Origin of the sequence: Streptomyces sp. NPDC005262 (assembly GCF_042872425.1) — a bacterium.
GTDB lineage: Bacteria > Actinomycetota > Actinomycetes > Streptomycetales > Streptomycetaceae > Streptomyces.
Genome location: NZ_JBIAKK010000011.1, coordinates 1 through 230,686, shown reverse-complemented (window position 1 = coordinate 230,686; position 230,686 = coordinate 1). Strand labels below are relative to the sequence as shown.

Annotated in this window: 195 protein-coding genes, 5 pseudogenes and 1 riboswitch (1 of these 201 cut by a window edge); of the genes and pseudogenes, 139 read left to right on the top strand and 61 right to left on the bottom strand. The window is 69.8% G+C overall.

Annotated features, from left to right (window positions below):
* The 5 genes from ACFYP5_RS25885 to hflX all read left to right on the top strand — a co-directional run.
* Positions 1–79, top strand: the end of a protein-coding gene (locus ACFYP5_RS25885) for a hypothetical protein (RefSeq protein WP_389040424.1). 359 nt of this gene lie to the left of the window's left edge; the window shows 79 of its 438 coding nt (coding positions 360–438); the start codon falls outside the window, past its left edge; its stop codon occupies positions 77–79.
* Positions 80–206: 127 nt separating this feature from the next.
* On the top strand, positions 207–1,079 hold the full coding sequence (dapF, locus tag ACFYP5_RS25880; protein WP_389040336.1) for a diaminopimelate epimerase: 873 nt from the start codon (positions 207–209) through the stop codon (positions 1,077–1,079).
* Positions 1,080–1,221: 142 nt separating this feature from the next.
* The gene (locus tag ACFYP5_RS25875) at positions 1,222–3,387 is read left to right on the top strand and encodes a RelA/SpoT family protein (protein ID WP_389040334.1); all 2,166 of its coding nucleotides are present in this window, start codon (positions 1,222–1,224) and stop codon (positions 3,385–3,387) included.
* Between the two features lie 102 nt (positions 3,388–3,489).
* Positions 3,490–4,941: a M1 family metallopeptidase gene (locus ACFYP5_RS25870; RefSeq protein ID WP_389040332.1), complete on the top strand. Its 1,452-nt coding sequence runs from the start codon at positions 3,490–3,492 to the stop codon at positions 4,939–4,941.
* 144 nt (positions 4,942–5,085) lie between these two features.
* Entirely contained in the window at positions 5,086–6,606 is a 1,521-nt protein-coding gene (hflX, locus tag ACFYP5_RS25865) for a GTPase HflX (RefSeq protein ID WP_389040329.1), read from the top strand.
* Positions 6,607–6,682: 76 nt separating this feature from the next.
* On the opposite strand, the gene ACFYP5_RS25860 is transcribed toward hflX, so the two are convergent.
* Positions 6,683–7,855, bottom strand: coding sequence for a trypsin-like serine peptidase (locus tag ACFYP5_RS25860; protein WP_389040327.1), 1,173 nt, complete (start codon positions 7,853–7,855; stop codon positions 6,683–6,685).
* Positions 7,856–8,115: 260 nt separating this feature from the next.
* On the bottom strand, positions 8,116–9,339 hold the full coding sequence (locus ACFYP5_RS25855) for a trypsin-like serine peptidase (RefSeq protein ID WP_389040324.1): 1,224 nt from the start codon (positions 9,337–9,339) through the stop codon (positions 8,116–8,118).
* A gap of 354 nt (positions 9,340–9,693) precedes the next feature.
* Here ACFYP5_RS25855 and ACFYP5_RS25850 point away from each other — a divergent pair, with 354 nt between their 5' ends.
* Genes ACFYP5_RS25850 through ACFYP5_RS25830 form a run of 5 tightly spaced genes read left to right on the top strand, consistent with a single transcriptional unit; the run spans position 9,694 to position 17,867 of the window.
* Positions 9,694–11,085, top strand: coding sequence for a diaminobutyrate--2-oxoglutarate transaminase family protein (locus ACFYP5_RS25850; RefSeq protein ID WP_389040322.1), 1,392 nt, complete (start codon positions 9,694–9,696; stop codon positions 11,083–11,085).
* Between the two features lie 29 nt (positions 11,086–11,114).
* Positions 11,115–12,998, top strand: a complete 1,884-nt coding sequence (locus ACFYP5_RS25845) for an IucA/IucC family protein (protein ID WP_389040320.1) — start codon at positions 11,115–11,117, stop codon at positions 12,996–12,998.
* Positions 12,999–13,041: 43 nt separating this feature from the next.
* A complete protein-coding gene (locus tag ACFYP5_RS25840) occupies positions 13,042–13,926 on the top strand; it encodes a GNAT family N-acetyltransferase (RefSeq protein ID WP_389040317.1) in 885 nt (294 codons plus the stop codon).
* A 60-nt stretch (positions 13,927–13,986) separates the two neighbouring features.
* Positions 13,987–15,846 carry an IucA/IucC family protein gene (locus ACFYP5_RS25835; RefSeq protein WP_389040314.1) on the top strand — a complete coding sequence of 620 codons (1,860 nt, stop codon included), beginning with the start codon at positions 13,987–13,989 and terminating at the stop codon, positions 15,844–15,846.
* Positions 15,847–15,896: 50 nt separating this feature from the next.
* Positions 15,897–17,867 (top strand): ATP-dependent DNA helicase, encoded by a 1,971-nt coding sequence (locus tag ACFYP5_RS25830; protein ID WP_389040312.1) that lies wholly within the window; start codon positions 15,897–15,899, stop codon positions 17,865–17,867.
* Positions 17,868–18,003: 136 nt separating this feature from the next.
* Here the strand turns inward: ACFYP5_RS25830 and lexA are convergent, their stop codons facing one another.
* Positions 18,004–18,798, bottom strand: coding sequence for a transcriptional repressor LexA (gene lexA / locus ACFYP5_RS25825; RefSeq protein WP_389040309.1), 795 nt, complete (start codon positions 18,796–18,798; stop codon positions 18,004–18,006).
* A 544-nt stretch (positions 18,799–19,342) separates the two neighbouring features.
* Here lexA and nrdR point away from each other — a divergent pair.
* The gene (gene nrdR / locus ACFYP5_RS25820) at positions 19,343–19,852 is read left to right on the top strand and encodes a transcriptional regulator NrdR (protein WP_389040306.1); all 510 of its coding nucleotides are present in this window, start codon (positions 19,343–19,345) and stop codon (positions 19,850–19,852) included.
* Positions 19,853–20,012: 160 nt separating this feature from the next.
* Positions 20,013–22,916, top strand: coding sequence for a vitamin B12-dependent ribonucleotide reductase (locus ACFYP5_RS25815; RefSeq protein ID WP_389040303.1), 2,904 nt, complete (start codon positions 20,013–20,015; stop codon positions 22,914–22,916).
* Between the two features lie 189 nt (positions 22,917–23,105).
* Here the strand turns inward: ACFYP5_RS25815 and ACFYP5_RS25810 are convergent, their stop codons facing one another.
* Both ACFYP5_RS25810 and ACFYP5_RS25805 read right to left on the bottom strand, forming a co-directional pair.
* Positions 23,106–23,642 carry a TerD family protein gene (locus ACFYP5_RS25810; protein ID WP_389040300.1) on the bottom strand — a complete coding sequence of 179 codons (537 nt, stop codon included), beginning with the start codon at positions 23,640–23,642 and terminating at the stop codon, positions 23,106–23,108.
* A 128-nt stretch (positions 23,643–23,770) separates the two neighbouring features.
* Positions 23,771–24,751: a DUF1152 domain-containing protein gene (locus ACFYP5_RS25805; RefSeq protein ID WP_389040297.1), complete on the bottom strand. Its 981-nt coding sequence runs from the start codon at positions 24,749–24,751 to the stop codon at positions 23,771–23,773.
* An 80-nt stretch (positions 24,752–24,831) separates the two neighbouring features.
* Between ACFYP5_RS25805 and ACFYP5_RS25800 the strand changes: the two genes are divergently transcribed.
* The 4 genes from ACFYP5_RS25800 to ACFYP5_RS25785 all read left to right on the top strand — a co-directional run bounded on the left by ACFYP5_RS25800 (position 24,832) and on the right by ACFYP5_RS25785 (position 29,121).
* Positions 24,832–25,437: a YdbC family protein gene (locus ACFYP5_RS25800; RefSeq protein ID WP_389040294.1), complete on the top strand. Its 606-nt coding sequence runs from the start codon at positions 24,832–24,834 to the stop codon at positions 25,435–25,437.
* Positions 25,438–25,581: 144 nt separating this feature from the next.
* Positions 25,582–26,241 carry a histidine phosphatase family protein gene (locus tag ACFYP5_RS25795; RefSeq protein WP_389040292.1) on the top strand — a complete coding sequence of 220 codons (660 nt, stop codon included), beginning with the start codon at positions 25,582–25,584 and terminating at the stop codon, positions 26,239–26,241.
* A 12-nt stretch (positions 26,242–26,253) separates the two neighbouring features.
* Entirely contained in the window at positions 26,254–27,165 is a 912-nt protein-coding gene (locus tag ACFYP5_RS25790) for an ADP-ribosylglycohydrolase family protein (RefSeq protein WP_327127131.1), read from the top strand.
* 183 nt (positions 27,166–27,348) lie between these two features.
* Positions 27,349–29,121 (top strand): DUF4153 domain-containing protein, encoded by a 1,773-nt coding sequence (locus ACFYP5_RS25785; RefSeq protein ID WP_389040289.1) that lies wholly within the window; start codon positions 27,349–27,351, stop codon positions 29,119–29,121.
* Positions 29,122–29,302: 181 nt separating this feature from the next.
* Here the strand turns inward: ACFYP5_RS25785 and ACFYP5_RS25780 are convergent, their stop codons facing one another.
* Positions 29,303–30,853, bottom strand: coding sequence for an MFS transporter (locus ACFYP5_RS25780; protein WP_389040286.1), 1,551 nt, complete (start codon positions 30,851–30,853; stop codon positions 29,303–29,305).
* Positions 30,854–31,103: 250 nt separating this feature from the next.
* Here ACFYP5_RS25780 and ACFYP5_RS25775 point away from each other — a divergent pair, with 250 nt between their 5' ends.
* The 3 genes from ACFYP5_RS25775 to ACFYP5_RS25765 all read left to right on the top strand — a co-directional run bounded on the left by ACFYP5_RS25775 (position 31,104) and on the right by ACFYP5_RS25765 (position 33,238).
* Entirely contained in the window at positions 31,104–31,730 is a 627-nt protein-coding gene (locus ACFYP5_RS25775; protein WP_389040284.1) for a TetR/AcrR family transcriptional regulator, read from the top strand.
* Between the two features lie 116 nt (positions 31,731–31,846).
* Complete coding sequence (locus ACFYP5_RS25770; RefSeq protein ID WP_389040282.1) at positions 31,847–32,557, top strand: ribonuclease HII; 711 nt, start codon at positions 31,847–31,849, stop codon at positions 32,555–32,557.
* Between the two features lie 60 nt (positions 32,558–32,617).
* The gene (locus ACFYP5_RS25765; protein WP_389040279.1) at positions 32,618–33,238 is read left to right on the top strand and encodes a hypothetical protein; all 621 of its coding nucleotides are present in this window, start codon (positions 32,618–32,620) and stop codon (positions 33,236–33,238) included.
* Positions 33,239–33,304: 66 nt separating this feature from the next.
* Here ACFYP5_RS25765 and ACFYP5_RS25760 read toward each other — a convergent pair whose 3' ends face one another.
* Together ACFYP5_RS25760 and ACFYP5_RS25755 are read right to left on the bottom strand one after the other, a co-directional pair.
* Positions 33,305–33,928 (bottom strand): hypothetical protein, encoded by a 624-nt coding sequence (locus ACFYP5_RS25760; protein ID WP_030974080.1) that lies wholly within the window; start codon positions 33,926–33,928, stop codon positions 33,305–33,307.
* 215 nt (positions 33,929–34,143) lie between these two features.
* Positions 34,144–36,315: a RecQ family ATP-dependent DNA helicase gene (locus ACFYP5_RS25755; protein WP_389040276.1), complete on the bottom strand. Its 2,172-nt coding sequence runs from the start codon at positions 36,313–36,315 to the stop codon at positions 34,144–34,146.
* A 110-nt stretch (positions 36,316–36,425) separates the two neighbouring features.
* On the opposite strand from ACFYP5_RS25755, the gene ACFYP5_RS25750 reads away from it, so the two are divergent.
* The 6 genes from ACFYP5_RS25750 to ACFYP5_RS25725 all read left to right on the top strand — a co-directional run bounded on the left by ACFYP5_RS25750 (position 36,426) and on the right by ACFYP5_RS25725 (position 44,409).
* Positions 36,426–37,733: a DUF4192 domain-containing protein gene (locus tag ACFYP5_RS25750; RefSeq protein ID WP_389040273.1), complete on the top strand. Its 1,308-nt coding sequence runs from the start codon at positions 36,426–36,428 to the stop codon at positions 37,731–37,733.
* Positions 37,734–37,871: 138 nt separating this feature from the next.
* Positions 37,872–38,636 carry an NUDIX domain-containing protein gene (locus tag ACFYP5_RS25745; RefSeq protein WP_093777299.1) on the top strand — a complete coding sequence of 255 codons (765 nt, stop codon included), beginning with the start codon at positions 37,872–37,874 and terminating at the stop codon, positions 38,634–38,636.
* Between the two features lie 111 nt (positions 38,637–38,747).
* Positions 38,748–40,526, top strand: a complete 1,779-nt coding sequence (locus ACFYP5_RS25740; protein WP_389040269.1) for an ATP-binding cassette domain-containing protein — start codon at positions 38,748–38,750, stop codon at positions 40,524–40,526.
* 181 nt (positions 40,527–40,707) lie between these two features.
* Positions 40,708–41,574, top strand: coding sequence for a FadR/GntR family transcriptional regulator (locus tag ACFYP5_RS25735; RefSeq protein ID WP_389040421.1), 867 nt, complete (start codon positions 40,708–40,710; stop codon positions 41,572–41,574).
* 323 nt (positions 41,575–41,897) lie between these two features.
* Positions 41,898–43,448, top strand: coding sequence for an RNA polymerase sigma factor (locus ACFYP5_RS25730; protein ID WP_389040266.1), 1,551 nt, complete (start codon positions 41,898–41,900; stop codon positions 43,446–43,448).
* 130 nt (positions 43,449–43,578) lie between these two features.
* Complete coding sequence (locus ACFYP5_RS25725) at positions 43,579–44,409, top strand: S1 family peptidase (RefSeq protein ID WP_389040263.1); 831 nt, start codon at positions 43,579–43,581, stop codon at positions 44,407–44,409.
* A 106-nt stretch (positions 44,410–44,515) separates the two neighbouring features.
* Here ACFYP5_RS25725 and ACFYP5_RS25720 read toward each other — a convergent pair whose 3' ends face one another.
* Positions 44,516–44,749 carry a hypothetical protein gene (locus ACFYP5_RS25720; protein WP_030927184.1) on the bottom strand — a complete coding sequence of 78 codons (234 nt, stop codon included), beginning with the start codon at positions 44,747–44,749 and terminating at the stop codon, positions 44,516–44,518.
* A gap of 439 nt (positions 44,750–45,188) precedes the next feature.
* On the opposite strand from ACFYP5_RS25720, the gene ACFYP5_RS25715 reads away from it, so the two are divergent.
* From ACFYP5_RS25715 to ACFYP5_RS25690, 6 genes are all read left to right on the top strand, one after another.
* Positions 45,189–47,309 carry a type IIA DNA topoisomerase subunit B gene (locus tag ACFYP5_RS25715; protein WP_389040261.1) on the top strand — a complete coding sequence of 707 codons (2,121 nt, stop codon included), beginning with the start codon at positions 45,189–45,191 and terminating at the stop codon, positions 47,307–47,309.
* A 132-nt stretch (positions 47,310–47,441) separates the two neighbouring features.
* Complete coding sequence (locus ACFYP5_RS25710) at positions 47,442–47,960, top strand: DUF1453 domain-containing protein (RefSeq protein WP_389040259.1); 519 nt, start codon at positions 47,442–47,444, stop codon at positions 47,958–47,960.
* Entirely contained in the window at positions 47,957–49,123 is a 1,167-nt protein-coding gene (locus ACFYP5_RS25705) for a sensor histidine kinase (RefSeq protein WP_389040257.1), read from the top strand. The genes ACFYP5_RS25710 and ACFYP5_RS25705 overlap by 4 nt, the downstream gene beginning before the upstream one ends.
* Complete coding sequence (locus tag ACFYP5_RS25700; RefSeq protein ID WP_389040255.1) at positions 49,120–49,800, top strand: response regulator; 681 nt, start codon at positions 49,120–49,122, stop codon at positions 49,798–49,800. The genes ACFYP5_RS25705 and ACFYP5_RS25700 overlap by 4 nt, the downstream gene beginning before the upstream one ends.
* A gap of 131 nt (positions 49,801–49,931) precedes the next feature.
* Positions 49,932–50,375: a DUF485 domain-containing protein gene (locus tag ACFYP5_RS25695; RefSeq protein ID WP_389040419.1), complete on the top strand. Its 444-nt coding sequence runs from the start codon at positions 49,932–49,934 to the stop codon at positions 50,373–50,375.
* Positions 50,372–51,964 (top strand): cation acetate symporter, encoded by a 1,593-nt coding sequence (locus ACFYP5_RS25690; protein ID WP_389040252.1) that lies wholly within the window; start codon positions 50,372–50,374, stop codon positions 51,962–51,964. The genes ACFYP5_RS25695 and ACFYP5_RS25690 overlap by 4 nt, the downstream gene beginning before the upstream one ends.
* Positions 51,965–52,026: 62 nt before the next feature.
* On the opposite strand, the gene ACFYP5_RS25685 is transcribed toward ACFYP5_RS25690, so the two are convergent.
* Positions 52,027–52,704, bottom strand: coding sequence for a response regulator (locus ACFYP5_RS25685; RefSeq protein ID WP_389040249.1), 678 nt, complete (start codon positions 52,702–52,704; stop codon positions 52,027–52,029).
* Positions 52,701–54,371 (bottom strand): ATP-binding protein, encoded by a 1,671-nt coding sequence (locus ACFYP5_RS25680; RefSeq protein ID WP_389040247.1) that lies wholly within the window; start codon positions 54,369–54,371, stop codon positions 52,701–52,703. Before ACFYP5_RS25680 ends, ACFYP5_RS25685 begins: the two co-directional genes overlap by 4 nt.
* A 95-nt stretch (positions 54,372–54,466) precedes the next feature.
* On the opposite strand from ACFYP5_RS25680, the gene ACFYP5_RS25675 reads away from it, so the two are divergent.
* Positions 54,467–55,480 (top strand): LacI family DNA-binding transcriptional regulator, encoded by a 1,014-nt coding sequence (locus ACFYP5_RS25675; protein WP_389040244.1) that lies wholly within the window; start codon positions 54,467–54,469, stop codon positions 55,478–55,480.
* A 29-nt stretch (positions 55,481–55,509) separates the two neighbouring features.
* Here ACFYP5_RS25675 and ACFYP5_RS25670 read toward each other — a convergent pair whose 3' ends face one another.
* Positions 55,510–56,829, bottom strand: coding sequence for a citrate/2-methylcitrate synthase (locus ACFYP5_RS25670; RefSeq protein WP_389040241.1), 1,320 nt, complete (start codon positions 56,827–56,829; stop codon positions 55,510–55,512).
* Positions 56,830–56,940: 111 nt separating this feature from the next.
* Between ACFYP5_RS25670 and ACFYP5_RS25665 the strand changes: the two genes are divergently transcribed.
* Both ACFYP5_RS25665 and ACFYP5_RS25660 read left to right on the top strand, forming a co-directional pair.
* The gene (locus tag ACFYP5_RS25665) at positions 56,941–58,101 is read left to right on the top strand and encodes a citrate synthase (protein ID WP_389040238.1); all 1,161 of its coding nucleotides are present in this window, start codon (positions 56,941–56,943) and stop codon (positions 58,099–58,101) included.
* A gap of 23 nt (positions 58,102–58,124) precedes the next feature.
* Entirely contained in the window at positions 58,125–59,258 is a 1,134-nt protein-coding gene (locus ACFYP5_RS25660; RefSeq protein WP_389040236.1) for a CobW family GTP-binding protein, read from the top strand.
* Between the two features lie 44 nt (positions 59,259–59,302).
* On the opposite strand, the gene ACFYP5_RS25655 is transcribed toward ACFYP5_RS25660, so the two are convergent.
* The gene (locus ACFYP5_RS25655) at positions 59,303–61,753 is read right to left on the bottom strand and encodes a DNA topoisomerase (ATP-hydrolyzing) subunit A (protein ID WP_389040234.1); all 2,451 of its coding nucleotides are present in this window, start codon (positions 61,751–61,753) and stop codon (positions 59,303–59,305) included.
* Between the two features lie 224 nt (positions 61,754–61,977).
* Here ACFYP5_RS25655 and ACFYP5_RS25650 point away from each other — a divergent pair, with 224 nt between their 5' ends.
* From ACFYP5_RS25650 to ACFYP5_RS25635, 4 genes are all read left to right on the top strand, one after another.
* A complete protein-coding gene (locus tag ACFYP5_RS25650) occupies positions 61,978–63,357 on the top strand; it encodes a M16 family metallopeptidase (protein ID WP_389040231.1) in 1,380 nt (459 codons plus the stop codon).
* 26 nt (positions 63,358–63,383) lie between these two features.
* Positions 63,384–64,766, top strand: coding sequence for a M16 family metallopeptidase (locus tag ACFYP5_RS25645; RefSeq protein ID WP_389040417.1), 1,383 nt, complete (start codon positions 63,384–63,386; stop codon positions 64,764–64,766).
* Positions 64,767–64,972: 206 nt separating this feature from the next.
* Positions 64,973–65,143: riboswitch (cyclic di-AMP (ydaO/yuaA leader) on the top strand.
* A 12-nt stretch (positions 65,144–65,155) separates the two neighbouring features.
* On the top strand, positions 65,156–65,974 hold the full coding sequence (locus tag ACFYP5_RS25640) for a M23 family metallopeptidase (RefSeq protein ID WP_389040228.1): 819 nt from the start codon (positions 65,156–65,158) through the stop codon (positions 65,972–65,974).
* A 212-nt stretch (positions 65,975–66,186) separates the two neighbouring features.
* Entirely contained in the window at positions 66,187–66,903 is a 717-nt protein-coding gene (locus tag ACFYP5_RS25635; RefSeq protein ID WP_389040226.1) for a GntR family transcriptional regulator, read from the top strand.
* 213 nt (positions 66,904–67,116) lie between these two features.
* Here ACFYP5_RS25635 and ACFYP5_RS25630 read toward each other — a convergent pair whose 3' ends face one another.
* Positions 67,117–67,398, bottom strand: a complete 282-nt coding sequence (locus tag ACFYP5_RS25630) for an HPr family phosphocarrier protein (RefSeq protein ID WP_030927219.1) — start codon at positions 67,396–67,398, stop codon at positions 67,117–67,119.
* 174 nt (positions 67,399–67,572) lie between these two features.
* Here ACFYP5_RS25630 and ACFYP5_RS25625 point away from each other — a divergent pair, with 174 nt between their 5' ends.
* The 6 genes from ACFYP5_RS25625 to ACFYP5_RS25600 all read left to right on the top strand — a co-directional run bounded on the left by ACFYP5_RS25625 (position 67,573) and on the right by ACFYP5_RS25600 (position 73,923).
* Positions 67,573–70,533 carry a GNAT family N-acetyltransferase gene (locus tag ACFYP5_RS25625; RefSeq protein WP_389040224.1) on the top strand — a complete coding sequence of 987 codons (2,961 nt, stop codon included), beginning with the start codon at positions 67,573–67,575 and terminating at the stop codon, positions 70,531–70,533.
* A gap of 76 nt (positions 70,534–70,609) precedes the next feature.
* A complete protein-coding gene (locus ACFYP5_RS25620; RefSeq protein WP_356499131.1) occupies positions 70,610–71,212 on the top strand; it encodes a DUF5998 family protein in 603 nt (200 codons plus the stop codon).
* On the top strand, positions 71,212–72,399 hold the full coding sequence (locus ACFYP5_RS25615; protein ID WP_389040221.1) for an alkaline phosphatase family protein: 1,188 nt from the start codon (positions 71,212–71,214) through the stop codon (positions 72,397–72,399). Before ACFYP5_RS25620 ends, ACFYP5_RS25615 begins: the two co-directional genes overlap by 1 nt.
* Before the next feature lie 55 nt (positions 72,400–72,454).
* Complete coding sequence (locus ACFYP5_RS25610; protein ID WP_267000932.1) at positions 72,455–73,105, top strand: thymidine kinase; 651 nt, start codon at positions 72,455–72,457, stop codon at positions 73,103–73,105.
* An 84-nt stretch (positions 73,106–73,189) separates the two neighbouring features.
* A complete protein-coding gene (locus tag ACFYP5_RS25605; protein WP_389040218.1) occupies positions 73,190–73,513 on the top strand; it encodes an ArsR/SmtB family transcription factor in 324 nt (107 codons plus the stop codon).
* Positions 73,510–73,923: an SRPBCC domain-containing protein gene (locus ACFYP5_RS25600; protein ID WP_389040215.1), complete on the top strand. Its 414-nt coding sequence runs from the start codon at positions 73,510–73,512 to the stop codon at positions 73,921–73,923. Before ACFYP5_RS25605 ends, ACFYP5_RS25600 begins: the two co-directional genes overlap by 4 nt.
* Before the next feature lie 54 nt (positions 73,924–73,977).
* On the opposite strand, the gene ACFYP5_RS25595 is transcribed toward ACFYP5_RS25600, so the two are convergent.
* Positions 73,978–74,754, bottom strand: coding sequence for a VOC family protein (locus ACFYP5_RS25595; protein WP_389040213.1), 777 nt, complete (start codon positions 74,752–74,754; stop codon positions 73,978–73,980).
* 233 nt (positions 74,755–74,987) lie between these two features.
* On the opposite strand from ACFYP5_RS25595, the gene ACFYP5_RS25590 reads away from it, so the two are divergent.
* Positions 74,988–75,815, top strand: a complete 828-nt coding sequence (locus ACFYP5_RS25590; protein ID WP_389040211.1) for a sulfurtransferase — start codon at positions 74,988–74,990, stop codon at positions 75,813–75,815.
* A 118-nt stretch (positions 75,816–75,933) separates the two neighbouring features.
* Here the strand turns inward: ACFYP5_RS25590 and sepH are convergent, their stop codons facing one another.
* The gene (sepH, locus tag ACFYP5_RS25585) at positions 75,934–76,998 is read right to left on the bottom strand and encodes a septation protein SepH (RefSeq protein WP_389040208.1); all 1,065 of its coding nucleotides are present in this window, start codon (positions 76,996–76,998) and stop codon (positions 75,934–75,936) included.
* A gap of 496 nt (positions 76,999–77,494) precedes the next feature.
* On the opposite strand from sepH, the gene ACFYP5_RS25580 reads away from it, so the two are divergent.
* On the top strand, positions 77,495–78,448 hold the full coding sequence (locus tag ACFYP5_RS25580) for a hypothetical protein (RefSeq protein WP_389040206.1): 954 nt from the start codon (positions 77,495–77,497) through the stop codon (positions 78,446–78,448).
* A 17-nt stretch (positions 78,449–78,465) separates the two neighbouring features.
* Here the strand turns inward: ACFYP5_RS25580 and ACFYP5_RS25575 are convergent, their stop codons facing one another.
* Positions 78,466–79,788 carry a D-arabinono-1,4-lactone oxidase gene (locus tag ACFYP5_RS25575; RefSeq protein WP_389040204.1) on the bottom strand — a complete coding sequence of 441 codons (1,323 nt, stop codon included), beginning with the start codon at positions 79,786–79,788 and terminating at the stop codon, positions 78,466–78,468.
* A complete protein-coding gene (locus tag ACFYP5_RS25570; protein ID WP_389040201.1) occupies positions 79,745–80,992 on the bottom strand; it encodes an MFS transporter in 1,248 nt (415 codons plus the stop codon). Before ACFYP5_RS25570 ends, ACFYP5_RS25575 begins: the two co-directional genes overlap by 44 nt.
* Before the next feature lie 164 nt (positions 80,993–81,156).
* Between ACFYP5_RS25570 and ACFYP5_RS25565 the strand changes: the two genes are divergently transcribed.
* Together ACFYP5_RS25565 and ACFYP5_RS25560 are read left to right on the top strand one after the other, a co-directional pair.
* The gene (locus ACFYP5_RS25565) at positions 81,157–82,284 is read left to right on the top strand and encodes a ferrochelatase (RefSeq protein ID WP_389040199.1); all 1,128 of its coding nucleotides are present in this window, start codon (positions 81,157–81,159) and stop codon (positions 82,282–82,284) included.
* Positions 82,285–82,317: 33 nt separating this feature from the next.
* Positions 82,318–83,136 (top strand): inositol monophosphatase family protein, encoded by an 819-nt coding sequence (locus tag ACFYP5_RS25560; RefSeq protein WP_389040414.1) that lies wholly within the window; start codon positions 82,318–82,320, stop codon positions 83,134–83,136.
* Positions 83,137–83,237: 101 nt separating this feature from the next.
* On the opposite strand, the gene ACFYP5_RS25555 is transcribed toward ACFYP5_RS25560, so the two are convergent.
* Positions 83,238–83,411 (bottom strand): hypothetical protein, encoded by a 174-nt coding sequence (locus ACFYP5_RS25555; RefSeq protein WP_267000908.1) that lies wholly within the window; start codon positions 83,409–83,411, stop codon positions 83,238–83,240.
* A gap of 359 nt (positions 83,412–83,770) precedes the next feature.
* Here ACFYP5_RS25555 and ACFYP5_RS25550 point away from each other — a divergent pair, with 359 nt between their 5' ends.
* The 4 genes from ACFYP5_RS25550 (at position 83,771) to ACFYP5_RS25535 (ending at position 87,368) form a co-directional block, all read left to right on the top strand.
* Complete coding sequence (locus ACFYP5_RS25550; protein ID WP_030927249.1) at positions 83,771–84,424, top strand: response regulator transcription factor; 654 nt, start codon at positions 83,771–83,773, stop codon at positions 84,422–84,424.
* A gap of 6 nt (positions 84,425–84,430) precedes the next feature.
* On the top strand, positions 84,431–85,666 hold the full coding sequence (locus ACFYP5_RS25545) for a HAMP domain-containing sensor histidine kinase (protein WP_267000905.1): 1,236 nt from the start codon (positions 84,431–84,433) through the stop codon (positions 85,664–85,666).
* A gap of 406 nt (positions 85,667–86,072) precedes the next feature.
* Positions 86,073–86,369, top strand: a complete 297-nt coding sequence (locus tag ACFYP5_RS25540; RefSeq protein WP_003965732.1) for a DUF4193 domain-containing protein — start codon at positions 86,073–86,075, stop codon at positions 86,367–86,369.
* A 12-nt stretch (positions 86,370–86,381) separates the two neighbouring features.
* Positions 86,382–87,368 carry a hypothetical protein gene (locus tag ACFYP5_RS25535; RefSeq protein ID WP_389040194.1) on the top strand — a complete coding sequence of 329 codons (987 nt, stop codon included), beginning with the start codon at positions 86,382–86,384 and terminating at the stop codon, positions 87,366–87,368.
* A gap of 36 nt (positions 87,369–87,404) precedes the next feature.
* Here ACFYP5_RS25535 and ACFYP5_RS25530 read toward each other — a convergent pair whose 3' ends face one another.
* Positions 87,405–87,860 (bottom strand): DUF3093 domain-containing protein, encoded by a 456-nt coding sequence (locus ACFYP5_RS25530; protein ID WP_093777250.1) that lies wholly within the window; start codon positions 87,858–87,860, stop codon positions 87,405–87,407.
* Positions 87,861–87,918: 58 nt separating this feature from the next.
* Here ACFYP5_RS25530 and ACFYP5_RS25525 point away from each other — a divergent pair, with 58 nt between their 5' ends.
* The 12 genes from ACFYP5_RS25525 (at position 87,919) to ACFYP5_RS25470 (ending at position 100,427) form a co-directional block, all read left to right on the top strand.
* Positions 87,919–88,503: a PaaI family thioesterase gene (locus ACFYP5_RS25525; protein WP_389040191.1), complete on the top strand. Its 585-nt coding sequence runs from the start codon at positions 87,919–87,921 to the stop codon at positions 88,501–88,503.
* Positions 88,503–89,039: a dUTP diphosphatase gene (gene dut / locus ACFYP5_RS25520; protein WP_030973995.1), complete on the top strand. Its 537-nt coding sequence runs from the start codon at positions 88,503–88,505 to the stop codon at positions 89,037–89,039. The genes ACFYP5_RS25525 and dut overlap by 1 nt, the downstream gene beginning before the upstream one ends.
* A 1-nt stretch (position 89,040) precedes the next feature.
* The gene (locus ACFYP5_RS25515) at positions 89,041–89,814 is read left to right on the top strand and encodes a DUF3710 domain-containing protein (protein WP_313939589.1); all 774 of its coding nucleotides are present in this window, start codon (positions 89,041–89,043) and stop codon (positions 89,812–89,814) included.
* Positions 89,815–90,169: 355 nt separating this feature from the next.
* Positions 90,170–90,259, top strand: coding sequence for a K(+)-transporting ATPase subunit F (gene kdpF / locus ACFYP5_RS25510; RefSeq protein ID WP_037823947.1), 90 nt, complete (start codon positions 90,170–90,172; stop codon positions 90,257–90,259).
* Positions 90,260–90,266: 7 nt separating this feature from the next.
* The gene (gene kdpA / locus ACFYP5_RS25505) at positions 90,267–91,931 is read left to right on the top strand and encodes a potassium-transporting ATPase subunit KdpA (protein WP_389040188.1); all 1,665 of its coding nucleotides are present in this window, start codon (positions 90,267–90,269) and stop codon (positions 91,929–91,931) included.
* Complete coding sequence (gene kdpB, locus ACFYP5_RS25500; protein ID WP_389040186.1) at positions 91,928–94,054, top strand: potassium-transporting ATPase subunit KdpB; 2,127 nt, start codon at positions 91,928–91,930, stop codon at positions 94,052–94,054. The genes kdpA and kdpB overlap by 4 nt, the downstream gene beginning before the upstream one ends.
* A gap of 16 nt (positions 94,055–94,070) precedes the next feature.
* Positions 94,071–94,739 carry a potassium-transporting ATPase subunit C gene (locus ACFYP5_RS25495; protein WP_389040183.1) on the top strand — a complete coding sequence of 223 codons (669 nt, stop codon included), beginning with the start codon at positions 94,071–94,073 and terminating at the stop codon, positions 94,737–94,739.
* A gap of 155 nt (positions 94,740–94,894) precedes the next feature.
* Entirely contained in the window at positions 94,895–95,647 is a 753-nt protein-coding gene (locus ACFYP5_RS25490; RefSeq protein ID WP_389040181.1) for an ABC transporter ATP-binding protein, read from the top strand.
* Between the two features lie 209 nt (positions 95,648–95,856).
* The gene (locus ACFYP5_RS25485) at positions 95,857–98,400 is read left to right on the top strand and encodes an ATP-binding protein (protein ID WP_389040178.1); all 2,544 of its coding nucleotides are present in this window, start codon (positions 95,857–95,859) and stop codon (positions 98,398–98,400) included.
* A 64-nt stretch (positions 98,401–98,464) separates the two neighbouring features.
* Complete coding sequence (locus ACFYP5_RS25480; RefSeq protein WP_389040176.1) at positions 98,465–99,157, top strand: response regulator; 693 nt, start codon at positions 98,465–98,467, stop codon at positions 99,155–99,157.
* A 109-nt stretch (positions 99,158–99,266) separates the two neighbouring features.
* Positions 99,267–99,674, top strand: coding sequence for an OB-fold nucleic acid binding domain-containing protein (locus ACFYP5_RS25475; RefSeq protein WP_037822942.1), 408 nt, complete (start codon positions 99,267–99,269; stop codon positions 99,672–99,674).
* A 3-nt stretch (positions 99,675–99,677) separates the two neighbouring features.
* A complete protein-coding gene (locus tag ACFYP5_RS25470) occupies positions 99,678–100,427 on the top strand; it encodes a DUF3159 domain-containing protein (RefSeq protein ID WP_389040172.1) in 750 nt (249 codons plus the stop codon).
* A 118-nt stretch (positions 100,428–100,545) separates the two neighbouring features.
* On the opposite strand, the gene ACFYP5_RS25465 is transcribed toward ACFYP5_RS25470, so the two are convergent.
* Entirely contained in the window at positions 100,546–101,223 is a 678-nt protein-coding gene (locus ACFYP5_RS25465) for a potassium channel family protein (protein WP_389040169.1), read from the bottom strand.
* Positions 101,223–101,891, bottom strand: coding sequence for a TrkA family potassium uptake protein (locus ACFYP5_RS25460; protein WP_026242838.1), 669 nt, complete (start codon positions 101,889–101,891; stop codon positions 101,223–101,225). The genes ACFYP5_RS25465 and ACFYP5_RS25460 overlap by 1 nt, the downstream gene beginning before the upstream one ends.
* Before the next feature lie 429 nt (positions 101,892–102,320).
* Here ACFYP5_RS25460 and ACFYP5_RS25455 point away from each other — a divergent pair, with 429 nt between their 5' ends.
* On the top strand, positions 102,321–104,369 hold the full coding sequence (locus tag ACFYP5_RS25455) for an APC family permease (protein ID WP_389040166.1): 2,049 nt from the start codon (positions 102,321–102,323) through the stop codon (positions 104,367–104,369).
* 100 nt (positions 104,370–104,469) lie between these two features.
* Positions 104,470–105,828 carry a class I SAM-dependent RNA methyltransferase gene (locus ACFYP5_RS25450; protein ID WP_389040164.1) on the top strand — a complete coding sequence of 453 codons (1,359 nt, stop codon included), beginning with the start codon at positions 104,470–104,472 and terminating at the stop codon, positions 105,826–105,828.
* Positions 105,829–106,140: 312 nt separating this feature from the next.
* On the opposite strand, the gene ACFYP5_RS25445 is transcribed toward ACFYP5_RS25450, so the two are convergent.
* A complete protein-coding gene (locus ACFYP5_RS25445) occupies positions 106,141–109,611 on the bottom strand; it encodes a phosphodiester glycosidase family protein (RefSeq protein WP_389040161.1) in 3,471 nt (1,156 codons plus the stop codon).
* Between the two features lie 438 nt (positions 109,612–110,049).
* On the opposite strand from ACFYP5_RS25445, the pseudogene ACFYP5_RS25440 reads away from it, so the two are divergent.
* The 4 genes and pseudogenes from ACFYP5_RS25440 to ACFYP5_RS25425 form a co-directional block, all read left to right on the top strand.
* Positions 110,050–110,235 (top strand): annotated as a pseudogene (locus ACFYP5_RS25440) (hypothetical protein); the annotation flags it as partial.
* Positions 110,236–110,277: 42 nt separating this feature from the next.
* On the top strand, positions 110,278–110,448 hold the full coding sequence (locus tag ACFYP5_RS25435; protein ID WP_389040434.1) for a hypothetical protein: 171 nt from the start codon (positions 110,278–110,280) through the stop codon (positions 110,446–110,448).
* 776 nt (positions 110,449–111,224) lie between these two features.
* A pseudogene (locus tag ACFYP5_RS25430) lies at positions 111,225–111,518 on the top strand (thiamine pyrophosphate-dependent enzyme); the annotation flags it as partial.
* Between the two features lie 96 nt (positions 111,519–111,614).
* The gene (locus tag ACFYP5_RS25425; RefSeq protein WP_389040159.1) at positions 111,615–112,460 is read left to right on the top strand and encodes an RNA polymerase sigma factor SigF; all 846 of its coding nucleotides are present in this window, start codon (positions 111,615–111,617) and stop codon (positions 112,458–112,460) included.
* 477 nt (positions 112,461–112,937) lie between these two features.
* Here the strand turns inward: ACFYP5_RS25425 and ACFYP5_RS25420 are convergent, their stop codons facing one another.
* Positions 112,938–113,111, bottom strand: a complete 174-nt coding sequence (locus ACFYP5_RS25420) for a CsbD family protein (protein ID WP_351730874.1) — start codon at positions 113,109–113,111, stop codon at positions 112,938–112,940.
* A gap of 139 nt (positions 113,112–113,250) precedes the next feature.
* Between ACFYP5_RS25420 and ACFYP5_RS25415 the strand changes: the two genes are divergently transcribed.
* On the top strand, positions 113,251–113,421 hold the full coding sequence (locus tag ACFYP5_RS25415; protein ID WP_037952753.1) for a hypothetical protein: 171 nt from the start codon (positions 113,251–113,253) through the stop codon (positions 113,419–113,421).
* 932 nt (positions 113,422–114,353) lie between these two features.
* Here the strand turns inward: ACFYP5_RS25415 and ACFYP5_RS25410 are convergent.
* Complete coding sequence (locus tag ACFYP5_RS25410; RefSeq protein WP_389040156.1) at positions 114,354–115,562, bottom strand: phosphatidylserine/phosphatidylglycerophosphate/cardiolipin synthase family protein; 1,209 nt, start codon at positions 115,560–115,562, stop codon at positions 114,354–114,356.
* Between the two features lie 345 nt (positions 115,563–115,907).
* On the opposite strand from ACFYP5_RS25410, the gene ACFYP5_RS25405 reads away from it, so the two are divergent.
* On the top strand, positions 115,908–116,315 hold the full coding sequence (locus ACFYP5_RS25405) for an ATP-binding cassette domain-containing protein (RefSeq protein WP_389040153.1): 408 nt from the start codon (positions 115,908–115,910) through the stop codon (positions 116,313–116,315).
* A 647-nt stretch (positions 116,316–116,962) separates the two neighbouring features.
* Here the strand turns inward: ACFYP5_RS25405 and ACFYP5_RS25400 are convergent.
* A complete protein-coding gene (locus tag ACFYP5_RS25400) occupies positions 116,963–118,702 on the bottom strand; it encodes a SpoIIE family protein phosphatase (protein WP_389040150.1) in 1,740 nt (579 codons plus the stop codon).
* Positions 118,703–118,898: 196 nt separating this feature from the next.
* Here ACFYP5_RS25400 and ACFYP5_RS25395 point away from each other — a divergent pair, with 196 nt between their 5' ends.
* Positions 118,899–119,045 carry a hypothetical protein gene (locus ACFYP5_RS25395; protein ID WP_389040148.1) on the top strand — a complete coding sequence of 49 codons (147 nt, stop codon included), beginning with the start codon at positions 118,899–118,901 and terminating at the stop codon, positions 119,043–119,045.
* 261 nt (positions 119,046–119,306) lie between these two features.
* On the opposite strand, the gene ACFYP5_RS25390 is transcribed toward ACFYP5_RS25395, so the two are convergent.
* The gene (locus ACFYP5_RS25390; protein WP_389040145.1) at positions 119,307–119,900 is read right to left on the bottom strand and encodes a helix-turn-helix domain-containing protein; all 594 of its coding nucleotides are present in this window, start codon (positions 119,898–119,900) and stop codon (positions 119,307–119,309) included.
* A gap of 105 nt (positions 119,901–120,005) precedes the next feature.
* On the opposite strand from ACFYP5_RS25390, the gene ACFYP5_RS25385 reads away from it, so the two are divergent.
* The 12 genes from ACFYP5_RS25385 to ACFYP5_RS25330 all read left to right on the top strand — a co-directional run bounded on the left by ACFYP5_RS25385 (position 120,006) and on the right by ACFYP5_RS25330 (position 131,726).
* Positions 120,006–120,509: a flavin reductase family protein gene (locus tag ACFYP5_RS25385; protein WP_389040143.1), complete on the top strand. Its 504-nt coding sequence runs from the start codon at positions 120,006–120,008 to the stop codon at positions 120,507–120,509.
* A complete protein-coding gene (locus ACFYP5_RS25380) occupies positions 120,506–121,393 on the top strand; it encodes an MBL fold metallo-hydrolase (protein WP_389040140.1) in 888 nt (295 codons plus the stop codon). The genes ACFYP5_RS25385 and ACFYP5_RS25380 overlap by 4 nt, the downstream gene beginning before the upstream one ends.
* Entirely contained in the window at positions 121,390–122,589 is a 1,200-nt protein-coding gene (locus ACFYP5_RS25375) for an amidohydrolase family protein (RefSeq protein ID WP_389040137.1), read from the top strand. Before ACFYP5_RS25380 ends, ACFYP5_RS25375 begins: the two co-directional genes overlap by 4 nt.
* Before the next feature lie 101 nt (positions 122,590–122,690).
* Positions 122,691–123,437, top strand: coding sequence for an ABC transporter ATP-binding protein (locus ACFYP5_RS25370; protein ID WP_389040134.1), 747 nt, complete (start codon positions 122,691–122,693; stop codon positions 123,435–123,437).
* A complete protein-coding gene (locus tag ACFYP5_RS25365; RefSeq protein WP_389040131.1) occupies positions 123,434–124,444 on the top strand; it encodes an ABC transporter permease in 1,011 nt (336 codons plus the stop codon). The genes ACFYP5_RS25370 and ACFYP5_RS25365 overlap by 4 nt, the downstream gene beginning before the upstream one ends.
* Before the next feature lie 90 nt (positions 124,445–124,534).
* Positions 124,535–125,668: a hypothetical protein gene (locus ACFYP5_RS25360; RefSeq protein WP_389040128.1), complete on the top strand. Its 1,134-nt coding sequence runs from the start codon at positions 124,535–124,537 to the stop codon at positions 125,666–125,668.
* Positions 125,668–127,065: an FAD-binding oxidoreductase gene (locus tag ACFYP5_RS25355; protein WP_389040126.1), complete on the top strand. Its 1,398-nt coding sequence runs from the start codon at positions 125,668–125,670 to the stop codon at positions 127,063–127,065. Before ACFYP5_RS25360 ends, ACFYP5_RS25355 begins: the two co-directional genes overlap by 1 nt.
* Before the next feature lie 2 nt (positions 127,066–127,067).
* Complete coding sequence (locus ACFYP5_RS25350) at positions 127,068–127,841, top strand: creatininase family protein (RefSeq protein ID WP_389040124.1); 774 nt, start codon at positions 127,068–127,070, stop codon at positions 127,839–127,841.
* Positions 127,842–127,881: 40 nt separating this feature from the next.
* Entirely contained in the window at positions 127,882–128,310 is a 429-nt protein-coding gene (locus tag ACFYP5_RS25345; RefSeq protein ID WP_356498838.1) for a cupin domain-containing protein, read from the top strand.
* On the top strand, positions 128,307–129,923 hold the full coding sequence (locus tag ACFYP5_RS25340) for an amidase (protein ID WP_389040121.1): 1,617 nt from the start codon (positions 128,307–128,309) through the stop codon (positions 129,921–129,923). Before ACFYP5_RS25345 ends, ACFYP5_RS25340 begins: the two co-directional genes overlap by 4 nt.
* Positions 129,916–130,668 (top strand): cysteine hydrolase family protein, encoded by a 753-nt coding sequence (locus ACFYP5_RS25335; protein ID WP_389040118.1) that lies wholly within the window; start codon positions 129,916–129,918, stop codon positions 130,666–130,668. Before ACFYP5_RS25340 ends, ACFYP5_RS25335 begins: the two co-directional genes overlap by 8 nt.
* Entirely contained in the window at positions 130,665–131,726 is a 1,062-nt protein-coding gene (locus ACFYP5_RS25330; RefSeq protein ID WP_389040115.1) for an acetamidase/formamidase family protein, read from the top strand. The genes ACFYP5_RS25335 and ACFYP5_RS25330 overlap by 4 nt, the downstream gene beginning before the upstream one ends.
* A gap of 172 nt (positions 131,727–131,898) precedes the next feature.
* Here the strand turns inward: ACFYP5_RS25330 and ACFYP5_RS25325 are convergent, their stop codons facing one another.
* From ACFYP5_RS25325 to paaI, 11 genes and pseudogenes are all read right to left on the bottom strand, one after another.
* Positions 131,899–132,099: a hypothetical protein gene (locus ACFYP5_RS25325; RefSeq protein WP_389040114.1), complete on the bottom strand. Its 201-nt coding sequence runs from the start codon at positions 132,097–132,099 to the stop codon at positions 131,899–131,901.
* 87 nt (positions 132,100–132,186) lie between these two features.
* Positions 132,187–132,579 (bottom strand): hypothetical protein, encoded by a 393-nt coding sequence (locus tag ACFYP5_RS25320; protein WP_389040112.1) that lies wholly within the window; start codon positions 132,577–132,579, stop codon positions 132,187–132,189.
* A gap of 215 nt (positions 132,580–132,794) precedes the next feature.
* Positions 132,795–134,519 carry a stealth family protein gene (locus tag ACFYP5_RS25315; protein ID WP_389040109.1) on the bottom strand — a complete coding sequence of 575 codons (1,725 nt, stop codon included), beginning with the start codon at positions 134,517–134,519 and terminating at the stop codon, positions 132,795–132,797.
* A gap of 585 nt (positions 134,520–135,104) precedes the next feature.
* Positions 135,105–135,335 (bottom strand): annotated as a pseudogene (locus tag ACFYP5_RS25310) (serine hydrolase); the annotation flags it as partial.
* A gap of 40 nt (positions 135,336–135,375) precedes the next feature.
* Positions 135,376–136,074 (bottom strand): hypothetical protein, encoded by a 699-nt coding sequence (locus ACFYP5_RS25305; protein ID WP_389040107.1) that lies wholly within the window; start codon positions 136,072–136,074, stop codon positions 135,376–135,378.
* Positions 136,075–136,077: 3 nt separating this feature from the next.
* Positions 136,078–138,372: a hypothetical protein gene (locus tag ACFYP5_RS25300; RefSeq protein ID WP_389040104.1), complete on the bottom strand. Its 2,295-nt coding sequence runs from the start codon at positions 138,370–138,372 to the stop codon at positions 136,078–136,080.
* Between the two features lie 13 nt (positions 138,373–138,385).
* Complete coding sequence (locus tag ACFYP5_RS25295) at positions 138,386–138,838, bottom strand: hypothetical protein (RefSeq protein WP_389040101.1); 453 nt, start codon at positions 138,836–138,838, stop codon at positions 138,386–138,388.
* Between the two features lie 363 nt (positions 138,839–139,201).
* Positions 139,202–140,176, bottom strand: coding sequence for an MFS transporter (locus ACFYP5_RS25290; protein ID WP_389040098.1), 975 nt, complete (start codon positions 140,174–140,176; stop codon positions 139,202–139,204).
* 644 nt (positions 140,177–140,820) lie between these two features.
* Complete coding sequence (locus ACFYP5_RS25285) at positions 140,821–141,480, bottom strand: TetR/AcrR family transcriptional regulator (protein WP_389040096.1); 660 nt, start codon at positions 141,478–141,480, stop codon at positions 140,821–140,823.
* Positions 141,481–141,505: 25 nt separating this feature from the next.
* Positions 141,506–142,852, bottom strand: coding sequence for a phenylacetate--CoA ligase PaaK (gene paaK / locus ACFYP5_RS25280; RefSeq protein WP_389040093.1), 1,347 nt, complete (start codon positions 142,850–142,852; stop codon positions 141,506–141,508).
* A complete protein-coding gene (gene paaI, locus ACFYP5_RS25275; protein ID WP_389040090.1) occupies positions 142,849–143,280 on the bottom strand; it encodes a hydroxyphenylacetyl-CoA thioesterase PaaI in 432 nt (143 codons plus the stop codon). The genes paaK and paaI overlap by 4 nt, the downstream gene beginning before the upstream one ends.
* A 96-nt stretch (positions 143,281–143,376) precedes the next feature.
* Here paaI and paaN point away from each other — a divergent pair, with 96 nt between their 5' ends.
* The 9 genes from paaN (at position 143,377) to paaE (ending at position 151,838) form a co-directional block, all read left to right on the top strand.
* A complete protein-coding gene (gene paaN, locus ACFYP5_RS25270) occupies positions 143,377–145,086 on the top strand; it encodes a phenylacetic acid degradation protein PaaN (protein WP_389040088.1) in 1,710 nt (569 codons plus the stop codon).
* Entirely contained in the window at positions 145,086–146,309 is a 1,224-nt protein-coding gene (locus ACFYP5_RS25265; protein WP_389040086.1) for a thiolase family protein, read from the top strand. Before paaN ends, ACFYP5_RS25265 begins: the two co-directional genes overlap by 1 nt.
* A 5-nt stretch (positions 146,310–146,314) precedes the next feature.
* Entirely contained in the window at positions 146,315–147,058 is a 744-nt protein-coding gene (locus ACFYP5_RS25260) for an enoyl-CoA hydratase/isomerase family protein (RefSeq protein WP_389040083.1), read from the top strand.
* Positions 147,055–147,918, top strand: coding sequence for a 3-hydroxyacyl-CoA dehydrogenase family protein (locus ACFYP5_RS25255; RefSeq protein WP_389040080.1), 864 nt, complete (start codon positions 147,055–147,057; stop codon positions 147,916–147,918). The genes ACFYP5_RS25260 and ACFYP5_RS25255 overlap by 4 nt, the downstream gene beginning before the upstream one ends.
* Before the next feature lie 176 nt (positions 147,919–148,094).
* Positions 148,095–149,084: a 1,2-phenylacetyl-CoA epoxidase subunit PaaA gene (paaA, locus tag ACFYP5_RS25250; protein ID WP_389040077.1), complete on the top strand. Its 990-nt coding sequence runs from the start codon at positions 148,095–148,097 to the stop codon at positions 149,082–149,084.
* Positions 149,081–149,374: a 1,2-phenylacetyl-CoA epoxidase subunit PaaB gene (gene paaB / locus ACFYP5_RS25245; RefSeq protein WP_030927360.1), complete on the top strand. Its 294-nt coding sequence runs from the start codon at positions 149,081–149,083 to the stop codon at positions 149,372–149,374. The genes paaA and paaB overlap by 4 nt, the downstream gene beginning before the upstream one ends.
* A gap of 9 nt (positions 149,375–149,383) precedes the next feature.
* Positions 149,384–150,214, top strand: a complete 831-nt coding sequence (paaC, locus tag ACFYP5_RS25240; RefSeq protein ID WP_389040073.1) for a 1,2-phenylacetyl-CoA epoxidase subunit PaaC — start codon at positions 149,384–149,386, stop codon at positions 150,212–150,214.
* A complete protein-coding gene (gene paaD, locus ACFYP5_RS25235; protein WP_389040070.1) occupies positions 150,208–150,723 on the top strand; it encodes a 1,2-phenylacetyl-CoA epoxidase subunit PaaD in 516 nt (171 codons plus the stop codon). Before paaC ends, paaD begins: the two co-directional genes overlap by 7 nt.
* Positions 150,723–151,838 (top strand): 1,2-phenylacetyl-CoA epoxidase subunit PaaE, encoded by a 1,116-nt coding sequence (gene paaE, locus ACFYP5_RS25230; RefSeq protein WP_389040066.1) that lies wholly within the window; start codon positions 150,723–150,725, stop codon positions 151,836–151,838. The genes paaD and paaE overlap by 1 nt, the downstream gene beginning before the upstream one ends.
* Here paaE and ACFYP5_RS25225 read toward each other — a convergent pair.
* Entirely contained in the window at positions 151,790–151,993 is a 204-nt protein-coding gene (locus ACFYP5_RS25225; protein ID WP_389040064.1) for a hypothetical protein, read from the bottom strand. The two genes, paaE and ACFYP5_RS25225, sit on opposite strands and share 49 nt — an antisense overlap.
* Positions 151,994–152,043: 50 nt before the next feature.
* Between ACFYP5_RS25225 and ACFYP5_RS25220 the strand changes: the two genes are divergently transcribed.
* The 3 genes from ACFYP5_RS25220 (at position 152,044) to ACFYP5_RS25210 (ending at position 154,578) form a co-directional block, all read left to right on the top strand.
* Entirely contained in the window at positions 152,044–152,754 is a 711-nt protein-coding gene (locus tag ACFYP5_RS25220; RefSeq protein WP_389040061.1) for a VanZ family protein, read from the top strand.
* A gap of 68 nt (positions 152,755–152,822) precedes the next feature.
* Positions 152,823–153,506 carry a response regulator transcription factor gene (locus tag ACFYP5_RS25215; protein ID WP_389040057.1) on the top strand — a complete coding sequence of 228 codons (684 nt, stop codon included), beginning with the start codon at positions 152,823–152,825 and terminating at the stop codon, positions 153,504–153,506.
* The gene (locus ACFYP5_RS25210) at positions 153,499–154,578 is read left to right on the top strand and encodes a sensor histidine kinase (RefSeq protein WP_389040054.1); all 1,080 of its coding nucleotides are present in this window, start codon (positions 153,499–153,501) and stop codon (positions 154,576–154,578) included. The genes ACFYP5_RS25215 and ACFYP5_RS25210 overlap by 8 nt, the downstream gene beginning before the upstream one ends.
* A gap of 149 nt (positions 154,579–154,727) precedes the next feature.
* Here the strand turns inward: ACFYP5_RS25210 and ACFYP5_RS25205 are convergent.
* From ACFYP5_RS25205 to ACFYP5_RS25185, 5 genes and pseudogenes are all read right to left on the bottom strand, one after another.
* Positions 154,728–155,512 (bottom strand): annotated as a pseudogene (locus ACFYP5_RS25205) (SAM-dependent methyltransferase).
* 186 nt (positions 155,513–155,698) lie between these two features.
* On the bottom strand, positions 155,699–156,316 hold the full coding sequence (locus ACFYP5_RS25200; protein WP_389040052.1) for an RraA family protein: 618 nt from the start codon (positions 156,314–156,316) through the stop codon (positions 155,699–155,701).
* 48 nt (positions 156,317–156,364) lie between these two features.
* Positions 156,365–157,036, bottom strand: a complete 672-nt coding sequence (locus ACFYP5_RS25195) for a DUF6445 family protein (RefSeq protein WP_389040049.1) — start codon at positions 157,034–157,036, stop codon at positions 156,365–156,367.
* 96 nt (positions 157,037–157,132) lie between these two features.
* The gene (locus ACFYP5_RS25190; RefSeq protein WP_389040046.1) at positions 157,133–157,516 is read right to left on the bottom strand and encodes an ArsR/SmtB family transcription factor; all 384 of its coding nucleotides are present in this window, start codon (positions 157,514–157,516) and stop codon (positions 157,133–157,135) included.
* Positions 157,517–157,673: 157 nt separating this feature from the next.
* Positions 157,674–159,224 (bottom strand): esterase, encoded by a 1,551-nt coding sequence (locus tag ACFYP5_RS25185; RefSeq protein WP_389040043.1) that lies wholly within the window; start codon positions 159,222–159,224, stop codon positions 157,674–157,676.
* 390 nt (positions 159,225–159,614) lie between these two features.
* Here ACFYP5_RS25185 and ACFYP5_RS25180 point away from each other — a divergent pair, with 390 nt between their 5' ends.
* From ACFYP5_RS25180 to ACFYP5_RS25160, 5 genes are all read left to right on the top strand, one after another.
* A complete protein-coding gene (locus ACFYP5_RS25180; protein WP_389040040.1) occupies positions 159,615–160,394 on the top strand; it encodes a VOC family protein in 780 nt (259 codons plus the stop codon).
* Between the two features lie 286 nt (positions 160,395–160,680).
* Positions 160,681–162,939 carry a SpoIIE family protein phosphatase gene (locus ACFYP5_RS25175; RefSeq protein ID WP_389040037.1) on the top strand — a complete coding sequence of 753 codons (2,259 nt, stop codon included), beginning with the start codon at positions 160,681–160,683 and terminating at the stop codon, positions 162,937–162,939.
* Positions 162,940–163,200: 261 nt separating this feature from the next.
* Positions 163,201–163,731, top strand: a complete 531-nt coding sequence (locus ACFYP5_RS25170) for a hypothetical protein (RefSeq protein WP_389040034.1) — start codon at positions 163,201–163,203, stop codon at positions 163,729–163,731.
* A 287-nt stretch (positions 163,732–164,018) separates the two neighbouring features.
* Positions 164,019–167,867 (top strand): S8 family serine peptidase, encoded by a 3,849-nt coding sequence (locus ACFYP5_RS25165; RefSeq protein ID WP_389040031.1) that lies wholly within the window; start codon positions 164,019–164,021, stop codon positions 167,865–167,867.
* A 188-nt stretch (positions 167,868–168,055) separates the two neighbouring features.
* Complete coding sequence (locus tag ACFYP5_RS25160; protein WP_389040028.1) at positions 168,056–169,081, top strand: TrmB family transcriptional regulator; 1,026 nt, start codon at positions 168,056–168,058, stop codon at positions 169,079–169,081.
* A 158-nt stretch (positions 169,082–169,239) separates the two neighbouring features.
* Here the strand turns inward: ACFYP5_RS25160 and ACFYP5_RS25155 are convergent, their stop codons facing one another.
* Positions 169,240–170,124, bottom strand: a complete 885-nt coding sequence (locus ACFYP5_RS25155; RefSeq protein ID WP_389040025.1) for an SIS domain-containing protein — start codon at positions 170,122–170,124, stop codon at positions 169,240–169,242.
* Between the two features lie 185 nt (positions 170,125–170,309).
* Here ACFYP5_RS25155 and ACFYP5_RS25150 point away from each other — a divergent pair, with 185 nt between their 5' ends.
* From ACFYP5_RS25150 to ACFYP5_RS25055, 20 genes are all read left to right on the top strand, one after another.
* On the top strand, positions 170,310–171,110 hold the full coding sequence (locus ACFYP5_RS25150) for a DeoR/GlpR family DNA-binding transcription regulator (RefSeq protein WP_389040023.1): 801 nt from the start codon (positions 170,310–170,312) through the stop codon (positions 171,108–171,110).
* Between the two features lie 238 nt (positions 171,111–171,348).
* Complete coding sequence (locus tag ACFYP5_RS25145) at positions 171,349–172,521, top strand: Gfo/Idh/MocA family protein (protein ID WP_389040021.1); 1,173 nt, start codon at positions 171,349–171,351, stop codon at positions 172,519–172,521.
* Between the two features lie 248 nt (positions 172,522–172,769).
* Entirely contained in the window at positions 172,770–173,309 is a 540-nt protein-coding gene (locus ACFYP5_RS25140) for a ricin-type beta-trefoil lectin domain protein (protein WP_389040018.1), read from the top strand.
* Between the two features lie 235 nt (positions 173,310–173,544).
* On the top strand, positions 173,545–174,543 hold the full coding sequence (locus tag ACFYP5_RS25135) for an MBL fold metallo-hydrolase (protein WP_389040015.1): 999 nt from the start codon (positions 173,545–173,547) through the stop codon (positions 174,541–174,543).
* A 92-nt stretch (positions 174,544–174,635) separates the two neighbouring features.
* Complete coding sequence (locus ACFYP5_RS25130; RefSeq protein ID WP_389040013.1) at positions 174,636–176,042, top strand: ATP-binding protein; 1,407 nt, start codon at positions 174,636–174,638, stop codon at positions 176,040–176,042.
* Complete coding sequence (locus ACFYP5_RS25125; RefSeq protein ID WP_389040010.1) at positions 176,039–176,464, top strand: roadblock/LC7 domain-containing protein; 426 nt, start codon at positions 176,039–176,041, stop codon at positions 176,462–176,464. The genes ACFYP5_RS25130 and ACFYP5_RS25125 overlap by 4 nt, the downstream gene beginning before the upstream one ends.
* Positions 176,461–176,814, top strand: a complete 354-nt coding sequence (locus ACFYP5_RS25120) for a DUF742 domain-containing protein (protein ID WP_030979254.1) — start codon at positions 176,461–176,463, stop codon at positions 176,812–176,814. The genes ACFYP5_RS25125 and ACFYP5_RS25120 overlap by 4 nt, the downstream gene beginning before the upstream one ends.
* Positions 176,792–177,406 (top strand): ATP/GTP-binding protein, encoded by a 615-nt coding sequence (locus ACFYP5_RS25115; protein ID WP_389040007.1) that lies wholly within the window; start codon positions 176,792–176,794, stop codon positions 177,404–177,406. Before ACFYP5_RS25120 ends, ACFYP5_RS25115 begins: the two co-directional genes overlap by 23 nt.
* A complete protein-coding gene (locus tag ACFYP5_RS25110; RefSeq protein ID WP_389040004.1) occupies positions 177,403–178,671 on the top strand; it encodes a cytochrome P450 in 1,269 nt (422 codons plus the stop codon). Before ACFYP5_RS25115 ends, ACFYP5_RS25110 begins: the two co-directional genes overlap by 4 nt.
* A 104-nt stretch (positions 178,672–178,775) precedes the next feature.
* Complete coding sequence (locus ACFYP5_RS25105) at positions 178,776–179,174, top strand: cell division protein SepF (RefSeq protein WP_389040002.1); 399 nt, start codon at positions 178,776–178,778, stop codon at positions 179,172–179,174.
* Between the two features lie 55 nt (positions 179,175–179,229).
* Positions 179,230–180,438 carry an ATP-binding protein gene (locus ACFYP5_RS25100; RefSeq protein WP_389039999.1) on the top strand — a complete coding sequence of 403 codons (1,209 nt, stop codon included), beginning with the start codon at positions 179,230–179,232 and terminating at the stop codon, positions 180,436–180,438.
* A complete protein-coding gene (locus ACFYP5_RS25095) occupies positions 180,435–180,794 on the top strand; it encodes a nucleotide pyrophosphohydrolase (protein ID WP_389039997.1) in 360 nt (119 codons plus the stop codon). The genes ACFYP5_RS25100 and ACFYP5_RS25095 overlap by 4 nt, the downstream gene beginning before the upstream one ends.
* Before the next feature lie 123 nt (positions 180,795–180,917).
* Positions 180,918–181,454 (top strand): DUF6099 family protein, encoded by a 537-nt coding sequence (locus ACFYP5_RS25090; RefSeq protein WP_389039995.1) that lies wholly within the window; start codon positions 180,918–180,920, stop codon positions 181,452–181,454.
* A 114-nt stretch (positions 181,455–181,568) separates the two neighbouring features.
* Positions 181,569–182,492: an LLM class F420-dependent oxidoreductase gene (locus ACFYP5_RS25085; protein WP_389039993.1), complete on the top strand. Its 924-nt coding sequence runs from the start codon at positions 181,569–181,571 to the stop codon at positions 182,490–182,492.
* 91 nt (positions 182,493–182,583) lie between these two features.
* Positions 182,584–183,540, top strand: a complete 957-nt coding sequence (gene mmuM / locus ACFYP5_RS25080; RefSeq protein WP_389039990.1) for a homocysteine S-methyltransferase — start codon at positions 182,584–182,586, stop codon at positions 183,538–183,540.
* Positions 183,541–183,592: 52 nt separating this feature from the next.
* The gene (locus ACFYP5_RS25075; RefSeq protein ID WP_389039987.1) at positions 183,593–185,071 is read left to right on the top strand and encodes a 3' terminal RNA ribose 2'-O-methyltransferase Hen1; all 1,479 of its coding nucleotides are present in this window, start codon (positions 183,593–183,595) and stop codon (positions 185,069–185,071) included.
* Complete coding sequence (locus ACFYP5_RS25070) at positions 185,068–187,647, top strand: polynucleotide kinase-phosphatase (protein ID WP_389039985.1); 2,580 nt, start codon at positions 185,068–185,070, stop codon at positions 187,645–187,647. The genes ACFYP5_RS25075 and ACFYP5_RS25070 overlap by 4 nt, the downstream gene beginning before the upstream one ends.
* A 68-nt stretch (positions 187,648–187,715) precedes the next feature.
* Complete coding sequence (locus tag ACFYP5_RS25065) at positions 187,716–188,948, top strand: arginine deiminase (protein WP_030980192.1); 1,233 nt, start codon at positions 187,716–187,718, stop codon at positions 188,946–188,948.
* Positions 188,949–189,101: 153 nt separating this feature from the next.
* Complete coding sequence (gene argF, locus ACFYP5_RS25060; RefSeq protein WP_389039982.1) at positions 189,102–190,106, top strand: ornithine carbamoyltransferase; 1,005 nt, start codon at positions 189,102–189,104, stop codon at positions 190,104–190,106.
* A gap of 195 nt (positions 190,107–190,301) precedes the next feature.
* Positions 190,302–191,768 carry an amino acid permease gene (locus tag ACFYP5_RS25055; RefSeq protein ID WP_389039980.1) on the top strand — a complete coding sequence of 489 codons (1,467 nt, stop codon included), beginning with the start codon at positions 190,302–190,304 and terminating at the stop codon, positions 191,766–191,768.
* A gap of 166 nt (positions 191,769–191,934) precedes the next feature.
* Here the strand turns inward: ACFYP5_RS25055 and ACFYP5_RS25050 are convergent, their stop codons facing one another.
* Entirely contained in the window at positions 191,935–192,366 is a 432-nt protein-coding gene (locus ACFYP5_RS25050) for an ATP-binding protein (protein ID WP_389039977.1), read from the bottom strand.
* Between the two features lie 237 nt (positions 192,367–192,603).
* Between ACFYP5_RS25050 and ACFYP5_RS25045 the strand changes: the two genes are divergently transcribed.
* Entirely contained in the window at positions 192,604–193,431 is an 828-nt protein-coding gene (locus tag ACFYP5_RS25045) for an enoyl-CoA hydratase family protein (RefSeq protein ID WP_389039975.1), read from the top strand.
* 4 nt (positions 193,432–193,435) lie between these two features.
* Entirely contained in the window at positions 193,436–195,718 is a 2,283-nt protein-coding gene (locus ACFYP5_RS25040; RefSeq protein WP_389039973.1) for a bifunctional salicylyl-CoA 5-hydroxylase/oxidoreductase, read from the top strand.
* On the opposite strand, the gene ACFYP5_RS25035 is transcribed toward ACFYP5_RS25040, so the two are convergent.
* From ACFYP5_RS25035 to ACFYP5_RS25020, 4 genes are read right to left on the bottom strand one after another with little or no spacing between them, the layout of a single operon-like run.
* Entirely contained in the window at positions 195,705–196,175 is a 471-nt protein-coding gene (locus ACFYP5_RS25035) for a hypothetical protein (RefSeq protein ID WP_389039970.1), read from the bottom strand. The genes ACFYP5_RS25040 and ACFYP5_RS25035 overlap by 14 nt on opposite strands.
* Positions 196,172–196,993 carry a GNAT family N-acetyltransferase gene (locus tag ACFYP5_RS25030; protein ID WP_389039967.1) on the bottom strand — a complete coding sequence of 274 codons (822 nt, stop codon included), beginning with the start codon at positions 196,991–196,993 and terminating at the stop codon, positions 196,172–196,174. Before ACFYP5_RS25030 ends, ACFYP5_RS25035 begins: the two co-directional genes overlap by 4 nt.
* A gap of 40 nt (positions 196,994–197,033) precedes the next feature.
* A complete protein-coding gene (locus ACFYP5_RS25025; protein WP_389039964.1) occupies positions 197,034–197,861 on the bottom strand; it encodes a PaaX family transcriptional regulator C-terminal domain-containing protein in 828 nt (275 codons plus the stop codon).
* 4 nt (positions 197,862–197,865) lie between these two features.
* Positions 197,866–199,491 carry an AMP-binding protein gene (locus tag ACFYP5_RS25020; protein WP_389039961.1) on the bottom strand — a complete coding sequence of 542 codons (1,626 nt, stop codon included), beginning with the start codon at positions 199,489–199,491 and terminating at the stop codon, positions 197,866–197,868.
* An 89-nt stretch (positions 199,492–199,580) separates the two neighbouring features.
* On the opposite strand from ACFYP5_RS25020, the gene ACFYP5_RS25015 reads away from it, so the two are divergent.
* From ACFYP5_RS25015 to ACFYP5_RS24975, 9 genes are all read left to right on the top strand, one after another.
* On the top strand, positions 199,581–200,747 hold the full coding sequence (locus ACFYP5_RS25015) for an acyl-CoA dehydrogenase family protein (protein ID WP_389039959.1): 1,167 nt from the start codon (positions 199,581–199,583) through the stop codon (positions 200,745–200,747).
* Entirely contained in the window at positions 200,744–201,145 is a 402-nt protein-coding gene (locus ACFYP5_RS25010) for a RidA family protein (RefSeq protein ID WP_389039955.1), read from the top strand. Before ACFYP5_RS25015 ends, ACFYP5_RS25010 begins: the two co-directional genes overlap by 4 nt.
* Positions 201,146–201,462: 317 nt before the next feature.
* The gene (locus ACFYP5_RS25005; protein WP_389039953.1) at positions 201,463–204,447 is read left to right on the top strand and encodes a Na+/H+ antiporter subunit A; all 2,985 of its coding nucleotides are present in this window, start codon (positions 201,463–201,465) and stop codon (positions 204,445–204,447) included.
* The gene (locus ACFYP5_RS25000; RefSeq protein WP_389039951.1) at positions 204,444–205,055 is read left to right on the top strand and encodes a Na(+)/H(+) antiporter subunit C; all 612 of its coding nucleotides are present in this window, start codon (positions 204,444–204,446) and stop codon (positions 205,053–205,055) included. The genes ACFYP5_RS25005 and ACFYP5_RS25000 overlap by 4 nt, the downstream gene beginning before the upstream one ends.
* Positions 205,052–206,707, top strand: a complete 1,656-nt coding sequence (locus tag ACFYP5_RS24995; RefSeq protein ID WP_389039948.1) for a Na+/H+ antiporter subunit D — start codon at positions 205,052–205,054, stop codon at positions 206,705–206,707. Before ACFYP5_RS25000 ends, ACFYP5_RS24995 begins: the two co-directional genes overlap by 4 nt.
* Positions 206,704–207,336, top strand: coding sequence for a Na+/H+ antiporter subunit E (locus ACFYP5_RS24990; RefSeq protein WP_389039945.1), 633 nt, complete (start codon positions 206,704–206,706; stop codon positions 207,334–207,336). Before ACFYP5_RS24995 ends, ACFYP5_RS24990 begins: the two co-directional genes overlap by 4 nt.
* Complete coding sequence (locus ACFYP5_RS24985; protein WP_389039942.1) at positions 207,333–207,662, top strand: monovalent cation/H+ antiporter complex subunit F; 330 nt, start codon at positions 207,333–207,335, stop codon at positions 207,660–207,662. Before ACFYP5_RS24990 ends, ACFYP5_RS24985 begins: the two co-directional genes overlap by 4 nt.
* Positions 207,659–208,012: a monovalent cation/H(+) antiporter subunit G gene (gene mnhG, locus ACFYP5_RS24980; protein ID WP_389039940.1), complete on the top strand. Its 354-nt coding sequence runs from the start codon at positions 207,659–207,661 to the stop codon at positions 208,010–208,012. The genes ACFYP5_RS24985 and mnhG overlap by 4 nt, the downstream gene beginning before the upstream one ends.
* 74 nt (positions 208,013–208,086) lie before the next feature.
* The gene (locus tag ACFYP5_RS24975) at positions 208,087–209,223 is read left to right on the top strand and encodes a PP2C family protein-serine/threonine phosphatase (RefSeq protein ID WP_389039938.1); all 1,137 of its coding nucleotides are present in this window, start codon (positions 208,087–208,089) and stop codon (positions 209,221–209,223) included.
* Here the strand turns inward: ACFYP5_RS24975 and ACFYP5_RS24970 are convergent.
* Both ACFYP5_RS24970 and ACFYP5_RS24965 read right to left on the bottom strand, forming a co-directional pair.
* Positions 209,198–210,478 carry a DUF6056 family protein gene (locus ACFYP5_RS24970; protein WP_389039936.1) on the bottom strand — a complete coding sequence of 427 codons (1,281 nt, stop codon included), beginning with the start codon at positions 210,476–210,478 and terminating at the stop codon, positions 209,198–209,200. The two genes, ACFYP5_RS24975 and ACFYP5_RS24970, sit on opposite strands and share 26 nt — an antisense overlap.
* Positions 210,479–210,885: 407 nt before the next feature.
* On the bottom strand, positions 210,886–211,299 hold the full coding sequence (locus ACFYP5_RS24965; protein WP_389039933.1) for an organic hydroperoxide resistance protein: 414 nt from the start codon (positions 211,297–211,299) through the stop codon (positions 210,886–210,888).
* Between the two features lie 117 nt (positions 211,300–211,416).
* On the opposite strand from ACFYP5_RS24965, the gene ACFYP5_RS24960 reads away from it, so the two are divergent.
* The gene (locus ACFYP5_RS24960) at positions 211,417–211,932 is read left to right on the top strand and encodes a MarR family winged helix-turn-helix transcriptional regulator (protein ID WP_389039930.1); all 516 of its coding nucleotides are present in this window, start codon (positions 211,417–211,419) and stop codon (positions 211,930–211,932) included.
* An 87-nt stretch (positions 211,933–212,019) separates the two neighbouring features.
* Here the strand turns inward: ACFYP5_RS24960 and ACFYP5_RS24955 are convergent, their stop codons facing one another.
* Genes ACFYP5_RS24955 through ACFYP5_RS24945 form a run of 3 tightly spaced genes read right to left on the bottom strand, consistent with a single transcriptional unit; the run spans position 212,020 to position 215,790 of the window.
* Positions 212,020–214,260, bottom strand: coding sequence for a xanthine dehydrogenase family protein molybdopterin-binding subunit (locus ACFYP5_RS24955; RefSeq protein ID WP_389039927.1), 2,241 nt, complete (start codon positions 214,258–214,260; stop codon positions 212,020–212,022).
* Positions 214,257–215,252: an FAD binding domain-containing protein gene (locus ACFYP5_RS24950; protein ID WP_389039924.1), complete on the bottom strand. Its 996-nt coding sequence runs from the start codon at positions 215,250–215,252 to the stop codon at positions 214,257–214,259. The genes ACFYP5_RS24955 and ACFYP5_RS24950 overlap by 4 nt, the downstream gene beginning before the upstream one ends.
* A gap of 10 nt (positions 215,253–215,262) precedes the next feature.
* On the bottom strand, positions 215,263–215,790 hold the full coding sequence (locus ACFYP5_RS24945) for a (2Fe-2S)-binding protein (protein ID WP_389039922.1): 528 nt from the start codon (positions 215,788–215,790) through the stop codon (positions 215,263–215,265).
* A 184-nt stretch (positions 215,791–215,974) separates the two neighbouring features.
* On the opposite strand from ACFYP5_RS24945, the gene ACFYP5_RS24940 reads away from it, so the two are divergent.
* Positions 215,975–216,283, top strand: coding sequence for a trimeric intracellular cation channel family protein (locus tag ACFYP5_RS24940; protein WP_389039920.1), 309 nt, complete (start codon positions 215,975–215,977; stop codon positions 216,281–216,283).
* A gap of 70 nt (positions 216,284–216,353) precedes the next feature.
* On the opposite strand, the gene ACFYP5_RS24935 is transcribed toward ACFYP5_RS24940, so the two are convergent.
* Entirely contained in the window at positions 216,354–217,883 is a 1,530-nt protein-coding gene (locus ACFYP5_RS24935; protein WP_389039917.1) for a helix-turn-helix domain-containing protein, read from the bottom strand.
* A gap of 580 nt (positions 217,884–218,463) precedes the next feature.
* On the opposite strand from ACFYP5_RS24935, the gene ACFYP5_RS24930 reads away from it, so the two are divergent.
* Positions 218,464–219,285, top strand: coding sequence for a hypothetical protein (locus tag ACFYP5_RS24930; protein ID WP_389039914.1), 822 nt, complete (start codon positions 218,464–218,466; stop codon positions 219,283–219,285).
* A 337-nt stretch (positions 219,286–219,622) separates the two neighbouring features.
* The gene (gene acnA / locus ACFYP5_RS24925) at positions 219,623–222,337 is read left to right on the top strand and encodes an aconitate hydratase AcnA (protein WP_389039912.1); all 2,715 of its coding nucleotides are present in this window, start codon (positions 219,623–219,625) and stop codon (positions 222,335–222,337) included.
* Between the two features lie 88 nt (positions 222,338–222,425).
* Here the strand turns inward: acnA and ACFYP5_RS24920 are convergent, their stop codons facing one another.
* Entirely contained in the window at positions 222,426–222,737 is a 312-nt protein-coding gene (locus ACFYP5_RS24920) for an ArsR/SmtB family transcription factor (RefSeq protein WP_389039909.1), read from the bottom strand.
* Positions 222,738–222,881: 144 nt separating this feature from the next.
* Here ACFYP5_RS24920 and ACFYP5_RS24915 point away from each other — a divergent pair, with 144 nt between their 5' ends.
* Together ACFYP5_RS24915 and ACFYP5_RS24910 are read left to right on the top strand one after the other, a co-directional pair.
* Positions 222,882–224,456: an MFS transporter gene (locus tag ACFYP5_RS24915; RefSeq protein WP_389039906.1), complete on the top strand. Its 1,575-nt coding sequence runs from the start codon at positions 222,882–222,884 to the stop codon at positions 224,454–224,456.
* A 102-nt stretch (positions 224,457–224,558) separates the two neighbouring features.
* Entirely contained in the window at positions 224,559–226,073 is a 1,515-nt protein-coding gene (locus ACFYP5_RS24910) for an FAD-dependent monooxygenase (protein WP_389039904.1), read from the top strand.
* 56 nt (positions 226,074–226,129) lie between these two features.
* On the opposite strand, the gene ACFYP5_RS24905 is transcribed toward ACFYP5_RS24910, so the two are convergent.
* The 4 genes and pseudogenes from ACFYP5_RS24905 to ACFYP5_RS24890 all read right to left on the bottom strand — a co-directional run.
* Positions 226,130–227,338, bottom strand: a complete 1,209-nt coding sequence (locus ACFYP5_RS24905) for a cytochrome P450 (RefSeq protein ID WP_389039901.1) — start codon at positions 227,336–227,338, stop codon at positions 226,130–226,132.
* A gap of 41 nt (positions 227,339–227,379) precedes the next feature.
* Entirely contained in the window at positions 227,380–228,039 is a 660-nt protein-coding gene (locus tag ACFYP5_RS24900; RefSeq protein ID WP_389039899.1) for an HAD family hydrolase, read from the bottom strand.
* Between the two features lie 55 nt (positions 228,040–228,094).
* Complete coding sequence (locus tag ACFYP5_RS24895; protein WP_389039896.1) at positions 228,095–229,105, bottom strand: ScbA/BarX family gamma-butyrolactone biosynthesis protein; 1,011 nt, start codon at positions 229,103–229,105, stop codon at positions 228,095–228,097.
* Between the two features lie 951 nt (positions 229,106–230,056).
* Positions 230,057–230,686: pseudogene (locus tag ACFYP5_RS24890) on the bottom strand (xylose isomerase); the annotation flags it as partial.

Sequence of the window (230,686 nt, the reverse complement as noted above, 5' to 3'; positions counted from 1 at the left end):
GCGCGTGATCGCGCTGTACGTGGCCGTGTGCGGGGTACTGGTGGCGCTTGCCGTGTGGCGCGTGGCCCGACTGCGCTGACGCGGATCCCGGTGCGGCCGTCTCGGCTGCCGGACCGTCCCGGCGCCTGCCGTCCTGAATCCGCCCAGCCCGTCGACTGCGTGGGCCGCCTTCGCCCGCCGCCGATGCCGCCTCGTACAGTTGCCCTGTGAGCACCTCGCAGATCGCCTTCCTCAAGGGCCACGGCACCGAGAACGACTTCGTGATCGTTCCCGACCCGGACGACGCCATCGACCTGCCCGCATCCGTCGTCGCCCGGCTCTGCGACCGCCGGGCCGGTATCGGAGGTGACGGTCTGCTGCACGTCGTGCGGTCCGCCGCGCATCCTGAGGCGCGAGCCATGGCGGGCGAGGCCGAGTGGTTCATGGACTACCGCAATGCCGACGGCTCCATCGCCGAGATGTGCGGCAACGGCGTGCGGGTCTTCGCCCGCTATCTGCAGCGGGCCGGGCTCGTCGAGGAGGGCGATCTCGCGGTCGCGACCCGGGGCGGCGTTAAGAAGGTGCACATCGCCAAGAGCGGGGACATCACGGTCTCCATGGGGCGCGCCCTGCTCCCCGGCGCGGGCGTAACCGTCACGGTGGACGGCCGCAGCTGGGAGGCCCGGAACGTCAATATGGGCAACCCCCACGCGGTCGCCTTCGTCGACGACCTGGCGCACGCCGGTGAGCTGCGCTTCGTACCGCCGTTCACCCCCGCAGCCGTCTACCCCGACGGCGTCAACATCGAGTTCGTCGTGGACCGCGGACCGCGCCATGTCGCGATGCGGGTTCACGAGCGCGGTTCCGGCGAGACCCGCTCCTGCGGCACCGGCGCCTGCGCGGTGGCCGTCGCCGCAGTCCGCAGGGACGGCGCCGACCCGGCGCAGACGGGTACTCCGGTCACGTACAGGGTCGATCTGCCCGGGGGGACCCTGCTGATCACCGAGCGGCCGGACGGCGAGATCGAGATGACCGGGCCCGCTGTCATCGTCGCCGAAGGCATGATCGATCCGGCCTGGCTCGAAACGGTGACCGGCTAAAGCTTCGCTCGAATGGGTGATCCGTTTCACGCTGAGCGAGAGGCGGACTCCGCCACGTGGTGGGGTCGGTAGCATCAAGCACCGGCCCGGAGGCGCGTCCGCACCTCCCCACCGCCGGTCGACGTTTGCCGGAGGTGCCCCCATGAGCGCAGAGGCCACCGACCCAGGTGCTCCCATCCGCAGACGAGGCCGTGCCCGGATCGATCTCCGCAGACTCGGCCGGGTCGCCCTGCTCGGACCCGTCTCCCGCGACCGGCTGCCCGATGCGATCGGCCATGTCGCCGAGGCCCACCGGGCCCATCATCCGGACGCCGACCTGACCGTCCTGCACAAGGCCTACGTCCTGGCAGAGTCCTCCCACCGGGGGCAGATGCGCAAGAGCGGTGAGCCGTACATCACGCACCCGCTCGCGGTCACGCTGATCCTCGCCGAACTCGGCGCCGAGACGACTACGCTCACCGCGTCCCTCCTCCATGACACCGTCGAGGACACCGAGGTAACCCTTGAGCAGGTGCGGGAGCAGTTCGGCGAAGAGGTCTGCTACCTCGTCGACGGCGTCACCAAACTCGAAAAGGTCGACTACGGCGCGGCGGCCGAGCCCGAGACATTCCGCAAGATGCTCGTCGCCACCGGGGACGACGTCCGGGTGATGTCGATCAAGCTCGCCGACCGGTTGCACAACATGCGCACCCTGGGGGTGATGCGCCCCGAGAAGCAGGCGAGGATTGCGAGGGTCACCCGCGACGTGCTGATCCCGCTCGCCGAACGGCTCGGGGTGCAGGCGCTCAAGACCGAGCTGGAGGACCTTGTCTTCGCGATCCTCCACCCCGAGGAGTACGAACACACCCGGGCACTGATCGCCGCGGCGTCACCGGGGGCGGCCGCCTCGGGGGAAGCGGGCGCCACCGCCCCCGACGGCCCTCTCGCCACCATCGCCGAGAACGTCAGAGCCGTGCTGCGGGACGCCGGAATTCCCGCCGAGGTCCTGATCAGGCCCCGCCATTACGTCTCCGTGCACCGCGTCCGGATCAAACGCGGCGAACTGCGTGGCACCGACTTCGGCCGCCTGCTGGTGCTTGTCGGCGAGGACGCCGACTGCTACGGCGTCCTCGGCGAACTCCACACCTGTTTCACCCCGGTGATCTCCGAGTTCAAGGACTTCATCGCGGCCCCCAAGTTCAACCTGTACCAGTCGCTGCACACCGCTGTCGTCGGCCCGGGCGGCGCGGTCGCCGAAGTCCTCATCCGTACGCATCGGATGCACAAGGTCGCCGAAGCGGGCGTCATCGCGCTCGGCAACCCCTACACCGCGGACGGCACCTCCGCGCCGCAGACGGCCGAACCCGCGGACGGCGAGCGCGCCGACCCGACCCGGCCCGGCTGGCTCTCCCGGCTCCTCGCATGGCAGCAGTCCGCCCCCGACCCGGACACCTTCTGGACCACGCTCCGCGCCGACCTCGCCGAGGACCGCGAGATCACGGTCTTCCGCACCGACGGCGGCACCCTCGGCCTCCCCGCCGGGGCCAGTTGCGTCGATGCCGCCTATGCTCAGTACGGCGACGAGGCACACAGGTGCATCGGAGCCAGGGTCAACGGCCGGCTCGCCAGGCTCTCCACCGTGCTCAGCGACGGAGACACCGTGCAGCTGCTGCTGGCCGAGGACGCGACGTCGGGTCCCTCACCCGACTGGCTGGACCATGCCCGTACGCCCGCCGCACGCATCGCGATCACCGGCTGGCTCGGCGCCCACCCGCAGGCCCCCCAAGGTTCCTACGGCAGCCGGCCCACGGGCCGCAGGCCCGACCCGCAGCCCATGGCCTCGGCACCTTCCGGAAGCGACCGGTCCGCCGACCGCGCGGCGACCGTCGTCGTGGGCCGGCCGGACGCCCCCGTACGTCTGGCGGGCTGCTGCACACCCGTACCGCCCGACGCCGTCACCGGCTTCACCGTGCGCGGCGGCGCCGTCACCGTGCACCGGCGGCAGTGCCCCGCGGTGGCCCGGATGCAGGCCACGGGCCGGACGCCCGTCGCGGTCGGCTGGGGCGATGCGGCGGCCTGCCGGGTCACTCTCGTCGCCGAGTCCTTCGGACGTCCGCGGCTGCTCGCCGATCTCACCGAGGCCATCGCGGCAGCGGATGCCGCGATCATCGCCGCCACCGTCGAACCACCCAGCGAGCAGCGCGTCCGGCACACCTACACCCTTCAGCTCCCGGACGCCTCCGGACTACCCGCGCTGATGCGCGCGATGCGTGACGTGCCGGGGGTGTACGACGTGAGCCGTGCCCAGCACCCGGCCGCCGCCGTCTGAACCACCGCCCCGCAGCGCCCGGCCGTCGCACCGGCCCCTCGTTCGAGTGGCGCGGCGCGCGCCGCACCCGGACCCGGCGGTCGTCGCTGGTAGCCGTAGTCCATGCCGCTCATCCCCCGCCGCCTGCGGGCCGCCCTGCTGGCCGCTGCCTCCGCCACCCTCGTTGCCGCCGCCCTGCCCGCGCCTGTGCCGCTCGGCATCGGAGATTCGCTCTTCCCTCACCTCGGCAACCCGGGATACGACGTCCTCTCGTACGACATCGGGTTCACGTATCACGGCAACAACAAGCCGCTGGACGCCGTCACCACGATCGACGCGCGGACCACCGAGCCGCTCGACCGGATCAACCTCGACTTCGCCCGCGGCACCGTCCGTACCGTCGACGTCAACGGTCTGCGGGCCGACTTCGCCACCGCGGACGAGGACCTGGTCGTCGAGGCCCCCCGCAGGCTTCGGGCCGGAGTGCCGCTCCACATCACCGTCCGGCACACCAGCGACCCGAGCGGCGACCAGAACAGCGGTGGCTGGCTGCGCACCTCCGACGGCCTCGCCATGGCCAACCAGGCCGACGCCGCCCACCGGGTCTTCCCCAGCAACGACCACCCGGCCGACAAGGCGTACTTCACCTTTCGGGTCACTGCACCCAAGAAACTGACGGTGGTCGCCAACGGCCTGCCCGCAGGCAAGGCCCGGCACGGTTCCTCCACCACCTGGACGTACCGGACCGCACACCCCATGGCCACCGAGCTGGCCCAGGTCTCCATCGGGCGCTCCACCGTCCTTGAGCGGACCGGACCCCACGGACTGCCGGTCCGCGACGTGGTGCCGGCCGCCGATGCCAAGGACCTCGAACGGTGGCTGAAGAAGACGCCGGGGCAGCTGAAGTGGATGGAGCGGCAGGTCGGCCCCTACCCCTTCGAGACGTACGGACTGCTGATCGCCGACACGAAGACCGGCTTCGAGCTCGAGACCCAGACGCTCACTCTCTTCGAACGGTCCGTGTTCACGAGCGGCATCTACCCCGAGTGGTACATCGACTCGATCATGGTGCACGAGCTGGCCCACCAGTGGTTCGGCGACAGCGTCTCCCCGAAGTCCTGGTCCGATCTCTGGCTCAATGAAGGACACGCCAGCTGGTACGAGGCCCGGTATGCAGAGGAACACGCCAAGCGGCCGCTGGAACGCCGGATGCGTGACGCGTACACCAGGTCCGACAGCTGGCGCGCCGCCGGAGGCCCGCCTGCCCGCCCGGTCGCCCCGGCGCCCGGCGAGAAGATCAGCATCTTCCGGCCGGCCGTGTACGACGGCAGTGCACTGGTCCTCTACGCGCTGCGCCAGAAGATCGGTGAGCGCGCCTTCGATCAGCTGGAACGCCGTTGGGTCAGCACCCATCGCGATTCCACCGCGACCACGAAGGACTTCGTCCGGCTGGCGTCGCAGATCGCGGGGCGTGACCTGACCACGTTCTTCCACGGCTGGCTGTACGGGGCGAAGACCCCGCCGATGCCGGGGCACCCGGACTGGCGCAGCCCGCAGCCCGCCGGACGGGGGTAAACCCGGGTGACGGGCCCAGCCGGGCCATGCCACTATCGATGGGTCGCCGCGGCGGCCGGACCGGAGATTCTCCCCCGGGGGAATCATCCAGGAGGGTCACACGTTGTGACTGATGTAACGGACTTCTATCGACGTAAGGATCCAATGACCTCCTCTTCTTCCCTTCCCCAGGACGCGCAGAACGCGCAGAGTGCCACGGAGAACGTCACCGAGAGCCTCACCGAGAGCCTTCGGGCCGACGCCCTGATGGAAGAGGACGTCGCCTGGAGCCACGAGATCGACGGAGAGCGGGACGGCGAGCAGTTCGACCGTTCCGAGCGTGCTGCTCTGCGGCGCGTGGCGGGCCTCTCCACCGAGCTCGAGGACGTCACCGAGGTCGAGTACCGACAGCTGCGCCTGGAGCGCGTGGTGCTGGTCGGCGTCTGGACCTCCGGGACCGTGCAGGACGCGGAGAATTCGCTCGCGGAGCTTGCCGCGCTTGCGGAGACGGCCGGAGCCCAAGTGCTCGATGCAGTCTTCCAGCGCCGCGACAAGCCCGACCCGGCTACGTACATCGGCTCCGGCAAGGCACTGGAACTGCGTGACATCGTCCTCGAATCAGGGGCCGACACCGTCGTCTGCGACGGTGAACTCAGCCCCGGCCAGCTGATCCACCTCGAGGACGTCGTCAAGGTCAAGGTGGTCGACCGGACCGCCCTGATCCTCGACATCTTCGCCCAGCACGCCAAGTCCCGAGAGGGCAAGGCGCAGGTCTCGCTCGCACAGATGCAGTACATGCTGCCGCGACTGCGCGGTTGGGGTCAGTCGCTCTCCCGGCAGATGGGCGGTGGCGGGTCCAGCGGCGGTGGCGGCATGGCGACCCGTGGTCCCGGTGAGACCAAGATCGAGACGGACCGGCGTCGGATCCGCGAGAAGATGGCGAAGATGCGCCGGGAGATCGCGGAGATGAAGACCGGCCGCGAGATCAAGCGGCAGGAGCGCAAGCGCAACAAGGTGCCCTCGGTCGCGATCGCCGGTTACACCAACGCGGGCAAGTCCTCGCTGCTCAACCGGCTGACCGGTGCGGGCGTCCTCGTGGAGAATGCACTGTTCGCCACGCTGGACCCGACCGTCCGCCGGGCCGAGACGCCGACCGGCCGGACCTACACCCTGGCCGACACGGTTGGGTTCGTACGGCATCTGCCGCACCACCTCGTCGAGGCGTTCCGCTCCACCATGGAGGAGGTCGGCGAATCCGACCTGATCCTGCATGTGGTGGACGGCTCCCACCCGGTGCCGGAGGAGCAGCTCGCCGCGGTGCGCGAAGTGATCCGCGATGTGGGTGCGCTGGACGTGCCCGAGATCGTAGTGATCAACAAGGCTGATGCGGCCGACCCGCTGGTCCTGCAGCGCCTGCTGCGGATCGAGAAGCACGCCATCGCCGTCTCGGCGCGCACCGGTGCCGGTATGGCGGAGCTGCTCGCGCTCATCGACACCGAACTGCCGCGGCCGTCGGTCGAGATCGAGGCGCTTGTGCCTTACACCCAGGGCGGACTTGTCTCCCGGGTGCACGCCGACGGCGAAGTGATCTCCGAGGAGCACACCTCGGAGGGCACGCTGCTCAAGGCACGGGTGCATGAGCAACTGGCCGCGGACCTCGCATCGTTCGCGCTTGCGGCGCACTGACAGCGACACCGTACGGACCGAAGGCCCGCCCCCTCGCGATGAGGGAGCGGGCCTTCGGGCATGAACGGTGCTGTTACTACTGACCGGCGAACTTGTCGCTCATCATCGTGAAGATCTCCTGCGCACCCTGGCCCAGGTGGGGTCCTGCGAGCCAGCCCGAAGGCACCGGGCCGATGGAGGTGTTGGACACCAGGGCCAGCTTGCCGTCGGCGCCCTCGCTGAACCAGCCGCCGCCGGAGGAACCGCCGGTCATGGTGCAGCCGATGCGGTACATCGTCGGGGTGCTGGGGCTGATGGAGAGCCGGCCGGGACGGTCGACGCACTTGTGCATGATCAGGCCGTCGTACGGGGGAGCGGCCGGGTAGCCCCAGACGCCCATGGCGCTGATCTGTGAGATCTCGGGGGCGTCGAAGTTGACCGGGAGAGCGTTGCCCACGGTTTCCTCCAGGGACTTCGTGCCGCTCTCCGGCTTCACGTGCAGCACCGCGTAGTCGTACGGAGCACCCTCGCCGCCGGTGGGACCGCCACGGGCGATCCACTCGCCGGAGGACGTGGCCCAGTCGGCCCAGAACGCACCGTACGGGGCGATCTCCTCCGGCCGGGCGTTCTCCAGCGCGGCGGCGGACTTGCCCTTGTCGTTGTACGCGGGCACGAAGACGATGTTGCGGTACCAGCCGCCCTTCACACCGGCGTGGACACAGTGTCCGGCTGTCCACACCAGGTTGGACCTGCCCGGGTTCTTCGGGTCCTTGACGACCGTGCCCGAGCAGACCATGGAGCCCTCGGGGGAGTCGAAGAACACCTTGCCGACCGGGGCCGCGTGGTCGTGGTAGGGAAGCTCCTCCGGCCGGGCCTTGACCGGTGCGGGCTCCGGGTCGGTGACGCCTTGGTCGCCGGAGAAGTCGCCGGCCGCCATCGTCTTCGCCGGGTCCTTGGCGGACTTCATCCGCTCGGGCTTCCACAGCCCGTCGATCACCGGGTTGACGAAGTCCTTGGCCTCACGCAGCCACTTGTCCCTGTCCCAGTTCTTCCACTCGCCGTTCTTCCACTTCTCCGGGTCGACGCCGTGCTTCTTCAGCGTCTCGGCCAGGTCGGCGGGGATGCCGCCGCTGCCGTCGTTGCCACCGGCGGATTCGGCGGCGGCCGGCTTGTCGACAGCCTCGTCCCCGCTCGGGCCACAGGCTGTGGCCGACAGCGCGAGCACGGCGACGAGGCCGGTCGCGGCCAGCAGCGGACGTATGGATCGCATGGAAAAGGTTCCCCCTGAAATCTCCGAGAATCGCCATGAACGCGTCATGTGAAGAGGTGGTCGGATCGGCGACCACCGAATGTGCAGAGACACCCTATGACGCGCCGGGGCACGGTTTCTGCCACCGGGGTACCGGATGCCAGGGTCCTCCGTGGGCCGGACGACTGCCCGGTCCGCAGGGGCCTCGGGCGGACTGTCGTCGCGCCGAGGTCCCCTGGGCGACCGTCACCCACCGGTCAGCGGGCGCCAGTTCGTACGGGTCACTGCCCGGCGTACTTCCTGCTGACCGCGTCGTAGACGCCCTTCGCCTCCTTGCCGAGACGCGGTCCGGCCAGCCAACCCGCCGTCACCGGACCGATGGACGTGTTCGATACGAGGGCGGGCTTGCCGTCCTGGCCTGCCGCGACCCAACCGCCACCGGAGGCGCCGCCGGTCATGGTGCACCCGACGCGGTACATCGTCGGGTCCTCCCTCGTGAGTGAGAGCCGGCCCGGCTTGTCCTTGCACTGCAGCAGCTTCTGACCGTCGTACGGCGGCGCGGCCGGGAAGCCGGTTGCCGTCATGCTGTCGATCCTGGGCACGGCCGGAGCGTTGAAGTCGACGGGCAGCGCCGCACCGACCGTCTCCTCCAGCGACTTTCCGGTCGCCCCCTTCTCCGGGGCGACATGCAGCACCGCGAAGTCGTACGGAGCGCCCTGACCGCCGGTCGGGCCGCCGTCGGTGATCCACTGGTCGGACGTCTGCGCCCACTGGCCCCACCACACGCCGTAGGGGGCGATCTGCTCCTTGGGCGCGTTCTGCAGTTCGGCGATCGACAGACCGCTGTTGTTGTAGGACGGCACGAAGGCGATGTTGCGGTACCAGCCGCCCTTCTTGCCCGCGTGCACACAGTGCCCCGCCGTCCACACCATGTTGGACTTTCCGGGGTGCGCCGGGTCCTTCACCACGGTCGCGGAGCAGACCATGGAGCCCTCGGGGCCGTCGAAGAAGAGCTTTCCGGACTCCGCGGCGCTGTCGTGGTACGGAGTCTGCGCATTCGTGGCCTGCACCGGTGCCGGGGTCGGATCCGTCACGCCGGCGTCGCCCGAGATGTCGTTGTCGACCGGCTGCTCGGGCGCCTTGTCGGCATCCCGCATGCGCTCCGGGTCCCAGAGGTCCTCGATGATCGGGTTGACGAAGTCCTTGGCCTCACGCAGCCACTTGTCCTTGTCCCAGTTCTTCCACTCGCCGTTCCTCCACTGGTCGAGGTCGATCCCCTGCTCCTTGAGCCGGTCCTTCAGATCGTCCGGAATGGTGATCTTGTTGTCGGAGGACTGGTCGGCGGAACTGCTGGGCTCGGCGCTCGCCTTCTCCTCGCTCGGCCCGCAGGCGGTGGCGGTGAGTGCGATAACGGCCGTGGCCGCGGCCACGGCGAGGAGCGAGGAGGGCGCGCGAAGCGCGCTCCGCCCCTGACGTGCCGTGAGAGCTGGTCGAATGAGTCGCATGTGGTGATCCCCCTGGGACTTCGTAACTCAATACTTCCGTACTGCACTCGGACAGTGTGCTGAGGTGCTGCCCCAGACACTGCTCCTCACGCATCGCTGCCAACGCACCGCGAGCTCCGAGAAGTTGCCCGAAGTCCCGCCGCGGTCCCCCACTATGCCGGTGCCGGTGGGGACGGAACGCGGCAGGGCCACGGTTCCGTCTCCGCCAGGATCTTCCGATTTACCCGTGATCCCCTGCGTCCGGCGTCGTTGGTACGTACGCGGGGCTTGCGGACAGCGTTCAGCTCAGCAGTCCGTCCTTGCGGAAACGTACTGACGCGCAACGCAACTGTTACAGCGGGAGGACCAACAGCCGTGGCCGTGACCGAACCTGCACCGTTGGCACCACCCTCGGTGCACGAGGGGATCCTGCGCCGACAGTCGCTGCGCGAGTCGGCTGCGCGAACCTATGCGCGGTCACTGCCGATCGTGCCGGTACGGGCCCGCGGGCTGACCATCGAAGGCGCGGACGGACGACGCTATCTGGACTGTCTCTCCGGAGCGGGCACGCTGGCCCTCGGGCACAACCATCCGGTCGTTCTGGAAGCGATCAAGAAAGTCATCGACTCGGGTGCGCCCCTGCACGTCCTCGACCTGGCAACCCCGGTCAAGGACGCCTTCACCACGGAGCTGTTCGCCACACTCCCGCCGCAGTTCGCCGAGAACGCCCGGATCCAGTTCTGCGGGCCGGCCGGCACGGACGCGGTCGAGGCGGCCTTCAAACTGGTGCGTGCCGCGACCGGGCGCAGCGGGCTTCTGGCCTTCACCGGCGCCTATCACGGGATGACGGCTGGAGCCCTCGCGGCCTCGGGCGGCGCCGAGGACGTCCGGGTCACCCGGCTTCCCTTTCCGCAGGACTACCGCTGCCCCTTCGGTATCGGAGGCGAACGGGGGGCCGAGGTTGCCGCGCGGTGGACCGAGAGTCTCCTGGACGACCCCAAGGGCGGAGCGCCGGCGCCCGCCGGAATGATCCTCGAACCGGTACAGGGCGAGGGCGGCGTGAACCCCGCCCCCGACGGCTGGATGCGCCGGATGCGCGAGATCACCGCGGCCCGGTCCATCCCTTTGATCGCCGACGAGGTGCAGACCGGCGTCGGCCGGACCGGCGCCTTCTGGGCGGTCCAGCACAGCGGGATCGTCCCCGACGTGATGGTGCTGTCCAAGGCCATCGGTGGCTCCCTCCCACTCGCTGTGGTCGTCTACCGCTCCGAACTCGACACCTGGCAGCCAGGCGCCCACGCAGGCACCTTCCGCGGCAACCAACTGGCGATGGCCGCCGGTACGGCCACCCTCGCCTACGTTCGCGAGAACCGGCTCGCCGAGCGCGCCGCGACGCTGGGCGCCCGCATGCTCGCCCGTCTCCAGGCACTGGCGATCGACCACCCGTGCATCGGAGACGTCCGCGGACGGGGCCTGATGATCGGTGTGGAGCTCGTCGACCCCGAGGCAGACATGCCCACCGGGGGTACCGGCGGCGGGCCCGAGGCTCCGCCTGACCCGGTCCTCGCCTCCGTGGTGCAGCAGGAATGCCTGCGACGCGGTCTCATCGTCGAACTCGGCGGACGCCACTCCGCCGTCGTACGCCTGCTCCCTCCCTTGACGCTCTCCGACGAACAGGCAACCGCGGTCCTCGACCGCCTCGCCGATGCCCTGGCAGCAGCGCAGCGTTCGCCGCACCGCCGAACCATGACCGGGTCGGCTCGCTGACCCCGGACACCCTCACAAGGAAGACCGCCGTGAACCCCACCCCCGCGCCCGAGGCCGACGGCCAGCAGCGAGGACAGGCCGGGCTCGTCGGCCGACTCGCAGTCGAGCAGACGATCGTGCCGCGCCAGAAGGCCGCACCTCGCGGCGGCCGGCGCACCTCACAGGTACCGGTACCACCGACCGGCACAGGAACGGTCGATCTGCTCGACCACCCGGACCCGCTCATGGCCGCAGACACGGCAGGTGTCGAGAACCTGCTGCGCTGCTGGGTCCGGGAGAACGACCTGCCCCGACCGGACCGGGACACCCTTCGGATCCCGTTGCCCGCCAGCGGGACGGCTCTGCTCGTCCCCGTTCTCTACTGGTCTGTCACGGGATGGCACCGCTTCGGCCGGCCTGCCCTCGAGAAGGCACCCGACGGCGCGCCGACCACCGATGCCGTCACGGTCGCGGCCCTCCTGGGCCGCGAGGCGGACCGGAACGAGGGCGCCGACATGGTGGCCAGAGTCGCCGACTCGGTACGTCGCACGGCCGGATTCATCGCCGAGCAGCGTCGTACACCCACGGCTCCCGCCGACGCCGACCTCTTCCTCACCGCTGAGCAGTCACTTCTGCTCGGACACCCCCTGCACCCCAGCCCCAAGAGTCGCGAAGGCCTCTCCGAGGCCGAATCCCGCCTCTACTCACCCGAGTTGCACGGCTCCTTCCCGTTGCACTGGATGGCTGTCGACCGCTCCGTGCTGGCCACCGAGTCCTCCTGGACGGAAGGAGGTCGCCCCGTACCGGCCGAGGACCTGGTCGCCCAGCACGCGGAGGGACTGCATCTGCCTCCGAACACCGCACCGATTCCGCTCCACCCCTGGCAGGCCCGCGAACTGAGTCACCGGCCCGAAGTGGCAGCGCTGCTCGATTCGAAGCTCCTCCACGACCTGGGACCGTACGGCAAGCGCTGGTACCCCACCTCCTCCGTCCGCACCGTCCACCAGCCCGGCGCCGACGTCATGCTCAAGCTCTCCCTCGGCGTACGCATCACCAACTCCCGTCGTGAGAACCTCCGCAAGGAACTCCACCGAGGGGTGGAGGTCCACCGGCTGCTCCGCAGCGGACTCGCCACGCAGTGGCACGCCGTCCACCCCGGCTTCGACATCGTCCGCGACCCCGCATGGCTCGCCGTCGACGCCCCGGACGGCGAACCCGTCTCCGGTCTCGATGTCATGCTGCGCCACAACCCGTTCCACCCGCTCGACGATGCGGTGTGCATCGCCGGCCTCACGGCCCCGCGGCCGTGGCCCGACCGGCCAGGCGTGCACTCCCGCCTCGCCGATGTCGTCGTCCGCCTCGCCGCGGCCACCGGCAGAAGCAAGGGGGCCGTCGCTGCCGAGTGGTTCCTGCGCTACCTCGACCGCGTCGTACGCCCCGTGCTCTGGCTCGACGCCACAGCAGGCGTAGCCCTCGAAGCCCACCAGCAGAACACACTGGTGCTGCTCGACGCCGACGGCTGGCCCGTCGGCGGCCGTTATCGGGACAACCAGGGCTACTACTTCCGCGAGTCCCATCGCGCAGCCCTCGAGCACAGGCTCCCGGGCATCGGAGCCGTCAGCGACACCTTCGTCTCCGACTCGGTCACCGATGAGCGCTTCGCCTACTACCTCGGCATCAACAACCTATTCGGTCTCATCGGAGCCTTCGGCTCCCAGCGCCTCGCCGATGAGCAGGTGCTGATCGCCGCGCTCCGCCGCTTCCTCGGTGGAGTCACCGGCCTCGGCACCCCGCTACCCGCGCAACTGCTGGAGAAGCCGAACCTACGGTGCAAGGCCAACCTGCTGACCCGGTTGCACGGCCTCGATGAACTCGTCGGCCCGGTCGACACCCAGTCCGTCTACGTCACCATCGCCAACCCCCTCTTCGCCTGAAGGAACATGACCCCGCTGAACTGCTGAGAGGAGAGGCATCACCGTGCCTCCCGCCGATGAGCACACCGGCGCCGGAACCGGCCCTGCCTCCCAAGCCGGTACGGGCGCCGAGGACACCCTGGACCTGCAACTCCCCGACGAATTCCTCGCCCTGTTCGGGGAAGACAAACCGGCAACGGCAACGCCGGCGCCGATCATCGCTTCGCCTGTCGACGGACCCCTGTCCCTGAAGGAGTCCCTGGACCGGAGCGGATCCACGGCGACCGAGGGGGAGGACGTGAGCACAGGCACGGTCACGGACGCGCACCGGAACCAAAGCCCTGGCACGCGCGGTGTCACGAGCAGGCTGGAGTCTTCCGACCTGCTCGACAACCCGGCCGAGTGGGGACCGATCACGACGCCGGCCGGAGTGTTTCAACTGGTCCCCGTACGGCTGGAACGCGATCTCGCGGTGGTCAGCCGCTGGATGAACGATCCCGCAGTCGCCGCGTTCTGGGAACTGGACGGTGAGGAAGCCGTCACTGCCGCCCATCTGCGCCCTCAACTCGACGGCGACGGACGCAACGTCCCCTGCCTCGGCGTGCTGTCCGGCGTTCCCATGAGCTACTGGGAGCTCTACCGCGCGGACCTCGACCCGCTGGCGCGTCACTACCCTGCCCGACCGAATGACACCGGAGTCCACCTCCTCATCGGGGGGGTGAGCAACCGCGGGCGCGGCATCGGCACCACCCTTCTCCGGGCCGTCTCCGACCTCGTACTCGACAACCGTCCGCAGTGCGCACGCGTCGTGGCGGAACCCGACCTGCGCAACACCCCCTCCGTCTCGGCTTTTCTGAGCGCCGGCTTCCGGTTCTCTGCTGAAGTCGAACTCCCCGACAAGCAAGCCGCTCTGATGATCCGCGACCGAGCCCACCGAGCCCAGCTGTGATCGACCTGCTGCATTACATACACCGCTCGAACCCCATCGGTTCCGTCCCGAGGAGTCCCCGTGCCGCCATATCCTGCGAACCATGAGTCAGTGGAGTCGCCCGAGCTGCTCAGCACTCCAGAGCTGAACCGGACGGTCTGGGACCGGGTCGCCACCCGGCTCCTCGCGAAAATGCTCGGCGAGTTCGCGTACGAGGAAGTCATCGAGCCGGCTCTGCAGTCCGGCGACAGCGACACATACACCCTCGCGCTGGACGACGGCGCAATGCTGAGCTTCCGAGCCGGACGAGGCGTCTACGGCAGCTGGCACGTCGCCGCCGACTCGATGCGCGCAAGCGATCGGAACGCTCCTGCCGGGACCGGCAAGGACGGCAACACCCGGACCGTCCCCTTCCGTGATCCGCTGCAGTTCCTCACCCGCGCACGGCGCCTGCTCCGCCTCGACGGAGCCACCCTCGGCCACCTCATCCGAGAGATCACCACCACACTCGCCGCCGATGCCCGGCTGGACCACACCGCCTTCACCGCCGCCCGACTCGCCGAGCTCGACTATGCGGAGCTCGAAGGACATCAGACCGGCCACCCCTGGCTCGTCGCCAACAAGGGACGCCTCGGGTTCTCCGCCGCCGATGCCTCCCGCTTCACCCCGGAAGCCCGCGGACCGGTCAAGCTGCCGTGGATCGCTGTCAGTACCCGGATCGGCGGCTACCGGGGGGTGACCGGCCTCGCCACTCCCGAGCAGCTCTACGCACAGGAACTGGACGCCTCGGTACGCGCATCCTTCGCCGCCGAGCTCCGCGCCCGCGATCTCGACCCCGGCGCCTACCTCTTTCTTCCCGTGCACCCCTGGCAGTGGGACGAATGGATCGTTCCGCTGTTCGCACCGGCCATCGCCGCCGGCGACATCGTCCCCCTGCACGCCGACGACGACCTCCGGCTGCCGCAGCAGTCCGTCCGTACGTTCACCAATCTGGGACGCCCCGACCGGCACACCGTCAAACTGCCTCTGTCGATCCTCAACACGCTGGTCTGGCGGGGCCTCCCGACCGAGCGCACGCTCGCGGCCCCCGCTGTCACCGCCTGGGTCCAGAGCCTGCGCGACCGAGACCCGTTTCTGCGCGACACCTGCCGCGTCATTCTGCTCGGCGAGGTGGCCTCCGTGACCGTCGAGCATCCGCTCTACGACCACCTTCCTGAGGCGCCGTACCAGTTCAAGGAGATCCTCGGCGCGATCTGGCGCGAGCCGCTCCATCCCCGGCTCATGCCCGGCGAGCGCGCCCGTACACTCGCCTCGCTGCTCCACACGGATCCCCGGGGCCGCGCATTCACCGCCGAGCTCGTGACCCGCTCGGGTCTGACCCCCACCGCATGGCTGACCCGGCTCTTCGCAGCGCTGCTCCCGCCCCTGCTGCACTTCCTCTACCAGTACGGAACGGTCTTCTCCCCGCACGGCGAGAACGCCATCGTCGTCTTCGACGACCAGGACGTGCCCGTGCGGCTGGCGATCAAGGACTTCGTCGACGATGTGAACATCAGCGCCCAGCCGCTGCCGGAGCACGCGACGATGCCGGAAGACGTGCGCGGCATCCTGCTCACCGAGGAGCCCGGCTTCCTCACCCAGTTCATCCACTCGGGGCTCTTCGTCGGCGTCTTCCGCTTCCTGTCCCGCCTCTGCGAGGAGCAGCTGGAGGTCCCGGAGGCCGAATTCTGGTCACTTGTGCGCGCCGAAATCCTGCGACACCACGCCCGCTTTCCCGAGCTGAAGGAGAGGTTCGAGATGTTCGACATGCTGACGCCACGCATCGAGCGCCTCTGCCTGAACCGCAACCGCTTGTATCGGGACGGTTACCGCGACCGGTCCGAGCGCCCGCACGCTGCGGTTCACGGCACCGTTCCGAACCCGCTCCACCCCTCCGCATGAGTCCGGGATTGACCGCCGGTGTCAGTGGTGCCCCGTAGGCTGGTCACGCTATGACAAAGCCATCCCTCCCCGAGCTCCTGCACGCCGCCGTGACCGCCGTCGGCGGTACCGAGCGGCCTGGCCAGGCCGCCATGGCCGAGGCAGTCGCCGAGGCCGTCGACGACAATTCCCATCTGCTCGTCCAGGCCGGCACAGGCACGGGCAAGTCGCTCGGCTACCTGGTGCCCGCACTGGCACACGGGGAGCGGGTCGTGGTCGCCACGGCGACCCTGGCTCTGCAGCGCCAGCTCGTGGAGCGCGATCTCCCGCGTACCGTCGACGCACTGCACCCCCTGCTGCGCCGCCGACCCCAGTTCGCGATGCTCAAGGGGCGCTCGAACTATCTCTGTCTGCACCGGCTTCACGAAGGCGTGCCGCAGGAAGAGGAAGAAGGGCTCTTCGACCAGTTCGAAGCGGCGGCTCCGTCGAGCAAGCTCGGCCAGGATCTGCTGCGGTTGCGGGACTGGTCGGACGAGACCGAGAGCGGCGACCGCGACGACCTCACCCCGGGCGTTTCCGACCGGGCCTGGGCGCAGGTCTCCGTCTCCTCCCGGGAATGTCTGGGTGCCAGCAAGTGCGCGTACGGTGCGGAGTGCTTCGCGGAGATGGCTCGCGAGCGCGCCAAGCTCGCCGATGTCGTCGTCACGAATCACGCTCTGCTCGCCATCGACGCGATCGAGGGTGCTCCGGTGCTCCCGCAGCACGAGGTGCTGATCGTCGACGAGGCCCATGAGCTGGTCTCCAGGGTCACCGGAGTGGCCACCGGAGAGCTCACCCCCGGCCAGGTGAACAGGGCGGTGCGCCGCGCGGCGAAGCTGGTCAACGAGAAGGCTGCCGACGCACTGCAGACCGCGTCGGAGGGGTTCGAGCGGGTGATGGAGCTGGCGCTCCCCGGCCGCCTGGAAGAAGTCCCCGAGGACCTCGGCTACGCGCTGATGGCGCTCCGGGACGCCGCTCGTACGGTGATCTCGGCGCTGGGCTCCACCCGGGACAAGTCCGTCCAGGACGAGGACGCCGTCCGTAAGCAGGCCCTGGCGTCGGTGGAGACGATCCACGGTGTCGCCGAGCGGATCACCCAGGGGTCGGAGTACGACGTCGTCTGGTACGAGCGCCACGACCGCTTCGGCGCCTCCGTCCGCGTCGCCCCGCTCTCCGTTTCCGGCCTGCTGCGCGAGAAGCTCTTCGCCGACCGCTCGGTCGTGCTCACCTCGGCCACACTCAAGCTCGGCGGGGACTTCAACGGGGTGGGGGCTTCCCTCGGACTGGCCCCCGAGGGCACCGCGGGCGACGACATCCCGCAGTGGAAGGGCCTCGACGTCGGATCGCCCTTCGACTACCCACGGCAGGGCATCCTGTACGTCGCCAGGCACCTGGCCACGCCCGGCCGGGAGAGTTCCCGTACCGACATGCTGGACGAGCTGTCCGAACTGGTGGAGGCCGCCGGCGGGCGCACCCTCGGGCTCTTCTCCTCCATGCGGGCGGCGCAGGCCGCCGCCGAGGAGCTGCGTGGCCGGCTCGACAAGCCGATTCTGCTGCAGGGCGAGGAGACACTCGGGGAGCTGATCAAGAACTTCGCCGCCGATCCCGAGACCTGCCTGTTCGGCACGCTGTCGCTCTGGCAGGGCGTCGATGTCCCCGGGGCCAGCTGCCAGCTGGTGATCATGGACCGGATCCCGTTCCCCCGCCCTGACGACCCGCTGATGAGCGCGCGGCAGAAGGCGGTCGAGGAGGCGGGCGGCAACGGGTTCATGGCTGTCGCGGCGACCCATGCCGCGCTGCTGATGGCCCAGGGCGCGGGCCGTCTCGTGCGGGCCACGGGAGACAAGGGAGTGGTCGCGGTGCTCGACCCGAGGCTGGCCAACGCCCGGTACGGGAGCTATCTCCGGGCTTCGCTGCCCGACTTCTGGTATACGACGGACCGCAACCAGGCACGTCGCTCACTCGCGGCGATCGACGCCGCCGCCAGGGCCGACGAGCAGTGATCCCGGACGAGCCCAAGGCCCCTGTTCGTCCTTGGTGACCCCCACTGCCACGGGAAGCGTTCCGACGGCCCGGACGTACAAGCGGGCCCCGGGATCGGCGCAGTGGATCCCGGGGCCCGGTCGGAACCGGCGAGCTTCACACCCGCCGCAGCACCGCCACGACCTTGCCGAGGATGGTCGCCTCGTCGCCAGGGATCGGCTGGTACGCGGAGTTGTGCGGGAGCAGCCAGACATGGCCGTCCTCCCGCTTGAAGCGCTTGACCGTCGCTTCGCCGTCCAGCATGGCGGCCACGATGTCGCCGTTCTCCGCGACGGGCTGACGGCGCACGGTGACCCAGTCGCCGTCACAGATCGCCGCCTCGATCATCGAGTCACCGACGACCTTCAGGACGAACAGCTCGCCGTCCCCGACCAGCTGGCGGGGGAGCGGAAAGACGTCCTCGACCGACTCCTCGGCGAGGATCGGTCCGCCGGCTGCGATCCGGCCGACCAGCGGTACGTACGAAGCGGCGGGCTTGCCGGTCGTGTCGGTCGGCTGCGTGCTGGGCTGGTCCGAACCGCGGACCTCGTACGCACGGGGGCGGTGAGGGTCGCGGCGGAGAAAGCCCTTGCGTTCCAGGGCCATCAGCTGATGGGCGACGGAGGACGTGCTGGACAGCCCCACCGCCTGGCCGATCTCGCGCATCGAGGGTGGGTATCCCCGGCGCTGCACCGAGTCGCGGATGACCTCGATCACTCGCCGCTGCCGGTCCGTGAGCCCCGAGCTGTCCGCTCGGATTCCTGGAGGTCGGCCGGGGAGCGAGCGCGCTGGGCGCGCCGGTTCCGGCCCCTCCGTGTTCCTGACTGAGTCATTCATGGCAAGCACCGGCTCGAGTCGGCTCTGGGAGCGGTCCTGGGCAGTGATGGTGGCACTGTCTGCGGTGGTGGTCACGTCGGCCCCTCTCGAATGTTCTCCCTAGCTGGACAACGGTAGTAGCTTTCGAAAGGTTGCGCCAAACACACGTTCGAGTGAAAAACGAATAAAAGTCTGTGCCGTGTCCATTGCTGGGTGTATGAGCGAAGCGCGGGTCGGACTCCCACTCGGCGCGGGCGGGCTCGACGCGTGCCATGCACGACCGGCAACTCGGCTCACCACGCTAGCGTTCGCGGCCTCGCCGCCGCCAGGCGGGGGTGGTCTCCCGGCCGCCGTACCGGTCCGGCGTCGGGCGCCCCGGGACCCGGGCGGTCGAGCGTGTCCCGTAACCTCGTAGTCGGTCGGACGCCGCCTGCGGGCCGCCCGGGACGCGCGACACGCGCTAGGGCCAAATGCGCGACCAAACCCAAGATCTAGTGGTTGGATTGTTCCAGCCACCCAGAAGTTGTGGTCCCTGGTCGATCGAGACCGCGACCATCGCCTATGCTTATGGCTGCTTCGAGGGCCCCTGACGGGACCTGAAGAGGCCATTCAGTCGTGCTGTGAAGGAGGGTTGGGAGCCATGCACTGCCCCTTCTGCAGGCACCCCGACAGCCGGGTCGTCGACAGTCGCACCACCGATGACGGCACGTCGATCCGCCGTCGCCGTCAGTGCCCCGACTGCTCCCGCCGTTTCACGACGGTGGAGACCTGCTCGCTGATGGTGGTGAAGCGCAGCGGAGTCACCGAACCCTTCAGTCGTACCAAGGTCATTTCCGGCGTGCGCAAGGCATGCCAGGGGCGACCCGTCACCGAGGACGCCCTCGCCAAACTCGGCCAGCGGGTCGAGGAGGCGGTGCGCGCCACCGGAAGTGCCGAGCTGACCACCCACGACGTGGGTCTGGCCATACTCGGCCCCCTGCAGGAACTCGACCTCGTCGCATACCTGCGCTTCGCGTCCGTGTACCGGGCGTTCGACACACTCGAAGACTTCGAGGCCGCCATCGTGGAACTTCGCGAGCGGCGGCCTCCCGTGGAGGGATGCGGGACCGGCGAGACCCTGGAGGTCCCCGTTCCCGCCGTCGCCGACTGAGCGACACCTGCTGATCGACACAGGCGTATCGGTCGGCGGCAGGGCGGCTACATAGATCTGCTCCGGGTGCTGTGCGCGGCGTCCGAAGCATCAGACACAGATTGTGCCCCGGGAAGTTCTGGGCACTGCAGGGCGTTTTTGCCCACATATGGGAGGCGGCATGACAGAGACGGCGAGCGGCCCGGCACGAGGTTCCCGAGCCAAGGGATCCAAGTCGACTGCGACCAAGCAGGGCCTGCGTATCGAGCGCATCCACACCACCCCCGGCGTGCATCCGTACGACGAGGTGGCGTGGGAGCGCCGTGACGTCGTCATGACCAACTGGCGCGACGGCTCGATCAACTTCGAGCAGCGTGGCGTCGAGTTCCCCGACTTCTGGTCGGTGAACGCGGTCAACATCGTCACCAGCAAGTACTTCCGCGGAGCTGTCGGCACGCCGCAGCGCGAGACCGGTCTGCGACAGCTGATCGACCGGATCGTGAAGACGTACCGGAAGGCGGGCGAGGACTACAACTACTTCGCCTCTCCGGCCGACTCGGAGATCTTCGAGCACGAGCTGGCGTACGCCCTCCTGCACCAGATCTTCAGCTTCAACTCGCCGGTCTGGTTCAACGTCGGCACGCCCCAGCCGCAGCAGGTCTCCGCCTGCTTCATCCTGGCCGTCGACGACTCCATGGAGTCGATCCTCGACTGGTACAAGGAAGAGGGCATGATCTTCAAGGGCGGCTCCGGCGCCGGCCTGAACCTCTCCCGTATCCGCTCCTCCAAGGAGCTGCTGTCCTCCGGTGGCAACGCCTCCGGTCCTGTCTCCTTCATGCGCGGCGCCGATGCGTCCGCCGGAACGATCAAGTCCGGTGGCGCCACCCGTCGCGCGGCCAAGATGGTCATTCTCGACGTCGACCACCCCGACATCGAGAACTTCATCGAGACCAAGGTCAAGGAGGAGGAGAAGATCCGCGCCCTGCGCGACGCGGGCTTCGACATGGACCTGGGCGGCGACGACATCACGTCCGTCCAGTACCAGAACGCCAACAACTCCGTCCGTGTGAACGACGAGTTCATGAAGGCCGTGGAGTCCGGCGGCAAGTTCGGGCTGCGCGCCCGGATGACCGGTGACGTCATCGAAGAGGTCGAGGCCAAGTCCCTCTTCCGCAAGATGGCCGAGGCCGCCTGGGCCTGCGCCGACCCCGGCATCCAGTACGACGACACCATCAACCAGTGGCACACCTGCCCCGAGTCCGGCCGGATCAACGGCTCGAACCCGTGCAGCGAGTACATGCACCTGGACAACACGTCGTGCAACCTGGCCTCGCTGAACCTGATGAAGTTCCTCAAGGACGACGGCAAGGGCAACCAGTCCTTCGAGTCCGAGCGCTTCGCCAAGGTCGTCGAGCTGGTCATCACCGCGATGGACATCTCCATCTGCTTCGCCGACTTCCCGACCCAGAAGATCGGCGAGAACACCCGCGCCTTCCGTCAGCTCGGCATCGGTTACGCCAACCTCGGCGCCCTGCTGATGGCGACCGGCCACGCGTACGACAGCGAGGGCGGCCGTGCCCTCGCCGGTGCCATCACGTCGCTGATGACCGGCACCTCGTACAAGCGCTCCGCCGAGCTCGCGGCGGTCGTAGGCCCGTACGACGGCTACGCCCGCAACGCCGAGCCGCACCAGCGCGTCATGAAGCAGCACGCCGACGCCAATGCCGCGGCCGTCCACATGGACGACCTGGACAATCCGATCTGGGCCGCCGCCACGGAGGCCTGGCAGGACGTCATCCGCCTCGGCGCGAAGAACGGTTTCCGCAACGCGCAGGCCTCGGTCATCGCGCCCACCGGCACCATCGGTCTCGCGATGTCCTGCGACACCACCGGCCTCGAGCCCGACCTCGCCCTGGTCAAGTTCAAGAAGCTGGTCGGCGGCGGCTCGATGCAGATCGTGAACGGCACCGTCCCGCAGGCCCTGCGCCGCCTGGGTTACCAGGAGGAGCAGATCGAGGCGATCGTCGCCCACATCGCCGAGCACGGCAATGTGATTGACGCCCCCGGTCTGAAGACCGAGCACTACGAGGTCTTCGACTGCGCGATGGGCGAGCGTTCCATCTCCGCGATGGGCCACGTGCGCATGATGGCGGCCATCCAGCCGTGGATCTCCGGTGCACTCTCCAAGACGGTGAACCTGCCGGAGACGGCCACGGTCGAGGACGTCGAAGAGGTCTACTTCGAGGCGTGGAAGATGGGCGTCAAGGCGCTCGCCATCTACCGCGACAACTGCAAGGTCGGCCAGCCCCTCTCCGCCAAGACCAAGGAGAAGGAGAAGGCCGAGGTCACCGCCAAGGCGGAAGACACCATCCGTGCCGCGGTCGAGAAGGTCGTCGAGTACCGCCCGGTCCGCAAGCGTCTCCCCAAGGGCCGCCCCGGCATCACCACCTCGTTCACGGTGGGCGGCGCCGAGGGGTACATGACCGCCAACTCCTACCCGGACGACGGTCTCGGTGAGGTCTTCCTGAAGATGTCCAAGCAGGGCTCCACCCTCGCGGGCATGATGGACGCCTTCTCCATCGCCGTCTCGGTCGGTCTGCAGTACGGCGTCCCGCTGGAGACGTACGTCTCGAAGTTCACCAACATGCGCTTCGAGCCGGCCGGCATGACGGACGACCCGGACGTGCGGATGGCGCAGTCGATCGTCGACTACATCTTCCGCCGTCTGGCGCTGGACTTCCTGCCCTTCGAGACCCGCTCGGCGCTCGGCATCCACTCGGCCGAGGAGCGTCAGCGTCACCTCGACACCGGTTCGTACGAGCCGTCCCTCGAGGACGACGAGCTGGACGTCGAGGGCCTGGCCCAGTCCGCCCCGATCCGGACGGAGCCGCTGAAGGCGGTCGCTCCTCCGAAGGAGACGGAGATGCCCGCCCCGAGGACGGCGCACACCTCGGCGGAGCTCGTCGAGATGCAGTTGGGCATCAGCGCGGACGCGCCGCTCTGCTTCTCCTGCGGCACGAAGATGCAGCGCGCCGGATCCTGCTACATCTGCGAGGGCTGCGGCTCGACCAGCGGTTGCAGCTGATTTTCGGGACCTGCTGGGCATGAACTAGCTGGTCAGGGCGGTGGAGTTGATATCGGGCTCCACCGCCCTCGGCGTTCCTTGACCCAGCGGTGGTGCCCGATGCCTCGGATCGCACGGAATGGGGCTCGGCTCTGTGCGTGCTGCGGTGCTCGACGAGTCGGCTCGCGACAGGAGCGGCGGGCCGAGGTGTCACGTTCCGGGCGTGCGGCTTCCCATCGTCGCGGCGAACGAACCGGGGTCGCCGTCGAAGCCCCGGATCGTTCCGCGGAACTCCCAGCCACCCGAGCCGCCCCGGACGAACTCGGCCACCGTTGCCGCGGTGGCGCCGCCGACCGAGGAGAAGTCGTCCTCCGCCAGATTCGTGTAGCCCTCACGAATCTGCACGCCGGTGCTTGCTATGTCGTCGAAAGTCCTTCGGCCGTCCCGTTGCTGAATGGCGACCCCGACGACGACGCGGGCGTACGCGTCCGACAGCCGGTTCAGCTCCAGAGTCATCACCTCGTCGAAGCCGAGCCCCTGGCCGGTCCTGCTGTCGCGGTTCAGCATGATTGTGCCGTCCGGCGAACGGCTGTCGAAGTGCACGAGATACGAGGGGCTTCCGTACGGCTCGTCCGCGGGGTAGGTCGCGGCGATGATGTCGAGGTCATGGGCGGGGGCACCCGGAGGACTTGGGTCCCACTTGAGCCTGACTTCGACCTTCGCGAGGTCCTTGTTGGGCGTGCTCATCGGACTTCCCTCCTTGCCGCTGGGCCGTCGGACCGGTCGTACCACCCGATCATGTCCGTAACTGTCCGTGGAGCCAACCGGCTTGGTATCGGGCGGTGGAATCGGGCCAATATCGATTCCTGTGCAGTTCAGTGCGGGATACGGCGCGGCGGACGCTGCCTGACCTCCTCGCGGAAGAGCTCGATCGCGCTGCTGACCTGGCGCATCAGGTGGGTGTGCTCGATGCGGTCGAGGTACAGACAGTTGCGGGCCAGCCCCTCCAGTTCGAAGACGAAGCAGAGCGACATCAAGGGGTTGATGAACAGCTCGCTGCCCCGTGTGCGCGAGGTGAACTGGACGTCCCCGAAGGCTCCCTGCACCGCCGCGGCGATTGATCCGTTGACGATGCTCGGGTGGTCGGGGGTGTGCTTCTGGGCATGGGCGACCGCGTCGACGAAGAGAGCGCCCTCGCGGGTCGCACGGGAGATGGAGAAGGCACCCAGACATGCGCCATCGCGTTCCAGGGCCGCGATGTTCTCCAGGACGAGTCCGTGACTCACCCCGTGATAGGAGTCGATTCCGAAGCCGATGGAGACAACGAGGCGCTCCGGTAGGTCGATTCCGGCCAGCGCCGCGACACTGGTGAGGTCCTCCTCCGGGGTGCCGAGCCCGGATTCGTCGCCACGCATCAGGATGTCCGTACCGCCGTCGACCAGGACGACCGCGTCGATGTCGTACCGCTCGATCAACGCCCGGTAGGCGGCCCGCAGCGGCTGCACTCCCACCCGGGCGAAGGCGTGCACGGTGCTCGGGTAGTGGTGCAGTTCGAGCCACTGGGCGAGCGTGCGTTCCGGGAAGTACGGCTGGTGGAGGGATGTTTCGGGGGTGATCACCGCGACATCGGGCGCGAGCCAGGCATCGACGGGGAGGCCTTCGAGAGAACTGAACGAGAGATTGGCGAGCTGGACGTCCTTGCCCTGATGCAGCAGGGAGAGCGCCACCGGAAGCCCGGCGTAGATGTCGAAGCCGCCGCCCGCCCCGGCGACGAGGACTCGTTCCGCGGAGTCGAGGCGGGCGAACAGGGTGTTGGCGGACAGAGAGTTGGCGGGCGGGGTCGTCATGGAGATCATTCTGCGATTCACGGCGCCTGGTTCGGACGTACTCCGTCAGAGCGTGACCCGCGCCACGTCCGGCGCCGTACGATGGCTCGGTGCTGGTCAAGTGGATTCGCTGCACTGTGATGGATCGTCGCGGTTTCGAGCGGGGGCAGCGAAGGTGGTCGGGACTGCTCGGTGAGCCGGGGTTCAGGGGACAGGCTGGTGGCTGGAGCCGAGGGCGACCCGAGGTAGCCCATGTGTTCGCGTTCTGGGAGAACCGGGTCTTCTACGACTCGTTCATGGCGCGTGCGCACGACCGGCTGGCTGCCGCACAGTCCGGAACGTACAGCGACATCCAGGTCAAACTGTTCGACTACCGCTTCGATGTGAAGACCGGCTTCGAGCCGCGCTTCACCGATGCGGATGTGGTCAGAGTGGCGCACAGCAGGGTGCACGAGGACCGGGTGGAACACTTCGCCCTGATGCAGGAGAGGGTGTGGAACCCGGCGATGGCCGGCTCTCCCGGCATGCTGCGTGGGGTGTTCGGCGAGGCGCCGGGGCACGAGTTCCTGGTGCTGTCGATGTGGCAGTCGAGCGCCGAGCGCGGCAAGTACCGGCCGGGGAGTGTCGAAAGGCTCTCGCAGCGAGCAGGGACCGAGGGCGATGTGGCGGCGCTGGCGGGGGACGTCGTGCAGCTCGACCCGTCCTGGACGGTGTGATCCTCGGGTACCTCGGGCCGGCCCCTGAACGGCGGGTCCCGGGCGGGCGTGCCGGACGTCCTGGGCCCTGCTCCGCCGGCAACATGCATGGGACGGATTCCGGACAACTGCTCGAATGGACCGGAATCGATCTAGGGTCTTTACATGGCACGACCGCAACGCATTGTCCTCGTCCGGCACGGCGAGTCCGAGGGCAATGCCGATGACACGGTGTACGAACGTGAGCCCGACCATGCATTGAGGCTCACCGCGACGGGGTTGCGGCAGGCCAGGGAGACGGGGGCACGGCTGCGCGACCTCTTCGGCAGGGAGCGGGTCAGCGTGTACGTCTCGCCCTACCGCCGCACGCACGAGACCTTCAGGTCCCTCGGGCTCGACCTCGAGCGCGTGCGGGTGCGCGAGGAGCCACGGCTGCGCGAACAGGACTGGGGGAACTGGCAGGACCGGGACGACGTGAGACTGCAGAAGGCCTACCGGGACGCGTACGGACACTTCTTCTACCGGTTCGCGCAGGGGGAGTCCGGCGCCGATGTGTACGACCGGGTCGGGGCCTTTCTGGAAAGCCTGTACCGGAGCTTCGAGGACCCTGACCATCCGCCCAACGTTCTGCTGGTCACTCATGGCTTGACGATGCGATTGTTCTGCATGCGGTGGTTCCACTGGTCGGTGGCCGAGTTCGAGTCACTGTCCAACCCGCGCAACGGAGAGACACGCATGCTGATGCTCGGCGAGGACGGGCGGTACACGCTTGACCGGCCATTCGAGCGGTGGCGTACTCCTGAGCCCTACGGGATCACCGGATAGAGTGGAGAGGCGATGACCGTTGACTCCGCTTCCGCCCAACGCTTCGAACGCGCCCTGGCCAGCCTGCGGGGGCTGTCCGTGGGGGACGCTCTGGGCTCCCAGTTCTTTGTGCCCGCCAACTATCCACTGCTGAAGCAGTGCGCACTGCCGCTCGGCCCCTGGCAATGGACCGACGACACGGAGATGGCCTGCTCCGTCCTGGCCGTGCTCGCCGGGCACAACCGCATCGACCAGGATGCGCTGGCCCACTCGTTCGCCGATCACCACGACTTCGACCGGGGATACGGCCCTGCTGTGAACCGGCTGCTGCGGTTGGTCCGGGAGGGCAGCGACTGGCGTGAGCTGGCGTCCGCGCTCTTCCAGGGCCAGGGCTCCTGGGGCAATGGTTCGGCCATGCGTATCGCACCCCTCGGCGCGTGGTACGCGGACGACCCGGAGCAGGCCACGCACCAGGCCGAGATCTCCTCGTACACCACGCATCAGCACCGCGAGGCCGTCGTGGGGGCGATGGCTGTCGCGGCGGCCGCCTCGCTCGCCGCCGCGCCCGGCGGGCCGCCGACGCCGACCGATCTCCTCGACGGGGTCATCGCCCTCGTGCCGCGCAGTGCGGTGGGCGCCGGGCTGCGGCGGGCGCGCGACATGCTCGACTACAGCGATGCCGGAACCGTCGCGGCGGTCCTCGGCAACGGCCGTCGTACAAGTGCACATGACACAGTGCCGTTCGCCCTCTGGTCGGCGGCACGGAGCCTCGGCGACTTCGAGCAGGCCTTCTGGGTGACCGCTCAGGCCGGTGGCGATGTCGACACGACCTGCGCAATCGTCGGCGGGGTCATCGCGGCAAGCAAGGCCGGGGCTCCGCCGGCCGCCTGGTCGGCACAGACGGAAGAGCTGCCGGGCTGGCTTCCCCGGCCTGGTCGCAGCTGACACGTCTCGACTGTCACGGTACTGCCACATCCCTGCCGCGCACGTCTGCGAGCGGTACCAGGGGGCTACCCTTTCGGCCACGCCGCCGTCAATGATCATCATGACGGTCGTGCGCCGAATGAGAGCCGAGGTGCTCGCGCTGCTCGGCAGCTGTGTGAGCGGAACTCGGTGGGAGGGGGTCCCATGTCCGATCACACGTCAGAGTCGTCCCGGAAGCCAGAGGCGCCCGAGTCGTCCCGCCCGCGGGAACCGGTGGCGACACCGGAGTCTTCGAAGTCGCCGGAACCGTCGGTGCCGTCCGAGTCGCCCGGCAACTCCGCGGCCCCGAGCGTGCCCGATTCCGGCGACGCCGTCCCTGAGCCGCCGAAGAGCCCGGCGTACGCGCAGCAGGGATGGCAACCACATCCGCCGCCCAACCCCTGGCAGAGCCGCCAGCAGCAGCCCGGCACGGTTGCACGACTGCGCCCGGCCCCGCCGGTAGCCATCCGCAACGCCACGCTCTGGTCGGTCGTGGCCACCGGGCTCCTCAGCGGTCTGTTGCTGGGGGACGGTCTCGGCCTGAACCTGCTGATCGTCGCGATTCCCGCCGCGCTCGCGGCCTTCTTCGCCGCAGAGGCCGCGGGTCGCCGGCTCCGCCCCTGGTCCGCTGTCTGGGCGCTGGGCGGTCTGTCACTGCTCATCGTCCCGGCGCTCCGGGACGCGGGGTGGCCCACCTTCCTCGCTGTGGTGTCAGCCGTCGCGCTGGGCTCGCTCACCCTGCACGGCAGCCGCAGCTGGCTCGGGGTCTTCCTCGGTTCGGTCGGCCTGTTCTCCTCCGCCGTCGAAGGAGTGAGATGGGGCGGGCTGGGCATTCGCGACCGGATGGCTGGTTCTCGTGGCCGATGGGGCGTCGCCTTCCGGTCCACCACGGTGGCCGTTGTCCTGCTCATCGTCTTCGGAGCACTGTTCGCGAGCGCGGATGCCGCGTTCGCCGATGTGCTCGGCAATTTGATGCCGGATGTATCGCTGGGCGACAGCCCCTGGCGGGTCTTCCTCTTCCTGGTCGGGCTGGTCGGTGCGCTCAGTGCTGCCTACACCGCTGCCGCCCCCATCCACTGGGACCGCATCACCGTGCGGGCAGGCAAGGCCCGAGGCCGGCTGGAGTGGGCGCTTCCGCTCATCGTGCTGAATCTGCTCTTCGCCGTCTTCATCGCCATCCAGCTCACCGTGTTGCTCGGCGGATACGACAAGGTGATGGCCGAGACCGATCTCAGCTACTCCGCATACGCCCGCCAGGGCTTCTGGCAATTGTTGTGGGCGACGCTGCTCACCCTCCTCGTGATCGCGCTCGCCCTGCGCTGGGCCCCTCGCGGTGAAGCGCGCGACCGCACTCTCGTGCGGATCGTCCTCGGCGCGCTGTGCCTGCTCACCCTTGTGGTGGTGGCCTCCGCGCTGCGGCGCATGGAGCTGTACGTCGATGCGTACGGCCTGACCAGGCTGCGCATATCCGTGGCCGCGGTGGAGCTGTGGCTGGGCGTGGTGCTGATCCTGATCATGGCGGCGGGAGTGTTCGGGGCCCGGCTGCTGCCGCGCGCCGTGGCGGCGAGCGCGGCCGTCGGTGTGCTCGTGTTCGGTCTGGTCTCGCCCGACGGGCTGATCGCGGAACAGAACGTTCAGCGCTACCGCAACGATCACGCGATCGACATCGACTACCTCAGTGGCCTCTCGGCCGACGCCGTACCGGCCCTCGACACACTGCCCGAACCCCTGCGGTCCTGCGCCCTCGGCGAGATCCAGCGCACGCTGCGCGGGTCCGACACTCCTTGGTACGCCACCAGCTGGGGCGAGGCGCGGGCACGCGACATTCTGGAGAACCGGAGCGCGAACGCTCTCGTGACGGACTGCGCGGGCCTTGGAAGCGGTGAGGACAGCGGTGACCGGGACGATTACGAAGACGATACGTACGACCCGTACTGATGAAGCCGCTTACTGATGAAGCCCCCTAGGACCCGTACTGATCCGGATCGCTGAGCCGTACCCGGCGATCCGGGCAGGTGCAGGCCGCATCCTCGTGGACGGCCTGCACCTGCGCCGGCGCGCGTGATTCTGTCTGCGCGCCGCCCAGCGCACCGGTGCTCGCACCGGCGTACGACACCCCTCAGGCAGGGCCACCCGCGGACGCCTTGCCGCTCAACGCATCCAGATCGCTCCTGCGTACCCGGATCACCAACACCGCGGTCAGCAGGGCGAGTGCCGCCATCGCCACGGCTGCCGTGAACGCCGTCGAAATGCCCTGCGTGAGCACCTCGTGTCCCCAGCGCGCGGGCAACTCGTGCGTCTCGGCGAATTTCGCCTTCTGTTCCGGCGTGGCCTGTGCCATGAACGACGGAAGTTGCTTCTCCGCCTCGTTGCGGCTCGCCGTGCCGAAGACCGTCACCAGGATGGACAGCCCCAGCGAACCACCCACCTGCTGGCTGGCATTGAGCAGTCCGGAGGCCGCACCGGCCTCGTGCTGCGCGACCCCGGAGACAGCGGTCAGTGTCAGCGTGACGAAGTTGAGGCCCATACCGAGGCCGAACAGGAACATCGGCCCGAGCACCCCGCTCACGTAGGAGCTGTCGGACGAGATGAATGTCTGCCAGAAGAGGCCGATTCCAGTGAGTGTCGAACCGGTGATCATGAACGGCTTGGGGCCGAGCACCGGCAGCAGCCGCTGCGACAGGCCTGCGCCCGTGATGATGGCGACGGTCACGGGCAGGAAAGCCAGACCCGACTCGATGGGGCTGTAGTCCAGCACGTTCTGTACGAACAGGACGATGAAGAAGAACATGCCGACCATGGCTGCGGCCAGGCTGAGCATGATGAGGTACGTCCCCGACCGGTTGCGGTCGGCGAACATCCGCAGTGGGGTGATCGGTTCCTTCGCCCGCATCTCGATGAGTACGAACGCGGCGAGGAGTACCACCGCGGCGCCGAAGGACCCCACGGTGAGGGAGTCCCGCCAGCCCTCCTCGGACGCCCGGATGAATCCGTACACCAGCGAGGCCATACCGAGGGTCGAGGTCAGTGCGCCCGAGACGTCGAAGCGGCCGGGATGCCTCTCGGACTCGTTGATGTACATGGGTGCCAGGACCGCGATCAGCACACCGATCGGTACGTTGACGAAGAAGACCCAACGCCAGTCGAGCCATTCGGTGAGCATTCCGCCGGTTAGCAGGCCGATCGCGCCGCCGCCCGCCGAGACTGCGGCAAAGACTCCGAACGCGCGGTTCCGCTCTGGACCCTCGGGAAACGTGGTGGTGATGAGGGCGAGTGACGTCGGTGAGGCGATGGCTCCACCGACGCCCTGGAGGGCCCGGGCCGCGAGCAGTTGCCAGGGCTCCTGGGCCAGTCCGCCCAACAGGGAAGCAAGGGTGAAGACCAGGATTCCGGCTATGAAGACCCGGCGGCGGCCGAGGATGTCACCGGCTCTGCCGCCGAGGAGCAGCAGTCCACCGAAGGTGAGCGTGTAGGCGCTGAGGACCCAGGACAGATCGGTGGTGGAGAAACCGAGCGCGCCCTGGATATGCGGAAGCGCGATGTTGACGATCGTCGCATCGAGCACAACCATCAATTGACATGCGGCGATGACCGTGAGGGCGATCCCCCGTCGCCCCTGCCGTCGGGCCGCGCCCGGCGGACTCTGTGCTTCCAACTGAGAGGTTGTCACTATGGATCCCCCACAAGTGAATTAGTGAACGGAAGCGTTCACTGTCTCGTCAACGGTAGTGAGTCCCCGTCAGTGAACGCAAGCGTTCACTGAAGCTGCTGTTGCCGGGGTGTGAGCGGAATCGCTCGGTCCGGTCCTGCTCGGTCCGATGGCGATCGGTTCCGATGTGTCTTGGTCCGCCTCGATGTCTGAATCCGCCTCACCGTCCCGACGGCCCCACCGTCCGACCTGTTTCGATGGAGAAAAGCTGATGGTTACTTCGCGCTCGGCGGCCGCCGCTCGGCCGTCGATGGCGTCACCGCGCCGCCGTGGGCCCGTACTGGAACGCGCGATCCTCGATGCCGCCCTGGAGCAGCTGAGCACGGTGGGCTGGAACGGGCTGACGATGGAGGGCGTCGCCGCCGGGGCCCAGACCGGGAAGGCGGCGGTCTACCGGCGATGGCCCTCGAAGGAGGACCTGGTGGTCGAAGCACTGCAGACGGCCCTGCCGGCGCTCGATGAGGCGCCCGACTTCGGCAGCGTTCGCGAAGATCTCTACCAACTCTGCCGGCGGCTGCGTGACGCCATGCTTTCCAAGCCCGGATGTGCGCTGCGTTCCGTACTTCACGAGTGCGACGCAGGATCCGCCGAGCGGTTCCAGGCGGTGATTCTCAAAGGGGTGATCCAGCCGTCGACCGAGCTCCTCCGGAAGGTGGTCGGCCGAGGTATCGCGCGCGGCGACGTCCGCTCCGATGCCATGAGCGAGCTGTCCTTCGAGGTGATCCCCGCGATGATGATGTACCGCAGCAAGGTGTGCGGCAGCGAATGGACGGACACGGAGCTCGCCGAAATGATCGATCAGGTCGTGGTGCCGCTGTTCCGCTCCTACGACAACTGAACGCGACGGCCGGCGGCCGGGCCGTGAGCATCCCGGTGAGGGCGACACGGACAGCACGACGGTCCGGCGCCCCGGGGTGTTCTCGGCGTTCACGTCGGCGTACGCTGGCTGGCGCCATGCCGTACGAACCACCCACGCACACCGTCGAGCGCTCACTGCGCGCTACCACTGGTGCCAAGACCGTCGCCGGTGTCGACGAGGTCGGACGCGGAGCGTGGGCGGGACCGGTCACCGTGTGTGCGGCCGTCACCGGCCTCCGCAAGCCTCCTGCCGGACTCACCGACTCCAAGCTGATCAGCCCCAAGCGCCGCGCCGAGCTGGCGCCGCTGCTCGAGGGCTGGGTCACCGCCTACGGTCTCGGAGAAGCCTCGCCGCAGGAGATCGACGACCTCGGGATGACCGCGGCCCTGCGCCTCGCCGCTGTCCGCGCCCTCGAAGCGCTGCCCGTACGCCCCGACGCGGTGATACTCGACGGCAAACACGACTACCTGGGCGAGCCCTGGACGGTCCGAACCGTCATCAAGGGCGACCAGTCCTGTGTCGCGGTCGCGGCCGCCTCGGTGATCGCGAAGGTCCACAGGGACGCGATGATGGCCGAACTGGGTGCGGAATCGGGCGAGTACGCCGCCTTCGCCTTCGGTGCCAACGCCGGCTACCCGTCCCCCGTGCACAAGGCCGCTCTGGAGGCGCTGGGACCCACGCCCCACCACCGCCTCTCGTGGTCCTACCTCGACGCGCTGCCCAAGTGGCAGCACCTGAAGAAGGTCCGCTTCTCCGCCGAGGCGGCTGCACTGGAAAGCGGGGGCCAGCTCGGCTTCGACTTCTGATCGCGCATTTGTGCCCACCCGCTGATGCTCATTGCGTCGGCATTTGATAGACAACCACCCATGCCTCCCATCCCCGAGGAGCCTCAGATTCACGAGAGCGTCCAGGGTCCCCGCGTCGCTCCGGCCGCAGGCCGTACCGCGCCGACCCCCCGTCCCGTACCCGGTCCGCGTTCCGCGGCCATGCCGCGCCCCGGTCGTCCGGGTCCCGGTCCCGCGAGGCCCGCGCCCCCGGCGCAGCGCCCGCACCCCACCGCCGGTCACTCCCAGGCGGCCCGCTCGGAGAGCCGTTCCGCGCCGCAGATCCAGCTGATCCCGGCCTCGGCCGGCGGTGCGCTCGACGCCGCCGACGAGGCAGTCGATCTGCTGCTCGACTCCGGACGCGCGCCGGGCGACATCCTGGTGCTCACCACCGGTGAACATCACCCGTGGGCCGCGCACGAGCTCTCCTTCGGAGAGGCCGCCTACTGGGCCCAGCACGAGGCCGGCGAGGATGTCTTCTTCGCCGGTGCCGTGGGCGCCGACCGGGTGCAGGCGCGTCCCGTGGTGATCGTCGCGGTCAACGGAGCGGCCGATGAGGCCGCCGCCCGTGCGCTGCTTCTCGCGCAGAAGCGCGCCGGGACGCTGCTGATCGTCTGCGGTGACCCGCAGCAGATCAACTCCGTGCTCGGCGTCGGCGTCTGAGCCGTTCGGCGCGTACGACCGTGGTGACCCGGCTGCCCGACAGGGCGGCCGGGCCGACGGCTCGGGTCAGCGGGCGGCGGTACGGCGCAGTGCCTCCGTCGCCCCGCCACCGGTACGAAGCGGAAACGGGTCGTGCTCGCCCACGGTGTCGGCGAGAGACGAAGGCGCAGACGTGGAGTTGGGCCGACGGCCACCGCGACCCTCACCCAGCACCTGCCACCCGCCATGGGTCAGCGTGATGTACGCGCCGCACCGAAGGCCGTGCAGGGTGCAGGCGTCTCGCAGACCCCACATCCACGCCCCGTCCTCCTCCGTCCACCGCTCGTCCCCCTCGCGACAGTAGAGCAGTACCGCAGTCCGGACGGGCGTGCGGCGTCGTAGATCGTGCGGGATGACCCGGCGCAGATGCGCCAGTAGCGCGTTACGGAACTCCCAGCCGTCCGCGGCCACGGAGCGACGGGTGAACGACGCGCTGGCCGTGAGGCGTTCCTCATGGTCGAGCACGGCGACGACGGCAGTTGCCGGAGTCGGCCGGTGCCGGGCGTGCAGTCCGCTGACGACCTCGCGCGGGCTGCGCAGCAACGGTATGCCCGCAGCGGCCCATTCGGCCGGTTCGAGCATTCTGGCAAGGCGGTTGGCGGAGTCGGCGGACACCGAAGTGGCTGCGGACGGAGCGAATCCGAAGGTCACGGTCCTCCCTTCGCATGCGCCCACGGTGCGGGCAGGGTCGGGTGGGGGCGCACCGCGGCACAGCCCTTCCGGGCCGCGAAAGGACCGTGCGGGGAGCGAGTTCAATTCTCCCTGGCGTATCGGCAGGCGGCAACGAGCAATTGGCGAGGCTGACGGGAATCAGCCGGAATGACACGGATATCCCTGCCCAGATAGTGGACGGATGACGCCCCGTGTCACGCCTGAACAGCGAGGACCAGCGGAAACACTCCCTCCGCCCCGGCCCGGCGCAGCAGCCGGGATGCCACGGTAAGCGTCCAACCGGTGTCCGAGAGATCGTCCACGAGCAGCACCGGGCCCCCCGCCGACGCCAACGCCTCGGTCAGCTCCGGCTCGACGACGAGCGTCTCGTGCAGGGCCCGCACCCGCTGCGCGCTGTTGGTCCGGGAGATCCGTACCCCGTCCGCTCCTGGCGCATAGGTGACGCTGCCGAGCAGTGGCATCCGGCCGACCTCCGCGATACGGCTGCCGAGTGACTGGATGAGCTGCGGTCTGCTGTGCGAGGCGACCGTGACGACGCCGACGGGCCGGGGTGCGGCATCGGCGGTGCCGGACGCCCAGCCACCCGGCCCCTTGGCCCAGTCGACCAGCACTGTCACCACCGCGTTCGCCACATCGTCGGGTACCGGGGCGTCCTGCGCCTGCGCCGCCAGCATCGGACGCAGCCGGTTCCCCCAGCCGATGTCCGAGAGCCGGCCGAGGGCGCGCCCGGAGAAGGACAGTTCGCCCGTCGGAATACGGCCCTTGAGGTCGACACCCACCGCGGCGAGACCGGTCGGCCACATCTTGCGGGGCTCCACCTCCACGCCCGGCCTGCCGAGCTCGCCCCGGGCGGTGTCCAGAGCGGCCGTCGACACCTGGTCGTCGAAGCGCGCACCCGCGCAGTTGTCACAGCGTCCGCACGCCGCAGCTTCCTCGTCGTCCAGCTGGCGACGGAGGAACTCCATCCGGCAGCCGGTCGTCGTTGCGTAGTCGCGCATCGCCTGCTGCTCGGCGGACCGCTGGCGTGCCACCCAGGCATAGCGCTCGGAGTCGTAGATCCAGGGCTCACCCGTGGAGATCCAGCCGCCCTTCACCCGCTTGACCGCACCGTCGACGTCCAGGACCTTGAGCATCGTCTCCAGGCGGGTGCGCCGCAGCTCGACCAGCGGCTCCAGAGCGGGCAGCGAGAGCGGCCGGCCGGCCTGGGCGAGCACATCGATCGTCCGCCGGACCTGCTCCTCCGGGGGGAAGGCAACCGATGCGAAGTACTGCCAGATCGCCTCGTCCTCCCTGCCAGGGAGCAGCAGCACCTCGGCATGCTCGACGCCTCGGCCCGCGCGGCCCACCTGCTGGTAGTAGGCGATGGGGGAGGAGGGGGAGCCGAGGTGCACGACGAAGCCGAGGTCGGGTTTGTCGAATCCCATACCGAGCGCGGACGTTGCGACCAGGGCCTTGACCCGGTTGGCCAGGAGATCGTCCTCCGCCTGCTGCCGGTCTGCGTTCTCGGTGCGGCCGGTGTAAGAGGCCACGGTGTGGCCGCACTGGCGCAGATACGCCGTGATCTCCTCGGCGGCCGCGACGGTGAGCGTGTAGATGATCCCGGAGCCCGGGAGCTCCTTGAGATGATCACCCAGCCAGGCCAGCCGGTGTGCGGCGTTCGGCAGTTGGAGCACGCCGAGGCTCAGACTCTCGCGGTCGAGAGGCCCACGCAGCACCAGTGCGTCCGTACCCGCCCCCGTACCGAGCTGCTCGGCGACATCCGCGGTCACCCGCGCGTTCGCAGTGGCGGTCGTCGCGAGTACGGGTACGCCCGCCGGCAGATCGGCGAGCATGGTCCGCAGCCGACGGTAATCCGGCCGGAAGTCGTGGCCCCAGTCGGAGATGCAGTGTGCCTCGTCGACCACGAGCAGCCCGGTTGCGGCAGCGAGCCGGGGCAGGACCTGGTCCCGGAAGTCAGGGTTGTTGAGCCGCTCGGGGCTGACGAGCAGCACATCCACCTCCCCTGCTGCCACCTCGGCCTGGACGGTGTCCCACTCCTCGGTGTTGGACGAGTTGATCGTGCGGGCGGTGATCCCGGCCCGGGCGGCGGCCGCTACCTGGTTACGCATCAGTGCGAGCAACGGCGAGACGATCACCGTCGGGCCACTGCCCTGCGCGCGCAGCAGCGAGGTAGCGACGAAATACACGGCGGACTTGCCCCAGCCGGTGCGCTGGACGACCAGCGCTCTGCGTCTGTCCGCGACCAGTGCCTCGATGGCCCGCCACTGGTCCTCGCGCAGCCGGGCAGTGTCGGTGGTGTCCCCGACGAGTCGGGCCAGTACGGAATCGGCCGAAGCCCTGAGCTCTGCGCGGTCTGCGTTGGTCATGTCCCCATGCAACCCGATGGCTGTGACAAACCGCGAACGACCGCGCGGCCCTGTGGATAACTTATCCACAGGGGGTCGCGGAATTCTGCCTCTCGCGGGACGGTCGTCCCATGAACAAGCACCACGAATCCACCGGGCCGGCCGACGAACAGCAGATCACTCTGCGCGGGCCCGCCGAACTCGCCGATGCCCTCCCGTATCTCATGGGGTTCTATCCGAACGACAGCGTGGTCATGGTCGCCCTGCACGGCGGCCGCGGTCGCTTCGGCGGTCGGCTCAGGCTCGGAATTCCGCAGTCACCGCAAGAATGGCCGTCCACCGCTGAGCAGCTCGCCGAGTGTCTGGTCAAGGGCAGCGAGCGGCGCGGGGAGCGTCCCGACGCGATCGTCATCTTTCTCTGTCAGGATCCTGCCGACGGGGAGACTCCGGGCCAGGTGATGGAGCGGCTGCGCCCGCTGGCTCAACGTCTGCGCACAGCCTGCGGAACGCTCGAGGTACCCGTACTCGAAGCGCTCTGCCTCTCCGACGGCCGTTACTGGTCCTACTGCTGCCCCGACCCGCGCTGCTGTCCGGCCGAGGGGAACTCGCTTTCCCTTCCCGGTACCTCGGTGATGGCTGCCGCCGCCACCTATGCGGGCATTCAAGTGCGGGGATCTCTGCGGGAGATGGAAGCCAGGCTCACGCCCCTGAAGACCCCGTCCGTGGCGGATCAGCCACAGGCTCTGGACGCGGCGGGCGCCGCGCTGGTGCCGAGGATCCTCGACGAAGAGGGTCGCAAGGAGGTGGCCCGGGAGACGCTGGTGCTCGCTCGTGCGCTGATGAAACGCCTCCGGGAGGCGCCGACGACGGCACCCTCCGCCGCGGACGTCCAGGACGACTCCCTGATCAGCCATGACGAGGCCGCCGCGGTGATCCTCGGCCTGCAGGACCGGGAGACCCGGGACAAGGCCGCCGAATGGATGGAGGGGCCGGAAGCGGAATCCGCTTTGCGGTTGTGGCGGGCACTCTCGCGTCGCTGCGTCGGACCGTACGGGGAGCATGCCGCTGCGCCGCTCACCCTCACGGGCTGGGTCTCCTGGTCCACCGGCGACGAACCGGGTGCGCGCGTCGCTCTGGGCCTGGCCCTGCAGGCGGACCCCGAGTACACCTTTGCCCAACTTCTCCACCAGGCATGCAACCAAGGACTCGACCCGGAGACCCTGCGTCGTTGTCTGCGTGGAGAGCGCAGCAGCCGGACGGACCGAAGCGGTCACCGTACGGGGCGGAGTGCAGCGCCCCGCGCGGTACGCCCGCCGGCCGTGAGGAGAAAGAGGGCGCAGCCCCGCTCCGTCCGTCCCGGAACGGCGGTTGCCCGAAGGCGTACCCGGGAATCGCGGGCGGATGGCCAGGGCGGGACCAGGAGCGGTCGACAGCCGTGACCGGGCGTGCAGTGCGGCACCTGACGTCAGGAGCCAGGCGAGTGGAGGGAGTGGGCAGCGCGGGGCACTCGGTCCGGAACGAATGAAGAGCATGACGAAGGGAGTGTTTATCGTCAGGCAGACGACTATGATCACGGCATGCCGCCCTACGACCCGTCGACCTTCCCGCCCTTCGCTGTCACCGTCGACCTCGTCGTGCTCACCGTGCGCCGCCATGCGTTGTGCGCGCTGGTGGTTCGCCGTGGCGAGTCGCCGTTCCAGGGCCGGTGGGCGCTGCCCGGAGGCTTCGTCAAGGCCGATGAGGACCTCGGGGCCGCGGCGGCACGCGAGCTGGCGGAGGAAACCGGGCTGTGCGCCCACGACCCGGCAGCCCCGGCCGTCGGCAACGGTGCCCATCTCGAACAGCTCGCCACTTACGGTGACCCCAAGCGGGACCCGCGGATGCGGGTCGTCAGCGTCGCCCACCTCGCACTGGCACCCGATCTGCCCGCCCCCCGCGCGGGCGGCGATGCGAACAGTGCGCGGTGGGCACCCGTCGACGACCTGCTCGGACCGGAGGGTGGCTACGGTCGCGAGGGCGAGCAGCAGGCCCCGCTGGCCTTCGACCATGCGCAGATCCTCGCCGACGGTGTCGAGCGGGCCCGTTCCAAGATCGAGTACTCGTCGTTGGCCACCGCCTTCTGCCCGCCCGCGTTCACGGTCGGCGAGCTCCGCCGGGTGTACGAAGCGGTGTGGGGCGTGGTCCTCGATCCGCGGAACTTCCACCGCAAGGTGACGGGCACGCCCGGATTCCTGGTCCCCGCCGGTGGAACCACCACCCGCCAGGGTGGGCGTCCGGCCCAGCTCTTCCGAGCCGGTGCGGCCACGGTGCTCAATCCGCCGATGCTGAGGCCCGAAGTCTGACCTGCGGAACGCCCGCCGGTCCGGTGCTGCGCCAAAAGTCCTAAATGTCGCGTTATGTTGCTGCGGTAATCACCCTGCCGCCGAGCGGTCTCACCTTCCGCGAGAGAAGCGATGCTCCAGGCCATCGGACTCACCAGCGCCCCCCACCGCGGCCGTCCGCCCGCCGTGGACGACCTCACTTTCGAAGCCGGCCCAGGCGCCGTCACCGCGCTCCTCGGTGCCCCCGGCTCAGGCAAGACCATGGCCCTCCGTCTGATGCTCGACATCGAATCAGGGCGGGGGATCACCTACTTCCGTGGCAGACCGCTGCACCGCATCCCGTACCCCGCCCGTGAGGTGGGGGTGCTCCTCGGAGACGTACCCGGTCACCCTGCTCGTACCGCCCGTGGCCAGCTTCGTATGCTCTGCGCCGCCGCGGGGGTGCCCGCCTCCCGGGCCGACGAGCTGCTCGAGACGGTCGGTCTTGCCGCGCTTCGTGACCAGCGCATCGGCGCGATGTCGGTCGGCATGGACCGCAGGCTCGGCCTCGCTGTGGCGCTGCTCGGCGACCCGCATGCACTGATCCTCGACGATCCCGGAGAGGGGCTCTCCCCCCACGAGAAGAACTGGTTGCACGGGCTGCTCCGCGCCCATGCCGCCCGGGGCGGGACAGTTCTGTACACCACTCGCGATCCCAGGGAGGCCGCGCGCGCGGCCGACCACGTGGTCACGGTCGACTCCGGACGTCTCGTCGCCGACCAGGGCGGCGCCGCCTTCTCCCGTACCCGGCTGCGCCCCCGCGTCGTTGTCCGCACTCCGCACGCTGCCCGGCTCGCCACGGTGGTCAGCCGTGAGGCGCGGGCGGCGCAGCGCTCGGTCGAGGTGGTCGCCGAAGCGAGCAGCTGTCTGTCGGTGTACGGCAGCAGTTGCGCGGAGATCGGCGACACGGCATTCCGTCACGGCGTACCCGTTCATCAACTGGCCGACGAGATCGGTGACGCCGGCCCGGTCGCCACCGGCCCTTCCGGGCCAGGCGCTGCACCTCGTCCGGAGCCTTCGGCCACCGATCCGGAGGCCGGACCGGGGCCCGCGGCACCCGCATCCGCGTCGGAACCGCCGACGGTCCGACGGCGTCCGGCCCGTGGGCCGCTCCAACCGCTGCGCTACGAACTGCGCCGACTCTTCGGTGTCAGAACGACGACGGTGATCATGGCTGCCGTTCTGGCCGTCTCGGCCGGGCTCGCGGTCCTGCTCGCCCGCGGCGGCCACGCACGGCTCCCCGATGTGCTCGCCGCCTGGCCGTCGATGTTGCCGCTGCCGCCCGTCGCATTCGGCGCCGGGCTGCTCGGAGCACTCTCGTTCGGTGACGAGTTCCGCTACCCCGCGCTCGCGGCGGGACGAGGTACCGTTCCCCGTCGCATCGGTCTGCTGCTGGCCAAGCTGCTCGTTTCGGCGGGCGTCGCGATGCTGCTCGCGCTGCTGACCGTTATGGCATCCGAGGCAGCCCTCCATCTCTTGCGCGGAGGAGACCTGATCCGTGTCCCGCGGAATGCGGCGTTCCTTGCGGCGAGTTGGGCGGCTCTGAACGTGGGGTGCGCCTGGGCCGGTCTGCTGGGCGCCGGAATCTTCAGGGTGACGGCCGCCGGACTTACCGCGGTACTCGCCGTTCCCGTGCTCGTCGTTCCGCTCATGGAGAAGGTGCCGACGGGGCCGACCGCACATTCGATGCTCGGACTTCCGGCCAGGCTCCGCGAGCTGGCCTGGGTGCAGTGGCCGCACGTGGTGGACCGATGGATGATGGTTGTCGTGCGCATGCTGGTGCAGCCGGTAGGGGTGGCGCTGTCGTTGTCGCTCTCGGTCCTGATCTGCGCGTATTTGTTCACGAGTCTTCGCGGCAGGGTTCGTTGGTGATCGCGGAACATGGCCGGCCTGCCGAGGGGCGCGAAATCTCCGGAGAAGCGCCCGTTTTGTGCAGATAAGGCGTCAATTGGGGGGCCGGCGCTGATCACCCTTTCGTGTGCTTTTCACCAAAGACCTCAAGAGGTGGCTGGGCCGCGCCGACAAAGGATGCGTGAGTACCCTTGCGCACACCATGATGACCGCCGCCCGCTCCGTCGACCCCGGCCTCGCCGGCTCGGGTGATCTCGATCGCTACCCCTATACGGAGGCGCCGGCCGGCGAGCATGCAGCCGTTCGTTCCTGGGAGGGCGCCGACCCCGAGCTGGGCCGGGTGGGCCGACGGGGCTCCGCGAGCCGCGGCCGCGGCCTCCACGGCCAACTCGTTCAGCAGCTGGGTCAGATGATCGTCTCCGGTGATCTGGGCGCCGACCGCCCGCTCGTGCCGGAGGAGATCGGTCAGCGTTTCGAGGTCTCCCGCACCGTCGTACGCGAGTCACTGCGCGTTCTTGAGGCCAAAGGTCTGGTCAGTGCCCGGCCGAACGTGGGTACCCGGGTCCGCCCGGTCAGCGACTGGAATTTGCTGGACCCCGACATCATCGAGTGGCGAGCTTTCGGTCCGCAGCGCGAAGACCAGCGGCGTGAGCTCGGTGAGCTCCGATGGACGATCGAGCCGCTCGCCGCTCGCCTGGCCGCCGGGCACGGACGCGAGGACATCCAGCAGCGCCTCGGTGACATGGTCGAGATCATGGGGCACGCGGTCGCCCAGGGTGACGGGATCACCTGCTCCCGGGCCGATGCCGAGTTCCACTCACTGCTCATCCAGGCCGCCGGCAATCGCATGCTCGAACACCTCTCCGGCATCGTTTCCGCCGCCCTGCAGGTCTCGGGTGGTCCGATCACAGCCTGTGACCGTCCCGGCGAGACGTCCCTCGGCCACCATGCCCGGATCGTCGAGGCCCTCGCCACCGGCGACGCGACGGGTGCCGAGGCGGCCATGCGCCAACTTCTCGTCGTCCACCCGGAGGTGGAGCGAGTGGTACCGGCACCGCGCGAGCACTGAGCGCAACGCGGCCAGGGTTACGGACCACGTGTCGCCGGACCCTCGCGGTCCGGCGGCACAATTGTGGGGAGATGTCCTTCCTGGTCATGTTCGTCGCAAATGAGGTGTGACTCGGGCCACGCGGATTGGGCGTAACACTCCTCGAGACAGTGCGATGACTTAAGAGGTGACCGTCGCGGAAGGAATACAGCAGCCATTGGGCGCGCTGTGCAGTTCTGAGGCCAAGCCCGCGCCGTCGGTATATTCCCAGCCCGGCGGTCGTCGGTTCCAGCCCTCTACGGGGCCGGACCGGAAGCCGTTTCCATCGTTCCGAGAGGTTGTTCGTGTCGGCCAGCACATCCCGTACGCTCCCGCCGGAGATCGCCGAGTCAGAGTCTGTGATGGCGCTCATCGAGCGGGGAAAGGCTGATGGGCAGATCGCCGGCGATGACGTGCGTCGGGCCTTCGAGGCTGACCAGATTCCGCCAACCCAGTGGAAGAATGTTCTGCGCAGCCTCAACCAGATCCTCGAGGAAGAGGGTGTGACGCTGATGGTCAGTGCCGCGGAGTCGCCGAAACGCGCCCGCAAGAGCGTCGCAGCGAAGAGCCCGGTCAAGCGCACCGCCACCAAGACTGTCGCGGCCAAGACGACCGTGACGAGGACCGTCGCGGCCACCGCCGCCCCGTCGGCCGAGACCGTGGACGTGGTGGCCGAGGACGCCGCCGCGGCCAGCCCTGCGAAGAAGGTGGCAGCCAAGAAGACGGCTGCCAAGAAGACCGCCGTGAAGAAGACGGCGGCCAAGAAGACAGCAACGAAGAAGTCCGGCAAGAAGGACGCCGACGAGCTGCTCGACGGCGATGAGGCGACCGAGGAAGTACAGGTAGGCAAGGGCGACGAGGAGGAGGGCGAGGGCGAGACCAAGGGCTTCGTCCTCTCCGACGACGACGAGGACGACGCGCCTGCGCAGCAGGTCGCCGTCGCCGGTGCCACGGCCGACCCGGTCAAGGACTACCTGAAGCAGATCGGCAAGGTTCCCCTCCTCAATGCCGAGCAGGAGGTCGAGCTCGCCAAGCGCATCGAGGCGGGTCTGTTCGCCGAGGACAAGCTGGCGAACTCCGACAAGCTCGCGCCGAAGCTCAAGCGCGAGCTGGAGATCATCGCCGAGGACGGCCGTCGCGCCAAGAACCACCTGCTGGAGGCCAACCTCCGGCTCGTGGTCTCGCTGGCCAAGCGCTACACCGGCCGCGGCATGCTCTTCCTGGACCTGATCCAGGAGGGCAACCTCGGTCTGATCCGCGCGGTCGAGAAGTTCGACTACACCAAGGGCTACAAGTTCTCCACGTATGCCACCTGGTGGATCCGTCAGGCGATCACCCGCGCCATGGCCGACCAGGCCCGCACCATCCGTATCCCGGTGCACATGGTCGAGGTCATCAACAAGCTCGCGCGCGTGCAGCGCCAGATGCTCCAGGACCTGGGCCGCGAGCCCACCCCGGAGGAGCTGGCCAAGGAACTCGACATGACCCCCGAGAAGGTCATCGAGGTCCAGAAGTACGGTCGTGAGCCGATCTCCCTTCACACCCCGCTGGGTGAGGACGGGGACAGCGAGTTCGGTGACCTGATCGAGGACTCCGAGGCGGTCGTTCCGGCCGACGCGGTCAGCTTCACGCTCCTCCAGGAGCAGCTGCACTCGGTGCTCGACACGCTCTCCGAGCGTGAAGCCGGCGTGGTCTCGATGCGCTTCGGTCTCACCGATGGTCAGCCGAAGACCCTCGACGAGATCGGCAAGGTCTACGGCGTGACGCGTGAGCGCATCCGCCAGATCGAGTCGAAGACCATGTCGAAGCTGCGCCACCCGTCGCGTTCGCAGGTGCTGCGCGACTACCTCGACTAGGTCGCAGGAGTACATAGGCCAAGGGCCCGGTTTCCATCGGAACCGGGCCCTTGGCCTATGTGCAGGTGCGGTCACCGACAGGCTGAATGACTCTGAGTGGGCATGATCCACCACAGAGTCAGGAGTACTCATGTTCCGCACCGTCGCCCGCGCCATGACAGGGGTCCTTGCCCTGACTGCCGCCGCGGCCGTGATACCGCTCGCCTCCCCGGTTCCGGCGGCTGCGGACAGCATTGTCATCGGTGGGCAGCCCGCTCATGTCAAGGACAGCCCCTGGGTCGTCGCGCTGTCCAGCCGTGACCGTTTCGGAGGTACCCGCGCGGGCCAGTTCTGCGGCGCCGTGATGGTGGCTCCGACGAAGGCGCTGACTGCCGCGCACTGCCTGAACCGGGAGGAGCTCGGCACCGACGTGAGCCGGGCGAGCGATCTGCGGATCATCGCCGGGAGGGACGAGCTGAACGGGACCGGCGGCCATGAGATCGCGGTGAAGGGGACATGGATCAACCCGGGATACGACCGCACGACCAATGTCGGCGATCTGGCGGTGCTCACCCTGGCCAACGCGCTTCCCGGGCAGAGCGTGATCTCGATGGCCCAGGCCGCCGACCAAGCCTATGAGCCGGGTGCCGGCGCTGTGGTCTATGGATGGGGAGACACGACAGGGCGCGGTGACTTTGCGACATCTCTCCGCTCCGCCCAGGTGAGCATCCTTCCGGACAGCACGTGTGAGCGGGCCTATCCGGGGGGCCCGGCGGGGAAGTACAAGGCCTCGGCGATGCTCTGTGCGGGCGAACCGCTGGGCGGGCACGACGCATGCCAGGGGGACAGCGGAGGACCGCTGGTCGCCCGCGGGCGACTGGTCGGACTGGTCTCCTGGGGGAACGGCTGCGGGCTCCCGGGTGCTCCCGGCGTCTATACGCGGATCTCCGCCGCCATCGGGTGGATGGCGGGCAGTAGCTGACCGGCACCACTCCGTGGGTATGAGAACGGGCGCCTCCCCCCTCGCAGGGGGAGGCGCCCGTCGACCGGTAAGGAACCGGACCCTGGCTCGTCGTGGATGCGAGGTGTCAGTGTTGTTCCTCTTCGGCGGCATTGGCCTGTACGGCCGTCAGCCGGTCCGTCTCATCCTGTATTTCCGCGGCGATCTTCTTGAGTTCCGGCTCGAACTTGCGACCGTGGTGGGCGCAGAAGAGCAGTTCACCGCCGCTGATCAGGACGACGCGCAGATATGCCTGGGCGCCGCAACGGTCACAGCGGTCTGCTGCGGTCAGCGGGCTCGCGGGGGTCAGAACAGTAGTCACGTCGCCTCTTCTCTAGCTCGACGAGCTGTCGTACCAGGGTCAACATCCAACCAGGCCGAAAACGTTCCCGCTCGTGGCTTTTCTTCGAAACTTCTTCTCAAAATGGCTGTCTGTTGCCGGTTGGCGGCGAATATGCCGTATTGCGTAGCGCTACGGTTTCGCGTTGCTTGTCTTGGTCGGTCGTCCGTCCGGCCGGCTTGCCGGTTTGTTCATGAGGACGTGCCCGGAGCCTAAATGGTTCATGCCTCGAAGGGAACGTGATGTGCGCGTCACTCCATCGAGGGATCGAACGCGTATGCGAGGCTGGACTAGTGTGAGCATTCCCCCGAGGGTGGCGTTACAACCGCTCTACCAGGCCTCGGTACGCTCTCAGCGGCTACCGAAGCCGAGCCCGCTACCCACTCGGGCCCCAATTGAAATTCAGCGAGGAGCGAACCGCGTGACCGCCGATACGTCCGTGCCGTCCACTGCGCTGCTGACCGGAGCAGACCAAGACGGCTCCAACTACACCGCGCGGCACCTTCTCGTACTCGAGGGGCTCGAAGCGGTGCGTAAGCGCCCCGGGATGTACATCGGGTCGACTGACAGCCGCGGCCTCATGCATTGCCTCTGGGAGATCATCGACAACTCGGTCGACGAGGCTCTCGGCGGCCACTGCGATCACATCGAGGTCATCCTTCACGACGACAACTCCGTCGAGGTCCGGGACAACGGCCGCGGCATCCCGGTCGACGTGGAGCCCAAGACCGGCCTGTCCGGTATCGAAGTCGTGATGACCAAGCTGCACGCCGGAGGCAAGTTCGGTGGCGGCTCGTACGCCGCGTCGGGGGGTCTGCACGGCGTCGGCGCCTCCGTCGTCAACGCACTCTCGGCCCGGCTCGACGTCGAGGTCGACCGCAACAGCGCGACCCACTCGATCAGCTTCCGGCGCGGCGTTCCGGGCATCTTCACCGAACAGGGGCCGGACAGCCCGTTCGACCCGGCCAACGGCCTCCGCAAGGGGAAGCGGGTGCCGAAGACGCGCACCGGCACCAGGGTGCGCTACTGGGCGGACCGGCAGATCTTCCTCAAGGACGCGAAGCTCAGTCTGGAGACGCTGCACCAGCGGGCGCGGCAGACGGCCTTCCTCGTCCCCGGCCTCACGATCGTCGTGCGCGACGAGCGCGGTCTCGACGGTGGGGGCAAGACCGAGGAGACGTTCCGCTTCGATGGCGGGATCAGCGAATTCTGCGAGTACCTTGCGCAGGACAAGGCCGTGTGCGACGTTCTGCGGCTGACCGGGCAGGGCGCCTTCAAGGAGACCGTGCCGGTCCTGGACGAGCGCGGGCACATGACGGCGACCGAGGTCACGCGTGATCTCGTCGTCGACATCGCGATGCGCTGGGGCACCGGGTACGACACCAACCTCAAGTCCTTCGTCAACATCATCGCCACCCCCAAGGGCGGCACGCATGTGACCGGCTTCGAACGCTCCGTGACCAAGACGGTCAACGAGGTGCTCCGCTCTGCGAAGCTGCTGCGCGTCGCCGAGGACGACATCGTCAAGGACGACGCCCTGGAGGGCCTCACCGCGGTCGTCACAGTTCGGCTGGCGGAACCGCAGTTCGAGGGCCAGACCAAGGAGGTGCTCGGCACCTCGGCGGCCAACCGGATCGTCGCCAATGTCGTTGCCAAGGAACTCAAGGCGTTCCTGACCTCCACCAAGCGTGATGCCAAGGCGCAGGCCAGGGCTGTCCTGGACAAGGCGGTGGCCGCCGCGCGGACCCGCATCGCGGCCCGTCAGCACAAGGACGCGCAGCGCCGGAAGACGGCCCTGGAGTCCTCCTCGCTGCCGGCCAAGCTCGCCGACTGCCGCAGTGACGACGTGGAGCGCAGTGAGCTGTTCATCGTCGAGGGGGACTCGGCGCTGGGCACGGCCAAGCTCGCCCGGAACTCCGAGTTCCAGGCGCTGCTGCCGATCCGTGGCAAGATTCTCAACGTCCAGAAGGCGTCCGTCACGGACATGCTCAAGAACGCCGAGTGCGGCGCGATCATCCAGGTCATAGGGGCGGGGTCCGGCCGGACCTTCGACATCGACGCAGCTCGCTACGGGAAGATCATCCTTCTCGTCGACGCCGATGTCGACGGCGCGCACATCCGCATCCTGCTGCTCACTCTCTTCCAGCGCTACATGCGGCCCATGGTCGAGGCGGGCCGGGTCTTCGCGGCGGTGCCGCCGCTGCACCGGATCGAGCTCAGTCAGCCGAAGAAGGGCCAGGACAAGTACATCTACACGTACTCGGACCGCGAGCTGCGGGAGACGCTCCTGGAGCTGCAGCGGAAGAACGTGCGCTACAAGGACTCGATCCAGCGGTACAAGGGTCTCGGCGAGATGGATGCCGATCAGCTGGCGGAGACCACGATGGATCCGCGTCACCGCACACTGCGGCGGATCAACATCGGCGACCTGGAATCGTCCGAGCAGGTCTTCGATCTGCTCATGGGCAACGAGGTCGCGCCCCGCAAGGAGTTCATCTCCAACTCGGCAGCCACGCTGGACCGCTCCCGCATCGACGCATGACCGGCGGCCGCAGTCTCCACCCACGGGTGGAGACTGCGGCTCCACCCCTGATCAACCCCTGAGCCGATCCCCTGACCTGGTCTTTTCCGTAGCGTCGAAGGCGATGACCTTTCCCGCACTTCGGAGGCCGCGATGTCCGGGCTCGTCAATGCCCTGCTGATCCTTGCCGTCGTGGCTTTCGTCGTGGTCCGCCAGTGCTCGGCACGGCGGATCTCCGACGACCGGCGCTGGTGGATCCTGCCGGGCGTCCTGCTCGCCATGTCCATGCGTGAACCTGGGCTGACGGACCCGCACCACGAGGTTTTGTCCGTCGTGGTCCTCGGCGCCGAACTGGCGGTGGGGCTGGTGACCGGCGCCGGCTGGGGCTGGACGGCCAGGCTGTGGCGTGAACCGGACGGCTCGCTGTGGAGCAAGGGCACCAAGGCCACCGTCTTCGTCTGGACGGGAGGTCTGGTGCTGCGAGCCGCTCTGTACGGGGTTGCCGCGCTGATGGGTATACATCAAGGCAGTGCCGCCCTGATGACAGCTCTTGCGGTGACGCTGCTGGTGCGCAGCGGTGTGCTGATGTGGCGGGCCCGCCAGATGCGTCCGGCCTACGGTGGCGCTGCGGATGGCATCCCGTCGCGGGCGGCGTGGAAGGACTGTGCGTGACAAGCGCTACCTGGACGAGCTGGCCGTCCCGGGAGGCTCTCTCGAGAAGAGGCCGAACCCGCCCCCGGGCGGTCATCGCCTGGTCCGTCCGCGTTCTGGTGCTGACGCTCATGCTCTGGGGCACCTTCTCCAACGGCAGGTTCGGGCCCTGGGAAGTCGTGGTCGGCCTGCTTGGCGTCATCGGGTGCGTCTGGGCCGGGTGGGCGTTCTTCCGGGCCAGCCTGGAGCATCGGCTCTGGCCGTCCCTGGGGCTCTTGGCGTTGCTGATGGCGGCGGCCTTCGGGGCGCAGCAAGCCGGCGCGGGTGTGCCGGCCGTGATCCTGTGGTGCGGCTGCGCGGTCACGGCTCTGGAGCGGTTGCCGTTGTCGGCAGGCGTTCCCGCCACGGCCGTCGCGCTGGCCGCGTACGCCGCCGTCGACACCGACGGCTGGATGACGACCGCGGTGACCACAGCGGGGCTCTGCCTTGCGGGATATGTGCTCCGGCTGGATGCCGAGGCCCGCGGCAGTGCTCAGCGGCTCCTCGAGCAGGAGCGGGCTGCCAGGGTGGCCGAAGCCGAGTCGGCGACGCTGGACGAGCGCTCCCGGATCGCCCGCGAGATCCACGACGTCCTCGCGCACAGCCTCTCCGCGCAGTTGGTGCACCTGGAGGCGGCGCGGCTGCTCATCGAGAGGGAACCCTCGGGGGAGTTCCGGGACCAGGTGCTGGAGCGGGTGGTGGCGGCCCGCTCGATGGCGCGCGATGGGCTGGCCGAGACCCGGCAGGCGCTCTCCGCCCTGCGCGGTGAGGTCTCCCCGGTGGAGGACTATCTGCGACACCTGGTGGCCGCGGTGGAGCCGGGCGAGGTGACGGTGGCCGGAGAGCAGCGGAGGCTGATGGCCGAGGCCTCGCAAGCGGTCAGGCGGGTGGCGCAGGAGGCGCTGACCAATGTGCGCAAGCACGCGCCGGGGGCCGACGTGCTCGTACGGCTCGATTATTTGCCGGGCGAGGTCGCCCTGGAGGTCAGGGACCGGGGTGGCCGCCGGCCCGTGGACGAGCTCGCTGTCAGTGGCTCCGGCTACGGTCTGCTGGGAATGAGGGAACGTGCCGAGCTGCTCGGCGGGACGCTCGAGGCCGGTCCGGACGAGGAGGGGTTCGTGGTGAGACTGCGGGTGCCCGCGTGACCGCGCGTGTCGTGGTTGCCGACGACCAGTCGGTGGTGCGCGAAGGCATCGTGATGCTGCTGGGGCTGCTGCCGGGCATCGAGGTGGTGGGATCGGCCAGGGACGGGGAAGAGGCCGTCGCGCTTGTCGCGGAGATGGCCCCGGATGTGGTTCTGATGGACCTCCGCATGCCGCGTTGCGACGGGGTGGAGGCGACGCGGCGTATCCGCAAGGAGTACCCGAACACTCAGGTGGTGGTGCTCACTACATTCGCGGAGGACGACTCGCTCTTCCCCGCACTGGAGGCGGGGGCTCGCGGATATCTCACCAAGGACGCCCGGGGCGACGAGATCGTGCGGGCCATCCAGGCTGTGCTGTCGGGCGAGGCCGGACTCTCGCCCGCAGTGCAGCGGCGGCTGCTGGAGCGGGTCACCACGGCACCTGCACCGGCCGGTTCGCCGGCCGCCGAGCAGCAACTGCCCGACGGCCTCACGCCCCGCGAGGCGGAAGTGCTCGTCCTGATCGCGGAGGGACTGTCCAACCCGGAGATCGCCCGCAAGCTGCACATCTCGCAGGCCACCGTGAAGAGCCACATCAACAATCTCTTCGCCAAGACCCGAGTACGCGACAGGGCGCAGGCCGTGCGCTATGCGTATGTTCGCGGGCTCGCACACCCGCCCGGGACATCCTTCACCTGAAGAGGTGAAGTGCGGCAAATGACGTGCCCGGGAACTTCCTGATCTGTCCATTCTTGGGTACGCGGCCGAAGTGGTCCGTGGACCAGGGGAGTTGTTCGGTGGACAAGGAAGCAGGGAGCGAGGCCGCAGCGATGCGACTCGACGACCCGTGGTACGACGCGCTGGCTTCCGGCTGGGGTGAGCTGGACGGTGCGGGAGGCTTCGTGCCGGCCGGCCCACCCGGTTCCGTGCCCCCGCAGCGCGGCCACAGCGCGGCCGACATCTATCTGGAGGTGCAACGCAGCGAGGCCTTCCAGGAAGTGCGCCGCAGGTACCGGCGGTTCGTCGTCCCCGCCACCCTCGCCTTCCTCGTCTGGTACCTCGCCTACGTCGTCACAGCGATCACCGCACCCGGGCTGATGGCCCGGCCGGTGGCCGGCGCGGTCAATGTGGCGATGGTCGCGGGGCTCGGGCAGTTCCTCACGACGTTCCTGCTCACCGGGGCGTACGCACGTCATGCGCGGCTGCGCAGGGACCGGGCCGCGCTCGATCTGCGCTGGGACACTCAGGAGATGACGCGGGGGCTCGGGCGTTGATCGGCAACCACCAGACCTTGGCGCTGCTGCTGTTCAGCGCGTTCGTCGCAGTGACGCTCGCCATCACCACCTGGGTGAGCCGCAACCGGCACGGATCGGCAGAGGAGTTCTATGCGGGTGGCCGGCTGTTCTCCCCCATGGAGAACGGCTTTGCCATCGCCGGCGACTACATGTCGGCCGCGTCCTTCCTAGGTATCTCCGGCCTGATCACCCTGTTCGGTTACGACGGCATGCTCTACTCGGTCGGCTTCCTCGTCGCCTGGCTCGTCGTCCTGCTGCTGGTCGCTGAACTCGTCCGCAACTGCGGTCGGTTCACCCTCGCCGATGTGGTGGCGGCCCGGATGGCGGAACGTCCGGTCCGGATCGCGGCGGGTACCTCCTCCGTCACCGTCTCCGTGCTCTATCTGGTGGCACAGATGGTGGGTGCGGGCAGCCTGGTCGCTCTGCTTCTCGGCGGCACCAGTGGTGCGGCCCGCTCCTGGACCGTCATCGGGGTCGGAGCGCTCATGGTGATCTATGTGTCCTTCGGCGGGATGCGCGCCACGACCTGGATCCAGATCGTCAAGGCCGTTCTGCTGATGGCGGGCGCGAGCGTTCTGACCGTGCTCGTGCTGGTCCACTTCCACGGCAACATCAACACGTTGCTCAATTCCGCCGCCGAACGGAGCGGGCACGGGCTGGAGTTCCTCTCGCCCGGCCTCAAGTACGGCGGGAGCTGGACCGCGCGCTTCGACTTCATCAGTCTGGGTCTTGCCCTGGTGCTCGGCACGGCGGGGCTGCCGCACATCCTGTCGCGCTTCTACACGGTGCCCACCGCCCGCGCCGCGCGCCGCTCGGTCGTCTGGTCGATCGGCCTCATCGGCAGCTTCTACCTGATGACGATCGTGCTCGGGTTCGGCGCGGCGGCGCTGGTCGGTTCCTCGGACGTCCGGGCGTCGAATCCCGCCGGGAACACGGCCGTTCCGCTGCTGGCGATGGTGCTCGGCGGCGGCGAAGGCTCCACCGGGGGAACGATTCTGTTCGCCGTGGTCGCCGCAGTGGCCTTCGCGACCATCCTCGCCGTCGTCGCCGGGATCACGCTCGCCTCGTCGGCCTCCGTGGCCCACGACCTCTATGCCTCGCTCAGGCGTCCGGGCTGGAAGCAGCACAGTGAGGTCACCGTGGCCCGGGTCGCAGCTACCGGGATCGGGGTGGCCGCCATCGCCCTCGGTCTGGTCGCGCAGAATCTGAACGTGGCGTTCCTGGTGGCGCTCGCCTTCGCCGTCGCGGCTTCGGCCAATCTGCCCGTGCTGCTGTACTCGCTGTTCTGGCGGAACTTCACCACGCGAGGGGCGGTCTGGTCGGTCTACGGAGGGCTGATTCCCGCGGTGCTGCTCGTACTGCTCTCCCCGGTCGTTTCCGGCAGCCCCGACTCGCTCTTCCCCGGAGTGGATTTCCAGCTCTTCCCGCTGGAGAACCCCGGCCTTGTCTCCATCCCGCTCGGTTTCCTGGCCGGCTGGATCGGCACGGTCACCTCGGCCGAGCCACCGGATGCCGCCAAGCACGCGGAGACCGAGGTCCGGGCACTGACCGGGGCCGGTGCGGTGTAGCCGGAGGTGTCTGAGGAACCGGTGCCGGGTCGGCCGGACGTGTTTCGGGAGCGGGTGGCCCGTCAGGAGCCGGTGGCCCAGGTGTAGCGGTGCTCCGGGCGGCCCGTCTCGCCGTACCGCAGTGTCAGCCGTACCCGACCCGTCCGCTCCAGCAGCTTCAGATAGCGCTGCGCCGTCTGCCGGCTCATCCCGGCGCTCTCCGCGATCTCCTGTGCGGAGAGCGGACCGTCGGCACCGCGGAGCGCCTGGCGGACCAGCTCCGCCGTCGTCGGGGAGTGCCCCTTGGGTAGACCGGCTTCGCCCGCGGCCCACAGGGCGCCGAAGAGCCGGTCCACGTCACCCTGTTCGGCCTCGCCGCCGCCCTCCAGGGTGTGGTGCAGCGTCGCGTAGGCCTCCAGCTTGGTCCGCAGTCCCGCGTACGTGAACGGCTTCACCAGGTACTGGAGCGCGCCGTGACGCATGGCCTCCTGGACGGTCGCGACGTCGCGCGCCGCCGTCACCATGATCACGTCGGTGTGGTGGCCGAGCCTGCGCAGCTCCCGCACCACGGTCAGGCCGTTGCGGTCGGGCATGTAGTGGTCGAGCAGGACGAGGTCCACGCGCTGCGACTCGACGGCTGCGAGGGCCGCTGCGGCGCTGTGCGCCTGTGCGGCCACCCGGAATCCGGGCAACCTGGAGACATAGGCCGCGTTGATCTGCGTAACCCGGATGTCGTCGTCGACGACCAGGACCTCGATCACTGAACTTCTCCTGCGGTACTCGGCTCCGGCATGCCTGTCGCAGTCAGCCCCGGTTCGGTGAGGGCTTCCGGCAGTACGACGGTGAACTCGGCGCCGCCCTCCGGCACCGAGCCGACGGTGGCGCTGCCGCCCTGTCGTTCGGCCAGCCGCCGTACGAGTGCGAGACCCAGACCGCGTTTGCCGTGCGCCGGGAGTTCCTTGGTCGACCAGCCCTCGGTAAAGATCGATTCGTGCTGCTCGGGAGGGACACCGGGGCCGCTGTCGCGGACCTGCAGCACCACCGTACGGCCGTCCGTCCGCAGCCCCACTTCGATCACGCCGCCGTCCGAGCCGGCCGTCGCGTCCAGGGCGTTGTCGACGAGATTGCCGACGGCGGTCACGAGCCCGCGCGAGTCCACCAGCCGGTCCGGGAGCAGGGTGCCGGGCGCCATCCGCAGGGAGACGCCGCGCTCCGCCGCGACCGTAGCCTTGCCGACCAGCAGGGCCGCCAGCAGAGGGTCGTGAACCTTCTCGGTGACCTGCTCGGCGGTGGCCCGGTGGCCGCCGACGACCTCCGTGACGAAATCCATCGCGTCCTCGTGCATCTCCAGCTCCAGCAGTCCCAGGAGCGTGTGCAGCCGGTTGGCGTGTTCGTGGTCCTGCGCGCGCAGGGCGTCGATCAGACCGCGGGTGGAGTCGAGTTCTCGGCCGAGATGCTCGAGTTCGGTCCGGTCGCGGAGGGTGGCGACCGCACCCCCGTCGTCGGTCGGCATCCGGTTGGCGAGCAGCACCCGGTTGCCCCGTACGGTCAGGAGATCGTCGCCGACCACCCGGCCGGCCAGCACATCGGCCGTCCGCCCAAGGCCGAGCACTTCGTCGAGCGGGCGGCCCGCGGCATCGGGGCCGAGCCCGAGCAGCCGCTGCGCCTCGTCGTTCAGGAGCCGGATGCGTCCCGACCGGTCGAGCGCGACCACCCCTTCCCGGATGCTGTGCAGCATGGCCTCGCGTTCGGTCAGCAGCGCGGAGATGTCGGAGAAGGCGAGGTCCTGGGTCTGCCGCTGGATACGACGGGAGATCAGATAGGCGGCGAGCGCCCCGACGGCCAGCGCCCCGCCCGCGTAGGCGAGCAGCCCGGGGATCGCCGCCAGGAGACGAGCGCGGACGCTGTCGTAGGCGATACCGACCGAGACCGCCCCGACGATGTGGCCCGACCCGTCGCGGAGCGGCACCTTGCCACGGGCCGAGCGGCCGAGCGTGCCGCTGTCGATCTCCATGACCTGGTCGCCCGCGAGCGCCTCACTGGGGTCGGTGGAGACGACCTTTCCGATCCGGCCGGCGTCGGTGTGCGACCAGCGGACCCCGCGCCGGTCCATGACGACGACGTACTCGGCACCGGTGGACCGCCTGATCCGCTCGGCCGCCGACTGCACGGGCCCGCCGGGGGCCGGGGCGGTGGCGAGCAGCGCCTCGGTGATCTGCGGCTGGGCCGCTGTGCTCTGCGCGATGGCGAGCGCACGGTGCATCGCCTCGTCGTCGAGCTGTGCGCTGAGGGGTGCCAGAAAGAGGCCGGTGGCGAGTACGGTGACGCCGGTGGCGATGGCGAGTTGTATCAGCAGCACCTGGGAGAAGACCCGCTGCGGCCAGCCGAGCCGTCGCGGCCTCCGGGGGGTGGGCGGTGGGGCGCTCATCGTACGAAGGTAAAGGGCATACCGGCGCTCTCCGAAATTTTGTTGTTTCCAGCTCCACGCAACCCACTTGCGTTTCTTGCGCTAATCTTGCGCGTATGACGCGACGACTTGCTCAAGTGGCACAGAAGGTGGGAGTCAGCGAAGCCACGGTCAGCCGGGTGCTCAACGGCAAGCCCGGCGTCTCCGATGCCACCCGGAAGGCCGTGCTCTCCGCGCTCGACGTCCTCGGTTACGAGCGTCCGACCCAGCTGCGGGGCGAGCGGGCGAGACTGGTCGGTCTGGTCCTGCCCGAGCTGCAGAACCCGATCTTCCCGGCCTTCGCCGAAGTCGTCGGCGGTGCGCTGGCACAGCAGGGTCTGACCTCTGTGCTGTGCACCCAGACCAAGGGCGGCGTCTCCGAGGCCGACTACGTGGAGCTGCTTCTGCAGCAGCAGGTGTCCGGGGTGGTCTTCGCGGGCGGGCTCTACCACCAGGCCGACGCCGCCCACGATCACTACCAGGTGCTGGCAGACCGCAAGATCCCGGTGGTCCTGATCAACGCGCCGTACCTCGACTTCCCCGGTGTCTCCTGCGACGACTCCGTCGCCGTCGAGCAGGCCTGGCGCCACCTCGTCTCGCTCGGTCACGAGCGCATCGGCCTGGTGCTCGGCCCCGCCGACCATGTGCCCTCGCGGCGCAAGCTGGCCGCCGCCCAGGCGCTGGCGGAGGAGGCCGGCACCACCTTGCCGGACGAGTGGGTGGCCCGGGCCATGTTCTCGCTGGAGGGCGGACAGGCCGCCGCCATGCGCCTGCTGGACCGGGGCGTCACCGGCATCATCTGCGCGAGCGACCCGCTGGCTCTCGGGGCGGTGCGTGCGGTCCGCCGCCGCGGCCTCTCCGTGCCCGCCGACGTCTCGGTCGTGGGGTACGACGACTCCGCCTTCATGAACTGCACCGAGCCTCCGCTGACCACGGTCCGTCAGCCGATCGAGGCCATGGGTCGCGCCGCCGTCGAGCTGCTCTCCCTTCAGATCGGGGGCCGTACCGTGCCGTCGGACGAGCTGCTCTTCGAACCGGAACTGGTGGTGCGGGGGTCCACCGCACAGCCCCCGCGGGACATTTCCGGCTGATCATCGATATTTTGCGTCCAGTGGCCCGTCTATTGCGGCCGATCTCGGTGTGCGGCGACCGATCCCGGCGCAGGCAGTGACTGAGGCGGGCGGGGGCCTCCGTACTGACCGCTGGGGCGCATCCGCAGCGGGCGTTCCCCGTACTCCTCCAGCGCATGGGCGATCCAGCCCGCTGTACGGGACACCGCGAACACCGTCTCACCCGCCTCCGCCGACATGCCGGAGGCGACGGAGAGCACGGCCAGCGCCAGGTCGACGTTGGCGTGCAGCGGCGTGTGGCGCGCGGTCGTGGTGACCACGTCGCGCGCCGCGGCCAGCGCGGGCGCTGCCTGCGGGACCTCCGCGAGCCTGGCGAACAGCGTTCGTGCGCGCGGATCCTCGGCGGTGTAGAGCCGGTGCCCGAGCCCCGGCACCTGACGGCCGGTACGGAGGTGGTCCGCGACCACCGGGGTCGCACTGCCCCGCTCCAGGACCTCGGTCAGCATCCTGTGGGCCAGGCTGCTCGCGGCGCCGTGCAGGGGGCCCTCCAGGACCCCGAGGCCCGCGGAGACCACCGCGTACGGATGGGCGCGGGCGGATGCGGCGACCCGCGCGGCCAGTGTCGAGGCGGCCAGATCGTGGTCGATCAGCAGGCCGAGGGCCGTGTCCAGCGCGGCAAGTGAAGGCTCGTCGGCCGGCTGGGCGGTGAGTTTCGGCCACAGACGGTGCGCCAGTCCGGGCAGGTGCGAAGCGGCCTCGCCGTCGGCCGTCGCGGGTGCACCGACAGCGGTCGGCAGCGCGCCGACCAGGGTAGGGATCAGGCTCCGCGCGCTGCCGAGCACGGCCTCGCGCGAGAGGTCGAAGCGCAGCGGATCGGCGGCCGCCGCGGCGACCACGGCTACCCGCAGCCGGTCCGTCGACCCGCTGTGCGCGGGCAGTGCCCCCACGGTGCGGCGTGCCGCGGCCAGGGCCTCGACAGGTGCGGTGAAGCGGATGCCGGGCCGGAGGTCGCCGGTCCACAGCCACTCGGCGATCTCCTCGTAGGAGTAGTGCGTGGTCAGCTCGGTCGCGTCGACACCCCGGAAGTAGTACCGGTCGGTCTCGATCAGCGTGATGCCGGTACGGAACACCAGGTCACCGCCGGCCGGGGAGGTTTCCCTCCGTCCCGTACGCCGTACCAGTGCGTCGACCTCCTCGGCGTCGAACGTACTGCCGCGACCGCCGGGGGCGCGCCTGCTGCTCAGCTGGCCCCGGCTGACATACGCGTACACCGTCTCGGGCTTCACGCCCAGGCGCTCGGCCGTCTCTCGCGTCGTGAGCCGCTCCGCACACACGTCGGCGCGGTCGTCGGGTGCTGCTTGATCCCTCATGCTGCTCACCGTATCCATATTGATTCAATCAACATTGACAGGACTGAAGTCAAGCATAGACAGTCGAATCAACATTGATGGGCCTGCACAGTGAAGCTCGCGGAGGAAGAAATGCCGACCATGACCAACGGAACCCCGCTCGACGTACCCCGAGGCCTCGCGGGTGTCGTCGTCACGGACACCGCCCTCGGCGACGTCAGGGGAGGCGAGGGCTTCTACCACTACCGGCAGTACTCGGCGATCGAACTCGCGCAGACCCGCAGCTTCGAGGACGTCTGGTACCTGATGTTCCACGGCGAGCTGCCCGGTCCGGCCGCCCGCGCCGACTTCGCCGTGCGCACCGCCGCCATGCGCCGACTGCCTCCGGAGGTACGGGGCGCCCTGCCGGCGATAGCCCGTGCGGGCGCGGTCTCCGGACCACTTGCCGGGCTGCGCACCGCACTGTCGCTGCTCGGCGCCTCGGCCGGCTTCCGTCCGGTGTACGACATCGACGGCGACCGGCGTCGCAGCGACGCGCTGGCTGCCTGCGCGGCCGTCCCCACCGTGCTGACCGCCCTGTACCGGCTCGCCCAGGGCCTCGAACCGGTCGAGCCGCGCGACGATCTGCCGTACGCCGCCAACTACCTCTACATGCTCACCGGTTCCGAGGCGGACGCCGCCCGCGTGAGGGCCGTCGAGCAGTATCTGATCTCCACCGTCGACCACGGCTTCAACGCCTCGACCTTCACCGGCCGGGTCGTCGCCTCCACCGGCGCAGACATGGCCGCCTGCCTGGTGGCGGCCGTCGGCGCACTCTCCGGCCCACTGCACGGCGGAGCTCCCAGCCGCGCGCTCGACACCCTGGACGCGATCGGCACTCCCGACCGCATCGACAGCTGGATCCGCGAGCGCGTGCTCGCGGGCGAGCGGATCATGGGCTTCGGCCACCCCGTGTACCGCACCGAGGACCCGCGCTCGCGCATGCTGCGCGGGATCGCCCAGGGCTTCGGCAGCCCGCTCGTCGACTTCGCCGTCGAGGTGGAGCGCCAGGTCGAGGCGATCCTCGCCGAGCTCAAGCCGGGGCGTGAGCTGCACACCAACGTGGAGTTCTACGCCGGGGTCGTCATGGAGCTGTGCGGGCTGCCACGCGAGATGTTCACGCCGACGTTCTGCGCGGCGCGGGTGGTCGGCTGGGGCGCCAATATCCTGGAGCAGGCGGAGGACTCCAAGATCATCCGCCCGGCGGCCCGCTACATCGGTCCGACGCCGCCCCAGCCGGTCCCGGCGCCCTGACGTTTCCCCGAGGAAGGCCCCCGTTGAACCCGTCGTCCCCGCCCCGCAGGCAGCAGATCCCGGTCGTCGTCCTGGCCGGATTCCTGGGCTCCGGCAAGACGACTCTGCTCAACCACCTCCTGCGCCACCGTGCGGGGAACAGGATCGGCGTGATCGTCAACGATTTCGGCTCCATCGAGATCGATGCCATGACGGTCTCGGGCCAGGTCGGCTCGACCGTCTCGCTGGGCAACGGCTGCCTGTGCTGTGCCGTCGACGCGAGCGAACTCGACGCCTTCCTGGAGATGCTCACCCGGCCGGCCGCCCGTCTCGATGTGATCGTCATCGAGGCGAGCGGACTCGCCGAACCCCAGGAGCTCGTAAGGATGCTGCTGGCCAGTGACAACCCGCACATCGTGTACGGGGGACTGGTCGAGGTCGTCGACGCCGCCGAATTCGACGCCACCCGGGGGCGTCATCCGGAGATCGACCGCCATCTCGGCGTCGCCGATCTTGTCGTGCTGAACAAGACCGACCGGATCGAGGACGAGGAGCAGAGCCGCATCCGCAAGGCCATCGCGGCGACCGGCAGCGGGGCGGCCGTCATCTGCGCCACGTACGGACGCATCGATCCGGAGCTGCTCTTCGACCCGGCGCTGCGGCCGGACGGTGAGGAGAGGATGCGTCAGCTCACCTTCGAGGATCTCCTGCTGGAGGAGGGGGCGGAAGAGAGCGCCGAGGCACACGCGGGGCATCTGCACGCCGCGTACGAGAGTGTCTCCTTCACCTCCGACGTGCCCATGAACCCCCGTCGGCTGATGGCGTTTCTCGACTCCCGGCCCGAGGGCCTCTACCGGATCAAGGGGTTCGTCGACTTCGGCGCGGGCGACCGCGGCAACACATATGCGCTGCATGCCGTCGGAAGATTCCTGCGCTTCGGCCCCCGGCCCTGGAAGCGCGACGAACCGCGTCTCACCCAGCTGGTGCTGATCGGCTCCGGCATCGACCCGGACACCCTGCACAAGGAGCTGGCCGCCTGCCGCGAGAACGCCGCACCTGACGCGCCGGACACCGCTCCGGACGCGGCAATGTCCCCGGACATGCCGCAGGACGCCGCACATGAGCAGAGCATGTGGGGCGTCCTGCGGTACGTACGACAGCCGGTCGACGAGGCGTAACCCATCGGCCCGCCACCACCCGGCCGCCGGGGCCGGGCGGCCGGCTACGCCGGTCCGGCGATCACCGCGACCGGCTTGGCCAGCGGCGTACCCGAACCGTCGCGCCGCGGATCCGGCTCCGGCAGCTCCACCGGCGTGCCGTTCTTCTGCGCCGCCCGCGCCGGCATCGCACCCGCCCAGGCGAACACCAGGACGTCCTCGCCCTTGAGGAACCGCTGACAGCGCACCCCACCGGTGGCCCGGCCCTTGCGCGGATACTGGTCGAACGGCGTGAGCTTCGCCGTCAGCACCGAGTCGTCCAGCGTGCCGTGCGAACCCGCCACCGTGAACACCATCGCGTCCACCGCCGGATCCACCGCACCGAACGAGAGCACCTCGGTGCCCGCCGCCAGCTTCACCCCCGCCATGCCGCCGGCCGGCCGGCCCTGCGGCCGCACCTGCGCCGCCGGGTAACGCAGCAGCTGTGCGTCGGACGTGATGAAGACCAGGTCCTCCTCGCCGGTACGCAGTTCGGCGGCGCCGACGATCCGGTCACCCTCCTTGAGGGTGATGACCTCCAACTCGTCCTTGTTGGCCGGGTAGTCCGGCACCACCCGCTTGACGACCCCCTGCAGGGTGCCGATCGCCAGGCCGGGCGAGGACTCGTCGAGCGTGGTGAGGCAGACGACTTCCTCGTCGTTCTCCAGCGTGAGGAACTCCGAAACCATCGCCCCGCCCGAGAGATTGGGCGCCGCGTGCGTGTCCGGAAGCCGCGGCAGATCGATCACCGCGAGCCGCAACAACCGCCCGGTGGACGTCACCACACCCACATCGCCGCGCGCCGTCGCCGGCACGGCCGACACGATCACATCGTGCTTGGCCCGCTTTGCGTCCTCGTCGAACGCGATCGGGTCGCCGGTGGCCGTACGGGCCAGCAGACCGGTCGAGGAGAGCAGCACCCGGCAGGGGTCGTCCGCGACCTCCAGCGGCACCGCGGCGACCTGCGCACCGGCCGACTCCAGCAGCACCGTACGCCGGTCGGTGCCGAACTTCTTGGCGACAGCGGCCAGTTCGGTGGAGACCAGCTTGCGCAGCTCGGCGTCCGATTCGAGGATCGCGGTCAGCTCGTCGATCTCGGTGTTGAGCCGGTCCCGCTCGCTCTCCAGCTCGATCCGGTCGAACCGGGTGAGCCGGCGCAGCGGGGTGTCCAGGATGTACTGCGTCTGAATCTCGCTCAGCGAGAAGTGCTCGATGAGCCGCTCCTTCGCCTGCGCCGAGTTGTCACTGGACCGGATGAGCCGGATGACCTCGTCGATGTCGATCAGCGCGACGAGCAGGCCCTCGACCAGATGGAGCCGGTCGCGACGCTTGGTGCGGCGGAACTCGCTGCGGCGTCGCACCACGTCGAAGCGGTGGTCGAGATAGACCTCGAGGAGCTCCTTGAGGCCCAGCGTGAGCGGCTGCCCGTCGACCAGCGCCACATTGTTGATGCCGAAGGACTCCTCCATCGGCGTCAGCTTGTAGAGCTGCTCCAGCACGGCCTCGGGAACGAAGCCGTTCTTGACCTCGATGACCAGGCGCAGGCCGTGCTCGCGGTCGGTCAGGTCCTTGACGTCCGCGATGCCTTGGAGCTTCTTCGCCGAGACCAGGTCCTTGATCTTGGCGATCACCTTCTCCGGGCCGACGGTGAACGGCAGTTCGGTGACGACCAGGCCCTTGCGGCGCGCCGTGGCGTCCTCCACGGAGACGGTCGCACGGATCTTGAACGTGCCGCGGCCCGCCGCGTAGGCGTCCTTGATGCCGCCGAGGCCCACGATCCGGCCGCCGGTCGGCAGGTCCGGACCGGGAACGAACCGCATCAGGGTCTCCAGGTCCGCACCCGGATGCTTGATCAGGTGGCGGGCGGCGGCGATGACCTCGCCCAGGTTGTGCGGCGGCATGTTGGTCGCCATACCGACCGCGATCCCGGACGAGCCGTTGACCAGGAGGTTCGGATACGCGGCCGGGAGGACGACCGGCTCCTGCTCCTGGCCGTCGTAGTTCGACTGGAAACCGACGGTATCCTCGTCGATCGACTCCGTCATCAGCGACGTGGCGTCGGCCATCCGGCACTCGGTGTACCGCATGGCGGCCGGCGGGTCGTCGTTTCCGAGCGAACCGAAGTTGCCGTGTCCGTCGACGAGGGGGAGCCGCATCGAGAACGGCTGAGCCATCCGCACCAGCGCGTCGTAGATCGACGCGTCGCCGTGCGGGTGCAACTTGCCCATGACCTCGCCGACGACGCGGGCACACTTCACATACCCGCGGTCGGGGCGCAGCCCCATTTCGTTCATCTGGTACACGATGCGGCGGTGCACCGGCTTCATGCCGTCGCGGGCGTCCGGCAGGGCCCGTGAGTAGATCACCGAGTACGCGTACTCGAGGAAGGAGCCCTGCATTTCGTCGACGACGTCGATGTCGAGGATCTTCTCCTCGAAGTCGTCCGGCGGCGGGGTCTTCGTACTGCGGCGGGCCATCGCTGCTGCGACTCCTTCACAGATCTGTTCGGGCAACCTCTGGTTCTGACGCGGACCATTGTGGACCGCCGCACTGACAACCCCGACCTCGACCCGTCTCTAGGGGCCGTCCGGCGCTCTTTCACGCGAACTTCCACGGCACGGGAACTTCGCCAGGTGTCGGTCCGCTTGCTTACAGTGGCAGGTCTCGCAGGAAATCCAGTATCGCGATCGAAGGGACGTACATGCCCATGGGTCACACGGCCACAGCCCAGGCCGGCTCCGGCGGCTTGACAGCGACCGAGCACCGCCTGGCCAACGGCCTGCGCGTGGTGCTCTCCGAGGACCATCTGACCCCGGTCGCCGCGGTGTGCCTCTGGTACGACGTCGGTTCGCGCCACGAGGTCAAGGGGCGCACGGGTCTGGCTCACCTCTTCGAGCACCTGATGTTCCAGGGCTCCGGACAGGTCAAGGGGAACGGACACTTCGAACTGGTGCAGGGGGCCGGCGGCTCGCTCAACGGGACCACCAGCTTCGAACGCACCAACTACTTCGAGACGATGCCCACGCACCAGCTGGAGCTGGCCCTGTGGCTCGAGGCCGACCGGATGGGCTCACTGCTCGCCGCGCTCGACGACGAGTCCATGGAGAACCAGCGGGACGTCGTCAAGAACGAACGCCGCCAGCGCTACGACAACGTGCCGTACGGCACGGCGTTCGAGAAGCTGACCGCCCTCGTCTACCCGGAGGGCCACCCGTACCACCACACCCCGATCGGCTCGATGGCCGACCTGGACGCCGCGACGCTCGAGGACGCACGGACCTTCTTCCGTACGTACTACGCGCCCAACAACGCGGTGCTGTCCGTCGTCGGCGACATCGACTCCGAGCAGACGCTCGCCTGGATCGAGAAGTACTTCGGCTCCATCCCGTCCCACGACGGCAAGCAGCCGCCGCGCGACGGTGCGCTCCCCGAGATCATCGGCGAGCAGTTGCGCGAAGAGGTCCGTGAGGAGGTCCCGGCGCGGGCGCTGATGGCCGCCTACCGGCTGCCGCACGACGGTACCCGGGAGTGCGACGCCGCCGACCTCGCGCTGACCGTGCTGGGCGGTGGCGAGTCCTCCCGGCTGCACAACCGCCTGGTCCGCCACGACCGGACAGCCGTGGCGGCCGGATTCGGGCTGCTGCGGCTCGCCGGTGCGCCCTCGCTCGGCTGGCTGGACGTGAAGACGTCCGGCGGGGTCGAGGTGGCGCAGATCGAGACCGCGGTCGACGAGGAGCTGGCCCGGTTCGTGGCCGAGGGGCCGACGCCCGAGGAAATGGAGCGCGCCCAGGCCCAGTTGGAGCGCGAGTGGCTGGACCGGCTCGGCACGGTCGCGGGCCGTGCCGACGAACTGTGCCGGTTCGCCGTGCTGTTCGGTGACCCGCAGCTCGCCCTGACCGCCGTACAAAGGGTGCTCGACGTCACCGCGGAGGAGGTCCAGGCGGCCGCCAGGGCCCAGCTTCACCCCGACAACCGGGCGGTGCTCGTCTACGAGCCGGTCGAGTCGGCCGAGTCCACCGATGGGGCGGCCGTCGACGAGACGGACGCCGACACCGACGCGCACGAAGGGGCGGACAAGTGACCGACGCTGCCGCGACTGGAGTATCGATGGAGTACCACCCGCAGCCGACCCCGGGCACGGCCAGGCCCTGGGCCTTCCCCGCACCTGAGCGCGGCGCCCTGCCCAACGGGCTCACGGTGCTGCGCTGCCACCGCCCCGGTCAGCAGGTCGTCGCGGTGGAGATCTACCTCGACGCCCCGCTGGACGCCGAGCCCGAGGGCCTCGACGGCGTGGCCACGATCATGGCGCGGGCGCTGTCCGAAGGCACCGACAAGCACTCCGCGGAGGAGTTCGCAGCCGAGCTGGAGCGCTGCGGGGCCACCCTCGACGCGCACGCCGACCACCCCGGCGTCCGGGTCTCCCTCGAGGTCCCGGTCTCCCGGCTGGCCAAGGCGCTCGGTCTGGTCGCCGAGGCGCTGCGGGCACCCGCGTTTTCCGACAGCGAGGTCGAGCGGCTGGTACGCAACCGGCTCGACGAGATCCCGCACGAGCAGGCCAACCCGGCCCGTCGCGCCGCCAAGCAGCTCTCCAAGGAGCTCTTCCCGGCCACCGCGCGGATGTCGCGCCCGCGCCAGGGCACCGAGGAGACGGTGGAGCGGATCGATTCCGCGGCCGTCCGCAGCTTCTTCGAGGCCCATGTCCGCCCGTCCACGGCGACCGCCGTGGTCGTCGGTGACCTCACCGGCATCGACCTGGACGCGTTGCTCGCCGACACCGTGGGCGACTGGTCCGGGAACAGCGCCGAGCCCCGGCCGGTCCCGCCGATCACCGCCGACGACACCGGCCGGGTGGTCATCGTCGACCGTCCCGGAGCCGTGCAGACCCAGCTGCTGATCGGCCGCATCGGCGCCGACCGGCACGACAGCGTGTGGCCGGCCCAGGTCCTCGGTACGTACTGCCTGGGCGGCACGCTCACCTCCCGGCTGGACCGGGTGCTGCGTGAGGAGAAGGGCTACACCTACGGCGTACGGTCCTTCGCGCAGGTCCTGCGGTCGTCGGCGCCGGACTCCGCCTCCGGGGCGACGGGCGCCGCGATGCTGGCCATCAGTGGTTCGGTCGACACGGAATCCACCGGACCGGCGCTCGGCGACCTGTGGACGGTCCTGCGGACGCTGGCGGCCGAGGGACTGACCGACGCCGAGCGCGAGACGGCCGTGCAGAACCTCGTGGGTGTCGCCCCGCTGAAGTTCGAGACGGCGGCGTCGGTCGCGGGCACGCTCGCCGACCAGGTCGAGCAGCACCTCCCGGACGACTACCAGGCGCAGCTCTACGCCCGGCTCGCCGAGACCGGCACGGTCGAGGCGACCGCGGCGGTGGTCAGCGCGTTCCCGGTGGACCGTCTGGTCACGATCCTCGTCGGCGACGCCGCGCAGATCGAGGAGCCGGTCCGGGCGCTGGGGATCGGAGAGGTGTCGGTCGTCACCGGCTGACGTCACGGACAACCGCATATCTGGACAAAGGGAGACCCCACGAGTGACTTCTCGTCGGGGTCATCCCTTTTGTCTGATTTGCTGCATATGGGGCTGTGTGCCCTGTGGGATGTGCTACAAAGCGCCCTGTCCGTTTGGTGAATGAAAGTCCCCCCGCTTAGCGTCGGCAGCGCTGTCCGTCACCCGTATGCCGCATCCGCGGCGCCGGTCAGCTATCGCCGAGTCCCCGTCAGGCGCGAGCCTGGGGAGCCGGGGACCCACGCAGTCCCTGGGGTGAATCGGATGCCTGCGCGCCTCTTGTGGGGCTCGCGGATCCGTAGGAGACCTTCCTGCTCCGAACCCGTCAGCTAACCCGGTAGGCGAGAAGGAAGGAAAGGACCAGCCACTTCATGGCGTTCACCCGCCCCACCGGGAAGCACCGTGCCCCGAACCGTCTGACGCGCAAGAGCGCGCAGATGGCCGGCATCGCAGCTCTGGCCACCACCGGCGTCATCGGTGGGCTGGCCTCTCCGGCGCTCGCCGCCGGCACCGAAGCCCCCTCCGTCAGCGAGACCGGCCTGAACCAGATCATCGCCATCGAGGGCACCCTCGCCGACCAGGTGGCCACCCAGGCAGACGTGCAGAAGCGCCAGGCCGAGGCCGCCGCCAAGGTGAAGGCGGCCGCGAAGGCCAAGGCCGCGGCCGAGGCGAAGGCCGAAGCACGCGCCAAGGCGGCAGCCAAGGCCAAGGCCGAAGCGCGCGCCAAGGCGGCCCGCGAGGCGAAGGCGCGCGCCGCCCGTTCCGCCGAGCGCACCCGCCTCGGTGCCTTCCAGCTCCCGGTTGCCGGTTCGTACGTCACCACCGGCTACAAGTCCAGCGGCTCCCTCTGGTCCTCCGGCCGCCACTCGGGCATCGACTTCCACGCCGCCTCCGGCAGCTCTGTCGTCGCCGTCGGCGCCGGCACGGTCGTCGAGGCCGGCTGGGGCGGCGCGTACGGCAACAACATCGTGCTCCGGATGACGGACGGCACCTACACCCAGTACGGCCACCTCTCGTCGATCGGCGTGTCGGTCGGCCAGAGCGTCGGCGCGGGCCAGCGGATCGGTTTCTCCGGCTCGACCGGCAACTCCACCGGACCGCACCTCCACTTCGAGGCCCGGACCGCACCGTCGTACGGCTCCGACATGGACCCCGTCGCGTACCTGCGCGCCCACGGCGTCACCGTCTGACCGACGCAGCACCTCCGAAGGCCCCGGCTTCCCGCCGGGGCCTTCGGCGTACCCGGACCGTCCCCCGCCGGAGGCGCTTGCCGAACCGTCCTCGGACCAAAAGATATTCATGGATTTCGGCCCGGCGTCGGAAATGCAGCCGCATTGCAATAGAGTCACGGAACAGGCGTCGATCGGCCGCGTTCCGCGGGGATTAAGGCGGAGGTTCGGACATGCGCATTCCGGCGCATTCGGTATGCACGGCAATCCGTGACGACATCGTCTCCGGTGTCTTCGAACGTGGCAGCAGACTCACCGAGGAACTGCTCGCACGCCGTTACGGGGTGTCCCGCGTCCCGGTACGGGAAGCGCTGCGCACCCTGGAGTCCGAGGGTTTCGTGGTCACCCGTCGGCACGCCGGCGCCTGTGTCGCCGAGCCCACCGAGCAGGAGGCCGCCGACCTGCTGGAGGTCCGGATGCTGCTGGAGCCACTGGGTGCGGCGCGCGCCGCGCAGCGTCGCACCGAGGCACACCTCAAAGTCCTCCGCGGCCTGGTCAGGCTCGGTCAGGAGCGGGCCAGGCGGGGCGAGGGCGAGGATCTGCGCTCACTGGGGGGCTGGTTCCACGAGACGCTCGCCCAGGCCTCCGGCAGCCCAGGGCTCATCGCACTGCTCACCCAGCTGCGGCACAAGATCGCCTGGATGTACGCGGTCGAGCAGCCGGCCCGCCCCACCGATTCCTGGGCCGAGCACGGGGCCATCGTGGACGCGGTCGCGCGCGGTGACGCGGAACGGGCCAGGGCGCTGGCCGCGCAGCACGCCGAGCGCGCCACCGCCGTGCACCGGCTGCGGCGCGCGGACCGCGTCCCGGGCCGTGCGCCCGCCCCGCCGCGGCCCGGCCGGGTGAGAACTTCGCAACATGCCGTAAACACCGCGAGCGGCCGGCATTAACACATGCGCCGTATACAAAGAGATGTAATTCGGTGGGGCTTTGTTTCGGCTGCCCGAATTCACTCCGGAAACCTCGGGAACCGACTTGGGAGTGGGCTCGGTGATCGGCGCGGCTCGCGGCTCGCGAAAACGAAAGAGCCGCGGCCCCGGTCAAAGGTGCCGCGGCTCTGCCGCAGAAATACGTCCGGCTGGGACGGGTCGGGAGGTCTGGAATCAGACGGTCTCCGGGAGCTCGTCGAGCCCCTCCGCGACCAGCCGCGCGAGCCGGTCGAGCGCGGCCTCGGAGTCGTCCGCCTCGGACGAGAGCACGATCTCCTCGCCGCCCTGCGCGCCGAGGCCGAGCACCGCGAGCATGGAAGCGGCGTTCACCGGGCTGCCGTCGGCCTTGGAGACCGTCACGGGGACGCCCGACGCCGTGGCGGCACGGACGAAGATGGAAGCGGGGCGGGCGTGCAGGCCCTCGGTCCAACCGACATTGACGCGGCGCTCAGCCATGGTTCTGCCCTTCACGAATCAATGGTTGTCTAGACCAGTCTCTCATGTGGTGCGCGGTGTTCCGCCCGACCCGCGACCCGGTGCCGCAGCCCGTGCCGCAAGGCCGATCGGCCCTCTCAGACTGCCCCGGCCCCGAGCCGTACGCGACCGCTGACCGAGCCGTAGGCTTTGCCCATGCAGCCCACGCCGGAGCAGAGTCCGCATCACGCGTACCCCGACCACTGGGAAGCGGATGTCGTGCTCCGCGACGGTGGCACGGCCCGGATCAGGCCCATCACCACGGACGACGCCGAGCGACTGGTCAGCTTCTACGAGCAGGTTTCTGACGAGTCGAAGTACTACCGGTTCTTCGCCCCTTATCCACGGCTCTCCGCCAAGGACGTGCACCGCTTCACCCATCACGACTACGTCGACCGGGTGGGTCTCGCCGTCACGGTCGGCGGCGAGTTCATCGCCACCGTCCGCTACGACCGGATCGACGCCACCGGCCGGCCCGCCTCCGCCCCCGCCGACGAGGCCGAGGTCGCCTTCCTCGTCCAGGACGCCCACCAGGGCCGCGGCGTGGCGTCGACGCTGCTGGAACACATTGCCGCGGTGGCCCGCGAGCGCGGCATCCGGCGCTTCGCCGCCGAGGTACTGCCCGCCAACAACAAGATGATCAAGGTGTTCCGGGACGCGGGCTACACCCAGCAGCGCAGCTTCGAGGACGGCGCCGTCCACCTCACCCTGGACCTCGAACCGACTGCCGAGTCCCTCGCCGTCCAGCGCGCCCGTGAGCAGCGGGCGGAGGCGCGGTCGGTACAGCGGCTGATCGCGCCGGGTTCGGTCGCCGTCATCGGCACCGGCCGCAACCCCGGTGGGGTGGGCCGCACGGTTCTGCGCAACCTCCTCGCTGCCGGATTCACCGGCCGTACGTACGCGGTGAACAGCGCGTTCGCCGCGGACCAGGCCACGATCGACGGTGTTCCCGCCCACCGCTCCCTCGGCGAGATCAGCGAACCGGTCGACCTCGCGGTCGTCGCCGTGCCCGCCGACCGGGTCCCGGAGGCCGTCACAGACTGCGGCGAGCACGGCGTCCAGGGCCTGGTCGTCCTCTCCGCCGGATACGCCGAGTGGGGGGCCGAAGGCAGGGAACGGCAGCGCGAGCTGGTCCGCCAGGCCCGCTCGTACGGCATGCGCATCATCGGTCCGAACGCCTTCGGCGTCATCAACAACTCCGACGCCGTACGGCTGAACGCCTCACTCGCCCCCGAATCGCCCGCGCCCGGACGCATCGGCCTGTTCACGCAGTCCGGCGCCATCGGCATCGCGCTGCTCTCCGGGCTCTACCGGCGCGGCGCGGGCCTGTCGACGTTCATCTCCGCGGGCAACCGCGCCGACATCTCGGGCAACGACTTCCTGCAGTACTGGTACGAGGACCCGGACACCGACGTCGCCCTGCTGTACCTCGAATCGCTCGGCAACCCACGCAAGTTCACCCGCCTCGCCCGACGCACCGCGGCGGTGAAGCCCGTGGTCGTGGTTAAGGGGGCCCGGCACAGCGGCAGCACCCCACCGGGCCATGCGGTACCGGTCAGCCGGATCCCGGACGCGACGGTCTCCGCGCTCATGCGGCAGGCGGGTGTGATCCGGGTCGACACGGTGACGGAGATGGTCGACGCGGGCCTGCTCCTCGCCGACCAGCCCCTCCCGGCGGGCCCGAGGATCGCCATTCTCGGCAACTCCGAGTCCCTCGGTCTCCTCACGTACGACGCCTGCCTCGCCGAGGGGCTGCGCCCGCGCCCGCCCCGCGACCTCACCACCGCGGCCACCCCGCAGGACTTCCGGGACGCGCTGGCCGAGGCCCTCACCGACAGCAACTGCGACGCGGTGGTCGTGACGGCGATCCCCTGGGTGGGGGAGAACGGTGAAGCGGAATCGGGTGACGGTGAGGTCCTGGCGGCCGCCCTGCGCACCGCCGCGGCCACCGGCCCGGCCAAGCCGGTGGCCGTGGTCCATGTGGAGATCGGCGGCCTGGCCGAGGCACTCGCCGCCGCCACGAGCACGGCCGCGGTGACACCGGCGGCCCGTCCGTCCGCGCCGGACGCCCCGGACGCTTCGGCTGCGCCGGCCGACCGGGCCGTCCCGCCCATCGCCCAGGCCGCGCCGCCGTCCGCCCCGACCGGGCCGGCCACGCCGACCGCCCCCCGCGACCACCTCGCGCAGCAGCGGTCCGCCACGGGCCCGGGCCACACCCCCGCGGAGCCCGCCCCCGTCCTCGGCCGCATCCCCGCCTACCCGGCGGCCGAGCGTGCCGTGCGGGCTCTGGCCGAGGCCGTGAAGTACGCCCAGTGGCGGCGGCAGGCCGCCGTTCCCGGGAAGGTGCCCGAGTTCCTCGACGACACCATCGACGAGGCCGGCGCCGCCGCGCGTATCGACGCGCTCCTCGGGCCCGACCCCGACCCGCGCGGCCGCTCGCTCGGTCACGACGAGGCATGCGAGTTCCTGGGCCGCTACGGCATCACCGTACGACCGACGCTCCCGGCCCCGGACCCGGACGCCGCCGTCGCCGCGGCGGCCCGGCTCGGCTACCCGGTCGCGCTCAAGACCACCGCACCCCACCTGCGGCACCGCGCCGACCTCGGCGGCGTCCGGCTGGACCTTGCCAACGAGACCGCGCTGCGCCGGGCCTACGGCGAGCTGACCGACCTGCTCGGCAAGCCCACCGAGCTCCAGCCCGTCGTCCAGTCCATGGCACCGCGCGGGGTGGACACCGTCGTTCGGGCCACGATCGACCCGGGCGCGGGTGCCGTCCTCTCCTTCGGGCTGGCCGGCGCGCCCTCCGAACTTCTCGGCGACATCGCCCACCGCCTCGTGCCGGCCACCGACCGCGACGCCGCCGAGCTGATCCGGTCCATTCGGGCGGCCCCGGTCCTCTTCGGCTGGCGCGGCTCGGCGCCGGTCGACTCCGCGGCGCTCGAAGAGCTGCTGCTGCGGGTCTCCCGGCTCGTCGACGACCACCCCGAGGTGGTCTCCGTCGCACTGGAACCGGTCGTGGTCGCCACCCAGGGCCTGACCGTGCTCGGTGCCAGCGTCCGGCTGGCGCCGCCCCCCGCCCGCACCGACCTGGGCCCTCGTCGCCTCCCCAACTACTGAAGCCACTGGCCGGCCCGCCCCTGGCCCTTTCGCGCAGCGTCCCCGGCAGCCATCCACCCCCCGTAGGATGGTGCGTATGGCGAAGACCGGTACGACGACCCAGGGGCTGCGCGCGGCGATCGAGCGCAGCGGCTACTACCCGGCCCTTGTGGCCGAGGCGGTGGAGGCCGCCGTCGGCGGCGAGCCGGTCGCGTCGTACCTGGTGCACCAGGAGACCACCTTCGACTCCAACGAGGTGCGCAGGCATGTCACGGTGCTGGTTCTGACCGACAACCGTTTCATCGTCAGCCACACCGACGAGCAGAACGCCGACACCAGCTCCCCGTCGCCGTACGCCACCACTTCCACCGAGTCGGTCAAGCTCGACCGGATCTCGTCGGTCGTGGTCAGCCGTGTGGTGGCCAACCCCGAGAAGTACGTGCCGGGGACACTGCCCCGCGAGGTCGTCCTCACCATCGGCTGGGGTGCGGTCTCCCGGATCGACCTGGAGCCCGCCGCCTGCGGCGACCCCAACTGCGAGGCGGACCACGGCTACACCGGCAGCTCCACCGCCGACGACCTGAGCCTGCGTGTCAGTGAGGCCGGCGACGGCCCCGACACGGTGCGCCAGACCCTTGCCTTCGCCCAGTCGCTCTCCGAGGCGACGGCCGCGGCTGCGACCGCGGCGACCGGCCGCTGATGGCCCATCCGGCCTGGCAGGACCCCGTCCTGCTCCCCCTCGACACGGCGCCCGTCCCGGAGTACGGCAGTGGCTCGCTCGCCGATCTGCTGCCGACGCTCGTCGCCGGACAGGGGGTGCCCGGTTTCACGGCGGCGATCCCCGAGCTCACCCCCGCCGACCGGAACTGCGTCTTCCTGATAGACGGTCTCGGCTGGGAGCAGATCAAGTCCCACCCGGACGAGGCCCCGTATCTGCACTCGCTGCTCGCCACCTCGCGCGGGGGCACCGGCCGTCCGATCACGGCAGGCTTCCCGGCCACCACGGCGACCTCGCTCGCCTCGGTCGGTACGGGGCTGCCGCCCGGCGCACACGGTCTTCCCGGCTACACCGCCCGCAATCCGGAGACCGGCGAGCTGATGAACCAGCTCCGCTGGAAGCCCTGGACCCCGCCGGAGGTCTGGCAGCCGTACCCCACCGTCTTCCGGCTCGCGGACGAGGCAGGCGTGCAGACCACGCAGGTCTCCGCGCCGACCTTCCAGCACACTCCGCTCACCAAGATCGCGCTCAGCGGTGGCACGTTCCACGGCAGGCTCACCGGCGAGGAGCGAATGGACCTGGCCGCGGACCGGCTCGCCGCCGGTGACCGGTCGCTCGTCTACACGTACTACAGCGAGATCGACGGCAAGGGGCACCGCTTCGGCGTCGACTCCGACGCCTGGCGCGGCCAGCTGATGTATGTGGACGGTCTCGTGCAGCGCCTCGCCGAACAGCTGCCGCCGCGTTCCGCCCTGTACATCACCGCGGACCACGGCATGATCGACATTCCGTTCGACGAGCAGTCCCGGATCGACTTCGACGAGGACTGGGAGCTGCGCGCGGGCGTCGCCCTGCTCGGTGGCGAGGGCCGGGCCCGTCATGTGTACGCCGTCCCGGGCGCCGAGGCCGATGTGCTGACCGTCTGGCAGGAAGTGCTCGGTGAACAGTTCTGGGTGGCGAGCCGGGACGAGGCGATCGCGGCCGGCTGGTTCGGCCCGCAGGTCGACGAGCGGGTGTACGGCCGGATCGGCGATGTGGTCGCGGCCGCCCACGACGACGTCGTGGTCACCGCCTCCGTCAAGGAGCCGCACGAGTCCGCGATGGTCGGCATGCACGGCTCGATGACCCCCGTCGAACAGCTCGTCCCGCTCCTCGAAGTGCGTTCCTGACCCGCTCCTCCTGCTCGCCCCACTCCCATTCGAATCGAAAGGTGCTCAACCCCTCATGCCCGAGCTTGTGTTCTTCTCCGGAACGATGGACTGCGGAAAGAGCACGCTGGCGCTGCAGATCGGCCACAACCGGTCGGCCCGCGGTCTGCAAGGTGTGATCTTCACCCGTGACGACCGGGCGGGGGAGGGCAAGCTCTCGTCGCGGCTGGGGCTGGTCACGGAGGCCGTCGAGGCCGATGAGGACATGGATGTGTACGCACACCTCGTCGACCACGTCACCCGCGGCGGCAGGGCGGACTACGTGATCGTGGACGAGGCCCAGTTCCTCGCCCCCGTACAGATCGACCAGCTCGCGCGGGTCGTCGACGACCTCGGTCTGGACGTTTTCGCGTTCGGGATCACCACCGACTTCCGGACCAAGTTGTTCCCCGGGTCACAGCGCCTCATCGAGCTGGCCGACCGGGTCGAGACCCTTCAGGTCGAAGCGCTCTGCTGGTGCGGTGCACGGGCCACGCACAACGCCCGCACCGTGGGCGGCGAGATGGTCGTCGAAGGCGCCCAGGTCGTGGTGGGGGATGTCAACCAGCTGGCGGGCGAGGTGGGTTACGAGGTGCTGTGCAGGCGCCACCACCAGCGCAGGATGACCAGCGCGACGGCCCGCGCGGGCGCACTGTCGCCGGATGTCCTGCCGGTCACGCCGGGCTGAGCCGCCGCCTGCGGGCCGCAGGGACGCCACCCGTTGCCTGCCCCGTCGCGGTCCGCTTGACGTGTCGGAGTTTTCCGACGCATCATGGTGGGCATGGCGGTAGCAGATGTGTTCAGTGCTCTGGCCAACCCGGTGCGGCGCACGCTCCTGGAGGCTCTCCGCGACGGCCCACGCGCGGCGGGAGATCTCGCCGGCGCGTTCGAGCTGAGCAGGCCCGCGGTCTCCGAGCATCTGGCGGTGCTCAGAGGTGCGGGGCTGGTGCGTGAGGAACCGCGGGGGCGGTACCGCTACTACCACCTGGAAGCAGCCCCCCTGGCCGAAGCGGTCGAGTGGCTGCATCCCTTCGAACGTTACTGGCGGGCCCGGATGGGCGCGCTGAGCGACCTGATCGACGAGGAGAACCGATGACCGGAGCAGAGCCGTCCGTCATTCATTGCGACCAGTTCATCGCCCATCCGCCGGCGGCGGTCTGGCGGGCACTGACCGACCCCGAACTGCACGCGCGGTGGTGGGCCGCCGGTGATGTGCGGCCGGTGGTGGGGCACCGCTTCACCCTGGACATGGGCCCCTGGGGGCAGCAGGCCTGCGAGGTGCTCGCCGTCGAGCCCGAGCGCCTCCTGCGCTACAGCTTCGCCCCCGATTCGCTGGACACCACGATCACCTGGCGGCTTGATGCCGAGGGGACAGGCACCCGGCTGTTCCTGGAACACGCGGGGTTCGACCTCGACTCGCCTCTGGGTAAAGCGGCGTTCGACGGCATGGGCGAGGGGTGGCCGGGCGTCCTGCGGGGCATCGAACCGGCGCTCGGGGACCGGTAAGGGGTCCGCACGAACGGAAGAGGCCCGGACGGTGCGGTGATCGGCGGTGCGGGATCAGCTGTCCGCCGACCGTACGATCGTGAAGACCGCGCCCTCCGGGTCCGCGACCGTCGCCACTCGGCCGCTCGATCCCTCCCGCGGCGGCTGCAGCACATGCCCGCCGAGGTCCACCACCTGCGCGGCGGCTTCGTCGGTGTCGGTGACCTCGAAGTACGTCATCCAGTGCGGACCCCGGTCGCGCGGCAGCGCGCGGCCGACGCCGTGCAGCGAGGCCACCGGGCGGCCGTCCAGATGCAGCGTCTGGTAGTCGAAGTCGGCCGAGACGACCGCTTCCGGCTCGAATCCGAAGACCGCCTGGTAGAACTTGGCGACCGTCGAGGTCTCGCTGGTCACCAGCTCGTTCCAGACCGGGGTTCCGGGAGCGCCCGCGAGCGCCGTACCGATGTGCGCCGCGGCCTGCCAGATCCCGAAAACGGCCCCGCTCGGGTCGGAGACGATGGCCATCCGGCCCGCTTCGGCCGCGTCGAGCGGCCCGACGCCGACCGTCCCGCCGCAGGAGCGGATCGTCTCCGCCGTCACGTCGGCGTCGTCGGTGGCCAGGTATGTCGTCCAGGCGACCGGCAGGTGCCGGTCGGGCGGCAGCTGTCCGATGCCCGCGACCTCTTTCCCGTCGATCAACGCGCGGACGTAGGGGCCCAGCTGGTCCGGGCCGGGCACGAACTCCCAGCCGAACAGGTCGGCGTAGAACTCCTGCGTCGTACACAGACCGTGCACGATCAAGCTCACCCAGCAAGGTGTTCCGGGTGTGCGCCGGGCGGCAGCCTCGGTCATCGTCACTCTCTTCTCGGACCATCGTGGTGGCCGTACGGGGGGAACGGGGCCGACGCGCCGACCGGCGGTGCGAGAGGTGTGCGCCCCGTGCAGATGCTTGCACCACCCGGCGCGCGATGCGTCCCGGCCGCGCCGCATTTTCCGGTATGTCGAGAGAGGAAACCCGGTTTATTGCGATGTGTCCGCTTCACCGCTGTTACGGGTGGGACGCCTCCTGCGCGAGGATGGCACCCATGAAGCCCATCATCTCCGCATCCGAATGCATGAGCGAATCGGCGGGGCCACGTCCGCCGGTGCTCCTGGACGTACGTTGGCAACTCGGCGGTCCGCACGGCCTCCCCGACTACGAGGCCGGGCACATCCCGGGCGCGGTCTTCGTCGATCTGGACGCGGAACTTGCCGGACCCGCAGGCAGCGGCGGCCGTCATCCGCTGCCGGACCCGGAGGAATTCGGTGCGGCGATGCGCCGCGCGGGCGTCAGCCGGGACACTCCCGTGGTGGTCTACGACGGCGGTCAGGGCTGGGCCGCCGCGCGCGCCTGGTGGCTGCTGCGCTGGACGGGACACCGTGATGTCCGCGTGCTGGACGGCGGTCTCGCCGCGTGGCAGGGCGAGCTCTCCACCGAGACGCCCACCCCTGCCGAGGGCGACTTCAGGCCGGTGCCGGGGGCACTGCCCCTGCTGGACGCCGACGGCGCCGCGGCAACCGCCCGCTCCGGCCTGCTGCTCGACGCCCGGGCCGCGGAGCGCTACCGAGGCGATGTGGAGCCGATCGACCGGGTCGGTGGTCATATCCCGGGCGCGGTGTCGGCCCCGACCGCCGAGAACGCCGGTGTCGACGGGCGGTTCCTGCCCGCAGAGGTGCTGGCGGCCCGATTCAAGGGGCTCGGCACGGACGGCGCGCCGGAGGTCGGTGTCTATTGCGGCTCCGGCGTCTCCGGCGCGCACGAGGTGCTGGCCCTGGCCGTCGCCGGGATTCCCGCCGCACTGTACGCGGGCTCCTGGTCCGAGTGGTCCGCCGACGAGTCCCGGCCGGTCGCCAAGGGCCCCGATCCGCAGTAGTGGCGTCGGTTCCGCCCGTAACCGGAACTGCGGTAATTGGTTCCGGTCGGATGGACAGAGAGCGCGAGGGCCCGTACGCAGCGGCGTACGGGCCCTCGTCATGCCACGGTCACCCTCGTCAGTCCTGCTTCTTGCGGCGGGTACCGAAGACGATCTCGTCCCAGCTCGGCACCGCGGCCCGGCGGCCCGGACGGACGCCGTCCGCCTCGGCCTGGCGGTCCGTCGTGCCGGTCAGCCGGTCGCGGTGGCCGGCCACCGCTCGCGGCATCAGCACATCCGCGTAGGCCGAACCGGCGCCTGCGGAAGCCGCCGCAGCCGGAGGCTCGTCGGCCTCCGGCTCCTGTGCGGCAGGAGTGGCCGTCGGTGGCTCGGGCGGCGCGGGCCGCTCCGGCACCACCATGTCGCCACGGAAGCTCGGCACTGCCTCCAGCAGGCTGGTCAGCGAGTCGCGCTCACTGGCCGAGGCGCTGACGACGTGCTCGTCCGGCTCGGGCGGGGGTGGCGGAGCGGGCCGTTCCATCTGGCGGTCGAGGGCACGGTCCAGCGGCCGGTCGCGCGGCAGCCGCGCGATCCGCGGCACGAACGGGAAGCTCGGCTCCGGCGCGGCGACATCGTCCGTCTCGCCGATCAGTGAACGCGCCTCGTCGTCCACGGCCTGCACCAGCCGGCGCGGCGGGTCGTACGTCCAGCTCGCCGAATGCGGCTCGCTCGCGACCCGGTACACGAGCAGGACTTCCCAGGTCCCGTCGTCACGGCGCCACGAGTCCCACTGGACGGTTTCCTTGTCGGCGCCGCGCAGCAGGAGTCGTTCCTGCACCGCCTCGCCGAGCTGGGGGCCGGTGTTCTCGCCGGGACGGCGCACGGGAGTCTTCCGGGCCCGCTCGGCCATGAAGGCACGCTCGGCGAGCACGGGGCCCTCGAAGCGGCGGACACGGTCGACCGGAATTCCGGCGAGCTGAGCGACCTCCTCGGCGGAGGCACCGGCTCGTATCCGGGCCTGGATGTCGCGGGGGCGGAGGTGGCTCTCCACCTCGATCTCGATCTGGCCGAGCCGCGCGCGGTCGTTGCGCACGGCGGCGCGCAGCCGTTCGTCGATCGGAAGCGTGTACTCCGTGCTGTCCGCAGCCTTGAGCACCAGTCGTGTGCCGTCGTTGGAGACGGCCACGACACGCAGTTCGGGCATGGGGACCTCCCGGGTGGTGCCTGCCGACGTCACGTGCGTCGCTGCTTCCGCTAGTCGAGTGTGGCCTGCCCGGGTGCAGCCTGCCACAACATTGCCGTGTTGCCCGGCGTGTCGGGCGTGAGCCCTTGATCGCCGGTATGACACGGTGACCTGATGTGCGACGCTGAGTGACGACTTGTCACCCTGCGTAGCTGGCCTCCGTGCGATGCCGTGGCGCCGCCGGATCGAGTGCCTCCTTCGGCCCCCTCCCGAAGATCCCGGACGCCACGCGGGAGTCCGGCCCCAGGGCTCGCCACAGTACTCCATTCGGGCCATGTGGGTGGACCGGCGCGCCGCCGAAGTTCTCGTCAGGCACGGGAGTTCAGCTACCCACTTGGCCGCGATATGCCCATGATGCGTGTCCTGCTTCACAGAATCGCCTGAAGTGGAACCATTTACTTCGCCCAATTGTCCCTTCCTGTTGCATGGTGGGAGAGATGTCAATCAAGGGCTGGGAATGGTGCAGAAGCCGGAAACTGACATAGAACCCAAGGAAAGGCGTATAGATCTGAACGTGCCGCAGGTGGCGGGGAGCGCCGTGGCAGCGGTCGCGGCAGCCGTGGCGGCCTCGCAACTGGGCGTGTACGGAACGATTCTCGGAGCCGGAGTGATGAGCGTCGTCGCTACCTGCGGCGGTTCCGTCTTCCAGCACTTCTTCCGCCGTACGGGTGAGCAGATCCGTGAAGTCACGGTATATACGCGGGAGACGCGGGACACCCGTGGGGTGCGCGAGGCGTATGGACAGGGAAGCGGGCGACGGATGCCGGACGCATCCGTGGACGCCACAACGGTGCTGCGTACGGTGACGGCCGATCCGAACCGTACGCAACTGCTGGAGCCGCTCACCGGCAACGGGACCCGGTTGCTCGCGTCGTATCCGGCAGGCACGGGCGAGGAGTTCACCGCGTCCACCACCCACGGCACCCGGATCCGCGGCTGGAAGCGGCCTGTGCTCGGCGCGGTGGCGGTCTTCGCCGTGTCGATGGCCGGCATCACCTCGTACGAGCTGATCTCGGGCAACGATCTGAGTGGTGGTCAGGGAACGACCGTCGGCTCCGTCGTGCGTGGTGGGGCCGAAGGCCCGCGGCACGACGACCCGGCGCCTTCGGTCAGCGGCGACCCGGGGCAGGGGCGGACGCCGGGTCAGGAGAGCGGCGGGACGCCGGGCACGGACTCGCAGGACGGGCAGAGCCGGAGCCCGGACGCGGGAGAGGGGGACCGTCCCACGACCGAACCGGCGCCCACTCCCACACCGTCGAGCCCGGGTGACGACGAGACGGCTCCGGCCCCCACGCCCACCCCGACGCCGAGCGGCGACGGCAGCAGCGTCGCCCCGGACTCCACCGGCGCGGGCATCGCCCCGGGGCAGGAGGGCCCCGCCACGACCGGCACGGACGCCGGTGGTCGCTGACGCGGCTGCCGGCGTGGTCAGTCGCCCAGGATCCGGCGCAGGTAGTCGTTGCCGAACAGCCGGCCCGGGTCGAGCCGGTCGCGTACGGCGGTGAACTCACCGAACCGCGGATACACCCCGGCCAGGTACTCGGCATCGCGGGTGTTGACCTTCCCCCAGTGCGGGCGGCCGCCATGGGCGGTCATGATCCGCTCGACCGCGGTGAAGTACGCCTGGTAGGGCGTGCCCTTGTAGAGATGGACGGCGATGTAGGCGCTCTCCCGGCCCGAAGCCGTGGAGAGCGCGATGTCGTCCGCGGGTGCCGTGCGGACCTCCACCGGGAAGCTGATCCGCAGCGGTGAACGGTCGACCATCGCCTTGAGCTCGCGGAGCGCGTCGACGGCGGCCTCGCGCGGAAGGGCGTACTCCATCTCCACGAAGCGGACCCGGCGCGGGCTGGTGAAGACCTTGTACGGGATGTCGGTGTACGTACGGGCCGACAGGGCGCGGCTGGAGAGCCTGGCGATCGACGGGATGGCTGCGGGGACCGCCCGGCCGAGCGAACAGGCCATCTGGAAGATCCCGTTGGAGAGGAGCTCGTCGTCGATCCAGCCGCTGAACTTGCCGGGCGGAGCGGCGGGACCCGCGCTGCGGTTGTTGCGCTTGGTGTTGCAATTGCCGGTGTGCGGGAACCAGTAGAACTCGAAGTGTTCGTTCTCGGCGACCAGCTGATCGAAGTCGGTCGTGACCTGGTCGAAGGTCATCGGCTCCTCACGGGCCGTCAGCAGGAAGACCGGTTCCACGGCGAATGTGATCGCCGTGATGACACCCAGCGCGCCGAGCCCGATCCGGGCGACCGCGAAGACGTCGGCGTTCTCCTTCTCGGAGCAGGTCAGTACCGTGCCGTCCGCCGTGACCAGTTCCAGGGCGCGGATCTGGGCCGATATGGACGCCGAGTCGCGGCCGGTGCCATGGGTGCCGGTCGAGGTGGCCCCGGCGACCGTCTGCTCCATGATGTCGCCCATGTTGGTGAGCGACAGGCCCTCCCGGGCGAGCGCGGTGTTCAGCCGCTTCAGCGGGGTGCCGGCCTCGACGGTCACCGTCATAGCCTTGCGGTCGATCTCCCGGATGCCGGTGAGCAGATCGGGGCGGATCAGGAGGCCGTCGGTGGCCGCGGTCGCGGTGAACGAGTGGCCGGTGCCGACCGGCTTCACCTTCAGACCGTCCTCGGAGGCCGTTCGCAGGGCCTGCACCAGCTCGTCGACGGACGCGGGGGAGGCGGTCCGTGCCGGACGGGCGGTGACATTGCCCGCCCAGTTACGCCACGCGCTCGTCGTCGTCCGTGCGTAGGTGTCGGTCATCTTCCCCGCGCCTCCCCGTAGGAACCGGCTCGGCCAGCCGGCGATACCCCAGGAACGCCACCGCGGCCGCGAGCGCTCCCGCCACGACGGGCACCACGTACCCCGCCGCGGCCCCGGACGCGTCGACCACCCAGCCTGCGGCCGAGGAGCCGAGCGCCACACCGACAGCGAGCCCGGTACCGGTCCAGGTCATGCCCTCGGTCAGCTTGGCGCGTGGTACGTGCTGCTCGACGAGGGCCATGGTGGTCACCATCGTCGGTGCGATGGCGAGGCCCGCGACAAAGAGCGCCACGGCCAGGAACGGCAGGTTCCCGGCCAGTTGGAGGGGGATCATACTCACGGCCATCGCGCACACCCCCACCAGCCACCTGGTGGCCGGCTTCCCCTTGAGGCTCAGCAGCCCGAAAACGGCTCCGGCCAGGCACGACCCCAGCGCGTACACGGCCAGCACCAGGCTCGCCGCGGCCTTGTGACCGTGCTCCTCGGCGAAGGCCACCGTCACCACATCGACCGCCCCGAAGATCGCACCGGTCGCCACGAAGGTGGCCACGAGCACCTGAAGACCGGAGGAGCGCAGCGCCGAGCCGCTGCTGTGCTGCTCGCGGGGGTGCGGCACCGGCTCCGTGGCGCGCTGGGCGGTCAGCCAGAAGACGCCGACGAGCAGGAAACCGGCGGCCAGCAGCGGACCCGCCTCGGGGAACCAGGCGGTGGACAGGCCGATCGAGACGATCGGCCCGAAGATGAAGCACACCTCGTCGACGATCGACTCCCACGAGTACGCGGTGTGCAGCTGCTGCGGCGAACCGTGGTAGATCTCCGCCCAGCGGGCCCGGGTCATCGCACCCACGCTGGGGACGCAGCCGGCGCCCGCCGCGAAGACGAAGAGCGTCCAGTCCGGCAGCCGCTGCTGTGCGCAGATCAGAAGACCGGCCACCGCGGCTATCGCGACCAGGGTGACCGGACGCAGGACGCGCCGCTGCCCGTGCCGGTCGACGAGCCGGGACACCTGCGGGCCGAGCACCGCGGCCGACATGGCCAGCGTCGCGGAGAGCGCGCCCGCGAGCCCGTACCGGCCGGTGATCTGGGACACCATGGTCACCACGCCGATGCCCATCATGGACAGCGGCATCCGGCCGAAGAAGCCGGCCGCCGAGAACCCCTTGGTGCCGGGGGCGGCGAATATCGCACGGTAGGGACTGGGCAAGCGAGGCTCCGGTACAGCGAGGTCATGCACGGGTGTAATGCGTGAAGGTGGCTGCTACAGCTTACGGGCGGCCAACTGCGCAGGACACCGCGGCAGGTGCCCGACAGGCGCGCCGGTGGACGTCGGTCGACGCGCTGTCACAGGCGGGTGGCAGGATCGTTCCCATGTCCGATCTGTGCGCCCCCGCTCCCTACGACGCCCTGCTGCTGCTCTCCTTCGGCGGACCCGAAGGTCCGGATGACGTGGTCCCGTTCCTGGCGAACGTGACGCGCGGCCGCGGCATCCCCGAGGAGCGGCTCAAGGAGGTCGGCAAGCACTACTTCCTGTTCGGCGGCGTCAGCCCGATCAACGCCCAGAACAGGGCCCTGCTGGACGCCCTGCGCAAGGACTTCGCGGAACACGGGCTCGATCTGCCGGTGTACTGGGGCAACCGCAACTGGGCCCCGTACCTCACCGACACCCTGCGCGAGATGGTCGCCGACGGGCACCGCCGCGTCGCCGTCCTCGCCACCAGCGCCTACGCCTCGTACTCCGGATGCCGTCAGTACCGCGAGAACCTCGCCGAGTCGCTGGCCGTGCTGGAGGCCGAAGGGCTGCCGGTGCCACGCGTCGACAAGCTCCGGCACTACTTCAATCACCCCGGCTTCGTACGGCCCATGGTGGACGGCGTACTGAAGTCGCTGGCCGATCTTCCCGAGGACGTCAGGGCCGGGGCGCACCTCGCCTTCACCACGCACTCCATCCCCACCTCCGCCGCCGAGACCTCAGGTCCCGAGGAGACGCACGGCGACGGTGGCGCCTATGTGGCCGAGCATCTCGACGTCGCACGGCTGATCGTCGACGCGGTCCGTGAGCAGACGGGCACCGACCACCCGTGGCGGCTCGTCTACCAGTCGCGCAGCGGTGCCCCGCACATCCCGTGGCTGGAGCCCGACATCTGCGACCACCTGGAGACGCTCCACGGGGACGGCGTGCCCGCCGTGGTGATGGCCCCCATCGGCTTCGTCTCGGACCACATGGAAGTCCTGTACGACCTCGACACCGAGGCCACCGCGAAGGCCGCCGAGCTCGGCCTGCCCGTCCGCCGGTCCGCGACGGTCGGCGCCGACCCGCGGTTCGCCGCGGCCGTGCGCGAGCTGGTGCTGGAGCGCGCCGCCACCGACCAGGGACGCCCGGTGGAGCGGTGCGCGCTCGGGGCGCTCGGCCCGAGCCACGACCTCTGTCCCGTCGGCTGCTGCCCGGCCCGTGCCCTCAAGCCCGCCGCGGCGGGCGCCGACAGTCCCTACGCCTAGGAGCGCTGTACCGCTGTGACCCCTGTGTCCTCTGTGACCGACCCCGCCCTGTCCGAACTGCTCGACCTCGCACGGGAGGCTGCCCGGCGCGCCGGTGCGCTGCTGCGCGACGGCCGCCCCGCCGATCTGGGCGTGGCCGCGACGAAGTCGAGCCCCATCGATGTCGTCACCGAGATGGACATCGCAGCCGAGAAGCTGATCACCGGCTTCCTTGCCGAGCACCGCCCCCAGGACGGGTTCCTCGGTGAGGAGGGCGCCAGCTCCGCGGGCAGCAGCGGCGTCCGCTGGGTCATCGACCCGCTCGACGGCACCGTGAACTACCTCTACGGACTGCCGACATGGGCCGTCTCGATCGCCGCCGAGCGGAACGGCGAGCGGGTCGTGGGCGTGGTGGAGGCCCCGATGCGCGGCGAGACGTACTTCGCGGTCGTCGGCGGCGGTGCGTACGCAAACGGCGGGGCGTACGGCGAGGGTGCCGCGCTGCGCAGCCGGCCCGCGCCGCCGCTCGATCAGGCGCTGGTCTCCACCGGCTTCAACTACGTCACAGACGTCCGTAGGCATCAGGCGGATGTCGTCCAGCAGCTGATCCCGAAGCTGCGCGACATCCGGCGCGGCGGCTCGGCCGCCATCGATCTCTGCGACGTCGCCGCCGGCCGGCTGGACGGCTACTACGAGCGCGGCCTCCACCCCTGGGACCTCGCGGCCGGTGACCTGATCGCCCGGGAGGCGGGCGCCCGCACCGGCGGGCGGCCCGGGCTGGCCGCCGACGGCGAGCTGACGCTGGCCGCCACGCCGGGTGTCTTCGAGCCTCTGCAGGCGCTGCTGGAGGAGCTGGGCGCCTGGCACGACTGACAGCACCGTCGGCGAAGCCCCTGGTCCGGGCTGCGGCGGACCGCCACGGACGGCACAGGGCCCCGGCGTCGCCAGCGACGCCGGGGCCCTGTGCCGACGACTCAGACGGCCGTGGCGCCGATTTCGACGCCGTGTTCGGCGGCCAGACGGTGCAGGTCGTCGAGTTCTCCCTGCTCGACGTCCGCGAGGAAGTCGTCGCCCGTCTCACGAGCACGGGTGAGGTCGGACTCAGTCGTTCTGATTCGTTGCAGCAGACCTGCGGTGAAAGCGTCCATAGTGCGCCCCCTCATCGTGGGTCGGTGGCACGGGGGTGTGCCCGGGTTTCCCTCCGCCGAGGGCGGTAGGGCGGGTGATCACGCACTCTCCGGGGGACGGAGCGGCCGTGGAGTGCCACATACATGGCGTGATCGCGGGTGTGAATTCGTCCTCCCCAGCCCCAGGCTCAGAGAAACCTCAACTGGCCCGGAAATCCGGTGAATTCCCGGAAGCCGCAGGTCGTGCCGCGCCGCCTTACCGCCGGTTTATACGCGTTGCGGGCAGGATGGTGCCGCACAGACAGTGCTGCTGAGCGGCCCCGGATCACGGTCCGTGCGCTCATTCGGACGTTCTGAAGTTTCAAGGGAAGGACAGCGCCGTGCGCGTACTCGTCGTGGAGGACGAGCAGCTGCTCGCCGATGCGGTGGCCACCGGACTGCGCCGGGAGGCCATGGCCGTCGACGTCGTGTACGACGGTGCGGCCGCCCTGGAGCGCATCGAGGTCAACGACTACGACGTGGTGGTGCTGGACCGGGACCTCCCCCTGGTGCACGGCGACGACGTCTGCCGTCGCATCGTCGAGCTGGGCATGCCGACCCGGGTGCTCATGCTCACCGCATCCGGGGACGTCAGCGACCGTGTGGAGGGCCTGGAGCTCGGCGCCGACGACTATCTGCCCAAGCCGTTCGCCTTCAGCGAGCTGACCGCGCGGGTACGGGCCCTCGGGCGCCGTACGACGGTCGCGCTGCCGCCCGTCCTGGAGCGCGCCGGCATCAAGCTGGACCCCAACCGCCGCGAGGTCTTCCGGGACGAGCACGAGATCCAGCTCGCGCCGAAGGAGTTCGCCGTGCTGGAGGTGCTCATGCGCAGCGAGGGAGCGGTCGTCTCGGCGGAGCAGCTGCTGGAGAAGGCCTGGGACGAGAACACCGACCCGTTCACCAACGTCGTGCGGGTGACGGTCATGACGCTGCGCCGCAAACTCGGAGAGCCGCCGGTGATCGTCACCGTGCCCGGCTCCGGCTACCGGATCTGACGGCCGGTGTCCGCCGCCCCGGCGCCGCCCACGGCGCCCCCGAAGCCCACCTGGGACCCCAAACAGCTGGAGCCCCCGTACCCCTGGCTGCGCCCGACCATCCGGATACGGCTCACCCTCCTGTACGGCGGGATGTTCCTGATCGCCGGCATCCTGCTGCTGTCGATCATCTACATGCTGGCCGCACAGGCCCTGCACGTGGGCAGCGAGCTGCCGTTCAAGATCGTCAGCGGCCAGGTGTCCAGCGACGTGTGCAACCTGTCCGGTGAGGGATCGTCGCCGAGCGCTGTCAACGCGGCCATGAACTCGTGCGTCAACCATCAGCGGCAGCAGGCGCTCGACACGCTCCTGAACCGCTCGCTGCTGGCCCTCGTCGGCCTGAGCGTCATCGCCTTCGCCTTCGGCTACGCCATGGCGGGGCGGGTGCTCTCCCCGCTGGGCCGGATCACCAGGACCGCCCGCCAGGTCGCCGGTACGGACCTGTCCCGGCGGATCGAGCTGGACGGTCCGGACGACGAGCTCAAGGAGCTCGCCGACACCTTCGACGACATGCTCGACCGGCTGGAACGGGCCTTCACCGCACAGCAGCGGTTCGTCGGGAACGCCTCGCACGAGCTGCGCACCCCGCTCGCGATCAATCGCACGCTGCTGGAGGTCCATCTCTCCGACCCGCAGGCGCCGCCGGAGCTCCAGCAGCTCGGCAAGACCCTGCTGGCCACCAACGAGCGCAGCGAACAGCTGGTCGAGGGCCTGCTGCTGCTCGCCCGGAGCGACAACCAGATCATCGAGCGAAAACCGGTCGACCTGGCCGAGGTCGCTTCCCGGGCCCTCGACCAGACGCGCGGCGAGGCCGAGGAGAAGGGCGTCGAGTTCCGTGGCGAGATCGTGCCCGCCGTCGTCCAGGGCAACGGTGTGCTGCTGGAGCGGATCGCGCTGAACCTCGTGCAGAACGCCGTGCGCTACAACGTCCCGGAGGAGGGCTGGGTGGAGGTCACCACCGAGCTGCAGCCGGGGCAGGCGGTGCTGGTGGTCTCGAACACCGGCCCGGTGGTGCCGGCGTACGAGATCGACAACCTCTTCGAGCCCTTCAGGCGGCTCCGTACGGAGCGAACGGGCAGCGACAAGGGGGTCGGGCTCGGCCTGTCGATCGCACGGTCCGTGGCGCGCGCTCATGGCGGCCGTATCATCGCGGAGCCCCGTGAGGGTGGTGGTCTCGTGATGCGCGTCACCCTGCCTGTCTGAGAGGCTGGTCCGAGCGATTCGCACACAGATCGCCCTGTTCGCTTTGAGCGGAATTTTCGGGACCCGTGCCCGGAAGAGCCGTGTGTGATCGATCACAGGAGCGAATTTCGAACCATCCACGCTCCGTGATCAGGCCTCCCACCAAAAATCCGGCAAAAGTCGGGGTTTTCGGGGGTCGATATCACGGGAAGTACACGGGGTGGCGCCCGTGAAGCATGGCGCTCGGACCGTGTACGGTCCCCTTCGCCACCCAAGCCGATCGCTCTCGAGAGGTCCGCTCGGGTGTCGATTGAGTAACAGACCTTGATGTGAGGCAAAATCTCCGCCTCGGGTCGGGCACAAGTCCGGCCTCTCACGCGTTACGTGCGCTGAGACACCGCAGACACCCAGAGGGGGAGTGCGACAAATGGCAACGGATTACGACACCCCACGCAAGACCGATGACGACGTCGACCAGGACAGTCTTGAAGAGCTCAAGGCACGTCGGAGCGACAAGACGGCGTCCGCCGTCGACGTCGACGAGTTCGACGCGGCCGAAGGACTGGAGCTGCCCGGCGCAGACCTGTCCAATGAGGAGCTCGCTGTAAGGGTTCTGCCCAAGCAGGCCGATGAGTTCACGTGCATGAGCTGCTTCCTCGTGCACCACCGGAGCCAGCTGGCCCGCGAGAAGAACGGCCAGCCGATCTGCCGCGACTGCGACTAGGTTCGGTCGGCCGTGGCAGGCGACACACCGTTCCGGAAGCGGCGCTTGTGGCGTAAGAGGTCGTCGGAGGCGTATCAGGGCGGTACAGGCCCGGTGGAAGGCGTAGCAGCGCCTGCCGAGCGGTCCGCCCTGCCACTCCCTCCGGGCGAGTCTGACGACGAGCGGGGCCGCTGGGCCTCGCTCGAAGCAGTGGAAGCCGCCATCGCGGCAGAGGTGGCACGAGCAGGGCAAGTAGCAGCACCAGCAGTCGACGCGGCCGAGCAGCAGGTCGACACGACGGAGCCCGTGACCGGGGCAGGCCGTCTGCATTCAGTGAAACGGGGCGTCCGCAAGAGCGGGGAGAGCGCCAGGGCGGCGATCGGTCATATCGCCGACCGGATCATCGAAACGGCTCCCCGCGTCCCTGTGCGCGACCTTGCCACCCTGCGCCGGCAGTTCCCGGGACTCGGTCCCGAGGAGCTCGCCGACAAACTCATCGCAGGCGCGAGCAAGGGCACGGCCACCGTAGGCGCCGGTATCGGGGCGGCGGCCATGATGCCCGTACCGCCGGCCATGCTCGCCGAGCTGGCCGCGGAGATCACCGGCGTGGCCGCGATCGAGATGAAGCTCGTGGCCGAACTGCACGAGGTCTACGGTCAGCGCCCGCCGGGCGGCCTCACCCAGCGCAGCACCGCGTACCTCACCTCCTGGACGGAGGAGCGCGGCATCGACGCCAGCCACCCCACGACGATCAATGCGGCGCTGGGCGGCCAGATGAAGCGGGAGCTGCGCCAGCAGATCATGAAGCGCATGGCGCGCGATCTGCCGAACCTGATCCCGTTCATGGTCGGCGCCGCCGTCGGCGCGATGATGAACCGCCGCGACACGAAGAAGCTTGCCGAGCGGGTCAGGAAGGACCTGCGCAAGCGCCAGGTCCCCTGGGACCGGCTTCCGGAGCAGCCGCCGCTGGAGCGGCCCCGGAAGCTGCACAAGGACCTCCCGAAGGAGATCGAGGGCTGAGCCCTCCCGCGCCCCGGCAGCCGCCGGCCGCGCGTCCTACGCCCGAACCGCCGTGAGCGCAGCCACCAGGGCCTGCGGCTCCCGGGTCGACAGATACACGTACGGGGTCGGGTCCTGCGGGTCCGTGACCTCCACCCGTACCGCTGTGGGGATGTAGCTGCGCAGCAGCATGAACGCGCGCGTGTCCGCCTTGTACGAGCGCCACGCGCGCGCCTCCTCGGCGTCCAGCGCCTCGGCCGCGCCGAGCGCCGACACCGGGATCCGGGCGTCGCCGGCGACCAGGGCGCCCGCCACCACCCGGATCCGGGCGGAGCCGTACGAGCTGACGGCGAGCGAGGCCAGGGCCGTGCCGCCGACCAGACCGGCCAGCAGCGGCAGGGTGCCGAGGGGCAGCAGCATCAGGGCGCAGGCGACGCCGATCAGGAAGGCGATGAGCCACCACGAACGGGGCGCGGTCAGACGTTCGTCGAAAGGCGGGGTGGAAGGCTGCATGAACCCAAGCTTGGCACGGCGCGACCTGCGGGTACCCGCGCGGGTAAGGTCTGCGCCTGTGAGTGGAACATCTGCGGCTCTGAAGCCACCGGCCGGCGCGGTGAAACCGGACCGGCACCCCGACGCCCCGGCCCCCGGCGAGCTCCTCGGTTCGCACTACGAACACTGTTTCGGTTGCGGCGGGGGGCAGGCACACGGCCTGCACCTCCAGGCGCGGGCCGGCGAGGGTGTGAGTGTCACCGCCGAGTTCACCGTGAAGCCCGCACACCAGGGCGCTCCGGGACTGGCGCACGGCGGCGTACTGGCCACCGCGCTGGACGAGACGCTCGGCTCGCTGAACTGGCTGCTGCGGGTGATCGCGGTGACCGGACGGCTGGAGACCGACTTCGTGCGTCCGGTGCCGGTGGGCACCGTGCTGCACCTGGACGCCGAGATCACCGCCGTGCACGGCCGGAAGATCTACTCCCGTGCGACCGGCCGGATCGGCGGCCCGGACGGGCCCGTCGCGGTCCGCGCCGAGGCCCTCTTCATCGAGGTCAAGGTCGACCACTTCATCGAGAACGGCCGCCCGGCCGAGATCCAGGCCGCGATGGCCGACCCGGACCAGTCCAAGCGTGTCCGCGCCTTCGAGGTGAACCCGTGATGCGCCATCCCGTCGACGTACTTATTCGCCGGGTCGATCCGGAGGTGCCGATTCCGGCATATGGGCACCCGGGCGACGCGGGGGCCGACCTGGTGACCACCGAGGCCGCCGAACTCGCCCCCGGGGAACGGGTGGTGCTGCCCACCGGCGTGTCGATCGCCCTGCCCGACGGTTACGCCGCTTTCGTGCACCCACGGTCCGGCCTCGCAGCACGCTGCGGAGTCGCGCTCGTGAATGCCCCGGGGACGGTTGATGCCGGGTACCGTGGAGAGATCAAGGTGATCGTCATCAATCTCGACCCGCGCGAGACCGTACGGTTCGAGCGGTTCGACCGGATTGCCCAACTGGTCGTCCAGCAGGTCGAGAAGGTGCGCTTCCACGAGGTGTCGGAGCTGCCCGGCTCGGCCCGGGGCGAGGGTGGTTTCGGATCCACCGGCGGGCATGCCACCGGTGATGATGTTGATGGCGTCAGGGGCGGGATCACCCAGGGCGGGAACAGCTACGCTTCGGTCGTACCCGACCGGGAAGGACAGTGACGTGTTCGGACGTCGCAAGAAGAGTGGTTCCGCCGAGGACGTGGCGGACGAAGCGCGCGAGGCCGAGCAGGTCGTCGACGAGCTCGATGACACCGACGCCGCCGAGAGCGGTGCGCGCCGGGTGAATCTCCCGCCGGCGCCGCGGCCGGACGGACCGTGGGACATCGACGAGGTCTCCCAGCCCGGCGAGGGCCGGGTCGATCTGGGCGGCATCTTCGTCCCCGGGGTCGAGGGCATGGAGCTGCGCGTCGAGGTCGCCGGAGACGCGATCGTCGCCGCCACCGTCGTGCTGCGCGACAGCGCGATCCAGCTGCAGGCCTTCGCCGCCCCCAAGAAGGAGGGCATCTGGGGCGAGGTCCGCGAGGAGATCGCCACCGGCATCACCAAGCAGGGCGGGATCATCGACGAGCTCGAGGGCCCGCTGGGCTGGGAGCTGCGGGCGCAGGTCCCCGTACAGCTTCCGGACGGGACGAACGGCGTGCAGCTGGTGCGCTTCGTCGGCGTCGACGGGCCCCGCTGGTTCCTGCGCGGAGTGATCTCCGGTCAGGGAGCCGTGCAGCCGGAGGCCGCCGGACTGCTGGAAACCATCTTCCGGGACACCGTGGTCGTCCGTGGCGAGGGCCCGATGGCGCCGCGCGACCCGATCGTCCTCAAGCTCCCCAACGACGCCCAGATGGTGCCCGAGGGCGTGCAGCAGGAGGACCAGGAGGGCTCGAAGTTCTCCGGTGGCATGGGTCAGCTCCAGCGCGGACCCGAGATCACCGAGGTGCGCTGAGCCGCCGACCGCGGCTCGAGACAGCTCAGGCCGGTGGGCCGTGCTTCCCTTCGAGGGAAGTACGGCCCACCGGCCTTCTGCGTGCCCGCGCGGCCCTTCTGCGTGCCCGCGCGGTGCGCGTACCGGCGCGTATATGGGGCGCGTATGCGGCACGTATGGGCGCCGTCAAGGGCGCGCCCCTCCCCGTAAGGAAGGCATCAACGCAGGCCACAGGGGCTCGGGACGAGGGTTTGCTCAAGAGGTCCGAAAATCCGAACCTCATCTAGGAGTACACGGTGGCCGACATGGCCTTCGTCGTCACCATGATCGCGGTCTTCGCGCTGGTGGCTCTCGTCGCCAAGGGGGTGGCGAAGCTGTGACTGCCGAGAACGTTGTCGGTCTGATCGTGGCCGTCGCCCTGCTGGGCTATCTCGTCCTCGCCCTTCTGTACCCGGAGAGGTTCTGAGCCCGATATGAGCCCCGTCCTCGCTGGTGTGCTCCAGCTGCTCGCGCTCGTGGTGGCGCTGGGCCTGGTGTATCGCCCCCTCGGTGACTACATGGCCGCCGTCTACTCCTCGAAGAAACATCTGCGAGTCGAGAAGTGGATCTACAAGTCCATCGGTGCGAATCCGGATACGGAGATGCGCTGGCCCGCTTATCTGCGCGGTGTCCTGGCGTTCTCCGCGGTGAGCGTCCTTTTCCTCTACCTGCTGCAGCGTGTCCAGGGCGGTCTGCCCGGCTCGCTCGGCTTCGCCTCGATCGATCCGGACCAGGCGTTCAACACGGCGGCGTCCTTCGTCGCGAACACCAACTGGCAGTCGTACTACGGCGAGCAGGCCATGGGCCATGTCCTCCAGACCGGCGGCCTTGCGGTGCAGAACTTCGTCTCGGCCGCGGTGGGTATTGCGGTGGCGGTGGCGCTGGTGCGGGGCTTTGCCCGCTCGCGTACCGGTGAGCTCGGCAACTTCTGGTCCGACCTGGTACGCGGCACCGTACGGATCCTGCTGCCGATCGCGGTGGTCGGCGCCATCGCCCTGGTCGCGTGTGGTGCGATCCAGAACTTCGCCGGTATCCACGGTGTCGGCCAGTTCATGGGCGGCTCGCAGCAGTGGAACGGCGGTGCGGTCGCTTCGCAGGAGGCGATCAAGGAGCTGGGTACCAACGGTGGCGGTTACTTCAACGCCAACTCGGCCCACCCGTTCGAGAACCCCAACGGGCTCTCCAACCTTCTCCAGATCTTCCTGATCCTGGTCATCCCGTTCGCGCTGACCCGTACGTTCGGCCGGATGGTCGGCTCCCTCAAGCAGGGCTACGCGATCCTGGCGACGATGGGCGTGATCTGGCTCGGCTTCAGCGCGCTGATGATGTGGACCGAGTTCGCCCACCACGGGCCCGCGTTCGACATCGCGGGCGGGGCGATGGAGGGCAAGGAGACCCGCTTCGGGGTCGGTGGCTCGTCGATCTTCGCGGTGGCCACCACGCTGACCTCGACGGGTGCGGTGAACTCGTTCCACTCCTCGTTCACCGGTTTCGGCGGTGGTATCACCATGCTGGGCATGCAGCTCGGTGAGATCGCTCCGGGTGGTACCGGCTCGGGTCTGTACGGGATGCTGATCATGGCGATCATCGCGGTGTTCATCGCGGGTCTGATGGTCGGCCGTACGCCGGAGTATCTCGGCAAGAAGATCGGCACCCGTGAGATCAAGCTCGCGGCCTGCTACATCCTGATCACGCCTGCGCTGGTGCTCTGCTTCACCGCCGCGGCGATGGCCCTGCCCACCCCGGTCCATTCGATGACGAACTCCGGTGCGCACGGGTTCTCCGAGATTTTGTATGCGTACACCTCGGGTGCCAACAACAACGGTTCGGCGTTCGCGGGTCTGAACGCGGACACGCAGTGGTTCAACACCACCATCGGGCTCGCGATGCTGCTGGGCCGGTTCCTGCCCATTGTGTTCGTTCTGGCGCTGGCGGGTTCGCTCGCCGAGCAGAAGCCCGTCCCGGCGACCGTCGGCACGCTCGGCACGCACAAGCCGCTGTTCACCGGTCTGCTGGTCGGCACGATCCTGATCGTCACCGGTCTGACCTTCTTCCCGGCGCTCGCACTGGGACCGCTGGCCGAGGGGCTGGCGTCATGACCACGAAACTGAAGCAAGAGGACTCGATGTCCACTGTCACCAACGACCGGGCACCGCACCAGTACGCGCCTACCGGTCACCGTCCCGAAGGACGCGTCGGCGGGGGTCTGTTCGACCCCAAGCAGCTGCTCAAGTCCTTCCCCGACGCGGTACGCAAGCTCGACCCCCGGGTGATGGTCAAGTCACCGGTGATGTTCGTGGTCCTGGCCGGTTCGGTGCTCACCACCGTTCTGGCCGCCCTGGACCCGACCGACTGGTTCGGCTGGGCGATCGCCGCGTGGCTGTGGCTCACCACGATCTTCGCCAACCTGGCGGAGGCGGTCGCCGAGGGCCGCGGCAAGGCCCAGGCCGACACGCTGCGCAAGGCCAAGACCGACACCGTCGCGCGCCGCCTCGTCGGGAAGAACGAGGAGCTCGTACAGGGCACCGATCTGCGCATCGGCGACCTGGTGGTCTGCGAGGCCGGCGACATCGTCCCCGGCGACGGTGACGTCGTCGAGGGTGTCGCCAGCGTGGACGAGTCCGCCATCACCGGGGAGTCGGCGCCGGTCATCCGGGAGTCGGGCGGTGACCGCAGCGCGGTCACAGGTGGCACGAAGGTGCTATCCGACCGCATCGTCGTCAAGATCACCACCAAGCCCGGCGAGACGTTCATCGACCGGATGATCAGCCTGGTGGAGGGTGCCTCCCGGCAGAAGACGCCCAACGAGATCGCGCTGAACATCCTGCTCGCGTCCCTCACCATCGTCTTCCTGCTGGCCGTCGTCACCCTGCAGCCGTTCGCGATCTACGCGGGACAGCGGCAGTCGATGATCGTGCTGACCGCGCTGCTGGTCTGTCTGATCCCGACCACGATCGGCGCGCTGCTCTCCGCCATCGGCATCGCGGGTATGGACCGTCTCGTCCAGCGCAATGTGCTCGCCATGTCGGGACGTGCCGTCGAGGCCGCCGGCGATGTGTCGACGCTGCTGCTCGACAAGACCGGCACGATCACGCTCGGCAACCGGCAGGCCGCCGAGTTCGTACCTGTCAAGGGCACGACGGAGGCCGAGCTGGCGGATGCCGCACAGCTCTCCTCGCTCGCCGACGAGACGCCCGAGGGCCGCTCCGTCGTCGTACTCGCGAAGGACGAGTACGGGCTTCGCGAACGCCACCAGGGCCAGCTCGTCGGGGCCGAGTGGGTCGTCTTCACCGCGCAGACCCGGATGTCGGGTGTGGACGTCGAGGGACGCAGGATCCGCAAGGGTGCGACCGGCTCGGTCGTCGCCTGGGTCGAGGAGCGGGGCGGCACCGTCTCGCCGGACGCCCGCACGCTCACGGACCGGATCTCCCAGGCGGGCGGCACCCCGCTGCTCGTCGCCGTCGACGACGAGCGGGGCGCCCGCGTCCTCGGTGTCATCCACCTCAAGGACGTCGTCAAGGAGGGCATGCGGGAGCGGTTCGACGAGCTGCGTCGGATGGGCATCAAGACGGTCATGATCACGGGCGACAACCCGCTGACCGCGAAGGCCATCGCCGAGGAGGCGGGGGTCGACGACTTCCTCGCCGAGGCCACGCCCGAGGACAAGATGGCCCTCATCAAGCGTGAGCAGGCGGGTGGCAAGCTCGTCGCGATGACCGGTGACGGTACGAACGACGCACCGGCGCTCGCCCAGGCCGATGTCGGCGTGGCCATGAACACCGGCACCTCGGCCGCCAAGGAGGCCGGGAACATGGTGGACCTGGACTCCAACCCGACCAAGCTCATCGAGATCGTCGAGATCGGCAAGCAACTGCTGATCACCCGCGGCGCCCTGACCACCTTCTCGATCGCCAACGACGTCGCGAAGTACTTCGCGATCATCCCGGCGATGTTCGCGGTGGTCTACCCGGGCCTGGACAAGCTGAACATCATGCAGCTGTCCTCGCCGCAGTCCGCGATCCTGTCCGCGGTCGTCTTCAACGCGCTGATCATCATCGCGCTGGTGCCGCTCGCCCTGAAGGGCGTTCGCTACCGGCCGAGCAGCGCCGACTCGATGCTCCGCCGCAACCTCGGGATCTACGGACTCGGCGGCCTGGTCGCCCCGTTCATCGGCATCAAGATCATCGACCTGATCCTCTCCCTCATTCCCGGAATCGGCTGATCGCGCCATGACCTCCATGAACAACTCCGCAGGCAACACCGTTCGGCTGCTCTGGGCCGGGCTGCGCGCCCTGCTCGTCCTCACCATCGTCTGCGGCGTGATCTACCCGCTCGCCGTCACCGGTGTCGCCCAGGGCATCCTCCCGGGCAAGGCCAACGGTTCCGAGATCACGGCGAACGGCAAGGTCGTCGGCTCAGAACTCATCGGCCAGCGCTACGACCTGCCGCTGAAGAAGGGTGAGGAGACCGCGGCCCCGGACCTCAAGTGGTTCCAGCCGCGCCCGTCCAACGGACTCGGCACCAACAGCGTCAACACCCAGTACAAGCTGATCCTGTCCGGCGCGACCAACCGGTCCGGCGACAACAAGGACCTGATCGACTGGGTCACCGCCGCCAAGGCCGCCGTCGTCAAGGACAACTCCGTGCCCGGCCACCCGGTCAGCCCCTCGGACGTGCCGGCCGACGCCGTCACCTCCTCCGGCTCCGGTCTCGACCCGGCCATCTCCCCGCAGTACGCGCAGCTCCAGGTGCGCCGCGTCGCCGAGCGGAACCACCTCGGCGTCGACCAGGTGGAGAAGCTGGTGGAACAGCACACCGACGGCCGGATCCTCGGATTCGTGGGCGAACCGCAGGTCAACGTCCTGGAGCTCAACATCGCACTCAAGGAGCTGGTGAACGAGGGTTGATTCTCGTCGACGGATGCGCCGGGCCGCCGTGGTCATGCTGTACGGACCACGGCGGCCCGGCGCCGTGCCCGCCCGGTGGATCTCGGGCATTGCCCGTCCGTGTGCCGCATGCACATACTGGCGGCCGACGGGACCGACCACGCATGGGGGAGCGCATGACCGACAGCACCGGCGCAAAGAGCACAGGCGGCCAGGGCGGCACGGCGGTCGCCGAGGGCCCGGCCCGCGGGCCGATGGTCCGCATCGAGGGCCTGCACCGCTCGTACGGAACCGGCGCGGGCGCCGTCCACGCGCTGCGCGGGATCTCCCTCGACGTGCCGCGCGGTGAACTCGTCGCACTCAAGGGGCGCTCGGGCTCCGGCAAGACGACCCTGCTGAACCTGGTCGGCGGCCTCGACAGCCCCGACCGCGGCCGGATCACCGTCGACGGCACGGACCTTTCCGAGCTCGGCGAGGACGGGCTGCTGGAGCTGCGCCGGGACCGGATCGGCTTCATCTTCCAGTCGTTCGGTCTGATCCCGATCCTGACCGCCGCGGAGAACGTCGGCGTACCGATGCGGCTGCGCAAGGCGGACCCACGCGAGCGGGAGGACCGGGTGGCGTTGCTGCTCTCCCTGGTCGGGCTCGGCGACCACGGTGCGCAGCGGCCCGGGGAGCTCTCCGGCGGCCAGCAGCAGCGCGTCGCCATCGCCCGTGCGCTCGCCAACCGGCCCGCGCTGCTGATCGCGGACGAGCCGACGGGGCAGCTCGACGCGGAGACGGGGCTCGCCGTGATGGAACTGTTGCGGGCGGTGGTCCGGAGCGAGGGGGTGACGGCGTTGGTGGCGACGCACGATGCGCAGTTGCTGGGGCTGGCGGACCGGGTGCTGGAGCTGAGTGACGGGCTCATCGCCGAACAGCACGCGTAGGCGGCGGGGGAGGGGTGTCCGGGTTCGCCTGGGCACCTTTTGTCGTCACCTGTCGTGATATGCACTGCCTCTCGGTTCCGGCGCATCAGAATTCTGTCAATTCGGTCTCCTGTCCGACCTTGCGTCCCCTTTGTCGCAAATATTCGAGGTAGCTTCGTCAGCGGGCTGCCGCATCGGCCGCAGTCGTTCATCTGAAAGACAATGGGGCCATGGCACGCGGCAAGCTTCGGATCTACCTGGGCGCGGCACCGGGCGTCGGCAAGACGTACGCGATGCTCTCCGAGGCGCACCGCCGGGTGGAGCGGGGCACCGACTGCGTCGTCGGGTTCGTGGAACACCACGACCGGCCGCGCACCGAGGTGATGCTGCACGGCCTGGAGCAGGTCCCGCGTCGCGCGATCGAATACCGCGACACCGTCTTCACCGAGATGGATGTCGACGCAGTCCTGGACCGTGCCCCGGCCGTCGCCCTGGTGGACGAACTGGCGCACACCAATGTCCCGGGCTCCCGCAACGCCAAACGCTGGCAGGACGTCGAAGAGCTCCTCCAGGCGGGCATCGACGTCGTCTCCACCGTCAACATCCAGCACCTGGAGTCGCTCGGCGACGTCGTCGAGTCGATAACCGGCGTGCGGCAGCGCGAGACCGTCCCCGACGAGGTCGTCCGCCGGGCGGACCAGATCGAGCTGGTCGACATGTCGCCCCAGGCGCTGCGCCGCCGGATGGCCCACGGCAACATCTACAAGCCGGACCGGATCGACGCGTCCCTGTCCAACTACTTCCGCCCGGGCAACCTCACCGCTCTGCGCGAGCTCGCCCTGCTCTGGGTCGCGGACCGGGTCGACGAGTACCTCCAGCAGTACCGCGGCGAACACAACATCAGCACCACCTGGCAGGCTCGCGAACGCATCGTCGTCGGGCTCACCGGCGGACCCGAGGGCCGTACGCTCATCCGCCGCGCGTCCCGGATGGCCGCCAAAGGCTCCGGCGGCGAGATCCTCGCCGTCTACATCGCCCGCAGCGACGGACTGACCTCCGCGTCGCCCAAGGAACTCACCGCTCAGCGCACTCTCGTCGAGGACCTCGGCGGTACGTTCCACCACGTCATCGGCGACGACATACCCTCGGCCCTCCTTGCGTTCGCCCGGGGTGTCAACGCCACCCAGATCGTCCTCGGCTCCAGCCGTCGCAAGGCCTGGCAATACATCTACGGGCCCGGCGTCGGCGCCACCGTCGCCCGCGAGTCCGGCCCCGACCTCGACGTCCACATCGTCACGCACGACGAGGTCGCCAAGGGCCGCGGACTGCCGATCGCCCGCGGCGCCCGGCTCGGCCGGGCCCGGATCATCTGGGGCTGGTTGACCGGCGTCGGCGGTCCGGTCCTGCTCACGCTGCTCCTGACCAGCATGACGAACGGTCCGGGGCTCGCCAACGACGTCCTGCTCTTCCTCTTCATGACGGTCGCCGCGGCCCTGCTCGGTGGGCTGCTGCCCGCCCTCGCTTCCGCGGCCGTCGGCTCGCTGCTGCTGAACTACTGGTTCACCCCGCCGACCCACACCCTGACGGTGCAGGACCCGAGGAACTTCGTCGCCATCGTGATCTTCTTCGCGGTCGCGGTGGCAGTGGCCTCCGTTGTCGACCTGGCGGCCCGCCGTACCCATCAGGCGGCCCGATTGCGTGCCGAGTCCGAGATCCTGTCCTTCCTGGCCGGCAGTGTGCTGCGCGGCGAGACCACCCTGGACGCCCTGCTGGACCGGGTCCGCGAGACCTTCGCCATGGAGTCCGTGGCGCTCCTGGAGCGGCGCAGCGACGTCGACCCGTGGACCTGTGCGGGCAGCGTCGGACCTGCGCCCGTCTCCCGCCCCGAGGACGCCGATGTGGACATGCCCGTCGGCGACCACATGGCGCTCGCGCTCTCGGGCCGGGTGCTGCCCGCCGAGGACCGCCGGGTGCTCGGCGCGTTCGCCGCCCAGGCCGCCGTCGTACTCGACCGGCAGCGCTTGGTCGGGGAGGCGGAGGAGGCCCGGCGGCTCGCCGAGGGGAACCGGATAAGGACCGCGCTCCTCGCCGCCGTCAGCCACGATCTGCGGACCCCGCTGGCCGCCATCAAAGCGGCGGTCACCTCGCTGCGCTCCGACGACGTGGCCTGGTCGGAGGCGGATGAGGCGGAGCTCCTCGAAGGCATCGAGAACGGCGCCGACCGTCTCGACCACCTGGTCGGCAACCTCCTCGACATGTCGAGGCTGCAGACCGGCACCGTCACCCCGCTGATCCGGGAGATCGACCTCGACGAGGTGGTCCCGATGGCGCTCGGAGGCGTACCGGAGGGCAGCGTCGACCTGGACATCCCCGAGACGCTGCCGATGGTCGCCGTCGACCCGGGGCTGCTGGAGCGGGCCGTCGCGAACATCGTCGAGAACGCCGTCAAGTACAGCCCCGGCGGGGAGCGCGTCACCGTGGCTGCCAGCGCGCTCGGCGCCCGGGTCGAGCTCCGGGTGGCCGACCGCGGTCCCGGCGTCCCCGACGAGGGCAAGGAGCGGATCTTCGAGCCCTTCCAGCGTTACGGCGACGCCCCGCGCGGCGCCGGAGTCGGCCTGGGGCTCGCCGTCGCCCGCGGCTTCGTGGAGTCCATGGGCGGCACCCTCGACGCGGAGGACACTCCGGGTGGTGGCATGACCATGGTCCTGACGCTCAAGGCGGTGTCGGGATACGTTCCGACCGGTACCGATCTGCCCGCACAGGCCGTCTCGTGATCGCCGCAGTGATACCCGTAGTGCTCCCCGCAGCAATTCCGTACAGCAGAAAGGCAGGTTCCCGATGACCCGGGTGCTTGTGGTCGACGACGAGCCGCAGATCGTACGCGCCCTCGTGATCAATCTGAAGGCGCGCAAGTACGAGGTGGACGCGGCGCCCGACGGTGCGACGGCCCTCCAGCTCGCCGCCGCGCGTCACCCCGATGTGGTCGTCCTCGACCTCGGACTGCCGGACATGGACGGCGTGGAAGTGATCAGGGGGCTGCGCGGCTGGACCCGGGTGCCGATCCTGGTGCTGTCCGCCCGCCACACCTCCGACGAGAAGGTCGAGGCGCTGGACGCGGGAGCCGACGACTACGTCACGAAGCCGTTCGGCATGGACGAGCTGCTGGCCCGGCTACGTGCCTCGGTCCGGCGGGCCGAACCGGTGGGTCAGGACGGCGCCGACGACATCGTGATGGTCGAGACCGAGGGGTTCACCGTCGACCTGGCGGCGAAGAAGGTACAACGCGATGGCCGCGACGTGCGGCTCACCCCGACCGAGTGGCATCTGCTGGAGGTGCTGGTCCGCAACAGCGGCCGGCTGGTCAGCCAGAAGCAGCTGCTGCAGGAGGTGTGGGGGCCTTCGTACGGCACCGAGACCAACTACCTGCGGGTCTACATGGCCCAGCTCCGGCGCAAGCTGGAGGCGGACCCCTCGCACCCCCGGCACTTCGTCACCGAACCGGGCATGGGTTACCGCTTCGAACGCGGCTGAGCACCGTGCGTGCGGCGGACTACCGTCAGCTTCGCTCCCTCGCGAGTCGCCCGTCAGGGTGAGAGAACGGACACCTGCCCGGACCACCCTGGCCCGGTACCCTTCGGGTATGAGTGCTGTCCCTCGTTCCGAGAAGGCGGAGCGGCCGTCCGGCCGCTTCCGTCGGATGCTCGACCGGCTGTCCAGCTCCCAGCAAGACCTGGAATCGGAGGAGCTGCAGGAGGACTCGCAGGCATCGGGATGCACGCGGATCTCCGAATGCAACGACCGCCAGATCGTCAAGGTGACTGGTACCTTGCGGACCGTCACCCTGCGGCCGCGCGCCGGAGTGCCCGCCCTGGAGGCGGAGCTCTTCGACGGCACCGCCCCGCTGGACGTCGTCTGGCTGGGCAGGCGTTCCATCGTGGGCATAGAACCGGGCCGTAAGCTCATCGCCTCCGGCCGGATCGCCATGAGCCACGGACGCCGGGTGCTGTTCAACCCCAAATACGAACTCCGACCGCTCGGCAAGGAGTAGCCGGTGACGTCTCTCGACAAGCCGACACCCGATACGGACCGCACCGACCAGCAGGAGGCCGACGCGAAGGCGGTCACCGAAGCCGCCCTCTTCGAGGCGTTCGGCGGCATCCGCGGGATGGTGGAGACAGTCCTGCCCGGGCTGCTCTTCGTCACGATCTTCACCATCAACAAGGACCTGCACACCTCGGCCATCGCGGCCCTGGCGGTGTCCCTGGTCCTCGTCGCCGTACGGCTGATCCGCAAGGACACCGTCAAGCACGCCTTCAGCGGGGTCTTCGGCGTCGCCTTCGGTGTGGTCTTCGCGATGATGACGGGCAACGCCAAGGACTTCTACCTGCCCGGCATGATCTACACGCTGGGCCTGGCCCTCGCCTACATCGTCACGACGATCGCCGGCGTGCCACTGATAGGGCTGATCCTCGGGCCGGTCTTCAAGGAGAACCTCTCCTGGCGCACCCGGAACCCCGGCCGCAAGAAGGCGTACGCCAAGGCCAGCTGGGCCTGGGGCCTGATACTGCTCGCCAAGTGCGCGATCCTCTTCCCGCTCTACTGGTGGGCCGACACCGCCCAGCTCGGCTGGGTCCTGGTCGCCCTGAAGATCCCGCCGTTCCTGCTCGCGGTGTACCTGACCTGGGTCTTCCTCGCCAAGGCGCCGCCGCCCATCGACGTCTTCGCCGAGATGGAGGCGGAGGAGCAGGCCGAGAAGGCCCGCAAGGAGGCAGCCGCCGCGGCCCGCAACACCGAGGCCTGACCGGCAGCGACAGCGAAGGGGCCCGGAACCGTGACAACGGTTCCGGGCCCCTTCGTCGTACGAGATGCCCTGCGGTACGACGTACCGAAGGCGAGGCCGGTCAGCCGGCCGGCCGTCCTCAGCCGTCGGCGACCTCGCGACGCACCGACAGCAGGTCCTCCAGCTGCTCCTCGCGCGCCTGGGCGGCCACGAACAGCAGCTCGTCACCGGCCTCCAGCGTCTCCTCCGAGCCCGGGGTCAGCACCCGCGTACCGCGGATGATGGTGACCAGAGAGGTGTCCTCGGGCCACGCCACATCGCCGACCTGGGTACCGGCCAGCGCCGACTCCGGGGGCAGCGTCAGCTCGACCAGGTTGGCGTCGCCGTGGCTGAAGCGCAGCAGCCGGACCAGATCGCCGACGCTCACCGCCTCCTCGACCAGCGCGGACATCAGACGCGGCGTGGAGACCGCGACATCGACGCCCCAGGACTCGTTGAACAGCCACTCGTTCTTCGGGTTGTTGACCCGGGCGACGACCCGCGGCACGCCGTACTCGGTCTTCGCGAGCAGCGAGACGACCAGGTTCACCTTGTCGTCGCCGGTCGCGGCGATCACGACGTTGCAGCGCTGGAGCGCCGCCTCGTCCAGCGAGGTGATCTCACAGGCATCCGCGAGCAGCCACTCGGCCATGGGCACCCGCTCCACCGAAATGGCGGTCGGCGCCTTGTCCACGAGGAGCACCTCGTGGCCGTTCTCCAGCAGCTCGCCGGCGATGGAGCGGCCCACCGCGCCGGCCCCGGCAATCGCGACACGCATCAGTGACCGCCCTCCTCAGGACCCTCGGCGAAGGCCGCCTCGACCTTCGCGATCTCGTCCGTACGCATCATCACGTGGACGAGATCGCCCTCCTGCAGCACCGTCTGCGACGACGGCAGAATGGCTTCGCCCAATCGGGTGAGGAACGCCACGCGGACACCCGTCTCCTCCTGCAGCGTGCTGATCTTGTGCCCGATCCAGGACGGGGTGGTGTGCACCTCGGCGAGCTGAACACCGCCGCTCGGGTCGCGCCACAGCGGCTCGGCGCCCGAGGGCAGCAGCCGCCGCAGCATCTGGTCCGCCGTCCAGCGCACGGTGGCGACCGTGGGGATGCCGAGGCGCTGGTAGACCTCGGCGCGCCGCGGGTCGTAGATCCGCGCCGCGACGTTCTCGATGCCGAACATCTCGCGGGCCACCCGGGCGGCGATGATGTTCGAGTTGTCGCCGCTGCTCACCGCGGCGAACGCGCCGGCCTCCTCGATACCCGCCTCACGGAGGGTGTCCTGGTCGAAGCCGACGCCGGTGACGCGGCGGCCACCGAACCCCGACCCGAGACGGCGGAACGCCGTGGGGTCCTGGTCGATCACGGCGACCGTGTGCCCCTGCTGCTCCAGGGTCTGCGCGAGAGCGGCTCCTACTCGCCCGCAGCCCATGATGACGATGTGCACCTTGCGCCTACCTCGCAGTCCTGGTCGTCCGGCTGACCTGCGAAAACACCCTGCTCACACTCTTTCCTCGGCTTGCCGGGCAAACAACGGGGCAACGTTTTCCGGCGTTGCCCGGGATGAGCTTATGCGGCCACCGACGCGTTGCCTCATTCGAGTGTGCTTTCGCCACGGCCGTAGCTGCAAAGGCGCGGTAAAGAGGAGCAGGTGACCGAGCAGCGGTGAAGAGAGATCCACTGGAACGCCACCGTCCGTTACCTCCGCCCCCGTGGCCAACCGGAACGGAACGGTTACAGCGCGCTCATGCCATAAGGGGGGAGTGCAAGGATTCCGTTAAGGATTCCGTGCCGATTTCGGCTGAGTGCAGGAGATTGCAGGACCGCAGGGGTGGTGCGTCGGCGGCCTCCATACGGAACCCTTACGATCCTCAGCGTGTCCAAACTGACCGACGTGCCCAAACGGATCCTGATCGGCCGGGCGTTGCGCAGCGACAAGCTGGGGGAAACGCTCCTCCCCAAGCGCATCGCCCTCCCCGTCTTCGCATCCGACCCGCTGTCCTCGGTGGCGTACGCACCAGGAGAAGTCCTCCTCGTGCTGTCCATCGCGGGCGTGTCGGCGTACCACTTCAGCCCGTGGATCGCGGCCGCTGTCGTGGTCCTGATGTTCACGGTCGTCGCCTCGTACCGGCAGAACGTGCATGCCTACCCGAGCGGCGGCGGCGACTACGAGGTCGCCACCACCAACCTCGGCCCCAAGGCCGGTCTGACCGTCGCCAGCGCCCTGCTGGTGGACTACGTCCTGACCGTCGCCGTGTCGATCGCCTCCGGCGTGGAGAACCTCGGCTCCGCGATCCCGTTCGTAGTCGAGCACAAGACGCTCTGCGCGATCGCGGCCATCGTACTGCTGACCCTGATGAACCTGCGGGGCGTCAAGGAGTCCGGCAAGCTCTTCGCCATCCCCACGTATCTCTTCGTGGCCGGCGTCTTCGTCATGATCGTCTGGGGCGCGTTCCGCGGTCTGGTCCTCGGCGACACCATGCACGCCCCGACCTCGGACTACGAGATCAAGCCCGAGCACCAGGGCCTCGCCGGCTTCGCCCTCGTCTTCCTGCTGCTGCGGGCGTTCTCCTCCGGCTGTGCGGCGCTCACCGGCGTCGAGGCGATCAGCAACGGTGTGCCCGCCTTCCGCAAGCCGAAGAGCAAGAACGCCGCGACCACGCTCGCGATGATGGGCCTGCTCGCCGTCACGATGTTCTGCGGCATCATCGGCCTGGCCATGGCCACCGATGTGAAGATGGCCGAGAACCCGGCCCAGGACCTGATCCACAACGGAGCCGCCGTCGGTTCGAGCTTCGTCCAGGACCCGGTGATCTCCCAGGTCGCGGCCGCCGTCTTCGGTGACGGCTCGTTCCTCTTCATCATCCTCGCCGGGGCCACCGCACTCGTGCTCTTCCTGGCCGCCAACACCGCGTACAACGGCTTCCCGCTGCTCGGCTCGATCCTCGCCCAGGACCGGTACCTGCCCCGCCAGCTGCACACCCGCGGCGACCGGCTCGCCTTCTCCAACGGCATCGTGCTGCTGGCCGGCGCGGCCATCCTGCTCACCTGGATCTACGGCGCCGACTCGACCCGGCTGATCCAGCTGTACATCGTCGGCGTGTTCGTCTCCTTCACCCTCAGCCAGACCGGCATGGTCCGGCACTGGAACCGTCATCTGAGGACCGAGAAGGACCCGGCCAAGCGCCGCCACATGATCCGCTCCCGCGCGATCAACACCTTCGGCGCGTTCTTCACCGGCCTGGTGCTCGTCGTCGTACTCGCCACCAAGTTCACCCACGGCGCCTGGGTGGCGCTGCTCGGCATGGTGATCTTCTACGGGACGATGACCGCGATCCGCAGGCACTACGACCGCGTCGCCGAGGAGATCTCCGCCGACGAGGCCCCGTCCGACGACAGCATGAAGCCCTCCCGGGTCCACTCGATCGTCCTGGTCTCCAAGCTGCACCGGCCCACGCTGCGCGCACTCGCGTACGCCAAGCTGATCCGCTCCGACCACCTGGAGGCGCTCTCCATCAGCGTCGACCCGGCCGAGACCAAGGCGCTCAAGGCGGACTGGGAGCGGCGCGGCATCAACATCCCGCTGAAGATCCTCGACTCCCCGTACCGCGAGGTGACCCGGCCGGTCATCGACTACGTGAAGGGCCTGCGCCGGGAGAGCCCGCGCGACGTGGTCAGCGTCTACATCCCGGAGTACGTGGTCGGGCACTGGTACGAGCATCTGCTGCACAACCAGAGCGCCCTGCGCCTCAAGGGGCGGCTGCTGTTCACCCCGGGCGTGATGGTGACGTCCGTCCCGTACCAGCTGGAGTCCTCCGAGGCCGCGAAGAAGCGCGCCAGGAAGCGTGCCGAATGGAACGCTCCTGGATCGGTTCGCCGGGGCCCCGTGGAGCGCAGGACCAAGGAGCCCAGCAGCAAGAGCTGACTCTCCGCGCCCCGCAAGTGGTAAGCGGCCGGACACCACCCACGTAGACTTGTGGGTTGTTGTCCGGCCGTTTTCCTTTGATCTCTGGAGCCACCCCCTCATGCAGAACGAATCCACCTCGTCGCCGGCCGAGGACTCGCAGACCGGGGACTCACTGATCGGCGAGGAGTACGAGGTCGAGGTGGGCCCCGTCGCACACGGCGGCCACTGCATCGCCCGTACCTCGGAGGGGCAGGTCCTCTTCGTACGGCACACGCTCCCCGGCGAGAAGGTCATCGCCAGGATCACCGACGGCGACAAGGACTCCCGCTTCCTGCGCGCCGACGCCGTCACGATCATCGAACCGTCCAAGGACCGCGTCGAGGCGCCCTGCCCGTACGCCGGCCCCGGCAAGTGCGGCGGCTGCGACTGGCAGCACGCCAAGCCGGGCGCACAGCGCCGGCTCAAGGGCGAAGTCATCGCCGAACAGCTCCAGCGTCTCGCCGGGCTCACCCCCGAAGAGGCGGGCTGGGACGGCACGGTCATGCCGGCCGAGGGGGACAAGCTCCCGAAGGGTGAGGTGCCCGCCTGGCGCACCCGCGTCCAGTACGCCATCGACGAGAACGGCCGGGCCGGCCTGCGCAAGCACCGCTCGCACGACGTCGAACCGATCGAGCACTGCATGATCGCGGCGCCCGGCGTCTCGGAACTCGGCATCGAGAAGCGCGACTGGACCGGCATGGCCTCGGTGGAAGCCATCACCGCCACCGGTTCCAACGACCGCCAGGTCATCCTCACCCCGAAGCCCGGCGCCCGGCTGCCGCTCGTCGAGCTCGACAAGCCGGTCTCCGTCCTGCGCGTCGACGAACGCGACGGCGGCATCCACCGGGTCCACGGCCGCGGCTTCGTCCGCGAACGCGCCGACGACCGCACGTACCGCGTCGGCTCGGGCGGCTTCTGGCAGGTCCACCCGCAGGCCGCCAACACCCTCGTGCGCGCCGTCATGCAGGGCCTCCTGCCCCGCAAGAACGACATGGCCCTCGACCTCTACTGCGGCGTCGGCCTGTTCGCCGGCGCCATCGGCCAGCGCATCGGTGAGAAGGGCGCGGTCCTCGGCATCGAGTCCGGCAAGCGCGCCGTCGAGGACGCCCGCCACAACCTCCAGGACCTCGACCGGGTCCGCATCGAGCACGGCAAGGTCGAGCAGATCCTGCCCCGCACCGGCATCACCGAGTGCGACCTGATCGTCCTCGACCCGCCGCGCGCGGGCGCGGGCAAGCAGACGGTGAAGCACCTCGCCGGCCTCGGCGCCCGCCGCATCGCCTACGTCGCCTGCGACCCGGCGGCACTCGCGCGCGACCTGGCGTATTTCCGCGAGGGCGGCTACAAGGTGCGGACGCTGCGTGCGTTCGACCTGTTCCCGATGACGCATCATGTGGAGTGCGTGGCGATCCTTGAACCTGTCGCAAAGGGCGCCTGACCTGCGGTTTCTCGGAATTCGTGAGCTACTCGACCTGTTCCCGCGCATGCAAAGCGTGAAGGTGTGTCGGAACTGGTGGAAGCTTCCTGACCTGCAGTTTCAGTAGGGAGCGTGGTGGTCTTCGCTAGAGGCATCAGGACACTCATCGGAGCTGCTGACGCTCAAGTGACGCACGTTCTGAAGCTTCATCATGTTGCCCCGGTCGCGTTAACGGACGAGGCCGGCATGCGGTGCAGCATCGGCGGGCGGCCGGCGGACACCGGCCCCCGGGTGCCTCGCCGGAGGCGGCGCACCCGGGGGCAGGTAGGGGGGTCAGCGCCCGACCGTGATGGCTCGCTCCGTCGTCATGCCGTTGACGGTCACGCGCAGGACCGCGGTGCCCGAACGCAGTGCGGTGAGCGTTCCGGAGGCCGGGTCGTAGGAGACGACAGCGGCGCCGCTGCGGTGGTCGTACCCGGTGCCGGTCACCTCCACCCGGGTGCCGGACCACGTGGCGCTGACCGGCCAGGCCACCGGGACGGTGCGATCGCCGTCCTGGGTGACCGTCGCCGACGCGCGGGACCGGTCGCCGACCTTGAGGGTTTCCGGCGCGCTGAGGTCCACCGCATCGGTGCGCACGTGCACCTCACCACGCAGCCAGGTCTCGGACTCGCGCGTGGTGACGTCGAACGGGTCGTTGATCCGCCCGTTCCGCGGGTCGATGCCCAGCATCGTCCAGCCGGTGAAGCCGCCGTTGTCGGGCGTGCTGGCCGGATTCTTGCCGGAGTTCCCGTTGACCAGGTACGAGACGCCGTCCATCGAAGTCGCGGAGAAGGCGCCGACGTGGCCGGAGACGAACGCGGCGGATTTGTGACCCTTGGCCCGGAACTCGGCGAGCCACTGCTCGACGAGTGCGGCCTCCTTGCGGTCGCCCAGCTGGCTGGCCTTGTCCGGCAGCGGGTCCTCGGTGGGGTGGTGCTCGAACACCACGACACCGCTGACGGAACGATCCGTTTCCGCCGCAGAGAGCTGGTCGTGCAGCATCTGGAGCTGGGCGAAGCCGCCGCCACGCAGGGTGCCGCTGGAGGAGTCCAGGGTGATGAAGCGGGTGCCCTCGGCATCGAAGACGGACGTGGTGTCCCCGAACTCGGCCTTGAAGTTGACCGTCGTGCCGGGGCCCATCACCTCGTGGTTGCCGGGAACGTAGTGCCAGGGGATCTTCCCCCCGGTGCGGGCGCCGAACTCGTCCAGGAGTTTGCGGGCCAGCGCGAAGTCGGCCTTCGAACCCTCGTCGACGAGGTCGCCGTTGATGACCAGCAGATCGGGTTTGGCGTCCGCGATCTCGGCCAGCGTCCGGCGGGCGGCCTGCACCAGCGGGCTCTCCGGGTCACGCGCGACGAACTGGGCGTCGGACATGACGGCCACACGCAGCGGACGGTCGTCGACGGTGCCGTTGGTGACGACCACCGGGTCGGCGATCTTCGGCTGGACGGGCAGCTCCACGTCGGGGGCGACCTTGACCTTCAGGTCGCTGACGGTGACCTGGCCGGTGTAGGAGCGGGCGGCACCGGTCTCCAGCAGCCGCACCCGCTGGAAGGTCAGTGGGTAGGGGGTGCCGACGGGCACCGGGAAGTCGACCTTCCGCCAGCCGGTCCAGTTGATGAGCGGGCCGTCGAGGTTGGCGGTGACACCGGCGGCGGTGCGGTACTGCAGCCGCGGCCACGCGCCGTTGCCGTCGCCGTTGATCCACATGGTGACGGCCTGCGGCTGGCCGGGCAGCTGGATCTGCTGCGGCGGCACGGCGTACTGGCCGCGGGTGGCCGTGGACCGGGTGAAGTCGTACGTCAGCTTCACGCCGGGCGCGCCGTCATGACCTTCGGCCGGGGTGACCGATCCGCCGGGGGCGCGGTCGTTCGCCGAGGTCCAGGAGGCCGCGTCCGACAGGTCCGCGAAGGTCTTCTCGGAGAGTCCGACGGTGACGGCCACGTCGGTGGTCATCCTCCCGACGGTGAGGTGCAGCGTCGTGGAGGCGCCGTCGGTCAGGCCGCGTACGGTGAACGTCCCGTCCGTCGCGCTGTCCAGGGCGACCACGCCGTCGCCACCGGTGACCTTGATGTCGGACGCCTCGATGGGGGCGGAGTCACCCAGGGCGTCGTAGCCGGTGACGGTGAGGCGGGCGGTGTCCCCGGCGGCGTCGAGTGCCACCAGCCCGCTGCTCGGCGCGATCCGCACGGCGGGTGCGAGCACGGTCAGCTCGGTCGTGCCCTCCGCCCGGTGACCGCCCGAGGCCATCACCCGGGTGATGCCGGAGCGCCGGCCGGTGACCACGGCCGTGCCGTCGTTGCCCGCGTCGACCGAGACGCTGCCGTCACCCCGGCGTTCCTCGCGCCAGTGCACGCGCCCAGAGGGCACCGGCGCGTACGTCTCGTCGTGGGCGCGGGCGCGCACGGTGCGGCGAAGTCCGGGGAAGATCTTGTTGGAGCCGTCGGCGGTCAGCGCGGGCAGGACGCGGAATCCGTGCAGGGTGCCGGACCCGGGGGCGGCGAAGAGGCCGAGCCCGTTGGCCACCTCCCGCTCCGAGCCGTCCGAGGGGCTGCTGATGAGGCCGGTCGGGCTCTCGCCGGGCAGCCGGGCGGCCATGGTGGTCGAGCCGCCGCCGTCCATGTTGAGGGCGTTCACGGCGCCGAGGCCCTTCATGAAGGTGCCGAGTTCGTTGAGGTCCATGCCACGGCTGTCGGTCTGCTTGCCGTCGATCGCGACCAGGTACATCGTGCGGCCGTCGGCGGAAAAGCCCACGCTGGTCCGCGAGGTGGCGGTGACGGTGTCGCCGTCGGTGTAGTGCTTCACCACGCCGTCCTCGACCAGGACCTGGCCGCCGCCGACCGCGACCGCCACGTCGCCGAAGTCGGCGCGCGGACGGTAGGCGACGTCGACAGTGTCACCCGGTACGAGACCGGCCAGCGCGTCGGCACCGGCCTCCCGACCGAGCAGCACGCTGGTGCCCGCCGGTACCTGCTTGCTGCTGTCGGAGGTGTGCACCTCGGTGACCTTGCCGTCCCGCAGCCAGACCTCGGTGATCCGGTCGGCGCCGCTGACCGGCTTGGTGCGCGGCGATGCGCCCCACTGGTCGGTGAACAGGCCGATGCCGCCAGAGCCCAGAGTGGGAGAGTTGACACCGGAGAGTCTCAGGGGCTGACCGCCGCCGATCGTGACCTCGCCCTGCAGGAACACCTGGGCGAGCCTGCCGAGTCCGTCCGCGCCGATGGCGACGGTCTGGTTGCGCCCCTCGGTGGGCGAGTTGACGAGGCCGTCCTCGCGTGACACCGCCGCGCCGATCGGGGCCTCGGTGTCGTTCATGTCGAAGTAGTCGCCGTTGATCGCGGCGATCGCCCCCGTGTGCTTGGCCTGCTCGGTCACGCGGGACTTGCCGGTGACCGTCCCGGAGGAGATGTAGTCCACCTTCAGCCGCTTCTCGGCGAGGTTCGCGACGAGCACCTGCCCGCGCACCCAGCCGTCGGCCTCGAAGCGGTCGAAGCGGGTCAGGTTGAGCCCCGGTGCGATCGGCGTGAGGGTCTCACGGGTCGTGATGGACTGCCCGGAGGTGCTGGGGATCAGCCCCTGGACGGGGGTGCCGGGCTTGGGCGTTCCGGCGGACACCGGCACCAGGTGCTCGGGGGCGAGCGCCTGGGCGGTCGTCATCATCCCGGCGCCGATGCTGAGAGCGGTGGCCAGGGCCAGGACAACAGCGCCGCGCCGTGCGGCGGAACGCGGCCGCGGGAGGGCGAGGTCATGGGGGAGCGGCACTTGTGACTTCTTCCTGTACGAAATGTCAAGGTCGTCGCACAGTTGACGCGCCGTTGGCCACGCCGTACCGAGAAGCGAGTGATCATTGAGGAAGCGGTGTGTGAACAATCAAGTGATTCACCCCCGTCGGCGGCAGGGGCCGAGTATGGGGCCTGCCTGGGATGCAGAGGCGCATGGCGTACGCGGCGAAGCGCATGCTCCAGGCCGTGCTCGAAGGACCGCGAGGATCAGCTTCGCGTGGACCGGAGCCCGGCCCGGCCGCTTCGCCCCGGACACCGGTGCGCGCCGCACGGCGGTGGTCATGGCGTCACCAGCCCCATCGTCAGCTTTCCGGCGTCGGTTCCGGGGATCGCCCGGGGGGTGGACGATGTGCCGCCGAGGCGCACAGGCGCGTCGACCGTGCTGATCAGAGCTGGAGGTCCGCTGGCCGACCACGGAATGAGCGGAATGGGCCAGGCGCGAATGGCGAAAGGGCCGGACCGATCCGAAGTGGCGGGCTCCTGCTCTTGCAGAGCAAGATCCCGTGTCCTCGGCAACGAGGTACCTGCGCGAAGACGAGCACATCCACATGGCCGACCGCTGCGGGAGAAGGCGTCCATCCGCACGATCGCCGCCGAGCTGGGCCGCAGCCCGTCCATGATCAGTCGGGAGATAAGCCGCGCTGGCATGCCCCTGCGTGGGGACCACACCTCATGGGCCTATCGTCCCCACGCCGCTCAGCGCCGGGCCGACCAGCGCCTGCCCTGGCCCAAGCCCGGCAAGATCGGCCAGAACACCGGGCTGCTGAAAGGTGAACGGGGGTGCGGGTTCACCGTCGATCAACTCGCGTACCAGTAAGGCGATACCGCGATGCGCATCGTGGGTGCGGGTCTCCGGGAGCAGGCGGCGCTGCGGGCTGCCTGTCGCACGACTCGCGCGACGGAAGGTGAGTGTCTCAACAATGGCGGATCTGATGATCAAGGAAGAGGTTCGTGATGAGTGAGACCGCCGTGGAACCGATGCCAGTTCGCGCGACCGTGACGTTCATTTGACGCTCCAGGCACCTGAGGGGTGCCCGTCGAGTCGCGAAACCCGGTCTGACCTGAGGTTTCTCTCGTCTCGCCATCTGTGACCTCTTTTCGATGACGTCGCGCGTGGAGTGCGTGGCGATTCTTGAGCCCGCTGAAAACAGCTCCTGACCTGCGCTTCTTCGGTTCCTGTTGGTTGCGTGCGGGGTAGGCCGACCTGTTTTGAGGAACGCACGACGTGGAACGTGTCCTGGTTCAGGGGAGTGGGTTCGGCTGCCTGCGGCTTCGTGGGCGACTCGGGAGATGATGCACGCGTTCCCCGCACTCCGTGGGGCATAACGAGACCCGTCCCGACGCTCATTTGACGCTGCTTCCGACGGAGCGTCAGGTGGGTGACCCGCTGGGCAAAACGGTCTGGGCCGAATTCAGCCTCGCTCCCTGAGCTCGCCCTCCCCCTGAGCGTGAGTCAGCACGGGCGCCACTACGGGAGGACACCTACTCGGTCGCATGAGCTCCACCAGCTCGCCTCACCGGGACCCGTGCAGGCCAGGCCCGGCCCGATTCCCTCGCTTGGCCGGACTGGGCGTCCGCGGTGTCTGACCGAGTATCGAACAGGAGCAGGCCGGCCTGCCCGAGTTCGGCACCGTGCTGGACGACCCGGACTTCGCCGCCGTGGCCGAGGCCCTGGGTATCACCGGCATCCGCGTCACCGACCCGGCCGACGTGGAGAACGCCGTGCGATGCGCCTTCCGCAGCCCGGGCCCGGTCCTGCTGGACGTTCTGACCAACCCCGATGAGATCGCCGTCCCGGCCAAGCCGACTGTCAAGCAGGGCCGGGGGTTCGCCGTCGCCAAGGTGAAGGAGACCGTCCGCAGCCATGGAGAGTCCGGCGGGGGCTGACAGCAGTTCGAGGAATGCCGATCGGCGGACGGGGTAGGCGCGTGCCTGCCGGACGATGGACCGGCGAGGACGAGGCTGATCGACTGGGAGGGCGCCATGATGCCGACGACGACCGTGCTGACCGCCGAGCAGACGGTAGATCTGCCGGAGATCACGGATCCTTCCAAGGTCGCGCCGAAGGACGCGCGGGAGCTGTCGAAGCCGTTCTTCGACCGGCTGGCCGTCCTGGAGGAGGGAACGCCCGAGTATCAGTACGCGCGCAACACGCTGATCGAGATGAACATGTCCCTGGTCCGCTACGCGGCCGGCCGGTTCCGCAGCCGCGGGCCGGAGGAGATGGAGGACATCGTCCAGGTCGGCATGATCGGACTCATCAAGGCGATCGACCGCTTCGAGCTGACCCGCGAGGTCGAGTTCACCTCCTTCGCCGTGCCGTACATCGTCGGCGAGATCAAGCGGTTCTTCCGCGATACCTCTTGGGCCGTACATGTCCCGCGCCGGCTCCAGGAAGCCCGTGTCCAACTCGCCCGCGCCAACGAGGAACTGCGCAGCCGGCTGGGCCGGACACCGACCACCAAAGAGCTCTCCGAGCTGATGAGCCTTCCGGGGGATGAGGTCGTCGAGGCCCAACTGGCCTCCAACGGCTACAAGTCCGCCTCGCTGGACGCGGCGATCAACGGCAGCGAGGACGGCGAGGCCGCGCTGGCGGACTTCATCGGCGATGAGGACGCCGCCCTCGGCCTGGTCGAGGACATCCACGCCCTCGCCCCGATGATCGCCGAACTCGACGAACGCGACCGCAAGATCATCCACTGGCGGTTCGTGGAGGAACTCACCCAGGCCCAGATCGGTGAACGTCTCGGTGTCTCCCAGATGCACGTCTCCCGGCTGATCTCCGGTCTCCTGGCCCGCCTGCGAGAAGGCATGCTCAGCACCGTCTGACGCGCGAAGGCATGCTCAGCACCGTCTGACGGTCGGGGGCCCGGCAGCCGGACGGCAGCCGGGCGTCCTGCGGAGTGGGGGAGATGTCGCGTGTAGTGCCTCACTTTTGCGAGGTCCTGCCGATCGGGCGGGGCCACGCGGCTGCGGTGGTGCGGTCCGCCTCCACACTCGCCGCGATCGGGTTCGGGCCGATGACAGGTACGGCGCTCCGAGCACCGTTCCCAAGCCGAGACGCGGCGCACCGCGCGAGGCCGGAGGCCGCGACCGCCCACGCGGCCGGCGGGCAGACACCGCTACGGGTCAACCGAGCGGCCTGCTCACGGTTCGTGCGGTGTCGGCGCGTGCGTGCCGTACTGAGCGAACCGACCGAAGGGAAGGCTGCGGGCGGTCCCGCCGCAGGTACTGGAAGATCGAAAGGGGCCTGCCCGGAGTCACGCCGGGCAGGCCCCTTTCGAATTCTCGGTGGAGAATGCAGGTTTAGTGCTTGAACGCGTCCTTCGCCTTTTCCTTGGCCTCACGGACATCACCTGTGCTCTTCTCGGCCTGCCCCTCAGCAGCCATACGGTCGTTTCCGATGGCGCTTCCCACGGCTTCCTTGGCCTTGCCCTCGGCCTGCTCGCTCTTTGCCTTGGCCTTCTCGCCGGCAGTCATGGAAGAGTACCTCCTGATAGCTCGTGTGCCGCTGTCGCGGTAACCCGCTAGTGCCCCGGCATTCCTTTCACAAACAAAGCGTAGTCGGTGAATGGCGTCGGAATTGCAGGGCAGACGAGCGTGCAGGAGGTTGATAAACATGGTTCCCCTGCTGCTTGTTCTGCTTCTTGCACTGCTCCTCTTTGGTGCCGGCTTCGCCATCAAGATCCTCTGGTGGGTCGCAGTCGCCGTCCTGGTGCTCTGGCTTCTCGGCTTCGTCATGCGCTCCACCACCGCCGGTGGCGGCCGAGGTCGTTGGTACCGATGGTGATCTGACCCGCAGCGCGCCTTCATCACGGGGTCCGGCCGATATGACGGCCGGGCCCCGTGCGCATGCCGGACGTGAGGCGACCTGGTGCGTAAGAGGCCATGCAGCCCATAGGCGTCCCAAACGGCAGCAGGGTAGGCGTGTTGTAGTCGGGGGCGGGACAGGCACGCGCGATGGAACCCGCGCGACCTCCTGCCGTGTCCCCGCCCCCGGCCTTACCGGCGGCCGTGCGCCCAGCCGGGCTGCGGCGGCGTGCGGAGGTCCCGTGGGGCGACTCCCGGACGCGGTGGCCGGCGACCGGGACGCGGCTACCGACGTGGCCTGGTAGGAAGCGACCACGGCCGAGCTGATCCGTCGCAGCCCCGACCACGCCCGTACGGACCTCCCGTTGCCTTTCAGCGTCGGCTTCCGTTCGAAGCCTGACCCTGGGGAGACGTAACAGTGCTTCGATACTTGGATGCGGAGAGCGGCTCAGAGCCGGGCAGGGGCGGCGCCTTCTCCTCCTGACTCCTGTACCACGAGGCCGGCTTCTTGTATGCGCCCCGTCCTCAACGCCGCCCGTGCGGGCCGGCTTGACCTGACAGACCTGGGCATGGGCCGCGGTGAACAAGGTCGCGGACGACCACGCGGCGGGCCGTCGCGGCAGCGTGTCCACCGGTGACCGAAGCCGTTTCCGGTTCTCAGCGGCCGGATGCGGCAACTCGCAGTGCGCTACGTCTCGTTCTGCGGCAGGGTCGCCAGGGAGGCGCCTACCTGTGGCCGAGCGGCCCCGCCGACCGGCCCTGGAACCGCCCCGGTGGGCGGCTTTCGTGCGCCGCCGGGAGGACGATCGGTCTGTGGGACCGCGAGTACGGCGCGCCTTCGCTTCACGCGCGCGGCGCTGGCTGGCTCGCGCGGCGCCTGCGGTTCGCCATTGTGCCAGGGTGCCGGTCGGCTCACAGGAAGCGCCGGATCGGGGTGACGACGGCTTCCTTGGCGTGTTGCAGCACTGCCCGTCGTCTCCATCGAGTGAGCTCGATGCCCACGCTGTGGCGCAGGTCCGCCTCGTAGTCGCGGTCGAGGGAGGCAGTGAACTCCTCGTCCAGGACGGCGAGCATCACTTCTTCGTCGTGGTCCATGGACCGGCGGTTGAAATTGGTGGATCCGATGAGGGAGGCGACCGAGTCCACGGTGATGATCTTGGCGTGCATCATGGTCGGCTGGTACTGGCGGATGTGCACGCCGGCCTGCAGCAGACGCGTGTAGTGGTGTTGACCGGCGAGCTGGCAGGCGCGCTGGTCGGTGTGGGGGCCGGGCAGCAGGATCTCGACATGCACGCCGCGACGTGCGGTCTGGCACAGCAGGTCGATGAAGTAGGTGTCGGGGGCGAAGTAGGCGGTGGCCAGCCGGAAGCGTTCCTCGGCGGAGGTGAGCATGACCCGGATGAGGGTTTGCATGTCCTGCCAGCCGATGCTTGCGGAGCCGCGCACGACCTGCACCACCGACGAGCCGACCTGCGGGTGTTCCGTGAAACGGTCGCGGTCATCGAAGAGTTCGTCGTGACACTCCGCCCAGTTCTGCGCGAACGCGGCGGCGATGCCGTCCACGGCCGGGCCGCGCACCTGGACGTGGGTGTCGCGCCACTCGGCAGGGTTGCGGGCATTGCCGCTCCATTCCTCCGCGATGCCGACGCCGCCGGTAAAGGCGGTGTGTTCGTCGACGATGAGGGCCTTGCGGTGGCAACGGTGGTTCTGTTTGAACGGTGACAGCCACACGGGTTTGCGGAACCAGGCCACCTGCACGCCCGCGGCGCTCATGAGGTCCAGCAGCCGCCGCTCGATCTCCTTGGATCCGAAGCCGTCGAGCAGCAGTCGCACGCGCACCCCCGCGCGGGCGCGGTCGGCCAAAGTGACGGCGAAGTCGTGGGCGATCTGACCCCGCCAATACACGAACGTCATCATGTCGACGGTGTGCCGAGCCGAACGTATCGCCCCGAGCATCGCGGGGAAGATCTCATCACCGTTGCGCAGGGGCACCAGGTCATTGCCTTCGGTGGCGGCCACGCCGATCAGTCGCTCCAGGCGACGGCGTAGGCGCTGCTTGCGCGCCGCTGCGTCAGGCGCGGTGTCGCGCGCAGGGGGTGCCGGTATGCCGTCGCGTATCACGCCGAATCTCCCACTGGACCATGAAGACAGAACGTAACGGGCCGCTGGCGAGCCCGAACAACCACATTCCCGGCCGGCGCCGCGGCACTCCAGCAGTCTGCCTGGACCGAGCCCACCGACACCGCGACACCAGCCGCACAGTCTTTGCTGAGGATGCCACTCAGGCGATCAACGTCGTGTCGTCACGACGCTCGTTCGACGCTCCAGACGTTCGCGAGGGTGGTCCGTGCAAATCATGTGCAGGCAGCGACGACACGCCACCGGTCACACCGGCCACGGCTGCGGATCAGCGGAGATTGCAAGGGGTACGGCGGCAGGCAGGTCCTGCGCGATGTGGATCTTGATGTGTCTGCCGGGACGCTGGTGGGAGTCGTCGGCGAGAAAGGGGCGGGGAAGAGAACTCTGCTGGAGATCGCCGTGGGACACGTCTCACCGGACCGCGGAACGGTGACACGGACCGGGACGGTGGGGTACTGCCCGCAACGGGCGGTACTGCACGACGCGTTCACCGTCGGACAGCATCTGCGGTTGTTCCAGGTGGCCTACCGGCTGCCGACACTGGAGCGCGCCGACGAGCTGATGGAGCTGCTGGCGCTGACCGGCCGCCGGCGACAGCAGGCCGGCGAACTCAGCGGCGGAACGCGACAGAAGCTGAACCTGCTGATCGCTCTCATGGGCTTCTTCCTCATCATCATGCTCAGCCTGGTCGACACCGGCCTGCAGAATCCCGTCTTCAAAAGCTCATGGATGTGACAGGCGTGTCCGCGCTTCCTCTGTACGGCGTGAACCAGCTGGCGCTGAGCTCAGCCCTCACCCCGCACATCCCCTGGTCCCACGGCCTGCACTCCCTCACCTGGTCCGCAGCGGCCGGCGCCCTGGCGCTGCTCGTCCTCCACACGCACCGCCCTTCCTGCCCCCCGTGGTCCCGCAGACCGAGACTCCAGACAGGGCGATCACGGTGAGGACGGTCTTCCTCCCGGGCCCTCGTTGCCGGCCAAGAGGCTGTCCCATCATCGGTGTGCGTAAGGTGGTTGAGGCGAATGTCGTGCTGTGCCGAGTCCGCCGTCGAAGGTGATGGCCATACGCCGGAGCCGACCTGGACACCATGACGCCGATACCCGCGAGCACCGCAGGGACCTGCCGTACGCCTTCACCAAACAGCTCCTCCTGGCCGCCCCCGACCTACATGCCCACGGTGCCCGTCCTCCGCGGCGAACCGGCACGCGGACACCGCGTTCTGGCCCCGCTCACCGGCGGGGCAGTGCGGGGCAGCGCGGGGCCCGAACAGCGCGAAGTTCTCGCGCGGCGGAGAGAGGCGTTCGAAGCCTCAGCCCACCGGCTCAGGAGCTTTGACAGTCTCCCGTTCCGCCCACTCGATCTGCCTCACGCGCGGGTCAGGGTCAGGCGGGTCCTACGGGAGGGGGTGTGCGCAGCGCGATCATGGCGACGTCATCATCGTTGTCGCTGGGGCGGACCTGGTCCAGCAGCAAGTCGCAGAAGGAGTCGAGGGGGCGGTGGGCGAGGGAGGCCGCGTGTCGGCGCAGCCGGTCAAGCCCGTGATCGATGGAGTGGTGCGGGGATTCGACCAGTCCGTCGGTGTAGAGCAGGAGCGTGGCCTGGGGTGGCAGGACGGTGACGGCGTCGGGGCGTGGTCTGGTGACTCCGGTTCCGAGGAGTATGCCGTGAGCCTCGTCGAGGTAGCGGGTCTGACCGTCGTGGGTGATGAGCAGGGGCGGCGGGTGGCCGGCGTTCGTCCAGCGTAGGCGCCACAGTGTGTCATTCCCGAGGGTGAGCCTGGCGAGGATCATGGTGGCCATGGGTACCTCGGCTATGTGCATCACGGCATCGTCGAGACGTGTGACGACGGCGCTGGGTGCGGCCTCGGGGTGGGACCAGGCGAAGGCGCGCAGCATGTTGCGGACCTGCGCCATGCCGGCTGCGGCGTCGAGATCGTGTCCGACGATGTCGCCGATGGCCAGTGCGTGGGCGTGGGCGGCCAGAGCGAAGGCGTCGTACCAGTCACCGCCCACGGATGAGGCGTCCGGAGCGGGTACGTAGCGCGCGGTCATCTCCAGCCCGGGCAGGACGGGCAGCTGGGGCAGCAGGTGGCGTTGCATGGTCTCGGCAACTTTGCGCTGGCGCTGGTACAGGCGCGCGTTGTCCAGCGCCAGGCCCGCCCGGCGGGTGAGGTCCTCCAGCAGCGGCAGGTCGGCAGGGGTGAAGGCGTCATGACGCTGGGCGCGGCCCAGGGTCAGGGCGCCGAGTACGTCCCGTAGTCCGCGAATGGGTGCGATGGCGGCGGAGTGCATACCTGTCGCGGTGAACAGGCGCTGCTGCTCGACCGCTATGCCGGAGTCGGGCGGACCTTGGTAGGTGGCGGGGCCGGCGAGGGAGGAGGCGGCGCCGCGCAGGGCCCGTGACAGGGGCATCGGTGACTCTGCCGGCACGGGAGGCATCGGGCCCTGCAGGTCGTCCCGCTCGACGAGAATGCCGTCCTTGTGCTCCATCACGAGAACGCGTCGTACTTCGTCACGTTCGGTGAGCAGGTCGAACACGGCCCAGTCCGCGAGTCGGGGCACGGTCAGGGCCGCCAGTCGGTGCAGCGCCTCGTCCGCGTCCAGGGTGGACGTGAGCTGCGTGGTCGTCTCCGCCAGCAGGGACAGGCGGTCCAGTTCTGTCAGCGGCGCGGAGTGCCCGCCGTCGGTGTGGCGCACGTCCCCTGGCCTCGGCTCGTACAGCATCGCCAGCGCACCTGTCCCGCCCGGACCGGGTGAGTAGGGCGTGACCAGCCAGGACAACTGGACGAGAGTGCCGTCCCCGCAGGCGAACCACTCGGCGTCGCCATGTGCGGTGTCCCCCGTGAGGATGGCCTTCCTCATCCGGCAGCGCGTGCGCGGCACCGAGTGCCCGTATCTGTCCCGGTGCAGCAGGTCGTGGGAGTCCTGACCGACGAGTTCTGAGGCTTCCCTGCCCAGCAGGCTTTGGGCCGCGCTGTTGACCGCGACGATGAGGCCATCGTCACCGACCGCGATGGCGGACGCCCGCAGGTTTTCCAGCGTTCCGTCGAGCAGGACGCCAGAGCGCGCCTGATGCCCGGACAGGGGGACACTTTCCCTGCCGGGAGCGCCGACGTCGTCCATGTTCCTCCTCTGTTCAAGCCCGAATCGTATCGAGTACCCCAACCGGATTCCGGCATGCATCGAAGGCTCGTCTTCCCTGCTGCGACTACTCGAGCACATCCTGGTGATGCAGGAAGAAGGTGTCCTTGAAGTCCCGAATGCCGGTCGCGAGTGATGAGGACGAACGGACTGTTGGTCTTGGCCCGAGGGCGAGCGGGTGGAGCACCCGGACTACGAGATCGACCTGACCGCGGACGGCGTCGAGAGGGTGGCGATGGCCTTCGTGCCGACCATCATCCGGGCGAACTCGGCAGAGAAGCAGGCTCGGCCGACGTCCACCACCCCGGCGGAATACGTCCCATAGTGCGGGTGCCAGGGCGACCGCGCACGTCATCAGCGCGGGCTCGGGTCGGCGGGGTGCTGGTTGTCGGTGCCGGGTGCGTTGTGGACCGCGAGGATACGGACGCGGTCGCGGTCACCGAACAGATGAGGCTGTCGCCCGGGCCCAGGTGTTCGAGACGCGGGCCGGACGGAGTCTGCAGCTCGACTTCTCGCTCGCCGTCCACCACCTGGTCGAACTCGTCACCGGGGTGCCCTCTACCCCTGTCGCTCTTTGTTCGGCGTTCTAACGAGGGGCGTTCTGTACGGTGAGGACGTGGACCCCGGAAAGGTCCTGATTGTCCGCCAGAACTCGCCAGCGGTGAGGGGTTCCGCCAGGGTAGAGCAGGCTGTCACCGGCGTGGAGGCGGTGCAGTTCGCGGCCGCCCGGGCCCAGTAGGTCGACCTCGATCGCGCCGTGCACCACGTAGAGGAACTCATCGCCCGGGTGGTCGTAGTACTCCTCGAAGCCGGTGGGTCCTCCCGTGTATTCGACCGGATGGATGGCGAATTGGGGTGCCCCGAGCATTCGGGCCGAGCCGCCGCTGTTGGCGACGGGGGTGCCGGTCCCTTCCCGTACGACGTGGATGTCGGCGGGGGAGGTTGCCGAGTGCGCCAGCAGGGCCTGTTGGGTGGTGCCGAGCGCCTGGGCGATCCGGTGCAGCGAGGGCATGCTCGGGCGGGTCAGCCCGCGCTCCAGCTGACTGAGGAAGGGGTGCGAAAGGCCGGCGCTGCCCGCGAGTTGGACAAGGGTGAGGCCGCGCTTCTTGCGTAGTCGACGGATCGCGTTACCGAGCTGCTGGTCCGGATCGGCGGGGGTTTCGGTGGGGCGGTCTGCCATGGCGAAAATCCTAAGCGGTCACTTCGGAGTGGGATTTACTCCCGCGAAACACATGTCTCCTACGCTCAATGTTGATGTGACGAACATTCTAAACGAGGAGCCCGAATGACCGCGACCACCGCCGACCGGCCCGCCACGGCCGGATTCCTCGATGCCATGGCAGCCCTCGCAGGTGGTGTCTGCGTGGTGACCGCTGCCGCAGCCGATGGCAAGCCTGCCGGATTCACCAGCACCGCCGTGATGAGCCTCAGCCGTACGCCGCAGCTGATAGCGATCGGCGTCCAGCGCGGCAGCCGCACCCTGCCGCTGCTCCAGGACGGCGGCAGGCTCGCGCTCAACATCCTTGCCGCGGACGGCGAATCCGTCTCGCGGCGGTTCGCCGATCCGGCCGCCGACCGGTTCGCCGGGCTGGAGTGGACGACGGGAGAGGGCGGTGTGCCGCTGCTGCTCGCGCAGAGCACGTACGCCGTTCTGTGCCGCGTACGGGAAGAGGTGGCGGCTGGGGACCACCTGCTGCTGATAGCCGGCATCGAGGAGATCATCCCTGGCCAGGGCGGGGTCAGCGCTCTCGTCCACCATGCCCGCCGCTACCACGGCATCGGCGCGTGAGCGGGCGCGACTGGTTCTCCGTACAGGAGACCGGACCTGGGACCCTCCTCATCGCCGAGCCCGGCCACGTCAACAGCTATCTCGTCGTGGGCGACGACCTCGCCCTGCTGTACGACACCGGGATGGGCATCGGGGACATCGGGCGCGAGGTGCGCGCGCTGACCTCGCTGCCGCTGCTCGTCGTCAACTCCCACCACCACTACGACCACCGGGGCGGCAACGCCTCGCTTGTGGGCGAGGCCAAGGACTTCGCCGTCCACGAGGCAGGAGCAGACCTGCACGGCGAGCCCGCACCGCGCGAGTGGCTCGAGGCGTACGAGCACATCGCCCAGGACCTGCGACAGCGCTACATCGAGCTGAGCGCACTCTCCGCCGAGGGCTTCTTCCTCACCGACTCGCGGATCGAGGTGCGGCCCGTCCCCGAGCTGACCCAGTGGCGTATCGACGCGGTGCGACCGACCCGGCTGCTCCGGGAAGGGGAGCAGCTCGATCTGGGCGGGCGCAGGCTGCATGTCCTGCACACCCCCGGTCACTCGCCCGACGGCATCTGTCTGTGGGAACCGGAGACCGGTCTGCTCCTCGCCGGCGACACCCTGATCAGCGGCACTTTCTTCGCCCATGTCCCGGGCGCCGATGTGCCCGCCTTCGCCGCGTCGACCCGGCGCCTCGCCGCACTCCCGGTCAAGACCGCCCTGTTGGGGCACAACCTCCGCCACTGTGAGGACCATTACTTCGTGGGACGGGTCGCCGAAGCTTTCGACCAGGTGGTACGCGGACGGACCCGCCCGGTCCGCCGCCAGGACATGTTCGGCGCGCCCGTGATGTGGCATGCCTTCGACGGCTTCGCGGTACTCACGGCACCGGAGAACGGGGACGTACGATGACGGCGACGGCCCTGCTGCGCGGGGCGCGGCTGCCCGAAGGACAGGTCCGGGACGTACTGATCGAGGACGGGCGAGTATCGGCCGTTGCGCAGGCCGGTCAACTGGCCTCCGCATGTGAGGAGATGGACCTCTCCGGCTTCATACTGTTGCCCGCCCCCGCCGAACCCCATGCCCACCTGGACAAGGCCCTCACCTGGGACCTGGCCGGTGCACCGCCCTGCGACCTGCCAGGGGCGGTCGCCGCCTGGCGCGGCTATGCCGAGCAGGTGACGGAGGAGGACGTGCTGGCCAGGGGCCGCCGTGCCCTGGACGAGCTGGTCGCCAATGGTGCGACCGCCGTCCGCACCCACGCCGACGTCCTGCCCGGCCGCGACCCGCTCCGGGGGCTGCGGGCGCTGTTGCGGCTGCGCGAGGAGCTGAGCGAGCGAGTCGCACTGCAGATCGCCGTACTGCACATCGAGGCGCCCGACGAAGTTCTCGACGAGGCATTGGAGTTGGGTGCCGACCTGCTCGGTGGCTGCCCGCACCTCTCCGACGACCCGCAGGCCGCTGTCGCCCGCGCCCTGGCCATCGCCGAGCGGCACGGCGTAGGCGTCGATCTGCATGCGGACGAGCATCTCCGTCCGGACCCGAAGGATCTGCTGCTGCTCGCCCAGGCTGTACGGGAGCGGGGCTTCGCCCACGGTGCGACCGCCAGTCACTGCGTGGGACTGGGCGGGCTGGACCCTACCGAGGCCGCCCGGATCGCCAAGGAGGCGGCGGCATCCCGGATCGGGGTCGTCGCGCTGCCGCTCACCAACCTCTACCTTCAGGGCCGCGATATGCCTGCCCGCACCCCGCGCGGTCTGACCGCCGTACGCGCCCTCTTGGACGCGGGCGTGCCCCTGGCCGGGGGCGGCGACAACATCCGCGACCCCTTCAACCCGGTAGGCCGGGCCGACCCCCTGGAGACCGCCGGACTCCTCGTCGCGGCAGGTCACTTGACGCTGACCGAGGCCGTCCACGCGGTGACCACCGGCGCCCGCACGGTCCTCGGGCTACCCGCCGCAGGGCCGTACGAGGGTGCGGTCGCCGACCTCCTCGCCGTACGGACCGACTCGCTCTCCGAGGCTGTCGGGTCCTCGTACCCGGACCGGATCGTCTTCAAGGGCGGGCGAGCGGTGAGCCGTACCACGGTGATCCGCGAAGCGCTCTGACTGGTCCAGGGCGTAAACGCCCGGGACATCCCCCCGAAACAATGAATGTTGATGCTACGAACATCGGTGAACACACCACAGGCCCACAGGAAGGAGTTGACGTGGCGACAGCAGTGCAGACGGCGCTGAGCTTCGTAGCCGTCGACAAGCGTTTCGACCGCGGGACCACCGTGCTCTCGGGAGTGGAACTCCACGTCGGCGCAGGCGAGTTCGCCGTGGTCGTCGGCCCCTCCGGTTGCGGCAAGTCCACCCTGCTGCGGCTCGCCTCGGGTCTCGATGCCCCCAGCGCGGGCGAGATCAGCACCCCGGGCGGGGACATCGGTTACGTCTTCCAGGACGCTACCCTGCTGCCCTGGCGCAGCGTCCTCGCCAATGTGGCGCTGCCGGCCGAACTGGCCGGCCGTCCCAAGGCCGAACGGCACGAGCGCGCCATGGACGCCATCCGTCTCGTTGGCCTCGAGGGCTTTGAGGAGCAGTTGCCGAGACAGCTCTCGGGCGGGATGCGGATGCGGGTCTCGCTGGCCCGCGCGCTGATGATGCGCCCCGCGCTCTTCCTCTTCGACGAACCTTTCGGCGCGCTGGACGAGATGACCCGGCTTCGTATGCAGGAAGAGCTCCAGCGGATCTTCGGCGAGACGGGGTTCGCGGCTCTCTTCATCACGCACTCGGTGACCGAGGCGGTCTTCCTGGCCAACCGGGTCGTGGTGATGTCGGCCCGACCTGGACGCATCACCGCCGAATTCGAGGTCCCGTTCGCCCACCCCAGGCCCGCTTCCCTCCGCTACGAACCGGAGTTCGCCGCGATCGCGGGCGCGGTCTCCGGGGCCCTGCGAGGAGTCGCCCAGTGACCGCGAACACCCCGGCCGCCGAAGCGCCGACTGCCCACGCAACCACGGCCGCCTCGGTCACCGTCGGCCCGAGCAGCGAACCGTCTGCCGCGTCCGAACCGGCCCTCACCGGTTCGAGCGGTGCCGCTCCGGCCCACGAGGGGAAGACCCCCGTGCACCAGTCCGACGCTGTCGCCGACTCCACGGCCGAGACTTTCCCGGCCGCCGAGGCGTCCGTCCGTACACGCCGCAGCCCTGTCGCGCCGCTCGCCCCCATCGGCTCGCTCGCCATCGCCATCGGCCTCTGGTACGCGGTGAGTTACCTGCTCCTCGCCCCCGCCCGCCGCTTCCTCGTACCGCCCCCGCACCAAGTCCTCCAGGTCGCCGTCCTCGACTGGACCCACTTCCAGCCCATGCTCCAGGCCCTCGCCCTCACCGGGCAGGTCGCCCTCGCCGGACTCGCCATCGCCGCCGCCCTCGGTATCACCGGGGCCGTCGTGATGAGCCGTGCCCGCTGGCTGGAGCGCTCCCTCTATCCGTACGCCGTCATCCTGCAGACTGTTCCGATCCTCGCCATCGTCCCCCTCATCGGCCTCTGGTTCGGCTTCGGCTTCACCAGCCGGGTCGTGGTCTGTGTTCTCATCGCCCTTTTCCCGCTGATCGCCAACACCCTCTTCGGACTGCAGTCCGTGGACCGCGCCCACCACGACCTTTTCACTCTCCAGAAGGCGAGCGGCTGGGCCCGCCTGCGCAAGCTGGAACTGCCCGCGGCGCTCCCCGCCATCTTCACCGGGCTGCGCACCTCCTCCGGGCTCTCGGTCATCGGCGCGATCGTCGGCGACATGTTCTTCAAGCAGGGCGCGCCCGGTATCGGCACCCTCCTCGACGTCTACCGCTCACGGCTCCAGTCCGAGGACCTCTTCGCTGCGATCATCCTCGCCTCCCTCTTCGGGGTCGTCGTCTTCGCGCTCTTCACTTTCCTGTCCCGCCTCGCCGTCGGCTCCTGGCACGCGTCCGGCCGCAGCTGAGCCGGCCCCACCCCCTCTCCGCTTCCTCGTCACAGCCCCTTCCGGGAGACAGTCATGCCAAATGCCGCCAGAAGAAGCCTTGTTGCAGGATTGAGCTCCTCGCTCCTCCTTGCCGCCACCGGCTGCGGCGCCGGCGCCACCACCGCCGCCGGTTCGTCCGCCGACCTCGAGCCCGCCCCCGCTGCCCAGCGCCTCAACAAGGTCTGTCCCGCCACCGTCGTCGTCCAGGCCGACTGGGAGCCCGAGGCCGAACACGGTCCGATCTACAACCTCGTCGGCCCCGGCTACACCGTCGACACCGACAAGAAGCTGGTCACCGGTCCCCTCGTCACCGGCGGCAAGGACACCGGCGTCAAGATCCAGGTACGGGCGGGCGGTTCGGCCGTCGGGTACCAGACCCCCGCCTCGGAGATGTACATCGACCAGTCCATCACCCTCGGCATGGTCACCACCGACAGCGCCATCCAGACAGCGGGCAAGCAGCCCGTCACCGCGGTCGCCGCGCTGATGAAGAAGAGTCCTCAGGTCCTGATGTGGGACCCCAAGACCCACCCGGGCTGGAAGACCGTCGCCGACATCGGCAAGAGCGGCGCCAAGGTCGTCTACCGCGACGGCGAGGTCTTCGCCCCCATGCTGGTGGCGAAGGGGCTCATCAAGAAGAGCCAGCTGGACGGGAGTTACGACAGCTCACCATCCCGCTTCGTCGCCGACCCCTCCATCGCGCAGCAGGGCTTCGCGACCGCGGAACCGTACCTCTACGAGCACGAGATCGCCGCCTGGAAGAAGCCGGTCAAGTTCCAGCTGCTGGCCGATGTCGGCTACACCGTCTACCCGCAGGCACTCTCCGTGCGCACCGGTGCGCTGAAGAAGCTCAGCCCCTGCCTGACGAAGCTGGTCCCCGTCATCCAGCAGTCGGCCGCCGACTTCGCCGCCGCACCGGACACAGCGATCACGCTCATCGACGACATCGTGAAGCAGTACGGCACAAGCTGGGTCTACTCCAAGGGCACCGGCCGGTACGCCGCCAAGGAGATGGTCAGGCTCGGCATCCTCGGCAATGAGGCCGACGGATCGATCGCGAGCTTCGACGAGAAGCGCGTCGTCGACTCCCTGAAGACCTTCGGACCGATCTTCACCAAGGGCGGCGTCAAGATACCGGCCGGGCTGAGCGCCGACGACCTGGCGACCAACGAATTCATCGACACCAAGATCGGAATGAAGTGATGGCCGTAGACCCCAAGGGCACGACCCTGTCCGCCGCCGAACTGCGCCGGATGACCGAACTTGTCGTGGACGACGCGCTGCTGGGCGTCCGCCCAGGTGCCACGCACCGCACCCGCGGCATCGACGCATTCTGTGCAGAGGCTGCCGCATTGCTGGGCGAGGATGCCGTCGTACGCGAGGACTCCGCCCTCGACAAGGCGTCCCGCGACTGGGCGCACATGTCGCCGATCCTCGCCGCCAAGCTCCCCGCCGGTCGCGCCGAGGTGGTGCTGCGCCCGTCGTCGTACGAGCAGATCCAGCCCCTCGTCGCCCTCGCCCACCGCCTGCGCATCCCGCTCACCCCGCGCGGCAAAGGCACCGGCAACTACGGCCAGGCGATCCCGCTCCACGGCGGCGCAGTACTCGACCTCACCGGATGCGGACGCATCCTGGGCGCGGGCGACGGGTGGATCAGGGCCGAGGCGGGCGCAAAGATGTCCGACCTGGAGGCGCATGCGCGCACGCTGGGCCAGGAGCTGTGGATGTTCCCCTCCACCTTCGGGACATCGCTCGGTGGCTTCCTCTCTGGTGGGAACGGCGGCACGGGATCGCTCGCCAACGGCACCAACGGGGATGGCTTTGTGCGGGAGTTGACCGTCGTCCCGTGCACAGCGGAGGCCGAGCCCTTCATCGTACGCGGCGAGGAAGCACTCCCGTACATCCACGCCTACGGCACCACTGGCATCACCACGACCGCGACCGTCGCACTTCAGCCGGCCCGCGTCTGGACCGGTCTCTTCGCCTCCTTCGGTACGTGGAACTCCGCCACCGCCGCGCTCGGCGACCTCGTACGCCTGGAGCCCGCCCCGCGCCTGGTCTCCCTCGACGAGCCCGGCCTCGTCGAGACCTTCGAGGCCGACCCGGCCCTCGACCCGGCCGCGCTGAGCGTCCGCGCGATCATCGAGGAGCAGGCCGGGGACGCTGCCCGGGCGATCGTCGAGAGTCACGGCGGCCGGGTGACGGAGGTACGTCCCGCCCCGCGCGGCCCCGCCCTCGTCTCCTCCCTCTCCTTCAACCACCCCACGTACCACCTGATGAAGGCCAGGGACGGCTACTTCCACCTGGAGATCGGCGGCGACGTACTGCTCGGCGACCCGGCGGCGGTCAGGGCCGTCTTCCCCGGCACGGTGCTGCACCTGGAGGGGATGCGCTCGGGGACCGTCGGCATGCTGATGGCGCACTACCAGGACGAAGCCACTGTGTACGAGGGGATCGCCGCCCTGGAGGCACTGGGCGTAGGAGTCCATGACGTCCACAACTGGTACGTCGACCGGCGCCTCGACCTCGTCCGTGCCACCGCCCGCACCGTCGATCCGCTGGGGCTGCTCAACCCCGGCCACCTCCTGGGAGCGCGCTGACCGTGGCCTTCAACCGCTTCACCGACCTCAGCGGACCGTCGGTCACCGACCTGTCCGCCGACACTGTGGCCGTCCTTCCCGTAGGCGCGATCGAACAGCACGGACCCCATCTTCCCGTCGCCACCGACTACTTCATGGCGGAGGCGATAGCGGGGGGCGCGGCCCTGGCCGCATCCGACAGCTGTGACATCACGCTGCTGCCGGGCCTTGCGTACACCAAGTCCGACGAACACGCCTGGTCGCCCGGTACGCTGTGGCTCAGCGCCTCGACGCTCTTCGCGGTACTGGACGACCTGGGACGCTCTCTCGCCATGGGGCCCGTCCGGCGGCTCGCGTTCCTCAACGCGCACGGCGGCAACAGTGCGCTGCTGGGAGTCGCTCTGCGCGAACTCCGCACCAAATACGGTTTGTTCACCTTCCTGCTGCACGCCGTGCTCCCTGCGGACCAGGGCGGCGCGTCCCCGTCCGGCGAGCTGGGTCTGGGGGTGCACGGCGGGCTGAACGAGACTGCGGCGATGCTCCACCTCCACCCGGAGACGGTGGACATGTCGCTGACCGAGCGGAGTGTCCCCGAGCACCTGACCGCCTACGAGCACATCGGCTTCGGCAAGTCCGTCTCCTTCGGCTGGACGAGCGACGACTTCGGTACAGGCAACGGCGTTATCGGCGACCCCACCGGAGCCACGCCCGAACTCGGTCGCAAGCTCGTCGACACCGCCATCGCCAACAACGCGGCCGCACTGCGCGAATGCGCCCGCTTCCTGCCTTCCGCCTGACCGCCTTCTTCCTGAACGCCTGACGCCGAGGACACCCGCCATGGCCATCCCCCCGCTCCACAAACCGCTCCGTGAGATCACCGCCCACCACATCACCGAAGGCGACACGGTCAAGCTCGCCGTCCTCACCGGACCGACCGACGGCTCACCGACCACCGTCGTCTTCGAGGTGTGGGAGCCGGGCGGCGCCCAGCCGCTCAACTGGCACCCCGAGTCCGTGGAGACGTTCGTGGTGCTCGCGGGCGAGGGCCGCGCGGTCAGCGATGAGCACGAACGCGACCTCGCACCAGGTGATGTCCTCGTCCTGCCCCTCGGCTCCAAGCACCGGATCACCAACACCTCGGCCACCGAGCGTCTCTACACCCTCACGGTCATGTCCCCCGACGAGGGCTTCGCCGATCTGATCCAGCGCGGCCCCTTCGCGGTGCTCGACGACGCGGACCTGGCCGTCCTCGGAGCCGCCCGATGAGCACTGTGCCTTCCCGGGGGGCAACCCCCGGACCCCCGGCCGGACAAGCAGGCCGGCCCGCCACGCCCCACCGCCCTCGCGGAGCGAACCGCAGCGAACTCCTCGACGCCTTCTGGTCGTACGAACAGGCCCTCGGGGCCAATGACGTGGCGGGCCTCGACCACTGGTTCCTGGACGCTCCGGACACGGTGCGCGCCGAGGGTTCCATGGTGCTGAGCGGGCACGCTGCCATCTCGGACTTCCGTCGCGGCCGCAGCGGGGGAGCCCCGGCCCGTACGGTCGAGCGCGTCCACGAGGTGCGGATCGCCGAGGACGTCGCCGTACTGTCCGCCGAAACGCTGCGGGACGGCGGGTCGCGTGGGATGCAGACTCAGGTGTGGCGGCTGACGGCGGAGGGCTGGCGGATCGCGGCCGCGCACGTCAGCGCGGTGCCGGCTCCGGTGGCCGACGAGGCTCCGGACCCCGCGGTGTGGCGGGTCGTGGGCGAGCCGCTGGTCGCCGGGGCGGAGGCGGGGCCGCTCGCGGGTGTACGTACTGCCATCAAGGACGTCTTCGCCGTTGCCGGACAGCGGATCGGCGGAGGCAACCCGCAGTGGCTGGCCGATGCGCTGATGGAGTCCCGACATGCGGACGCAGTAAGGGAATTGCTCAGCGCGGGCGCTGAGCTCGCCGGGATCGCCCAAACCGACGAACTCGCCTACAGTCTCGCCGGGACCAACATCCACTACGGCACCCCCGTCAACCCCGCTGGCCCCGGCCGGATCACCGGCGGTTCCAGCAGCGGCCCGGCGGCGGCGGTCGCCCGCGGTTGGGCGGATCTGGGGCTGGCCACGGACACCGCGGGCTCGATCCGGGTCCCCGCCTCCTACTGCGGCCTGTACGGCTGGCGCCCCACCCACGGAGCCGTCCCCACCGGCGGCCTGCTCCCGCTGGCCCCGTCCTTCGACACGGTGGGACTGCTTGCTCGGGACCCCTACCTGCTGCGTACAGCGGCGAAGGTGCTCCTGCCCCGGGACGACGAAGCCCCGATGACGACGCTTCTGGTCGACGACGTCCTCACCGCGCTCGCCGAACCCGAGGTCCAGGCATCCTTCGAGGCGGCATGCCGGGCGCTCTCCCTCCGTATCGGCCTGGCACTCGTACGGACCGACACCGGCATGGCCCCACACCTGGAGGAGTGGCTGCACGCCTTCCGTACCGTCCAGGCGGCCGAGGCGTGGGCCACGCACGGGGAGTGGATCGAGAAGCACCCAGGCGCGCTGGGGGCCGACATCGAGGCCCGGTTCGCCGTGGGGAGCCTGGTCGCGGAGGGTGAAGTGCGTGACGCCACCTCCGGGCTCCTGTCCGCCCGTTCGGTCATCGTCGAAGCCCTCCCGCCCGGCACCACGCTCCTTCTCCCCGCCACGAGCAGCCCGGCCCCCCGCGCCGATGCGACACCGGCCGAGGTCGAGACCGTACGAGCCGCAACCCTCCGCCTCACCTGCCCTGCCTCGCTCGCCGGGCTGCCCGCCGTCGCCATGCCCCGGCTGAGGGCCCGCGACCTCCCGGTCGGCCTCTGCGCGATCGGCGCACCGGGCACGGACCACGCCCTCCTGGAGCTGACCCATGCATGAAATCGGCCCCAACTTCCGCAACTCCTGGCGCGCGGACGCCACACATGTCGACCTTCGCCGCCCGCCGCGCCCGGCCTGCCCCGTGACCGTGGAGGCTCAGCCCCAAATCCTGACGCTCGACCTGGCCTCAACCGCGATCGTCGTCATAGACATGCAGAACGACTTCTGCTCGCCCGACGGCTGGCTGGCCTCGATCGGCGTGGACGTGTCCCCGGCCCGCACCCCCATCCCCGTACTCCAGCGGCTCCTCCCCGCCCTCCGGGCGGCCGACGTCCCCGTCGTCTGGCTCAACTGGGGCAACCGCCCCGACCGTGCGAACCTCCCGCCCGGCGTCCTCCACGTCTACGACCGGGAGGGAACCGGAGGCGGCCTCGGTTCCCAACTGCCCACCGGGGCCAGGGTCCTGGAACGCGAGAGCGCGTCCGCCGGTATCACCGCACCCCTCTTTGCGGCACCCGGCGACCTGAACATCGCCAAGTACCGCATGAGCGGCTTCCAGGACACCGAACTCGACAGCGTCCTGCGCAATCTCCGCGCCGACACGCTCCTCTTCGCCGGAGTCAACGCCGACCAGTGCGTCCTCGCCACCCTCATGGACGCAGCGAGCCTCGGCTACGACGTGCTGATGCTGGAGGACGCGGTGGCCACCACCTCACCCGCGTACTGCATGGACGCCACCCTCTACAACGTCCGCCAGTGCTTCGGCTTGACTCTCACCGCCGCCGACCTCGAGGAAGCCCTGTGACCCTCCTCCAGCCCCACCGGGGCCCCGTCGACGGCGACCACTACCTCCCCGCCGACCCGGCCGCGGTCCACTGGGGCCTGATTCCCAACGCCCTTTCCAAGCCGTCCCTTTCGGTGCCTTCAGGCGCGAGCGTCACCCTCGACACGATCAGCCACGAGGGCATCCTCGCCGACCAGGGCAGCGACCCGGCCGCCTTCTTCGCCGCCGCCGGCATCCACGGCATCCTCCACGACACGGCCGAACTCGCCGCTTCCACCCGCCTTCACGACCCCGCCGCCCACGGCCCGCACGTTGTCACAGGACCCGTCCACATCCAGGGGGCCGAGCCCGGCGACGTACTCGAAGTGGAAGTCCTCCGCCTGCGCCGCCGCGCCCCCTACGGCGTGATCAGCAACCGTCATGGCAAGGGCGCACTCCCCGGCGAATACCCCCAGGGCCCCGGCCCCGACCCGGTCAGTCTGGTCGCCACCGTCGACGGCGACGGCCGTGGCCGCCTCCCCGTGGGCGACGGTCGCGACATCCGCTTCCCGCTCCGTCCTTTCCTCGGCATCATGGGCACCTCCCCCGACACCGAAGCCCCGGTCCACTCGGTGCCTCCCGGCCCGCACGGAGGCAATCTCGACGTACGCCACCTCGGCGTCGGCGCCCGCCTCTTCCTCCCCGTTGCCGTCGAGGGCGCCCTCTTCTACGCCGGCGACCCGCACTTCTCCCAGGGCGACGGCGAAGTGGCCCTCACCGCCTTCGAAGCCCCTCTGCGCGCGACCCTCCGCCTCACCGTCCTCCGCGACCCCGCCCTACGGCGACTCGCATCCCGCCTGCGCGCCCCCTTCGCCGAGACCGACACCGAGCACATCGTCATGGGCCTGGACACCGACCTCGACGAGGCGATGCGCCATGCCGTACGCGATGCCCTCACCCTCCTCGACGAGCGCTTCTCCGTCCCTGGCCCGGTTGCCCTCGCCTACCTCAGCGCGGCCGCCGACTTCCAGGTCTCCCAGGTGGTCGACATCGTCAAGGGCGTCCACTGCCGCATTTCCAAGGCGGACCTGACCTTCTGACGGCACACGGCTCGCACTCCGCCAGGGGGAGCGAGCCTGGATCTCAGGTCTCGACTTCTCCCGCCCGGGCGTCCGACGGGACTGTCCTGATCATCGACCATGTCCTGACCGGTGCCCCGGACGAGGCGTGGGAGCGGATCTCCTGCGGTGACGGTACGAACGGGCCGCGGGTCTACGTAACCGGCGGGTGGTGGAGGACCACCACGGACCCGTGGGGCGCGGGTACGGCCAGTACCGCGCGCAGCAAGTCGAGTTGGCGCACGCCGATCCGGCCGTGCACCTTGCCGGGGACGAGTGAGTCGAGCGCGATGAAGGGGCGGCCACCGATGACGCTCGCCGCGGCACGCTCGCCCGCGTGGGAGTCGACCACCATCGCGGCCAGATCGCTCCCCTCGGCGCCGAGGTGTCACCTGACGACGCGCGGAGCGGCGCCAGGAACCTCACCCCGTTGCGTGAGGGCTCACTTGAGGGGTTCGAGGCAGAGGGTGAAGTCCCGGCCCGCGCCGCCCTGGGTGTAGCGCTGGTACTGGTCGTCGCAGGTTCCGTCCGTGCCGGAGGCGCGGCCGGCGACCTTGAACTGGGCTTCGGGTGTGCCGCAGTCCACGATCTCGAACTCGGGATCGCCGACGGATATCACCGCGGTGGCCGCCGCGTTGCCGGCGTGCAGGCAATCACCCGCGTCGGCGGTCGCGGCGCCCCCGAACCAGGTCGTGTAGCCGCCGTATACGACGACCCCGACCACGACGACGCTGACGACTCCCCTGAGGACGCGCCTGACGCTCCAGCGGCGGGCGGGGACCGGCGCGGCGGGTTGTCTGTACGGGTTCTGGCCGGGCGGCGGCGGAGTGGTCATCGGGTCCCCCTGAGGTGTCGTGGGCAAGGTCAATCGGCGGCAGAAAATACCACCATTGACGCGACACCGGGACCAGCCAGCGACTACCGGGGCCGCTGATCCGGTTTCGGGCAGGCCGCGCTGTTCGACGGGCACCAGTGCTCACCTCGGCGCCCCGGCATCCGGCACAGACCGGTGACCGCCCTGACTGATCTCGCGGTGCGACGTGGGTGCCGTCAGGTGTTTGTGACGGTGGTGCGCTCGAAGCGGCTGGGGAAGGGGAAGTAGCCTTCCAGGAAGGCATGGATCTTTTGGTGGATCTCTTCCTGCTGCTCGGAGGGGGTGTTGACGTCGTTGAGGCAGAAGAAGTCGAAGCGGCGGTTCGTCAGGAGTTCGGCGAGCCGTTCGTCCGCGTCTCCCCGGGCCACGTCCACGTAACGTGCCTTGTACGTCGCGGGCACCGCTCGGCCGGTGAGGAACGCCTGATGGTGATGGAACGAGGCTCCCATGGCGATGTCGGTGGGGGCGCGGAACCGGGACCTGCTGGTGCGGTCGACGTCCTCCGCGTAGCGCTCCTCTATTTCGCGCATCACTGAGCGGAGTTGAGGATGCGGGGCGTGCGCGAACTTGTTCACTGTCATGCGTCCATGATTCCCCTGCAGCAGGCGCCGGACGTTCTTGCCCGCCGAATTGGGGGCCGGTTCGTCAGGATGCGGTGCCCCGAGGCCGAGTTGGGCGGGCGAGAAGGGCACCTTGGCGATGCCGTTGCCGTGGAAGAAGTGTCCTGGCGTGACCGGGCGGCCCAGGAAGACGTCGTCGTTGAAGTACAGGTACTGCTCGGAGAGCCCGTCGATGTGGTGCAACTGGGTGCCGATGGCGTGGGAGTTGAAGACGGGGAGTGCGTCCGGGTCGCTGAATATCTCCTTGTGGTCGACGACTCGGATGCCGGGCGCCGCGGTGTCCAGCCATGAGGGGCTCTGGCCGTCGGTGACGATGTAGATGTTCCGCACGAACGGCGCGTACATCTCCAGTGAACGCAGTGAGTACTTGAGCTCGTCGTGGCTGGTGTAGCGGGAGGCGCCCGCCTCACGGGACTGCGCGTCGGGTGCTCGGCCGGTGCGGTGGGCCTCGCGCTTTGCGGCCAGAGCGGGGTCGTCGCCGTCCACCCATGTGTAGACGACGTCCAGGGGGAAAGTGACGGTGTCGATGCCGGGTTCGGTGAAATCGGCGAACGTGGGGTGGTCTGTGCCCCGGATTGTCCGGGTGGCGGGCTTCTGGGCCTCGGCCGGTACGACGTCGGAGACCGCGTTGGGGCGGGGGCCCACCAGCGCGCCATCGAGGAGTGCGGGCGGCGCCTGGAAGCGGAGGCTGCCGAGCAGCTCGGTGGCACGGGCGTCGCCCTGTTCACGCTGCTCGTGGAGCAGGCCGCCGTCCCGCCAGAACTCCACGTCGCAGCCTCGGACGAGCCCGGCGAGAACCTGGCCCGAAGGGCCGAGGAGGATCTCGCCGAACCGTATGACCGGGCGCCGCTTGAGTTCCGTGGGCAGTGCGCCTTCGGCGTATAGCGCCGCGTTGGCGGGCCAGATGTCCGAGACGGGCTCCGCCGCATACAGTGCGGTACCGGCGTACAGCTCTCGCAGGGAGCTCAGCAGGGCCTTGCGGTCGGCGAGCCGGATCCCGACGACGTATCGCTGTACGGAGCGTCCGGGCACCATGAAGTATTCGACGCCACCGTGTTCAAGGGCGGCCGTGACGAGCCGGAGGTTGCGCTCGGCCGCCCGTCCCTCCTCCAGGCTCGTCACACGCCGTCCTACCCAGGTGCGCCCGTCGGTCGTCAACTCGGCCAGTGACGGGTCACCCGCCAGGAGCCTGCCACGCCGGTCCACCGTGGTGACCTCGGGTGCGGGCTGCCGCCGTGTGTCTCGGCGGAAGCGGGACAAACGGGGTCTGGGCGTCGCCATTGTGTGTCCGATCTGTGGAGCGGGGCGGGCCGCGTCGCGCCTCCAGGCGGCGGCGCTTCGTCTGCGGCGGGTGGCCTACCCGACATGGGGTCACCACTGAGGCGTCAGGTGACGCAGGTGCCGTGAGGGACCGCCTCAGGTTATGTCGGTCGGACGGCTGTTCGGCCGGGGCGAATGCTGGAGCGGGAAGCGTGAGGGAGACGTGATGGATTCTCTGCCAAAGAGTCGCCTTAGGTCGTACAACCATTCCGGGAACGTGGAGTCCGTCACACCACTCACGAGACTGCCTGGGGCCGAAGGCAGCACGACATGCGCTCGGCCGTCAGTCTGGGCTTCACACACAAGCGGCCCGGCAGTGGCGCATCGCTGACACGGGGCCCGCATCGTTGGGGCTTGGTCAGGGACTTGCGGTGGCTTGGTCTCGGGTGGCTTTGGTGGGCCTCTGGTTGAAGATCATCTCCCGGATTTCTCCCACCCCCAGGCGTTCTCGGGACATGGCCTCGTTCTCGGGTGTCATCGCGTGAGCGAGTTTGCGCGCGGCTGTGGGCGCCTCCCGGGCTCCCCCGTGGGCGCTCCGCAGTTCAGCCGGTGCTGTCGGGGTGAGATCCATATGCCGGTGCCGGTGAAGCCGTAGCGGACCCCGATGTCGTCTGTGGAGTCACTGCCGGGGGCTGGTTGCCAGCACAGGCCGCGTTCGGGTTCCAAACTGCCGGTCTGGACGGTCAGTGACTCCGTGGTCCAGGCGGGACCGGACCCGGCTGGCCTTGGGGCGGCGGCGAGCATGTGGCGCTGGAGGACGCCGAGGTCGTCGAGGATGACCAGCCGCTCCATGCCGACCGGATCGTGTCAAGAGTCCTCAGGAGACCCCTGCCGAAGCGGGCAGCGTGCTGGGTACGACGGGCTTGTTCTGGCAGTTGAGCGTGTTCGCCATGACGCGTGCCGAATGCAGCAGGAGCGAGAGATGGCCTCGAAGGCTCAGGCTGTCGGTGAGCGTGTCGGTCAGCTCACCCATCAGGGGAACTTCGCGCTCCTGCCCTGCCGCGGTGCCCGGTATCCTGCACTGCACGTAGACCTGGTATCTGGCTTCTCTGTATTTATCGATACCGTGAACGATCTTCACATCCGGATTTACCTCGGTCAGGTGTGGATCCGGAATTATTGCGTTCTTGGTTTCTTTTTCGAAAGAGGTGTCGAAAGGGAAGAGGGACGGTTTGTATATGAGGCCGATCTGCGTTCCTGTGGACACATTCGTCCGGATCATACAAACATTCGACTCGACGTACGGGGTGAGTTTGCTCTTGGGTGTCCACTTCCGGACTTGATCGTGGTGGCGCGCACGGGCCTCGGCCAGGGAGACCGGGCTTTTGAAACGCAGTTCGTCGGATCCTTCGATCCCGCGGTCGATCTCTTTCAGACCCGACGCACCGAAGAGCTCCTCGCATGTCCCGCGCTGGGCGGCGGCTGAATCCGCGTCCGTATCGTTTGTCGTTTCCGAGCAGGCGCCGGCCCCGAGAGCCAAGGAACACAGCAGGAGAATGCAGACACGCTTCCTCATCGGTCACCACCCCCGGGCGTCGTCGGTGTCGCTGAGCCGTCCGCCCCTGTTGTACGTGTCCTCGGCCGTCCCCATCAGCGTGCGGACCTCACCGCTCTCCATATTGTGTGCTTCCACGTAGTTGAGGAGGGGCCCCATCGCGTTCTGCCGCCCTTCAGCCTTTGCCTTGTCGATGCCCTGGGCTGCTTCGTCGTGGTTCTCGAACTCGTGGTCCTTGAGCCACTGCATTGTTTCGTTGCCGAATTGTGTGTTGGCAGCACCGCCGATGGTCTCGATGGCCAGCGGAACAGCAACCACGGCTACCGGTCCAGCAGGAACTATCGCTGCCGTTGCGGCACCCACTGCAACGCCGATCGTGGCCTCGGCGGCGAAGTCGCGCCAGGCGCCCTGTTTTTCCAGCTTCAGGTTGCGTTCGGTCTTGTCGTCCGCGAATTCCTTGCCTATGGCCTCGATGCGGGATTCGTCCAGCATGCCGTGCATCTTGACACTGTGCAGGCCGGCCGCGACAGCGGAGTCGCTGTCGTTGCCTTGAGCCTCCATGAGGCTCGAACCATAAACCTGTTGGGCCACCGAGAGGGTCGCGTGCGAACCCTCGTCTCCTCCCAGCGCCCGCATGAACTGCATGCTGCCTGTCTCGCCGAAATCGCGGAGACGATGGGCGTCCTTCCCGAACAGCCCGTCTCGATCGACGAGATCGCCACTACCGCCCGTGTTGTCCATGGAGTAGTTCAAGCTGTCGATGTGGCCTGCCGCCATGTTGGTCAGGCTGTCGCGGATTCCGTCCTGCTTCTCGATCGCGTCGGCGGTCTTGTAATGGTCGACGACCTTCTCCATGAGTTCGGTCCGCTCGTCGCGCGCCGCGTTCTGTGCCTCGGAGCCCAGCTCTGGAATCGAGGGCGGCGAGGCATCGTGCGCGTACCCGAGGGTTGCCGACTCCAGGGCGTGCCCGAGGTTCGTGTAGCCGGTCGTCTTGCCGTCGTCGTCGAGCGGCCAGGTGCGGGCGTCCTTGGTGTCTTTGTCGACCAGATAATCCCAGTTGCTGACCGTGTCCAGGTCGTCCTTCGCACCCGTGCCGGACGATCCGTTGAAGAAGTCCAGGGAAGCCTCGGGGTTGTGTCCCAGCGCCTCCATGAACCCGGCGACCGGGTCATTTTCCGGCTTGTTCGTGTTCGGGGGGTAGTCGAGCTGTGCCGTGTGGCCCGGGTTGCCCCAGACCCAGTCCGGGCCGGCCCGCTTGTCGCTGCGTTCGAACGCGATCAGACTGTCGCCGTAGTTGTTGAGGAAGGCACCGTCCCACTTCCCCTTGGTCATCAGACTGCTCATGACCTGGTATCCGTACGGCGCGCTCATGATCCCCGGGTGCTTGATCCGGTCATCGCCCGCGGCGATGATCCCGTCCTTCCATTCCTGGATGGCGGCAGAGTCGGAGCGCGACGCGGTGGCCAGCGTCAGGCCGAGATTGTCCTGCACCGTGGCCAGGATCTTCGCGCGGTTCCCGGTCGGGGCGTCACCGTGGCCGGGATCGGCAAGGCTGCGCCAGAACTCAAGCGTGCCTTCCGGCCCCAGCTTCGTTGCGAAACGTTCGGCGAAAGCCGGATTGTCCCGTTGGTACTTGGCGACCTCGTTGAAGTGCTTCAGCTGCGCGTCGGTCATCCTGTCGGCCTTGGCCGCGAGCTTCAGCAGCGCATCCGCGTCCTCGATGCCCTGTTTGCGGTCTGCGTCCGCCAGGCCCTTGTAGCCGGTCTCGCTGAAGTTGTACTTCCCTGCCGCGTGTTGACGCAGCGCACGTGCGGCGATCCTGTCGATCTCGTCCACCGCCGACAGGATCCGGCCCACCTCGGCGGCAGCCCCGTCGACCTCCTCCTGCGTCGCCGGCTCGATCTTCGCCGCGCCGGCCGCCGCACCGGACGGCACGGAGCTGACCGCCCCGCCGTTCTCGTTTATATGCACGTTGTGCTTCGCCCACCGGTCGATGGTGGTCTGAAGGTCTTCCTTGTGCTTCTTGAGATCGTCGTGGGAGTCCTGCAGGATCTTGTGCACGCTGCGCGCCTCGGTCACCACATCGGCGAACTCCGCCGCTGTCTTGGTGACGAACTGCCGCGTCACACTGGCGTTCAGCCCTTCCCATTCAGCACTTTCCGCCTGCACCCTGAGCTCCGAGGCATTCACGCCACCGGTGCCCGCGGAGCCTTCGCCCGTGGCCAGGGACTGGAGCTTGGAGACCATCTGCCCCCAGTCGGTCACCGCCGACTGCAGCTTCCCGAGGCGCAGGTTGAGCAGTTCCGAGACCTTCAGCATGCTGCTCCCCCTTCTACTTCCAGTAGTCCTGTATGCGCGACTGGGTCATGGACTTCCCCGCCACATTGCGCATCTCGGTCGCGATCTGCACCTCGTCCTTGACGTGCTGTTCCCGCGAGTAGTCGAGGTGGTTGGAGATGTGCGCGCATGCTTCTTTGAGCGTGCCGACCTGGGTGTTCCACGCGTCGTGCAGTTCCGTGAGGGCGGAGCCCATGGCCAGACCGTCATTGAAGAGCTCGATGGAGGCGTCGAAGGTGTTCTGACGGGCATGATCCGCGTCCACGCGCAGACCCTCCCGCAGCGTGTATGCCAGGTTGCCGAGCTTCCCCATCTGGTCGTTGTGGACCACCAGATCCTGCTGGGCGCCACCGCCACCGGAGGCAGCCGCCTGGTTCAGTTGCATCTGCACCGCGCTGCCGTTCGCGGCAACCTCGGCCTTTGCCTGTTGCCACTCGTCCCATGCCACGCGTCAGCCAGCTCCCCCGGTATGCGCGATCAGAAGGTCCGTGCACATGCCAACGTATCAAGGAGCCCGTTCGGGCCGGACGGCATGGGCCGGCCGTTGGTGGGCTATACGAACTGATGAAGTTCCTGGTGGGCGGGTTTCACAACCAAGAGCGTCCGTGCCAGCCGGGAGGTTCATGAGCTTGTCCTCTTTCCCCGGGCTCTCAGCTCCGCACCAGCCGGGACGACCTGATCGGAAAGATGGACACTTGGATGATCCAGCGGAACGAACACGCCCGCTCGTTCCGCTGGACCTACGAGGGCATCTCGCTCAAACAGGCAGCCTGATCCTTCGCGAACATGCGGAGCAGCACTGGCTTGGTCTTCAACCTCCCCCGTGGTGGCCTTCGAAGTGGTCTGCGCGGGCCGGCCCGAGGTCCCGCGCCCGGACTTCCGGACGGCACGCGCTTGAGCAGGTCGCCCGGAGCACGCCGATGTCCGCGCCCCGGCTATGTGTCCCGAATTGCGGCGGGCCCGGTGCCGTGGGCCCGGCGTCGGGCGGGTCCCATCGGGAGTCCGGCCACCCGCCGCTGCGGGCCGTACGACCTTGTGGTGCGGGACGGCCTCGATCCGCAGACCGGTGAGAGCGATGAGGGCGACCAGTGCGAAGGCGGCGGCGCCAAGAGCGAAGGAGAGCGTGTACTGGCCCTCGGAGGGCACCGCGGGCGTACCGGGGGGGAAGGCCGGTCAGCAGGCGGGCGCTCAGCAGCGCGGTGATCACGGCGCTGCCCAGCGAACTGCCCAGGGACCGGGCGATCGAGTTGATGCCGTTCGCGATGCCGCTCTGATGGACGGGAACGCCCGCCACGATGAACGCGGGCAGGGTCGCGAAGCCGAAGCTGACCGCGATGCCGGTGAGCAGCCCCGCCGCCACGACGCCCCCGGGACTGCCGTGGCTGACGGCCAGCCAGCCGAAGCCCAGGACGCCCGACCCGGCTCCGGCGGCCAGGGTGACGCGGGCGCCGATCCGCCGGACCAGCACACCGCCGAACTGCGCGGCGATCAACGACGCGACGGTGCCGGGCAGCAGATAGACCACGGCGGCGTCCAGCACCGAGGCCGAGAAGCCGTATCCCGCGATCCGGTGGGGTGTCTGCACCAGGTACGAGATGCCGATGAACTGGGTGAACATGCCGAAACCTCCATGAAGGCCCGGATACGCTCGATGTCGCCCTGCGAACCGATCTGCACGAAGCGCCGCAGCGCGGACCGCAGCGCGGCGGCGCCGAGAGCGCCGTTCTTCTCCTCCTGCGCGCTCAGCAGCATCCCCAGGTCCTCCTCGGCGAGCGCCCCTGCGCACGGGCTGACGTGCTCGCGCGCGGCCTGGCGCAGTGCCTCGGAGTCCCGCTCCAGCAACCCCCTGGCGTGCAGGGCGGCGACGGCCAGGGTGGGGCGCCCGGGGTTGGCGGCCGCGAACCTTTCGGCGGCCGTCACCACGGTCGACGCGAGCGGCATGTCGTCCGCCGCCAGAGCGAGCCTGACGAACCAGGCCGCAGCCGCCGCCTCCTCCACGAACAGCTGGGGAGAGGTGAGGAGATGGGCGTACGTGGTGGTCAGCAGTTCCGCCGTGCGCCGTGCGCCGAGCTGCGCGGTGGCCACCAGACACTCCCCCCAATCGAAGTGGATCGAGGGGAAGACCGTGCTGTCGGCGCCGACGGCCGCCCGGCAGCGCCACGCGTAGTCGGCGGCCGACGCCAGGTCGCCGCGGCGCAGCGCGACCAGGATCAGCACCGCCTGCCCGACCGGTACGACCCAGCCGCCACCGGTCTTCGCCGCGACCTCCAGCCCGGACTGGGCGGAGTCCTGGGCCTCCTGGAGCCGGCTGGACTGGAGCAGCAGCATGGCCCTGGCGATCGACGGCGTCGCGGTGTGGGGGTGGCCAAGAGCCTCGGCCTCCGTCCGCGCCGGGCGGATCAGCCCCTCGGGGGTACGGCGCCCGAGCCCTCAGTCCGGCATCCGCCCCAAGGGCCGCCCTCGGTCGTCGTCGGTGGCCGCCTGACGGCTCAGACCCTCGAACAGTACGGCCGTGAGGGAGTCGGCCAGAGTCGTCACCGGGAGGTCTCCGTCGGGGCTGTACCACTCGATGAGGGAATTCACGGTGCCGAACAGCAGACGACCTGCCAGGTGGGGATCGATGTCGTCGCGTACGCCTCCCTCGGCCATGGCGCGTATGACCAGGTCCGCGACTCGGTGGTCGAACTCGCGCCGCCGTGCGAGGGCCTGCCGCTCGGTGTCGCTGTTCCCGTGCAGCCGCAGCAGCAGGGTGACGTACGGGAGCTCGGCCGACAGTACCTCGACGCTGCGCCGTACGACGTGCCGCAGCCGGGCCGTTGCCGACGTGTCGGGTGCCGGGCTCTCGTCCAGTACGGCGAACAGCGCGTCCAGAGCACGGGTGACGGCGAGGGACAGCAGCTCCTCCTTGCCGGCGACGTGGTGGTAGATGCTGGACTTGCTCAGACCGAGCCGGCGGGCCAGCTCCTCCATGCCGGTGCCGTCGTAGCCGCGTTCGTTGAAGACCGCGACCGCGACTTCCAGGAGGGAGTCACGGTCATAGGCGGGCCGTTCCGCGCGCCGTGCGGGGCGGCCGATGGGCGTGTTGCTCATGCGGCCATTGTGGCAAGGAAACGGGTCAGGCCCCACGCAGGTCCTTGATCCGGCGGAGCTTGCCGACGGAACGCTCCAGGGTCTCGGGCTCCACGATCACCACCTCCACAGTCACGCCGACGCCGTCCTTCACGCCCTTGGCGATCGCGCGGACAGCCGCCTCGCGCTGCTCCGGTCCTGCGCCGCGCTTGGCCTCGACACGGACGGTCATGTGGTCCATCCGTCCCCGTGTGCTCAGCTGGATCTGGAAGTGCGGGCTGACGCCGGGTACGCGCAGAACCACCTCCTCGATCTGGCTCGGGAAGACGTTCACCCCGCGCAGGATGATCATGTCGTCGCAGCGGCCGGTGATCTTCTCGATACGGCGGAAGCCGGGACGGGCGGTGCCGGGCAGCAAGCAGGTCAGGTCCCGGGTGCGGTAGCGGATGACCGGGAGCGCCTCCTTGGTGAGCGACGTGAAGACGAGTTCACCGCTCTCGCCGTCGGTGAGGAGGTCGTCCGTGATCGGGTCGACGACCTCGGGGAGGAAGTGGTCCTCCCACACGTGCAGGCCGTCCTTGGTCTCCACGCACTCCTGCGCCACACCGGGGCCCATCACCTCGGACAGCCCGTAGATGTCGACGGCGTGGATGTCCATGCGCTCCTCGACCTCGCGGCGCATCGCCTCCGTCCACGGCTCGGCGCCGAAGATGCCGATCTTCAGGGAGGTGGTGCGCGGATCCACGCCCTGTCGCTCGAACTCGTCGAGCATGGTGAGCATGTAGGACGGGGTGACCATGATGATCTCGGGCTGGAAGTCCTGGATGATCTGGACCTGCCGGGCGGTCATGCCGCCGGACGCGGGGATCACGGTGCATCCCGCGCGTTCCGCGCCGTAGTGGGCGCCGAGGCCGCCGGTGAACAGGCCGTAGCCGTAGGAGATGTGCACCTTGTGCCCGGGCCGGCCGCCGGCGGCGCGTATCGAGCGGGCGATCAGGTCCGCCCAGGTCGAAAGGTCCTTCTCGGTGTAGCCGACCACCGTGGGGCGGCCGGTCGTGCCGCTGGAGGCATGGATGCGCCGCACGTCGGACATGGGGACGGCGAACATGCCGAAGGGGTAGGTCTCTCGCAGGTCGGCCTTGGTCGTGAAGGGGAACCGGGCCAGGTCCTGCAGGGCCCGGCAGTCGTCGGGGGTCACGCCGGCCTGGTCGAATTTCTTGCGGTAGAGCTCGACGTTGTCATAGGCGTGCCGCAGTGTCCGGCGGAGGCGGCGCAGCTGGAGCGCTTCCACCTCCTCGCGCGGCATCCGCTCGGCATCGTCCAGCAGCTCCGCCGGAAGGGGGTCACCGTGGCGGCGCGTGGTGTCCACCGGTGCGGTCGGTTCGCTGGTCATTGCGGCTCCTTGGATTCCTTGCTCCGAACACTGCGGCTGCGGCCGCGGAACTCCGCGATCACCGTCTCGCCGCGTAGGACGCTCACGTCGTAGATGCCGCTGCGACCGAAGCGGGTGATCTCCCGGGCGGTGGCGGTGAGCACGTCTCCCTCACAGGCGGGTGCCACGAACGTGACATCTGCTCCGGAGGCGACCGTGACCGGTCCGTGGCTGTTGCAGGCACAGGCGAAGGCGCTGTCGGCGAAGAGGAACAGATATCCGCCGTGAGCGGTCCCGTGACCGTTGACCATCGACTCCGTCACGGTCATGCGGAGCACCGCGGTCCCTTCACCGTGCTCCAGCAGTTCGATGCCGAGAAGACGCGAAGCCTGGTCGGCGGCGAACATGCGCGCCGTCGGATCTGCGAGGGCGGGCGTTACCTCTGTCATGACTTATACCACCTTGTGTACCGACCGAACATTCGGTTAGCGTGCGGCACGGCCAAGTAATTCAAGCCACGCCAGGGCCTGTCAAGAGGGAGTCATATGCATCACGCAGCCACTGAGGTGCCCGACCTCTTCGCCCGCCATCGCGCCCTGCTGGAACAGGCGGTGGCCGCGACGGAGAGCCGGGAGCACTGGACGCCCTATCCCGAGTCACCCAGCAAGTCGGTCTACGGCGAGGACGCCGCCACGCTCGGCGAGGCGGTCTTCCGGGAGCAGGTCGGCAGGCCCTTCGACCTTCCCGGACATCCGGCGGAGGGGCGCGTGGCGCCCGAGGAGCACTCCCCGTACGGCTTCCCGCTGGGCATCAGCTACCCCCGTCTCTCACCGGCCGCGGCCGTGGCCGCCGCCAAGGACGCCACGGCGGCCTGGCGCAAGGCCGGCCCGGACACGCGCGCCGGGGTCGCCGCGGAGATTCTCGCCCGGCTGAACGCGGCGAGCTTCGAGATCGCCCATGCCGTGCAGCACACCACCGGGCAGGCGTTCGTCATGGCCTTCCAGGCGGGTGGCCCGCACGCCCAGGACCGTGGCCTCGAGGCCGTCGCCTACGCGTGGGCGGCGCAGAAGAAGCACCCGGCCGCCGCCCGCTGGAGCAAGCCGCAGCGCAAGGGCGGGGCCCTGGTGCTGGACAAGAAGTTCAGCCCCGTCGGCCGGGGCGTCTCACTGCTCGTCGCCTGCAACACCTTCCCCACCTGGAACGGCTATCCGGGCCTGTTCGCCTCGCTCGTCACCGGCAACCCGGTCCTGGTCAAGCCGCACCCCGGCGCCGTGCTGCCCCTGGCGATCACGGTGCGCATCGCCCGCGAGGTGCTGGCCGAGGCGGGCTTCAGCCCTGACCTCGTCCTTCTGGCCACCGAGGCGCCCGGAGGCCGGGACGCCGCCACGCTCGCCGTGGACCCGGACGTGCGGATCGTCGACTTCACCGGCTCCACCGAGTTCGGCGACTGGCTGGAGACCAACGCACGCCAGGCCGCCGTCTACACCGAGAAGGCCGGCCTCAACACCGTCGTCCTCGACTCCACCGACGACTACCGCGGTCTGCTGGGCAACCTCGCCTTCTCGCTCTCGCTGTACAGCGGGCAGATGTGCACCACCCCGCAGAACCTGCTGATCCCCCGTGAGGGCATCGTCACCGACCAGGGTCCGCGGACGGCGGACGAGTTCGCCGCCGACCTGGCCGCCGCCCTGGACAAGCTGCTCGGCGACCCCGCCCGTGCCGCCGGCACGCTGGGCGCGATCGTCAACGACGGTGTGCGCCACCGGCTCGAGGAAGCCGCCGGGATCGGCCGTACGGTGCGCTCGTCGACGTCCGTCGCGCATCCCGACTACGACGAAGCGGACGTGCGGACGCCGCTCGTGGCGCGGCTGGACTCGGAGGCCGACCGGGAGGTCTACACCCGGGAGTGGTTCGGGCCGGTGTCCTTCGTGATCGGCACCGACTCCACCCGGCACAGCCTGGAGCTGTTCCGCGAGACGGTGCGCGCGCACGGTGCGCTGACCGCCGCCGTCCACTCCACCGAGGAGGAGGTGCTGGCCGCCGCCGAGGAAGCCGCCCTGGACGCCGGTGTCCACCTCTCCGAGAACCTCACCGGTCAGGTCTTCGTCAACCAGTCCTCCGCCTTCAGCGACTTCCACGGCAGCGCTGCCAACCCCGCGGCCAGCGCCACCCTGTCCGACGCGGCGTTCGTCACCGGCCGCTTCGCCGTCCTGCAGTCCCGGCGCCCCGTTGCCACCGTCGAGGAGTCCGCCTGATGCCCGAAGACGTCTACCTGATAGACGGAGCGCGCACTCCGCAGGGCCGCTACGGCGGCGCCCTGGCCTCCATACGCCCCGACGACCTGGCCGCTCTCGTGGTCGGCGAGGCCGTGCGCCGCTCCGGCATACCGGCCGAGGCCGTGGACGAAGTGATCCTCGGCGCGGCCAACCAGGCCGGCGAGGACAACCGGGACGTGGCCCGCATGGCGGTCCTGCTGGCCGGGCTGCCGCACACGGTGCCCGGCTACACCGTCAACCGGCTCTGCGCCTCGGGCCTGACCGCAGTCGCCTCGGCCGCCCAGGCGATCCGCGCCGGTGAGGCCGACCTGGTCGTGGCCGGCGGCGCGGAGTCCATGACGCGCGCCCCGTGGGTGATGCAGAAGCCCGGGACCCCCTGGGCCAAGCCGGGGGAGGTGCACGACACCTCGCTGGGCTGGCGGTTCACCAACCCCCGCTTCACGGACGCCGACCGTGCCGTTCCCGCGGGTGCCGGACCCGAGACGGTGAAGCACACCCTGACGATGGGCGAGACCGCCGAAGAGGTGGCCGCGCTCGACGGCATCACCCGTGCCGAGTCCGACGCCTTCGCGCTGCGCAGCCACCAGCGGGCCGTCGCCGCCCAGGAGGCCGGCCGCTTCGACCGCGAGATCGTGCCCGTCCCCGTGAAGGACGGTGAGGTCACGCGAGACGAAGGCCCGCGTCCCTCGACCACGCTGGAGAAGCTCGGCGCGCTTCGCACCATCTTCCGCAAGGACGGCATCGTCACCGCCGGTTCCTCCTCGCCTCTGTCCGACGGCGCCGCCGCCCTCGTCGTGGCGAGCGCGACGGCCGTGGACCGGTACGGGCTCACCCCTCGGGCTCGGATCGTCACCTCCGCCTCGGCCGGTGTCCAGCCGCACATCATGGGTCTCGGACCGGTCCCCGCCACGGAGAAGGCCCTCTCCCGGGCCGGCTGGCAGACCGCGGACCTCGACGCCGTCGAGCTGAACGAGGCGTTCGCCGCCCAGGCCCTGGCCGTGATGCGGCGCCTGCAGCTCGACGAGGACAAGGTCAACGCCGACGGCGGAGCCATCGCACTGGGGCATCCCCTGGGCTGCTCCGGCGCACGCATCCTGCTGACCCTGCTGGGGCGTCTGGAGCGGGAGGACGCCCGCAGGGGTCTGGCGACGCTGTGCGTCGGTGTCGGCCAGGGCGTCGCGATGCTGGTGGAGAGGGTGTGAGCGCCATGACCTACGAAACCCTCCTGGTCGAGGAGCGCGACGACCGGGTCGTCGTCACCCTGCACCGGCCCGACGCCCGCAACGCCATCAGCGGGCAGATGATCGCCGAACTGCACGACGTCTGCGCCGAGCTGGAGCGTCGGCCGAGGCTGCTGCTGCTCACCGGCCACGGCCGGGTGTTCGCGGGCGGTGCCGACATCGCCGAACTGCTGGAGCGCGGCCGGGACGAGGCACTGCAAGGCATCAACAGCCGCCTGTTCGAGCGGGTACGCCGACTGCCCATGCCGACCGTCGCCGCGGTCGACGGCTGGGCTTTGGGCGGCGGCGCCGAGCTGGCCTATGCCTGCGACCTGCGGATCGCCGGGCCCGATGCCGTGTTCGGCAACCCCGAGCCGGGGCTCGGCATCCTCGCCGCGGCCGGGGCCTGCTGGCGGCTGCCCGAGCTGGTCGGCGAGTCGGTCGCCAAGCAGGTGCTGCTCGCCGGACGGAACCTCGACGCGCAGGCGGCCCTGGCCGCCGGGCTCGTCATCGACGTCGTACCGGCCGAGAAGCTCCTGGACGAGGCGCATGCGCTGCTCGACCGCATGGCCCGGTCCTCCGCCACGGCCCTGCGGCTGACCAAGCTCGTCGTCGACTCGCCCGGCGCCCACCCGGTAGCCGACGACCTGGCACAGGCCGTGCTCTTCGAGGGCGAGGACAAGAAGGACCGCATGACCCGCTTCCTGGAGAAGAAGAGGAGCCGAGCATGAGCACCACCGCACCCGCACCGGCCGTCGTCGGGGTGATCGGAGGCGGCCGCATGGGCGCCGGCATCGCCCAGTCCTACGCGACCGCCGGGTCGACCGTCACGATGGTCGAGAACGGCGCCGCGGCCGCGGCCGCCGCCCTGGACCGGGTGGCCACGGGACTCGAGCGGGCCGCCGAACGCGACCGGCTCACCGAACCGGCCGAGGCGGTTCTCGCCCGCGTGTCCACCGTGGAATCGGTGGACATGCTGCCCTCCGACGCCGACCTGGTCGTGGAGGCCGTCCCCGAGGACCCCGCGCTCAAGGCCCGCGTCCTGGCCGCCGCCGAACGGGCGGTGAGCACGACGACGGTGCTGGCCAGCAACACCAGCTCACTGTCCGTCACGGAGCTGGCCGCCGCCCTCACCCGGCCCGGCCGTTTCCTGGGCATGCACTTCTTCAATCCCGTGCCCGCCTCGGAACTGGTCGAGATCGTGGTGGCGCCGGACACCGACGCCGCCACGGTCGAGGCGGCCCTGCAGTGGACGCGCTGCCTCGGCAAGAAGGACGTCGTCGTCAAGGACTCGCCCGGCTTCGCCAGCAGCCGTCTCGGGCTCGCCCTGGGTCTGGAAGCCATCCGCATGGTCGAGGAAGGCGTCGCCGAACCCGAAGCCATCGACGACGCGATGCGCCTCGGTTACAAGCACCCCATGGGACCACTGCGCCTGACCGATCTGGTCGGCCTGGACGTGCGCCTGGCCATCGCGGAACACCTGCACGACACCCTCGGTGAGCGGTTCGCCCCGCCGCGCCTGCTGCGCGAGAAGGTCGCGAAGGGCGAACTCGGCCGCAAGACCGGACAGGGGTTCTACTCATGGCAGTGACCGCCGGAACCACACCGGAGCCGGCCGCGGCCGACGGACCCACCGTCGACTACACCCTCCGAGACGGTGTCGCCCTTCGTTCACGGGGAACTGACGGGCTTCCGGCACTTGCGGAACCACAGGGGGCTCGTCATATCATTGACCGAACGAACGGTCGGTAGGGAGAGTTGATACGGATGACGGCAGAACAGGCCGCCTCGTCGGCCGTGATCGGTGCTTCTGGCGAGGAGCTCCAGGAACATTTCGACGCGACGATCGCGCGGGACCAGCGGGTCGAGCCGCGTGACTGGATGCCCGAGGGCTACCGCAGGACGCTGATCCGCCAGGTGGCGCAGCACGCCCACTCGGAGATCATCGGCATGCAGCCGGAGGGGGAGTGGATCACGCGGGCGCCGTCCTTGCGGCGCAAGGCGATCCTGTTCGCCAAGGTGCAGGACGAGGCAGGCCATGGCCTGTACCTGTACTCGGCGGCGGAGACGCTGGGCGTCGACCGGGCGGATCTGACCGAGCGACTGATCGAGGGCCGGCAGAAGTACTCGTCGATCTTCAACTATCCGACCCTGTCGTTCGCCGACGTCGGGGTGGTCGGCTGGTTCGTGGACGGCGCGGCGATCTGCAACCAGGTGCCGCTGTGCCGTAGTTCCTACGGGCCGTACGCGCGGGCGATGGTGCGGATCTGCAAGGAGGAGTCCTTCCACCAGCGGCAGGGCTACGAGCTGCTGTTGACGATGATGCGCGGCACCGAAGCACAGCGGGACATGGTGCAGGACGCGGTGAACCGCTGGTGGTGGCCGTCCCTGATGATGTTCGGCCCGCCGGACGACAACTCGCCCAACTCCGCGCAGTCGATGGCGTGGAAGATCAAGCGGCACAGCAACGACGAACTGCGCCAGCGGTTCGTCGACATGACCGTCCCGCAGGCGGAGAAGCTCGGCGTCACCCTGCCCGACCCGGAGCTGCGCTGGAACGCCGAGCGCGGCCACCACGACTTCGGCACCCCCGACTGGGAGGAGCTGATGCGGGTCATCAAGGGCGACGGGCCGTGCAATGCCGAGCGGATCCAGCGGCGGCGCGCCGCGCATGACGAAGGTACCTGGGTGCGGGAAGCGGCTGCCGCGTACGCGGCCAAGCAGGCGGCCCGCGCGGAGAAAGGAGTGGCGGCATGACCGGCGAGAAGCGGGACTGGCCGCTGTACGAGGTGTTCGTGCGCGGCAAGCGCGGGCTGAATCACGTCCACGTCGGCTCGCTGCACGCGGCCGACGACCGGATGGCGCTCACCCACGCCAGGGACCTGTACACCCGGCGCAACGAGGGCGTGTCGATATGGGCGGTGCGCAGCGATGACATAGCGGCCTCCACCCGCGACGAGAAGGACCCGTTCTTCGCGCCCAGCGCGGACAAGGTCTACCGCCACCCGACCTTCTACGACATCCCCGACGACGTCCCCCACATCTAGGAGCAGGGCATGAGCGACGACCACGTCTACATGACCCTCGCCGAGGAACATGAGGACGACACCCGCTGGGCCTACGGCACCGGCTTCGAGGACCCCCTGCACGGCGTGGACACCACCGTCCCGGACGGCGTCGACGCGGCAGAGCTCGCCGCGCTGTGCGTGGCCCTCGGTGACGACGCGCTGGTGAGCGCCCAGCGACTGGCGGAGTGGACCACCCAGGCCCCCGAGCTGGAGGAGGAGGTGGCTCTCGCCAACATAGGCCTGGACCTTCTCGGGCAGGCCCGCCTGCTCTACTCGCGCGCCGGCCAGGCCGACGGCACGGAACGCGGTGAGGACGCCTACGCCTGCTTCCGCGACCCTGACGACTTCCGCAACGTGACCCTGGCCGAACTGCCGCGCGGCGACTTCGCGTTCAGCATGGCGCGACTGCTGGTGCTGTCCAGTTGGCGGCTTGCCCACTTCGAAGGGCTCACCGCCTCGCCGGACCCGGTGCTCGCGGCGATCGCTGCCAAAGGCGTCAGGGAGCTGACGTACCACCGCCAGTACGCGGCCGAGTGGGTGATCCGGCTCGGTGACGGCACGGAGGAGTCGCACCGCCGTATGCGGGCCGGACTCCAGCAGGTGACCGCGTACCTGGGCGAGCTGTTCGACGCCCACGACGCCCGGGACGAGGTCCTCGCCGTTCTCCGGCAGGTCGCCGAGGCGGCGGGTCTCGCCCTGCCGGAGACGACCCCGGTCGACGAGGGACCGGGACGCCTGGGCCGGCACACGGACCACCTCGCCCCGCTGCTGGCGGAGCTGCAGTCCGTGGCGCGCGCCCACCCGGACGCGACATGGTGACCGTCCTCGGGCATGCGCGGCGCGCCCGGCACATCGCCGAGCAGGTGCCGGACCCTGAACTGCCCATGCTCACCCTGGCTGACCTCGGGGTACTGCGCGAGGTCGAGGTCGGCGACGACGGTACGGTCGTCGCGAGCCTCACCCCGACCTACTCCGGCTGTCCCGCGATGGCCGAGATGCTTGCCGGGGTGGCCGCCAGGCTGCGGAACGCCGGCTTCGCGCGTGTGGAGGTCCGCACGGTGCTCGACCCGCCGTGGACCACCGACTGGATCACCCCCGAGGGGCGGCGCAAACTCGCCGAGCACGGCATCGCCCCGCCCGGCCCCGCACCCCGTCGTGAGGCCGGTCCGGTGCCGCTCATGCTGTCGCCGACACGGCGCCAGGTGGTGTGTCCGTGCTGCGGCTCGGCGGACACCGAGGAGAGCTCCCGGTTCGGTGCCACTTCCTGCAAGGCGCTGTGGCGCTGCCGCGCCTGCCGTGAGCCGTTCGAGTACGTCAAGGAGATCTGATGGCAGACCTGTTGGCCCCTGCCGAGGCCCCCGCTCCCGGGCGGCGCTCGCGTCGCCGCCCGGCCTTCCACTCCCTGAGGGTGGCGACCGTGCAGCGGTTGTGCGCGGACGCCGTCGCGGTGAGTTTCGACATCCCCACCGAGCTGGCGGAAGAGTTCGCCTTCGCGCCCGGCCAGTCGCTCACCCTGCGCCGCCAGGTGGACGGGCGCGACGAGCGACGCTCGTACTCCATCTGCTCCCCGGTCGGCGCCCGGCCCCGGATCGGGGTGCGTGTGGTGCCCGGCGGGCTCTTCTCCTCCTGGCTGGTGGACGAGGTCCGACCCGGCGACGTCATCGAGGTGATGGCCCCGACCGGCGTCTTCACCCCGGACCTGTCCACCCCCGGCCACCATGTCCTGGTCGCGGCCGGTTCCGGCGTCACCCCGATGCTGTCCATCGCGGAGTCGGTACTCGTCGCCGACGACCGGTCACGCGTCACCCTGTTCTACGGCAACCGCCGTACCGACTCGGTGATGTTCGCCGACGAGCTGGCCGACCTGAAGGACCTCTACCCGGGCCGTTTCCAGCTCGCGCACGTGCTGTCCCGCGAGCCCCGTGAGGCGGAGCTGCTGACCGGACGGCTCGACGCCGAGCGGCTGGCGGCCCTCGTCGACGGGCTGGTCGACGTGTCCGAGGCCGACCACTGGTGGCTGTGCGGCCCGCACGGCATGGTCCGCGACGCCCAGCAGGTCCTGGCCGGTCTGGGTGTGCCCGACGACCGGGTCCACCAGGAACTTTTCTTCGCAGGTGAGGAGCCGGTGGCGCCGGTACGCCGGGAGGAGCGGGGGCCCGACGGGCCGGTCAGCGAGGTCACCGTCGTCCTGGACGGCCGCTCCACCACCTCTCCGCTCTCGCGGGAGGAAACCCTCCTCGACTCGGCCTCGCGGGTCCGGCCCGACCTGCCGTTCGCCTGCAAGGGAGGTGTCTGCGGCACCTGCCGTGCCCTGGTCACCTGTGGTGAGGCGGACATGCGCCGCAACTACGCGCTCGAACCGGCGGAGGTGGACGCGGGGTATGTGCTGACCTGTCAGACGTTCCCGGTCTCCGACGCCCTGGCCATCGACTTCGACAGCTGAGGAGCGGACAGTACGGGCGTGGCGGCGAGATCGTCCTGGACGCTCGGCAGTGCGATGTCCACGGACGAGTCGTCCAGCACCTCCAGCGACGGGACCAGTTCACTGCCGGTTTGCGCCAGTTCCTGGATGCAGGGGGTTCCGTGTATCGCGGGCATATCGAAAATCGCATACGCCACCGCAACGGCCCTCCGTCTCCAATGGGGGTATGAACCACGACGCACCCCTGTCAGCACCACCCCGCCGCACGCGCGGGATCGTGCTCCTCGGCCTGGCGATCCTCGGCCTGGCGAGCGCCGCGTTCGTCCTGCGGGGCCCGCTCATGATGTCGGCCCCGAGGTGCATGGCCGGGCGGTGGCACGGCTGCTACGACACGTTCAACGGTGTGGTGCTCATGACGTTGGTCGCGCTGCCGCCGGCCGGGCTGGTGGTGTGGGTTCTGGCACGTGTTCGGCGTGCCGCCGGCGTCACATCGGCGTGGGCATGGCGCAAGTCACTGGCCGAGGTGGGCATGGTCCACGGGACGGTGCCGTTCCTGTGGCTGACCATGATGCCGGGCGCCGGGGCGGGCATCGTCCCCGAGCGGGTGAGCCTGGTACCCCTGAGGGACCTGGTCACGATGGGGCCGCTCGGGATCGTCGGCAATCTGCTGGTCTTCGCGGCGCTGGGGTTCTTCGCCCCGATGCGGTTCGCGGCGACGGCGTCCGTGACGCGGATCCTGGCGCTCGGTGCGGGCTGCTCGGTCCTGGTCGAGACCGCACAGTACGTGCTGCGGCTGGACCGGGTGTCCTCCGTCGACGACGTACTGGTCAACGCCGCCGGCGCCGTGCTGGCCGGGCTGGCGTCGCGCCGCTGGTGGCGCACCACGGCGGAAGCGCCGTCGGAGCGGCCTCGCCCCGTGCCGGCGACGGCCGGCTGACCCGCGTGTCCGGTGTGCACACGTCTCTGCATACGTCGGCGATACGGTGTGCTGCTTAGGCTTCGGACATGCGCGTATTGATCGTGGAGGACGAGCCCTACCTGGCCGAAGCCGTCCGTGACGGTCTGCGGCTGGAGGCGATCGCCGCCGACATCGCCGGCGACGGCGACTCCGCCCTGGAACTGCTCAGTGTCAACTCCTACGACCTCGCGGTCCTCGACCGCGACATCCCCGGTCCCTCCGGCGACGAGGTCGCCCGGCGCATCGTCGCCTCCGGCAGCGGCATCCCGATCCTCATGCTCACCGCTGCCGACCGGATCGACGACAAGGCTTCCGGGTTCGAGCTCGGCGCCGACGACTACCTCACCAAACCATTCGAGCTGCGGGAGCTCGTCCTGCGGCTGAGGGCGCTCGACCGCAGACGCGCGTACGCCCGGCCGCCGGTCCGCGAGGTCGCGGGCCTGCGGCTGGACCCCTTCCGCCGGGAGGTCTTCCGCGACGGACGCTACGTCGCGCTCACCCGCAAACAGTTCGCCGTGCTGGAAGTCCTCGTCGCCGCCGAGGGCGGTGTCATCAGCGCCGAGGAGCTGCTGGAACGGGCCTGGGACGAGAACACCGACCCCCTCACCAACGCCGTGCGCATCACCGTCTCCGCATTGCGCAAGCGGCTCGGAGAACCATGGATCATCGCCACGGTGCCGGGTGTCGGCTACCGCATCGACACCACCCGCCCCGGCAGTACGCATGCATAGACGCCCAGGGCTCAGCGTCCGACTGAAACTCACCCTCAGCTATGCCGGGTTCCTCTTCGTCGCCGGCGCCCTACTGCTGGCCGTGGTGTGGGTGTTCCTGCTGCGCTACGTACCCGACAACCCCAAGGGCCTTCTCGGGATCTCGCCCAACCGCTATCTCCTCGTGCGTACCTTCGCCCCCGCCGCGGCCGTGGCGATGGTCGGCCTGCTCGTGTTCGGCCTCCTGGGGGGATGGATCCTCGCCGGCCGGATGCTCGCACCACTCACACAGATCACGGATGCGGCACGGATGGCCGGGAGCGGGTCGCTGTTCCACCGGATCCGCATGAAGGGCCGCCAGGACGAATTCCGTGAACTCTCCGACGCATTCGACTCGATGCTCGAACAAGTCGAGTCCCACGTCGCCGAGCAGCAGAGGTTCGCCGCGAACGCCTCCCACGAACTGCGCACTCCGCTGGCGATCTCGCGGACGCTCCTCGACGTCGCCCGCAAGGACCCCACGCGGGACCGGGGCGAACTCATCGAACGCCTGCACGCCGTCAATACGCGGGCGATCGACCTCACCGAGGCCCTCCTGCTGCTCAGTCGCAGCGCCCGCGGGAACTTCCCCCGCGAGAGCGTCGACCTCTCCCTCATCGCCGAAGAAGTCGCCGAGACGCTGCTTCCCCTGGCCGAACAGCGCCGGATCACGATCGACGTCACCGGCGGCGCGGCCCGGACCAGCGGCTCCGCGGAGCTCCTGCTGCAGATGGTGACGAACCTCGTCCAGAATGCCATCGTCCACAACCTCCCCGCCGGCGGCACCGTGACGGCCCACACCGAGGCGCACGGCGACACGAGCGTGCTGCGGGTCGAGAACACGGGCCGTCGGCTCCCGCCGGAACTGGTGCCGACCCTCACCGAACCCTTCCGGCGCGGGACGGAACGCGTACGCACCGACGAGCACGCCGGCGTCGGCCTCGGCCTGGCCATCGTGCACAGCATCGTCCGCGCCCACGACGGGACCCTCGGCCTCGTCCCCCGCCCCGCCGGGGGTCTCCTCGTCACCGTCCGGCTTCCCGGCACGCCGTAGGGGACGCCGTCCGTCGCGGGCCGTCGCCCCCTGTTGGTTGCTGCGGCCCTCCAGGGCGCGGCCGCGCGACCGGGCCGGACAGACGGCGAAGCCTGCGTCAGTGCTCCGCACAAGGGCCCGACGTGGCCGGGGCGCGGTCGCCCGAGGGTCTACGGGACCCGGGCGACGGCGACATGGAGTCCGCTGGGTTCGGGCCGGGGCGCGGGGGTGCCCCGGAACCATTCGGGTGCCGTCACCAGACCCGGTTCGACGATGTCCAGGCCGTACAGGAAGCGGGCGAACTCGTCGCGGGTGCGCAGCGCGAGCCGGATGCCGCCCTTGCCGTACTCGGCGGCGCCCTGTTCGCCCCGCTCCGGGTTCACATCGGATGCTCCCTGGGACAGCACCACGTAGCTGCCGGAACCAGTGCGCTCACCAGGGTCCGGACGATGGCGTACGGATCCTCCTCGTCCGGCAGGAAGTGCAGCAGACCGAGGAGCGACACGGCGACCGGCCGGTCGAAGTCCAGAGTCCGGCGCGCGGCCTCCACGATCCCCTTGGGCTCGCGCACGTCCGCCGGAACGTAGTCGGTCGCCCCCTCCGGCTTGCTGATCAGCAGCGCCTCCGCGTGACGCAGGACGATGGGGTCGTTGTCGCAGTAGACGACCCGGGCGGCCGGGTCGATCTCCTGGGCCGTCTGATGCAGGTTCGGTGCGGTCGGGATGCCCGTACCGATGTCCAGGAACTGCCCGATGCCTTCACCGGCCAGCCAGGCCGTCGCGCGGCTCATGAACGCACGGTTCTGATGCGCCCCGATCTTCGCCTCCGCCGGCAGTTGCTCCGCCACCGCTTGATCGACGGGGTAGTTGTCCTTCCCACCGAGGAGCCGGTCGTAGACCCGGGCGGAGTGGGGCCTGCCGGTGTCGATCGGGGTGTGGGACATCCCTGTCGTCATGTCGTGCTCCGTCACCGATGGGTCGAACCGCTACGTCGGCGCAGTCTGTCACCGCAACTCAGGGCCGATCCACGCACGTTGACAACCGGTCGACGAAATGGCCGGTAACTGCGCGCTCGTGGGTCCGCAGCGGCGGCAGGAAGCAGAGCCGGGTCCGGCCCAAGGCCTTTTGTGCCAGGTGGGCTGCTACGCGCCGTTCTCGGCAAGGATCTTGTCGATGCGGGCGCGATGCGCTTTCTCCCATGCGTCGAGGGATTCGCCGGCCTCCTTGGCCAACTTCGCCCGGGCATCGAGGAGTACCTGCTCCCGGCGGGCGCGGGGAGTGACCACGATGCCCTCTTCGTCGGCCACCACGATGTCCCCGGCGTGCACGTCCACGCCGCCGCACCGCACCTGGCCACCCAGTGGCACCACGGCCGACTTCGTTCCCGGGATGGGGATGATCCCCCTGGCAAAGACGGGAAAGCCCATCTCGCGAATCTCGGTGAGGTCACGGATCACCCCGTCGAGCACGAATCCGGCGACCCCTCGGCGCTGGGCGACGGCACAGACATTTCCTCCGGCGAGTGCGTAGTCCACGTCACCCGCTTCGACGACGATGACCGAGCCGGGCTCCGCGCGATGGATGGCCGCGTGAAGCATGAGGTTGTCCCCCGGAGGGCACCGCACGGTGAACGCCGGGCCGGCAATGCGCGGTATCGAGGGCCACAGAGGGCGAATGCCGATGTTCATGACCTGCTCGCGTCCCAGGACGTCGGCGAGGGTGGTCGGTGAGATGTCCTCGAACCCGGTGACGTCGCTCATGTTCATCCTTCGTTCGCTACGGTGCCCGTCCCGCCGTGGGCCGTCGGGTCAGGCCTTCCAGAAGAAGACGGCCGTCATCCGCTTCTCGTCCAGAGTGTGACCCGAGTAACCGGTGGCGCTGTGAATCATATTGGCGGAGTAGAGCAGCAGCCGGTTGGCGCGGTGCGGGACCCGTACGTCCTCGACGAAGGAGTCCGGTGACACGAAGCGGGTGCCCAGCGCGTCGACGAGGTTGTTGTGCGGCGCGGTCACCTGGTTGCCGCCCAGCACTCCACCGGGCAGGCTCTGGCGGTAGAAACTGGTTCCGCAGTCCTTGGGTACGCCGGGATTGAGGTAGAGCACCGCGGCGTAACGGCAGAGTGTCCGCGAGTCGGTGTGCGGGCGGGGCTCACATTCGCCTTCGCCGACGACCTGGACACAGTTGTGGTTGAACGTGCCGCCGCCCGAAGGGCGTTCGGCCCAGAGTTGGCGGGCGCCGGTCGCTTTTCTCACCAGCCGCTCCACCTGTGCCAGTTCACCGGGCTCGAGCCCCGGCATGGCGCGCAGTCCCGGCCAGCTCTCGGGTTTGTGCGGGTAGCCCTCCGTCCAGTCCTCCCTGGACAGGCAGCGCTCCCGGGTGGCGTCCGGATCCGGCAACACGTCGTCCAGCACCCAGTAGTCCCGGCCGCGTGTCGGCTTGCGGTACGGGAGGACCGGGAGGGGAGGAGGTCTCAGAGACATGGGAGGGACCGTAGTGGCCCGGGGCCCCTCGCATCTCCACCCGAGCGGTCAACCTTGCGTCAAGGGCTGCCCAAGCGGGTCATGTCCGACGCCTCGTCAAAGTGTCGGCGCAGCCTTTGTCGGGGCGTCGGCGAGGCCGAGGCGGAGGTGTTCCGCGTGGTACAGGGCCTGGTCGAGGAGCGCGGCGACGTGGTCGTCGTGGAGTGTGTACACCACGGAGCGGCCACGGCGGGTGCCGGTGACCAGGCCGAGATTGCGCAGCAGGCGAAGCTGGTGCGAGCAGGCGGACTGCTCCATGCCGACAGTGGTCGCGAGCTCGGTCGCCGCGCACGGGCCTTCGCGCAGCCGGTCCAGGATCAGGAGGCGGGAGGGCGTGGACAGCGCCTGGAGCATGGCGGCGACCTGCGGGGCGTTCTGCGGGGTCAGACGGGTGTGCGGCGCCGCGGCACTGCTGTCGGGGGTGTTCGCCCTGTTGCCCATGGTCACCATGCTACGGAGCTGAACCCATGAATGAATGGACAAGTGTTCATGTGTGGTGAGGTTTCGGCAGCGGTGAGAGCGCGGGAAGACCCGGTGCCCCGGAGACTGCTGTCCAGGGCACCGGTGACGCATGGTGGACGGGTGTCCGGTACGCGTGTCAGTCGTCGATCGCCGCCCCGTACAAGGCGTCCGTCGTCGGGCCGCCGAAGTCGCCCGCGCCGTAGCTCCAGGAACCGGAGGTGGTGATGCCGCCGGTCCCCGCGGAGAAGACCCAGACGAAGCCGTCGTTCGTGTTCTCGTTCGGCGCCGAGACGAGCAGGCCGAACCGGCCGTCGTCGTTGGGGTCGGTGAGGGAGACCTGGCCGCCGAACTTGTCGCCCTTCTCGACGGCGCCCGGGACGTTGGCGGTCCCCTGGTTCGCCGACAGCACGCCGGTGGCCGTCAGGCCCCGGGCCGAACCGCGCAGGACGATGAAGGCGCCCGCGTCCGGGACGGTGCCGATGTCCTCGCCGGAGACGCCGATCGCCAGATCCGCGAATCCGTCCTTGTTCGTGTCGCCGACGGAGAGGTCGGTGCCGAAGCCGTCGCCCCGCTCGTTCGTGCCCGGTACGCCCGGCGAGTCCTGGGTCCACCAGACCGGCGGGGTGCCCGGGCCCTCCTGGCCTGCGAGTCCGGCCTCGCTGCCGTAGTAGACGCCGACCATGCCGCCGGTCATGCTCTCGCCGCCGTCGTCCGGACTGTGCGGCTCACCGGTGACCAGGTCGTCGTAGCCGTCGCCGTCGATGTCGCCGGAGGCGACGACGGGGCCGCCCCTAACCGCGGTGACCGGCAGCGGGTCGTCGTCGGAGGCGGTGCCGGGGAGAATGTACGACCAACCGTGGCCCGGTTCGGCGCCCACGCTGGTGCCGGAGACGATCAGGTCGGCGTAGCCGTTGTTGTCGTAGTCGCCGGTGGTCATCGCCTTGGGCTGGATGCCCTGCGGTTCGTCGGCACCCGACCTGGCGAGCGCGGTCCTCGGCGGCGAGGTGAGTGTCGTACGCGCCTTCCGGTGCGGCTGCCGCGACTGCGGGACGACGCTTTTCGCGCCGGGTTCGGTGGCCGGCTCGAACTGGTAGGTGGTCAGTCCGACCGAGTCCATGACCGCCAGCAGGTCGCCGGGTGTGGTGTCCGAAAAGCGGGCCGCGGCCAGCGAGGCGCCGAATTTGCCGCCCTTGGTGAGATCGTCGGCCTGCAGCCAGTTGCTCACCGACCCGGTGAGGCCCTTGGGCGTGCCCCACAGGACGACCACGCCGCCCGCGTCGGAGACGGCGCCGATGTCCTCGCCGGGGATACCGATGACCGCGTCGTCGTACCCGTCGCCGTCGAGGTCGCCGGTGGCCACGGCCTTGCCGAAGTTGTCGCCGGCCTCGGCTGCTCCGGCCACCCCGGAGGAGTTCTGGCTGAAGGCTCTGACATTGGTCGTGCCCATGCCCTTGGGCCCGCCGTACTGCACGGTGACCATGCCCGCGCCCTTGTGCCCGCCGACCGCCGCACCGGGAGAGCCGACGAGCACGTCGTCGTAGCCGTCGCCGTTGAAGTCGGTGTTGCGGTCGTCGGCGTGGGTGCCGCCGGGGGTACCGGCGTAGGCGGACGGGGCCGAGGCGATGGCCGCGCCCGTGACGAGGAGAAACGATGCCGCCGCGACGGCGGCCGATCGGTACTTGCGCATGAGCGGCTCCTTGGTTCGGTTCACGAAGGGCCGGGCTTGCTCGGGGGCGCGGGGGTGACCGGAGAGGGCCCGTTCCATGTCCGGTGCCGTGTATGACAGCGCATGGGGCACAAGGGTTGTACGCGGTGTGTGTCAGGTTTTTCGAAGAAGATCGCTTCGGTGTCGTTGTGGTCCTTGCGTGCTTTTCATGACGGATCGAGATCGTTCGGGCGTACCTCAGGATCCGGAGGACTACGGAGCGTCATTCCTGTGTCGTCCGGGCTTTGGGTGTCAGATGGCCATGACCATCTCCGGGGCGACCCGTGCGGGACTCGGTCCGGTCGATACGGCAGCGTGAGCGCGGTCCCACGGGGCCGGTCACGCGTCGATCCGTCGAAGGAGGACACCCCCATGCTCAGCACCCATTTCGTGACCGGCGCACCCAGCTGGCTGGACCTCGGCAGCACCGACACCGCGGCCGCCGCGGACTTCTACGGCGCCGTGTTCGGCTGGAGCTTCGATTCGGCAGGGCCCGAGGCGGGCGGCTACGGCTTCTTCCAGAAGGACGGCAAGACCGTTGCCGCTGTCGGCCCGCTCACGGAGGAGGGCGCGAGTCCGGCCTGGACGGTGTACTTCCAGACTCCCGACGCCGACGCGACGGCCAAAGCCGTGGAGCAGGGCGGCGGGACCGTACGTATCGAGCCGTTCGATGTCATGGACGCCGGACGGATGGCCTGTTTCACCGACCCGGGCGGTGCCGACTTCTCGATCTGGCAGCCCGCCGGTGTCAAGGGCCTGGAGAAGACCTCGGAGCCCGACACGCTGTGCTGGGTCGAGCTGCACGTCGGCGACACTTCCGCCGCACTGACCTTCTACCGGTCGCTGTTCGGCTGGCGGAGCCAGGAGATGGAAGCCCCCGGCATGACGTACACCGTGCTCTCCACCGCGGACGGCGATCAGCAGGACGCGAGCTTCGGTGGTCTCACCCATGCCCAGGAGGGCATGGAGCCGCGCTGGGTGCCGTACTTCGCCGCAGCGGACGCCGACGACATCGTCGCCAGGACGCAGGAGAACGGCGGATCGGTGCTGATGCCCGCGGACGACGTGCCGGACGTCGGCCGGATCGCCTGGCTCACCGACCCGTTCGGCGCGCCCTTCGCCGTTCTCAAGCCCGCACCCCGGTCGGCCTGACGAGGAAGCCGCACACCTCTGGGACACTGCTCCGCCCATCGGTCCGACGGGCGGAGCAGAGCCCTGGCCTGTCCGTGACCGTGCGTGGACAGCGGTATTCCGGCGGGGCGCATGACGCCACTGTCCGGAGTGCATCCGGTCATGGTCGCCATGCGGGTACCCGGATGGCGGCGCGCGGGCGCATACCTGGCGTTTTGCGCCCATACTGAAATGGCTACGGCGCATATCGCCGAGCAGCGGGGGTAGCCGCACCCCCACCTGTCGTCGATGCCCCGGGGCGGATCTCATGGACTCCCCATCCTCCGCGGCAGACCCCAAGGGGCCGACCGGGCCGCAGTTGATGTGCCGCGACCGCGCCATCGCCGCTGCGCTGCGGCGGCTGCACCGCGGCCTCGACTGCAGCACGTGCACGGCCTATCTGCTGACCGAGGACGACCGGGCGCTCGCCGCAGCGATGATGGTCGACACCACCCTGAGCTTCACCGTTCCGTCGGGCATGGCGGCGGACGACCCCAACTTCTCCACGGCGAGGGCGCACCAGGCCGGGAAGCTGGTGCTGTTCGAGAACACCGATCTCCAGGAGCTGACCCGTCGGTCTCCGGCCCTCTTCATCCACAACCCGTACCCGATGATGGTCGCCTCCGCGCCGGTGCGGACCTTCCGGTACCGGTTCGGCGCGCTGAGTGTGCGCTGGGTGCCGCCGCGCCCGGTGGCCACCGATTCGCTGGATTTCCTTCAGGCCGTCGCGGACGACCTCGCTGTCGAGCTGACGGACCTCGCGGAGCGGGGCGCGTGGATGAAGGCACCGTATGTGCCGCTGTTCATCGCCGAGGTGTCGCGTGCCCGGGCCGCCCTGGTCGCGGGAGCGGCTGCGGAAGCCGGCCCCCGCCGACCGGACGCGCCGGTCCTTCCCAAGCCGACCGGCAGCACGTTTCTCTACCAGTTGCAGAGGCTCGCCGCCGAACTCACGGCCGCGGTGCACATCCGGGACGTCCTCGCCGCCGCGGACACCCAGGTGGTCCGGCCCTTCGGCGGCCGGGCGGTGATGCTGTGCCTCGCCGAGCAGGGGCGGCTCCATGTGGTCGGGGCGGCAGGGTTCTCGCGCGAGTCGGTCCAGCGGGTCGAAGGCACTCTGCTGTCCCGCCACACGCCGGAGACGGACACGCTGCGCGCGATCGAGATCCTGTCCTTCCCGTCGGCCGAGGCGCTGCGGCAGGCCTATCCCGACGTCGATCCCGATCCGGAGGTCCAGGCCCGCGCCTACCTCCCTCTGGTGTCCAAGGGGCGGGCCACGGGCTGCTGTGTCCTGGAGTTCCCGGAACCCGCACTTCCGTTCGCCCCCGAGCAGCTCGCCGTACTGACGATCATGCTGGAGCATGTGGGCCAGTCCCTGGAACGGGCCCGCTCCTACGAGATCGAGCACGCGCTCACCCAGACCCTGCAGCGCAGCCTGCTGCCGCGCAGCCTCCCGCACATGACCGAGGCGGTCGCCACGGCCCGCTATCTCCCGGCGACCGACCGGGCGGACGTGGGAGGCGACTGGTACGACATCGTTTCACTGCCCGGCGGCGCAATCGGCCTGGTCATCGGTGATGTGGAGGGCCACAGCCTGGAGGCGGTGGCGGTGATGGGTCAACTGCGCAGTGGCGTCAGGGCGTACGCCGCCGAGGGGCACGATCCGGCCATCGTGCTGGAACGGAGTAATCGCCTGCTCTGCGGGCTGGGCACCGACCTGTATGCCACGTGCTGCTGTGTGTGGCTCGACCTGGCGAGCGGGACCGCCACCACGGCGACCGCCGGCCACCCGAGCCCGCTCATCGTCGACGCGGACGGAAACGGCGTCACCGAATCGCTGCCCGTGGGGCTGCCGTTGGGCGTCGATGCGCAGGCCCGGTACGAGCAGAGCGAGGTACAGGTGGCGGCGGGGTCGGTGATGGCACTCTTCACCGACGGTCTGCTGGACGGGCGGCTGCTCGGATCGGAAGCGGCGATGGCGAGACTGGGCCGTGTGCTGGCCGATCACTGCGGCGACAACCTGGAGGTGCTGGCCGACCGTCTCGTCCAGGACCGCCGCGGGTGGCGGGTCCTCGCCGACGACGCGGCCCTGCTGCTGGTGCGGTACGAGGGGGCGCAGTCCCGGGGGCACCGGCGGGTGGCACGGATGTCGGTGCAGCGTCACCATCTGCAGGGGGTCGCACAGGTGCGGGAATTCCTGCGGGACCTGCTGCACCGATGGGACATGCTGCCGATGCTGGACACCTTGGAACTGCTGACGTCCGAGGTCGTCACCAACGCCCTGATCCACGCCGACAGCGAGGTGGAGTTGCGGTTGCGGGAATACCCGGACCGGATCCGGGTCGAGGTCCGTGACAGTGACCCGCATCCACCCGTGCCCACCGCGATCGTCGCGGACGAGGAGAACAACCAGGAAGCGGAGTCCGGGCGCGGCCTGCTGATTGTCGACGCGCTGGCCGGCGATTGGGGCAGCTCGCCGGCGGGGCGCGGAAAAACGACCTGGTTCGATATTGCGATTCCGGCTGAATGACGGTAATGATGCGCCATCTCGCGGGCAGGAGATGCCGAGCGCCCGCCCCTTTCTCGGCGGACGGGTGAATGTCGGTCAGATCCCCCTGTGACCAGTGGTGTTGACCGAGCTGTCGGTGCGCGGTCCGCCGATGCCGGCTGCGCCCCCGTCTCCCGTGCGACGAGGTCTGCGCTCGCCCGGAGCATGCCGGCGTGCGCGGCACCGACGGCTCCGTCCGGCGCTTGCTGGTCTCGTACAGGTTCGTCGGCCATACTGCCCGCCGTGGAGCAGCGCATAGATCCGAACACTCAGCCCGCGTACGCCGCAGGGACAGACCCGGCGTACATCCCTGGTCTCACGGCCCCCCGCCCCGCGGGGACGCCTGACGCGGACCAGGGCAAGACCGAGGAGCCGGCGCCCGAGGGCGCCGCCCCCGAAGACCTGGCCGCCGCAGAGGCTGCCGCTTCCGGCGCGCAGGACGCGCTGGAAGTGACGGACGGCGAGAAGGCTGGAGAGGAGGACGAGAAGGCAGCGGACGGACCTGTGTTCGAGGTCAGCGACCGCCGGGGTTCGATCACCGCGGACCGTGAGGGCATTCGGTTCACGCTGGACGATCAGGAGGCCGATTTCCGCTGGGACGAAATCGGTGCGGTCGAGGTGAAGTCGCCCCGGTTCGGGCGTCGGTTCACCGTCACCGTCCATATGTCGACCAACCGCTGGTTCAATGCCGAAGTCGAGGCGGCGGCCAGGAGCAGCCTCAAGGAGTGGGCCGAGGAGCTCGACGCCGTACTGGACGCCTATTTCGAGGAGTAGCCAGGGGCAGTCCTGCCCGTCGGCAGTGACAAGGGGGGCGGGGCCCGCGGCCGTGAAGGCCGTCGGGCCCCTTCGCGGTTGCGGAACCGGACATCCCGGCAGTCCCGCGTGGCGACAAGGCGCCATCTGACGCAGAGCCGCCACTTCGCATCTGGATCTTGCGTAGTGCACGCAACTACCTTCCGGCGTGCGCGGCATCGTCCGGACGTTCGGTTGGTTCCTTGTGGTGCGGCCGAGCATCAGTTCTTTTGACGCGCATGCCAGTTGAGCCTGCGTAAGGAGTCCTGATGCATACAGCCCGCGAAAGACGGCGCACCGCCGCCGTCGGCGCGGTGGCGGTGGCGGTCGTACTGTCGCTGACAAGCCAACCCGGGGCGGCGGCAGCCGCGTCGCCGTCGGCCGCCCCGAGCGCACCGTCCACGCACCAGAAGGGGTCGACCACCTCGACGCTGACCCTGGTCACCGGGGACAAGGTCGCGCTGACCACCGGGCCGGACGGCAAGCAGTCGGTGAACATCCTCTCAGGTGCGGGAACGTCCAAGACGTTCCAGACCGTCGGCGGACAGAACGGCGACCTGTACGTCTACCCCGAGGACGCCATGGCCGCCCTCGCCTCCAACGCGGTGGACGGCGAGCTGTTCAACGTCAGCCGGATGATCAGGGACGGCTACGGCGACGCGAAGACCGACGAGGTCCCCGCCATCGTCGATTTCCAGGGGAAGCCGACCGCGGCTGCCCTGAAGCAGAAGACCGAGGACCTGCCGGGCAGCGACAACGAGCGGATCATGCCCCGGCTGGGGCTGTCCGCGGTGCATGTCGACAAGCACGGCGCGAAGGGCTTCTGGCAGGCGGTCAAGCCCGCCCAGGCACGCAGCAGAGGCGCCCAGGCCGCCACGGTCCCCGGCACTGCCGGGGTCTCCAAGCTGTGGTACGACGGCAAGGCGAAGGTCGCACTGGACAAGAGCGTGCCGCAGATCGGCGCCCCGGAGGCCTGGGCCAAGGGGTTCGACGGCAAGGGCGTGAAGGTCGCCGTGCTGGACACCGGTGCCGACCTGAACAACGCCGACATCAAGTCCGAGATCGTCCAGAGCCAGAGCTTCGTCAACGGCCAGACGGTCCAGGACGGTCACGGCCACGGCACCCACGTCGCGTCCACCATCGCGGGCAGTGGCGCCAACTCCGACGGCAAGTACAAGGGCGTCGCCCCCGGCGCCGATCTGCTGGTCGGCAAGGTGCTCGACAACAGCGGGCATGGCGCGGAATCCAGCATCCTGGCCGGTATGGAGTGGGCGGTCGAGCAGGGCGCCGATGTCGTCAGCATGAGCCTCGGCGGCACCGACGCCCCCGGCGAGGACGTCCTGACCAACGCGGTCAACTCGCTCAGCGCCTCCTCGAACACCCTGTTCGTCATCGCCGCCGGCAACGCAGGACCCGGTGAGAGCACCCTCGGCACCCCCGGCGCCGCCGACGCGGCCCTCACCGTCGGCGCCGTCGACAAGTCCGACGCGCTCGCCGACTTCTCCAGCCGCGGCCCGCGCCTCGGCGACATGGCGATCAAGCCGGAGATCACCGCCCCGGGTGTGGACATCGTCGCCGCCCGCGCGGCCGGCACCACCATGGGCACTCCGGTGGACGCCGACTACACCTCGGCCAGCGGCACCTCGATGGCCACCCCGCACGTGGCCGGCTCCGCCGCGATCCTCAAGCAGCGCCACCCCGACTGGACCGGGCAGCGGATCAAGGACGCACTGACGGCGCACGCCAAGTCGGCCGCCGACCAGACCGTCTACCAGCAGGGCTACGGCCGGGTCGACATACCCGCCGCCCTCGACCCGTCGCTGGAGCTGTCCGGCACCGCCGACTTCCGCGTCATACCGTGGCAGAAGGGCACCTACCCCACGCGCAGCCGCACCCTGACGCTGCACAACGACGCCGCGACCGACACCGTGGTGACCGTGACGGCCGCCGCCGAGGACGCGAGCGGCACCGCGGTCCCGGCCGGCACGCTGTCGCTGTCGGGAGCGGGCCTGTCCGAAGGCCGGATCACCGTCCCGGCCGGCGGCACCGCCGAGGTCACCGTCACGCTCGACAACAACGGCCTGAAGGCCGGCCAGTACGGCGGATCGTTCACCGCCACCGCCGACAGCGGCGAGTCCGTGCACGCCGCGCTCGGCTTCGTCACTTCCGTCGAGCAGCACGATGTCACGCTGAAGGCCACCGACCGCTTCGGCAACGCACCCAAGGTGCTCAAGTTCATCCTGCACGGGATGGACAACAACGTCTGGCAGAACCAGACCCTGTACGGCAACGGCACCACCACCCTGTCGGTACCGCTCGGCAAGTACTCCATCGAGGGGTCGCTCTACACGGCGGACCCCGCCGGGGGCGCGGTCTCCTACGCGGCCGACCTGTTCACCGTGCCCGACATCGAGGTGAGTGACCGGGACCAGACCTTCACCGTCGACGGCACCACCGCCACCGACCTCAGCGTGAAGATCAAGGGCGAGAACCGGCCACTGGAGAACGGCCAGGCGACTACGTTCATCTTCCGTAACGACGGCACCGCAAGCGGCCACGCCAGCTTCGCCGGCATGAGCAACCTGCTCAACCAGGTCGACACCAGGCAAGGTGCCATCCCCAGTGCCGGCGCCACCTCCGGCGCGCTGCGCCTGGAGACCTCCATGGCCCGGCGCGAACCGCTGGTCCAGCTGGAGGTGACGGGCCCCGGGCACGTGACCATCCCGCTGAAGTCCTCGGTGAACGCGAAGCGCTTCGAGGGCACCAAGCACACCGAGCTGATCGACCTCGGCGCCGGCACCGAGCAGGACTTCGCCGCTGCCGACGTCAAGGGCAGGACCGTCCTGGTCTCCGTGGCCGACGTCACCAGGGCCGACGACCAGGCCGCCAGGGCCGCGGCTGCCGGAGCCGTCGCGGTGATCGTGGCCCCTGCCGCCCCCGGCCCGAGCGGCAGCGGCGTCCCCGCCGGACAGACCATCCCGGTCGCCCACGCCACGTACGACAACGCCGCAACCCTCAAGGGCTTGCTGGCCAAGGACAAGGTCCGGATCGCGCTGAAGGGCGTCCTGGAGTCGGGCTACGTCTACCACCCGCACTTCACCGACGACCGGATCCCCGCCGACCTGGCCAAGACCGCCGACGTCAAGGACTTCGCCAAGGTCACCAATACGTTCCACTCCGACGGAGCCCGGCGCCTGGGCGCCGAATACATGAACGTCTGGGGCCCCCTGCAGGTGACCACGGGCTCAGTCGGCCAGCCCCTCTACCAGGGCACCACCCGCGACGACTACGTCCTCGCGGGCACCGGGGTGACGTACCAGCTGGGCGTATCGGCCAGCTTCAGCTCTACTAAGTGGACGATGAACGGCCAGCGGGCCACCTACCTCACCCCGGGCAAGTCCTACACCCAGAGCTGGTTCGATGCGCCGACGCGCCTGTCCCAGTACGAGTTCGGTCCGTGTGTGTTCTGCCGCACCGACGTCTGGCAGAAACTGCCCAGCGGTGCCGGTGCCGACAACGATCCCACCCACACCCTGTCGGGCCTGACCGGCACCTGGAGCTACTACCTCAACGGCCAGCCGATCACCGGCTTCGGCCAGCTGGCGCAGGAGAAGGCGGACTACCGGTACGTCCTCGACCAGAAGCTGAGCACCGACGTCCCCGGCGTCACCCTGGGCCGCCAGATGCGCACGGAGTGGAACTTCAGCCAGGCGGCACCGACCACCATGGCCATCAAGGACTGCGACACGGCGTTCATTCCCACGCCCAAGGTCTGTGAGTCCATTCCCGTGATCCTGCTCGACTACGACCTGCCGCTGAACATCCTCAACCAGGCACGGGCCGGACTGCCGTACACCTTCACCGTGGACGCGGGACGCCCCAAGGGCTGGTCCGGCTCCACCGCGGTCGCCGGCGCCAAGGTCTCCGTCTCCTACGACGACGGCGCCACCTGGAAGTCCGCCGCGATGCTGCGCAAGGACGACAACTCCTTCCAGGCGCTGCTGTGGCATCCCAAGCTGGCCGACACCAACGGCTTCGTGACCCTCAGGACCGAGGTCTGGGACTCCGCGGGCAGCCGCACCGTCCAGACCATCACCCGGGCCTACGCCCTCAAGTGAGGTCCTGAACCAGAAGGCCGTCCGACGGTACCGGGCGCCGGGCGCAGGGAGAGGAATCTTCCTGCGCCCGGCGCCCCACTCGTACAACCGGCCGTATGGTAATCACATTCATGAACGCTTCGGATCCGTCGTGATGCCACTTCACCAGGTGAACGGGGCTCCTCGGAGACCACGAGGGAGATACACAGATGCTGGAGACGCTCGGGTTGAGCACCGCCGAGTCGCAGGTGTACCAACTGCTCGTCCGCACGGGGCGCACCGATGCGGAGCGGATCCAGCAGCTTCTCCGCCTCGGTGCCGGGCATGTCGAGGAGGCGGTCGGCGGACTCGTCGACAGGGGGCTGGTGACCACCACCGACGATCAGCCCGCACAGCTGATTCCCTCCCCTCCGGACATAGCGGGGGAGGTGCTGCTCCTGGCGCGGATGACCGAGCTGACGAAGGCCCGCGGGGCTCTGGACCGGCTTGCGGACGAGTACCGCAGTGCGCCCCGCCCGGACGTCCTGAAGGACATGACCGAGGTCGTCCCCGATGAGGAGGTGGCGCTGCGGTACCACCAGATCCAGGCTCGGGCCCGCAAGGAGGTCGTACGGTTCGACGCCCCGCCGTACCTGGTGCCCGAGCCCCTCAACGCGGTCGAGATCGACCAGCTGGCCCCGGGGGTGAGATTCCGGACCGTCTACGACCGGCTGGGGCTGGAGGAGGACGGGTCGCGAGAGGAGATCCTCCAGTACGCCGAGGCGGGGGAACAGGCGCGGGTTCTGAATCATGTGCCGGTCAAGATGATCATCGTCGACGGCTCGACCGCCCTGCTGACCATGCGCTCGGGCGAAGCGTGTACGCATCCGGTCGTCCATATCCACCCCGGCCCGCTGCTGGACGCGCTGGTCACGCTGTTCGAGCTGGTGTGGGAGTCCGCACTGCCCCTGCATCCCATGGCCGTCCAGCCGCGCAGCGAACTGACGGACGACGACATCGAGCTGCTGACGCTGCTGCTCTCCGGACTGACCGACGCCGGTATCGCCCGGCAGCTGAGGATGGGCCGACGGACCGTGCAGCGCCGGGTGCGGGATCTGATGGATCGTGCCGGTGCCGCCAGCCGGATCCAACTGGGGTGGCAGGCGGCCCGGCTGGGGTGGATCGCCGGGCCGGCGGACCCGACGGGAACCGTGCCGGAAGACGGAAGTCCGAGCGGTCGCCCGAAGGAGGCCTGACCGCTGTCCGGCGCGCGTTCACGGTCCGGCAAGGGCGAGGACGCCGGTCCCGCTGCCCCGTACCGGCGTGGCGAGGCCGGCGCACGCGCCGTCGCACGCGCCGCCGCGCACGCCGTTGTGGGCAACGGCGTGCGCCCTCGACGATGTCCGTCCGCCGCTCAGGCGTCCGCGAGGACCACCGAGCGGGTCAGGTGGCGGGGGCTGTCCGGGTCGATGCCGGCCGCCTCGGCGCGGGCGATCGCCAGGCGCTGGACGCGGACCAGCTCGGCCAGCGGGTCCAGGCCGCTCTCCACCCAGCGGGCCCCGGTCGACTGCACCTGCTCCATGAGTCCCTCCGGCGCGGCGCCGAACGTCCAGGTTGCGGTGCCGGTGGTGGCGATGCTGATCGGACCGTGACGGTACTCCATCGCGGGGTACGACTCCGTCCAGGACAGCGACGCCTCCTTCATCTTGAGCGCGGCCTCGTTGGCGAGGCCGGCCGTCCATCCCCGGCCGATGAAGGTGAACTGGGCGCAGTCCAGCAGGCCTTCGGGCAGCGGCTCGGCGAGTGCGGTCTCCGCGTCGCGGACCACGGCGTCGGTGTGCAGGCCGAGGTGGGCGCGGAGCAGGGTGAACGCCGTGGTGGCGAACCGGGTCTGCACCACGGACTGTTCGTCGGCGAAGTCGAGCACGACGACCTCGTCGGCCGCGGTCATCACCGGGGTGTTCGGGTCGGCCGTGATCGCGACGGTACGGGTGACGCCGCGGAGCCGTCCCAGCAGGTCCAGCACCTCGGTCGTGGTGCCCGAGCGGGTGAGCGCGACGACCCGGTCGTAGCGGCGGCCGAAGGGGAACTCCGATGCGGCGAACGCGTCGGACTCACCCTGACCGGATTCCTCGCGGAGCGCGGCGTATGCCTGGGCCATGTAGAACGACGTGCCGCAGCCGACGACGGCGATGCGCTCCCCGGTGGCGGGCAGTGCGGCCGACTGGCTCGGTGCCAGCTCGGCGGCGCGCTGCCAGCACTCCGGCTGACTGGCTGTCTCAATCTCGACAAACGACACTTTTGCACTCCGTACAGGTGATGGGATGCTCGTTCACGCACGTTATAGGTGAACTACAAGCACTATCAAGCATCCTTGTTGCAGGAGACTTGACTGATCAGAGCCTTGTGCCACGCTTGCGCGTGTCCGGTGACCGTGCCCAAGGGGATGGGTGCTCGAATCCCGGACCCGTAAGGAGAGTTCTCTTGTCCAGGGATGCCCGGTGGAACGCGCTGCTGGAGCTGGTCGGGAAGCACGGCAGGGTGGAGGTCGAGGAGGCCGCGACGACGCTGGATGTCTCGGCCGCGACCATCCGGCGTGACCTGGACCAGCTTGCCGAGCAGCAGCTGCTCACCCGTACCCGCGGTGGCGCCGTCGCACACGGGGTCTCGTACGAGCTGGCGCTGCGCTACAAGACGGGACGCCACGCCCCGGAGAAGCAGGCCATCGGCCGCGCCGTGTCCGAACTCGTCGCAGTCGGCGAAGTTGTGGGACTGACCGGCGGCACCACGATCACCGAGGTCGCCCGTTCGCTGGCCGTGCGCTCCGACCTCGTCGGTGACACCGGCCCCGGGATCAGCGGTCAGCCGACGCTGACGGTGGTGACCAACGCCCTCAACATCGCCAATGAGCTGGTGATCCGGCCGCAGATAAAGATCGTGGTGACCGGAGGAGTGGCCCGCCCCCAGTCGTACGAGCTCACCGGCCCGCTGGCCAGTGGCGTGCTGGGCGAAATCACCCTGGACGTCGCCGTACTGGGCGTCAACGCCATCGACACCGAGCGCGGGGCGTACGTCCATCACGAAGGCGAGGCCAGCATCAACAGGCTGCTCGCCGAGCAGGCGCAGCGCGTGGTCGTGGCCGCCGACTCCTCGAAGATCGGCAAGCGGGCCTTCGCCCGGGTCTGCGATCTCAGCCAGGTCGATTTCCTGGTCACCGACAGCGGAATCACCGACGAGGCGAAAGCCCGCTTCACCGAGGCGGGTGTCACCGTCATCGCTGTGTGACAGCTGTCCTCGGCTGGACGCCGTTGCCTTTCCCTCTCCTCGTGAGTGTCTGCAAATGTTTGTTGTGCCGGAGAAATGAACAACTCTTGCCACCGATGCGCACCGTCTGAACGATAGGACTGTCGCTGCGACAGAACGGCGGTCACTCCGCCGAGGTGCGGTGTGCGCCTAGTGCGAGGCCTCGATCGACGGTGAGCGGTCTCCGCCCGCACCACCGGCACAGACAGAAGGGACCTCCGTGTCAGACCTGCGACTCGGCGTCATCGGGCTCGGCCTCCGCCGTTCCATCGCGACCTCCGCCCACCACCCAGGTAAGGGTTCGGCGATCACCGCCGTCTGCGACCTCGACCCCGAGGTGCGGCAGCGCGAAGCCGAGCGTTTCGGCACCGATGTCGCGGTCGAGGACTACAAGCTGCTCCTCGACCGGGACGATCTCGACGCGGTCGTCATCGCCACCCCCGACGACACCCACGAGGTCATCGCCATCGATGCCCTGCGGGCCGGCAAGGCGGTCTTCGTCGAGAAGCCGCTCGGGATCACCGTCGAGAGCTGTGACAACGTCCTGCGCGCCGCGTACGAGACGGGGACCCGGCTGTACGTCGGCCACAACATGCGCCACATGGGCGTCGTGCGGCTGATGCGCGACATCATCGCCCGTGGTGACATCGGCGAGCCGAAGGCCGTCTGGGTGCGGCACTTCGTCGGTTACGGCGGTGACTACTACTTCAAGGACTGGCACGCCGACCGGACGCGCACCACCGGACTGCTGCTCCAGAAGGCCGCGCACGACATCGACGTCCTGCACTGGCTGGCCGGTGGCTACACCCGTCGGGTCAACGCTCTCGGCGACCTCCTCCTCTACGGCGACCTGCCGCGCCGCGAGGCGGACACCCCACGACCGGACAACTGGCTGCGGGAGTTCGACTGGCCGCCGACGGCCCGCAAGGACCTGCATCACATCGTGGACGTCGAGGACGTCTCGGTGATGAACATGCAGCTCGACAACGGCGTTGTGGCCGCGTACCAGCAATGTCACTTCACCCCGGACTACTGGCGCAACTACACCGTCATCGGTACCGAGGGGCGGCTGGAGAACTTCGGCGACAGCCCGGGTGACGAGGTCAAGGTCTGGAACACCGGCCCCAGCGGATACCGCGCCGAGGCCGACATCACCTACCGGGTGCCGGAGGCCAACGGCTGGCACGGCGGCGGGGACAGCCGGATCATCGAGGAGTTCTGCCGGTTCGTCCGCGACGGCGGCGTCACCGATACCTCTCCGGTCGCCGCCCGGATGAGCGTCGCCGCCGGTGTGCTCGCGACCCGCTCGCTCCGTGAGGGCGGTGCACCGTACGAGGTGCCGGCTCTCGACCCCGAGTTGATCGCGTACTTCGAACGCGGTCAGGTTCGCTAGGAATCTTCTGGCCGGATTCTGACCGGGAAGTGTCGGACAAGGCTTCGGCCCTGTCCGACGGATCTCACTCGCACATCGTGCACCTGGAACGACCCCCGCGCCACCTGCTACGACCAGCCGTTCAGTGACGCCCGCTTCGGGCTGCCCAAGGGCAACGGCGGTACGGTCACCGCCGCGGTCTCCTCCACCTCGAACAGCGGGAACGCCTGCGCGTCGATGACCGGACCGACACGGTCAGCGGCGGCACGGTGCAGAACCTCGCCGTCGGCAACTCGGTGCGCGGACCGGTGACGGGTCTGGCCGGAAAGTGCGTGGACGCGTCGGGTGGCGTCTCGGACGGGACGGTGGCCGATCTCTACGGGTGCTCGGGCAACGACAACGAGGCATGGGTGAAGGCGGCCGACAGCACCCTGCGGCTGCCCTCCGACTCCTGCCTGACCGCTGCCGGCACGGGTAACGGAGCGGCCGTCCTGGTCCGCGACTGCGCCGGTACGGGCGCCGGGGGCGCCGTCACGGACACGGCCAAACAGTGGACGTACAGCACCTCCACACACGCGCTCGTCAACAAGGCCTCCGGCCGCTGTCTGGACGTCCCGGGCAGTGACAGCACCAGTGGGACCGCACTCGATCTCTGGGACTGCCACGGCGGCGCCAACCAGCAGTGGGCGGTGCCCGCCACGTACCAGCCGCACCTGGCCACGATGTCGGGAGGACCTCCGGGGCAGCGCCGTCGGGCGCCGTCACCGGAGGTTTCTCCGCATCTGTTTTCAGCCATGCTCGGTGGGTAATCGGCGTATTCCGGTGCGGCGACCGCCCGCTCGGCGGTCGCCGCGATGCGGGGCGCTGTCGGGTGAATTGAAGGGGATCGTCCGGAAGATGTCGTACGGAGGAGGCGGTGGCCGGTCTCGTACCGTCACCACCGGACCGTTATAGCCGAGCAGGACCGTCGATTTTGCGCCAACCAGGGCGCGCGTCGGCCAGGCTCGAACGCGTGGCCGGATCGGGGTCGGCATAATCGCGTCCATGTCGATCACGGGTGGAGACTTCGTCGAGCTGGGGCGGGACCTGTACGCGTGGCTCCCGCCGGAACGCGGCTGGGGTCTCGCCAACTGCGGCCTGCTCACCTCGCGGCGTGGCGCGATCTGGATCGACACCCCGTACGACCCCGTACTCGCCGGCCAGTTCCTGGCCGAGTCCACGAAGCGGCTGCCCGACGGTGCCTCCATCGACCGGGTGATCGTCACCCACGCCAACGGGGATCACTTCTGGGGCGCGGGCGTGCTCCCGGACGCCGAGGTCATCGCGACCCGCGAGGCCCGGGAACACATCCACTACGAACCCACCCCGAAGCAGCAGCACGCGCTGGTCCAGGGCGGCGATCCGGCCACCGCGCTCGGTGAATACCTCAAGCGCCACTTCGGCACCTTCGACTGGTCGCAGACCGAACCGGTGCAGCCGACCACGTACTTCACCGGGGAGCTCGAACTGACTCTGGGGGAGTACCCGGTCCAGGTGTCGGCCCTGCCCCCCGCCCACACCACGGGCGACCTGATCGTGCACCTGCCGGCGCAGCGCACCGTGTTCAGCGGCGACGTCATCTTCGCCTCCACACCGCAGCAGCCGGGCGACCACCCGGTGCACTGGGCGGGCCCCCTCTCCCATGTGATCGCGGCCTGCGAACAGGTGCTGGCCACCGGTGCCCAGACCATCGTCCCCGGCCACGGTCCGGTCCTCGACCCGGCCGGGGTGCGCGCACACATCGGCTACCTCGAGTACGTACGGGATCGCGCCCATGCCCTCCATGCGGCCGGGGTGCCTGCGCTGGAAGCGGCCCGCCGGGTGATCGGCGAGCGGCGCCACCCCGAACTCGGTCTGGCCGAACGGCTCGTGGTGACGATCGGCAGCGAGTACCGGCAGCTGGACGGGTCCGAACTGCCCGGTGTGCTGCAGGTGATGACCGATGTCGCCGTCGTCGCTCAAGAAGTCGCCGCGCAAGAACTCTCCGCGCAAGAAGAGGAGTAGTCCCGTGCGGCGGCAGGCCGCGCGGGGTGACAACCGGATCTCCCGCCGCCCGGGCAGGGAGACGGACCCGACAACAGAAATGCGGTGACGGCATGGCATGGATCGTGGCGCTGATCGCCGTCGTCGCTGCCGTGACGGCCGTGGTCCGCTCCCAGAACGCGGCTCGTGACGCCAATGTGGCCTGGGCCCGCGTCGAGCTGGCCGAACGCCAGGCGAAGGCGGCCGATGCCCGTACCACCGCCCTCACCGACGAGATCAGGCAACTGGCCGAGAAACGAATACCCGCCGCCGCGCTCGCCCTCTCCCACCCCAGCGCGCCGGTGCCCGGCCTGCGCGAGGCGGCCGAGGTCGACGGCGGCTCCGCGCGGCTGCTGACCGAGGCGGTCCAGGCAGCCCGAGCCGCGGTCATCGAGGAGCGGCAGCGCGTCGACGCGGCGGCCCGCGCGGCGATGCGCGGCACCTCCGCCAAGATCCAGTCCCTGCTCAACCAGTCCCAGCAACTGCTGCACGAACTCCAGCACGAGTACGACGACCCGCGGATCCTGCAGCTGGACTTCCGTAATGAACTGGCGCTGCGCCGCACCCAGGCCACCGCGGTGCTCTGCGACGCGTGGCCGGGCCTGGCCCGGCAGAGCTCGCCGCTCGTCGAGATCGTGCTCGGCGCCCAGTCCCGCGTCGCCGGTTACGAACGCATCAAGGTGGCCAACCATCTGCGCGACGAGTGGCTCGCCGTCGTCGCCCGCGCCGCGGAACCCCTCGCGATCGCGCTCGCCGAACTGCTGGCCAACGCCACCGCCTACTCGCACCCCGACACCGACGTACAGGTGACGGTCCAGCAGAGCGGCGGTCGCGGCGCCTTCCTGGTGGTCGACGACGCGGGCATCGGTATGGACGACGACGCGCTCGAACGGGCCCGCGCCCTGCTGGCGGGCCCCTCCGAAGTACTCCTGACCGAGCTGGGCGATCCACCGCAGACCGGCTTCGCCGTCGTCGGCCGGCTGGTCGTCCAGTACGGCCTCAGCTGCCATATCGAGCCCTCACCTTTCGGCGGGATGCGTACGATTCTGCGTGTCCCCGCCCACCTCCTGACGGTGCTGGAGGACGACCGCAGCCTCTCCGCCCTCGCCCCGAAGCCCATGCACGCGCACACCGCCACCACCGCTGCTGCCGAGCCGGTTCCCACGGCCGGGCCGGAGCCCACCGCAGAGCCGGAACCCGCCGCCGAGGAGCGCAACGGACTGCCCAGCCGGCGCCGCCGCGCACCCCGTCCTGCAGCCGTACGGTCCGCGCCGGCCGCCGCCGTGACCCCGGCCGCCCCACCGCCGCCCCGTACTCCCGAACAGGCAGAGGCGTCGTGGGCGGCTCTCCAGCAGGGCACCCTCAGTGGCCGCAGCGTCCCCGCCGCCCCACCGGAAGCGGAAGACCATGACACCAGAGACGGCCAGGACGACCGGAACTGCCGGGACGACCGGAACGACCAAGGAGACGACGAGACGTGAGCACCCCTACCCCCACCACCGGTGACCTCGCATGGGTGCTGACCCCGCTGCTGGAACTGCCCGGAGTGCAGCACGCCGTGGTCGCCACCGGCGACGGCCTCGTCGAAGGGGCCTCCCCCGGTCTGGACCGCGCCTCCGCCGAGCGGGTCGCCGCCATGACCGCCACCCTGCACGCCGCGGCCCGGGCCTTCACCACCGCGTTCACCGACGTCGAGGCGCCGCAGCTGGCCCAGACGGTCGTCGAGTCCGACCAGGGCTTCGCCATCGTCGTCCCCGCCGGGAAGAACACGACGCTCGCGCTGTTCGCGGAACCCGGGGCCAAGCTCGGCGACATCGCGTACCAGATGCAGGTGCAGGTCACCGCGCTGACCCGGGCGATGAACGCACCCGCCCGCCGACCGGACACCACCGCCCGGCCATGACCCCGGGTCCAGGACGCCGTCTGATCCCCGCCTACCTGGTCACCGGTGGCCGGACCCGGCCCACCGGCCCCGCACTCGACCGGCTCGCCGTGCTCGTACGCACCGACTCGGCCCTGCCCGACGACACGGGCTCGGAGCAGCGCAGGCTGTGCGAGTTGCTCGAACCGGGCGCCCTCAGCGTCGTCGAATGCGCGGCCCACCTGGACCTTCCGGTCAGCGCCACCGTCTTCCTGGCCACGGACCTCGCGGCCGCCGGACATCTGCACACCCGACCGCCGATCCCCAGCGCCGGGGAGACCGACCGGTCGCTCGTCGAGAGGCTGCTCGTTGGACTCCGCTCCCTCCACTGACCGGACCGGCATCGGCTATCTGCCGCATGCCGACCAGACCCTGATGAAGCTCGTCGTCACGGGTCCCTTCGGCGTGGGCAAGACGACCCTGATCCGTACGCTGTCGGAGATACCCACGCTCCACACCGAAGAGGCGATGACCCAGTCCAGCACCCGTCTCGACGACACCGCTGGACTGCCGGACAAGACCACCACCACGGTCGCCGTCGACTTCGGCCGACTCACCGTCCTCGACGACCTGGTGCTCTACATGTTCGGCACCCCCGGCCAGGAACGGTTCTTCCCGCTCTGGGAGGACATCGCGCGCGGCGCCCTCGGCGCCCTCGTGCTGGTCGACACCCGCAGGCTCGGTGACTCCTTCGCGGTCATGGACATGGTCGAGGAGCAGGGACTGCCGTACGCCGTCGCCGTGAACCGCTTTCCGGACGCCCCTGCCCACCCCGACGAGGTGCTGCGCAAACACCTCGATCTCCACCCCGACACCCCCCTGCTGCAGTGCGACGCCCGCGATCGCCGCGGCAGCATCGACGCCCTGATCGCCCTCGCCGAGCACGTGCTGACCCGCCTGCCCCAGCCTCAGGACCCGTCATGACACCTCCTGTCGCCTCCGCGCGCTCCGTACAGCCGCCGCAGCCACTCGCGCTGTACGGCCCGGACTTCGCCGCCGATCCGCACGGCCACTACCGGCGGCTTCGGGCCCACGGCCCGCTCGCGCCGGTCCGGATCGCCGCCGGTATCGACGCCCTCCTGGTCACCGACTACCAGGCGGCCGTCGATCTGCTGCGCGACACCCACACCTTCACCAAGGACCCCCGCGCCTGGCAGGCCACCGTTCCCGCCGACTCACCGGTCCTGCCGATGCTCGGCTACCGGCCGACCGCGCTCTTCAGCGACGGCGACGTGCACGCCCGCTACCGCGACGCCATCAACGACGGCCTCGCCATGATCGAACCGCACGTCCTGCGGGCCGAGGTGGCCCGCGTCGCCCGCCGGCTCATCCGGGAGTTCGCCGCCTCCGGCAGCGGCGACCTCGTCGCCCAGTACGCGCGACGACTCCCGCTGCACGTCTTCACCACGTGGTTCGGCGTACCGCCCGAGGACCGCGAACGGATCGTCGAGGGCATCGGCGGCATGTTCAACTCGGCCGATGACGCCGCTGCCGCGTACGCCGATCTCGTCACCGTCGTCACCCGCCTCGTCGCCGACCGGCGCGCCCGGCCCCGCCGAGATCTCACCTCGTACTTCCTCGGCCACCCGGCCGGTCTCGACAACGACGAGACTGTGCGTCAGATCACGCTGGTGATGAGCGCGGGTCACGACCCGACGACCAATCTGATCGGCAACGCGCTGCTCCACATGCTCACCGACGCGCGCTACGCCGGCTCGCTGCAACGCGGCGCGATGACCGCCCACGAAGCCATCAACGAGGTCCTCTGGCAGGACCCGCCGCTGGCCAATCTGGCCGCCCACTACCCGCGCCAGGACACCGAGTTCCACGGCGTCCGGCTGCGTGCAGGACAGCTGCTGCTGGTCTCCTACGCGGCCGCCAACACCCAGTCCGAGCCCGCCACTTCGGACCCCGGTGTGCGCTCCGGCGGCAGCGCGCATCTGGCCTGGTCGGCGGGGCCGCACCGGTGTCCGGCGAAGCAGCCGGCGCTGCTGATCGCGATGACCGCGATCGAGCAGCTGACCAGCCAGCTGTGCGATGCGGAATTGGCCGTCCCGGCGAGCGAACTGATGTGGCGGCCCGGTCCGTTCCACCGCGCGCTGGTGCATCTGCCGGTCCGTTTCACCCCGCTCGAGGTGAGCCCGGACGCGGAGCCCGGGGGTCCGTCGGAGGTGTCGATCAGCCACTGACCCGTGTCGCTGGTACGCCGAACGGGTGAGGGGCGAGAGAATTGCCCGATGAACAGCGAGCGCAGCCGGCGCAACGCCGACCGATGCACAGACGGGGTGGTCCGGTGAGCAGATACGACAGGTACGACGTCACGGACGAGCAATGGGAGGGGCTGGCCCAGGTCGTACCGCTGCGCAGCCGCAACGAGTGGCCGTCCCGGGTCGACCACCGCACGGTCGCCGACGACCACGAGACCGCCGAACAGCGTCGCATGGTCGTGCTGCGGGTGCAGGTCTTCGCGGACGCGCGGGAGGTGGCCGAGTACCTGGTCGCACAGATCCCCGTGCTGCTCGATCTGACCGGCGCCGAGACCGATGTGGCCAAGCGGATCCTGGACTTCGCCAGCGGAGTGGTCTTCGGGCTGGGCAGCGGGATGCACCGGGTCGACCGGAACGTCTTTCTGCTGTCGCCGGTCGGCATGGAGGTGGAGGGGGTTGCGACGGCGGGCGTACCCCGATCGTAGGAAGGTCCGTCCGACGGAACGGTTCGCCGACCGACGGCGTGAGTACGGTCCGCTCATGACTGCACTCTGCCCGGGGGCCACCCCGCTGCCGCCCGCTTCCCCTGATGTCCGTTCCGGATCAGGGTCCGCCGCCCGGTCTGCCCGTTCCGCCGGCCCCGTCGTGACCGAACTGCGGCTCTCCGCCTTCGCCTCGCACCGCGGCACCGTCCTCCCGATCGGGCCGCTCACGCTCTTCGCCGGGGCCGCGGGCAGCGGCAAGTCCAGCGCGCTGCGGGCGTACGAGGCACTGGCCAGGCTGGGGTCCGGCGACCCGCTCACCGAGGTGTTCCCGGACCCGGAGGCGTACGTACCCGAACGGGCCGCCGCCGACGCGCAGGGCCGCCGCGGCTTCCGGATCGGCTGCACGACGGACGGCCCGGCCGGTCAGGTCCGGCTCGATCTCGCCGTCCAGGCCGAACCCACTCTCCGGATCGTCGGCGAACGGCTGACCGGCGGCGGCGAGACCCTCCTCACCACCGCCCTGCGAGATCCCGGGCGTTCGACGGTCCAGGCGGCCTGGCACACGGCAGGCGCGGTCCCGGTGACCCGCGCCCCACTGCCGGACGACGTGCTCGGCACGGCCCTGCTGCCGCTGCGGGTCGCGGGAACGACCGAGGGGCAGGTACGGGTCCTGGCCGCCGCAGAACAGATGGTGGTGGCCCTGCGGTCGGTCTTCGCCTGCGAACCGCAGCCGCAGCGGATGCGGGCGCCGGTGCCGAGCGGCGAGGACCGGCTGCGTCGCGGCTGCGACAATCTGGCGGCGGTGCTGGAACGGACGCACACCCAGTGCGGTCAGCGGCATGCCCGCCTCGTCGCGGCGGCCGGTGCCGGATGCGCGGGGACCGTGAAAGGACTGGGTGTCGAGCGGCTCGCGGACGGAAAGGTGCGCGCCCTGGTCGAGCGCGACGGTGGTCATCGCACCCCCGTCGGGCGGCTCGGCGACGGCGAGTTGAGATATCTGGCGCTGGCCCTGGTGCTGCTCACCGGCCCCGGGGTGCTGGCCATGGAGGGGGCGGGGGAGGTGCCGTCGGCCATGCAGACCCTCACCGTGCTGGCCGACGGCCTCGACCGGGACCTGGACGGACGCCAGCTGCGCCGGCTGCTGGCCCTGGCGGCGTCGATCGGCGCGGCCGGGCATCTCCGGCTGGTGGGCACGGTCGCGGAGGCGGCCGCCTCCGAGGCCCGCGGGACGGCCGGTGTGACAGTGGTAGACCTGGAACCGTGACAGAACTTGATGTGCAGGCGTTGCAGCGACGGCTCGCCGCGTTCGCGGCCGAACGGGACTGGGAGCAGTACCACACCCCGAAGAACCTGGCGGTGGCACTGAGCGTCGAGGCGTCCGAACTGGTCGAGATCTTCCAGTGGTTGACGCCCGAGCAGTCGGCACGGGTGATGGAGAAGCCCGAGACGGCGCATCGGGTGGCGGACGAAGTCGCGGACGTGCTCGCGTATCTGCTGCAGTTCTGCGAGGTGCTGGGCATCGATGCGCTGGCGGCGCTGGCGGAGAAAATTGGTCGGAACGAGGCGCGCTTTCCGGTTCCGGAGCGACCGGACCTCCAAGATCGTCACTCTTCGGAGTAATCGACTTATCCACAATCGACTTCCTGTCCACAGATTTCCGAAATCCCCTGGCCTTTCGGTGCCACTCCCCTCACTGTGGGTAATGGATGAGGTGAGCGGTTTTCGTACGGACGGGGGCAACGCATGGAGGCGGAGCGGCTCATAGGGGTAAGTCGGCGAGCTCTGGCGCAGAGCCGGGGCACGCCGTCCATCATGGCGGAGGCCTGGCAGGCACAGGCGCTGGCCCAGGCGATCGGTGACCGGCTGGCGGCGAGCGGGCCGAAGGAGTTGCGCGGTGAGGCGCGAGGGCTCAGTGAGATCGGAGGGAGGGGGAGCGGGGCGCCGGACCATCCGGTGGTGCGGACCGGTGTGGCACGGGCTGCCCAGCTCTCCGAGGTCGCTGATCCGCGTGCGACTCTGACCGGTCTCGGCGCGCTGCTCGGGGAAGTGGGGATGGCTCTCGTCGCGGTGGCCTGCGACACCGACGAGGAGAGTCTCTACTGGCAGTGCATAGAGGCGATCGACGCCGCGGACGAGTCGCTGGACCGGGTGCACGGGATGCTCCGGCGCCTTGCGGAGCAGGACCGGGAGCGGCAGCACGATCTGGAGCGGGGGAGAGGGCGGGAGGGCCCGCGCGGTGCGGTCCGCGGACCGGCGGGCTCGGCGGCGGGCCAGCCGTGACCGCGCCCGCCGGCACACCTGGCCGCGGCCGACCGGCTGCGATCGGGTCCGCCACCGGGCCGCACACGCAGTGGGAGTAGGGACGACCGGCGTTCGGAGGTGCAGGATGGATCCATGGATCTTCGAATCTTCACGGAGCCCCAGCAAGGGGCGAGCTACGACACTCTGCTCACTGTCGCCAAGGCCGCCGAGGACCTCGGCTTCAATGCCTTCTACCGTTCCGACCATTACCTCCACATGGGTGCGGGCAACGGGCTGCCCGGCCCGACCGACGCCTGGATCACCCTGGCCGGGCTGGCGCGCGAGACCAAGCGGATCCGGCTCGGCACGCTGATGACCGCGGGGACCTTCCGGCTCCCCGGTGTCCTCGCGATCCAGGTCGCCCAGGTCGACCAGATGTCCGGTGGCCGGGTCGAACTCGGCCTGGGCGCGGGCTGGTTCGAGGAGGAGCACAAGGCGTACGGCATCCCGTTCCCCAAGGAGAAGTTCGGCCGGCTGGAGGAGCAGCTGGCGATCGTCACCGGCCTCTGGGCGACCGGGGTCGGCGAGAAGTTCCACTACGACGGCACCTACTACCAGCTCACCGACTCGCCCGCGCTGCCCAAGCCGGCCCAGGCCAAGGTGCCGATTCTGATCGGCGGTCACGGTGCGACGCGTACACCGCGGCTCGCCGCGCTGTACGCGGACGAGTTCAACATCCCGTTCGCCTCGCTGCAGGACAGTGAGAAGCAGTTCGGGCGGGTCAGGGAAGCTGCGACAGCGGCCGGGCGCGGTGCGGACGACCTGGTGTACTCCAACGCCCTGGTGGTCTGTGTCGGCAAGGACGACGCCGAGGTGGCCCGCCGTGCGTCGGTCATCGGCCGAGACGTGGAGGAGCTGAAGGCGAACGGACTTGCGGGCTCGCCCGCCGAAGTGGTCGACAAGATCGGCCAGTACGGCGAGATCGGGTCGTCGCGGATCTACCTCCAGGTCCTCGACCTGGACGATCTGGAGCACCTGGAGCTGATCTCCTCGCAGGTCCAGCCGCAGCTGAACTGAGCCGGTCCCGAGTGAAGGGGACACCGGACCGAGGTGGACACAGGACCGGTGAACAGGAGCAGGTGAACACGAGTCGCTGAGAGGAGCACCTGTGCAACCCGACCGTCCGCTGGCCGCCGCGCTCGCCGAGTCCACGGTCCTGCTCGACGGAGGCCTCTCCAACCAGTTGGAGGCGCAGGGCTGCGATCTGTCCGACGAGCTGTGGTCGGCCCGGCTGCTGCTCGACGAGGACAGGCAGATCGAGGCTGCGCACCTGGCCTATGTGCGGGCGGGTGCGCAGGTGCTCATCACCTCGGGCTATCAGGCGACGTTCGAGGGGTTCGCGCGACGGGGGATCGGCCGGGGCCGGGCGGCGGAGCTCTTCGTCCGCAGCGTGGAACTGGCCCGGCGGGCCGGCGGTGCGACGGACCGGGAGATCTGGGTCGCCGCCTCGGTCGGTCCGTACGGGGCGATGCTCGCGGACGGCAGCGAGTACCGCGGCCGGTACGGCCTGTCGGTCCGGGAGCTGGAGCGCTTCCACCGGCCCCGGATCGAGGCGCTGGCTGCCGCCGGACCCGATCTGCTGGCACTGGAGACGGTGCCGGACGTGGACGAGGCGGAGGCACTGCTGCGGGCGGTCGAGGGGTGCGGGCTGCCCGTCTGGCTCTCCTACAGCGTGGCCGGGGACCGGACCCGGGCCGGGCAGCCGCTGGAGACGGCGTTCGCGCTCGCCGCCGGGCACGAGCGCGTGGTGGCTGTGGGAGTGAACTGCTGCGATCCGGCCGACGCCGACCGTGCGGTGGAGGCGGCGGCGGAGGTGACAGGGAAGCCGGTCGTCGTGTACCCGAACAGCGGTGAGCGGTGGGACGCCGAGGGCCGGGTGTGGACCGGGGGTGCCACCTTCGACCCGGGCCGGGTGCGCGCCTGGCAGGCGGCCGGCGCCCGGCTGGTCGGCGGTTGCTGCCGGGTCGGCCCCGGTGCGATCGCGAGACTGGCCGGGCTGTTGGAGGCGGGACGGACAGGACAGTCTGGAGGGACAGCAGGGGCAGGAGGGAAGCCGGAACCGTAGGCATCAACAAAATGCCTGGTGGGGGGCGAGTGACCGGACCATACTCGGACGTGTGTTCCTGACAATCAGTACGACCGGTACGCCGGAGCGACCCGCCACCGACCTCGGCTTTCTGCTGCACAAGCATCCCGAGAAGGCGCAGCAGTTCTCCACGTCCCACGGCACCGCGCACGTCTTCTACCCCGAGGCATCGGCCGAGCGCTGCACGGCCGCGCTGTTGCTGGAGGTGGATCCGGTGGCGCTGGTGCGGCGCGGCAAGGGAAAGGGCCGGGGCGGCGCCCCCGACGCGGCGCTCGCGCAATACGTGAACGACCGCCCGTACGCGGCGTCATCTCTGCTCTCCGTCGCGATGAGCGCTGTCTTCAAGTCCGCTCTGAACGGTGTGTGCCGGGCCCGGCCGGAGCGCGCGGCGGACCCCATGCCGCTCAGGATCGAGGTGCCCGCGCTCCCGGCGCGCGGCGGCCCCGAGCTCGTCTCGAAGCTCTTCGGTCCGCTCGGCTGGGCGAGCGTGGACGCCGTGGCCGTACCGCTGGACGAGCAGTTCCCGGAGTGGGGCGACTCGCGGTACGTACGGCTCGTGCTGGAGGGCGAGTTGCGGCTCGCCGACGCGCTGCGGCAGCTGTACGTCCTGCTGCCGGTGCTCGACGACGCCAAGCACTACTGGGTCGCGCCCGACGAGGTGGACAAGCTGCTGCGGGCCGGTGACGGCTGGCTGGCCGACCACCCCGAGCAGAAGCTGATCACCAGCCGCTACCTGTCCCGGCGCTGGGGGCTGACCCGGCAGGCGATGGAACGACTGGAGCTGGTGCGGCTCGCCGAGCTGGACGACCTCGCGGTGGAGAGCGTCGACAACGCCGTGGACGAGACGACGGACACCGAGGAGAAGCCGGTACCGCTCGCCGAGCAGCGGCGCACGGCGATCCTGGAGGCGCTCCGTGCCGCCGGGGCGAGCCGGGTGCTCGACCTGGGCTGCGGACAGGGTCAGTTGGTCCAGGCGCTGCTGAGGGACGTGCGCTTCACGGAGATCGTCGGCGTCGATGTCTCGATGCGCGCTCTCACCATCGCCTCGCGCCGCCTCAAGCTCGACCGGATGGGGGAGCGGCAGGCCGGTCGCGTCACGCTGCGGCACGGCTCGCTCACGTACACCGACAAGCGGCTGGCCGGCTATGACGCGGCGGTCCTCAGCGAGGTCATAGAGCACCTCGACCTGCCGAGGCTGCCGGCGCTGGAGTACGCGGTGTTCGGTTCGGCCCGGCCGCAGACGGTGCTCGTGACGACACCGAACGTCGAGTACAACGTCCGCTGGGAGAGTCTCCCGGCCGGGCATGTGCGCCACGGCGACCACCGCTTCGAGTGGACCAGGGCGGAGTTCCGGGCCTGGGCGCAGGAGGTGGCGCAGCGGCACGGATACGGAGTCGACCACGTGCCGGTGGGGCCCGACGACCCCGAGGTGGGGCCGCCCACGCAGCTGGCGGTCTTCACGAAGACCGCCGAGGACGAGACCGAGAAGAAGGAGGCGAAGGCAGCATGACCGACAACGACACCGGCAACGACACGGGGAAGAGCACCGGAGCGCACCGCACGCTGCCGGTGACCGACCTCTCCCTCGTCGTTCTCGTCGGGGCCAGTGGCTCCGGCAAGTCCACCTTCGCTCGCAGGCACTTCAAGCCCACCGAGATCATCTCCTCGGACTTCTGCCGCGGGCTCGTCGCCGACGACGAGAACGACCAGAGCGCCAGCGGCGACGCCTTCGACGTGCTGCATTACATCGCGGGCAAGCGGCTCGCCGCCGGGCGGCTGACCGTCGTCGACGCCACCAACGTCCAGGCCGAGAGCCGCAAGCAGCTGGTGCAGCTGGCCCGCAGCCACGACGTGCTGCCGATCGCGATCGTGCTCGACCTGCCCGAAGAGGTCTGCCAGGCGCGCAACGCAGCCCGCCCCGACCGGGCCGGCATGCCCCGCCATGTCGTCCAGCGTCACCGTCGCGAGCTGCGGCGTTCGCTGCGCGGCCTGGAGCGCGAGGGCTTCCGCAAGGTGCACATCCTGCGCACCGAGGAGGAGGCCGAGCAGGCCGAAGTGGTGCTCGAGCGCCGCTACAACGACCTCCGTCATCTCAGCGGTCCGTTCGACATCATCGGTGACATCCACGGCTGCAGTTCCGAGCTGGAGTCCCTGCTCGGCAAGCTCGGTTACGTCGACGGCGCGCATCCCGAAGGCCGTACGGCGGTCTTCGTCGGCGACCTCGTCGACCGTGGCCCCGACAGCCCCGGTGTGCTGCGCCGCGTCATGTCCATGGTGTCCGCGGGCAACGCGCTGTGCGTGCCGGGGAACCACGAGAACAAGCTCGGGCGCTACCTCAAGGGCCGCAAGGTCCAGCACACCCACGGACTCGCCGAGACCATCGAGCAGTTGGACCGGGAGGACGCGAAGGACCCGGCCTTCCGGGAGCAGGTGCGGGAGTTCATCGACGGGCTCGTCAGCCACTACGTGCTGGACGGCGGCAAGCTGGTCGTCTGCCACGCCGGGCTGCCCGAGAAGTACCACGGGCGCACCTCCGGGCGGGTCCGCTCGCACGCGCTGTACGGGGACACCACCGGCGAGACCGACGAGTTCGGCCTGCCCGTGCGCTACCCGTGGGCGGAGGAGTACCGTGGCCGCGCAACCGTGGTCTACGGCCACACCCCCGTGCCCAGCACCTCCTGGGTCAACAACACCCTCTGCCTGGACACCGGTGCGGTCTTCGGCGGGAAGATGACCGCCCTGCGCTGGCCCGAGCGCGAACTCGTCGACGTACCGGCCGAGAGGGTCTGGTACGAGCCCGCCAAGCCGCTGACCACCGAGGCACCCGGAGGCCGGGAGGGCCGCCCGCTGGACCTCGCCGATGTGCAGGGCCGCCGGATCGTGGAGACCCGGTACCTGGGCCGGATCTCGGTGCGCGAGGAGAACGCCGCGGCGGCGCTCGAAGTCATGAGCCGGTTCGCCGTCGACCCGCGGCTGCTCGGTTACCTGCCGCCGACCATGGCGCCTACCGCCACCTCCCACGAGGAAGGCTTCCTGGAGCACCCGGCCGAGGCGTTCGCCCAGTACCGTGCGGACGGTGTCGCCAGGGTCGTGTGCGAGGAGAAGCACATGGGCTCGCGCGCGGTGGCCCTGGTCTGCCGTGACGCGGAAGCGGCCCGGGAGCGGTTCGGGGTCGAGGGCCCGACCGGGGCGCTGCACACCCGTACCGGACGGCCGTTCCTGGACGACGCCGCACTGTCCGAGGTGATCCTCGGCAGGCTGCGCACGGCCGTCACCGCCGCCGGACTCTGGGACGAGTGGGACACCGACTGGGTGCTGCTCGACGCCGAGCTGATGCCTTGGTCCCTCAAGGCCGGAGGCCTGCTCCGCTCGCAGTACGCGGCGGTCGGCGCCGCGTCAGGTGCCGTCCTCCCCGGGGCCAACGCGGCGCTGGCGGCGGCAGCAGCCCGCGGCGTCGACGTCGCCGGCCTGGCCGCGCGTCAGCAGGACCGGACGGCCGACGCGGCGGCGTTCACAGACGCCTACCGTCGCTACTGCTGGTCCACCGAGGGCCTCGACGGGGTGCGGATCGCCCCGTTCCAGATCCTCGCCGTGCGGGGCCGCTCGCTGGCATCCGTACCGCATGACGAGCAGCTTGCCCGGCTCGACCGGCTGGTGGAGCACGACCCCACCGGCCTGCTCCAGGTGACCCGGCGGCTCGTCGTCGACACCGGCGACGAGGCATCGGTCCGCGCCGGTATCGACTGGTGGCTGGAGATGACCGGCAGCGGCGGCGAAGGCATGGTCGTGAAACCGCTCGGGGCGCTCGTCCGGGACGAAAAGGGCAGGCTGGTCCAGCCGGGCATCAAGGTGCGCGGCCGGGAGTACCTGCGGATCATCTACGGCCCCGAGTACACGCGTCCGGAGAATCTGGAGCGGCTGCGCTCCCGATTCCTCGGCCACAAGCGGTCGTTGGCGCTCCGTGAGTACGCCCTGGGACTGGAGGCGCTGGACCGGCTCGCCGACGGGGAGCCGCTGTGGCGGGTCCACGAGGCGGTGTTCGCGGTGCTCGCCCTGGAGTCGGAGCCCGTCGACCCGCGGCTCTGATCCCGAAGTCGCAGAGGCAGGTGGCGATTCGCCGGGTGAACGGCGCTCCGCGCGGTGAGGATGGAGACATGGGATTCCATGTCGACTCCGAGGCCGGGCGGCTGCGCCGCGTCATACTGCACCGCCCCGATCTCGAACTGAAGCGGCTCACCCCCAGCAACAAGGACGCTCTCCTCTTCGACGACGTGCTGTGGGTGCGCCGCGCCCGGCAGGAGCACGACGGCTTCGCGGACGTCCTGCGCGACCGCGGAGTGGAGGTGCATCTCTTCGGCGATCTGCTCCGTGAGGCCCTGGACATTCCGGTGGCCAAGCGGCTGGTGCTGGACCGGGTCTTCGAGGAGAAGGAGTACGGTCCGCTCGCCACCGAACATCTGCGGGCCGCCTTCGAGGAGCTGTCCACCGACGAGCTGGCGGAGGCGCTGGTCGGCGGGATGACGAAGCGGGAGTTCCTGGAGCGGCACAGCGAGCCGACCTCCGTCCGCTTCCATGTCATGGAACTGGACGACTTCCTGCTCGGTCCGCTGCCCAACCACCTCTTCACCCGGGACACCTCGGCCTGGATCTACGACGGGGTGTCCATCAACGCGATGCGCTGGCCGGCCCGGCAGCGCGAGACGGTCCACTTCGAGGCGATCTACCGCCACCACCCCCTCTTCACCGGCGCCGAGGCCGGGGCCTTCCACCACTGGTCGGAAGGTCAGGACGACTATCCGTCCACCATCGAGGGCGGCGACGTCCTGGTCATCGGTCAGGGCGCCGTCCTCATCGGGATGAGCGAGCGCACCACCCCGCAGGCGGTCGAGATGCTGGCGCGTGGACTGTTCGACGCCGGTTCCGCCCGGACGATCGTGGCGCTCGACATGCCCAAACGCCGTGCGTTCATGCACCTCGACACGGTGATGACGATGATCGACGGCGATACGTTCACCCAGTACGCGGGGCTCGGCATGCTCCGCTCGTACACCATCGAGCCCGGCGGCGGACCACGGGATCTGAAGGTCACCGACCATCCCCCGGAGCACATGCACCGGGCCATCGCGGCGGCGCTCGGCCTGGACTCGATCCGGGTGCTCACGGCCACCCAGGACGTGCACGCGGCGGAGCGCGAGCAGTGGGACGACGGCTGCAATGTGCTGGCCGTCGAGCCGGGTGTCGTCATCGCCTACGAGCGGAACGCCACCACCAACACGTATCTGCGCAAGGAAGGCATCGAGGTCATAGAGATCCGCGGCAGCGAGCTGGGCCGGGGCCGGGGAGGCCCTCGCTGCATGAGCTGCCCGGTGGTGCGTGACCCGGTGTAGCCGGGGCGCGGCCGCGCGAAAGACGCAGCGGCCGTGCAGATGCACCCCGGACGGTGCGGACACGCAGCACAGAGGCTGTATAGCGATGCGCTGTCTCGTATAGACTTCCAGGAAATGTACGCGCGACCCTCGCCCGACCCAGGAGCAGCCACCATGGCGATAGACCTCGCAGGCCGCCACTTCCTCAAGGAGCTGGACTTCACGGCCGAGGAGTTCCGCGGCCTGATCGACCTGGCCGCCGAGCTCAAGGCGGCCAAGAAGTCGGGCGCCGAGGTGCAGCGGCTGCGCGGTCGGAACATCGCGCTGATCTTCGAGAAGACCTCGACCCGCACCCGCTGCGCCTTCGAGGTCGCCGCAGCCGACCAGGGCGCCTCCACGACGTATCTCGACCCCTCGGGCTCCCAGATGGGCCACAAGGAGTCGGCGAAGGACACCGCCCGCGTTCTCGGCCGGATGTTCGACGGCATCGAGTACCGCGGTGACAGCCAGTCGGTCGTCGAGGAGCTGGCGGCGTACGGCGGGGTGCCCGTCTTCAACGGGCTCACCGACGACTGGCACCCGACCCAGATGCTCGCCGACGTCCTCACGATGACGGAGCACAGCGACAAGCCGCTGGAGCGGATCGCCTTCGCCTACCTCGGCGACGCCCGTTTCAACATGGGCAACTCGTACCTGGTCACGGGCGCGCTGCTGGGCATGGACGTCCGGATCGTCGCCCCGAAGACCTACTGGCCGGCCGAGGAGATCGTGGCGCAGGCCCGCCGGCTCGCCGAGTCCAGCGGTGCGACCGTCACTCTCACCGAGGACATCGCCGAGGGCGTCCGGGGCGCCGATTTCGTGGCCACCGACGTCTGGGTCTCCATGGGTGAGCCCAAGGAGGTCTGGGACGAGCGCATCGCGGCCCTCGCGCCGTACGCCGTCACCATGGACGTCCTGAAGGCCACGGGCAACGCCGACGTGAAGTTCCTGCACTGCCTCCCCGCTTTCCACGACCTCGGGACCAAGGTCGGCCGTGAGATCCACGACAGCCACGGTCTGACCGAGCTGGAAGTCACCGACGAGGTGTTCGAGTCCGCGCACTCGGTCGTCTTCGACGAGGCCGAGAACCGGATGCACACGATCAAGGCCGTCCTGGTGGCGACCCTGGCAGGTGCGTGACCGGCACGGCCAGGGGTGCCGATTAACGCATGATCATGCGCCCGATTGGGTGAACATGCGAAGAAGTGGCTACCATGGTTCCACTTGGTGGGGTTCGAGCTCGCACGCTCGAGCCCCATTTTCGTGCCGTCCCCCCCCCGCAAGGCCGGAGGACCGGAGCCCCCCACCCGCTCCATCCGCACGAGCCCCCCCCACATGCTCCACCAGAGAAGAGATCGCCCCGTGAGTCCGCTCCGCCCGCCGAGCCTGTCGCCCCGGCCTGGCCCGCGCATCAAGAGCCCCGACCAGCTGGTCGCCGAATCCGGCGCCGACCTGGAGGGGCACGGCCTCAAGCGCACCATGGGACTGTTCCAGCTCGTGTGCTTCGGCGTAGGGGCCATCGTCGGCACCGGCATCTTCGTCGGCCTGTCCGACACCGTCGCCGAGGCCGGCCCGGCGGTCGTCCTCTCCTTCGTCCTTGCCGCGATCACCTGCATCTTCACCGCGTTCTCCTTCGCCGAGCTGGGTGGCGCGATCCCGGTCTCCGGCAGCTCGTACTCCTTCGCCTACGCCACCCTCGGCGAGCGCATCGCGTTCCTCGTCGGCTGGTGTCTGCTGCTGGAGTACGGCGTCTCGGTCTCCGCGGTCGCGGTCGGCTGGAGCCAGTACGTCAACGAACTGCTGAACAGCCTCGTGGGCTGGCACCTGCCCGCCGCCCTGTCCGCCGGGCCCGGCGACGGCGGCGTGATCAATCTCCCCGCCATCGTGGTGATCATGATGGCCGCCACCCTGCTGGTGCGTGGCATCCGGGAGAGTGCGGGCGCCACTGCCGCGATGGCGGTCCTGAAGATAGGCATTCTGATCGCCTTCTGCGCCATCGCGTTCACCGCGTTCGAGGCCGGTAATCTCACGCCGTTCGCCACCCATGGCCCGGCCGGGGTCACCGCCGGTGCCTCGCTGGCGTTCTTCTCGTACATCGGCTTCGACGCGATCACCACCGCGGGCGAAGAGGTCAAGAACCCCCGCCGGAACATCCCGATCGCGATCCTGATCTGCATCGGGGTCGCCACCCTGCTCTACTGCGCGGTCGCCCTCACGGCCATCGGCGCACTCGGCGCGGACGCCGTCTCCGACAAGCCGGCCGCGCTCTCGCTGATCGTCGACCAGGTCACCGGTTCTACCGTCGGTGGCGGCATCATCGCGTTCGGCGCGGTCGTCGCCATCGCGTCGGTCGTGCTCGCGGTGATGTACGGGCAGACCCGCATCCTGATGTCGATGTCCCGTGACGGCCTGGTCCCGCGGGTCTTCGAACGTGTCTCGCCGCGGACGGCGACGCCGGTCGCCAACACCTGGATCGTGGCCCTCGTCTTCGCCGTGCCGGCGGCCTTCGCGTCCCTTGACGTGGTGGTGAACCTGACGACCATCGGCACGCTCGGCGTCATGGTGGCGGTCAATGTCGCGGTGATCGCGCTGCGACGCGGCAACCCGGGGCTGAAGCGCTCCTTCCGGGTGCCGCTCTACCCGCTCAGCCCGATCCTGGGTGTCCTCTTCTGCCTGTACCTGATGTACGGGACGGGCTGGGCGACCTGGGTGCAGTTCGCGGTGTTCCTGGCGGCCGGCGCGGCGGTGTACGCCGGCTACAGCCGGAGCCGTTCGCGGCTGGCCGGCGCGGACCAGGACTGAGAGGCGCCGAGGGAGCGCCAGGCGGCACCCGGGGCAGTTCCGGGAGGCGCCAAGAGGCGCCGGGGTGCCAAGAGGCACCGGGGGTGGCGCCGAGGGGGCACTGAGAGGCACCGGGGCGGTGCCGGTGAGGCGCTGAAGGTCGGTGAGGAGCGCCGAGAAGCGCCCTTTACGGACGGTGCTGATGCGGCAGCGTGAACCACACGGCCTTGCCGTGCTCCGTCGTGCGATGACCGCAGGACGAGCTGAGCGTGCGGATCAGCAGCAGACCACGACCGTGCTCCTGCCAGGGGTCCGGCTCGCTGCCGGGCTGGGGCCGGGAGAGATCGCCCGGAGGGGCCGGGTCGCGGTCGTGGACCTCCACCTGGCAGCTGGTCTCCAGAAGCTCCACCACCAGCTCGACGGGCTCGTCGCCGTCGGTGTGCTTCACGGCGTTGGCGACCAGTTCCGCGGTGAGGAGCTCGGCCGTGTCGGTGGTGTCGGCCGGTGTGTCGATGTCCGCCAGCGCCGTACGGATCAGGGTGCGTGCGATCGGCACTGCGGCCGTGGAGTGCGGCAGCGCGATACGCCAGGAGGCGGGCATCGGTCCATCGGGCGGCAAGGCGGGGTTCCGTTCCGGAGGCACGGCTGTCCCGAGCTCGAGTTTCTGGAGCTCAAGACTTCTTCCTTTCAACCTTACGAAGCGCAACGACACAGACAAGGGACTGCGGTCCGGTCGGAAAGGGACGTTCGCCACATATTCCGATCGATGCATATCGCGTACTCGTGACGGCAGTCACGTAAGAGTGATAACTTCGAGGGCAGGTAGCAGCCCGACGGCTGAAGGGGATCACCCTCCATGAGCCCGTTTCCCAGCTCCGCCCGCCATACCGACGACTGGCGCCATCTGCGGCTGACGACGGACGACGGCGTCGCCACCGTCACCCTGGCCCGCCCCGAGAAGCTCAACGCGCTCACCTTCGGCGCCTACGCCGACCTGCGCGACCTCCTCGCCGAGCTGTCCCGCGAACGCTCCGTGCGCGCTCTCGTGCTGGCCGGCGAGGGGCGCGGATTCTGCTCCGGCGGCGATGTCGACGAGATCATCGGTGCCACGCTCGCGATGGACACCGCGCAGCTGCTCGACTTCAACCGGATGACCGGGCAGGTCGTGCGGGCGCTGCGTGAGTGCCCCTTCCCCGTCGTCGCCGCGGTGCACGGCGTCGCCGCGGGCGCCGGTGCGGTCCTCGCGCTGGCCGCCGACTTCCGCGTCGCCGACCCGTCCGCCCGGTTCGCCTTCCTCTTCACCCGGGTCGGGCTCTCCGGTGGCGACATGGGAGCCGCCTATCTGCTGCCGCGCGTCGTCGGTCTGGGCCATGCCACCCGGCTGCTGATGCTCGGCGAGCCGGTCCGCGCCCCCGAGGCGGAACGGATCGGGCTGATCAGCGAGCTGGCCGAGGAGGGGCAGGCCGACGCCCGGGCCGCGGAGCTCGCCCGCCGCCTCGCCGAAGGCCCCGCTCTCGCCCTCGCCCAGACCAAGGCGCTGCTCACCGCCGAACTCGACATGCCGCTGGCCGCCGCCGTGGAGATGGACGCCGCCACCCAGGCCCTGCTGATGCACGGCGACGACTACGCCGAGTTCCACGCCGCGTTCACGGAGAAGCGTCCGCCGAAATGGCAAGGCAGGTAGCGCCGTGGCTTCCGACACGAGGCGGATCGCGGTCATCGGCGGCGGCCCGGGCGGGCTGTACGCCGCGGCCCTCCTCAAGCGCCTGGACCCCGAGCGCTCCGTCACCGTCTGGGAGCGCAACGCCCCCGACGACACATTCGGCTTCGGCGTCGTCCTCTCCGACGAGACGCTCGGCGGCATCGAACACGCCGACCCCGTGGTGTACCGGGCGCTCCAGGCCGAATTCGTACGGTGGGACGACATCGACATCATCCACCGTGGCCGGACCCAGACGTCCGGCGGCCACGGCTTCGCGGCGCTGGGCCGCCGCCGGCTCCTGGAGATCCTGCACAAGCGCTGCGCGTCCCTCGGGAATCGGCTCCGCTTCCGCGCGGAGGCCCCGTCGGTCGCCGAGCTCGCCGCGACGCACGACCTGGTGATCGCGGCCGACGGGGTGCACAGCACCACCCGTGAGACGTACGCCGACACCTTCCGGCCCACCGTCGTCACCCACCGCAACCGCTACATCTGGCTCGCCGCGGACTTCGCGTTCGACGCCTTCCGCTTCGAGATCGCCGAGACCGAACACGGCGTGATGCAACTGCACGCCTACCCCTTCTCGACCGGTGCCTCCACCGCCATCGTCGAGATGCGCGAGGAGGTCTGGCGCGCGGCCGGTTTCGACGCCATGGACACCGCAGCATCGACGGAACGCTGCGGCAAGATCTTCGCCGACGCCCTCGGCGGCCGCCCGCTGCGCTCCAACCACTCCTCCTGGCTCACCTTCCGTACTGTCGTCAACGCCCACTGGTCGCACGGCAACACGGTTCTCATCGGCGACGCGGCCCACACCGCGCACTTCTCCATCGGCTCCGGCACCAAGCTCGCCGTCGAGGACGCCCTGGCGCTCGCCGCCTGCATCGAGGAGCAGCCGGACCTTCCCGCGGCCCTCGCCGCGTACGAGGCCGAGCGGCGGCCCGTCGTCGCCTCCACCCAGCGCGCCGCCGCAGCGAGCCTGCGCTGGTTCGAGGAACTGGGTACGTACGTCGACCAGGCGCCCCGCCAGTTCGCCTTCAACCTCCTGACCCGCAGCCGCCGCGTCACCCACGACAACCTGCGGCTGCGCGACGCCGGCTTCACCGCCGCCGTCGAGGAGGAGTTCGGCTGCGCCCCCGGCACCCCGCCGATGTTCACCCCGCTGCGGCTGCGCGGCCTGGAACTCCGAAACCGCGTCGTCGTCTCCCCGATGGACATGTACTCGGCCGTCGACGGCGTCCCCGGCGACCTCCACCTCGTCCATCTGGGCGCCCGCGCCCTCGGCGGTGCCGGGCTCGTCATGACAGAGATGGTCTGCGTCAGCGCCGAGGGCCGGATCACCCCCGGGTGCACCGGCCTCTACACCCCCGAACAGGCCGCCGCCTGGGCCAGGATCACCGGCTTCGTCCATACCTCCGCCCCCGGCACGGCGATCGGCATCCAGCTCGGCCACTCCGGTCGCAAGGGCTCCACCAAGCTGATGTGGGAGGGCATCGACCAGCCCCTCGACGAGGGCAACTGGCCGCTGTCCGCCGCTTCCCCGATCCCGTACCGGGAAGGCGTCAACCAGGTCCCGCACGCGCTGGACCGGGCCGGGCTCGACGTGATCCGCAACCAGTTCGCCGCAGCGGCCCGGCACGCCGCCACCTGCGACTTCGACCTGCTCGAACTCCACTGCGCCCACGGCTATCTGCTCTCCGGGTTCCTCTCCCCACTCACCAACCACCGCACCGACATCTACGGCGGACCGCTGTCGAACCGACTGCGTTTCCCTCTCGAAGTCTTCGACGCGGCCCGCGCCCGGTGGCCCGACGACCGGCCCATGACCGTCCGCATCTCCGCCACGGACTGGTCCGACGGCGGCACGACGGCCGAGGACGCCGTAGAGATCGCCCGCGCGTTCGTCGCGCACGGGGCCGACGCCATCGACGTCTCCACCGGCCAGGTCGTCCCGGACGAAGACCCCGAGTACGGCCGCTCGTACCAGACCCCGTTCGCGGACCGGATCCGCAACAGCCTGGTCGTGCCCGTCATCGCGGTCGGTGCGATCTCCTCCTGGGACGACGTCAACTCACTGCTGCTGGCAGGCCGAGCAGACCTCTGCGCCCTGGCCCGCCCGCATCTCTACGACCCCCACTGGACCTTGCATGCCGCGGCGGAACAGGGCTACAGCGGCCCCGGCGCCCCGTGGCCGATGCCGTACCGCGCGGGCAGCCGCACACCGCCGACCGGCCGCACCGATGCTCCGAAGCCACGGCTCACTCTGGGGTGAGCGCCCCTGCCGTCCAGCACTCGTGGCAGCGGCAGGGGGTGGGGTGGGGCACGCCGGCCCACCAGGACCCGCGATACCCGGCCGCCAGCCGATCGAGCCGGGCGGCGAGCTCCTCGGCGTGCTCCCGGGCGTCCCAGCACCCGGCCACGTCCGCCTCCGCGCAGAGCCGCAGCACGGTCGGGCTGTGGACCGGTGCGGCCCGGAAGGTGTGCAGATTGCGCGTCGCCATATCGATCGTGATGTAGCCGCCGGTGTGGCGCCCACGCCCGATCGTGGTGAGCGTCTCGTGGCCCGTCCCCGCGTAGGTGTCGATCACATACACCTTCGAGCCTCCCCGGTAGGACTTGGTGCCCGGTCTGAGCTCCTGCCCGCCCTCCCCGTACCGTCGCCACCGCACCACATTCGCGGCGATCAGCCAGCCCGGTTCCGGTGGCGTCTCCCCGGCCGCGCCCGTCACTTCGACTCCGCAGTGATCAACAGCCGGTCCGAGACCGGCCGGTAGCCGATGCGCTGATAGACACCATTGCTCGTCGGGTTCGACAGGTCGGTGAACAGCAGCACCTCGTTCGCCCCCGACTCCCGCGCCGCCCGGCTGACCTCGGCCGTCACCGCCGCCGCGTAACCGTGGCCCCGGTGCTCCGGCGGTGTGTACACGGCAGTCACCCGCATCGCGCCGGCAACCCGAGGGGAGACACCCGCCATCGACACCGGGACCCCGCCGGTCTCCCAGAGCGTCAGAGCGCCGGACGCCGTCCGCTCGTCCACCAACCGCTCGGCGTGGGCGTCCGGCTGGCCGACGTCCGCAGCGAACGCGCGATGCCAGGCCGTCAACAGGGTCCGGTCAGCGGCCGTGGCCGACCTGGGCCGGCCCGGCGGCGCGGGGGAGGGAGGTACCAACTCGTCCAGACGGTAAAGCCGTTGCACCTGTTCGACCCGGTGGCCGGGCCATCCCGCGGCCAGCGCCTCGGCGGTGGCCCGGTCCGCGTTGACGGCGGTCAGCGGGAACACGGCGGCCAGCGGACCGAGCGCCTCCGGGGCGACGACGCCGAGCAGCGGTCGGTACGGCGGGGTCTGTACCAGTGTCCCCGCGACCTCACCCCCCGGTCCGCGCCACCAGCCCAGCACCGGGGCGCCGTCGCCGTAGGCCTGCGGGCCGCTGCCGCGCAGCGTCGCGGTGATGGTCAGTACGAGGGTGTTCTCGGCGGGCCGGGTCGCCAGCCATGCACCGGCCGCATCGAGGAACACATCGACGTCGTCAGTGAAGGTCCAGGTCATGGTCCATGATGACCAGTCGGTACCGGGCTGCGCACACGCTTTACGAGCCGCCCGGCCCGTCTCGGACGAACTCCGCCCCCGTATCCCGCAACCGGGCGTGCAGCAGCCCGAACACCTCCGCCGCCCGGCCCCCCGGCCAGTCCTTCGGCAGCAGCTCCTCCGGCAGCCCCGGATCGGCGTACGGCAGCCGCCGCCAGGAGTCCAGGGCGGTCAGATAGTCCCGGTAGGCGGCCTCCGTGTCCGGCTCGCCGGTGCGCGACTCCCAGGCCCGCAGCACCCGTTCGTGCCGGCCCAGGAAGTCCAGGTGGAGCCGGGCGATGGCCTCCAGGTCCCACCAGCGCGCCACCGACTCCCGCGTCGCGGCGAAGCCGAGGTGTTCCCCGCGGAACAGGTCCACGTACGGGGCGAGTTCCAGCCGCTCCAGGGTGTGCCGGGTCTCGTCGTACAGTGCGGCGGGTGCGATCCAGACCCCTGGCGCGGCCGTGCCGAAGCCCAGTCGGGAGAGCCGGGAGCGCAGCAGGTGCCGCTTGTGCCGTTCCGCTTCCGGTACGGAGAAGACGGCGAGCACCCAGCCGTCCCGAAGCGGTGGTGACGGATGTGCGTAGATCCGCCGGTCGCCGTCGTCCAGCAGCTGGCGGGCGTCCTGCGACAGTGCGTATCCGGCCGCGCCGCTCGCGGTCCGCGCCGCCACGAGCAGCCCGCGCCGCTTCAGCCGGGAGACGGAGGAGCGCACCGACGGGGCGTCGACACCGACGGCGTTGAGCAACCGGATCAGCTCGGCTACCGGCAGCGGTGTGTTGCCGGGGGTGCGACCGTACGCACCGTAGAGGGTGACGATCAGGGATCGGGGGGTGTGCAGGTCGGCCACGTGATCACTCTAGAGCCTGGCTCCGGTCCGCCTCGCTGCGCAGCCGGAACCGCTGCAGTTTGCCCGTGGCGGTCCGGGGGAGCGCGGGCAGGAACTCGATGACGCGCGGGCACTTGTGCGGCGCCAGTTCGCCCTTCATGTACGTGCGCAGGTCGTCGGCCGACGGTGCGGCGCCCTCGCGAGGCACTACGTACGCCACCACGACTTGGCCGCGCAGCTCGTCCGGCCGGCCGACCACCGCTGCTTCCGCGACCTGGGGATGGCGCAGCAGGGTGTCCTCGACCTCGGGGCCCGCGATGTTGTAGCCGGAGGAGATGATCATGTCGTCGGCGCGTGCGACGTAGTGGAAGTAGCCGTCGCTGTCGCGGGTGTACGTGTCACCGGTGAGGTTCCAGCCGTGCTGTACATACTCCGTCTGGCGTACGTCGGCGAGATAGCGGCACCCCGTCGGGCCGCGTACGGCGAGCAGCCCCGGCTCCCCGTCGGGCACCGCACGGCCGTCCCGGTCCAGCACGCGCGCCTGCCAGCCGGGCACCGCAACCCCCGTGGTGCCGGGACGGATCGCGTCGTCGGCGGCGGAGATGAAGATGTGCAGGAGTTCGGTGGCGCCTATGCCGTTGATGATGCGCAGACCGGTCCGCTCGTACCAGGAGTGCCAGGTCGCCGCGGGCAGGTTCTCGCCCGCCGAGACGCAGCGGCGCAGCGCGGACAGATCGTGCTCGCCGAGATGGTCGAGCATCACGCGGTACGCGGTCGGGGCGGTGAACAGGACCGAGACGCGGTGGGTGGCCAGCGCGGGCAGCAGCTGCCGCGGACCGGCCTGTTCCAGCAGCAGTGCCGAACCGCCGGCCCGCAACGGGAAGACCACCAGGCCGCCGAGCCCGAAGGTGAAGCCGAGCGGTGGACTGCCCGCGAACACGTCCTCGGGGCCCGGCCGCAGGACGTGGCGCGAGAAGGTGTCGGCGACGGCCAGCAGATCGCGGTGGAAGTGCATACATCCTTTGGGGCGCCCGGTGGTGCCCGAGGTGAACGCGATCAGAGCGACATCGTCGGCGGCGGTGTCCACAGCCCGGTACGGCCCCGGCCGGCGCTCGGCCAGCCGCAGCAGATCGTCCGCCCCGTCTCCTCCGTACGCAGTGATCCGCAGCCCCGGCACCTGAGCCTTCACCAGATCGTCGACCGACCGGACATCGCACAGCGCATGGCCGACCCGGGCGATCGAACAGATCGTGGCGAGCTCCTGGGATCTCTGCTGCGCCAGTACGGTCACGGCGATCGCGCCCGCCTTCAGCACGGCGAGCCAGCAGGCGGCCAGATGGGGGGTGGTGGGGCCGCGCAGCAGGACCCGGTTGCCGGGGACGACCCCCAGATCGGAGGTCAGGACATGCGCGATCCGGTCGACCCGGTCCTGGAGCTCCCCGTAACTCCATGTCGGGCCGTCAGGGGTACGGAAGGCGGGACGGTCGGGTCCGAGACGGGCGACCGTGGTGTCGAGGAGTTCGGCGGCGCAGTTCAGCCGGTCCGGATAGTCCAGCTCGGGGAGACCGAAGACCAGTTCCGGCCACTGGTCCTGGGGTGGCAGATGCTCTCTGGCAAAGCTGTCGATGTGCGCTGAGGTCTTCGGGTCCATAAACGGATCGCCCCCTTGTCGCCCTTGGAGCGTATCGTTTGAATGACGGTAGTCAATACTTCGCGATACGATCCAGGAGAGGCGCCGGTATGTCGGCATTCTCGCTCGATCCGTCACAGACCGCCTGGTGCGAGGAGCTGCGCGCCCTGGCCGAGCAGCAGTTGCGCCCCCTCGCCGAGAAGGGCGAACCGGGCCACGTCAACCGCCCACTGGTCGCTGCCCTAGGCGAACAGGGCCTGCTCGACCGGCTGTTCTCCTCGGGAGCCCTCGACCTCTGTCTGCTGCGCGAGTCCCTGGCCCGCGGCTGCACGGAGGCCGAGACCGCGCTTGCCCTCCAAGGACTCGGCTCGTACCCATTGGTCCAGGCGGGTACCACGGCCCACCGTGAACGCTGGCTCCCCGAAGTCCGTGCGGGCCGCGCGGTCGCCGCCTTCGCGCTCAGCGAGTCCGGCGCCGGCTCCGACGCGGCCGCTCTCGCCCTCAGCGCGGCGCGCGCCCCGGACGGCTGGCGGCTGACCGGCGAGAAACGCTGGATCTCCAACGCCCCCGAGGCCGACTTCTACACGGTCTTCGCCCGTACGACGCCCGGCGCCGGAGCCCGCGGCGTCACGGCGTTCCTGGTCCCCGCCGACCGCCCCGGGCTGGCCGGCACAGGGCTGGACATGCTCTCCCCGCACCCCATCGGGGCGCTCACCTTCGACGAGGTGCCGGTCACCCCCGACGACGTACTCGGCGAACCCGACCGCGGCTTCCGGGTCGCCATGAACACCCTCAACCTGTTCCGCCCCAGCGTCGGCGCCTTCGCCGTCGGCATGGCTCGCGCCGCCCTCGACGCGACCCTGGCCCACACCGCGCAGCGCACCGCGTTCGGCGGCCCGCTCAAGGATCTGCAGGCGGTCTCGCACCAGGTCGCCGAAATGGCCACCCGTACCGAGGCCGCCCGGCTCCTGGTGTACGCGGCCGCGGCGGCGTACGACGCGGGGGAACCGGGGGTACCGCGCAGAGCGGCGATGGCGAAGCTGTACGCCACGGAGGCGGCGCAGTACGTCGTCGACGCCGCCGTCCAGTTGCACGGCGCCCGCGCGCTGCGCCGCGGTCATCTGCTCGAACACCTCTACCGGGAGGTGCGCGCCCCGCGCATCTACGAGGGTGCCAGCGAGGTCCAGCGCACGATCATCGCCAAGGAGCTGTACGCGACGGCGGCGCAGCCGGCCGTGCAGCGGGAGCCGTCCGGGAACCAGGAGCCGCCCGCATGAGTCCGATCCATCGAATCAATCCCGCCGAGTTGTCCCCGCCCACCGGCTTCTCGCACGCCGTCACGGCCACCGGCAGTCAACTGGTCTTCCTGGCCGGGCAGACCGCCCTCGACCCGAACGGCAAGGTCGTCGGCGACACACTGCCCGAACAGTTCACGACGGCCCTCACCAATCTGCTCGTCGCACTGCGCGCGGCCGGTGGTTCCCCGGCCGATCTGGCCCGGGTCACCGTCTATGCCACCGATGTCGCCGACTACCGTGCCCATGCCTCCGAACTCGGTCGTATCTGGCGGCGGTTGGCGGGCCGCGACTACCCGGCGATGGCAGTCGTCGGGGCGGCCCGGCTCTGGGACGAACAGGCTCTCGTCGAGCTCGACGGGATGGCCGTACTGCCCTGAGGAGACCGGACGGGCGTGATCCCGCCGGATACATCCGTTCGTCGGCGACCGGGCTGAGCCGCGCCTCGGCGTCCATGCCGGTGGCGCCCCTCACCACCCCCTGCGCCTCGGGCTGACGCGGCACCGTCCCCGACCAGTTCGCGGGGACACGGTCGCCGTACAGCCGCGCCCGCGGCGGTGTCCTGCATCTGCGCGGCGCGCCGTACGGGTGATAGGAGGCGGGGGATATATCTCTATTCAGTGCCCTATGCCCGTGATGCTTCGCCCAAGCCCCGGACGCCCCCAGCGGGCAGGCGCGGGACGCCCACCGGGGCCGTATGACAGCGCTCCTCGTCTGCCACTTCGTCCTCGCCGCGTGCGCGGCCCCGCTGGTACGGCGCCTCGGCAGCCGCGCGTTCGTCGTGCTCGCGCTGCCGCCCGCGGCCACCACGGTGTGGGCGGCCGCGCAGTGGAACACCGCGGCGTCCGGCGGATCCGTGGCCTGGTCGTGGCGGTGGATGCCGGCGTACGACGTCTTCGTCGAACTGCGCCTCGACGCGCTCGCCGAACTCATGGTGCTCCTCGCCGCCGGGATCGGCGCGCTCGTCCTGCTGTACTGCGCCTCGTACTTCTCCGACGACGCCCCGGGGCTGGCCGGCTTCGCCGGGAACCTGCTGGCCTTCGCGGGCGCCATGCTCGGCCTCGTCCTCGCCGACGACCTGATCACGCTCTATCTGTTCTGGGAACTGACCACGGTCTTCTCCTACCTGCTGATCGGGTACAGCAGCGAGCAGAAGCACAGCCGCCGCTCCGCGCTCCAGGCGCTCACCGTGACCACGCTCGGCGGCCTCGCGATGCTCGTCGGTTTCCTGATCCTCGGTCAGGCAGCGGGCACGTACCGGATCTCCGCGATCGTCGCCGACCCACCGGCCACCAGCCTCGCCATCTCGGTGGCCGTGGTGCTGATCCTGTGCGGAGCGCTGTCGAAGTCGGCGGTCTGGCCGTTCAGCCTCTGGCTGCCGAACGCCATGGCCGCCCCCACCCCCGTCAGCGCCTATCTGCACGCTGCGGCCATGGTCAAGGCCGGTGTCTACCTGGTGGCCCGCCTCGCGCCCGGCTTCGCCGACGTCCCTGTCTGGCGGCCCGTCGTCCTGGTCCTCGGCGGAGCCACCATGCTGCTCGGCGGCTGGCGGGCGCTGCGGCTGAACGACCTCAAGCTCGTCCTCGCCTACGGCACCGTCAGCCAGCTCGGCTTCCTCACCCTGCTCGCCGGAATCGGCAACCGCGACGCCGCTCTCGCCGCCGCGGTCATGATCTTGGGTCACGCCCTGTTCAAGGCGCCGCTGTTCCTCGTCACCGGCATCGTCGACCACGCGGCCGGCACCCGTGATCTGCGCAGACTCTCGGGCGTCGGCCGGGCGCTGCCGTACGTCTGCGCGGTCGCCGTGCTCGCCGCCGCGTCCATGGCCGCACTGCCCCCGCTGCTCGGATTCGTCGCGAAGGAGGCCGCATTCGACGCGCTGCTGCACGGCGACGCCGCGGACCGCTGGGCGCTCGCCGTCACCGTGGCGGGCTCGGCGCTGACCGTCGCCTACGCCGTACGGTTCGTCTGGGGCGCGTTCGCCCGTAAACCCGGCGTCGAGGACACCCCGGTGCACCGGGTCGGCTGGGCGTTCCTCGGCCCGCCCGCCCTGCTGGCCCTCTGCGGCCTGGTGCTCGGGCCGGGCGTGGGCCTGGTCCAGCGGCTGCTCAGCGCGTACGCCGACGAGTTCCCCGTACCCGCGCATCCGTACCACCTCGCGCTCTGGCACGGATTCGGCACCGCCTTGCTGCTCTCGGCCGTCGCCACGGTCGGTGGTGCGGTGCTCTTCGCCGGCCGCACCACCGTGACCCGGCTCTCCCGGCGGATCGCCTGGCCGACCGCCGACCGGGTCTTCGGCCGCCTGCTGCTCGGACTGGAGCGGACATCGCTGGAGGTCACCGGCTTCGTCCAGCGCGGCTCGCTCTCCGTCTACCTCGCCACCACTCTGCTCGTCATGCTCGCCGGACAACTCGCCGTGCTGGGGGTGGACCGGCCATGGCACGGGGCGTCGGCGCCGCGGCTCTGGGACGTTCCGCTGCAGGGCGCCGTGGCCGCCCTGACCTGCGCGGCCGCGCTCCTCTGTCTCACCGTCAGCCGCCGGATGAAGGCAGTGGTCCTGGCGGGACTGACGGGGTACGGGACCGGGCTGCTCTTCGTCGTCCAGGGCGGCCCCGATCTGGCGCTCACCCAGTTCTGCGTCGAGACGGTGTCCATGGTCGTGTTCGTGCTGGTGCTGCGGCGGATGCCAGTGCGCTTCCAGGAGTCGGTCAGTACGTGGCGGCGTGCGGTACGCATTCCTGTGGCGCTGGCCGCGGCCGCCACCTTGAGCGTGGTGGTGTGGGTCGCGGCGGCCGCACGTACGGCCGAACCCGCCGGGGCCGCCATGGTCGAGGAGACCGCGCACCACGGGCTCAAGGACGTCGTCGCCACCATCCTGGTCGACCTGCGGGCCTGGGACACGATGGGGGAGTCCGCCGTGCTCGCCGCCGCGGCGATCGGCGTGACCAGCCTGATCTACCTGCACCGCCGCGCGGACGGATCCGGGCTGCGCGAGGAGGTCCCCGGGCGTACGGCCTGGTCGCTGACTGAACGCGCACTGACCGGCCTGCCGCACGGCGACGAGGGCGCGCCCGAGCGGAGCTGGCTCGCGGCCGGCGCCACGCTCGCCCCCGAACACCGGTCGGTCGTCTTCGAGGTCGTGGCCCGGCTGCTGTTCCATCCGATCCTGGTGCTCTCCGTCTATCTGCTGTTCTGCGCCGAGAACATGCCGGGCGGCGGGTTCGTCGCCGGACTCGTCGCCGGTGTCGGGCTGATCACCCGTTATCTGGCGGGCGGCCGCTTCGAACTTGCCGAAGCCGCACCGCTGCAGCCGGGGCTCTTCACCGGCCTCGGGCTGTTCCTCTCCACCGGAGTGGCGCTGCTCGGCCTCGCCGACGGCACCGTGCTGCACGCCTGGACGTATCACGGCCGGCTTCCCGTGTTCGGCCCGTACCACCTGGGCACGCCGGTCCTCTTCGACTTCGGTGTGTACCTGCTGGTGCTGGGCGTGGTGCTGGACATCGTGCGCGCACTCGGAGCCAAGGTCGACCGCCAGATCGAGCGGGCCGCGGCGGAGAAGGCCGCGGCCGAGAACGCGGCGGCGGAGAACGCGGCGCCCCCGGGGGAAGCGGGACCGGGAGCCACGCGGGAGGCGGAAGCAGGACCGGACACGGGGCCCGAGCCCGGAGGTGCACCCGGATGACGGTCAGCGCCTCGCTTCTGGCCACGGCCGCCGTGCTGTGTGCCGTCGGGGGCATCCTCATGCTCACCCGCCCCCTCACCCGCATCCTGCTCGGCGCGGTGATCGCGGGCAACGGCATCAACCTGCTCGTCCTGTCCGCCACCGGATCGGCGGGCAGGGCGCCCCTCCTGTACGGCGTCCCGCTGTGGCAGGTCACCGACCCGCTGCCGCAGGCCATCGCCCTGACCGCGATCGTCATCACGCTCGCCACCACGGCGTTCCTCCTCGCGATGGCGTACCGCAGCCACCAGTTGACCGGCACCGACGAGGTCCGCGACGACCTGGAGGACCGGCGTATCGCGCTGCGCGCCGAGGTGCTGGGGGAGCGGGACGAACTGCGCGAGCAGTACCGGTCCGCGTCCGAACCCACAGCGGAGGAACGCGCCCGGTACCGGGAGGAACGCAAACGCCTCCGGGCCCGGCTCCGCGCCGACCGTGCCCTCCAGGCCCGCGGCCGGGACGCCACCGGAGACCTCTGGCACGACGTGCTGGGCGCCGACCCGCAGGACTACGCCGAAGCCCGTACCGAAGACCCCGCCGCAGACGCGAACCGAGGAGACACCGGGTGAACGCACTCGTCCCGCTGCCGGTGCTGCTGCCGCTCAGCGCCACCGGCCTGAGCCTCGCCTTCGGCACCCGGCTCAAGCAGTTCCAGCGCATCATCAGCGTCGCCGTGCTCACCGCCGTGCTCGCGCTCTCCGTCGCCCTGATGATCGCCGCCGACTCCGGCGGCCCCCTCTCCGTCCACCTCGGCGACTTCGCCCCTCCCCTCGGCATCACCCTGGTCGCCGACCGGCTGTCCGGGCTGATGCTGACCGTCTCCTCGGCCGTCACCCTCTGCGTGCTGGTCTACTCCCTCGGCCAGGGCATGGCCGACCGCGACGAAGAGACACCCGTGGCGGTCTTCCACCCCGCGTATCTGATCCTGGTCGCCGGGGTCTCCTGCACGTTCCTCGCCGGCGACCTCGTCAACCTCTACGTCGGCTTCGAGATCATGCTGGTGGCGAGCTTCGTGCTGCTCACCCTCGGCGGCACCGGCCCGCGGGTGCGGGCCGGCTCCACATACGTGATCATCTCGCTCTTCTCGTCGATGCTGTTCCTCACCGCGATCGCCATGACCTACGCGGCCACCGGCACCGCCAACCTCGCCCAGCTGGCCCAGCGACTGGGCGAACTCCCGCTCGGCGTACAGACGTTGATCCAGGCCATGCTGCTCACCGTGTTCGCCATCAAGGCCGCCGTGTTCCCGCTCGCCGCCTGGCTCCCCGACTCGTACCCCACCGCACCCGCCCCCGTCACCGCCGTCTTCGCCGGCCTGCTCACCAAGGTCGGCGTCTACTGCATGCTCCGCACGGAGACCCTGCTCTTCCCCGGCAACCGGCTCGGCGACCTGCTGATGGCGGCCGCGCTCGCCTCCATGATGATCGGCATCCTCGGAGCCGTCGCCCAGACCGACCTGAAACGGCTGCTCTCCTTCATCCTCATCAGCCACATCGGCTACATGGTCTTCGGTATCGGCCTCGCCTCCCGGGAGTCGTACGGCGGCGCGATCGTCTACGTCGCCCACCACATCACCGTCCAGACGACGCTGTTCCTCGTCGCCGGACTGATCGAGCGCCGCACCGGCACCACCGAACTCACCCGGATCGGCGGACTGGCCAGAGCCGCCCCGGTGCTCGCCGCCCTCTTCTTCGTGCCCGCCATGAACCTCGCCGGGATCCCGCCGCTGTCCGGCTTCATCGGCAAGCTCGGCCTCATGCGGGCCGGTGTCGCCGACGGCGGCGTCTGGGCCTGGATCCTCGTGGTCGGCTCCGTGGCGACCAGCCTGCTGACGCTGTACGTGATGGCCAAGGTCTGGAACCTGGCGTTCTGGCGGGCCGCACCACCCGATCAGGCCGCGGACGGCACCGTCCTGGAGTCCGACGACGAGAACGGCGGCGACGAGGACGCCGACGAGGGCCCGGACCGCATTCCCGGCACCGGTGACGAACCGATCCGCCGGCACCGGCCCGCCGGGCTCGCGGTCGCGGCCACCCTGCACGGCCATGCCGTCACCACCACGACGAAGCTGCCGACGCTCATGACCGTCGCCACCGCGGCAGCCGTCGCCCTCGGACTCTCCTTCACCGTGCTCGCCGGACCCCTGACCTCGTACACCGACCGCACGGCCGCCGAACTCCTCGCACGCTCCCCCTACATCGAGGCGGTGCTCGGCCGGTGAAACGCTGGATCACCCTGTCCTGCCGGAACGCGGAACTGCCGCCCTTCAGCTGCGAATTCACCGGCCGCCGACGGCGCGTACTCGACCTTCCGCTGATCGCCTGGCTCACCGTCATCTGGGTGCTGCTCTGGTCCAGTCTGAGCTGGGCCAACGTGGTGACCGGTGTCGTCGTCGCGGTGGCGGTCTGTCTGGCCTTCCCGCTGCCCCGCGTCGATCTCGGGCTCCGGCTCCACCCGTGGGGCATCGTGCTGCTCGCCGGCTATCTGCTCTACGACATGTACACCTCGGGCGTGAAGGTCACCCGGCAGATCTTCGTCGACCATCCGCACCGGGCCGCCGTCATCGCCGTACCGCTGCGCTGCCGCTCCGACCTGATGCTCGCGGCGACCGCCGTCGCCGTGTCGAACGTGCCCGGCGGATCGGTCGTCGAGGTACGCCGCGCCACGGCCACCGTCTTCGTCCACGTCCTCGACGCGGACCGGCCCGCCGTGCTCGACGCGGCCCGGCGCTCCGTCTGGCGGCTGGAGGAACTGACGGTACGGGCCTTCGGCACCCCTGACGAGATCGTCCGGGTCGCTGCTCCACCACCGCCGACGCCGTGGACGGACGGGTCGGGGGTGGGCTCATGAGTGCTTGGGAGACCGTCGACCGGGTCCTGCTCACCGCCGCCGTGGTGGTGCTCGTCATTGCCGGGGCGGGGCTGCTCGGCCGCATCTGGCGCGGCCCCTCGATGCTGGACCGGGCGATCTCGCTGGATGTGTGCGCCGCCCTCATCATCGCGGGCCTCGGCGCCAAGTCCGCCGTCGCACGCGACCCGTTCTATTTCCCGATCATGCTGGTGCTGGCCTTTCTCGGCTTCACCGGCTCGGTGGGCATCGCCCGCTTCATCGCCATACGTGACCGGCCGAGGAAAGCCGAGCGCGACCGGCCGAGGACCGAGGAGGAACCGGAGTGAACGTCTGGCTCCAGATCGCCGACACGACCGGTGCGGTACTGGTCTTCGTGGGCGCGGCCATCTGCCTGCTCGGGGTGATCGGCATGCTGCGGCTGCCGGACGTCCTGTCGCGCAGCCACGCCGCGACGAAGCCGCAGAGCCTCGGCCTGCTGCTGGTCCTCGCCGGAGTCGCGCTGCGGCTGCGCAGCGGCATGGACCTCGCCACGCTCGCGCTGATCGGGTTCTTCCAGCTGATGACCGGACCGGTCGCCGCGCATCTTGTCGCGCGATCGGCGTACCGGACCGGTCAGATCGACCACGGCGAGCTGCTTTTCGACGAGCTGGACGCACAGCTGACCGAAGAGCGCTGAACCAGGGAGAACCGACAGCAGCGGCCGGACCCGCCGACGAGGCGAGCCGGACATCCCAGGTGTAAGCAGGAGATATGCGCGTCCGGCACAGTGCCATCGGTTTCACCTCTTCGTGGCGCCCGGCCCACGGACTGCTCATCGTGCCGCTCGCGATCATCGCGACGACCGCGCTGATCGACATCAACACCCCGGAGACGATCCACCTCGGTCCGTTGCTCATCGCGGCGCCCGCGCTCACCGCCGCGTTCGCCGGCCCCGGACTGACGGCGGCCGTCGGGGCGCTGGCCGTCGTGGCGCAGATCGTCATCGCCGCGCTGCACGGCGGCATCACCACACCGAACCACCTGGCGCAGATCGCCGCCGTCCTCGTGATCTCCGCTTTCCTCGTGGTGTTCCGCCGGCTGCTCGACCGGTACGAGCGGCAACTGGGCCGGGTGCGCTCGGTGGCCGTCGTCGCGCAGCAGGGCCTGCTGCGCCCGCTGCCCCGCCGCATCGGGCCGCTCACCATCGCGTCCGTGTACATCGCGGCCGAGGCGGGGGCCCAGATCGGCGGCGACCTGTACGCGGTGGTACCCGCCCCGGGCGTGACCCGCATGGTGGTCGGCGATGTCCGGGGCAGCGGTCTCCCGGCCTTCGGGCACGCTGCGGTGGTGCTGGGGGCGTTCCGTGGGTCGGCGTACCGGAACCTCTCGCTGCCCGGCGTCGTGTCACACATCGCCAACGCCTCGTACTGGAACATGGCGCAGCTCGCCGAGGCCGAACCGGACTGCAACGAGTCATTCGTGACCGCGCTGGTGGTCGACGTCCGCGACGACGATCACAGCGTCCAGCTGGTGAACTGCGGGCATCCCCCGCCGATGCTCCTGCGGGCCGGGCGCGTACGGACACTGGATGTCGATGACCCCGCGCTCCCGCTGGGGATCGGTGCCCCCTCGGAGAGCGAGTACCAGGTCGAGACGTTCGACTTCGGACCCGGCGACCTCCTGCTCCTCTACACCGACGGAGTCGTCGAGGCACGCGACCGCAGGGGCACCTTCTACCCGCTCGCCGACCGGCTCGGCGCCTGGACGGGGACCGGCCCCGAATCCCTCGTACGCCACCTGCACGACGACCTGTTGCGCCACGTCGGCGGGCGCCTGGGCGACGACGCCGTCATGATCGCGGTCACGAAGGAGTCCGGCGACGTCAGGGGAGCCGCAGCGAGTAGGTGATCCGCTCCAGGTGGTAGTAGTCGGCGACACAGAGGGCCGGCCAGATCCTTCGCCCGTGCTTGCGGAACGGTTCCACCATTCCGGCGACCGAAAGGGGCGTGTACGGGAGAACCCGGTCGCCGGCCGCCGCCCGGGCCCGCAGCCACTGGTCCTGGTGGTCCCACTTCACGGCCCGGACGCGCATGTCCGCTTCGAGCCGCCACAGCGGGACGGCAAGTGCGAGGCACACGGCGACGCACACCGCCGCACCGGCCGCCTGCACCGCGCCGGTGTGACGTGTCCGCTGTCCCAGAGCAAGTCCCAGCAGCACACCGGCGCCGACGAGTACCGCGACGTACAGCAGGAGGTAGTCGTTCCAGATCCGCGTGGAGGTTGTCACGCTTTCCCTGAAGACGGGATACGCGACGAGCGTGCAGAGGTATCCGGAGAGGAGAAACGCAAGAACGGCCACGCAGGCCATCCGCCACCGGCGCACCGGCAGTACCACGCGCCGTCCGGCCGGCCCCCTGATAAGGAGCCCCAGCAGGACCCCGGCCGCGACCGCGCCCAGATACGCCCACGTCGTGAGGAGCGTTCCCAGAATGTGCCCGAAGCCGCGCAGGGACCCGAGGAGCGAGTCGGGCGCGAGGAAGGACACCCCGTCCGTGCCGAATCGCCCCCGACGGATCCGGGCACCCGGCGACGTGTAGAGCACGAGCGCCCCGATCCCGGTCCCCGCCATCCCCGTCAGGCACCAGCCTCGTGCACGGCGACGGCGTTGCCCGGCCAGGACCAGCAGAACCGCCGACAGGACGACGAGCACGACGACGGACGTCTCCTCCGAGAGCGTCCCGATGCAGAGACCGGCCACGAACACCACGACCAGCGCGCAGCGCCGCCCCCGGCGGGACCGGGCCCGGAGCAGCGGCAAGGCCGCGGCACAGGCGAGCACCGGCGCCATGGTGTGCGAGACGGAAGCTGCGGGCCAGTAGAACGTCTTGTACGTATTGGGCGTCGCGAACAGAAAGACGGCCGTCACGATCGACGCCACGAGCAACGGGACTCCTCGCGGCGCCGCGAGACCGGCCCTGCGCAGCGCCGATACGGTCACCGCCCACAGGATCCCCAGCATGACGCCACCGCTGACCAGCCCGAACCACTGGTGCCCCGCGACACCGAACCTCGCGTACGCCCAGACCAGTACGGCATTCGCGATCCGGCCGTTGTCCCCGAGATAGAACTTGCCGACCATCCCGGAGAGGCCTTCGTCGCGCACGACGGGCAGGAAACACCACTCGTCGCCCCCGGGCCGGACCCACCTCCCGAACCACGCCGCCGAACCGAGGAGCCCGAGCGGCAGAAGACAGAGCGCGGCCGGCCAGCGACCGGTCCGCGGCCGTACGGCTTCCGTGATCTCAGCCCCACCGGAGACCGGCCGTTTCCTCTCGCGTGACTGCAGCCCGGTCGGAGCCGGGCCGGCGGCCGTCATCGCGAATCCCGTGCCGTGGTCATTACCGCCATTTGATACAGCGAGGCGGCCTGCCCGGGCCCCGTACACGCCGTTCGGGGCCGGCTCCATGCGAATGGCGCACGGTCCGCCGCGGTGGCCGCGGACCTGTCCCACTCGCACGCGTGCGTGGTGAAGCCGGCTCCGGGCGACGCGGGCCTGACGCCCGGAGTCCGCTACTCGATGACGAGCTCGACCGGGATGTTGCCGCGGGTCGCGTTGGAATAGGGGCAGACCTGGTGGGCCTGCTCGACCAGCTTGCGGCCGGTGGCCTCGTCGACGGTCGCGGGCAGCTCCACGCGCAGCGTGACCGCGAGACCGAAGCCCTCACCCTGCTTGCCGATGCCGACCTCACCGGTCACGGCGGCGTCGCTGACGTCGATCTTGGCCTGACGGCCGACGAGTCCCAGGGCGCTGGCGAAGCAGGCGGCGTAACCGGCCGCGAACAGCTGCTCAGGGTTCGTGCCCTGGCCGCTGCCGCCCATCTCCACCGGGATGGCCAGCTGCAGATCCAGCTTGCCGTCGGAGGTGACGGCGCGGCCCTCACGACCGTGGGTGGCGGTGGCGACGGCGGTGTAGAGCGGTTCCATGGAAACCATTCCTCTCGAAACTCATGTTCCGGCGGCGCTGTCCGGCCGCTTCCACATAAGAGAAGCACACAACTGAGTTGTGCGCAATTCAATGCCCTGCGGGGCTATGCTGGATCCATGACCTCCACGCCCAGCCCGAGCCGCGAAGCCCCGTCCGAGGCCGACTACCTCCGCCTCGACCAGCAGATCTGCTTCTCCTTGAACGCCGCGTCGCGCGCCTTCGGCAGCGTGTACCGCGTGCTCCTCAAGGACCTCGGACTGACCTATCCCCAGTACCTGGTGATGCTGGCGCTCTGGGAGCACGGCGAGCTGCCGGTGAAGAAGCTGGGGGAGTACCTGCGGCTCGACTCCGGCACGCTGTCGCCATTGCTGAAGCGCCTGGAGGCGGCGGGCCTGGTACGGCGCGAGCGCAGCACCCAGGACGAACGCTCGGTGCACATCCACCTCACGGACGAGGGCACGGCGCTGCGCGAGCGGGCGCCGGCCGTGCCGCGCCGGATCGCTGCGGCGACCGGCTTCGACCTTGACGAGATCACCGATCTGCAGGCCCGCCTCAACCGACTCACGGCAGCGCTCAACGCGGCGGCACTGGAGGAGAACCTGAGCCGCGCCGAGGGGGAGTCCGACACGTAGCGTCATTTGCTGCTGTGGGTCTCTTTCTGCCCGACGGTGTGGGACGAGCCCGGCCACGGTCGGACACCGGTGCCGGCGGCCCGGGCCTCAGAGCAGGTCTTCGATGGTGATGGGCAGCTTGAGGACGCGGCGTCCGGTGGCGTGACGGATCGCGTTGGCGATCGCTGCGGCCGCGCCGACCTGTCCGACCTCCCCGACGCCCTTGACGCCGAGGGGGTTGACGATCTTGTCCTCCACCTCGACGAGCTCGATCTCGACCTCGGGGGCGTCGGCGTTGACCGGGAGGAGGTAGTCGCCCAGGCTGGAGGCGACCCACCGGCCACGGGCCGGGTCCATGTAGTTCGCTTCGAGGAGGGCCTGGCCCAGTCCCCAGAGCATCCCGCCCATGAGCTGGCTGCGAGCTGTCTTGGGATTGAGCACCCGGCCGGGGGCGAAGGCGCCGACCATCCGCCGGACCCGGGCGAGCGCGAGGTCGGGGTCGACGGCAACCTCCGCGAACTGGGCGCCGAAGGTCATCATCCCGTAGTTGTCGGTCTGGGGCCCGGGAGACCAGGCGCCGGAGGCTTCGACGTCGGGGAGGAAGTTGCGGTGGAGCAGATCTCCGTAGCTCTCCCCGGTCTCCGGCCGGTCGTGCAGCATCATGCGACCGTCCTGCACGGTCACGGCGCCGGGATCGGCACCGTGCAGCGGTGACTGGGTATCGGCGACGGCCTGGGCCACGAGCTGGTTCCGCAGGTTGGTGGCCGCGGTGTGGACCGCCGCGCTGATCATGCCGGATCCCGAGGATCCGACCGCGGCCGCGATGGTGGGCAGCGTGGTGTCACCGCCCTCGAAGCGGCAGCGCTCCATCGGGATGCCGAGGGCGTCGGCGGCGACTTGGGTCATCACCGTGGCGACCCCGGTGCCGAAGTCGGGCGTGGCGGCCTGCACCACGGCCGTGCCGTCCGAGTAGAGACGGGCGCGGGCGCGCTGCGGGTTGTTCGGCCCGTAGACGGGATAGCCGGCGCTGGCCATGCCGTAGCCGATGAGCAGGTGGCCGTCACGGTGCGAGCGGGGCTCGGGGTTGCGCCGCTCCCAGCCGAAGCGCTCGGCCCCGCGCCGGTAGCACTCCTGAAGACCGCTGCTCGACCAGGGGTTGCCGGTGTTGGGGTCCGTCTCGGTGCAGTTGCGCAGGCGTAGTTCGATGGGATCGATACCCAGTTGGCCGGCGAGGTCGTCCATCGTGCTCTCCAGCGCGAACATGCCAGAAGCCTCGCCGGGGGCCCGCATGAAGGTGGGCGTCATGGTGTTGGCGCGGATCAGCCGGTACACGCCTTCGTAGTTCGGGCAGGCGTAGATCCGGGAGGCGACTCCGAGGGAGGGTTCGGCCCAGTCGTCGAAGTGCGAGGTGGGCGAGAGCTTGTGGTGGCGCAGCGCGGTGATGCGTCCCTCCTTGGTAGCGCCCAAGGTGATGTGCTGCTCCTGCTCCTCACGGTGACCGACCGAGGTGAACATCTGCTCCCGGGTCAAGTTGAGCTTGACCGGGCGCCCGACGTGGCGGGCGGCGAGTGCGGCCAGGGCGGGATGCGCCCAGATCATGGCCTTGCAACCGAAGCTGCCGCCGACGTAATGGGAGATGACGCGGACGTTCGAGGGCGTCAGGCCGAGCAGTGCGGCGACGGTGAGCTGGGTGGCGGCCACACCCTGCGTGGCGTCGTAGAGGGTGAGCCGGTCACCGTCCCAGGCCGCGGTGGTGGCCGAGGGTTCGAGGGGGTTGTGGTTGTTCGCGGCGTAGGTGAAGGTGGCGTCGATGCGCACATCGGCCTGGGCCAGCCCGGCCTCCATGTCGCCGCGCTGGTTCCGGCCCGGGATGAAGCCCGCGAAGATCGCCTCGGGCTCGTAGACCTCCTCGCGTGCCTGGTCCAGCGTCGTGACCGACGGCGTCTCCTCGTAGCCGATGCGGAGCAGCGCGCCCGCGTGCTGCGCCCGCTCCATGGTGTCGGCGACCACGACGGCAACGGGTTGGCCCGTGTAGTGCACGACGTCGTCCTGCAGCGGGAAGAAGGTCTGTCCGGGGGCAGGCATGCCCGCGAGCGAGGGAAGCAGTGGCGGCAGCGTGGCGACCCCGGGCAGGTTCTCATGGGTGAGGATCGCGAGCACGCCCCTGGCTTCCAGCGCCTCGGAGCTGTCGATGTTCGTGATCCGCCCACTGGGCACCCGGGCCCCGACCACGACGGCATAGGCCATGTTGTCGAGGAGGAAGTCCGCCGAGTAGCGCGCACCGCCGGTGACCTTGTGACGGCCGTCGACCCGATTGACGGGCTGTCCGATCGCGACAGGCGTGCTCATGACGGACTCCCCGTGCCGGTGAGGGTCTCCAGGACGCGGATCACGGTCCGCCGGGCCAGCTCGACCTTGAACTCATTGAGCGGCGTGGTGCGGGCCGCGGCGAACTCCTCGCGGGCCGCCCGTTCGAACGTCTCCCGCCGGGCCGGCGCCCCGCGCAGCAGCTCCTCCGTACGGCGGGCCCGCCAGGGCTTGGTGCCCACGCCGCCGAGGGCCAGTCGCACGTCGCCGATGACCCCGTCCGCAGCGGTCACCGCGGCCGCCACGGAGGTCAGGGCGAACTCGTACGACTCGCGGTCACGGACCTTCAGGTACATGGAGCTACGGGCCGTGGCCAGGCCCGGCACCTCGATCCCCACGACCAGCTCGCCGTGTTCGAGCGGGTGCTCCAGATGCGGAGTCGCGTCCGGCAGCAGGAAAAAGTCGTCGATCGGGTAGACCCGACGGCCGCGGGGTCCCTCGGTGTGGATACGGGCGTCCAGCGCCATCAGCGGTACGGCCACGTCCGACGGATGGGTGGCGATGCAGTGATCGCTGACACCGAGGACGGCATGACCGCGGTTGAAGCCGTCCAGGGCGCTGCAACCGCTCCCCGGATCACGCTTGTTGCACGGCGACATCGCGTCGCGGAAGTAGCCGCAGCGCACCCGCTGCATCATGTTGCCCCCCATGCTGGCCATGTGGCGCAGCTGCGCGGAGGCACCCAGGACCAGCGCCTGGGCCACCATGGGAAACCGCTCGCGCACCATGGGGGCATCGGCCACGTCGCTCATGCGCGCCAGCGCGCCGATGTACAGGCCGCCGTCGGGCCGCTCCTCGATCTGGGTGAGGGGCAGATCGTTGATGTCCACGAGCCGGCGCGGCAGCATGACGTTCTGGCGCAGCAGATCCACTTCGGTCGTCCCGCCGGCCAGGAAGTCGCTGGTGGGGTCCGCGGCGACGGTGGCGACGGCGTCGGCGACGGCACCGGCGCGGGAGTAGCTGATGGGCCGCACGGGGATCTCCCTAGGCTTGGTCGCGGACTGCACGAACGGCGGCTCGAATGTTCGGGTACGCAGCGCAACGGCAGATGTTCCCGCTCATCCACTCGCGGATCTCGGCATCGTCGGAAGCGTGGTCCTCCCTGAGCAGAGCCACCGCGGACATGATCTGGCCGGGCGTGCAGAAGCCGCACTGGAAGGCGTCCTGCTCGATGAACGCGCTCTGCATGGCGTCGAGTTCGTCACCCTTCGCCAAGCCCTCGATGGTCGTCACCTCGTGCCCCTCGCAGGCGATCGCCAGCGTCAGACAGGCCAGCACACGGCGCCCGTCGACCCACACCGTGCATGCGCCGCAGGTGCCCTGGTCGCACCCCTTCTTCGCACCCGTCATGTGCAGGCGTTCACGCAGCGCGTCCAGAAGGCTGACCCGCGGCTCGATGTCCATCGCGTGCTCGGCGTCATTGATCGACAGCGTGACCCTCACCGGGCCGGGACCGCGTTCGGGCAGGACGGGGGCCTCGGCAACCCGGGACGGGATATGCGGTGCAGCCACTGGCGGACCTCCTCGGTTTCCCGATTCATCCTGTTTCATTACAAACCGGGCTGCCACTCGGGTGCCCCGTCGGCAGGGACCCGAAGGATCGGTCCGAGAGTCGTCGAGGGGAGGTCATCAGTCGGCCGACGGCCCAGGGATGGTGCCGCACGTTGCTGGGCCGGGCAATGAGTAGGTTCGCCTTATGTCTGCTGAGTTCGTGATGTCGAGTTCTTCGGTAAATGCCGGGATTGGTATTGCGACGCGCTTTCTGGACCTCGCCGGGGTCTTCTCGTGCGCGCTCCTGGGTGGCGCTGTGGCCCGTACGGCCGGCTTGGAGCTGTTCGGGTTCTTGGTGGTCGGCATCGTCTCCGGCCTGGGCGGAGGCATCATGCGGGACGTGCTGCTGCAGCACGGCACCCCGGTCGCCCTGACGGACTACGCCGCGGCGAAGTCCAGCCGGCCCGTCCCGCCAGGCGCGAGCGGGGCGGGCCGTCGACAGCGTCTTCCGTGAGGGTGGAGACACCGACGACGGCCCACAGACGGCCCACGAGGAAGAAAAGACGTCCTGACCTGCGGCTGAATCAGATGTCGCGGAAGATCTCGATCTGTGCGCCCACAGTGTTGAGGCGCTCCGCCAGTTCCTCGTAACCGCGGTTGATCACGTACACGTTGCGCAGTACGGAGGTCCCCTCGGCCGCCATCATCGCGAGCAGCACCACCACGGCGGGTCGCAGCGCAGGCGGGCATATCATCTCGGCCGCGCGCCAGCGGGTCGGGCCCTCCACCAGGACCCGGTGCGGGTCGAGGAGCTGCAGTCGGCCGCCCAGTCGGTTGAGGTCCGTCAGATAGATGGCGCGGTTGTCGTAGACCCAGTCGTGTATGAGGGTCTTGCCGTGCGCCGAGGCGGCGATGGCCGCGAAGAACGGCACGTTGTCGATGTTGAGACCGGGGAACGGCATCGGGTGGATCTTGTCGATCGGAGCTTCCAGCTTGGAGGGCCGGACCGTCAGATCGACCAGCCGGGTACGGCCGTTGTCCGCCGCGTACTCCGCTGTGCGGTCGCAGTCGACGCCCATCTCCTCCAGTACCGCGAGCTCGATCTCCAGGAACTCGATCGGCACCCGGCGGATCGTCAGCTCGGACTCCGTCACCACGGCGGCGGCGAGCAGACTCATCGCCTCGACCGGGTCCTCGGAGGGGGAGTAGTCGACATCCATGTCTATGTTCGCCACGCCGTGCACGGTCAGCGTCGTCGTGCCGATGCCGTCGATCCGTATGCCCAGCGCCTCCAGGAAGAAGCACAGGTCCTGGACCATGTAGTTGGACGACGCGTTACGGATGACGGTCGTGCCGTCGTGACGGGCGGCCGCCAGCAGCGCGTTCTCCGTCACCGTGTCGCCGCGCTCGGTCAGCACGATGGGGCGTTCAGGGGTGACCGAGTGGTCGATCTGGGCGTGGTAGAGGCCCTCGGTCGCCGCTATCTCCAGGCCGAACCGGCGCAGCGCGATCATGTGCGGCTCGATGGTCCGGGTGCCGAGGTCGCAGCCGCCCGCGTACGGCAGCGTGAACTGGTCCATGCGGTGCAGCAGCGGGCCGAGGAACATGATGATGGACCGGGTGCGGCGGGCGGCGTCCGCGTCGATGGCCTCCATGTCGAGCCGGGCCGGCGGGACGATCTCCAGGTCGGTCCCGTCGTTGATCCACCGGGTCCGCACGCCTATGGAGTTGAGGACTTCGAGGAGACGGTAGACCTCCTCGATGCGGGCGACGCGGCGCAGGACCGTACGTCCCTTGTTGAGCAGCGAGCCGCAGAGCAGTGCCACGCAGGCGTTCTTGCTGGTCTTGACGTCGATCGAGCCGGAGAGCCGACGTCCGCCGACCACCCGCAGATGCATCGGTCCGGCATAGCCGAGCGAGACGATCTCACTGTCGAGTGCTTCACCGATGCGGGCAATCATCTCAAGGCTGATGTTCTGATTGCCGCGCTCGATGCGGTTGACGGCGCTCTGGCTGGTGCCGAGCGCTTCGGCGAGTTGGCTCTGCGTCCAGCCCCGGTGCTGACGGGCGTCACGTATGAGCTTGCCGATGCGTGCGAGGTAGTCGTCTGACATGGCGCCAGGTTATCTCAGATATGAGATGAGGGCTCCGTGGGGCTGTGGTGTTCGGGTGACGGATGGGACGACACGGCGACGTGGGGCTGATGCGGGGACTGAGTGATAGGGGCTGCGGGGTGCGGTGACGCGGCGGGAGGCGCCCGACACGCGTGCGCCGCCCCTCCCATCGTCCGCGCGGTGCGGCAGTCAGGCACGCCGGGCGCGTCCATGCGGGTGTTCCGGTGTCCGGGGGCCTTCGTCAAGCGGTGGAGCCTCTGCGCGGCGCGCTGCCATGTACGCGTGCGGGCCGGCGCTCGTGACCGAAGTCGAGACCGCCATCTGGTCGCGGAATTCACCGAAAGCGGTGCGCCTCGCTTTCCGTGTACGGAGAAGCGAGAAACGCCCGTGAACACGCAACGCCACCGACGTAAAGCACTGTCCCGTGTCGGCAACACTGTGATGTCCGGTCGTCCGCCACGTGCAATGCAAGGTCTCACTCCGGAAGAGCGGGCGCCGATCAGTAGCCGACCAGGAGTGATTGAAATTGGAAAAGTCGGAATTCCTTACCGGTGTGAACGCCGCCATCGGTAAAAGTGTGATGAAGAAACTGCCGGAGGTCACCCTGGCCTTCTGGATCATGAAGATCGCCGCGACGACGCTCGGCGAGACGGCCGGCGACCTGTTCGCCCAGACCCTGGGGCTCGGCTACTTCCTCACCACGGTCGCACTGTTCCTGGTCTTCGTCGTCACGCTGGTCGTACAACTGCGGTCCACGCGCTACAACCCCTTCTTCTACTGGACCGTCATCCTGTCCACCAGCATGGCGGGCACCACGACGTCCGACTTCATGAACCGTGACGCCAGCGCCAAGTACCTTTCAGGCGGTTCCGGGTCGCTGGGCTGGGGGCCGCAGGGCCTGGGGCTGGGATACCCCGCGGGGGCCGCGATCCTGGTCACGCTTCTGATCGCCGTCTTCGCCGTCTGGAAATTCACCGGGCTGACGTTCTCCATCCGCGACATCGTCACTTTCCGTGCGGAGGCTCTTTTCTGGTCGGCGATTCTCGTGTCCAACACGCTCGGTACTTCCATGGGCGATTTCCTGTCCGACAGTTCGGGACTCGGCTACGCGGGTGGCGCACTGCTCGTCACCGGGCTGCTCGCGGGACTCGTCGCACTCATGTGGGTGCCTGTCGTGCCGAACGTCCTGCTGTTCTGGATCGCGTTCGTGCTCACTCGCCCCCTCGGCGCCACCGTCGGCGACTTCCTCACCAAGCCTGCCGCCAAGGGGGGCCTCGACCTCGGCACGGCGGGCTCGTCGGTCGCGCTCCTCGCGCTTCTCGTCGGCCTCGTGGGCTATGCCCAGGTGCGGGAGCGGAGGGGCGCCGTGCCGCGCAGCGAGGTCCTGGCCGAGAATTCCTGAGTGTCATAGGGGCGGGCGTGGGTGACGGGGGAGGTTCCGGTCGCTCCGGCATCGACATACGAAGGCCGAGCGGCCGGGCCTGCGGGGGAGGCGCCGCGATGGCATGAGACGGACGGTGCTGCACAGGCAGCCGGGCATGACCCTTCGGCGGCGATGTACTAGAGTTATCTCGACATCGAGATATCTGCCGAAGGCGCACCGCAGCTGCCGACGGTAAGGGTTACCTAACTAAGCCTTACCTTAGCGGATGGTCGAGAAGCCGTAGGCGGCACCACGCGGCGCCCGCCGTAATGAGGCGCGCCGCGGTGGTACGCGCACATTGATGAAGGAGACTGTCGTGTCGGCGAACAGCTTCGACGCCCGCAGCACGCTGCGCGTGGGCGACGAGTCGTACGAGATCTTCAGGCTGGACAAGGTCGAGGGCTCCGCGCGCCTCCCTTACAGCCTGAAGGTGCTGCTGGAGAACCTGCTCCGCACCGAGGACGGCGCGAACATCACCGCCGACCACATCCGGGCGCTGGGTGGCTGGGACTCCCAGGCCCAGCCCAGCCAGGAGATCCAGTTCACGCCGGCCCGCGTGATCATGCAGGACTTCACGGGCGTTCCGTGTGTCGTGGACCTCGCCACCATGCGTGAGGCCGTGAAGGAGCTCGGCGGCGACCCGGCGAAGATCAACCCCCTCGCGCCGGCCGAGCTGGTCATCGACCACTCCGTCATCGCGGACAAGTTCGGCACCAACGACGCGTTCGCGCAGAACGTCGAGCTGGAGTACGGCCGCAACAAGGAGCGCTACCAGTTCCTGCGCTGGGGCCAGACCGCCTTCGACGAGTTCAAGGTCGTCCCCCCGGGCACCGGCATCGTCCACCAGGTCAACATCGAGCACCTGGCCCGTACGGTCATGGTCCGTAACGGCCAGGCGTACCCCGACACCCTCGTCGGCACCGACTCGCACACCACCATGGTCAACGGCCTCGGCGTGCTGGGCTGGGGCGTCGGTGGCATCGAGGCCGAGGCCGCGATGCTCGGCCAGCCGGTCTCCATGCTCATCCCGCGCGTCGTCGGCTTCAAGCTGACCGGCGAGCTGAAGCCCGGTACCACCGCCACCGACCTCGTGCTGACCATCACGGAGATGCTCCGCAAGCACGGCGTCGTCGGCAAGTTCGTCGAGTTCTACGGTGAGGGCGTCGCCGCCACCTCCCTCGCGAACCGCGCCACCATCGGCAACATGTCGCCGGAGTTCGGCTCCACCGCCGCGATCTTCCCGATCGACGACGAAACGCTGAAGTACCTGCGTCTGACCGGCCGCGACGAGCAGCAGGTCGCGCTCGTCGAGGCGTACGCCAAGGAGCAGGGCCTCTGGCTGGACCCGGCCGCCGAGCCGGACTTCTCCGAGAAGCTGGAGCTCGACCTCTCCACGGTCGTCCCCTCCATCGCCGGCCCGAAGCGTCCGCAGGACCGCATCGTCCTGGCCGACGCCAAGGAGCAGTTCGCTCAGGACGTCCGCAACTACGTCTCCGAGGACGAGGAGTCGGGCAAGGAGTCCTTCCCGGCTTCCGACGCCCCGGCCTCCGCCAACGGTGTGCCGTCGCGTCCGACCACGGTCACGGCCCCCGACGGGACGACGTACGAGATCGACCACGGCGCCGTCACCGTCGCCGCGATCACCTCCTGCACCAACACCTCGAACCCGTACGTCATGGTCGCCGCGGCGCTCGTGGCCAAGAAGGCGGTCGAGAAGGGCCTGACCCGCAAGCCGTGGGTCAAGACCACCCTCGCCCCGGGCTCCAAGGTCGTCACCGACTACTTCGACAAGGCGGGCCTGACCCCGTACCTCGACAAGGTCGGCTTCAACCTCGTCGGCTACGGCTGCACCACCTGCATCGGCAACTCCGGCCCGCTGCCGGAGGAGGTCTCCAAGGCGGTCAACGAGCACGACCTGGCCGTGACCTCGGTGCTCTCCGGCAACCGTAACTTCGAGGGCCGGATCAACCCCGACGTCAAGATGAACTACCTGGCGTCCCCGCCGCTGGTCGTCGCGTACGCCATCGCCGGTTCGATGAAGGTCGACATCACCAAGGACGCCCTGGGCATCGACCAGGACGGCAAGCCGGTCTACCTCGCGGACATCTGGCCCTCCGAGGCCGAGGTCAACGACGTCGTCGCCAACTCCATCGGCGAGGACATGTTCAACAAGTCCTACCAGGACGTCTTCGCAGGTGACGCCCAGTGGCAGGCGCTGCCGATCCCGACCGGCAACACCTTCGAGTGGGACCCGCAGTCCACCTACGTGCGGAAGCCCCCGTACTTCGAGGGCATGACGATGGAGACGACCCCGGTCGCCGACATCACCGGCGCGCGTGTGCTCGCCAAGCTGGGCGACTCGGTCACCACCGACCACATCTCCCCGGCCGGTGCGATCAAGTTCGACACCCCGGCCGGCAAGTACCTGACGGAGCACGGCGTCGAGCGCCGCGACTTCAACTCGTACGGCTCGCGCCGCGGCAACCACGAGGTCATGATTCGCGGCACCTTCGCGAACATCCGCCTGCGCAACCAGATCGCCCCGGGCACCGAGGGTGGCTTCACCCGCGACTTCACCCAGGCCGACGCGCCGGTGTCGTTCATCTACGACGCCTCGCAGAACTACCAGGCCGCCGGCACCCCGCTGGTCATCCTGGCGGGCAAGGAGTACGGCTCCGGCTCGTCCCGCGACTGGGCCGCCAAGGGCACCGCGCTCCTCGGCGTCAAGGCCGTCATCGCCGAGTCGTACGAGCGCATCCACCGCTCGAACCTCATCGGCATGGGCGTCCTCCCGCTCCAGTTCCCGGAGGGCGCGACCGCCGAGGCCCTCGGACTCACCGGCGAGGAGACCTTCTCCTTCACCGGCGTGACCGAGCTGAACAACGGCACGACGCCTCGCACGGTGAAGGTCTCCACCGACACCGGCGTGGAGTTCGACGCGGTCGTCCGCATCGACACCCCCGGTGAGGCGGACTACTACCGCAACGGCGGCATCATGCAGTACGTGCTCCGCAGCCTGATCCGCAAGTAGGCAGTCCAGTACGTCGCGAAGGGCCGCACCCCCGCCGGGGGTGCGGCCCTTCGGCGTGTCAGCGGTGACCGGAGGCTCGGGGCAGGGCTCAGGAGTTGGCGCGGATCAGGTCCAGCAGCCCCGGAAAGCGTTTGTCCAGGTCATCCTTGCGCAGGGTCGCCGCGCGGCTGTTGCCCCGGTTCACCTGCCGCACCAGACCCGCTTCGCGCAGGATCCTGAAATGGTGCGTGGTGGTCGATTTGGAGACCGGCAGGTTGAAGGACGCACAGGTACGGGCCGTGCCCTCCGGTTCGTGGAGCAGGGCCACGACGACCCCCCACCGCAGGGGATCGGAGATCGCGTTCAGGACCGTGCGCAGGTCCATTTCCTCCGGTTCCGGATGACCTTCCTCGTCTGGCATCGCTGCTCTCCTTTCCTGAACTCGTCCGTGAATGGTTCCCATCCTAGGTACGGGTTGCTTCCAACCTCAGGGATGTGCGAACTTAAGGTACGACGAAAACCGTACCTGGTCGACAACGGCCGGGCCGAGCCTGGAGTTTGTCCTATGAGTACGCAGACCGCGTCGTCCGCCGCACCAGCCGCACCGGCGGCGGAGGAGAAGCCCGGCCGCACCCTCACCCTGATCGCTGTACTGCTTGCCGTGTTCGTCGTCCCCATGTCGATCTCCGGGACCGCCGTCGCGCTGCCCGACATCGGCGCCTCCACGCACGCCGAGCTCGCCCCGCTCCAATGGGTGGTCAACGCCTTCAACGTGGCCTTCGCCTGCTTCACGCTCGTCTGGGGCTCGGTCGCCGACATCATCGGGCGGGTCAAGGCATTCGCCGCGGGCGCAGCGATCTACGCCGCCGCCTCGCTCGCCAGCGCGTTCGCCACCGACGTGCTGTGGCTGGACGCCGCCCGCGCCCTCGCCGGAATCGGTGGCGCGGCCATCTTCTCCTGCGGCGCCGCGATCGTCTCCACCATCTTCGAAGGGCCCGCCCGGGCCAAGGCGTTCGCGTACTTCGGCACCGTCGCGGGCGTCGGTGTGGCCCTCGGCCCGTCCCTGTCCGGCGCGCTCGTCCAGACCCTCGGCTGGCGCTGGGTGTTCGCCGTGCACGCCATCGCCCTCGTGGTCGTGCTGATCGCCGTGCCCGCCATCTCCAAGGTGATGCCGGTCACCGGCTCCACCGGGGCCCGTATCGACTTCGCGGGCAGCGCCCTCTTCGTCGTCGCCATGGTGCTGCTGACCACCGCCATCGTGCAGGGCTCGCAGTGGGGCTGGGGCAGTGCCGGTGTCGTCGCCCTGTTCGCCGGCGCGATCTTCGTCCTGGCCGTCTTCGCGTTCGTCGAGAACCGGCGCGAGCACCCCATGCTCGACCTCAGCGTGCTGCGCAACCGCCGGTTCGTCGGCCTCTGCCTGGTCCCCGTCGCCGGCTCCATCGGCTTCGTCACCATGCTGACCTACCTGCCCAGCTACCTCACCGCCGTCACCGGACGCGACACCGGGGCCGCGGGTCTGATCATGGTCCTGCTCACCGCGCCCGTTCTGGTCTGCCCGATGCTCGCCGCCAAGCTCGTCACCCGCGGCGTGTCCGCCCTCACCCTGATCTACGTCAGCCTCGCCTGCCTGATCGTCGGCGACGTCGCCCTGACCCTCTTCTCCCCGGACATCGCCATCGCCGTCGTGGCCCTGCCGATGATCGTCACCGGCGCCGGCATGGGGCTGGCCGCCGGGCTCGTCGACGGCCAGGCTCTCGAACAGGTCGACCCGGCCAAGGCCGGGATGGCCGCGGGCTTCCTCAACACCCTGCGGCTCGGCAGCGAGGCCATTGCCGTCGCGGTGTACGGCTCGGCGCTCGCCACCGTCCTCGGCTCGAACATCACCGACGGCATCGGCACGCACGCCGGAGCCGGTCACGCCGCCCAGGTGGCAAGCCAGGCGGCAGGCGGCGATCTCGCCCGCGCCGCCGCGGTGTCCGGCGCCACCGACCGGCAGGGGTTCCTCGACTTCCTGACCCAGGCCTACGACTCCGCCTTCCACACCGTGCTCTGGGGGCTCGCGGTGGCCTGCCTCGTCCTGTGCGCCGTCGTCTTCGCTCTGCTGCGCGGCGGCGGCCACCGGCAACAGCAGGCCGCGTGACCGGCCCCACCCCCTGAACGGCCCGGCACCCGCGAGCCCCCGCACGGGTGCCGGGTTTCGCGCGTACGTACGTCCCGCCACCTCACCCGAGGACCGTGTCCCATGACCGAGCAGCATCGCCCCGAGGAACGAACCGACCGCGACATCCCGGTCCTGATCGCCGGAGGAGGGCCGGTAGGCATGCTCCTCGCGGCCGAACTCGCCCGCTACGGCGTACAGGTGACCGTCCTGGAGGCGAACCACGCCATCGTCGACCAGCCCAAGGCCGGCACACTGCATGCCCGCACCGTCCAACAGCTGGCCCGCCGGGGCCACTTGGGCACCCGCACCGCGCACCCCGATCAGCTGGCACGGCCCGTCGCGGACCACTTCCACTTCGCCGGCATGTCCGGACTGACCATCTCCGCGCCCGGTACCGAGGCAGGCCCCATCGTCGGCCGTTCCCAGGCCGACCTGGAGCGGGACTTCGAGGCCGACGCCCGCGAACACGGCGCCACCGTGCTGCGCGGCCACCGCGTCATCGATGTCCGCCAGGGCCCCGAAACCGTCGAGGTCACCGCTGAAGGTCCGCACGGGATACGGGAGTTCACCGCCGGCTATCTCGTCGGGGCCGACGGTGCGCGCAGCACCGTGCGCCGACGGGCCGGCTTCCGTGCCACGACGCACCCCGCGACCGTCTCCGCCCTGCTCGGTCTCGTGCGCCTCACCGAACCTGCCGCTGTGCCGCCGGGCTGGAACCGCACGCCGCGCGGCTGGACCGTCGCGGGCGTCAATCCGTACGGATACAGCCGGTTCATCACCATCGATTTCCGCGGACCGAACCCCGACCGGCACACCGAACTCACCCTCGACGAGCTGCGCCGCGAGGGCTCCCGCATCCTCGGTCACGATGTCCCGATGGCCGACCCGCTGTTCTTCTCCCGGTTCAGTGACTACGCCCGACTGGTCAGCGACTACCGCGAGGGCCGCGTCCTCCTGGCCGGTGACGCCGCGCACGTGCATTTCCCCGTCGGCGGGCAGGGACTCAACCTCGGTCTCCAGGATGCCGTCAACCTCGCCTGGAAGCTGGCCCATGTGCTCGCCGGCACCGCGGGAAAGGACCTGCTCGACACCTACGACGCAGAACGGCGCCCCGCCGGGCAGCGGGTCATCGACAACACCCGTGCGCAGCTCGCCCTGATGCGGCCCGACCTCGGACTCGACCCGCTGCGCGATCTGTTCACCGAACTGCTCGGGCTGGAGCAGGTCAACCAGCACCTCGGCTCGATGATCAGCGCTCAGGACACCGTCTGTCCGCCACGCACCGGTGGCGGATCGGGCTGGGAGGGGCAGTTCCTGCCGAACCTGCCGCTGACGGTGGCCGACGGCACGACCACCGATGTCACCGGACTCCTTACCGAGGGCCGCCCGCTGCTCCTCCTGATCGCCGACACCGCCGCCCCGCACGCCGAACAGGCCGCCGGCTGGGCCCATGCGGTCCGTACGGTCACCGCCGCCCCGCCCCGGCCGCTGCCCTGGGACGCCGTACTCCTGCGCCCCGACGGATACATCGCATGGGCGTCGGACGGCGGAGCGCTCGACGGGACGCTGCGGCAGTGGTTCGGCGAACCGCGCTGACGCACGCCGCAGGGGCAGGCCCGGAATTCCGTGCCCGCCCCTGCGCCTTTCGCCCGCTACCAGCGGACCGGCAACGATGTCGGCCGCCGCAGCACCGTGCCGTGGTCCCACGGGACCTCGGCCGGGTCGGTGTCCAGCGTCAGCCCGGGGAACTCCCGAGCCAACCGTGTCAGTACGCTCACGATCTCCATCCGGGCCAGCGCGGCCCCCATGCAGTGGTGCATTCCGTAGCCGAACTGGAGGTGCCGCTTGCCCGGCTCCCGGTCCGGTTCGACGGTCAGCGGGTCGGTGAAGATCTCCGGGTCCCGGTTGGCCGCGAAGGCGTCCGGATAGACCACCTCACCGGCCAGGATCGTGCCCTCGGTGATCTCCACGTCCCGTCCGGCGATCCGCGGGAAGGCGGAGATCGTGCCGAGCGGGATCACTCGGATCAGCTCCTCGGCCAGGCGCGGCGCGATCTCCGGCTCGGCGGCGAGGCGCTGCCACAGAGCGGGCGCCGACAGCAGGACGTACAGCGACTTGGTGAGGACCGAGACGATGTTCTGGTCGGCGCCGAGCAGTGAACCGAAGAAGATCCCGGTCAACTCAGCGTCACTCAGCTGCGGTTCGGCCCGGTCGCGTTGTGCCCGGAAGCGGTCGATGAGACCGCCGGTCACGACCGGTCGTACGCCCTTCACCAGCTCGTCGACGTATCCGTACACCCGGTAGAAGTGCTGGACCAGATCCGGTACGTCGTCGTGCGAAGCGATCTGAACGATCCGGGACGACGGGCGGAAGTAGTCGATGTCCTCCACCGGTATGCCGAGGAAGTCGCAATTCACGGTCACCGGCACCCGGTCGATCAGGTCCCGGAACAGATCGGGTGCGTCGGACGACCGCAGACGGGCGACAGCCTCGCCGAGCACCCGGTCGAGCACCGGGCGCAGCCGCTCGGTCGCTGTGGAGCTGTAGTCGGCCGAGACGAACCCACGGATGCGGGCATGGTGCGGCGCGTCGAGATTGAGCAGTAGTTCCTTCGGCATCGTCGTGGGCAGGAAGCTCGGGCCGTCGTCCACATTCGTCGCGGTACGCCCGAAGCTCGGGTCGGTGAGGACCTTGAGTACGTCGGCGTACCGGGTCAGGTGCAAGGCCCGGTGACCGCTGGGAAGTTCGATCAGGGGGACACCGCCGGCACTGCGTTCCTCGAGCGGGGTGAAGGGCGGCGTCGGATCGAGCCCGGGGATGTCGGCGACGGTGACGGTCGCGGACGCGGTGGGGATGGTCATGCGTGCTCCGTGAAGTGCATCGAAAGTGTGGGGGATGCGGGTCAGACGAGTGCCGGCAGGCCGGTGAGACCCGCCAGATCCCGTGTCGCCTGGGCGTTGTTGCGGAAGTGCACGGCCCGCCAGCCGGTACGCCGGGCGGACTCGCAGTTCACCGCGAGGTCGTCGATCAGCACACAGTCGGCCGCCAATAGCCCCGCTTCCTTCTCCGCGCGGCGGAAGATCTCCGGATCGGGCTTGCGCACACCGACCCTGCAGGAGTCGACGATGCAGTCGACCTCGCCGACGGGCTCGACGACGGCCCGCCAGTACGGCTCCCACTCGACGACATTGTTGGAGAGGATGCCGATGCGGTAGCCGTGGTCCTTGGCGTGCAGGGCGGTCGCGACCATGACGGAGTTGGCGCGCACCCCCTCGAACCACTGCTCGCCGAAGCGGTCGAAGCGGGCTCGCGAGAGATCGATGCCGGGGTCGGCCGTCTCCAGCGCGGCGGCCAGGGCCCGGCCCCATTCGGGTTCGGACAGCATGGCCAGCTCGATGGGAGCCAGCGGATCGTCCACGCCCAGTCCGGCCGCGACGGTACCGATGGCGGTCTTGAGCCGGCGGGGCGTGATGCCCGTACGGGCGTGGTAGTGGTCGAAGAGGTCGTCGAGCGGTGGCGAGAGCACTCCGCCGAAGTCGAACCAGATCATGGGCAGGGACACTGCTGTCTCCTCGGTGTGCGGTCGGGTGCGGGACTGGGCGTTTCCAGGAAAGGTCCTAGGCGACAGCAGTGGAGAAACGATTCAGCAGAGCGTCCGGAATGGGGCTGGTCCGGGTGAGGTGGACGCGCGCACGCGCGATCGTCCCGGTCTCCTGCTGCATGGTGATCTCGAACGCCACGGTGTCGGCGGCGGGCGGCTCGACAACCCGGGCCAGGCAGTCGGTCGGCAGCTCGAACTCGCCGAAGCGCGTGAAGTCCGTTTCTACCCGGGTGAGCAGCAGGCTCCGCGGCGAGAGTCCGAACAGCTCGTGCGCCGCGTGTACGGCGGTCTGCCGGTACGCCTCGAAGATGAGGGCACCCGGGATGTGGTCCAGCGGGTGGTCGAACAGCGCCGGGTTGGCCTGGTCCACGATCACGTGCGCCCGCAGCTCGCAGTCGTTCACCACGGCTTCGGACAGGACGACGTTCTGCGGCGTCGAACGCCCCACGGTGACCGGGGTGATCCGGCGCCCGGTGTGGTGCGAGCGGACCGGGGAGAGGGCGAGTGCGGCGCGCCCCTTCTCGCGCAGGCGCTGCCAGGCGGCCGGCGGCATCCACTGCGTGACGGTACGCATGGTCGCGGCCTCGCGCCCGTCGATCGTCAGCACCAGGTCGAGGCTGGAGCCGGTCACCACGGACTCGCGGTGCTTCAGGGCGGCCTGCGTGGCGTGGATCTCCACGCGGCCGGGCAGTCCGCCGATCCGCAGCGCCTGCGGGTCCGTGACGGCCATGTCGCCGTTGTTGAAGCTGAACTTGCTGTCGATCGGCGCGTCGAGGAAGTGATGGGCGACGTAGATGGACGCCTGGCGGAACACCTCGACCAGCAGCAGTGGGTCGTAGCTCGCAGGGGCCGTGATGTGGTCGCTGTAATAGCTGTGCACGCGCGGGAGCTGAGCGGCTATCAGGTACTCGCCGTCGGAGAGGCGGGCCGAGTCGGTGAGGAACACCTCGCAGATCGCGGCCCGGTGGACCAGGGACCGGGCCACGGTCCGGGTGTAGGAGAGTTCGGTGTTCAGGGTTGCGGGCATGACGATTTTCCCCCTTATTGCGGTACGTACCTCGTCAAGAGGTACGGCCAGAACCGTACCTTCTGCTGAAGGGGGTTGACCGTGGCGTAGGACACTTTGGTCGTGATCAGCTCGTTAAGTTCTGATGACGAGTAAGACCGGAGATCCGCCCCGGGCGTTCCGGTGTGCCCCTGAGGCTCTGTATTTCAGCAGGTCACGGTAGTGGTCCCCACTTCACGGTGGTGCCTTGCGGGCCGTCCGTCGCCAGCCGCCGACGCGGCTGAGTGCCCTGGGTGCCTGCCGTGCACAGCCGAGTTGGCCGGGCCGGACGCAGGCTCGGGCCGAACGGCGGCCCACTTCACGCCACTTCGACCGCAAGGGGACGTTTCCGGTTGCTGCCGCCGGCCGTGCGGGACGCGACGGCGCGAGCCGGGGTGATGAAGCCGCTGAGTGGCCTCACCGGCCGGTGAACGGGCCGCCGCCGACGACCGGACCGTCTCCGCAGGGCGAGATGAAGTAGAAGCCGTGCAGGGGGGTTTGTCCCGTACTCCCCTCCGCTCGCTGCCAGTTGAACCGGATGGTGTCGGCGTGGTCGGGGCGGGAGCCGGGCCGATGCCGATGCCGTTACCGATGCCGTTGAGGACGAGCCGCCGGGACGAGCCGCCCGACGCGTCCTGTGCCACCACGGCGAACAGTGCGCCCAGGCCGAGTGGCCGGAGCGGTTCGCCGGGGGGCGGTGACCACCGTCCGGGCCACTCCACCGGTCGCGGCGCGGGCGACGATGCGGCCGGACGGTCCACACGGATCGGGCCGAGGACCAGTCCGGCCTTCAGGGCGTCGAAGCCGACTGCGCTGCGCCGGGACAGAAAACACGCCCGGGTGCGGATCCGTCGGATCCGCACCCGGGCGTGGCGGGGCAGGGGGCCAGGAGGCCAGGGCTCGCCCGCGGACGGACCCTGGCCCCCGGCGGGCTCAGCGGACGCCGAGCAGGTGTTCCATGGCGAGCTGGTCGAGGGCTTCGAAGGCCATCGAGCGTTCGGCGGCGGCCGTGACGTCGAACTCCTCGAACGCGGTGGTGTCGGCGAGGAGGCTCTTGAGGCCGTCCTCGGCGGTGGGCTGTGCGAGTTCGTGGAGGCGGGAGGCGGTCAGTGCTTCCTGGACGGCCGGGTCGGCGCGGAACGCGAGGGCGCGCTCCTTGAGGATCAGGTAGTTGCGCATGCAGTTCTTCGCGGACTCCCAGACGCCGTCGATGCCGTCGGTGCGTACCGGCTTGAAGTCGAAGTGGCGCGGGCCCTCGTAGTCGGAGGTCTCCAGGAGGTCGACGAGCCAGAACGCCTGGCGCAGGTCGCCGGCGCCGAAGCGGAAGTCCTGGTCGTACTTGATGCCGGACTGGCCGTTGAGGTCGATGTGGTAGAGCTTACCGGCCCACAGGGCCTGCGCGATGCCGTGCGGGAAGTTCAGCCCGGCCATCTGCTCGTGGCCGACCTCGGGGTTCACGCCGTACAGTTCGGGGCGCTCCAGGCGCTCGATGAACGCGAGGGCGTGGCCGACGGTGGGCAGGAGGATGTCGCCGCGGGGCTCGTTCGGCTTCGGCTCGATCGC

What these genes read in the sequence shown, in the direction of transcription:
- ACFYP5_RS25875 (WP_389040334.1), top strand. Translation starts at nt 1,222, where the DNA reads ATGAGCGCAGAGGCCACCGACCCAGGTGCTCCCATCCGCAGACGAGGC.
- ACFYP5_RS25870 (WP_389040332.1), top strand. Translation starts at nt 3,490, where the DNA reads ATGCCGCTCATCCCCCGCCGCCTGCGGGCCGCCCTGCTGGCCGCTGCC.
- hflX (WP_389040329.1), top strand. Translation starts at nt 5,086, where the DNA reads ATGACCTCCTCTTCTTCCCTTCCCCAGGACGCGCAGAACGCGCAGAGT.
- ACFYP5_RS25860 (WP_389040327.1), bottom strand. Translation starts at nt 7,855, where the DNA reads ATGCGATCCATACGTCCGCTGCTGGCCGCGACCGGCCTCGTCGCCGTG.
- ACFYP5_RS25855 (WP_389040324.1), bottom strand. Translation starts at nt 9,339, where the DNA reads ATGCGACTCATTCGACCAGCTCTCACGGCACGTCAGGGGCGGAGCGCG.
- ACFYP5_RS25830 (WP_389040312.1), top strand. Translation starts at nt 15,897, where the DNA reads ATGACAAAGCCATCCCTCCCCGAGCTCCTGCACGCCGCCGTGACCGCC.
- nrdR (WP_389040306.1), top strand. Translation starts at nt 19,343, where the DNA reads ATGCACTGCCCCTTCTGCAGGCACCCCGACAGCCGGGTCGTCGACAGT.
- ACFYP5_RS25815 (WP_389040303.1), top strand. Translation starts at nt 20,013, where the DNA reads ATGACAGAGACGGCGAGCGGCCCGGCACGAGGTTCCCGAGCCAAGGGA.
- ACFYP5_RS25810 (WP_389040300.1), bottom strand. Translation starts at nt 23,642, where the DNA reads ATGAGCACGCCCAACAAGGACCTCGCGAAGGTCGAAGTCAGGCTCAAG.
- ACFYP5_RS25805 (WP_389040297.1), bottom strand. Translation starts at nt 24,751, where the DNA reads ATGATCTCCATGACGACCCCGCCCGCCAACTCTCTGTCCGCCAACACC.
- ACFYP5_RS25795 (WP_389040292.1), top strand. Translation starts at nt 25,582, where the DNA reads ATGGCACGACCGCAACGCATTGTCCTCGTCCGGCACGGCGAGTCCGAG.
- ACFYP5_RS25790 (WP_327127131.1), top strand. Translation starts at nt 26,254, where the DNA reads ATGACCGTTGACTCCGCTTCCGCCCAACGCTTCGAACGCGCCCTGGCC.
- ACFYP5_RS25785 (WP_389040289.1), top strand. Translation starts at nt 27,349, where the DNA reads ATGTCCGATCACACGTCAGAGTCGTCCCGGAAGCCAGAGGCGCCCGAG.
- ACFYP5_RS25775 (WP_389040284.1), top strand. Translation starts at nt 31,104, where the DNA reads ATGGTTACTTCGCGCTCGGCGGCCGCCGCTCGGCCGTCGATGGCGTCA.
- ACFYP5_RS25770 (WP_389040282.1), top strand. Translation starts at nt 31,847, where the DNA reads ATGCCGTACGAACCACCCACGCACACCGTCGAGCGCTCACTGCGCGCT.
- ACFYP5_RS25765 (WP_389040279.1), top strand. Translation starts at nt 32,618, where the DNA reads ATGCCTCCCATCCCCGAGGAGCCTCAGATTCACGAGAGCGTCCAGGGT.
- ACFYP5_RS25755 (WP_389040276.1), bottom strand. Translation starts at nt 36,315, where the DNA reads ATGACCAACGCAGACCGCGCAGAGCTCAGGGCTTCGGCCGATTCCGTA.
- ACFYP5_RS25750 (WP_389040273.1), top strand. Translation starts at nt 36,426, where the DNA reads ATGAACAAGCACCACGAATCCACCGGGCCGGCCGACGAACAGCAGATC.
- ACFYP5_RS25745 (WP_093777299.1), top strand. Translation starts at nt 37,872, where the DNA reads ATGCCGCCCTACGACCCGTCGACCTTCCCGCCCTTCGCTGTCACCGTC.
- ACFYP5_RS25740 (WP_389040269.1), top strand. Translation starts at nt 38,748, where the DNA reads ATGCTCCAGGCCATCGGACTCACCAGCGCCCCCCACCGCGGCCGTCCG.
- ACFYP5_RS25735 (WP_389040421.1), top strand. Translation starts at nt 40,708, where the DNA reads ATGATGACCGCCGCCCGCTCCGTCGACCCCGGCCTCGCCGGCTCGGGT.
- ACFYP5_RS25725 (WP_389040263.1), top strand. Translation starts at nt 43,579, where the DNA reads ATGTTCCGCACCGTCGCCCGCGCCATGACAGGGGTCCTTGCCCTGACT.
- ACFYP5_RS25710 (WP_389040259.1), top strand. Translation starts at nt 47,442, where the DNA reads ATGTCCGGGCTCGTCAATGCCCTGCTGATCCTTGCCGTCGTGGCTTTC.
- ACFYP5_RS25695 (WP_389040419.1), top strand. Translation starts at nt 49,932, where the DNA reads ATGCGACTCGACGACCCGTGGTACGACGCGCTGGCTTCCGGCTGGGGT.
- ACFYP5_RS25680 (WP_389040247.1), bottom strand. Translation starts at nt 54,371, where the DNA reads ATGAGCGCCCCACCGCCCACCCCCCGGAGGCCGCGACGGCTCGGCTGG.
- ACFYP5_RS25675 (WP_389040244.1), top strand. Translation starts at nt 54,467, where the DNA reads ATGACGCGACGACTTGCTCAAGTGGCACAGAAGGTGGGAGTCAGCGAA.
- ACFYP5_RS25670 (WP_389040241.1), bottom strand. Translation starts at nt 56,829, where the DNA reads ATGAGGGATCAAGCAGCACCCGACGACCGCGCCGACGTGTGTGCGGAG.
- ACFYP5_RS25665 (WP_389040238.1), top strand. Translation starts at nt 56,941, where the DNA reads ATGCCGACCATGACCAACGGAACCCCGCTCGACGTACCCCGAGGCCTC.
- ACFYP5_RS25655 (WP_389040234.1), bottom strand. Translation starts at nt 61,753, where the DNA reads ATGGCCCGCCGCAGTACGAAGACCCCGCCGCCGGACGACTTCGAGGAG.
- ACFYP5_RS25650 (WP_389040231.1), top strand. Translation starts at nt 61,978, where the DNA reads ATGCCCATGGGTCACACGGCCACAGCCCAGGCCGGCTCCGGCGGCTTG.
- ACFYP5_RS25645 (WP_389040417.1), top strand. Translation starts at nt 63,384, where the DNA reads ATGGAGTACCACCCGCAGCCGACCCCGGGCACGGCCAGGCCCTGGGCC.
- ACFYP5_RS25640 (WP_389040228.1), top strand. Translation starts at nt 65,156, where the DNA reads ATGGCGTTCACCCGCCCCACCGGGAAGCACCGTGCCCCGAACCGTCTG.
- ACFYP5_RS25635 (WP_389040226.1), top strand. Translation starts at nt 66,187, where the DNA reads ATGCGCATTCCGGCGCATTCGGTATGCACGGCAATCCGTGACGACATC.
- ACFYP5_RS25630 (WP_030927219.1), bottom strand. Translation starts at nt 67,398, where the DNA reads ATGGCTGAGCGCCGCGTCAATGTCGGTTGGACCGAGGGCCTGCACGCC.
- ACFYP5_RS25625 (WP_389040224.1), top strand. Translation starts at nt 67,573, where the DNA reads ATGCAGCCCACGCCGGAGCAGAGTCCGCATCACGCGTACCCCGACCAC.
- ACFYP5_RS25620 (WP_356499131.1), top strand. Translation starts at nt 70,610, where the DNA reads ATGGCGAAGACCGGTACGACGACCCAGGGGCTGCGCGCGGCGATCGAG.
- ACFYP5_RS25615 (WP_389040221.1), top strand. Translation starts at nt 71,212, where the DNA reads ATGGCCCATCCGGCCTGGCAGGACCCCGTCCTGCTCCCCCTCGACACG.
- ACFYP5_RS25610 (WP_267000932.1), top strand. Translation starts at nt 72,455, where the DNA reads ATGCCCGAGCTTGTGTTCTTCTCCGGAACGATGGACTGCGGAAAGAGC.
- ACFYP5_RS25605 (WP_389040218.1), top strand. Translation starts at nt 73,190, where the DNA reads ATGGTGGGCATGGCGGTAGCAGATGTGTTCAGTGCTCTGGCCAACCCG.
- ACFYP5_RS25600 (WP_389040215.1), top strand. Translation starts at nt 73,510, where the DNA reads ATGACCGGAGCAGAGCCGTCCGTCATTCATTGCGACCAGTTCATCGCC.
- ACFYP5_RS25595 (WP_389040213.1), bottom strand. Translation starts at nt 74,754, where the DNA reads ATGACCGAGGCTGCCGCCCGGCGCACACCCGGAACACCTTGCTGGGTG.
- ACFYP5_RS25590 (WP_389040211.1), top strand. Translation starts at nt 74,988, where the DNA reads ATGAAGCCCATCATCTCCGCATCCGAATGCATGAGCGAATCGGCGGGG.
- sepH (WP_389040208.1), bottom strand. Translation starts at nt 76,998, where the DNA reads ATGCCCGAACTGCGTGTCGTGGCCGTCTCCAACGACGGCACACGACTG.
- ACFYP5_RS25580 (WP_389040206.1), top strand. Translation starts at nt 77,495, where the DNA reads ATGGTGCAGAAGCCGGAAACTGACATAGAACCCAAGGAAAGGCGTATA.
- ACFYP5_RS25575 (WP_389040204.1), bottom strand. Translation starts at nt 79,788, where the DNA reads ATGACCGACACCTACGCACGGACGACGACGAGCGCGTGGCGTAACTGG.
- ACFYP5_RS25565 (WP_389040199.1), top strand. Translation starts at nt 81,157, where the DNA reads ATGTCCGATCTGTGCGCCCCCGCTCCCTACGACGCCCTGCTGCTGCTC.
- ACFYP5_RS25555 (WP_267000908.1), bottom strand. Translation starts at nt 83,411, where the DNA reads ATGGACGCTTTCACCGCAGGTCTGCTGCAACGAATCAGAACGACTGAG.
- ACFYP5_RS25540 (WP_003965732.1), top strand. Translation starts at nt 86,073, where the DNA reads ATGGCAACGGATTACGACACCCCACGCAAGACCGATGACGACGTCGAC.
- ACFYP5_RS25530 (WP_093777250.1), bottom strand. Translation starts at nt 87,860, where the DNA reads ATGCAGCCTTCCACCCCGCCTTTCGACGAACGTCTGACCGCGCCCCGT.
- dut (WP_030973995.1), top strand. Translation starts at nt 88,503, where the DNA reads ATGCGCCATCCCGTCGACGTACTTATTCGCCGGGTCGATCCGGAGGTG.
- kdpA (WP_389040188.1), top strand. Translation starts at nt 90,267, where the DNA reads ATGAGCCCCGTCCTCGCTGGTGTGCTCCAGCTGCTCGCGCTCGTGGTG.
- kdpB (WP_389040186.1), top strand. Translation starts at nt 91,928, where the DNA reads ATGACCACGAAACTGAAGCAAGAGGACTCGATGTCCACTGTCACCAAC.
- ACFYP5_RS25495 (WP_389040183.1), top strand. Translation starts at nt 94,071, where the DNA reads ATGAACAACTCCGCAGGCAACACCGTTCGGCTGCTCTGGGCCGGGCTG.
- ACFYP5_RS25490 (WP_389040181.1), top strand. Translation starts at nt 94,895, where the DNA reads ATGACCGACAGCACCGGCGCAAAGAGCACAGGCGGCCAGGGCGGCACG.
- ACFYP5_RS25485 (WP_389040178.1), top strand. Translation starts at nt 95,857, where the DNA reads ATGGCACGCGGCAAGCTTCGGATCTACCTGGGCGCGGCACCGGGCGTC.
- ACFYP5_RS25480 (WP_389040176.1), top strand. Translation starts at nt 98,465, where the DNA reads ATGACCCGGGTGCTTGTGGTCGACGACGAGCCGCAGATCGTACGCGCC.
- ACFYP5_RS25475 (WP_037822942.1), top strand. Translation starts at nt 99,267, where the DNA reads ATGAGTGCTGTCCCTCGTTCCGAGAAGGCGGAGCGGCCGTCCGGCCGC.
- ACFYP5_RS25465 (WP_389040169.1), bottom strand. Translation starts at nt 101,223, where the DNA reads ATGCGTGTCGCGATTGCCGGGGCCGGCGCGGTGGGCCGCTCCATCGCC.
- ACFYP5_RS25450 (WP_389040164.1), top strand. Translation starts at nt 104,470, where the DNA reads ATGCAGAACGAATCCACCTCGTCGCCGGCCGAGGACTCGCAGACCGGG.
- ACFYP5_RS25435 (WP_389040434.1), top strand. Translation starts at nt 110,278, where the DNA reads ATGCCCCTGCGTGGGGACCACACCTCATGGGCCTATCGTCCCCACGCC.
- ACFYP5_RS25425 (WP_389040159.1), top strand. Translation starts at nt 111,615, where the DNA reads ATGATGCCGACGACGACCGTGCTGACCGCCGAGCAGACGGTAGATCTG.
- ACFYP5_RS25420 (WP_351730874.1), bottom strand. Translation starts at nt 113,111, where the DNA reads ATGACTGCCGGCGAGAAGGCCAAGGCAAAGAGCGAGCAGGCCGAGGGC.
- ACFYP5_RS25415 (WP_037952753.1), top strand. Translation starts at nt 113,251, where the DNA reads ATGGTTCCCCTGCTGCTTGTTCTGCTTCTTGCACTGCTCCTCTTTGGT.
- ACFYP5_RS25400 (WP_389040150.1), bottom strand. Translation starts at nt 118,702, where the DNA reads ATGGACGACGTCGGCGCTCCCGGCAGGGAAAGTGTCCCCCTGTCCGGG.
- ACFYP5_RS25390 (WP_389040145.1), bottom strand. Translation starts at nt 119,900, where the DNA reads ATGGCAGACCGCCCCACCGAAACCCCCGCCGATCCGGACCAGCAGCTC.
- ACFYP5_RS25385 (WP_389040143.1), top strand. Translation starts at nt 120,006, where the DNA reads ATGACCGCGACCACCGCCGACCGGCCCGCCACGGCCGGATTCCTCGAT.
- ACFYP5_RS25375 (WP_389040137.1), top strand. Translation starts at nt 121,390, where the DNA reads ATGACGGCGACGGCCCTGCTGCGCGGGGCGCGGCTGCCCGAAGGACAG.
- ACFYP5_RS25355 (WP_389040126.1), top strand. Translation starts at nt 125,668, where the DNA reads ATGGCCGTAGACCCCAAGGGCACGACCCTGTCCGCCGCCGAACTGCGC.
- ACFYP5_RS25345 (WP_356498838.1), top strand. Translation starts at nt 127,882, where the DNA reads ATGGCCATCCCCCCGCTCCACAAACCGCTCCGTGAGATCACCGCCCAC.
- ACFYP5_RS25340 (WP_389040121.1), top strand. Translation starts at nt 128,307, where the DNA reads ATGAGCACTGTGCCTTCCCGGGGGGCAACCCCCGGACCCCCGGCCGGA.
- ACFYP5_RS25335 (WP_389040118.1), top strand. Translation starts at nt 129,916, where the DNA reads ATGCATGAAATCGGCCCCAACTTCCGCAACTCCTGGCGCGCGGACGCC.
- ACFYP5_RS25325 (WP_389040114.1), bottom strand. Translation starts at nt 132,099, where the DNA reads ATGGTGGTCGACTCCCACGCGGGCGAGCGTGCCGCGGCGAGCGTCATC.
- ACFYP5_RS25320 (WP_389040112.1), bottom strand. Translation starts at nt 132,579, where the DNA reads ATGACCACTCCGCCGCCGCCCGGCCAGAACCCGTACAGACAACCCGCC.
- ACFYP5_RS25315 (WP_389040109.1), bottom strand. Translation starts at nt 134,519, where the DNA reads ATGGCGACGCCCAGACCCCGTTTGTCCCGCTTCCGCCGAGACACACGG.
- ACFYP5_RS25305 (WP_389040107.1), bottom strand. Translation starts at nt 136,074, where the DNA reads ATGAGGAAGCGTGTCTGCATTCTCCTGCTGTGTTCCTTGGCTCTCGGG.
- ACFYP5_RS25300 (WP_389040104.1), bottom strand. Translation starts at nt 138,372, where the DNA reads ATGCTGAAGGTCTCGGAACTGCTCAACCTGCGCCTCGGGAAGCTGCAG.
- ACFYP5_RS25285 (WP_389040096.1), bottom strand. Translation starts at nt 141,480, where the DNA reads ATGAGCAACACGCCCATCGGCCGCCCCGCACGGCGCGCGGAACGGCCC.
- paaK (WP_389040093.1), bottom strand. Translation starts at nt 142,852, where the DNA reads ATGACCAGCGAACCGACCGCACCGGTGGACACCACGCGCCGCCACGGT.
- paaI (WP_389040090.1), bottom strand. Translation starts at nt 143,280, where the DNA reads ATGACAGAGGTAACGCCCGCCCTCGCAGATCCGACGGCGCGCATGTTC.
- paaN (WP_389040088.1), top strand. Translation starts at nt 143,377, where the DNA reads ATGCATCACGCAGCCACTGAGGTGCCCGACCTCTTCGCCCGCCATCGC.
- ACFYP5_RS25265 (WP_389040086.1), top strand. Translation starts at nt 145,086, where the DNA reads ATGCCCGAAGACGTCTACCTGATAGACGGAGCGCGCACTCCGCAGGGC.
- ACFYP5_RS25260 (WP_389040083.1), top strand. Translation starts at nt 146,315, where the DNA reads ATGACCTACGAAACCCTCCTGGTCGAGGAGCGCGACGACCGGGTCGTC.
- ACFYP5_RS25255 (WP_389040080.1), top strand. Translation starts at nt 147,055, where the DNA reads ATGAGCACCACCGCACCCGCACCGGCCGTCGTCGGGGTGATCGGAGGC.
- paaA (WP_389040077.1), top strand. Translation starts at nt 148,095, where the DNA reads ATGACGGCAGAACAGGCCGCCTCGTCGGCCGTGATCGGTGCTTCTGGC.
- paaB (WP_030927360.1), top strand. Translation starts at nt 149,081, where the DNA reads ATGACCGGCGAGAAGCGGGACTGGCCGCTGTACGAGGTGTTCGTGCGC.
- paaC (WP_389040073.1), top strand. Translation starts at nt 149,384, where the DNA reads ATGAGCGACGACCACGTCTACATGACCCTCGCCGAGGAACATGAGGAC.
- paaD (WP_389040070.1), top strand. Translation starts at nt 150,208, where the DNA reads ATGGTGACCGTCCTCGGGCATGCGCGGCGCGCCCGGCACATCGCCGAG.
- paaE (WP_389040066.1), top strand. Translation starts at nt 150,723, where the DNA reads ATGGCAGACCTGTTGGCCCCTGCCGAGGCCCCCGCTCCCGGGCGGCGC.
- ACFYP5_RS25225 (WP_389040064.1), bottom strand. Translation starts at nt 151,993, where the DNA reads ATGCCCGCGATACACGGAACCCCCTGCATCCAGGAACTGGCGCAAACC.
- ACFYP5_RS25220 (WP_389040061.1), top strand. Translation starts at nt 152,044, where the DNA reads ATGAACCACGACGCACCCCTGTCAGCACCACCCCGCCGCACGCGCGGG.
- ACFYP5_RS25215 (WP_389040057.1), top strand. Translation starts at nt 152,823, where the DNA reads ATGCGCGTATTGATCGTGGAGGACGAGCCCTACCTGGCCGAAGCCGTC.
- ACFYP5_RS25210 (WP_389040054.1), top strand. Translation starts at nt 153,499, where the DNA reads ATGCATAGACGCCCAGGGCTCAGCGTCCGACTGAAACTCACCCTCAGC.
- ACFYP5_RS25200 (WP_389040052.1), bottom strand. Translation starts at nt 156,316, where the DNA reads ATGAGCGACGTCACCGGGTTCGAGGACATCTCACCGACCACCCTCGCC.
- ACFYP5_RS25195 (WP_389040049.1), bottom strand. Translation starts at nt 157,036, where the DNA reads ATGTCTCTGAGACCTCCTCCCCTCCCGGTCCTCCCGTACCGCAAGCCG.
- ACFYP5_RS25190 (WP_389040046.1), bottom strand. Translation starts at nt 157,516, where the DNA reads ATGGGCAACAGGGCGAACACCCCCGACAGCAGTGCCGCGGCGCCGCAC.
- ACFYP5_RS25185 (WP_389040043.1), bottom strand. Translation starts at nt 159,224, where the DNA reads ATGCGCAAGTACCGATCGGCCGCCGTCGCGGCGGCATCGTTTCTCCTC.
- ACFYP5_RS25180 (WP_389040040.1), top strand. Translation starts at nt 159,615, where the DNA reads ATGCTCAGCACCCATTTCGTGACCGGCGCACCCAGCTGGCTGGACCTC.
- ACFYP5_RS25175 (WP_389040037.1), top strand. Translation starts at nt 160,681, where the DNA reads ATGGACTCCCCATCCTCCGCGGCAGACCCCAAGGGGCCGACCGGGCCG.
- ACFYP5_RS25165 (WP_389040031.1), top strand. Translation starts at nt 164,019, where the DNA reads ATGCATACAGCCCGCGAAAGACGGCGCACCGCCGCCGTCGGCGCGGTG.
- ACFYP5_RS25160 (WP_389040028.1), top strand. Translation starts at nt 168,056, where the DNA reads ATGCTGGAGACGCTCGGGTTGAGCACCGCCGAGTCGCAGGTGTACCAA.
- ACFYP5_RS25135 (WP_389040015.1), top strand. Translation starts at nt 173,545, where the DNA reads ATGTCGATCACGGGTGGAGACTTCGTCGAGCTGGGGCGGGACCTGTAC.
- ACFYP5_RS25130 (WP_389040013.1), top strand. Translation starts at nt 174,636, where the DNA reads ATGGCATGGATCGTGGCGCTGATCGCCGTCGTCGCTGCCGTGACGGCC.
- ACFYP5_RS25120 (WP_030979254.1), top strand. Translation starts at nt 176,461, where the DNA reads ATGACCCCGGGTCCAGGACGCCGTCTGATCCCCGCCTACCTGGTCACC.
- ACFYP5_RS25110 (WP_389040004.1), top strand. Translation starts at nt 177,403, where the DNA reads ATGACACCTCCTGTCGCCTCCGCGCGCTCCGTACAGCCGCCGCAGCCA.
- ACFYP5_RS25100 (WP_389039999.1), top strand. Translation starts at nt 179,230, where the DNA reads ATGACTGCACTCTGCCCGGGGGCCACCCCGCTGCCGCCCGCTTCCCCT.
- ACFYP5_RS25090 (WP_389039995.1), top strand. Translation starts at nt 180,918, where the DNA reads ATGGAGGCGGAGCGGCTCATAGGGGTAAGTCGGCGAGCTCTGGCGCAG.
- ACFYP5_RS25085 (WP_389039993.1), top strand. Translation starts at nt 181,569, where the DNA reads ATGGATCTTCGAATCTTCACGGAGCCCCAGCAAGGGGCGAGCTACGAC.
- ACFYP5_RS25070 (WP_389039985.1), top strand. Translation starts at nt 185,068, where the DNA reads ATGACCGACAACGACACCGGCAACGACACGGGGAAGAGCACCGGAGCG.
- ACFYP5_RS25065 (WP_030980192.1), top strand. Translation starts at nt 187,716, where the DNA reads ATGGGATTCCATGTCGACTCCGAGGCCGGGCGGCTGCGCCGCGTCATA.
- argF (WP_389039982.1), top strand. Translation starts at nt 189,102, where the DNA reads ATGGCGATAGACCTCGCAGGCCGCCACTTCCTCAAGGAGCTGGACTTC.
- ACFYP5_RS25055 (WP_389039980.1), top strand. Translation starts at nt 190,302, where the DNA reads ATGCTCCACCAGAGAAGAGATCGCCCCGTGAGTCCGCTCCGCCCGCCG.
- ACFYP5_RS25045 (WP_389039975.1), top strand. Translation starts at nt 192,604, where the DNA reads ATGAGCCCGTTTCCCAGCTCCGCCCGCCATACCGACGACTGGCGCCAT.
- ACFYP5_RS25030 (WP_389039967.1), bottom strand. Translation starts at nt 196,993, where the DNA reads ATGACCTGGACCTTCACTGACGACGTCGATGTGTTCCTCGATGCGGCC.
- ACFYP5_RS25020 (WP_389039961.1), bottom strand. Translation starts at nt 199,491, where the DNA reads ATGGACCCGAAGACCTCAGCGCACATCGACAGCTTTGCCAGAGAGCAT.
- ACFYP5_RS25015 (WP_389039959.1), top strand. Translation starts at nt 199,581, where the DNA reads ATGTCGGCATTCTCGCTCGATCCGTCACAGACCGCCTGGTGCGAGGAG.
- ACFYP5_RS25010 (WP_389039955.1), top strand. Translation starts at nt 200,744, where the DNA reads ATGAGTCCGATCCATCGAATCAATCCCGCCGAGTTGTCCCCGCCCACC.
- ACFYP5_RS25005 (WP_389039953.1), top strand. Translation starts at nt 201,463, where the DNA reads ATGACAGCGCTCCTCGTCTGCCACTTCGTCCTCGCCGCGTGCGCGGCC.
- ACFYP5_RS25000 (WP_389039951.1), top strand. Translation starts at nt 204,444, where the DNA reads ATGACGGTCAGCGCCTCGCTTCTGGCCACGGCCGCCGTGCTGTGTGCC.
- ACFYP5_RS24985 (WP_389039942.1), top strand. Translation starts at nt 207,333, where the DNA reads ATGAGTGCTTGGGAGACCGTCGACCGGGTCCTGCTCACCGCCGCCGTG.
- ACFYP5_RS24975 (WP_389039938.1), top strand. Translation starts at nt 208,087, where the DNA reads ATGCGCGTCCGGCACAGTGCCATCGGTTTCACCTCTTCGTGGCGCCCG.
- ACFYP5_RS24965 (WP_389039933.1), bottom strand. Translation starts at nt 211,299, where the DNA reads ATGGAACCGCTCTACACCGCCGTCGCCACCGCCACCCACGGTCGTGAG.
- ACFYP5_RS24960 (WP_389039930.1), top strand. Translation starts at nt 211,417, where the DNA reads ATGACCTCCACGCCCAGCCCGAGCCGCGAAGCCCCGTCCGAGGCCGAC.
- ACFYP5_RS24955 (WP_389039927.1), bottom strand. Translation starts at nt 214,260, where the DNA reads ATGAGCACGCCTGTCGCGATCGGACAGCCCGTCAATCGGGTCGACGGC.
- ACFYP5_RS24940 (WP_389039920.1), top strand. Translation starts at nt 215,975, where the DNA reads ATGTCTGCTGAGTTCGTGATGTCGAGTTCTTCGGTAAATGCCGGGATT.
- ACFYP5_RS24935 (WP_389039917.1), bottom strand. Translation starts at nt 217,883, where the DNA reads ATGTCAGACGACTACCTCGCACGCATCGGCAAGCTCATACGTGACGCC.
- ACFYP5_RS24930 (WP_389039914.1), top strand. Translation starts at nt 218,464, where the DNA reads ATGAAGAAACTGCCGGAGGTCACCCTGGCCTTCTGGATCATGAAGATC.
- ACFYP5_RS24920 (WP_389039909.1), bottom strand. Translation starts at nt 222,737, where the DNA reads ATGCCAGACGAGGAAGGTCATCCGGAACCGGAGGAAATGGACCTGCGC.
- ACFYP5_RS24915 (WP_389039906.1), top strand. Translation starts at nt 222,882, where the DNA reads ATGAGTACGCAGACCGCGTCGTCCGCCGCACCAGCCGCACCGGCGGCG.
- ACFYP5_RS24910 (WP_389039904.1), top strand. Translation starts at nt 224,559, where the DNA reads ATGACCGAGCAGCATCGCCCCGAGGAACGAACCGACCGCGACATCCCG.
- ACFYP5_RS24905 (WP_389039901.1), bottom strand. Translation starts at nt 227,338, where the DNA reads ATGACCATCCCCACCGCGTCCGCGACCGTCACCGTCGCCGACATCCCC.
- ACFYP5_RS24895 (WP_389039896.1), bottom strand. Translation starts at nt 229,105, where the DNA reads ATGCCCGCAACCCTGAACACCGAACTCTCCTACACCCGGACCGTGGCC.